Raw genomic sequence first — 230,686 nt, 5'->3', positions numbered from 1 at the left:
GGGCAGCCCAGGTATTGGTTGCCAGCACCGCCACCCCACCGAAGCGATGGGCGTTGCCCGCGAACCGCACGACCGCCTTTACGCCGGGCACGGCCTTGGCCTTGCTGTCGTCCACGCTGGCCACGGTCGCGCCGAAGTACGGTGGATGCGCGGGGACGGCGACGAGCATACCGGGCAGCTTGATGTCCTGCGTAAATATCGCCGTCCCGTTGGTCTTCGCGTCGTTGTCGACCCGGTGCACCCCGGTCTTGCCAATCAGGGTGAAGGCTTCCGGATTTTTCAACGCGACCTGCGTGGGCACCGCCTGCCGCGCGGCGGCCGCGGCCAGCTCGCCGAAACCCGCCTTGCGTCCGGAAGCGGCATGGGCCACGACGCCCTGGCTTACCGTGATGGCGTCCGCAGGTACCTTCCATTGCTCGGCCGCCGCGGCCACCAGCATGGCCCGCGCCGCTGCGCCTGCCTTGCGCATCTGCTCATAAGAGTTCGCGATGGCGGTACTGCCGCCGGTGCCCTGCATGCCAAAGGCAAGGTTCTTGTACAGGGCGGCGTCCGCCGGGGCGCCTACCACCCTCACCTGCTTCCAATCCGCGTCCATTTCGTCCGCGACCAGGGTGGCCAGACCGGTGTAGGTACCCTGGCCCATTTCCAGATGCTTGGACAGCACCGTGACGGTACCATCGGCATCGACGCGCACGAAGGCGTTGGGGACGAAGGTCTTGCCTTTCGCCGCCTTGCCGCCCTGTGCCGCATCGGCAGCCGCCAGCGCCGGACCCAACTGGACGCTCAGCAGCAGGCTTCCAGCGCCTTGCAGGAAGCGGCGACGGCTCACGTTGCGGACCGCCACGGCGGCCCCCGAATTGGCCGTGAAAGCGGGCATCATGGTGTTGATCAGTGATTTCATCGACGATCTCCTCAGGCCAGCGCCTGGGCGGCGTGGTGAATGGCAGCGCGGATGCGCACATACGTGGCGCAGCGGCAGATATTGCCGCCCATGGCCGCGTCGATGTCGTCATCGGTGGGCTTTTTGTTCTGCTTCAGTAGCGCGACCGCCGACATGATCTGCCCCGACTGGCAATAGCCGCATTGCACGACATCGAGTTCGCGCCATGCGGACTGGACGGCATGTCCCACCGGGTCCGTCCCGACGCCTTCGATGGTGGTGATCTTCTGGCTGGCCACGGCGGAAATGGGCGTCACACAGGAGCGGATAGGATTGCCGTCCGCATGTACGGTACAGGCGCCGCACAGCGCCATGCCGCAGCCGTACTTGGTCCCCGTCATGTTCGCCACATCGCGCAAGGCCCACAAGAGCGGCATCTCGTCCGGCGCATCGACCGTGACATCCTTGCCGTTGATGTTCAGTTTTGCCATGGTGGCTCCTCATTGAAGACGTGCGGGCGACGGCGCGCCGCCCGGCTAGTTCGCGAGGATAAAGGGACAGGCTGTGCGCAACAATGCCAATTCCTGCGCGATTCTTGCCCGATCCTCTCGCACCGCAATGAGGTTTATGATGAATCGCGGCCCGAGCCCGCATAACGGCCTGTAGGCCGCACGACCGTTTCCGCACGCACAACCTTCAAGGAGTACGAGCATGAAGAGAAAAGCATCCGCGGTATGGAAGGGTGACCTCAAGTCCGGTACCGGGACGATCTCGACGCAGAGCGGCGCGCTCTCCAGCGCGCCGTACGGCTTCAAGACCCGGTTCGAGGACGCGAACGGCACCAACCCGGAAGAATTGCTGGGTGCCGCGCACGCCGGCTGTTTTTCCATGGCGCTTTCCAACATCCTCGGCGAATCGGGGCTGACCGCCGACAGCATCGAGACCGAAGCCATCGTTACCTTGGACAAGGCGGACGGCGGATTCGCCATCACGGCCGTCCATCTGACCGTCAGGGCGAAGATACCGGGCGCCGACGCCCAGGCCTTCGAAGATGCCGCCAACAAGGCCAAGGCGGGTTGCCCCGTATCCAAGGTATTGAATGCGACCATCACCATGGACGCGCGGCTGGCCTGAAGCCGTCCGTCACCCCGGCAGGGCGATCCGCCTGAACACGGCCGCCAGATCTTCCGATGTATAGGGCTTCAGCACGTAGGTGGCTCCGGCCAAAGCCTCGTGCGCCGGGGTGCTGCCGGGGTCATGGCCGGACGCGAAAAGTATGCGCAGCCCCGGATGGCGTTCACGCGCCGCCGCGGCCAGCGCCACACCCGAGATCTGCGGCAGCCCGATATCGGTCATGAGTACGTCGGCATGGTCGGAAGCCAGCGCTGCCAGGGCTTGCGCGGCATCTTCGGCCTGCACTACATGGTGGCCAAGCGCCTCCAGCATATCGGCAGTGGCCGAGCGTATAAGGTCATCGTCTTCCACCAGCACCACATGCAGGGGCTTCCCGCCTGGCCCGACGTGCGGCTCCCGTGTCAGCGGCAAACGCCCTTGCCGGACATCCTGCGCGGCGTTGCGCTGCTGCTGGTTGCGCAATACATGCCGGATCTTGCGTGCCAGTGCCTCCCGCGTGTATGGCTTGCTCAGGAGCTCGATGCCTTCGTCGAGGCGTCCACCATGGACGATGGCATTCTCGGTATAGCCGGATGTGAACAATACCGCCACGCCGGGCAGGCGCTCGCGGGTCTTGCGGGCCAGCTCGGGGCTGCGCAAGGGGCCGGGCATGACGACATCCGTAAAAAGCAGATCGATCGGCACTCCGCTTTCCACAATCGCCAGGGCACTCTGTGCGTCGCGGGCCTTGAGCACGCGATAGCCAAGTTCGGCCAGCATTTCCACCACCGTGGTCCGGACCTCCTCGTCATCCTCGACGGCGAGTATGGTTTCGCTACCTCCGGCAATGGGGCCGGTGTCGAGTTCGGTCTCCAGGTCTTCCTCCTGCCGCTCGCGCGGCAGGTACAGGCGCACCGTCGTACCCTGCCCTGGTTCGCTGTAGATCTTGACGTGCCCCTTGGACTGCTTGATGAAGCCATACACCATGCTCAGTCCCAGACCGGTGCCGCGCCCCTCCGGCTTGGTGGTGAAGAACGGCTCGAACACGTGTTCAAGCACCTCCGGCGTCATGCCGCTGCCGGTGTCCGTGACGGCGACCATCACATATTGCCCGGGAAGCACGTCTGCATGACGAGCTGCATAATCGTCGTCCAGCAGGGCATTGCCCGCCTCGATGGTCAGGCGGCCATGTCCTTGCATGGCGTCGCGTGCGTTGATCGCCAGATTCAGCAGCGCGTTCTCCACCTGGAAAGGGTCGACCAGCGTATTCCACAGCCCCCCCGACACCACGGTCTCGATCTCGATACTGTCGCCCAGTGCGCGGCGCAGCATATCGTCCAGGCCACGGATGAACCGGCCCAGGTTGACGACCTTGGGCGCCAGGGGCTGCCTGCGGCCGAAGGCCAGCAACTGCGAAGCCAGCTTCGAGCCGCGCGCGACCCCCGCCAGCGCATTGTTGACACGCTTCTCGGCCCTTTCACTCCCCACGACATCGCGCGCCAGCAGTTGCAGGTTGCCACCGATCACCTGCAGCAGATTGTTGAAGTCATGGGCGACGCCGCCGGTCAGTTTGCCCACGGCTTCCATCTTGTGAGCCAGGCGCAGCGCTTCTTCAGCCTGGCGCAGCGCCTCGGCCGCTTCCTTGGCGGCGGTCACGTCGCGACCGACCCCATGCACTTCGTTGTGGTGCGGGTCGGCGGTCAAGGTCCACGCGACCCAGCACCAGCTTCCGTCCGCCTTGCGCATGCGGCCTTCGTATGAGACCGACCCGCCCCGCGCCCGCAAGGCCCCCATCGCCCGGGCGGCCTCGGCCCGATCGTCCGGATGGATCAGGTCGGCATAGTTCTGCAACATCAATGCTTCGACGCCATGGCCGAGCACACGGGTCCACGATGGACTGACACGGCGCAGGTGGCCCACGTCGTCGCCTATGGCAAGCAGGTCGGCGCTCAGTTCCCAGAGGCGATCGCGCTCCGCCAGCGCCTGCGCCACGCGCAGCTCCAGCGTTTCGTTCAACTGGCGCAAGGCGTCCTGTGCCTCGGTACGCCGGGCGATCTCCGATTGCGCCGCCTGGTACAAGCGCGCGTTGTCGATGGCAATGGCGGCCTGGGCCGCAATGCCGACCACGAGGCGCTCCGCCTTCTCGGAAAAAACGCCAGGTTCGGGATGGCCGAAGAACAGCCCGCCCAGCACTTCGCCGCTACGCGACATGACCGGGGTGGCGAGATAGCTGCGTACCGGCAGGTGCCCCTCCGGCATGCCACGGTACGGCGCATTGTGGCCGTAGCGCGCGTCCTGCGTGATATCGCTGGAACGCACCACGCCCTCGCCACGAAACGTGGGACCGAAAACCTTGGTGTTACGCGGCATCGGGAAGCGCGAAAACGCTTCCCGGGAGGCGCCGGACAGCGTGTAGAGCGTATAGCTTTCCCCGCGGTCGTTGAGCACGTTGTAGAAGAACGCACCGAAGGAAGCCCCCGTCAATTCCGTGGCGGCATCGGTGACGGCTTGCACGGCGCGCCCCAGGTCCAGTTCTGCCGCAATGGTGGTACCCACCTCGTTCAGGACTTCGAGTATCCGCGCGTCCTCCATCAGTTTGCGCGCGGTTTCCTGCTGCAAGCGATACATGCGCACGTTGCTGCCCACGCGCGCCAGCAGTTCCCTTGCCGAAAACGGCTTGGTTATATAGTCGTCGGCCCCTGCTCCCAAGCCTTCGACGCGTGACTCCTCGCCGGCGCGCGCGGACATCAGCAGGACCGGTATCTCGCGTAGCCGGGCGTCCTGGCGCAATGCCGCCAATAGGCCGAAGCCGTCCATCCGGGGCATCATCACGTCGGAAAGGATAAGGCTGGGCGGGTCCTGCGATGCGGCGGCCAGACCGGCATCGCCGTCCACCGCCGTGGAAACGCGGTATCCCGCCGCTTGCAGGATGCGGCTGACGTAGTCGCGCAAATCCGCATTGTCGTCGACGACCAGGATGCGCTCGGCGTGCTCGGCGTTGTCGCCGGAGCTCGTTTCCAATAACGACGACAGGACGGGCGCCTCGGCCCGGCCGCCATCGGCGCTGGGCAACCAGCGCAATGCATCCGCGACATAGGCCTGCGCGGCGACACTGGTGGTCGCGCCCGGATCCTCCTGGCTGGCCCCAGGCGCCGGCAGATGGGCGGTTCCCAACGGCACCTTCACGGTGAACGTCGATCCCACACCGGGCTCGCTCTCCACATCGATCGAGCCGCCCTGCAGCTTCACCAGCTCCTGCACGAGCGCCAGGCCGATGCCGGTTCCCTCCATGCTGCGGCCCACGGCGCCCGCGACCCGCTGGAAGCGGTCGAACACATGTGGCAACTCGTGCGCCGGGATACCGATGCCCGTGTCGCGCACGCGCAGCTCCACGCATGCGCCGTCCGGAGAAACACCCATGTGCACCGCGATCTGGCCTTCTATGGTGAACTTGAATGCATTGGAAAGCAGGTTCAGGACAATCTTTTCCCACATGTCGCGGTCCACGTGGACCGCTTGCGGCAAAGTCGGACAGTCGACGATCAGGCGCAGCCCGGCCTTCTCCGTCGCAGATCGGAACAGCGAAGCAAGTTCCGCGGTCAATGCTGCCAGGTCGGTCGGCACATATCTGGCCTGCATGCGTCCGGCTTCGATCCGCGAGAAGTCCAGCAGGCTGTTGACCAGCTTGAGCAGACGCAGCCCGTTGCGGTAGGTGAGATCCACCAGGGGACGCTGGTCATCGTCGGCAGGCATGCCCCGCAGCAGTTCCTCCAGCGGGCCGAGCATCAGCGTCAAAGGCGTACGGAACTCGTGGCTGATGTTGGAAAAGAAGGTGGTTTTCGCATGATCGATTTCGGCCAGGGCGCGTGCGCGGCGCCGCTCTTCTTCATAGGCATGCGCATAGCCGACGGCCGCGCCGATCTGCCCGGCGGCCAGGTTCAGGAAACCGCTATAGCGTTCGTCGAAGAGTCGATAGGGGTTCAGGCCGACGATCAGCACGGCCGCGCGGCCGGAGTCACCCGAAGGCGATATCGGCAGCATGGCGGCTCGTGTCGGCGCGTGGCGCCAAGGCCCACGTGGCAGGCTCGCGCCGAAGCGCTGCGGCAAATCATCGACCAGCAGCAATTCCTGCTTGCGCAGCACCTCGGCAATCGGCCACAACGACGAAGCGGCATCGCCCATGGCCGCGGGCGCGGCGACATGGCCGGCTTCGATACCGCTGCTGCCGACCAGCGTAACGCGGGTACTGCCCGGCTCCGCTGCATAGAGCATGGCAAAAGGCAGGTCGGAGGGATTCAGGCCGAGCGCCTCGGCACTGAGCGTACCTGCTTCTTCCCACGTCCGCGCATGCGCCGTCATCGTTGCAAGCTCCCGCAAGAGCCGCAGTTGGCGTTCGCTGATGACCCGCGCCGTATCGTCGCTATTGGCGCAGATAATGCCGCCGGCATCGCCGTCATCCGTCGGAATGGGGCTATACGAGAACGTGTAGTAGGTTTCCTCCGGATAGCCGTTGCGCTCCATGAGCAGGAACTTCTCTTCGACGTAGGTGCCTTCGGTGCCGCTCATTGAGGTCCGCAGCAGGGGACCGATGTCGTCCCAGATCTCTTGCCACACGGCCACGGTGGGACGGCCCAGTGCGGTGGGATGCTTCCCTCCGATGATGGCCTTGTATGGATCGTTGTAGAAGAAGAGCAGATCCTCGCCCCAGCCGATCCAGATGGGTTGGCGGGAAGTCAGCATGATCCGTACAGCGGTTTTCAGGCTTTGCGGCCAATCGACGGGCCGCCCCAAGGGGGTGGCGGTCCAGTCATGCGCCCGGATCAGGGCGCCCATTTCGCCGCCGCCCGCCAGAAAAGAAGGCGACGGATCCTCCCGGCCGCCGGCGGCCTCCGGAAATCGCTGCATCTCGCTTCCGCTCCTTGCTCTGCATGTGGATTGATGCGGGCTTCTGACACGCCGGTGCGCGCATCACAGCGCAAGGAATATATCACCGGCTGAGGAGTACATTCGAAGGCCGCCATTCCGACCTCACGCCCTTCGGGCCGGCCCGGCCATCGTCCCGCCGGACGCCTGCGAGGCGGGCCGGCGCGGGCCCGCCGCTTGCCTTGGCCGCAGCCTGGCTGACAAAGACTGACCACTGCCAATAACTTTCGATAGAAAAAATCTACCAACCACCAAGTAGCAATTCAATTGACCAACCTACGCACGCCGCAGACAATAAGAACCATTCTCAAGAAGGATAACGTTGTGACGAACCTCATCTTCGCGATCTCAGGCGGCAAGGCGATACTGCCGGGCGACGGAAAACTTCGCGCCGGCCTGCGCCGCCTGGTTGGTTCGGGCCTGCTGGTCGCTGTCGGCTACATCGACCCCGGCAACTGGGCCACCGATATCGCGGGAGGCAGCCGCTTCGGTTATCACCTGCTGATGGTGGTTTTCGCCGCAGCGTTCCTGGCGTTGGGTTTCCAGATACTGGTGTCTCGCCTTGCCCTGGCGACAGGAGAGGATTTGGCCGCGCTGACGGTACGCCACCTTCCCCGGCCGCTGGCACGGGCGGCGTGGCTGGCAGGCGAAGCGGCCATTCTTGCCACGGCCTTGGCCGAATTGATCGGTGGCGCCATCGCGCTGCGCCTGCTGTTCGGCATTCCGCTGACGGCGGGTGTGGCGATGACCGGGGCCGGCACCTATGCCGTTCTGCTTTTCGCGCGCAACAATGCGGACCGCCACGAGCAGGTCATCGGGCTCTTGCTGGCGATCGTGTCGGTGTCCTTTGTCTTTTTACTCTTCAAGGCCAATCCTGACTGGACGGCGGTAGCGCAGGGTACGGTGAGACCGATCTCGGCGCTGCGCGACCCCGCCGGGTTCATGATTGCGCTGGGCATCATCGGCGCGACGCTGATGCCGCACAATCTTTACCTGCACTCTGGATCGCTGGCGCAACGCGCCAAGGACCTGCCCCCGTCGACCCGGCGAATCGCCATGCGCGTCGCGCGCAACGACACGCTGTTCTCGCTGGGCATTGCCACCCTGATCAATGCCGCGATCATGATTGTCGCAGCCGCATCCTTGTCCGGCACCGGCCTGGAAATAGCCAGCCTGGATCAGGCGCATGCAGTCATCGGCAAGACCCTCGGAGTGGCAGCTGCAGTCGTCTTTGCCGTTGCGTTGTATGCGGCGGGCCAGAGTTCGACCATCACGGGCGTGCTGGCGGGCAAGGTACTGTCGAACGGCTTCAGCACCGGTGGCTGGTCGGATCGAAAGCGTGCGCTGATTACCCGAGCGGTCGCGGGTGTGGCGGCCATGGCCATGCTGGGATACAGCGGCGGCCAGGATCCCGATCAGTTGCTGGTGCTCAGCCAGGTCATCCTGAGCCTGGCCTTGCCCTTCGCACTGGTACCGCTTGTCATGCTGGCGGTGAGGCGCGACGTCATGAAGGCCTATGCATTGACCGGAATATGGCGCGCCTTGGCGGTCGGGGCGACAGCAACCATCATCCTGCTCGACGCCTATCTGTTGATCGCACAGGCAATGTAGGGATAAAAGACGGGCCCGCACAGCGCGAGCCCGCCTTTTGGCGCTGAGTTCAGGCCGTTTCCAACTCGCCCAGATAGGCCGCACGGACCTTCCGATCGTTCAGCAAGGCCCTGCCCTCGCCGGCCAGAATCAGTTCACCTGATTCCATGACATAGCCGCGCTTGCTGTGCTCCAAAGCCAGACGAGCGTTCTGCTCGATCAGCAGGATGGTGACCCCATCGGCCGCAATGTCGCGTATGACTTCGAAGACCTTCTCCACCATCAGCGGAGCCAGTCCCATGGAAGGCTCGTCCAGCAACAGCAGCGTGGGCCGCGCGATCATGGCCCGGCCCAAGGCGACCATTTGCTGCTCGCCACCGGACAACGTGCCAGCCGCTTGCTTGCGGCGTTCCGCCAGGCGCGGGAACTGTTCGAACACCCGCTCGGTGTCGGCTCGAATCGCCGCCGCATCCCGCCGCACATAGGCGCCCATCGCCAGGTTTTCCTCGATGGTGAGCTGGCCGAATATGCCGCGGCCCTCCGGCACCATGATGAGCCCCTCGCGCACCAGCTCGTGCGGCCGACGGCCCCGGATGGGGGTGCCGCGATAACGGACTTCCCCACCTGCAGCCGGAACGAGTCCGCACACCGCCCGCAAGGTAGAGCTCTTGCCGGCGCCGTTGGCACCAATGAGGCAAACCAGTTCCCCAGGATGGACGACCAGGCTTACGCCGCGCACCGCGCGGATGCCGCCGTAGGCCACTTCCAGATCCCGGAGTTCCAGCAAAGGGGGGGTGTCTTTCACATCGGCGGTTGCTGTCATGCTGCCGCCTCCTGCGCCGCGCCGACGCCGAGATAGGCCTCGATTACCTTCGGATCGCGCTGTACATCTGCCGGTTGGCCCATGGCCAGCACCTTGCCATATTCAAGTACGAGCACCCGGTCGCACAGGCCCATTACCAATTTCATATCGTGTTCGATCAGCAGCACGGTAATGCCATCATCGCGGATTTTCTCGATGAGCTGGCGCAACACCACGGTTTCGGAAGCATTCATGCCGGCGGCCGGCTCGTCCAACGCCAAAAGCCTTGGTTCCGTGGCGAGCGCGCGGGCAATTTCCAGGCGGCGCTGGTCCCCATAGGACAGGGATTTGGCGATGTCATTGGCACGGGCCGCAATCCCGGTATATTCCAGCAGTGCATGGGCGCGCGCCTCGATGTCGGCTTCTTCCGCACGCGTACGCCGGTTGCGCAGCACGGCCCCGATGACGCCGGCGCGCGTCCGGACATGCCGGCCGATCATGACGTTTTCCAGCGCCGTGAGGTTGGCGAACAGGCGGATATTCTGGAACGTGCGGGCCATGCCCAACGCCGCGATTTCATGCGGCTTGGCGCCGATCAGGCTTTCGCCGGCGAACGTGCATTGTCCCGTTTCAGGCACATACAGACCGGTCAGCACATTGAACAGAGTGGTCTTGCCGGCACCGTTCGGTCCGATGAGCCCGTAGATCTCACCAGCGCGGATATCGAAGCTGACGTCCGACAAGGCGTGCAGTCCGCCAAAGCGCTTGCCCAGTCCGCGGGCTTCGAGCAGCGGTGTATTCATGCCGCACCTCCTTGCGTCGGCCGGGCCAGTTCGCGTTTGCGAACCGACGATGGCCACAACCCGGCCGGCCGGAACAGCATCACGCACACCATCGCCAAACCGAACAAAAGCATCCGTATCGCTTCCGGGTCGACCACCACGTCCCCGAAGATGGCTTGCTGGACGGGAACGATCACGGCGCGCAGGAACTCCGGGAATACCGCGAGGATAATGGCACCGAGAATGACGCCCGGGATATTGCCCATGCCGCCGAGGACCACCATGCACAATACGGATATGGATTCCGTCAGGCTGAAGCTTTCGGGGCTGACAAAGCCCTGCATGGATGCGAACAACGCGCCGGCCACGCCGCCGAACGAAGCACCCATGGCGAAGGCCAGCAGCTTGATGTTGCGGGTGTTGATGCCCATGGCCTTCGCCGCCACTTCATCCTCGCGGATGGCTTCCCAGGCTCGGCCGATGCGCGAGTTCTGCAGGCGCACGCAGACAAAGATGATTAGCAAGGTGAGGAGGAGCAGCAGGTAATAGTACTTCTCGGGCCCGGTCACCCGGATTCCAAAGAGCGTCTCCGTACGGTTGAAGGCAAAGCCGGTCACACGGAAGGGATCGATGCGGTTGATGCCCTGGGGACCGTTCGTGATATTGACGGGTGCGTTGAGATTATTCAGGAAGACCCGGATGATCTCGCCGAAGCCCAGTGTCACGATGGCCAGATAATCGCCACGCAGTCTCAGCGTCGGCGCGCCCAGCAGCACGCCGAACAGGCACGCCAGCCCGATGCCCAGCGGCAGGATCGCCCAGAACGGCAGGTGCAGGTTGAAATGCGGCGAAGCCAGCAAGGCCCAGGTGTAGGCGCCCACGGCATAGAAGGCGATATAGCCCAGGTCCAGCAAACCGGCAAAGCCCACCACGATATTCAGGCCCAGCGACAACATCACGTACAGCAGCGCGAAGTTCAGGATCCGGACCCAGCCCTGCCCGGCCAGCCCAAGCACGAAGGGCAGGACCGCCAGGACGACGGCCAACAAGGCCATGCCCAGCAATGCCGACACGGGCGTGCGCGCGCGTAGAGCGGAAGTGGTATTCATGCGCGATCCCCTACGCGTTCGCCGAGCAAGCCGGAGGGACGGAAGATCAGGACCAGCACCAGCACCAGGAAGGCGAACACGTCCTGGTAGTTGCTGCCCATGAAGCCGCCCGTCAGGTCACCGATATATCCCGAACCCAGCGCCTCGATGACGCCCAGCAGCACACCGCCGAACATGGCGCCGGCGAGGTTGCCGATACCGCCCAGCACCGCCGCGGTGAAGGCCTTCAGTCCCAGCATGAAACCCATGGTGTAGTGCGACACGCCGTAGTAGGTCGATACCATCATGCCCGCCACTGCTGCCAAGGCAGACCCGATCAGGAAGGCCGCCGAGATAACCGTGTTGATATTCACGCCCATGAGCCCGGCGACCTCCCGGTTTTGAGCCGTGGCCCGCATGGCGGTACCGAGCCGCGTCTTGTGCACGATGAGCAGCAGGCCGGCCATCATCAGCGCAGCAATGGCGATGATGGCGATCTGCAGCGTGCTGATGCGGGCGCCCCCGAGATCGATGACCCGGGGATCGAGGATTTGCGGGAAGTGAGCGTAGTCGCGGCCCCAGATCATCATGGCGACGTTCTGGATGATGATCGATACGCCGATCGCCGTGATAAGCGCGGCGAGGCGCGGCGCACGCCGCAAGGGGCGATAGGCCACGCGCTCGGCCAGCCAGCCCAGCGCCATGCAAACGGGAACGGCGCACAGCAGGCCTGCTCCCATGACCAGCCAGGGGGATGCCGCGGCGTTGCCACCTACGAGCGCCAGCGCCACGGAGGTCGCGACCATCGCGCCGATCATGACCACGTCGCCGTGTGCGAAGTTGATCAAACCCACGATGCCGTACACCATGGTGTAGCCGAGCGCGACCAGGGCGTACATGCTGCCCTGCGTAAGCCCGTTGATGAGTTGCTGCAGAAAGATTTCCATGAAATGCCAGCTGAAACGGAACCCGCGCAGGCTGCGCGCAGCAGTCGGCGCGGGTCCGTGCGTCTAGTCGGAGGGACGCGATACGCGTTCCGGAGGGAGCAGGGTTGCAGCCACGATCCTGCGGAGCGTGGCTGGAGTCGCTTACTTCGACTCACCCACCATGGTCTTGACCATCTCCCACTTGCCACCCTTGACTTGGTACATGGTGACAGACACTTCCTTTAGATTGCCCTTGTCGTCATAGGCGATATGGTCGCTCGTCGCGCCTTTGCGGTTCAGCTTCTTCAGCATGGGCAGATATTTTTCGGGATCGGAGGAGCCCGCCTGCTCCATGGCGGTGATCATGTTCCACGCGCCGTCATAGGCATAGGGCGCGTAGACGCCGGGGTCCTTCTTGAAGCGGGCCTTGTACGCCTGCAGGAAGGCCTTGCCCGCCGGCATCTGGTCGAGCGGCACACCCGCCAGCGAAGCGTAAGTCCCTTCTGCCGCGTCCCCGGCCAGCTTGAGGAAAGTGTCGCTGCGCGTCATCTCCCCGGAGAGAAATGGTACGTTCAGGCCCAGCGTGACCCATTGTTTCTTCATGGGGCCCGACTGCGCATCCAGCCCGCCGAAGAACACGGCGTCCGGCGCGCTTCCCTTGATGTTGGTAAGAATGGCGGTGAAGTCGTTGGCCTTGTCGTTCGTATATTCGCGCCGCACGATTTGCCCACCGGCCGCCTTGACCGCCTTTTCCACCTCATCGGCAAGGCCCTGCCCATACGCGGTACGGTCATCGATGATCGCAACCTTTTTGGCCTTCAGGTCCTCCACGATGAACTTGCCGACCGCGGCGCCTTGCTGGGTGTCGCTGGTCATCATGCGGAACGCCGATTCGTAGCCCTGCGTGGTGTATTGTGGCGCGGTCGCCATGGCGATCTGCGGCAGGCCCGCATCGTGATAGACCTGCGAGGCCGGGATGGTGGTGCCGGAGTTGAAATGGCCGAGGATGCCGTGCACGTCCGCATCGACGAGCTGTTGCGCAACCGTGACGCCCGTCTTCGGATCGGCTTGATCGTCCTTGCTGTTCAATTCGAACTTGGCGACCTTGCCGTCCAGCTTGATGCCTTTCTTGTTCGCTTCCTCGATGGCGAGGAGCAGCCCATTCTGCATATCCTCGCCGTAGTGGGCCTGCGGACCGGTCAGCGGCCCTGCGTAGCCCAGTTTGACATCGGTCGTATCCGCGGCCTGCGCGACGCCGGCCAGACATACCCCGGCCGCGATCGCGGTGACGAGCGATTTGATTGTTGTGGTGATACGCATCTATTCCTCCTTGTAGGATAGGGCTGTGTGATGGGCGGGATTGTTCCCCGCTATCCTTACCCGGCCCGCGGATGACAGGCCGTGTATTCCTGATAATGTTTCCACGCGGGACAGGCGCAGGCCTGGCGCGGCCTGCGCCATGGAAAGCGCATTTTGATAGTGGCACACGGCGCCAGGTATTGGCGATTACCCTTCCCGCCGCGATACCCCGCGTCCTGGACAACGGGATGGTAAGTCATGACGCGCGGCGATGCGTTCCCCACTCACTGCCGTGAAATACATGCCGTTTCCACGTCTTGTATGCGGTATGGCGGCGCCGGCGCATCGTATACCAACTAGCCGATCGTCATGAGGCTGGCATTGCCGCCCGCCGCCGCCGTGTTGACGCTGATCGAACGTTCTGCCACGAGACGGTCCAGCACATAGCCCTGGCCCTGGACGGCCGCATCGGTGGACAGACCCTGGACCGAGACGATCGGGCCCGGACGCGCCGCGACGCGACGGCCGAGTACGCGCAAGGCATCGCTATCCCCCTCGAAGAGCACCGCTTGGTAATCCGCGGTGTCAATCTCGTCATCGGTAATCAGGGCGACGCTGTCGCGCTGCGTTGCCTGCACGCTTTGCGCCAGTGCCCGGCCGGCATCGTTGTCCACGAACAAGGCGCGGTTCCCCGTCGCCTGCACCGCCGCCCATTGCGCGCGCGCACCGTCCTGCGTCGCCGCCACGCACAGCACCGCGCCGCGTGGCTCCAGGCGGTATGTATTGGCTTCACCCGTCGGTCCCGGCAATGTCAGCACGACCGGCATGGCCGGCGACGTGCCGCCCATCGGCAAGCCGGCGGGACGTACCGACAGCAGACGGTACAGGTACAGGGGGCCGCCAGCCTTGGGGCCGGTCCCTGACAACCCTTCCCCCCCGAAGGGCTGCACGCCCACGACCGCACCGACGATGTTGCGGTTCACGTACATATTGCCCGCATGCACGCGCGTCGTCACATGCGCGATGGTCTCGTCGATCCGGGTATGCACGCCGAACGTCAAGCCATACCCGGTCGCGTTGATATCGTCGAGCAAGGCATCGAGCTGGTCGCGCTTGTAGCGCACCACATGCAGCACGGGTCCGAACACTTCACGCTTGAGCTCTCGCACACCGCCGATCTCAATAAGGGTGGGCGCCACGAAGGTCCCGTGGCGGCACGCCGGCGGCAGCTCCAGCTGCGTCACGGTTTTGCCCGCCGAGCGCATGCCGTCGATATGGCGTTGAATGCCCTCGCGCGCTTCTTCGTCGATGACCGGACCTACGTCGGTGGACAAATGATCCGGATTACCGATGCGCAGTTCGGCCATGGCCCCGCGCAGCATTTCCAACACGCGGTCGGCATTGTCCTCCTGCACGCACAGCACCCGCAGCGCGGAACAACGCTGGCCGGCGGAATCGTAGGCGGAACTCAGGACGTCGTAGACGACTTGTTCGGTAAGCGCCGAAGAATCGACCACCATGGCATTCTGCCCGCCCGTTTCAGCGATCAGCGGAATGGTGTGCCCCGCGTCATCCAACCGGTCGGCGAGACTGCGTGCGATCAACCTTGCCACATCCGTCGAACCGGTGAACAACACGCCGCGAACCTCGGCGCTGCCGACCAGCGCCGCGCCCACGGTTTCTCCGCGGCCCGGAAGAAGCTGAACCGCGTCATCCGGCACGCCGGCGGCGCGCAGGATGGTCACCGCTTGCGCCGCGATGAGCGGGGTCTGCTCCGCGGGCTTGGCCAGTACCGCATTGCCGGCCGCCAGTGCAGCCGCCACCTGCCCCGTGAAGATCGCCAGTGGGAAATTCCACGGGCTGATGCATAGGACGGGGCCCAGGGGACGATGCGTGGCGTTGTCGAACTCGCGCTCGGCCTGATCGGCGTAGTAGCGCAGGAAATCCACGGCTTCGCGTACCTCGGCAATCGCGTTGGGCAAGGATTTGCCCGCCTCGCGCACGATCAGGCCCAGGAGGGTCTGCATCTGCTCTTCGAGCATCTGCGCGGCGCGCCGCAGACAGCGCGCGCGATCGGCCACCGGCGTGGATTGCCAGATGGAGGCGCCCTGAGTGGCACGCCGCAGCGCAAGCGCGGTATCGGCTTCATTCGCCTCGATGACGTGCCCGACCACATCGCGATGGTCGGCGGGATTGCGCACGGGCACCGCACGGCTCTCGTCCGAGGCCGCGGCCGCGCCGCCGATCATGGGATAGGCCTGCCACGCCGTACCGGTGCTGGACAGCAGCGCCGCCGACAGCGACGCGAGGCGATGTTCGTTGCTGAGGTCCAGCCCCTGCGAGTTGGGCCGCGCGCCGTTGCGCACGCTCCCATAGAGTTCGCGCGGCAGCGGGATCTTGTCATGCGGCGCACCGAGCGGAGTGATGGCGGACGCGACTTCGACCGGATCCTGGACAAGTTCCTCTATGGAGATGCTGTCGTCGCCGATGCGATTGACGAAGGATGTATTGGCACCATTCTCCAGCAGACGGCGAACCAGATATGCCAGCAAGGTTTCATGCGTTCCCACCGGCGCATAAATGCGGCACGGCCGGTTCAGCTTGCCTTGCGTGACCGGCCCCACCACCTCTTCGTAGAGCGACTCGCCCATCCCGTGCAGGCACTGGAATTCGTACTGCCCGGGATAATAGTTCTGCCCAGCCAGGTGATAGATGGCCGACAGCGTATAGGCGTTGTGCGTGGCGAACTGTGGGAACACCGCCTCGGGCGCAGCCAGCAGCTTGCGCGCGCAGGCCAGGTACGCGACGTCGGTATATACCTTGCGGGTATAGACGGGGTAGCCTTCCAGCCCGTCGACCTGGGCACGCTTGATCTCGCTGTCCCAATACGCACCCTTTACCAGGCGGATCATCAAGCGGTGGCGGCTGCGGCGCGCGAGGTCGATGACGTAGTCGATCACGAAGGGCGCACGCTTCTGGTAAGCCTGGATCACGAAACCTATTCCGTTCCAGCCTTCGAGCTCTGGATCGAAGCACAACGCCTCAAGCAGGTCCAGCGAGATCTCCAGGCGATCTGCTTCCTCAGCGTCGATGTTCAGGCCGATGTCGTAGCTGCGGGCCAGACGTGTCAGGGCGCGGACGCGCGGCAGCAGCTCGCCCATGACGCGCTCGCGCTGGGCGCGCGAATAGCGCGGGTGCAGCGCGGACAGCTTGATGGAGATGCCAGGACCCTGGTAGATGCCGCGCCCGGCGGCCGCCTTGCCGATCGCCTGTATGGCCTGTTCATAGGAGGCATAGTAGCGGTCGGCGTCCGCCGAGGTGGTGGCCGCCTCGCCCAGCATGTCGTAGGAATAGCTGAAGCCCTTTGCTTCCATCTTGCGGTTGTTCGCCAGCGCTTCCGAAATTGTCTGGCCGGAGACGAACTGTTCACCCATCATGCGCATGGCGATGTTGACGCCCTTGCGGATCAACGGCTCCCCGCCCTTGCCGATCAGGCGCGTCAGCGCACGCGACAGCGACTGCTCGCTGTTGACCGCCACCAGCTTGCCGGTAAGCATCAGCCCCCAGGTCGCCGCGTTGACGAACACCGACGGCGATCCGCCCATATGGGAACGCCAGTCGCCCCGGGCGATCTTGTCGCGTATCAGGGCATCGCGAGTCGCGCGATCCGGGATGCGCAACAGCGCCTCGGCCAGGCACATCAGTGCTACGCCTTCCTGGCTGGACAGCGAGAACTCCTGGATCAGTCCTTCCACCCCGCCGCCGCCGCGCTTCTCTCGCAGGGACTTGACCAGCCCGGCGGCCGTGGCGTGGATTTTTTCCGGGTTGGGCATCCGTGCCTGGCCTACCAGCAGGGGCACGCATTCCGGCTCCGGACGACGATATGCCGCCGTGATGGCGGCACGCAGCACGGACTGCGATTGCACGTCCTGTCCGAATTCGAAGAACGGGGGCACATGAGCAGGGGCCTGCAATTCGCTGTCGTCGGGCAGCGCATCGGCCCCGGCGAAGTGCGCGATTTCGGCCGGCAGTTGGCCGCGTTCGATCCGTTCCAGGTAAGCCGCGATGGCCTGCTTATGCAGCCAATGAGGGGTGCATTTCAATTTGGCGGCGGCATCCCTGAGACGGTCGCGCAACGCTTCATCGACCTTGACGCCAAGAGTTGTGGTGCCCATTTGCGTGATACTCGCTCTAGAACAAGAGGCGCGCCCTTGGGCGGCGCGGGTTGGAGCGGGATGTTAGGCGGGTTGCACCTCAACGAATACTAGGGTTAACCCTAATTAATACGCCGTACACGCGCGGTCGGCTGAACGGTTCACGAAGGTACGCAGCCTGACAGCCGAACATGGTCTCCACTGGCTTGCGCGCGGTGGCCCCCGGCGCGTATGCCCGTCGCGATGGTGGATGCCAGTTGCGCCGTGGCCTGCCGCAGCGCAGTGACCGCCTGAGCCGGTGCGGAACCGCCAATGGGCACCTGCACGACGCTGCGGCAAAGCAGGGCCCCGCCTTGAATATTGCTAGGCCGGATACGCCATGTCGCGTCCACCACGGCCGCACCGCCCGCCACGGCTTCGAAGCGCTGGACATCTACCTGTACGCGCCACACGGGCGCGGAAGCCGGTGCGGTAATGGACTGGACATCCAGCACGCCGAGGTCGTGCACCAGCGCGGCGGAAAGCGCCCCGCGGATTTCGTCAGGCAGGGGCGCTGTCCAACGGTCGGAATAATAGGCCGCGACCGTGCCATCCGGCTGGCGCATCATGATTTGCGGTTGATCAGCCTGAGGCGGCACATTCACCGGCGTCACAACCAGCAGGTATGGCGAGGCCCCGCCCCCCTGGTCCCGCGTCGGTGCAGCTTGCGCGGTCTCCGGACCGACCAGGGTGTAATACTGCACCGGGGGCGACGCGGCGCAGCCGATGAGGGCCGCACCCAGCACAAGGCCGGCGGCGGTCAGCTTCAGGGCGGAGTGGGCTTTCATCGTGATTTTCCAATGGTGCCTGCGCCTGGCAAGGGATCAGGACCGCGACCGCGCAGCAGGGCTTCGGGGTTTGCTTGGAGATAGTCGGCCAGCGCGCGCAGGGATCTCGCCGCACGCCCCAGTTCGTCCATGGCGCGCTGCGCATTCACTGGCAGGTCGGCATCCGGAGCCAGCAACCTGCCCAGGTCTATCAGTGATTTGTTAGCCTGTTTGAGCACGGCCTGGGCTTGCGGCGCGAGCTGCGTGTCCAGGCGGCCCATGAGCCGCGACGTGCTGGCCAGCGTGCGTTGCAGGTCCTCGCCGATTTTGTCGAACGGAATCTTATCGAGCTTGGCCGCAATGCTGCTGATCTGCTGCTGCAACTGATCCAGATTGCCCGGCATCGTCGGAATGGGAGCCGGATTCGCCATCTTGAACTCCACCGGCTGCGCCCGCGGGAACACGTCCAGCGCGACGTATAGCTGGCCCGTCAGCAGATTGGAGCTGCGCAACTGCGCTCGCAATCCATGCTCGATCATCGATGCAAGCAACCGTTCGCCCGGGTGCGCCGGATCCTTGCCATCCTCGCGCTCGGCGAACGCGCGCACGCGCTCATAGACCGGTCCCAGGCGCTGCGGATACAGGTTTGCATACACTACCGCGAAGAACTGCTTGGTGCGTGTGTCGAAGTCCATGGTGATGGAATCGACCTGGCCCAGCACGACGCCATTGAAATCGATCGGCGCCCCGACCCCCAGGCCACGAATGGACTGGTCAAAACGCATCACGACCGGGAACGGCTCACCGTCGGGCGTGGCTTCGGCGACGCTCTGATTATTGAAGAGCGCGAAGGTCGTATCGGCTTTGGCGGGCGGTGACGGCGCATCGCCACTCTTCTGCCCGAACGCAATTCCGCCCACCGCGACAGAAAGAAGCGATTGCGTGCGGACTTTCAATCCATCCGCATTCAGCGTGAAGTCGACACCGCTGGCGTTCCAGAAATGCGTATCGGCCGTGACGAAACGGTCATTCGGCGCATCGACGAAGATCTGGATATTCACGTAATGGCCGGTGCTGTCCAACTGATAACCGATCACCTGGCCAACACTGATACGGCGGTAATACACAGGGGAACCAACGTCCAGCGAACCCAGGTCAGAGGCACGCAGGGTGAACCTTTTGCCCGGCCGATCGTGGGTGACCTCCGGAGGCGACTCCAGGCCGACGAAGTCGGTCTTTTCTTCATCGGACACCGGTTTGCCATCCAGCGTCTTGCCGTTGGGCGCGTCCACCCCGATATACGCGCCCGACAGCAGCGTGCCCAGGCCCGATACGCCGCTCAAGCCCAGTCGCGGACGCACCACCCAGAACCGGGTGTCCTGGCGCGCAATACTGGCGGCCTCTTTGGCGAGTTCCGCCCTGACGATCACCTTGGACCGGTCTTCGCTGAGCCGTATGCTTTTCACCGTGCCAATATCCACGTCCTTGTACCGCACCCGCGTCTTGCCCACTTCCAGGCCTTCGGCGGTATTGAACGTGATGGTGACGGTCGGCCCGGATTCAAACCAGGTACGTGCCAGCAGGGAGAGCCCTGCCAGGGCGGCCACAATGGGGATCAGCCAGATCCAGGATATACCTCGTTTCCGGCGCGTGACTTCCGGCGCCCGGACTTCATTATTTTTTCCGGGCGGTACTGGGTCGGACATGCTGCTGCTTCCTTTTCCTTATGCTTATGCGTTCCCACTGTCCGCCGGTACCCCCGGCCGGTCATGGACACCAGGCTTGATGCCCACATCGGCCCGCTCCCGTGCGGCCACCGCGTCATCTTCCAAGCCTTGATCCACCGCGTGGTCCCATCCGCGGCGCGGGTCGAAACTCATGGCCGCCAGCATGGTGAAAATAACCACCATGCCAAACGCGCCGGCCCCGGGCCCGGCGCTGATCGCCATCAAACCCTGGAACTGCGCCAGCGCGGCCAGCAGTATTACCACGAACACATCCAGCATGGACCACTGCCCAATGAACTCGACGATTCCGTAAAGCCGCGTGCGCTGGCGCAGGTTATTCACATTGCCCCGTTGCACCTGCCATGCCAATATCGCCAGCGACAGCAGCTTGGTGATCGGGACCATCACGCTGGCGACAAACACGATCACGGCAATGTCCCAGGAACCGGTCTGCCAGAGTTCGATCACGCCGCCCAGAATGGTATGCGCACTATTGCCAAGTAGCGAGTCGATATTCATGACAGGCAGGATGTTGGCCGGAATATAAAGGATGGCGGCCGCTATCAACAAAGCCCACGTACGGTTCAAATGATCCGGTTTGCGCAAATGCACGATAGCATTGCAACGCAGGCAATGGTGCCTGCCCTCTGGCGCACCGCGCTGCACCGCCTGCACCTGTCCACATACATGGCATCCAGTCAGGACTTCCCCTTCCCCCGCCTGCGGCACGTGCACGGGCACGATCCCGCGGTCTTCGGCGAACCGCCACACCACATGCGGCGTCAGGCGACCCAGCATGGTAAGCAGAATCGTCAACAACGCGAAGCCGCCCAGACCTATCCCGGGCGATACGGCGGCCATGCCTGCCAGCTTGACCACCGCCACCAGGACACCCAGCAGGAACACCGGCACCATGCTCCAGGGCTCCAGCATGCCCAGCCAACGCGTCGCCATCGCAAAGCCGCGGGGCAGAGTACCAACCGCAAGCGGATACAGGACCCAAAGGAGCAACAACAGCTGCAGGAGGGGCAGAACGAAACCCGCCAAGCCCGTCATCACGGCGACGAGCTCGTGGTTCTGGTCCCAGGTAACCGTGATGGCATTCAGCAAGGACGCCTGCTGCACCATGGCCTGCACCCGCATAATGGCCACGGGATAGGCGTTGGCGATCACAAAAACGATCAGGGCGGTCAGCGCAACCGCCAACCACCCTGATATCGCCAGACCGCTATACCGCCACAGCACGGTGCCGCATCGGCTGCATGAAGCCTGTTCACCTGGCCCCAACTCCTGGCGGCGATACACGCTGCCGCAATGCCCGCAGGAGGTAAGAGGCGCTTCGACTGCCATTAATCCGCCAGGGCGACTTCCTGCGCGTCAGGCGCGTCCGAGGCCGGCTTGTCACCGAAAGTAAGCCGAACCTTGCCTTCGTCATCCAGGTCCACGGTAACCGACCCGCCATCGACCAGTTTGCCGAACAGCAATTCGTCGGCCAATGCACGTCGGATGGTGTCCTGGATCAGGCGCTGCATCGGTCGCGCTCCCATGAGCGGATCGAAACCTTCCTTGGCCAGGTGGGCTCGCAGGGACTCCGTGAACACCGCATCGACGCGACGCTCATGCAACTGGTCTTCCAGCTGCATCAGGAACTTGTCGACGACGCGCAGGATGATTTCGCGCGACAGCGGCGAGAACGGAATGATGGCGTCCAGGCGATTGCGGAACTCCGGCGTGAACATCCGGCGGATCTCGGCCATTTCATCACCGACCACGCGGGAGTTGGCGAACCCGATGGACGGCCGATTCAATGTTTCAGCGCCCGCGTTGGTCGTCATGATCAGGATCACATTACGGAAGTCCGCCTTGCGGCCGTTATTGTCCGTCAACGTGCCATGATCCATCACCTGCAGCAGGATGTTGAACACATCCGGATGCGCCTTTTCGATTTCGTCGAGCAGCAGGACGCAATGCGGTTGCTTGGTAATCGCCTCCGTCAGCAGTCCGCCCTGATCGAAGCCGACGTACCCCGGGGGCGCGCCGATCAGGCGCGATACCGCGTGGCGTTCCATGTATTCCGACATGTCGAAGCGCAGCAGCTCGACACCCATGGTGAATGCCAACTGACGGGCGACCTCGGTCTTGCCCACGCCAGTGGGGCCCGAGAAAAGGAATGCGCCAATCGGCTTCTCCGGTTTGCCCAAGCCCGAGCGCGCCATCTTGATGGAAGCGGCCAATGCCTCGATCGCTCCATCCTGCCCGAACACAACGGTCTTCAAATCCCGGTCCAGCGTTGCCAGCTTGCTGCGGTCGTCATTGGAGACCGACTGCGGCGGAATGCGGGCGATCTTCGACACGATGTTCTCGATGTCGACCTTCCCGATGACTTTTTTCTGCCGTGAACGCGGCAACAGGCGTTGAGCCGCCCCGGCTTCGTCGATCACATCGATCGCCTTGTCCGGAAGATGCCGATCGTTGATATGGCGCGCCGACAACTCGGCAGCCGCAAGCAACGCAGCAGCCGAATAACGGACATTGTGGTGCTCTTCGAAACGTGTCTTCAGGCCACGCAGGATCTGCACGGTCTGCTCCACACTGGGCTCGCTGACGTCGATTTTCTGGAACCGGCGCGACAGCGCGTGGTCCTTTTCAAACACGCCGCGATACTCCGTATAGGTGGTCGCACCGATGCACTTCAGTTGCCCTGACGACAAGGCCGGCTTGAGCAGGTTGGAGGCGTCCAGCGTACCGCCCGACGCCGAACCGGCGCCGATCAAGGTGTGGATCTCGTCGATGAACAGGATGGCGTCGGGATTGCCGCGCAATTGCTTGAGGACGCCCTTGAGCCGCTGTTCGAAATCGCCACGGTATTTGGTTCCCGCCAGCAAGGCACCCATATCCAGCGCGTAAACCTGCGCCGCCTGGAGGATTTCCGGCACTTCACCGCGCGTGATCCGCCATGCCAACCCCTCGGCAATTGCAGTCTTGCCTACTCCGGCTTCGCCAACCAGCAATGGGTTGTTCTTCCGGCGCCGGCACAGGACCTGAATGACGCGCTCCACCTCGGATTCGCGGCCAATCAGTGGATCGATGCGTCCGGCCAACGCGGCGGCATTCAGGTCGGTCGCATACTGGTCCAGGGGGGACTGGCGCGATTCGCCCTGTTCCTCCGGATTCGGCTGCTGCTCCTTCTGCGACGCGGCGGATTCGACCTGCGGCTGCTTGGTGATGCCATGCGACAGGAAATTGACGACGTCCAGCCGTGTGACGCCCTGCTGCTGCAGGTAATACACGGCGTGCGAATCCTTTTCGCCGAAAATGGCCACCAGCACATTGGCTCCGGTCACCGGCTTCTTGCCGCTGCCGCCCGCCGATACGTGCATGATCGCGCGCTGGATCACCCGCTGGAACCCGAGGGTGGGCTGGGTATCCACCTCGGCACCGCTGGGAATGACGGGCGTGTTCTCGTTGACGAACTGGCGCAGGTTACGCCGAAGATCATCAAGATTCGCCGCGCAGGCGCGCAACACTTCGACCGCCGACGCGTTGTCGAGCAGCGATAACAGCAGATGCTCTACTGTAATAAATTCGTGTCGGGCCGATCGGGCCTCGACGAAAGCCATATGCAGGCTGACTTCAAGCTCTTGGGAAATCACGCTTCCTCCATGACGCATCGAAGCGGACATAAACACAAGACATATTCTATGCCTATCGGAGCGTAACGCCAGCGATTTCAAATTCGATCCGGTCGTAACGCCCGCGGCTGTCCATGACCGTGAGCGTATACCGACCGTCGCGCGCCAGCGACACTGTAAAAGGATGACCGGCCTGACCTTGTGCGAGCACGCGGCCGTCCAGCATCCACCATAACTCACCTTGCGCCCCGCTCGCGTCGACGTCCATAGCGACGCGACGCTGTCCCGGGACGGGACGCAATACCGAACCGTCAGCAACGCCGACCAGGCGTATCGGAGCCTGCCCGGTATCCGCATAGCCCGCAAACGAGGGCGGAACGGTGTTGTTCAAAGTCCACGCCAGCCGCTGCTGCGGGCATGAGCCGGCGGGCACCTCGTCCGTGCTCACGCCCAACGGCCAGCAGGTCACGACCGGCAGAACGCTTGCGGGGCGGACGCGCGGCAGCGCAGCCGCGTCCGGCATCGCCGCCACGATGTCTCGCAGCAGCGGCGCCGCCACATTGGCGCCGAAAAACCCGGGATTGGGCGTTCCATCCGGCCGTCCCACCCACACACCGATGGTCCAATGGTCCGTTACGCCGACCGCCCAGGCATCACGAAAGCCGAAGCTGGTTCCGGTTTTCCAGGCGAGCGCCTTGCCAGCCGCGGCAGTCTGGTACAACGGCCGGTCCGGATGCCCGCCACCTTCGAGGATGTCACGCACGATCCAGGCTGCCCCGGGACTTATCATACGGGACTCCTGCAAGGGCTGCCGGGGATCCAGCCGGGGGCGACCGGCAACGCCACCGCGCGCCAAAGCGCGATAGGCGCCGACCAGTTCTTCCAAGGTGGTGCCGCCCCCGCCCAAAATCAAGCTCAGATTGGGCGTGGCACCGGCCGGCATGCGAAGACGGACGCCTGCGCCTAGCATAACCGATGCAAAATGCGCGGGCCCGATACGATCCAGCAGGTCGACCGCAGGCACGTTAAGCGAACGCTGTAAAGCTTGCGCGACGCTGACGGGACCGGAGAAATCGGCTTGGAAATTTCCCGGCGCATAGCCGCCGAAAGACAACGGCAGGTCCAGCAGCAGGCTTTCGGAATGGATCAGGCCTTCGTCCAACGCCATGCCGTACAGGAAGGGCTTGAGCGTGGACCCCGGGGAACGCACCGCCGACACCATATCCACGTGCGCGTAACGGGTATTGTCGGAGTAATCCGCGGAACCGGCGTACGCGCGCACGGCCAGACTATCGTTGTCCATCACCAGCGCAGCCATCGACACCTTGGACGGCAGCGCATCGACGCGGTCGATCAGCAGTTGCTCGACCCTGGCCTGGATTTCCGCGTCGATAGTCGACGCAATAACGGCGCCCGATAAGGCGCCCCGGGCGGCGCCCGCACCGCGCACCAGGCGCTGTGCCGCCAACGGCGCAAGCCAGTGGGCGCGTAGCGGCGGCGCCATCACCGGCTCCATCTTCGCATCGGCCACCTGCGCTGGCGTCCATCGGCGCAGTCGCGCCATACGGTCCAAAACCTTGTCGCGAGCCGCCCGCGCTTGCTCCGGATGACGATCGGGCCGCAGCAACGAGGGGGATTGAGGCAGCGCGGTGAGCAACGCCGCTTCACCCGCACTCAGGTCACGCGCGGACTTCCCCAGCCACAGGCGCGCCGCCATCTCAGCTCCTTCGACGATACCGCCCATCGGAGCGCGGCCGAGATAGATCGCCAGGATATCGTCCTTGCTGTAGTGCATTTCAAGCTGGACTGCGCGCAGGACCTGGCGCATCTTTGTGGCCAGCGTGCGGGACGACCGGCCGGCCAGGGCCGGGTCGATAAGGCGCGCCACCTGCATGGTCAAAGTAGAACCGCCAGAGACGATGCGCCCGGTGACCAGCCATTGCCACGCAGCGCGTGCCATGGCAACGGGATTGACGCCCGGATGCCAGCGAAACCAACGATCTTCGTAGGTCAGTAGCGTTTCCAGGTAGAGCGGCGACACGCGGTGCGGCGCGACGGGATAGCGCCAGATTCCGTCCCGGCTGGGATAGTTGCGCAACGGCGTGCCGTCGGCCGCGGCGACCACCAGTGCACCGTCCGCATAAGCGGCGGGCAAAGGCCAAACACGATCGGCTATGGCGGCCAGCGCCCCACAAACGGCGAGCACCAGCAAAAGCGCGCGAACACGGCGCCACCCCCGTTTACGGGGCGCCCCGCCGCGCGGGCCGTCCGACCTTGAATGGGCGCCGGAGAGGCTCATCTCACCGGCGCGCTGCGATCGCGGATTTCGATATCGCTCCAAGAGTCGCCCACGCCGCGGACCTCGGGGCGATACATATCCTCCGCCACGACCGACGGCACGGTATATCGACCCGGCGTGACCACGCGCAGCATATAGAAGATGTCGACAGGCCCCTGGCCCAGGGTCACGGCGGCGACGAAGCGGTCGTCGCGGAACTCGGTATGCTTGACCCGGGAATCCGACAAGGCGTCCGCCACGCGCCGATTGGCGATGGTCCATTCGTTCATGTCAGGGTTCTGCGACAGATTCAGGTTTTCTATCTCGAAGCCCGCCGGTATCCGATCCACCACGAGGCCGTCGGGAATGGACCAGTTCGAGTCGGCACGTATCGCGCTCACAAGGATGTCGCCCGTTTGCAGGACGCCACCATCCCAGGCGCTGCCGTCCGGACGATACCAGCGCCGCTGCAGCTGGATCATATCGGTGCGCGGTGCGGGCGGCGTCTTGACGCTGCCCTGCACGTCGAATTCCGCGAACACCGGTTGCGTCCCGCTGTTGGCCAACTGGAGCCCCGCGACTGCCGCAGGCGATATGGTCAGCGTGCGGTCGTCGCCTCCCTGCACGACCTGCCTGTCGGCGCCGTTGGCTACGGTCACTTCCCAGCCCTGGCCGCCACCACCACCGGCGGCACGCGCCGCCCGCAGCATGGCCATCTGCTCCTGCGTAGAGAAGTAGGCACGATTGCCGAGCCGCGCCGCCAGGTCGACCAACAGCAGTTCGCGGCGCGGATGTTGCAGGTCATGTTCCCGCATCAAGGCATAAGAAAGGGCCAGGTCCCGCACCGCGGTCCCATAATCCCCCAGCCAGTCGTCCACGCGTCCCATGGTGCCCGGCAAGCCATAGGGCCGGCTCATGGCGGCGTCCAGGGCGCGCTGCATGCGTCCCTGGTCTCCCATCAGCTTGAACGCCGCGGCAAGCTGCACCAGCGGCAGCGGTGAAAAGGCTCGTTCCTGGTAATTGTCGAACAACTGCCGCACCGTCGACAACGGCGCCTTGCCATCGCGTGCCAGGGTCAGTGCCGCTGCCGCCAGTCCAGCGAAGCGCCGATGGTCCTCGCGCAGCACATCCCGACCATCCTGCACGCCCAGTCTGCGCTCCACGGCCGCCCGCAGCGCCGGGGACCACATACCAAAGCCGGCCGCGGTCTGCTGCAATTGCTGCAGCAGCCATACGCGTGAACGTTCGAGTGCTGTATCTGGCACTGCATAGCCGCGGTCGCGGGCTTCCTGCAGGAAGCTGACCGCATAGGCCGTAAGCCACACGTCGCGGTTGGATGCCGGCCCTCCCCATAGGGAATAGGCCCCACTGGCCCCGCGCATGCCCGACAAGCGTTGCAGGGCCTTGTCTACCCGTTGCTGTTGCGTCATGGTCGAGAAATCTTTCACGCCATAACGTTGCGCCGTGGCCGTGTTCATCCACAGCCACGGCCATGCCGCGCTGATGGTTTGCTCAGTGCAACCGTAGGGGTAAGTCAGCAGATCGCGCACAAGCCGCTCGACATTGAACGGCGGGCGTCCGGACACGGCCAGACTCACCGTCGCGGAATCGGGGTAATACGCCGACATCCAGGCTGCGTCCGGGGCGAAGCGCTCGCCCGGCATCAAACGGATGCGGTGAACCTGGCGTTCCGGCGCCTGCGCTGGCTCGACCTGCAAGACCGACTCACGCACGATTTGCAAGGGCGTGGGTCCACCCTGCCCGGAGACGGTCAGCCGCATCAGGCCCGGGCCATACGAGCCGGTGGTGGTCGCGGTATATCGAAGCGTGGTGCGTTGTTTGTCCTTGAGCGTCACGGTTCGCGTGTTATCCGCGATGGAGAGCGGGTCGCGAGCGTCCAGCACGATGTTCAAGGTTTGCGTCGCCCCGCTGAGGTTCGTCACATCGAGCGCGATGGCGGCCTGGTCGCCCGGGGTGATGAAGCGCGGCGTGCTCAGTTCAGCGACGACCGGCGCGGCAACGAGCATTTCGGCTTCGGCGCTGCCGTAGCGCTCACCCGTGAACGCCACGGCCATGAGCCGTAGCGTCCCATTGAAGTCTGGCACATCCAAGGGAATTTCCGCCTCCCCGTTCCTGTCCAGGGTGACGGGCCCGGAGAAAAGATCGACCAGCTTCACTTTCTTGGGCAAAGTGCGCGTATCCCCGCGCATCGCGGCATCGCCGCCCCACTTCAGCCGTCCCAGCGTGCCGTCCATTTTTTCGATCAGCTTGCCGTACATGTCCAGCATGTCGGGAGCGTAACGGTGTTTGCCGAAGAAATAGCCGAAGGGATCCGGTGTGGCGTAGCGATCGACGTTGAGTATGCCGACGTCCACCGCGGATAGCGTGACTGTCGCCGGTGTATCCGCCGCGCCGTCGACCTTCACCCGCACCTTGACCCGGGTTTCGGGCAACACCTTGCCCTGCGGCTGGAAGTTCAAATGAACCGCAAGCTTCCGGCTCGTCGTGTCCAGGGGCAAAGGCGCCAGGCCTACCGCCCGCGCCGGTGTAACGCGATCGCCTTGGCTTCCCGGCCGGAACACGACTGCTCCTATATAGAGGTCGTGCCGTTTCCAAGCGGCGTCCACCGGCACCTCGACCTCCGTGCCGGTGGCCTTGGCGTCCACCCAGGTCGACCAGAGCATGCGGTCGCCTTCCACGGTAACCAAGGCACGTCCGTCGTGAGGCGGGGTCAATGTCAGTTTCAAGCTGCCGCCGGGCTTGGCCGGCAAGCCCTCCACCTTCATCCGTACCCGGTCGGGCCGGTTCCCCGTGGATTCTTCGCTTTGCGCTCCCCAGCCCGCATAAAAGCGATAGCGCAAGGTCTGCCCGGTTTCCGGATCGGTGATCTCCAGGCGATAGCGACCGTAGGTTACCGGCACGTTGAAGGTTTCGCGACCCGACAGCGACAGGAGACCCGTGTCGGTCAGTTCATCCGTCTCGGTATATCCACTATTCCATCCACGCTGTTCGTCGTAGCGCCAGTAATATTGGCGGTCCTCCCGAAACAGGCGCATTTGCGCTTGCGCCAATGGCACGATGTTGCCCTGCGCGTCGAGACGCACCGCCTCAAAGCCTGCAGGCGTGTTCTCCTGCGCGACATCGCCATCGAATAATGGGCGTACGGCGACCAGCGAGGCCGCCGGCCATACCGACCGCGAAAGCGAGCGCACCACAGGCCGGCCTCCAGATTCGAGCAAGCTGGCAGACACACGGACTTGCAATGGCGATGCCGCTTTCTGGCCAGACAGATCGACGTCGATTTCACCCTTGCCGTGGTCGTCAAGCTGCGACTCCGGCAGTTCCTCGTAGTGGCGGATCCGGTCGTCGGCGACATCCCCGAAGATGAAGCCGGGCCACTGTACGGGTAGTGCCTGGCGCTCCCGCTTGACAGTGAAGCTCGCCAGCATGCGGTTGCCGGCCGCCGGGGCGCCGTAGAGATAATCGCCCTGCACAGCGATCTTCAAGGCCTGCCCCGGCTCCAGGACCCCGTCGGCTGCCGTCAAGGCAAGCTTCATCCGCTCCGGAAGAAACTCCTCCACGTGAAACGGCCACACGGTGTCGGCCTTGCGCGCCGCGGGGTCCACCCGTAACTCCAAGGACCACGTCCCGGTCTGCGCATCGGCGGGCAGATCGATGGCGTGCTGAACATACCCCTGCACTGTTGCATCAGGCCGCCATAGTCCCGTCTGCACGACGCGGCCGTCCGGGCGCTTCAAGGTGGCGGTCAAAGGGACCGGGGCCGGCAGGCGGCCGTCGGCATCGCGCGCCAGCACCGAGACCTGGAACGTCTCGCCGGGTCGGTATAAATCCCGGCCCGCATAGACGAAAAGGTTGTTATTTACCGAAGGCAGGCCACCGACATCGAATTCCGACAAATCCAATGCCGGCTCGCCGAGGGCCAGCACAGTCATTTCCTTGCCGCGGCTGGCCCGGATGACACGGGCGCGTTCATATGCCCCGTCGAAGCCCACATGGCCTTGTGCGTCGGCCGTCGCCTTGGCGAGCGGTTTACCGGCGTCGTCCAGGAGCTCGACAACGTCGGCGACGATAGGCTGGCCAGAGTTCAGGGATACCGTGAAGGCCTCGATGCGATCTGCATAACGGCGCGCGTGCAAGCCGATGTCGCTGACGTAGAAATAGGTGGTCTGGTATTCCGTGCGAAACCGCCCGGGTTCGCTCATGACCGCCACGTAGATACCCGCTTCCTGCAAAGGCTTTATCTGCTCGATCGGCAGGAATGTGACATGCCGGCGGTTCGGCCTGTTGTCCGTGAGGAAGCGGCCCTGATAGACACTGCTGGCGATGCTGTTCAGACGGTCGAGTTCCCAGGCACCCACCGCGCCCTTCAAGGACGTGGCGCCATAGCCGCCATCTCCTTCGTCGTCCGCTTCGCCTGCATCGGCGCGCTGGCTGCGATGGTTGCCCAGCAAAATATCGAAGAACGCGGGTACATGTTCGGGCGCCACGCGCAGAAACTGGACATCGACTTCAGGCATATTGACCGTGGCGACCGGCAACCCCCCATTCTGGCCCGCCGGAAGCACCACGCCACGGCTGGCGAAATAGAAAGTCGGAGGCATGGCGTCGGTATCGATCTGGCAGTGCCCGGATTGCCCCAGGCCGGTGCCGCTGGCGGCCGGCAAGCCGGCACCTACCCTGACTGCGTAGCGTCGTTGCGGCAGCACGTAAGGGAAATAGATGGTACGTGGATTCTCCCCGACCACCCAATTGCCCTGGACCTGCTTGCCCGGGGTGGCCGGATCACCCCTCTGGACCGGTGCGGGACGTGATGGCGCGGATGGCGCCTCGCCGCCCTCGTTTTCTGCGGGCGCCGGGGCGGCGCCGCTGTCAACGACCTGCAGATAGCGGCCGAGGTCTGCCTTGCGGTCTACCGGCTGCGTCAACATGATGGAGAGGGCCAGGCTGCCCTGGTACTGCCGCGCCGTGCAGTTCAATGCGGCAAAGGGCTCTGCGGTGCCTACCGTCCCGGTCGACGGCGGTAATGTGCCGGCCCCTGCGACCGGAGCCCGGCCGGCTGGCGTCGAGGCGATGACCGGTGCGTCGCCGGGAAAAAAAGCACGATAGCCAAACCAAAGCCCTGCCAAAAGCACTACTGCAGCCACGATGGCCGCGCCGGCCATACGGCCGGTCCGCTTCTCCTGCGCCACGACGCCCTCTCCCATGCTTTGGACCGCAAAAGCCTCCGGCGCGGTTTTATCTGAACCGGCTGCCTGCAGGCCACATATTGTTTATTGCTTTTTGCGGGCGGCCTGCGCAGCGCGCGCCCAAAAATTCAAATAGGCTCCGCGACGCATTGCAGCGGATGCTGTTTGGCTTTCGCGTATTGCTGCACCTGGCTGACCCGGGTGTGCGCAACGTCGCGTGAGTAAACCCCGCAGACGCCGCGCCCTTCATGGTGCACCTGCAGCATGATGCGGGTGGCCTCGTCCTCGTTCTTGTTGAAAAACTTCTGCAGCACCTTGACGACGAATTCCATCGGCGTGTAGTCATCATTGAGCAGGATGACCTGGTACATCGGCGGCGGTTTGGTGCGAGCGCTCTCCTTTTCTACAACGAGGTCGTGATGGGTATCCGTACTTGTGCTCATGGCGGTGACTATTTTATTTAACGCTTGAAAAACCGAGTATCGAACGGGCGTAGTTTTACATGTCGAAATGCGTAGTTTCCATACTTGACGTCCCAAAGAAAAGCGGCGCATTATCGGAGAATTCTAAGCGCTTTCAACTGTTTGTTAGGCACTTGGAAGAGGGGGGGAGACGGCCAGGCCGGGGAGCCCTTCTGTCAACATACGATTCATGAGGCAGTCCGCATGTCCGATACGACCGCAAACCGTGAGCAAGGGGACACCCCACAGGCCTCCACCGCCGATGCGCCCAAAGGCACAACCGGCACCGTGAAATGGTTCAACGACGCGAAAGGATTCGGTTTCATCACGCCAGACGACGGCACTGAAGACGTGTTCGCGCATTTCTCCTCGATCCAGATGAACGGTTTCAAGACCCTCAAAGAGGGCCAAAAGGTGAAGTACGAAGTCATCCAGGGCCCCAAGGGCAAGCAGGCTTTGAACATCACCTCCGCCTGAGCGGTCAGGCGAGTTCATCAGCGTCTTCGAGTACCATACGAAGGCGGGGCGGCTGACGCCCCGCCTTTTTTTCGTCCTCCTTTCGTAGCCATCATGCACACCGATGCTGTCTTGCCGCAAGCCCTACCGTTGCCCCGCCGCGGCCATAACGCCTTGTGCGGCTTCCTTGCCGCTGCTGCGCTCACCCTCGGCATGCTCCCAGCCCTGGCCGCGGCGCAGAAACCGACTGGACCCCAGCCAGTATTGCCCAAAATGCAACTGTCCGCCGGCATCCATGTGATCCAGGCCGAGGTCGCGCGTACCGACGAGGCCCGGGAGCGAGGCCTGATGTTCCGGCAGACCCTGGACGGCAACGAGGGAATGCTGTTCGTCTTCGACCAGCCGGACCAGCAGTGCTTCTGGATGCGCAACACCCCCCTGCCCCTGTCGATCGCCTTCATGGCGGACGACGGTACCGTGGTCAATATCGCCGACATGGCGCCGCAAACCGACGACACCCATTGCTCGCGCAAGGCGGTCCGCTACGCGCTTGAAATGAAGCAAGGCTGGTTTGCGGACCATGGCATCACCGCGGGCAAGAAAATCGAAGGTTTGCCTTAATGTACGGATAAGAATACATAATGGAAAAAGCGAGCCGGGCGCTCGCTTTTTTGCGTCCTAAATAAATGGGATTAATCGACGGCGATAAATGCGGGATAAAGAACAGGTGGGGAAATGCAAGGGGCCCGTCCTTTAACGCCGGTGCGTCCTACACCCGTTCCAGGATCACGGCGATACCCTGCCCCACGCCAATGCACATCGTGCACAGGGCATAGCGGCCGCCGGTGCGCTCCAATTGGTTGATCGCCGTGGTGGCGAGCCGCGCACCGCTGGCGCCGAGGGGATGCCCGAGCGCGATGGCGCCCCCGTTGGGGTTCACCCGCGGGTCGCTATCAGCCAGGCCCAGTTCGCGCAGCACGGCCAGCCCTTGCGCTGCGAAAGCTTCGTTCAGTTCGATCACGTCGATCTGGTCCAGCTTCAGCCCGGTCAAGGCCAGCACCTTGCGCGTGGCCGGCACGGGACCGATGCCCATGATGCGGGGCTGCACACCGGCGGTCGCCATGCCCACGACGCGGGCGCGCGGCTTCAGGCCGTGCTTGCTCAGCGCCGCTTCGCCGGCAAGGAGCAACGCGGCAGCGCCATCGTTGACGCCGGACGCGTTGCCCGCCGTGACGGTGCCGCCATCGCGGACAACGCCCTTGAGACGGGACAGGGCTTCGATGTTGGTATCGCGGGGATGTTCGTCCTTCGCCACGAGGACGGCATCGCCTTTCTTCTGGGGCACCGACACCGGCGTAATCTCGGCGTCGAACAAGCCGCTTGCCTGCGCCTTTACCGCCTTCTGCTGGCTGGCCAGGGCGAAGCGATCCTGGTCCTCACGGCTGATCTTGAACTCCACGGCGACGTTTTCGGCTGTCTCCGGCATGGAGTCGACGCCGTATTGCGCTTTCATCAGCTTGTTGACGAAGCGCCAGCCGATGGTGGTGTCGTAAATCGCCGCGTTACGCGAAAACGCCGTATCGGCTTTACCCATGACGAAAGGTGCGCGGCTCATGCTCTCGACCCCGCCGGCGATCATCAGGCCGGCCTCGCCTGCCCGGATGGCCCGCGCCGCGGTGCCCAGGGCATCGAGCCCCGAGCCGCAGAGGCGGTTCACCGTGGCGCCCGGAACAGCAGATGGAAGCCCGGCCAGCAGCGCCGCCATGCGGGCGACATTTCGATTGTCCTCGCCGGCCTGGTTGGCGCAACCGAAGATGACGTCGTCGATTTCTTCCCAGGCCACGCCGGCGTGGCGCGCCATCAAAGCCTTGATCGGAACGGCCGCCAGGTCATCTGCGCGCACGGACGACAATGCGCCGCCATAACGGCCGAAAGGAGTACGAATCGCGTCACAGATATAGGCTTGATCGGTCATGTCTCGCTCGTAAGAAGTCTGAAGCGAAATGGTAGCTCAGGGCAGTTTCGCCCTAGTCAAGCCCGGCCCCAGGCGTCCACGGCATGGACAGCGTCTACGGTATGGACGGAACGCAAACGGCTAGCTCATGTGGCGGGCCGAGCCGTCCGGCCCGCCTCAACGATGGCCTGGCGCCGGAACCGGCCGGCGGCCTGATGGTAGAAAGGCTGCGGGCAGAACTGCCGCGATACCAGGGAAGCCGACAGCGCAGCCAACAACAGCCAGAAGAGCATGGGTTGACTGCCGGTCATTTCCATCACCACTACGCTGGCAGTGAGCGGCGCCTGCGTCGCGGCCGCCAGGAAAGCCGCCATGGAAATCAATACCAACACCCTTTGGTCGACAGCGCCACCCGTAATTTGCCAGATTTGCTGGCCGATGCCTGCGCCCGTGGTAAGCGCCGGAGTGAAAATCCCGCCCGGTATGCCGGCCCAATACGAGGCCACCGTGGCCGCCAGCTTGGCAAGGCCGAAACCATCGTGCCCCAGGCTGCCGCCGGCGAGCAATTGCGCCGCCGCGCCGTAACCCGTGCCGTAGACGGAGCCGCCCATCGCGAAACCGAGCGCGGCCAACGCCACGCCAAGAATGAATGCGGTCCAAATCGGATGCGCGCGCACCGCTGCACGCCAACTCGCCGGCACCAGCACAGTAGGCCCCTTGCCCAGCAGCCGGCCGAATACGCCACCCAGGATGCCATTGACCAGGCCGCACAGCAGGACCCAGCCGACCATGTCGGCCACCGGCGCACCGCTGAACACGCCGAAATATGGGTTGTTGCCGGCCACGGCGACCACCATGAAGCCGGACGCCAGCACGCCGATCAACACCAGCCGCTCCCAGCGCAGGAGGGTTCCGCGTCCGAGTTCCTCGATGGCGAAGATCACGCCAGCCAAAGGCGCGTTGAAGGCGGCTGCCAAGCCACCCGCAGCCCCGGCCGCGATCAACTCATTGTTATGGAAGCCTTGCAACGGCAGGCGCCGCTTCTTCCAGAACTGGCCCCAGGCCAGCATGACGGCGGCGCCCACTTGCACAGAGGGCCCTTCCCGTCCGATCGAGGCGCCGGCCAGCATGCCCAGGAAGGTCAGGGGAATTTTCCATACCGTCTGGCGTAGCGACACCAGGCTGGACTGTCCTGCCCCCGGCGGCAGCGACAAGGCCCCGATGACCTGCGGAATGCCGCTACCGCTGGCATTGGGTGCAAGGCGCAGCGTCAGCCAGCGGATCAGCGCCAGCCCGAACGGCAAAAGAACGAAGGCGATCCATCCCGTGCGCGCGACCCAGTTCGCATTCAATTCAAGGGCGTAGTCGGCGAGCCGGGTAAAACCCAACGAAACCAGAGACACCAGTGCGGCCCCACCCAGAAGCAGCGCCATCTGCACCGACTTGCGGGACAGCCGCCGCGCCTGGCGCGATTTGCGGCGCAGCGCTCGGCGCAGTTGCGCACGGACGCTGCGTAGGGTGTGGGCTTGGGACATACGAAAGGAGACCCCGGGGGAACAAGGCCGTAACCATACCACCCCATGCCAGCCGGATGGCGTTCAATGCCCATTAAACGCGGTGCTGGACGCGCGACAAAACAAAGGGCCGCGACCCGGAGGTCGCGGCCCCTGCACAGCCGAAAGTCAAATCAGCCGAAATTCTTCGCGGCGAAGTCCCAGTTCACCAGGTTCCAGAAATTCTCCAGGTACTTGGGACGGGCATTCCGATAATCGATGTAGTACGCGTGCTCCCACACATCACAGGTAAGCAAGGGCTTGTCAGCGGTGGTCAGCGGCGTGGCAGCGTTGCTCGTATTGACGATGTCGACCGAACCATCCGCCTTTTTCACCAGCCAGGTCCAGCCCGACCCGAAGTTGCCGGCGGCCGATTTGTTGAAAGCTTCCTTGAACCCGTCGAAGCTACCCCATTTGGCGTTGATTGCGTCGGCCAGTTTGCCGGTGGGCGCGCCGCCGCCTTGTGGCTTGAGCGAATTCCAATAGAACGTGTGGTTCCACACCTGGGCCGCGTTATTGAACACACCACCCGAGGACTTCTTGATGATGTCCTCGAGGGAGGCGTTTTCGAACTCGGTCCCGGGAATGAGATTGTTCAGGTTGGTGACGTAGGTCTGATGGTGCTTGCCATAGTGGAACTCCAGCGTTTCCTTGGAGATGTGCGGAGCCAGAGCGTCCATGGGATAAGGCAATGGGGGAAGCGTGTGCGGCATGTCGAGTTCCTTCTTGGTTGAGAGCACGATCAAGCCGAACATTGTATCGGCACTTTTTGCAGCGGCGCACTTACCCCTGTTGCAACCCGGGATAAGTACGGTGGCGTTCAATCGCTACCCGCACGCGATGTGACGACGGTCACATCGGCATCGCCGCGGCTGAACAGGACCGCCAGGTTCTGGCCTGCCATCAGGCTGCCCGCATCGCGAATAACGCGACCCTGTTCGTCCCGCACCACTGCATAGCCGCGCGCCAACACATGCTGCGGGTCGAAAGCCCGCAAATGGGCGGTCAATGCTTCGAGCCGCGCACGGCGGCTCGCGAGGAGATGGCCGTGGGCCTGTTGCATGCGCCTGACCCGTTCATGCAAGCGATCCGCGGCGCGCGCCACGTCGGGTCCCCGATGCAGCACCTTGGCCAGGAGCAGTTCGATACGTGCGCGCCGCCGCGCCTGTGGTGCGCTCCAGGCATTGAGCAAGCGGTGGCGCAGCGTGGCCAGACGTTCGCGCTGATGGGCCAGACGCTGGCCTGGCGAGGCCAGTTGCCCGGCGGCGCGGTCCAGGCGCTGCGTCAACCGCTCCAGGCGCCGCTCCTGTGCGCGCACCATTGCGCCCGCGAGGCGCATTACCCGGTTGTACAGATCGAGGCGCGGCAGGCAGGCCAGTTCCGCGGCGGCGGTCGGTGTTGGTGCGCGCAGGTCGGCGACGAAATCGACGATGGTGAAGTCGGTTTCATGGCCCACACCGCTGATAATCGGAATCGAGCTGCCGGCGACCGCACGGGCGAGCGCCTCGTCGTTGAAGCTCCACAGGTCTTCGATACTGCCCCCGCCCCGCACCAGCAAGAGGGTATCCACCTCCGCGCGGCGGTTGGCTGCCGCGATGGCGGCGACCAACCGGGTCGCGGCGTCGGCGCCCTGCACCGGCGCGGGATACAGGACGACCGGTACCTGGGGGGCGCGACGCGCCAGAGCCGAAAGAACGTCGCGTAGCGCTGCAGCATGGGGTGAGGTCACCACCCCGATGGCCCGTGGCAGGGGCAAGATGGCCCGCTTGCGCTCAGGCAGGAACAAACCCTCTGCCTCCAGCTTCTGCTTCAGCCGCAAGAAGGCTTCGAACAGGTCGCCCAGACCGGCACGCCGCATGGCCTCCGCCTGGAGTTGGTAGTCCCCCCGCGGCTCATACAGTGAAACACGCGCGCGCACCTCGACCTTGTCGCCGGCACGCGGAACAAATCCGACCGCCGTCGCACGGCTTCGGAACATTACCGTGCGTACCGCGGCCCGGCTGTCCTTCAGTGTGAAATACCAGTGCCCCGAGGCTGCCTGCGTAAAGTTCGACACTTCGCCCCGCACCCAGACCAGGGGAATGCTGTGTTCCAGCACCCGTCCGACCGCCTGATTGAGTTGCCCGACTGTCAGGATTTCGCCCGCCAGCGCGTCGTTTTTGATCTGAAATTCAAGTGTCATAAGGGTTTCCGGGCTAAACCTGTCCACAGGGCGCGAAAATACAGGGCCGGCGGTACTGAAGGAGCGCTTTTTTACACTGCATGCCTTTTCGCTTTAAAACGTCTTCATAAGTACTTGTTTTTAATCGGAAACCCGCTTCCGAGGCCATTTGCACCGATTACCGATGTCCGAGGAAGAGCCCGCGGAAATGCGGGATCGGCACAGGTTCTGCACAGAATTATCCACAAAAATTGTGGATAGCTCAGCGCGCGCCGGGGGCTATTGCCAGGGCTGCCCCGCCGCCGTTACAGTGCGCTGATCCCGCGCCGTCGGCAACCCGCCGGCGGCGCTCCCTCTGGAGTTCCTTCTTGCTGTCCGTCCTCCGTGATGCGGGCTGGCCCATCTGGCCCCTGCTTGCCACCTCCGTGCTGTGCCTGGCCCTGATCCTCGAACGGCTGTTCACCCTGCGCCGTCGCCAGGTCGCGCCGGCCGGCTTGGTGAACCAGGTGCTCGACATGGTGCGCAACCGCCAGGACACTCCTGATGCGATCGCCCGCCTCGAACGCAATTCCCCTTTGGGGCGGGTACTGGCAGAAGTGCTCCGCCAGCGCCAACTGCCGCGCGAAGAACTCCGCAGCGCGGTCGAGGACGTGGGCCGCGCCGTCGCCCATGACCTGAATCGCTACATAGGCGGCATCGGCACCATCGCCGTCGTCGCCCCGTTGCTGGGGCTCTTCGGTACCGTGGTGGGCATGATCGACATCTTCGGCTCGTACTCCCCGGTGGGCGGGGACCCGGCGCAATTGGCGCACGGTATCTCCGTCGCTTTGTACAACACAGGCTTCGGCATACTGATCGCCATTCCCGCGATGATCTTTCATCGCTATCTGCGCGCACGCGTGGACGGATACATGTATCTGATGGAGAACGCGGCGGGTCGGACGGCGCGCATCCTTGCGACGCCGGGACGGCGCAGAGCCGACGAAGACGAGGCGCTCTTCACGCCACGCGCCGCTGCGCTTCAGGATCCGCTGGCATGAATTTCGGCAACCATCGCCGGCACGACGAACTGGAGATCAACCTGATCCCGCTGATCGACGTGCTTCTTGTCATCCTGATCTTCCTGGCCGCGACCACATCCTTCGCTCGTTTCAGCCAGCTCAAGGTCACGCTGCCGCAAGCGGCGGCCGAGCAGCGTGCTGCTGCGCCGATCGAAGTCGCCATCAGCCAGGATGGCCACTACGCCTTGGACGGAAGGCTGCTGGAAGTGTCCGCCACCTCCGATATCGCCGACGCACTGCGACGCGCGGTGGCCGGCAAAGCCGACCCGGTACTGGTCATCAACGCCGACGCCCAGGCCACGCACCAGACGGTGGTCAATGTCATGGAGGCCGCCCGCCTCGCCGGCATCGCGCGGGTGAATTTCGCAACCCAGATCGCGCGGTGAGCCAGACACTACGGTCCCTGCTCCAGACACAATGGCAGCGCGGAGGATGGCTGTCCGACCTGCTAATGCCGCTGTCCGGGCTGGCCGGATGGGTGGTCAAGGCCAAGGAAGCGGCTTATCGCAAGGGCTGGCGGCCGGCCTACCGGGCGCCCGTCCCGGTCATCGTAGTCGGCAACGTCTATGTGGGTGGGACCGGCAAGACGCCCGTCGTCACCGCGATCGTGCAGGCATTGAGCGAGCGAGGCTGGACCCCCGGTGTGGTCAGCCGCGGCTATGGCGTCAAGATCGGTCCCCGCCCACGCGTCGGCCACGGCGACCTGCCGCCCGAGCGGTTTGGCGATGAGCCCGCGCTCATCGGACGCTCGACGGGGGTCCCGATCAGCGTGCACCCAGATCGGCCGAGGGCGGCGCGTTCCCTGCTCGGTGCCTTCCCGCAGATCGATGTCATCGTGTCGGATGATGGGCTACAGCATCTCGCGCTCGCGCGCGACATCGAGATCCTCGTCCAGGACGACCGTGGAATCGGCAATGGCCGCCTGCTGCCCGCCGGCCCGCTGCGCGAACCCGCCACGCGGCTGGCCACGGTGGATGCCATCGTAACCAACGTATCGGGCCCTGTACCGATCGCTGTGCCCGAACCCGGAGCGCCCCGGCGCCTGAACATGTGGATGGAGCCCGGCGCCGCATGGAATCTGCGCGATGGCACTTTGCGAACGCTATGGGAATTGCAGGCAGACTACGCAACGCGGGGGATCGCCGCGGCGGCCGGAATCGGGAATCCCGGCCGCTTTTTCTCGACCTTGCGTGGCGCCGGGGTATCGCCCGACACCACCATGGCCCTGCCCGATCACTACAGCTACGCGCATTCGCCGTTCGCCGAATTGAAAGCGGCGCTCATCCTGGTGACGGCCAAGGACGCGGTCAAATGCAGCGGACTGGGCGATAACCGCTTGTGGGCCGTACCGGTGACGCCGCGCTTCTCGGATCCGGGCTTCTTCGATTGGCTTACCGGGTGCCTGCCGGCACGCGACAAACTCCACTAAAATCCGCGCATGGAATCCCGACTGCTCGACATCCTCGTCTGCCCCATCTGCAAGGGCCCACTGCGATTCGATCGCCAGAACGCTGAACTGGTGTGCAACGCCGATCGGCTCGCCTACCCGGTTCGCGACGGGATCCCCGTCATGCTGGAAAGCGAAGCGCGCCCGCTCGATGGCGAGCGCGGCGCCGACGCCTCGTAGCGCATCGTGGCTTTCGTCGCCATCATCCCCGCGCGTGCCGCTTCCACGCGGCTGCCCGACAAGCCGCTTGCCGACATAGCAGGCAAGCCCATGGTCGTGCGTACCGCTGAACGCGCGGCGCTGTCCGCAGCGACGCGCGTACTGGTCGCGACGGATGACACGCGGGTCGCGCAGGCCGCGCGCAGCCACGGCGTCGAAACGCTGATGACCCGCGCCGACCATGCGACCGGCACGGACCGGCTTGCGGAGGCCGTCGACCTGCTGGACTTGCCGGACGACACCATCGTGGTCAACGTCCAGGGCGACGAGCCGCTGATCGAGCCCGGTCTGGTCGACGCCGTCGCTCACCTCTTGCACACCCGTCCGGACGCCGCCATCGCAACGTGCGCCTCGCCTATTGCCGACGTGCAGTCGCTGTTCAATCCCAACGTCGTCAAGGCGGTGTGCGCAGCGGATGGCCGCGCGCTGTACTTCTCCCGCGCGCCGATTCCGTGGGCCCGCGATGCCTTGGCCGACGGCCAACGGCGGATGGCGCCGGGACTGCCCGCGTGGCACCATGTGGGACTGTACGCATATCGCGCGGGATTTCTGCGTCGCTTTCCGCGATTGCCGCAAGGGATGCTGGAGCGCTATGAGTCGCTCGAGCAGCTGCGTGCACTGGAGCACGGCTACGTCATCCTCGTCCATCAGGTGCAGCACGCCCCCGCGGCGGGCGTCGACACACAGGCGGACCTGGAGCGCGTGCGTGAGGTGTACGCAAATCGGTTATAAGGATCGGTCTGACCCTTCGCCGGGGCGGGGGCTCCGGTCGATGCGGCATAATCGGGCCCATCACAAAAATACATTCAATCAGGAGCTCTTATGCGTCTCATCCTGCTCGGCCCTCCCGGAGCCGGTAAAGGAACCCAGGCCGGTTTCATCACCGAGCATTTCGGCATCCCGCAGATTTCGACCGGCGATATGCTGAGAGCCGCCGTCAAGGCGGGCACTCCGCTGGGGATAGAGGCCAAGAAGGTCATGGACGCGGGCGGCCTGGTTTCCGACCAAATCATCATCGGTCTCGTGCAAGACCGCCTGCGGCAGGCCGATTGCGCGAACGGCTATCTCTTCGACGGGTTTCCGCGCACCATCCCACAGGCTGACGCGCTCAAGGATGCCAGTGTGGAGCTGGACTACGTAGTGGAAATCGAAGTGCCCGAAGAGGACATTATCGAACGCATGAGCGGCCGCCGGGTGCACCCGGCCAGTGGGCGGAGCTACCATGTGCGCTTCAATCCGCCAAAGACGGCCGACAAGGACGACATCACGGGCGAACCCCTGGTACAGCGCGACGACGACCGCGAGGAAACGGTGCGTAACCGCCTGTCTGTGTACCGTCAGCAGACCCGGCCACTGGTCGACTATTACGCGAACTGGGCTCAATCGGACCCGGCCGCGCCGCGCTACCGGAAGATCTCCGGGGTGGGCGCAGTGGACGAAATCCGCCAGCGGCTGTTTGCCGCGCTTCAAAGCTAAGCCGGTCCCAAGCAGGTAGAGCCAGTCATGGAAATCGCAAACAAAGTGTTCATCGTCACCGGCGGTGCGTCGGGACTCGGCGCCGGCACCGCACGCATGCTTGTCGCTCATGGCGGCCGCGTGGTCATCGCGGATGTGCAGGACGAGGCCGGTGGCCGCTTGGCCGCCGAGCTGGGACAACGCTATGTGCACTGTGATGTGACGCAGGAGGCCGATGCAAAAGCCGCCGTGGCCGCGGCCACGGCGAACGGCGCCTTGTTCGGACTGGTGAACTGCGCCGGCGTGGCGCCAGCCGCCCGCATCGTCGGCAAGAATGGCGCGCATCCACTGGATCTTTTCCACAAGGTGGTGTCGATCAACCTGGTCGGCAGCTTCAACATGATGCGGCTTGCGGCCGAAGCCATGAGCGGCAATACGCCCGAACCGACCGGCGAGCGCGGCGTCCTGATCAACACGGCCTCGGTAGCCGCCTTTGACGGGCAAATCGGGCAAGCCGCCTACGCAGCTTCGAAGGCAGGCGTCGCAGGCATGACGCTGCCGATTGCCCGTGACCTCGCGAAGGTCGGTATCCGCTGCATGACCATCGCGCCGGGCATCTTCGGCACGCCCATGATCTTCGGCATGCCCCAGGAAGTGCAGGACTCGCTGGCTGCCAGCATTCCCTTCCCCGCCCGCCTGGGACGCCCGGAAGACTACGCCAAGCTGGTGCACAGCATCATCACCAACGACATGCTCAACGGCGAAACCATCCGGCTGGATGGGGCCATCCGCATGCCGCCCAAATAAGTCCCGGCTCGTCGACGTACCACCATGAGCTTGCTGCGATCGGCCGCTACGGTCAGCAGTTTTACATTGCTGTCCCGCATTGCCGGCCTGATCCGCGACGTGCTGGTGGCGCGCGCCTTCGGCGCCGGGCCCCTTACGGACGCCTTCTGGGTTGCGTTCCGCATCCCCAATCTGTTGCGCAGGCTCTTTGCGGAGGGCGCGTTCGCGCAGGCTTTCGTTCCCATACTGGGCGCCGCGCGCAGCAAGAACGGCGACGCCGAAGTGCGCGTGCTGCTGGACCGGGTCGCACTATTGCTGACGTGCGCCCTCATGCTGGTTACCGCGCTGGGCATCCTGCTGGCCCCTTGGGTAGTGACGGCCATGGCCAGCGGTTTGCGGCGCGAAGCGGGTGAGCAAGCCTTTGATGCAGCGGTATGGATGACGCGGTTGATGTTCCCGTACATCCTTTGCATGTCGCTGGTGGCGTTCGCTTCCGGTGTCCTGAATACATGGCGGCGGTTTGCCGTGCCCGCCTTTACGCCTGTGCTGCTGAATGTGGCGATGATCGCGGCTTGCGTGTGGCTGGCTCCCCGCTACCACCCTCCCATCTACGCCCTGGCAATCGGCGTCGTAGTCGGTGGTGTTCTGCAGTTGGCGATCCAATGGGTCGCACTGGCGCGGCTGGGATTGGTGCCGCGCTACAGCCCGCGCATTCGAGAGGCATGGGCGGATGCGACGGTGCGACGCATCCTCAGGCAGATGCTTCCCGCCATTGTCGGCGTATCGGTCGGGCAGATCTCCCTGCTCATCAACACGAATATCGCCACCTGGCTGCCGCCCGGCAGCGTGACCTGGCTGTCTTATGCGGATCGGCTGATGGAGTTTCCGACGGCCCTGCTGGGCGTCGCGCTGGGTACGGTGCTGCTGCCCGCCCTGTCCGCGGCAAACGCGCGCTCGGACACGGACGGCTACAGCGCCCTGCTCGACTGGGGGCTGCGGCTGACGCTTCTGCTGGGCCTGCCCAGCGCACTGGGCCTGGCACTACTGGCCGACGGGCTGGTTGCCACGCTCTTCCACTATGGCGCCTTCGTCGCCCGCGACGTGATGCAGACCCGGCTGGCCGTCATGGCGTATTCGGCGGGGCTGATCGGATTGCTGTCCGTGAAGATCCTCGCCCCCGGTTTCTATGCGCGGCAGGATATCCGCACGCCCGTCAAAATCGCCATCGTCGCCCTGGTAGTCACGCAATGCCTGAACCTGGTCCTGGTGCCCAAACTGGCCCACGCCGGCCTGGCCTTGGCCATCGCGCTCGGCGCTTGCCTGAACGCGTTGCTGCTGCTGGGCGCGCTGTACAAGCGAGGGGTCTACCGCCCCAGCCCTGGGTGGATACTCTTCGTTTTGAGATTGCTGCCCGCAATGGCGGCCCTGACCGGCGTGCTGCTCTACGCCGACGGGCGGCTGGACTGGATCGCGCTGCAAAAGCACAGCTGGGAGCGGGTCGGGCTACTGGCCGCCGTGCTTGCCGCCAGCGTGGTTGCCTATTTCGGGACCCTGCTGCTCTGCGGCTTCCGCCCGCGCGACTTCACGCGACGCGCCGCACCCGGCGCCGCATAGACTGGCGGTATCGCGGTAGTTCCGGCATGTTGGGGCGGAATGGGGGTGGTGCAACGATCCCGTATGGGTCCCAACCCCCGGCGCCACACGAAGGTATTAGGCTTCCCATCCGGACATATGGTCCGTTGAATCATTTTTTGCTTACCCCACTGGCAAATTGCCCCGATTCTTGATAAAACGCTTTAATATTTACATTTCGACACCCTCACGGCCACGCTGGAACGCCTTTTGGAACAGGACGCCCCCTCGGACAAGTCAACGCCCGTCGCAGACCAGGTCGTCAACTGGCTGCTGCTGCTGCGTTCTGGTCGCGCGTCCCAATCGGACTACGCGGACTTTCTGGCGTGGCGAGCCCAGGATCCCATGCACGAAAGCGCATGGCAGCAACTTACGTCGGCGCTGGGCTCTTCGTTCGGGCGCCTCAGCGACTTCTACCCTATCGGTTTTTCCACCTCCGGGCAGCGTGGCACGGTGGCTGCCACCGCGGCGCCCGCTCCTCCGGTACTCGTACCCAGGCATTTGCGCGTGAACCATGCCCGGCGGCGCGTTGTTATGGCCGCGGGCGGCGTGCTGGCCACCCTGGTGACCGGGGCTGCCGTCAACGAGGTCTACCCCCTGCATAATTTGTTGGCCGACGCAGCGACGGCAACAGGGGAACGACGCCTGTATCAATTGTCCGATGGCAGCCAGATACTGCTGGACGCGCGTTCCCGCGTACGCCTCGACTTCGCCGGCAGCGCCCGTAATGTCCGCCTGATGGAGGGCGCCATCACGGTATCCGTTGCGCGCGACCCGAACCGGCCCTTCATCGTCACCACCGAACAGGGCAGCGTGCGGGCGCTGGGCACGCGATTCATGGTGCGTCAGCAGGCACGCCGCTCCCTCGTGGTCGTGCATGAGCATGAAGTGGAAATCGAAACCCTCGCCAAGGCCCGCGCTGTCGTGGGCGCCGGCATGGGGGCGCGCTTCGACGGCGCGCGCATCGACTCTCCCCGGGCAGAGCTCGTCGCCGATGCGGCCTGGGAAACCGGCTGGATCGCGGTCCGCAATCGTCCCTTGGCTGAAGTCATTGCCGCGCTACGCCCCTATCGCAGCGGGATGCTGCGTCTTTCCATGGCGGCGGGCGGCCTGCTGGTAACCGGCCAATTCCCGCTGGATGACACCGACGCGACGCTCAAGGCCCTGGAGCAATCGGTGCCCGTCGTAATACGCCGCATAACGCCCTGGCTGGTGACGATAGACGTGGTGTCGGCCTGATCCGCCTGATGCTTTCCGCCCGCAATATGCTCGACACAGTCCGGTAAAGCTTGCAATTGGGCTCGGACTTGCTAAAATGTTGAGCTTTGCCGAATTTCTAACTTACTCGCACATGGCCAATACTGCCCAAGCCCGCAAGCGTGCCCGCCAATCGGTGGAACGCAACAAGCACAACTCCAGCCTGCGCTCCATGCTGCGTACCGCTATCAAGCGCGTACGCCAGGCCGTGGAAGCCGGTGACAAGGCGGCCGCTACCGCTGTGCTGCAAAAGACGACCAGCGTGATCGATCGCGTCGCCGACAAGAACATCATCCACAAGAACAAGGCCGCTCGCCACAAGAGCCGCCTGTCGGCCGCGGTCAAGTCGCTGGCCTGAGCTGCCGCATCTGTGCATACGGGGGACGGCTACCTGAGTCCCGCGTGAGTATCCAGCATGCTGCGGGCATGTGCGTTGCCCCGTCGTGCCAGTGGGTGCCGAGGCGGTCCTGCGTCCTCTACTGGGCGGGGATATAAGGAAGCTTCGCCGCCCACGTTCACCCGGCAATGGAAAGGACGCCCTGAGCGTCCTTTTTTCATGCGGTGGCATACGTCGCGACAGGCAGCGTGTCGTGGCGAAATCGCATATCGCCATCCTGTCGCATGGCCCGCCCTGCACGGCAGGCCTGCATGGCAACCCGCATGGCGGACCAACACACCAGGCAGTCCTGCACGACGCAACACGCCCTAGCGAAAGGCGTCGCGCAGGGCGAAGGTCGCCTGCTTGAAGACGCCCAGGTCGGTTCCGACCGCGACGAAGTGCATGCCCATGGCCAGGTAACGCCGCGCGTCATCGGGAACCGGCGCGAGGATGCCCACGGCCTTGCCGTGCGCGGTGGCGCGATCGTATAGATGGCGAATCGCGGCCTGTACATCCGGATGCGCGGGATTGCCGATATGGCCCAAAGCCGCCGCCAGGTCCGAGGGCCCGATGAATATCCCATCGACACCGTCCACTGCGGCGATGTCGTCCACCGCATCGATGCCCCGCGCGCTTTCGATCTGCAGCAGTACGCAGATATTGTCGTTTATGGTCGCCAAATAATCGGGCACCGTCCCGTAGCGGTTGCTTCGCTGCAGCCCGGCCACGCCGCGCATGCCGGCGGGCGGGTAGCGGGTGGCCGCGACAGCTCGCCGGGCCTCTTCGCCGGATTCGATGAACGGGACCAGCAGATTGTAGAAGCCGATATCCAGCAGACGCTTGATCTCCACCGGATCGTTGATGCTGGGCCGGCCCACCGGCGCGGATTCGCTGCCTTGCAGAGCCTGCAGCTGCTGCAGGAACATCGGGACATCATTGGGCGAATGCTCGCCGTCCAGCAGCAGCCAGTCATAACCCGCCAGCCCGGCCAATTCTGCAGTGATATGGCTGGCCATGCTCATCCAGAATCCGATCACCTGCTCGCGCGCGAGAATGCGTTGGCGAAAGCGGTTGGGTAGCGACGAAGTCATCGTATGCAATCCTATGGAGGAAAAGACCCGGACCAGGAAGGTCCGCGTCGGCGGGGTTTATCGAGCAGCACCTTGGACTGGCGCCAGTACGTAGGGCGCCTTGCAGCGCGTGCAAATGTCCCGCAGGCGGGCATCCAGCGCGGCCGGGATTGGAATGCCCTCCCGCTCGCGCCGGGCGCGTTGGGCCGCCTCCGGTTCTCCCGCCACCAGGACCGGGACATCGGGATGGGCGCGCGGCGTTTCGTGCATCGCATCGATCATCTCGTCCAGGTCGGCCTCGAAGGAGCCCGCGTCACGGAAAGCATCCGGGTTCAAGGCCAGGAAGAAATGGCCGATGTTGTCGGGTTCCCCTGGCCGCCGGCGTTTGGCGTGCAGGGCCGCGAATCCGCTCCCGGTGAGCGTGGAGCCGAGGATCTGGGCCATCATGGCCAGCCCGTAGCCCTTGTGGCTGCTCATTGCGGCGGTACCCCCCAGGGGGGTCAGCCCGCCTTCCGGATGCTGGAAGATGTATGCCATGGCCTGCGCCGCATCGGTGACCGGTTTACCGCGTCCGTCCACGGCCCAGCCCGGCGGCAAGGGCTTGCCATGGAAGTCGTACACCTTCACCTTGTTGGCGGCCACGGTCGTCGTGGCCATGTCGAGCACGAACGGCTCGTTGCGGGCGGCAGGGGCGGCAAAGGCGATGGGATTGGTGCCGAGCATGGGCATGGCAGCGCCGGTCGGCACCATGATGATTCCGTTGGCGCTGCTGGTGACCAGTCCGACCACGCCGCGGCGCACGGCGATGCGCGCATACACGCCTGCCGCTCCGAAGTGATGCGAATTGCGCACGGCTACGGCGCCGACGCCGCTCGCCAATGCCTTGTCCACCGCCAGTTGCATCGCTTGCGCCGCAACGGGATAACCCAGCCCGCCCATGCCATCCAGCAAGGCCGACGCCTGCCCATCGCGCACCAGCCGCGGGCGGGCGTCGATCGCCAGGGTGCCCGCGAGGAGTTTTTCCTCGTAGCTGGGCAGCATCGAAATGCCGTGCGAATCGATGCCGAGCAGATCCGTTTCACTCATGAGGCTGGCCGTCACCTCGGCGAGGTCCGGCTGCATGCCCCAGGCCAGCAGAACCCGCGATATCTGTTCCCGCACGCTCTGCGGCGACGCGTTCCAGCTTATTGCCCCTGTGCCTGCCACTGCTGTCTCCTTATCGTTGCTACCGCGACCGGATCCCTGCATTTCTCCTCGTGGCGAGGGATCGGTCCGCCCTCCCCTTCGCGAGCAGGGCGCCGCCGCGCGTCAATCGCGTTCGCGGTCCACCAGCCGATACCGGGCCTGGCCCAGGTGGAACTGCATGGCGGTGCGCGCGCGCTCACCGTCCTGTTCGCGGATCGCCGCCAGTATGCTGGCGTGCTCGTCCATGACGCGTTCCGCGCGCTGCCGCGACCCCGTGCGCGTCAGGTTGAGCGACAGACGCATGAAGCCATGGATGGATTCGTGGATCGTCTCCAGCACACCGGGGAAAAAGTCGTTGCCGCTGGCCTCGGCAATGCTGGCATGGAAGGCCAGGTCGACCTCGGCCGATACCCTGCCGAGCGCCAGTCCTTCCGCGAAGGCCTGGTGTGCATCGACGATTTTCTTGAGCTGTTCGTCGGTGCGCCGCATCGCCGCCAGGCGGGCGGCATCGCCCTCCAGTGCCACGCGCACCTCTTGCGCGCGAAGATAGGCGCCGACGTTCTGCACGTCGCCAAAAGTCTTCAGGCGGGGAGCAGGTTGATGGATGACGAAAGTGCCCAAGCCCTGGTATGCGCTGACCAGGCCATCGGCGCGCAGGCGCAGCAGCGCTTCGCGGACAACGGGGCGCGACACCCCGAACTGCTCGCAGATTTCGTGTTCCGACGGCAGTTTGTCGCCGACATTCAATTGGCCTGACGCGATGCGATCGAAAATCTGGCCGTAGAGCTGGTCGCCAAGCCGCACCCGCTGGCCGCGATCGAGCATGCGAAGGCCTTCGCCGGCAGTGCCTGCGTCGAGCTGCCGCGACGTATCGGCAACCCGCCCGGGGTCGGCGGCTCGCGACAGTGATGGCAGGGATGGCGCCGGGCGGTCGCCAACGCCGGCACTTTCGGGTCCGGCGTCGGGCGCGCGTTGCTTTGAAGACAAATGGCTCTCCTTTCGGTCGAGCGGCAATCGTACGCCATCGACCGCCATGCGGCGGGGCGCGCTGTCAGGCGACCAGCATGTCGCGGTCGCGTTCGAGCAAGGCGCGGGCGACCGGCGCGACCCGTTCACGCTCGGCGGCCGTGAGCCCCGTCATCAGGGGCAGCATGGGCCCCATGTCGGCAATACCGGCCAGGGTCACCGCATCATGCAAGACCCGGATCGGGCTGATCGCGTCCCGGCAGTCTTCCAGCGGGATATAGGCCGCCCGTACCCGCTCGGCCTCCTTGTGCCTGCCCTCCTGCAAGTGCCGCAGCAACTCCATGGAACCCCGCGGTGCCACGCACACCGAGCCCGAGGTGAAACTTTGCAGCCCGAAATCGCGCACATGCACGATGGCGGGCCGCTCCCCGATCCCGCTGACCACCAGCCGCGAGTCGACTTCCTTGAGCAGCGCGGAGAGATAGGGATCTTGCGCTGGCTCCTCGCGCACGACCGCGTACTTGACCGCCACGATGCGGCCCTCCTGGACGAGGCGGGCCAGGGTGTTCGGGGCAATGTAGTCGGACGCCTTGATATACACGACCACCGGACGCGATATGGCGTCGCTGAAGCGCCGGATCCCGTCCGCCAGGCCGGCGTCGGTGAAGGGAAAAGACATCGGCAGCAGCATGGCGGTGGGGAAGGCGCGCGATTTCAATATCATCGCCTGATCCATCAGCTTGCCGTAGTCCGGGCCGGCCGAAGGCAGAACCCAGGTATCCGGGCCCGCGGTTTCGGCGAGGAAATCCACCAGACGCGCGTATTCGCCGACGCCGACGTTATAGAAATTGGCGTTGCCGCCGTACATCACGCTGCGCACGCCGCCCTGCTCCAGGTGGCGCAACAGCGCCCCGTTGGCCTGCGGGTTGAGCGTCAGATCGGCATTGCGGGCCAGCGGCGGTACGGCGATCACGGACCGGCGCAGGTCCTCCACCGTGACGGGCGTGGTTTTCATCGGAGAACTCCTGGTTGGAAGGTGCGCCGCACACCGGTCACAGCGCTGGCTGACCGTGTGCGACGTTGTCGGACAAGGCAGCCCGCGTCTACTGGGAAGTATACTTGGTTGACATATCATGGCTCAATACATATAGTTGTTTTACAAGCACGGCGCCCGATGGCGGGCGGCGACCAAGGCGTGCACGCCGTCCTGCGAGGCGCGCCGTCGATAAAAGCCAGGAGACACCATGACCACATCCATCCGAGCGCTCGCGCTGGCCGCCGGCCTCTTCGCCGGCGGCATCCTCCCTGCTCAGGCGGCCTACCCCGACAAGCCCGTCACGGTCATCGTGCCCTTCGTGCCCGGCGGATCTTCCGACATCACCGCACGCTCGGTCCTGCCCGGCCTGAACAAGATCCTCGGCCAGACCTTCGTGGTCGAAAACAAGCCGGGAGCGAACGGCGCGATCGGCGCCCAGGCGCTGGCCCGCGCGCCGGCGGATGGCTACACCATGATGGTCGGCTCCATCGGCACCTTCTCGATCAACCAGGCGCTGTACAAGGACCTCTCCTACAACCCGAGCAAAGACTTCCGCTACCTGACCATGGCGGTGCGCAACCCGAACGTACTGGTGGCCTCGCCCAACTTCCCCGCCAATTCGGTCGAGGAACTGGTGGCCTATGCCAAGAAGAACCCGGGTGCAGTCTCCTATGCATCCTCGGGCACGGGATCGTCGGATCACCTCTCCGCGGTGCTGTTCCGCCAGAAGACCGATACCACTGGTGTCGATGTGCCTTACCGCGGCGGCGCGGCTGCCATCAGCGACCTGTTGGGCAACCAGGTCAACGTCTCGTTCCAGAACCTGGGCGCCGTGCTGACCCATATCAAGGCCGGCAAGCTGAAAGCCCTGGCCACCACAGGCGATGCGCGCATCCCGGACCTGCCGAATGTCCCGACCATCGGTGAAACGGGCATCAAGGACATGGTGGTCTACTCCTGGCAAGGCTTTGCCGTGCCGGCGGCCACGCCGGCCGACATCGTGGGCAAGCTCTCCGATGCCTTGCGCAAGACGCTGCGCGACCCTGCCGTGGAAAAGACCCTGCAAGGGCTCGGCTTCGAGGTCGTCGCAAGCAGTCCCGACGAATTCACCAAGTTCCAGCAGGGCGAAGTCAAGCGCTGGCAAGACGTCATCAGCAAGGCCAACATCAAGTTGGAGTAGCATTGCGCTGCTGATTTTCCCTGCGAGCGAACCACGACATGACCGCCAAGCAACGCATCATCCAGGTCGGCTCCTATGCCGGCTCTCCCACCGCCAACGACCGCCTGGCGCGGGACTACGACGTCGTCGAGCTATGGAAGTACCCGGATCGCAAAGCGGCGCTGGCCGAGCATGGCACGGGCATCACGGCGCTGGTGACCTCCGCCAGCTTCGGCTGCACCGCGGAAATGATCGAAGCGCTGCCCGACCTCAAGGCCATCTGCAGCTGGGGCGTGGGCTACGAGACCCTGGATATCGCGGCCGCCCAGCGACGCGGCATCCAGGTCAGCAACACGCCGGACGTCCTGACCGACTGCGTGGCCGATCTGGCATGGGGGCTGATGATCGCGGCCGCGCGCCGGATCGCCTATGGCGATCGCTTCGTGCGCAGCGGCGCCTGGGGCCAGGTGCACGGCAGTATCCCGCTGGGCTCCCGGGTCAGCGGGAAGAAGCTCGGGATCGTCGGGCTGGGCCGCATCGGACAGGCCATCGCCAAGCGGGGTACCGGCTTTGACATGGACGTGCGTTACCATAGCCGGCGCCCCCGCGATGATGCGCCCTACCGGTACGAGGCGTCGCTCGTGGACCTGGCGGCATGGGCGGACTTCCTGGTGGTGGCCACCGTGGGCGGTCCCGCGACCTACCATCTGATTTCCCGTGAAGTCCTGGAAGCCCTGGGCCCGAAGGGCACCATTATCAACATCGCGCGCGGGCCGGTCATCGACGAGGCCGCGCTGATCCAGGCACTGCAGGCCGGCAAGGTAGGCAGCGCGGCGCTGGACGTGTTCGAGCACGAACCCAAGGTTCCCGACGAACTGAAGGCCAACGACAACCTCGTACTGCTTCCGCACATCGGCAGTGCCACCTACGAGACGCGCAGCGAAATGGAAAACCTGATGATCGCCAACCTGGAATCTTTCCTGGCAACCGGCAAGGTCATCACGCCGGTCACGGAGTAGCCGATCGGGTCCAATCGATGCCGGGCGTCTTCCCGGCATCGCCTTTTGATGGCTGGCCTGGTGTCCGGCGTATCCCGGCCCCTATCGGCCGCCTCGCATGTCCGCCCCTACAGCGGATGCGCGATTTCGCGCTCCTGGGTCTTCAGGCGATTATCCCGGGCGAAGTCCACCACGAATTTCCACGCCAATGGCTCGAGCTCGCGCAGGCGTTCATCGACCACCACACTGCGTTCGCCGTCGATGATGACAGGCGAACAGTAAGGCGAATAACCCAGATGGCTCGGTGCGCTACCGGGCGGCCGGAATTGCGCCATGACGCCCGCCAGCCGCTCCGCCCAATCGCTGGGGCGAAAGCGTTGACCTTCTTCCGTAACACCGAGAATAACGAGTTGTCGCACGCGGAATACCGTTGGTTTTGCACCCGGGGACGAGCGCGCGGCGCGCCGTCAAAGACGTGGCCCGAGGCTTCGAGGGCCGCGGCGCCGATTGTATATGATTGGTGCTTTTCGATTGTATCGAGGGACCACCGCGCGGTCGAATTGCATGCTTTACGCCGGCTTTTCCTCGCAACGCCGCTGCAACGGACTTGTTTTCAAAAGAACAGGCATAATGATGCGCCCGGCCGCCGCAGCGTGCCGGACCAACGATGTGCAGACCCACCATGACCATAGCAAGCACCCAGAACGGCCCCTTGCGCCACTTCCTGCAATTCCGTGATTTCTCCGCCGCCGAAATGCACTACGTGCTGGAGCGCGCCCGCCTGATCAAGGACAAGTTCAAGCGCTACGAGCCGCACATGACCTTGCACGATCGGACGTTGGCAATGGTATTCGAGAAGGCCAGCACGCGGACGCGCGTGTCTTTCGAAGCGGGCATGTATCAAATGGGTGGCTCGGTCATCAACCTGACATCCAACGACTCGCAGCTGGGACGATCCGAACCCATCGAGGACACCGCACGGGTGATCTCGCGCATGGTGGATATCGTCATGATCCGGACCTTCGAGCAGACCCGCATCGAACGCTTTGCCGCGCATTCGCGCGTGCCGGTGATCAACGGCCTCACCAACGAATTCCATCCCTGCCAGATACTCGCCGATATCTTCACCTATGTCGAGCATCGCGGGCCCATTGCGGGCAAGACGGTCGCCTGGGTCGGCGACGCCAACAACATGTCATACACCTGGCTGCAGGCGGCGGAGATGCTTGGATTCACGCTGCATGTATCGACGCCGTCCGGCTATGAGCTGGACCCGCTCCGCACGGGCACGCCGCCGGCCTCCGTGCTGCGGCAGTTCAAGGACCCCATGGACGCCTGCCGCGGCGCGCATCTGGTCACCACCGACGTGTGGACCAGCATGGGCTACGAAGCCGAAAACGAACAGCGGCGCGCGGCGTTCGCTGACTGGTGCGTGGACGCCGACATGATGGCCGTTGCGGCGGCGGATGCCGTCTTCATGCACTGCTTGCCTGCCCACCGTGGCGAAGAAGTCACCGGGGAAGTCATCGACGGACCGCAGAGCGTGGTCTGGGACGAGGCTGAAAACCGCCTGCACGTGCAGAAGGCACTGATGGAGTTTCTCCTCCTGGGCAAGCAGTAGCAGGCCGTCTTAGCCGATCGCCTTGAACATGGTGCGCTTGGTATTGCGGAAAGACGGCCGCACCCGGTCGCTCCAGGCCGTGGCGCGCACCGCCAGCCAGGGCGGGCTGCCAAAGGTCTCGAGGGACTCCAGATCGTAGCAGGCATGGTAGCGCGGCCCGCCTTCGGTGCAGATGAAGCGTTCCGCCCGCACGGTGCCCGGCACCCCAGCCAAGCCGGGCAGATGCTCCTGGTCGTACCAGTCGTTCAAATCCTGTTCCGCCGTCCCGACCACATCGGTTTCCACGATGTAGTGCCAAGGAGCGGCGCGTCCGGACGAAGCACCCGGCAGATCTGCAAGCCGACGCAGACGCTGCACGCCCGCAGTCGGATAGGCTGCCAATGCGCTGGCCCGGATGGTGGCCGCCACGCTGTTGGCGCCGACCGACGGCAACCGGCAATAGACATAGGTTTCCTGTGCATCCATGGCGGCATAAGCCTGCACCGTGCACCCGTCCGTTGTCCCGCTCACGGCGTCCTGTAGTGCCGCCAGGCCGGCACCGTCCAACCGGCGGTCGGGCAACTTCAGCAACAGGATGTCCGCTTCCTGGCCAAAGGTGGGGGGTGGGGTATGGTCCATGTGTCCCTCGCACAAAAACCGTCATGGTCCCGCAACGCCCGGCAGCCCGCAACACCTCGCGGCCGATCGCGGCGGCGGCGTTCGACATTGCAGGGCCGCAAAAGCGGTAAAATCGCGGGTTTTCTACCCGGGCGACACGCAATGGCAACCATCCTTCAGCACATCCCCGTCGGCCAGAAGGTCGGCATCGCGTTCTCAGGCGGCCTGGACACCAGCGCTGCCCTGCACTGGATGCGCGAGAAAGGCGCCGTGCCCTACGCCTACACGGCCAACCTGGGCCAGCCGGACGAGCCTGACTACGACGAGATCCCGCGTCGGGCGATGCAATACGGCGCCGAGAAAGCGCGCCTGATCGATTGCCGCGCCCAACTTGTATCGGAAGGCATTGCCGCGCTGCAAAGCGGAGCCTTCCACATTTCGACCGCCGGCATCACGTACTTCAACACCACCCCCATCGGCCGTGCCGTTACCGGCACCATGCTGGTGGCCGCAATGAAGGAGGACGACGTCAACATCTGGGGCGACGGCAGCACCTTCAAGGGCAATGATATCGAGCGTTTCTACCGTTACGGCCTGCTGACGAATCCCGACCTCAAGATATACAAGCCGTGGCTGGACCAGGCCTTCATCGACGAGCTTGGTGGCCGTGCGGAGATGTCCGAATACATGCGGCAATCCGGCTTCGAATACCGCATGTCGGCCGAGAAAGCCTACTCCACCGACTCCAACATGCTGGGGGCCACTCACGAGGCCAAGGACCTGGAGCATCTGAATTCCGGCATCCGGATCGTCCAGCCCATCATGGGTGTCGCATTCTGGCGCGACGACGTCGACGTCAAGCGGGAAGAGGTCACGGTGCGCTTTGTGGAAGGCCGGCCTGTTGCCCTCAACAACGTGGAGTATGCCGACCCCGTCGAACTCATGATGGAAGCCAACCGCATCGGCGGCCGCCACGGCCTCGGCATGAGCGACCAGATCGAAAACCGCATCATCGAAGCCAAGAGCCGCGGCATCTACGAAGCCCCCGGGATGGCTCTGCTGTTCATCGCGTACGAGCGGCTGGTCACCGGCATCCACAACGAAGACACCATCGAACAATACCGCGACAACGGCCGCAAGCTGGGCCGCCTGCTGTACCAAGGGCGCTGGTTCGATCCCCAGGCCATCATGCTGCGCGAAACCGCACAACGCTGGGTGGCTCGCGCCATCACCGGCGAGGTGACCGTGGAACTGCGCCGCGGCAACGACTACTCCATCGTCAATACCGATTCGCCCAACCTGACGTACAAGCCGGAACGCCTGACCATGGAGAAAGGCGAATCCGTGTTCTCGCCCCAGGACCGCATCGGCCAGCTCACCATGCGCAACCTCGACATCGTCGATACGCGCGATAAGCTTTTCACCTACGTGAAGGCCGGGCTGCTCTCCCCTACCGCGGGTGCGGCGCTGCCCCAATTGAAGGAAGACAAGAAGTAAGCCGCTTCCGCCAATAAAAAACCGCGCGTCCGCGCGGTTTTTTATTGGCGTTCGGTGAGGGGCGCACGCTCCTCGGGGATCCCTCTGCACCGGCCCTGACGGGAGAGCGAGCTCAGAGTTCTACCTGCATTCCCATCTCGACAACCCGGTTGGGCGGAATCTTGAAGAACTTCGTGCTGCGGGTCGAATTACGCGACATGAATGCAAACAACGCTCGCCGCCAGCGGCGCATCGCCGGACGCTTGGCCGCGACGACGGTCTGGCGCGACAGGTAGTACGAGGTCCGCATCGGCTCCAGGTCCAGTTCCGGATATGCCTCCGCCACCTCCCGGAGGGCGTCCGGCACGTTGGGCTCTTCCTTGAACCCGTACGTCACCACGGCCTGCCAGCTCGACGCACTGAGTTTCGTCACGGAGAAGCGCTCTTCGGCCGACACATACGGCACATCCGCGCTGTGTATGGTCAGGAACACCACATGGTCGTGCAGGACCTTGTTGTGCTTCAGGTTGTGCAGCAAGGCCGGCGGAACATTCCCGGGACTCATCGTCATGAAGATGGCGGTCCCTTGTACGCGTGCCGGCGGATATTGCTCCAGTTGCTCCATGAACTCGGCCAAGGGCTGGCGGTCGCGCTGCTGCAACGCGTTCAGGAGATAGCGGCCGCGTCGCCAGGTGCCCATCAGCGTGAAGACGATGATCCCCACCATCAAGGGCAGCCACCCGCCCTCTTCCACCTTCAGCGCGTTCGCCGAGAACAGCAGCATATCGAACACCAGGAGAAAGCCCAATATGCCCCACCACATCGCCCGCCGCGGCCCATTGACCGCGGCGCGCGGCATCAGGGACAACAGCAGCACGGACGTGGTGAGCATCGTGCCGGTGACCGCGAAGCCGTAGGCTGCCGCCAGATTGTCCGAACTGCGAAACACCAGGACCAGCAGCAGTACGGCCCCCAGCAACAAGGCATTCACCTGTGGCAGGTAGATCTGCCCCTTCTCCACGGCGGAAGTGTGCAGGATCTCCATGCGGGGCCAATAACCCAGCTGAACCGCCTGGCGGGTCATCGAATAGGCCCCGGATATCACGGCCTGCGAGGCAATGATGGTCGCCAACGTGGCCAATCCCACCAGCGGTGCAATGCCCCAATCCGGCGCCATCAGGAAGAAGGGATTCGCGATCGCTTCCGGGTCGCGCAGCAACAATGCACCCTGGCCGAAGTAGCACAGCGTAAGCGCCGGCATGACCATCCAGAACCACGCCCGCTGTATCGCGCCGCGACCGAAATGCCCCATGTCGGCGTACAGCGCCTCGGCCCCCGTCAGGGCCAGCACCACGGAGCCCAGCAACACGAAACTCGCGCGCGGCGATTCCACCACGAAATGCAGGCCCCACATGGGATTGAGCGCGGCCAGTACGCCCGGCGCCTGGGCGATCTGCCAGATTCCCAGCACGGCCAGGGTGCCGAACCACACCGTCATGATGGGCCCGAATAGCTTGCCCATGGTCCCTGTGCCGCGGGACTGGATCATGAACAGGCCAATCAGGATCAGCAGGGATAGCGGGACCACCCAATGTTCGAAGCGGTTCGACACCACGCTGATACCCTCCAGCGCAGAGAGCACGGATATCGCAGGCGTAATCATGCTATCGCCGTAGAACAGCGCCGCGCCGAAAATCGCAAGCCCGATCAGGAAGGTGCGCATACGGCCGGAGCGCCCGCGTATCGCCAGCTCCAGCAACGCCAGCGTGCCCCCTTCCCCGCGGTTATCCGCGCGCAGCACCAGCATGATGTACTTGAAGGAAACGACCAGCATGAGCATCCAGAACAGGATGGACAATACGCCCAGGACATGCTCGGGCCGCAGGTCGCCATAGCCTACCAGGCATGCGCGCAGGGTGTAGAGGGGGCTCGTCCCGATATCGCCATAGACGACGCCGAGGGCACCGATGACCATGGCCGCCCGAGAAGAAGACGCGGAGACCGCCGCGGGAGCGGAAGAGGCACTGGCGCTTGCGGTTCCTGTCGTCATACCTGAATGTCGTGTCGGGTCAATTGGGTGCCTTTGCGGGGCCCGGGAAACACCACCGTCAACCGTGTGCCGGGGAAATCCGGGCGGCTGGTGAGCTTCCACCATGCGCCATGCGCGTGCGCAATCTCGCGCACGATGGCCAGTCCCAGGCCCGAACCGCCCACCGTTGCGGTGGGGGACCGATAGAAGGCCTCGAATACGCGGTCCTGGTCTTCCGGGGGGACGCCAGGACCATCATCCATGACGGTCAGGCTGGGGGGCGTGCCGCCCACGTTCAGCGTGATGCGCCCCGCCGGATTGCCATAACGCAATGCGTTGTCGATGAGGTTGCCCAGCAGCTCATCCAGCAGCAGCGGATCGGCGTCGATCCATACCGGCGTGTCGGGCGCGACCAGGTCAAGTTCGAATTGCGCCGCGCGCACACGCGGTATCCACTCGGCGCCACTGGCGCGCACCCATTCGCACAGGTCGACGCGCACGAAACTATCCTGCGGCCGGGCATTCGGATCGGCGCGGGCGAGCACCAGCAACTGCTGGCCCAGGCGTATCATGCGGTCGCTTACCGCCTTGATGCGCTCGGCGCGGGCCCGGACATCGTCGGGCAGAGGCCGCGCGAGCATCAGTTCCGATTCCAGCCGCAGGCCGCTCAGTGGGGTGCGCAATTGATGCGCGGCATGGCCGATGAAGCGGCGCTGCGCCGCCAGGGACGCATCGAGCCGGGCCAGCAGGTCGTTGGTATGCAACACCAGCGGCTCCATTTCCGCGGGCACGCCAGCGACTTCGAGGGGTTGCATATCGTCGATGGAACGCTGCCGGATTTCCTCGGACAGCAGGTTCACCGAACGCAGTCCGGAGCGGACGCCATGCACGACGACCCAGGCGAACAATCCCATCAAGGCGACCTGGCCCAGCACCATGAGCAGGAAGAAGTCCTCCAGCATCCAGATCGCCATGTCGATCTTGTGCGTCATGACCCAGGTCGCGGCCAGGTCCAACAGCACAAGCAACAGGATCGCGGGCAACAGCCGAACGACGAGGTAGCGCGCCAAAGACCCTTTGGGCAGCAGACCAGGGCGATAGGTACTCTGGCTTTGCAGGCTACGGATACGTTCGGACTGGATATCCACGCTCATGATCGTTGGCCAAGCCGGCCGGACGATACAGCCCGGTTATCCGGTAACGAAGGCCGTGCGCTCTCAGGCTGCTTCCACGTCCAGCAGGTATCCGAAGCCACGCACCGTCTGGATGCTGGCACCGGTGCCTTCCAGGCGCTTGCGCAATCGGTAGACATAGACTTCCACGGCGTTTTCGCTGAAGTCGGCGTCCCAGGCTGACAAGGAGTTGACGATCTGGCGCTTGGTCACCACGCGCCCAACACGCGCCATCAGCATCTCGAGGACGGAGAGTTCGCGCACGGACAGGGACAGCCGTTCGCCGTGCACGCGGACCTCGCGGCCCACTGTATCAAAGACCAGCGGTCCGACCTCGATCAAGGGTTGAGCCTGCCCGGCGCGCCGCCGGCCAAAGGCGCGCACGCGCGCCGCCAGCTCGGGCAATTCGAACGGCTTGGTCACATAATCGTCCGCGCCTGCGTCCAGACCGGCCACGCGGTCTTCGATGCCGTCGCGCGCCGTCAATATAAGCACGGGCACCTGGTTGCCGTCCGTGCGCAGTTGGCGCAGGACATCCAGGCCGCTGGTGCCGGGCAGGTTGAGATCGAGCAGAAGCAGATCGTAAGGTTGGCCCGCCAGGGCGCCCAGAACCTTGTCGCCGTCAGTGAGCCAATCGACCGCATACCCCTGGTCGGCCAGAAACTCCTGCAGCGCGTGGCCCAGGGTTGTGTCGTCTTCGATTACGAGTACTCGCATGGCGCGATTCTAGCGCGATCCGGAGCGCAACGCGCTAGCGTGTTGCGCTCCCCAGGCGAAATTTCTTCAGGCTAGCGCACGGGGGCGGCCGAAGGCGTGGAAGCCGGCTCCGCCGTGCCCTGCCCGCCGGGCGCCGGATTGGTGACGAAACCGATGCGGCCCAGTCCCGACCGGCGTGCCGCGCCCATTACTTTCGCCAAGGTCTCGTAACGAGTGTTCAAGTCCGCACGGATACGGAGTTCAGGCTGCGGCTGGCTCGCCGCGGCCGCCGCAAACCGTGCCGCCAGATCGGGCTCCGCCACGGGCGTTTCGTCCCAGAACAACTGCCCTGCCGCATCGATGGCCAGGTCGATCGTCTTCGGTTCCTCTTTGACCGGCTCGGCGCTGACCTGCGGCATATTGATACGGATGGAATGCGCCAGCAGAGGCGCAGTGATGATGAAAATCACCAGCAGCACCAGCATCACGTCGATGAGCGGCACCATGTTGATTTCCGACATCGCCTGCCCGCCGGAGCCTTTGTTGTCGAATCCGCCGAACGCCATTTATTCGCTCCCGCGCACGGCCGGCGCGCCGGAACGCCGCATGGCGCGCACCTTGCCGTCCGATACTGCGACCTGCTGCCCGGTCGTCAGGAAGGCGAACAGATCATGCGCGAACGCGTCCAGCCGGGACAGCAGCACCCGGTTCTTGCGCACGAAGGTGTTGTAGGCCAGTACGGCGGGAATGGCCACGGCCAGGCCCAGGCCTGTCATGATCAATGCTTCGCCCACGGGCCCGGCGATGCGGTTGATGGTGACGCCGTCGGCCATCCCGATACCGACCAAGGCGTGGTAGACGCCCCACACCGTGCCGAACAGCCCGACGAACGGTGCCGTGGACCCGACTGACGCCAACACGGTCAAGCCGTTCTCGAGCTTGGCGGTCTCCTCGTCGATGACCTTGCGCATGGTTCGCGTGACGAATTCGCTGTTCGAACCGGTCTCGGCCAGCTTGGTGGCGCCGTACCGCGCATGATGGGCCTGTGCGTGCATGGCATGGGCGGCCAGATGGGAGAACGGGTCGCGCGCGCCATGAGTGCTTATCTCGTGCTCCACCTGCTCCAGGGAGCCGGCGTTCCAGAACTTGTTCAGGAAGTCCTGCGCCCGCTTGCGCACCACCATGCCGTTGGCCGCCTTGACCAGTATCAGGTACCACGTCACCAGAGACATCAACAGCAGGATGACGAACAAAGTCTTGCCGACGATGTCGCTCTGCCCGATGAAATGCATCATCCCCATATCGGGCGTTGCAAGCGGGGGCGTGCCGGCCTGGAGAACGCTACTGGCCAGGGGCGCGGCGTTCGGCGCCTGCGCCGCGGCGGCCGCGGCAGCCTGTCCGGCGCCAGGATCGGCAGGCGCGGCGGGCGTGGCCTGCGCCAGCACCATGGCGATGTGGTGTGCGATGGACATGTCAGTTCCTTATATTGAAATCGAATGGAATTCGAGCCTGCACGGTGTAGGCGACACCGTTGCGGGTGTAGGGCTTGAAGCGCACGCGGCGCAACGCATCCAGCGCCGCCTCGTCCAGGCGCGGATAGCCAGAGGAAGACACCACCGTGGCTTTTTCCACCAGGCCCTGCGGATTGACGACGACCAGCACCATCACCCTGCCTTCCTCACGGCGCCGCTTCGACGCCGCCGGATAGACCGGGGCCGGACCTGCGCCCAGGTACTCGATATTGGAGACCGTTTCGGGCTGGTCGCGAGGCGGACCCTGGCGCGGCGCCTGCGTCATCGTCGCGCCATCCGGCGCACCCGCGGGCGGTGCCGGGGTCGGCGGCTGCTCCACAGGCTTGGGCGCAGGGGCCTGCTGCACCGGTGGACGCGGCTTGGGCTTGGGCTTGGGTTTCGGCTGGGGGGCGGGCACGGGTGGCTTCTCGACAACCGGCTCCGGTTCGGGCGTGGGCTCGATCTTTTCAGGCGGTGCCGGATCCGGTTCAGGCTCCGGCTTGACCTCCGGCTCCGGCTCCGGTTGCGGCGGCGGAGGCTGGACCGCGGGCTGCGGCGGCTGTTCCGTTTCCGGCGCTTTTGCCACTTGCGGTACGGGAGCTTCCACCACGCTCACCATAATGGGCTGGCTCTCCGGCAATACCGGCTTTACCTCTTCCGTGGACAACATGCCGGCCGCCACGATCGCATGCAAGGCGACGACCGTAACGGCGGCGGTTAACCGGATGCCCAGGGAAGATTTCGACGAAGTGGACCAACCGCTCTTGTTGCGAGGCATGAACCAGCCCGATGCCATGACGTATATGTGCCGTGCGACTACCCGGAAACCGGGAAGCCCTACGCGGAGTGAGTCCGATATGCTATCCCAAATGCGAATTATTCGCAAAACCATTGCCGGGACGGCGCCCCGTACTGTATGGACTCAGCGCTCCGCACCGAGGGCGGAATGCGGCGCGCCCAGCTCGCGGTATTCCGCCACCGCGATCGCCAGGAACGCCTGGATAACGCTGATCCGCGAAGATCCGCGCGACCAGATCAGGCCGAACCGCCGTGGTTCACAAGGCGCGGGCAGCGGCAGCGCCACAATATTCAACCGCGAGATCACCCCACTGGTCGACATGGGCAGGATGGCGACGCCCAGATCACGGCTGACCATCACCGCGATGGACTCGATGGCATTGAGCTCGAACCGTTCGCGGGGCCGAATGCCGACTCGCCGCAGGTAATCATCCGCATGGCGCCCGCCCCAATCACTGCGGGTATACCGGATGAATGGTTGCGTCGCGAGCAGCGTGTGAGGATCCCGCCCGGCGTGGTGCGGCGCCACCGCCAGGACGTGCGGTTCTTCGCGCAGCAGATGCCAGGCCAGACTCTTGGGCAGCGGATACGGCGCCTCCAGGGCGATGGCGGCGTCCAGATCGCCGTTCTCGATGCTGGGATAGAACTGGGCGGAATGACCCGGATGGATATCGACGCTGATTCCGGGGTGCCGCCTTACCAGTTGCTCCAGGATGCTCGGGACCGTGGTGTTCAGCGCCGTGTGGCCGGCGCCCAGCCGCAGTTGCCCCACGGTCTGGCTGGACCGCGCCAGGTAATGCAGGCGTTCGACCTGTTCCAACACCTGCTCCACCGACTCCAACAGCCGTGCGGCGTTTTCGGTCATGTGCACCGTACGGCCCGCGCGGGCCACCAGTACCGTGCCCAATTCCTTCTCCAGGACGCGGATTTGCTGCGCGACCGCCCCATGAGTCAGGCCGAGCCGGCGTGCAGCCGCCGCCATGGACCCATGGCGCGACACAGCCAGCAGCGTCTTGAGATAATCGGTATTCATAACGATAGAGATTCTATCGTTATATCGCAGCCAGCCCGATGCAATGGGGGCCGCTTGTTTGTCACAATGCCCGGAAAAGGAGACAACGGTGAAAAGCAAGCTCTTCGTTCCCGCATCGCGCCCGGAACTGTTCGCCAAGGCCATGGCCAGCCAGGCCGACGCCATATCCTTCGACCTCGAAGACGCCGTGGCGCCCGAGCGCAAGGACGAGGCGCGTCGCGTCCTTGCCGACTGGCTGACGGCAGACATGCCGCGGCTCTATCCTGCACACGGCAAAAAAATTATCGTTCGCGTCAATGGCGTGGACAGTGTGCATTTCGCGGCCGATCTGGCCGCGCTCGGCCTGGCACCCGTCGACATCCTCAATGTTCCGAAAATCGAAAACGCCGCCGATGTGAGAGCCGCGGTGGCGGCGCTCGCGGCGGCAGGCTTTCAAGGTGGATTGCTGGTGAATATCGAAACGCCGCGCGGCCTCGCCATGGCGGCAGAAATCGCCAGCGCCCATGAAACCGTGTGCGGCCTGCAGCTTGGCCTGGCGGACCTCTTCGAGCCGCTGGGCATTGCGCGCTACGAGCCGGAGACGCTCAGGCATGTAATGCTTGCGTTGCGCCTGGCGGCCGGCGCCAGCGGCAAATACGTGCTGGACGGCGCCTACCCGAATGTGGCGGACCGCGACGGCTTTCGCACCGAAGCGCGGCTATCCCGCTCGTTGGGCTTCCTGGGCAAATCCTGCATCCACCCCAGCCAGATCGCTATTGCGAACGAGGTATTCGGGTACAGCCCCGAGGAAATCGCGCAGGCACAGCACATCGTCGACGCCGCCCGCGCACACCCGGGCACGGGCGCGTTCCTGCTCGACGGCAAGATGATCGACGCCCCCTTCGTGCGCCGCGCCGAGGACATCCTGCTGGCCTGCGGCCGCCAATGAGCTTTCGGTTCCGAGACACCCCATGACGCAACAAGCTTATTCCGAACGCCCCTTGTCGGGCATACAGGTACTCGATCTCAGTGCCTACATCGCGGGTCCCTACGGTTGTGCCCTGCTGGGCGATCTGGGTGCCGACGTCATCAAGGTGGAACCGCCCGAAGGCGACAACCTGCGCAAGTACCCGTCGACGCTCGCGGCGGAGAGCCGCGCCTTCCTGGGCATCAACCGCCACAAACGCGGCATCTGCCTGGATCTGAAGACGCAGGCAGGGTATGACGTGCTGTGCGCGCTGGTGGCCAGGGCCGATGTCCTGGTGCACAACTTCCGCCCCGGCGTACCGGAGCGGCTGCGCATCGATTTCCCGACTTTGCAGGCCTTGAATCCCCGGCTCATCTATTGCGCCATGACGGGATACGGCAGTACTGGTCCCCTTGCCAAGCATGCCGGCTACGATCAGGTGCTGCAGTCCATGACTGGCATGTGCTCGGCCCAGGGCAAGGCCGATGGCCCGCCCGAAATCCTGTATGGATCCGTGGTCGACTATTACGGCGCCGCCCTGCTGTCCAACAGCGTGGCCGCTGCCCTCTACCGCCGCGAGAAAACAGGCATGGGCCAGGCGATCGACGTATCGCTGCTGGGTAGCGCACTGGCCATGCAATCGGCTCGCCTGGTCTGGGCCGAGGGTGAGCCGCGGCATATCGAACGCGACATGCGGTCGGGCGGCATCACGGGGATCCATCCGACGCGCGATGGCTATCTTTATATCTCCGCGAACACGCCGCATTTCTGGCGAGCCCTGTGCGAACACCTGGGATTGGCGGAACTGGCGGACGACCCGGAATACGACAGCGTCAAAAAGCGCGCCGCGCGGGCGGCCGACCTCATTCCGCGCGTACGCGCCGCCCTGGCGCGCGAAACCGCACCGACATGGGCGGAACGCTTCGGCCAGAGCGTACCCTGCGCGGTGGTCAATCGCGTGGAAGACATGTTCGACCATCCGCAAGTCCAGTCCATGGGATTCATGCGGCAATACACGAACCCGCAGGCAGGCGCCTATCTGGGCCTGGCTCGCTGGGCGCACTTCGGCAACGAGGCGGCCGCAAGCAAGCCTGCCGACCTCGCGGACGGTGCGCCGGCGCTGGGCCAGCATACGCGGCAGATTCTGCTGGACCTGGGCTATCCGCAGCAGGCCGTCGAGGACTTGATTGCCTCGGCCGCGGTGCGTTGATACGCGCGACACTGGAATCACCACATGACAAACACCCGACGCTGGCGCGTACGGCCGGAAGGTTCGAACTGGGGCGACTTCGGCCCCGATGACCGCCTCGGCACGCTGAACTACATCCAACACGCGCAACGCCTGGCCGCGGTCGCCGAAATCCGCGCCGGCCTGTCGTTTTCGCTGAGCCTGCCGCTGGACGTGCCGCGCGCGCCCGTGCTCAATCCCCGCCGCAAGGGCCCCGTGATCCGGCCGTCTGAAAAGAACGGCGTACCGGTCTACCGCTATCCGCTGGCGTCGGACGTCCCGGGCGCAACCGACGTCGTCAGCGACGACAGCGTAACGCTGTCGCCGCAGTACTCGACACAATGGGACGCCCTGGGCCACATCGGCGCGATGTTCGACCCCCACGGTGACGGCCATCCCGTGCCGACGGGCTACAACGGTTTCCAGGTAAGCGAACCGCACGGCCCCGACTTCAACGGCACGCAGGAGTTGTCCATTGCGCCAATGGCGCGGCATGGCATCCAAGGACGCGGCGTGCTGGTCGACCTACGCGCACACTTCGGCGACGATTTCCGCCTGGTGTCATACCGCGATCTGATGCAGGTCATGGATACGGATGGCGTCGAAGTGCGCCAGGGCGATGTGCTGTGCCTGCACACCGGACTGGCCGACCTGGCCTTGCGCCTGCCGGACGCCAAACTGGATCGCCTGAAACACAGTTGCTGCATGCTGGACGGCCGCGACGCCGATCTGCTGAACTGGATCGCCAATAGCAAGATTGCGGCCATCGCGGCGGACAACCATGCCGTTGAACGGCGCAACCACACCCTGGATGCCGACAGCGGGCCGCTGCTGCCCTTGCACGAACTCTGCCTTTTCAAACTGGGCCTTCCGCTGGGCGAACTGTGGCACCTGACGGCGCTTGCCGCCTGGCTGCGCCAGAACGACCGCCACGCCTTTTTCCTCACTGCTGCCCCGATGTACCTGCCAGGCCTCGTAGGGGCGCCCGTGAACCCCATCGCCACGGTATAGCACCGCGGGCGTTATCTATCCCTTTATAAATTCCACTGGAGAAGACCTTGAATCTACAACGACGCAAACCTGCCGCCGGATTCGCCGTCGCGCTGGCGATGCTGGGCAGTGTCGCCACCGCCGCAGCGGCCGACTATCCGGCCCAGCCGATCACGCTCGTCGTGCCCTACTCGGCCGGCGGCGGCGCCGACAACGCGGCACGTATCATCGCGCAGGGACTCGGCGAAGTCTCGGGCCAAAGCATTGTCATCGAAAACAAGGGCGGCGCCAGCGGCTCCATCGGTGCGGCCTTCGTCGCGCGCGCGGCACCGGACGGCTATACGGTGCTGTACGACGCATCGGCGTTTTCCATCAATGCCGCGACCCGCAAGCTCCCGTACGACTTCAAGAAGGATTTCATCCCGGTGTCGCAGGCCGTGAGCGTGCCCAACATCATGGTGGTGGCCGCCAACTCCCCGTTCCAAACCGTGCAGGACTTCATCAACGCCGCCAAACAGCATCCCGGCAAGCACACCTTTGCTTCGTACGGGCCGGGCAGCCTGGCGCAGATGGCAGGCGAATTGTTGAAGAAGGACGCATCGCTGGACCTGGTTCACATCCCATATAAGGGCGGTGCACCGGCCTTGGTCGACGTCATGAGCGGCCAGGTCGATGTCTATTTCGCCAACGCCGCTTCCAGCCTGAATTACATCGCCGGCAAGAAGCTGCGCGCACTGGCCGTCACGTCGGACAAGCGGATGGCGGAATTGCCCGATGTGCCGACCATGGCCGAAAGCGGCATCAAGGGCTTCAATGTCGTCGAATGGAACGGATTTTTCCTGCCCGCCGGCACACCGGAGGCCGTCGTGAATCGCCTGCAAACCCTCGTGCAGACGACGCTGGCGCGCCCTGACGTGAAGGAGAAGCTTGCCAAGCTCGGCCTGACGCCGGTCGGCAGCACATCGGCCGAATTCGCCAGCTTCGTCGATTCCGAAGAAAAGCGATGGGCCGAGGTGGCAAAAGCCAACAACATCACGGTGAACTGAATCCCCGTCCAGTCACGCAACCGGGCCGCAATGCGGCCCGCGCCAATTGCCGGGGAACTATCTGGGAATATTGCGGGGAACCGCAAAAGACTTGGTTCCGAATTCCGGGGAATGGTGGGTGCTGAGGGGTTCGAACCCCCGACCTACGCCTTGTAAGGGCGCCGCTCTACCAGCTGAGCTAAGCACCCCCGGAACGAGTGGGACCACTCTGGATGCAAGCCGCGTAACGCCAACGAGTTGGCCGCTGCAAGCCGAGCATTATAGCGATTGCGCAGGCGGTCAGCAAACCAGACGCTGCGAACATTGCCGGGCCGGGCGACGCCATACCGCACCATCCGTTTCGCCGCCGGCCACGTCGCGGCCCGCCTCACGCCTTTGAGGAAAGACAACATGAGCACAGATGACAGTTTCGAAAAAGGAATGCGCAACCGCCGCGAAGTGCTGGGCGACGCCTGGGTCGACCGTTCGCTGGCGCGTGCAACCACCTTCACCGCCGAGTTCCAGAACCTGATCACCCGCTACGCCTGGGACGAGATCTGGAGTCGTCCGGGCCTGCCGCGCAAGATGCGCCGGGTCATGGTGCTGACGACGACCATGGCTTTGGGCCGCTGGGAGGAATTCGAACTGCACGTGCGTGCCGCCCTGGGCGCTCGCGACGAAACCCGACTGGCGCCTGACGAGCTGAAGGAAGTGCTTTTGCAGAATGCCATCTATGCCGGCGTGCCCGCCGCCAACACGGCCTTCAATCTGGCGCAGAACATTCTGCGCGAAATGGCCGCGGACATCGGATATACGGTTGCGCCCGCATCTCCATCCGACGCTGCGTAGGCGTTTCCCATTTCGCTGAGCGCCGCCTCCGGCCCAGCCGATAGTCCGGACCGGGGCGGCGGAACACCCTTGCACCGCCTGCCAAGGCAATCCGCGCAAGGGCCGGGGCGGTACGAGCACGACGCTGCGCTCGCGATACCGCGGCGCTTCATGTGCCCCGGCGATACCGGGGCAGCCAGGGCCACAGGACAATCAGTTGACCGCGTCCTTCAGTGCCTTGCCGGCGCGAAACTTCGGTACCTTGGCCTTTTTGATTTTGATGCTCTCACCCGTACGCGGATTGCGCCCCGTACGTGCAGCACGGGCCGAAACGGCGAACGTGCCGAAGCCGACCAGCGTTACCGTACCACCCTTCTTCAGCGTCGACTTCACAGCGCCGATCAGCGCATCGAGGGAGCGGCCGGCGGCGGCTTTCGAGATATCGGCCTTGCTGGCGATGTGGTCGATCAGTTCAGTTTTGTTCATGTAGGATTACCCCTCACAGGTATGGCGTCGTAGCGGCCCGACCGGCCGGAAAGACTTCGAATGGCTTCTTCTTCAGCGCGTTTGCGTCGCAAACCGCGGCGTTTAAATTGCTACGCCGCCCATGATCTTGCCGGCATGAAAACGGGCAAACCAGGAGCGACGCAGAGGCGTATTAGGCATCGCCGGCAACATGCTGTCAAGAAAAAAGCGGGCTGAAACCCGCGCCATTGCTGGCGTTGCGGCACGGAAGCCACTTGCCGCGCCACCCATGCCCCCGTCACGATGCCGGGACGCCAGCACGATGCCGTCGAGGCATCACGCCGTACATGACTACACGTCGACCCAGCGGCGCAGCAGGTTGTGATAGACGCCGGTAAGCTGTACCAGAGCCGGATGGTCACGGACGTCCTGGTTCAGGCGTTGTATGGCGACATCCAGCTCCAGCAATAAAGTACGTTGGCTATCCTCGCGCACGAGGCTTTGGATCCAGAAGAATGAGCTGATACGTGCGCCACGCGTGACCGGATTTACACGGTGCAGGCTGGTGCCGGGATACAGCACCATATGTCCCGCGGGCAGCTTGACATGACGCGCCCCGTACACGTCATCGATAATCAGCTCGCCGCCATCGTAGCTATTGGGCTCGGATAAAAATAGCGTGGCCGACAAGTCGGTACGCACCCGTTCCGCCGTACCGGCGACCGGACGAACCGCGTTATCCACGTGATAGCCGAAGGCTTCCCCGCCCTCGTAACGATTGAACAGCGGCGGGAAGATCTTGCGCGGGAGGGCGGCCGCCATGAAGAGATTATTGCGACCCAGCCGCTGCAGGATCAGGTTGCCCAGCTCCTGTGACAGGGGATGGCCTTCAGGCAGCTGCCGATTCTGCTTGACCTGAGAGGACTGGTAGCCCGCAGTCACCTTGCCGTCGACCCATTCGGCGGCATCCAGCCGGCGCCTGATATCAGCAGCTTCCGCAGGGGTAAACAAATCGGCAATCTGGATCAACATCGTGCGCCTCCACGCTATGCATGCATACAGCCGCGCAGCGCCTGATCGAAATCGCCCAGCAGGTCTTCCTCATCCTCGATGCCGACCGAGACCCGGATGAAACTGTCGGCGATGCCCATCTGCGCACGCCGGGCCGCGCCCATTTCGTAGTAGATGGTGTGCGCGGCCGGCAGGGCCAGGGTGCGGGTATCCCCCAGATGCGTCGCCAGGATGACGACGCGCAGGCGATTCAGGAAATCGAAGCAGTCGATACCGTCGATCAGTTCCACGCCCAGCAAGGCGCCGAAGCGGCCCTTGAACAAGCTATTGGCCCGCTCGTGCTGCGGATGGGAGACCAGCCCAGGGTAATAGACCTTGGACACGCCGGCATGGCCGGCAAGGAAATGCGCCAATGCCGACGCATTGTCGCAGTGCTTGCGCATGCGCAAGGCCAAAGTTTCTGCACCTGCCGCGATACGATGCGCAGGTTCGGCGGCGAGCGTACCGCCCATATCGCGCAAACCTTTCTTCTTGATCTGCAACAGTCCCCAACTGGTCGATGGGCCCTTGCGATACGAGTCATAGATGTTGTCGTATCCGGCCCAGTCGTACAGTCCGGTGTCGGTGATCGAGCCGCCCAGCGCATTGCCATGGCCTCCGATGTACTTGGACAGCGAATTCATGACCAGGGACGCCCGGACATCGATGCCACGCAATAGCCACGGCGATGTCAGCGTGTTGTCGACTACATAGACCAGCCCCCGGTCGCTGCACAGTTTCCCGATCGCGGCAAGGTCGGCGACCTGAGTGCCAGGATTGGCAATGGTCTCGACGAATACCATGCGCGTGTTGGGCCGTACCGCCTCTCGCACCTGGGCAGCGTCGGTGGCATCGACGAAACTGACTTCGACGCCGAGGGACGCCAGCGTACTGAACAGACTGGTGGTATTGCCGAAGACGAACTGGCTTGACACCAGGTGGTCTCCCGCCCGCAGCAAGGTGGTGAACACCGCTGCAAGGGCCGCCATACCGGTCGCGAAGCTTACTGTCGAGACCCCGCCCTCCATCTTCGTGATCTTGGCTTCCAGAGCAGTTGTGGTCGGCGTACCCTGGCGCGCATACGAGTAGCCAGCCTTGCCCTGAAAAACCGCCGCCAGTTCCCTTGCGTCTCCATATCCATATTCCGAGGACACATGCATGGGCTTGTGCACGGCGCCGTGCTCGACGGCATCGCGCCGGTCGGAATGAAGGATGGTCGTGGTAAAGCCGGTCTTTTCCATGGTGTCTGGGCGCTGAATAAGCCAATGCGGGAGGGGCGTTGAATTTTACCCCTGGCGCTGGCGAACAGTCTCGTATAAACAAATGGCGCTGGCGACGCTGACGTTCAGGCTTTCCACCGAGCCCAGCATGGGAATATTCACGAGCTCATCGCAGGTCTCGCGCGTCAGGCGCCGCATGCCCTCGCCTTCCGCGCCCATGACCCACGCCATGGGGCGTCGGGCATCGATGCCGTGTAGCGATGTGGTGGCCTTGTCGTCGGTACCGACCAGCCACACGTCACGTTCCTTCAATTCGCGCATGGTGCGCGCGAGATTCGTGACCATGACATAAGGCACCGTATCGGCCGCGCCGCAAGCAACGCGCTGGACCGTGGCATTGAGCCCGACCGCACGGTCCCGCGGTGCGATGACGGCGTGCACGCCCGCGGCATCGGCAGTGCGCAGGCAGGCGCCCAGGTTGTGCGGGTCGGTCACACCATCCAGCACCAGCAAGAAAGCTGGGCCTTCTATGGCATCGAGCACATCGTCGACATCCACCGCCAATTGCGCCGGCTCCGCGAGTGCGATCACGCCCTGATGGCGCGTGCCCCGCGCCATTCCGTCGAGCCTTTCGCTGGAGACCGGATGCACCTTGCAGCCGGCGTGGCCCGCCTGCTCGATCAGCGCAACCATGCGCTTGTCGCGCCTGGATGCCTCCACATAAATTTCCTTGATGGACGACGGCGCATGGCGCAGGCGCGCCACGACCGCGTGAAACCCTGCAAGAACCTGGGTTGACGCCATAAAACCGATACCTCGTATGGTGTGCCCCGCCCGGGCGGGGCAGCAATCAATGCCGCTTGCGCGCGGCGGACTTGCTGGCGCCCTGCGCCTGCCGTGCAGCGACGCGATCGGCCTTCTTGGCCTGCGCGCGCCGCACTTTGGCCGTCTGGCCTTTCAGGGCCTGCGGCTTGGTGCTGGCCGCCTTCTTCACGCGCCGCGGCGGCTCTTCCGGCCCACGCAACGCGGCCTTGCGCAGCGACTCGAAACTGGTGCCCTTGACCAGGCGGAACTCGATGCGCCGCGCTTCCAGGTCGACCCGCGCGACCTGCACCTGAACCTTGTCGGTCAGGCGGTACCGCATGCCCGTGCGTTCGCCGCGCAACTCGTGCAAGGCATCGTTGAACTGGAAGTATTCGCCCCCGAGTTCGGAAACGTGGACCAATCCTTCGACATGCAGCATGTCGAGGGTGACGAAAATGCCGAAACTGGCCACGCCGGTGACCGTTCCGCTGAAATCCTCACCGACGCGCTCCTTGACGAACCAGCACTTCAGCCACGCCTCGACATCGCGCGACGCGTCGTCGGCGCGGCGCTCGCTGGCCGACAGGATCAGGCCGAGCTTCTCCCAGATAGCGTGCTCGTGCTCTTTGTGCGACCGCCCGATCACGACGGGCTCGTCCTCCAGGCGGGGCACATAGCGCTGCCCCACCAAGAGCGCCTTGATTACGCGGTGGGTAAGCAGATCCGGATAGCGTCGGATCGGCGACGTGAAATGGGTATAGGCGGGATAAGCCAGGCCGAAGTGACCCACGTTCTCCGGGCTGTACATGGCCTGCTGCATGGAACGCAGGCACATGGTCTGGAGCAGGGGGTAGTCGGGCCTTCCGCGGACGCTGTCGAGGAACTCGCCGTAATCCTTTGCCGTCGGCGTATCGCCACCGCCCAGCGTCAACCCCAGCGTGCGCAGGAACTCGCGCAACGATTGCAGGCGGTCGGGCGTCGGACCTTCGTGAATGCGGTACAGCCCAGGGTGCTTGCTGCGCGCCATGAATTCGGCAGCGCAAGTGTTGGCCGCCAGCATGCATTCCTCGATCAGCTTGTGCGCGTCATTGCGCACCACGCCAACGATCTGCTCGATGCGGCCGAGTTCGTTGCACACGATTTTGGTTTCGACCGTATCGAAGTCGATGGCGCCGCGCTTGCGACGGGCCTGCGCCAGCAGCTGGTAGAGCTCGTACAAGTGCTGGACCTGTGGCAGCACGTCCGCCATCGCCTGCGCCGCCGGCCCGCCGGGCTGCTGCAGCGCCGCCCACACATTGGTGTAGGTGGTACGGGCGTGCGAATGCATCACTGCGTTGTAGAACTGGTAGGCCGTCACCGTACCGGCCTTGGTTCCCGTGGCCGGAATCACCATGTCGCAAACCAGTACCAGCCGGTCCACCTGCGGATTCAGCGAGCACAATCCGTTCGATAGCGTTTCCGGAAGCATGGGAATGACGCGGCGCGGGAAATACACGCTGGTCCCGCGTTCGACGGCGTCCTCGTCCAATGCATCGTTGGGCTGAACATAGTGGCTCACATCGGCGATCGCGACCAGCAGCCGCCAGGCGGGCCGCTTGCGTTGTCCCGAGCCCAGCTCTACCGGCTCGCAATAGACGGCGTCGTCGAAATCGCGGGCGTCTTCCCCGTCGATCGTGATAAGCGGAACGTCGCGCAGGTCGATCCGGTCCTTCAGATCGGACTTGCGGACGGCATCCGGCAGCCGCGCCGCCTGCTTGCGCGCAGGTTCAGTGAACTCGACGGGCACGTCGAACTTCCGGACCGCGATCTCGATTTCCATGCCGGGATCATCGATCTCGCCGAGGACCTCGGCCACGCGTCCGAGCGGCTGGGTATGCCGCGTGGGCTGCTCCATGATTTCGACGGCGACCACCTGGCCGTGCTGGGCGCCGTTGGTATCGCTGGGCGGGACCAGGATATCGTGCTTGATGCGCTGGTCTTCGGGCACCACGATGGACAAGCCATGCTCGTGCAGGAACCTCCCCACCAGCTTGTTGGTGCGGCGCTCGATGACTTCGACGATGTTGCCTTCCGGCTTGCCGCGATATTCACCATTGGGCTTGACCAGCACGCGATCCCCATGCAGGACCTTGAGCATCTCGCGCGGCGACAGAAAGATATCCGGACCGCCGTCGTCGCGCACCAGGAAACCGAAGCCGTCGCGATGGCCCTGTACGCGGCCCGCGACGAAGTCGAGCTTGGTGGACAACAGCAGTACACCCTTGCGATTCGGCATCAACTGGCCGTCCCGCTCCATGGCCCCCAGCCGCCGCTCGAAACCGACCAGGGTGGCGGGCCGGTGGACACCCATGCGTTCGGCCAGCTCAGCCGGCGACAGCGGCGCGCCGGCGGAGCGTAACGCACGCAGGATGTCTTCGCGGCTCGGAACGTCGGGATCGAAGTCCGGCGGCGCCTCGGGCACGACCGTGGGTCTGTTTTTGTTATTGGAGTCGCTGCTCGATCGTTTTGCCAAAGTCGAAAATCCTGTTTATAATGCGCAGCTTCTGTCTTTCGCAGAAAACCGCCAAAACGCCGACCCAAAAAGTCGACCGCATGGTTGGTTCGAAGCCTGCTTCGAACTCAAGTGCAAAGGCGGTATTCTAACGAAATACACAGTGCCCAGGTGGCGGAATTGGTAGACGCGCATGGTTCAGGTCCATGTGCCGCAAGGTGTGGAGGTTCGAGTCCTCTCCTGGGCACCACGAATTGCAAACCCCCGGTGTGGAAACGCAGCGGGGGTTTTTGCTTTGCACTGCGGATTCGCAAATGGGTTCCGCACGGGCCGCTGGAGGACAATCGCCATGTTGAGTAACCAGCTTGCGGCATCCGGAAAAAATGTGCATAATCGCGCCTCTCTTCGCTGCGGCAGTTTCACGAGCACGGCGAACGGGCCCAGGTGGCGGAATTGGTAGACGCGCATGGTTCAGGTCCATGTGCCGCAAGGTGTGGAGGTTCGAGTCCTCTCCTGGGCACCAGCAGATCAAGGCAAGGCTTCGCGGCCTGAGCCTCTTCAGTCAAGTCCTTGTAGTCGAGCCCCGCCAAGCATACGCTTGCGGGGTTTTTGTTTTGCGGGACAGCCTCAAACGCCTCGGCCGACCTGCGACGCGCGGCTCATCGTGACGTGCGGAATCCCGGCCTCCATGAAGGGCTCTCCCTCCACCACGAATCCGTGGGCCTCATAGAAGCCGCGGGCATGTACCTGCGCGTTCAATACCAGCCTGGCGTGTCCGGCGGCATGTCCCGCGTCGACAAGCGCTTGCAGCAGACGCGCGCCTACTCCCATCCCCCGCGAATGGCGATGCACCGCCATGCGGCCTATGTGTCCATCCGGCAGCAACCGGCCCGTACCCAGCACCCTGCCGTCCGCGTCGTATGCGACGGCATGGACGGACACCGGATCGAATTCGTCCAGCTCGATCTCGGGCGGCACATTTTGCTCCACGACGAAAACGGCATGCCGGACGGCGCATGCATCCTCGCGCAGACGACGCCAGTCGCCCACGGTGACAGCTATGGATTGCTGGGTCATGCCCGGCTCCTTATCCCTTACGCAAACCGCGATTTTGCTCACCTCGACCAATGTACGCAAATCGCTGTTCACGATTTTCGCCTGCCCCGTTCGCCGGCACCCGTACCCCCCGATCGCCCGCGACTGCGACCAAAGTGAGGGGCCCCCGGAGCCAAGGTCAAGGATTGCGCGGGGGGCGGCGGCGTGCCGTTAGAATGAGCTCCTTTTTTCGTCCCGCGTCCCCATGCACGCTGTCGTCACCGCCGCATTGCCGGTATTTGCCTTGATTCTGGTCGGCTGGCTGGCGGCGCGCAGGCGCCTGCTCGGCATCGCGGCCAGCGACGTCCTTAATCGCTTCGTCATTTACCTGTCGCTGCCTGCCCTGCTATTCCATGCGATGTCACAGGTAAGCTGGTCGGAACTGGGACATGGCGGCTACGTGGCCTCTTTCGCAGGCGGCATCGCCGCCGCCTTTGCCGTTGCCCTTGCCGCGCATCGGGGAAAGCGCACGCCGCTCACCGACATCAGTATCGAGGCCCTGAGCAATTCCTATGCGAACGCCGGCTTCATGGGTATTCCGCTTTGCCTTGTCGTCTTCGGCCCGCAAAGCCTTGCGCCGGCGGTGGTCGCCACGCTGATGACGGCATGCGTGCTATTTGGGGTGTCTATCGCCCTGATCGAATTCGACCAGCAACAAGGCCAGAATCTGGGCAAGACCGCCGCCAAGGTCGGCCGTGCCCTGATCCGCAACCCGCTGCTGATCGCCCCTGTCCTGGGTCTCGCCTGGTCGGCCACCGGCGTGGCGCTACCTGAACCCATCGACCGCTTCATGGTGCTGCTCGGCAATGCCGCCAGCCCCTGCGCGCTTATCGCCATCGGCCTTTTCCTGGCACAGACGGAAGCCGCCAGCGACGGCACCGCGGTGACGCGGGTCGTGGTCGCGAAGCTGCTGGTGCAACCTGGCGTGACGGCCCTCCTGGCCTTTGGCGTCTTCTCCATGCCACCCGTCTGGGCATGGACGGCCGTGCTGCTCAGCGCGCTTCCCATCGGCACGGGCCCCTTCATGCTGGCGCAGCTGTACGGCCGCGACGCACGCGTGGCGTCGCGCGCGATCCTGCTGTCCACGCTGGCATCCGTGCTCACCATATCCGCGCTGATCGCATGGATAGAAGGGCATGGCCTGCGTTGATGTATTGATGTCCTGATGTCCCGCCGAAAGGCGCGACCGAGGCCCCACCCTTTCCCCCATGATTCCCTTCCTACCCAAGACATGCTGGCCGCCTTCATCTTCGTCCTGACTCTGGCCCTGGTCATCATCCAACCGCGTGGGCTGGGTGTCGGCTGGAGCGCCGCGGGCGGCGCGCTACTTGCGCTGGCCACCGGGGTGGTGCACCTTGGAGACGTCGCGGTGGTGTGGCACATCGTCTGGAACGCCACCGCCACGTTCATTGCCATCATCATCACCAGCCTGATCCTGGACGAAGCTGGCTTCTTCAAGTGGTGTGCCCTGCATGTGGCACGCTGGGGACGCGGGCACGGGCCGCGCCTCTTTGCCCTGATCGTGCTGCTGGGCGCCGCGGTGTCGGCGCTGTTCGCGAACGACGGCGCGGCACTTATCCTCACGCCCATCGTCATGGAAATGCTGCTGGCATTGGGATTCGGAGCCGGCGCCTCGCTGGCTTTCGTCATGGCGGCCGGCTTCATCGCCGACACAGGCAGCCTGCCGCTGATCGTCTCCAATCTGGTCAATATCGTCTCGGCGGACTTCTTCGATATCGGCTTCGTGCGGTACGCAGCCGTGATGGTGCCGGTGAACCTGGTCTCGGTTGCGGCCTCGCTCGGCATGCTGTGGCTGGTATTCAGGCGCACGATTCCGCAGCGCTATGAAGATGGTGAACTGCCCGAACCTCGCACCGCCATACGCGATCAGGCCACTTTTCGGGCAGGCTGGGTGGTCCTGGTCCTTCTGTTGGCGGGGTTCTTCGTCCTGGAGCCGGCCGGCATTCCGGTGAGCGCGATCGCCGCGGCTGGCGCATTGGGCCTTCTGGCGGTCGCAGGGCGCACCCATGTGGTCGGCACCCGCCGCATCATGCGCCAGGCGCCCTGGCATATCGTCGTTTTTTCCCTAGGCATGTACCTGGTCGTCTACGGGCTGCGCAATGCCGGCCTCACCAACCACCTGACGGCGTTCCTGTCCTGGTGCGCACTCGGCGGCACCTGGGGCGCGGCGCTGGGTACGGGGATCGCAGCGGCCGTGCTGTCGTCAGTGATGAACAATCTGCCTGCCGTCCTGGTGGGTGCGCTGTCCATTGCCGACACGGCGACGACAGGCGTAGTGCGCGAGGCCATGATCTACGCAAACGTGATCGGCAGCGACCTGGGTCCGAAAATAACGCCGATCGGAAGTCTGGCAACGCTGCTCTGGCTGCACGTCCTTGCCCGCAAGGGCCTGAACATCGGATGGGGGTATTACTTTCGCGTCGGTGTGCTGCTGACCCTCCCCGTGCTGCTTATTACGCTGGCGGCGCTGGCTGTGCGGCTGGGGTGATCGACCGGCTACACCACTTTATTCCAGCCAATAATAAACACATCAAAATTCATTATTTATGGAAATAACACGCTGCGGCTTACAGTGTGCCTTTCGGCCGCGCCGGTGAGCGCGGCCGCTGCAATTTCGGGCTTCAGACCATGTCTTCCAACGCAACGACTCTCGACTTCAGCGGTACCCGCGCACCTTCGCGCGTAAACAGCCTGCCCTTATGCCTCGCACTCCTCCTGCTGGTACTGGGAACGTGGTACCTCGACAGTACGGTCGGCTGGCGGCAGGCAGGCCTATGGATCACCGGTGGCTTGCTCGGCGTAACGCTATACCACGCGTCCTTCGGCTTCACCCAGGCTTGGCGGGTGTTCGTTTCGGACCGGCGTGCGGCGGGCCTCCGAGCCCAGATGGCCATGCTCGCCGTCGGCGTACTGCTCTTCTTTCCCATCCTGGCGCAGGGCTCGCTGTTTGGCCAGACCGTAGCCGGGCTGGTGTCTCCGGCCGGCACCTCGGTGCTGCTGGGCGCTTTCCTGTTCGGCATAGGCATGCAGCTCGGCGGTGGCTGCGCGTCAGGCACCCTGTTCGCAGTGGGCGGCGGCAATACCCGCATGATCGTCACCCTGCTTTTCTTCGTGGCCGGCTCCGTCGTCGGCACGTATACATTTCCCTGGTGGTCCGCGCTACCGGCCATCAAGCCGACGTCCTTTGTGCTGTCCTGGGGACCGCTGCCAGCCATCGTCGCCAATCTCGCGGTGTTCGGATTGATCGCATGGGCCGCGACGCGGCTGGAACGCCGGCGTCACGGCCGCCTGATTTCGTCCGCCTCGCGCACCGATCGACCTGCCGGCCTTCTGCGCGGTCCCTGGCCCATGGTCTGGGGTGGGGTCGCCCTGGTGGCGTTGAACCTGGTAACCCTGGCCCTCGCCGGCCGCCCCTGGGGCATCACGTCGGCCTTCGCGCTATGGGGCGCCAAGGCGTACGACGCCATGGGCGGCGACGTCGCCGGTTGGGCGTATTGGGTCAAGCAATCCAAGGCCTTGGCCGCGCCGCTGCGCGAGGACATCACGACGGTCATGGACATCGGCCTGATGCTGGGCGCACTGGCTGCAGCGGCGGCAGCGGGCAAGTTCGCGCCGGTGTGGAAGCTGCCCGCCCGCTCCCTGGCGGGGGCCGTCGTGGGCGGCCTGCTGCTCGGCTTCGGCGCACGCATGGCGTACGGATGCAATATCGGTGCATATTTCAGCGGCATCCTCTCCGGCAGCCTGCACGCCTGGCTGTGGCTGCCTGCCGCCTTCGCCGGCAGCGCGCTGGGCGTCCGCCTGCGCCCTCTTTTTGGCCTGGCCGTGGAAAAGTCGCCACCGCCCAGCAGTTGCTGAATCGGCCCGCCCACGCCCCGGCGTAGCGCGTCGGAAGGCGCGCAACTGGATGCCTCACCCCAAGAACCGGCATTGCGCCAGCCTTCGGGAGGCTTTCTTCATGCTACCCCGGCCCTTCGTGCGCCGGGCATTTCGCAAACCGCCAGGCTGTTTTTGAACGAGCGGACAGCCCGCTTTCTGTTATGGTTTGCCGCGTTCCGTTCTAAAGACAGCGGAAGACCGTCGGAAAGGGAAGAAAATGTCCTGGTTTGCCATAAGATTTTCAACGTTCGCCCTGGTCACTGCAGGTGCGATCATCGCCCTGGCATTGAGCCTGCACAATACGCTCATGTGGCTGTGGGCCGCCGTGCCGCTGCTTGGCTTGATGCTGCTGGGAATTTATGACCTGAGCCAGACCCGGCACGCGATCCGGCGCAACTATCCGATCCTGGGCAATCTGCGCTTCCTGTTCGAAGCCATACGCCCCGAGATCCGGCAGTACTTCCTGGAAGACGACACGCAGGCCACGCCGTTCTCCAGGGCACAACGGTCCATCGTCTACCAGCGCGCAAAAAAACAGGTGGACAAGCGACCTTTCGGCACGCAGGAAGAGGTCTACAACGACCGCTACGAATGGATGAACCATTCGCTGGTACCGGCGCACGTGGCCGACAGCGATTTCCGGGTCACCGTAGGCGGGCCCGACTGCAAACAGCCATATTCCATCTCGGCGCTGAATATCTCGGCAATGAGTTTCGGCGCCCTGTCCGGCAACGCCATCACCGCGCTGAACGAGGGTGCCCGCATCGGCAACTTCGCGCACGATACCGGTGAAGGCGGCATCAGTCCCTATCACCGCAAACCGGGAGGATCGCTGATCTGGAACATCGGTTCCGGCTATTTCGGCTGCCGCGATGAACAGGGCAACTTCTCGGACGAGGCGTTTGTGCGCAACGCCCGCCTGCCGCAGGTCAAGATGATAGAAATCAAGCTGTCGCAAGGCGCCAAGCCCGGCCACGGCGGTATCCTGCCGGGCGCCAAGGTTACGCTGGAAATCGCCGACACGCGCGGCGTGGCCCCCTGGAAGGACTGCAACTCGCCGGCCGGACACAGCGCCTTCGACTCACCCGTCGGCCTCATGCATTTCATTGCGCGCCTGCGCGCACTGTCGGAAGGAAAACCCGTCGGCTTCAAGCTTTGCGTCGGACACCCATGGGAATGGTTCGCGATCGTCAAGGCAATGCTGGAAACGGGCATTACGCCCGACTTCATCGTGGTGGACGGGGCGGAGGGTGGCACCGGCGCCGCTCCTGTGGAGTTCGTGGACCATGTCGGCACGCCGCTGCGGGAAGGCCTGCGACTCGTGCACAACACCTTGGTCGGCGTGAACCTGCGGGAACGCATACGCATCGGCGCATCTGGCAAGATCATCACGGCGTTCGACATGGCACGCGCCATGGCCCTGGGTGCTGACTGGTGCAACGCCGCCCGTGGCTTCATGTTCGCCATCGGCTGTATCCAGGCGCAATCCTGCCATACCGACAAATGTCCCACCGGGGTGGCGACGCAGGATCCGATACGACAACGTGCCCTGGTGGTGCCGGATAAGGCCCAGCGCGTGGCGAACTTTCATGGCAACACCTTGCATGCGCTGGCCGAGCTGCTCGGGGCCGCCGGACTGACGCACCCCAGCGTCCTGCGTCCGCATCACATCGCACGCCGCATCTCGTCGTCCGAAGTACGCCTGCTATCGGCGATCTTCCCCGAGCTCGCGCCCGGCGAACTGCTCGAGGGCAAATTCCGGCACCGGGTATTCGAGGTTGGCTGGTCCATGGCCCGTGCCGACTCATTCCAGCCGGCCCGCGACATCACGGCGGCGCTGGCCGTGGCGGACAGGCCAGCCGCCGACGTAGCGGCCTGAGCGCCCCCAGACAGCGCCCACTACGGCGCCGTCAGGTCCGTACCGTTCCGGACGGCACAACGCTTGCGGGGTGTGGGCAAGGCTGGGACGGCACTGCGCCGGCATCCCGGCACATTGACCAAGGAGGCTCACATGGCAACACGATATGACCCCGACGCGGACTTGGCGGACGTGTCTCCGCCGGGGCACGGCAACCGCGCATTGGGACCAAGCGACTCATCCGACTCGGCCAGCGATGTAGGTCCGGGGGCGCCCGACACAGACACCGACGCGGCCGGGACGGGTGAGAGGGCGGACGTGGAAGGCGAGCCGGACGGCCCGATGGCCGACGATATTGCCCCCGACAACATCGTGGATGAAGGAAGCGCCGGCCTGGCGCACACCCCGCCGGATCCTACCCGCAACGGCGGCTGAGCAGACAGGTCAGCCAATCGCGATGAGAAGGAACGGACGGGCCTGGCGGCCCGTCCTCGTTCATGCCGCCTGGCGGTGGGCGGCCTTCGAAAGCAAGGCCAGGAATTCCCGATTGAAAGCCGGAATGTCATCCGGTTTGCGGCTGCTTACCCAGTTCTGGTCGACTACCACTTCCCGGTCCACCCACTGAGCGCCGGCGTTGCGCAGGTCGTCCTGCAACGACGGCCAGCTCGTCATCGTCCGGCCGCGCACCAGCCCGGCCGACACGAGCAGCCAGGCACCATGGCAAATGACCGCCAACGGTTTGCGTGCTTCCGTCATGCGGCGGACGAAATCCTGAGCCTTGGGATGCTGCCGGATCTCATCGGCATTGACCACGCCGCCAGGCAGCAGGACGGCGGCAAAATGCTGAGGGTCCGCCTCCGCGAACGTCAGGTCCACGTCCACCTTGTCGCCCTTGTCCGTATGCTTGAAGCCTTGGATCGGCTCCTGCTTGGCGGAAATGACGACTACTCTCGCCCCCGCCTGCTGCAGCGCCCTGCGGGGCTCCAGCAACTCGGCTTGTTCAAAACCATCGACGGCGAGAATCGCCACGGTAACGTCTTTCAAGGCATCAGCCATATTTGCACCTCGTGAATTGCGCGTTGGTCCAGTCGCCGGGGAACCGGCAATCGCTCTCGGAAAAGAGCAAGCGCAATGCCACTTGGCCGTCCCGCCCCTGAAGGGCGGCTGCCGCCGGGCGACGGCGGCGCAGCTTACTTGGCCCGGCCGGAGGCTTCTGCCTTGGCGGCAGCCTCGCCGTTCACCTTGGGATAATGGCCGGCGGCCGCATACTCTTCCAGCCGGTTGTACAGCGTCTTGAGGCTGATTCCCAGGATCTCGGCTGCGTGCTTCTTGACGCCGCCGCACTGCTCCAGCGTCGCGAAGATCAAACGGCGATCGGCATCGGCCAGCGGAACACCAACCGGAACCGTAATCTGCGTCCCGGTGGCAGCTTTTTCGGGCGACATCTGCAAAGGCACAATACCCGCGCGGATCTCGTTGTCGTCGGCGAGGATGAAGGCCCGGTGCACATAGTTCTTGAGTTCGCGCACATTGCCGGGCCAAGTGTGGGCGCGCAGGCTTTCAAGGGTATCCGCGGCAAATTTTTTCTGGGCGCCACGTTCCTGGTTCAGCATATCCAGGTAACGCTGGGCGATCAGAATCACGTCGTCGCCGCGTTCGCGAAGGGGCGGCAGCTCCAGAGGGAACACATTCAAACGGTGGTACAGATCCTCTCGAAGCTTGCCCTCGGCCACCGCTTCTTCGGGGCTGCGGTTGGTCGCCGCCACGACGCGGACATCGCTGGCAATCTCCCGGTTGGTGCCCACCCGCATGAACAGGCCGGTCTCGAGCACGCGCAGGAGCTTGACCTGCAGATCGATCGGCATTTCCGTGATCTCGTCCAGGAAAAGGGTACCGCCGGCCGCGCGCTCGAAATAGCCCTTATGCTGGCGGTCGGCACCCGTGAAACTGCCACGCTCGTGCCCGAACATTTCGCTTTCGATGAGGTTGGGCGAAATCGCTCCGCAGTTCACCGGCAGGAAAGGCCCCTTGCGCCGCGCGCTGAGCTCATGGATGGCTTGTGCGGCGAGTTCCTTCCCTGTCCCGCTGTCGCCCATCAGGAAGACAGTCGCTTCGGTGGGCGCCACCTTGGCGATCTGCCGATACAGCTGCTTCATCGGCGCCGATCGTCCCAGCATCTTGCCGAAACGGTCCTCGTCCTCGAACGGCCCGCCCCAGGGCGAAAGATCGGCGTTGCGCGGCATGCGGCCCAACACCATTTTCAGCCGTTGGATATTAACGGGTTTGAGCAGATAATCGATGGCGCCCAACCGCAGAGCATCCACGGCGCTTTCCACGCTGGCGTGGCCGGTAATGAAAACGACGTCCACATTGGGCGAGCTGAGCGCCTGGAAAATATCGAGGCCGTTGCCGTCGGGCAATTGCAGGTCGGACAAGACCAGGTCGGGCGACTGGCGCAGGATCTGTATTTTTGCTTCGCGCAGGTCGCTCGCTTGAGCAACAGTGAATCCTTCGTCCTTGACGATCTCGGCCAGCGCCGTTCGCACGGGAGATTCGTCATCGACGATCAAAACATGTGGCATGCGCAGTTTCCGTAGAATTCGAGTTTCGGGCTTTCGAAGACGCGGCGCCCCGGCCGGCGTCCCCGCCGCCTCCATTCTATCCGCTGCTGACCAGACGACGCATCGCAATAAAGACGGATGCGTATGCATAAGGCAGGCGATTTGTGGGAGCGAAGCTTATCCCGGCGTACCGCCTATAAACGTAATCAATTCGTACAGTTGGCTAACGATTTCATCCACTTTCAAGTGCTTGCAATGGCGGGTATGCTCGCTGAGTACGATCAACAAACATAGCGCCAAATCATGACCATGCCGCGTCCCGGCAGTTTGGCATCATCAAGAGGAACCCGAATGCCCAACGCTTCCGCGTCCGTGCGCGCGCCTGGAGCGCGCGCCGACTACAACAACCTGCCCGACCCGTCCGCGATGGGAAAGTGCGAAGCCATGCAGAAGCTGGCCGAGCAGATCGACAAAGTGGCGGGAACGGAAGCCAGTGTGCTGATCGTAGGCGAGAGCGGCACAGGCAAGGAACTGGTCGCACGTTCCGTCCACGCCCGTAGTGCGCGCGCCGACCAGCCCTTCGTCCCGGTGAATTGCGGCGCCATTCCCGCCAGCTTGATCGAAGCGGAATTGTTCGGGCACGAAAAAGGCAGTTTCACGGGCGCGATCGCCCAGAATATCGGCTATTTCGAACACGCCAGCGGCGGCACGCTGTTCCTTGATGAAGTCACGGAAATGCCGCTGGACATGCAGGTACAGCTGCTGCGGGTGCTGGAAACCGGGACATTCCACCGCGTGGGCGGCCTGCAGCCGGTGCGGGTCAACGTCCGTATCGTGGCCGCCACCAATCGCGACCCCTACACCGCCGTCACCGAAGGCCGGTTCCGCGAAGACTTGCTGTACAGATTGGCCGTCGTGCCCCTGCGTGTGCCGCCATTGCGGGAGCGGTTGGAAGACGTACCGTATCTGGCCCAGCGTTTCCTGGACAGCTTCAATGCGGCGGAATCGACCAAAAAGGTCTTCTCGAAGCGAGCCATGGAGACTCTGACGGCTTACGACTGGCCCGGCAACGTCCGTGAGCTCAAGAACACCATACATCGCGCTTTTATCCTGGCCGACAATGTCGTGGAGATTGCCGGCCCGGCGCTATCGCGGCGGACGCCGAAAACACAGGTTGCTCAAGGCACCTTGAAGATGTGCGTGGGAACTTCTTTGCTGCAGGCGCAGCGCGAACTGATCCTCGCGACGCTGGCCCATCACCAGGGCGACAAACGGCGCACTGCGCGCACCTTGGGCATCAGCCTGAAGACCCTCTACAACCGTCTGGGCACTTACGACGCCTCGACGGCCTCGCATTCGGGATAAGGCGACCGCGCAGGGCGCGGCACGCCCTACCCCGCCCTCATGACCAGTACGGCGGCTGTCCGTAATACTCGTGGATGTCCGCCGCCCACGCGGGATCGGCCATGCGGGGCCAGTTTTCCTTGTCGAAACCGGCGGCATTCCGCAACCGCTCCAAATCGATATCCAGCAGGAAGCACTTGCGGTCCGTATCCAGCGTCAAGGCGCTCCAGGGGATGGCGAACAGCTTGTCGCCTATACCCATGACGCCTCCCCGTGCCAGGACTGCGTAGGCCACACGCCCGCTGGGCACGTCCACCATGATGTCTTGCAGCGTACCCAGCTTCTCGCCCGCGAGGTTCAACACGTCGTTGCCCTCCAGGGTGGCGGCGGCCATGATTTCCGGCCCCGGGCCCGAGCCGGTTTTTTTTGCCGATCCAACGATGCGGGTTTCGGCGGGCGAGCCCGCCGCGGCGACGCCCGTCGGCGGCGCGGTATCGCGGCCATGATCCATGACAATGTCTCCTGCGGTAGCCGGACAAAAACGGATCGGCCGGCTGCGGGAAGTAATTACATGAATGCGTAATTCCGCCAGACCGACAGGGTCATGCGGCCGACGGCGCACAACCCCAGCGGCAAGGGACAGCATGAGGCGTGCCCCGGAAAACCAATGAATACGCGGGTTTGGAGCTTGCGTTGCAATCAAGCGCGCCGCACAAAAAAACTGGCACACCCTTTGCTTACGTCTTCATTGGATGGGATGGGAGTTTCCGTTCCGGCTTTTTACGGAGACAGCAATTGACACATCAAGCCACGTACGAACTCAGGGCGCGCCAGCAAACCAGCCTGACGCCGCGGCTCCAACAGTCGGTAAAACTGCTCCAGATGTCCGCGCTGGAATTCACCCGCGAGATCGAGCAGGCACTGGCAACGAATCCATTTCTGGAGGAAGGGGATGAAGAAGGCGTCGCCACGGCGGCCGACGACGCGGCCATGGCGGCGGGTCCCGCGACAACGGTGCTGAACGACACCATATCGGCGGCTGGCGATATGCAAGCACCAGCCCTTACCGAGGCACCTGCGGAGGTAATTACCGAACTGCCCGAGTTGCCCGACATGCAGTCGGAATACTCCGGCGATTACCCCGCCGCGCGGGCGACCGGCGATGGGGACAGTGACGTCGGGCAATGGGCACGCAGCATGGAGGACTTGCGCGACCGCTTGCGCACCGAACTATGCAGTTATCGGCTGGCGCCCAGGGATCGCCTGATGGCCGAATACATCATCGAAGGCCTGGACGAGGAAGGCTACCTGCGCACCGATTTGACCGATCTCGCCGGTGAGGGCGTATTCGACCCCGCACCGGAACCGGGAGAATGGGAGGTCGCGCTCAAGCTGGTGCAGCAGCTGGATGTGCCGGGACTGGGCGCCCGCAACCTGGCGGAGTGCCTGCGCCTGCAGTTGACCGCAATGGAGGAAGACACGCCGGGACGCACGCTGGCGATGCACATCGTCGAGCAGCAACTGGAACGACTGGGCAAGCACGATTTCTCCGGACTCACGCGCGTATGCCAGTGTAGCGACGACGAGTTGCGCCAGGCTTGCGCACTGATTCGGCGGCTCGATCCCCGGCCCGGCCTGCGCTATGCAAAACCGGACTCCAGCTATGTCGTGCCGGACGTCGTCGTACAGAAGTTCAATGGCCAATGGATCGTCACACCGAACCGGGCAGCCATGCCGCGCGCAAGGTTGCATCGCGCGTATGCCGACCTGTTCCGCAATGCGCGCTACAGCGATCGGTCTCCGATGGCTCAGGAGCTGCAGGAGGCGCGTTGGCTGATCCGTAACGTGGAGCAGCGCTACAGCACCATACAGCGCGTCGCGGAGGCGATCGTACTACGGCAGCAGACCTTCTTCGAATACGGCGAAATCGCCCTGCGCCCCTTGATGCTCCGCGAGATCGCCGACGAGCTGGAGATCCATGAATCCACCGTGTCGCGCGCGACCAGCAACAAATACATGGCCACGCCACGCGGCATTTTCGAATTCAAGCATTTCTTCTCGCGCGAGCTCTACACGGATACAGGCGGAAGCTGCTCGGCCGCCGCGGTGCGTGCGCTGATCAAGGAAATGATCGACGGTGAAGACGCGTCCACACCTTTGTCGGACGTCGACCTTGCGCATCTGCTGGGCCAGCAAGGGGTCATGGTGGCACGTAGAACGGTCTCCAAATACCGCGGCCAACTGAAGTACCCGCCTGCGGAAATGCGTCGCCAGTACTGACGGTCACTCGTAGCGGAAACGACAAGGGGGCGCTCGATGCGCCCCCTTGTCGTTCACATCACATCGCCTGGGTACAGGCGTGGCGAGGCCCTACTTCTTGTCAGGAGCCGTATACGGCGCACCGCCACCCTGGGTAGGAGACACGTTCGTGTTCTTCATGTCGGAGGGCAAACGAGGCTCGCCGTCCTTTCTGAGATCACTGCCGGAGGCATCGCGGTTGACCGGCGCAGTCGTGGTCGGCTGTGACGAGTAGGGTGCGGGCGCGGGAGTACCGGGAGGCACCTTGCTGTTATTCGGCGGCGTGGCCGTCGAATCGTTCGGCGTGGTGGTCGGCGTCGTGGGCGCGCTCTGCTGCGCCAGCGCGGCGCTGGAGCCAATGGCCGTGGCAAGAATCAACATGGATGTCAGGCGACTCAGCTTCATAGTGTTCTCCCTTGGGTGACAAGTATGGACACCGTGTACAGCAAACTGCATGCCCATCCTATTGCTCCGATCCAATCCGCGGTTTATGGGTACGCCCGCATCGCGTGGCCTGGCCCCTGGATTGCGCTCTACGCATGGGCACAACGCTTGCGAGCTCCACAGTACCCAACAAGGGTAAGGCCAACCGGTCAATCTAACGTAGAAGGAGTACCGCCCATGAGCCCCATCAAACTCGCCCTCAGCGCCGTGTTCGTCAGCATCCCGGCACTGGCTTTCACAGCACATGCCCAGACGCAAGCGCCCATGACCAACAAGGAAATCGATGCGCAGTATCGGGCCGACCAGAAGAAGTGCGACGCATTGAAGGGCAACGATAAGGACGTCTGCGAAAAGCAGGCGAAGGCAACGCGAGACAGCGCCAAGGCCGACACCAAGCAGGCGAAGGAAAAGGCGGAAGCCCGGCATGAAGCCACCAAGGAGAAACGCAAATCCGAGTACGACGTCGCCAAGGAAAAGTGCGACGCGATGTCGGGCAATGCGAAGGACGCCTGCATGGCGGACGCCAAGACGCGCTTCGGCAAGTAGCCATTCCTGAGACTTGCAGGCGTGCAAAACCGGGCTGCTTCGCGCAGCCCGGTTTTTTCGTCTGAGCCCTATCCCATGCCTGCCGAGGCGGCGGTCCGGTGCCAAGCACCGCGTCAACGCCACCGTAGCGCGTGCGGCCTCACAGCCATCGCTCGAACAAACGCGATATGGTCTCCATGAAACGGGCCTTGATGCCGCGATCGGACCAGGCTTGCTCGTCGATGCGCGTGGAGCGCGCGACATCGTCCGCGAATAACGCCTCCATTTGATCGCCGAACTCGCGTCCGAGGATGACGGCGTTCAGCTCATAGTTCAGCGCGAAACTGCGCCAATCAAGGTTGCTGGAACCCACCGTTGACCAGACGCCGTCTATGACGGCTGTCTTCGCGTGCAGCAACGCGTCGCGACGCTCATAGATCTTCACGCCAGCCTCCAGCAGCGCGGTGTAGTGAGATCGGCCGGCATGAAACACCAGTGACGAATCCGTGAAGCCCGGCAGGACGATGACCACATCGACCTTGCGGCGCGCGGCATCCATCAAGGCCTGGACGAAAGCGGGGTCCGGCACGAAGTAGGCCATCGTGATGTGGATGGACTGCTGTGCGGACTGGATGGCCGACATGAGAGTCAAATACAGGTTATAGCCATCGCGGTCTCCGGGCCGGTTCGCGATGATGCGCATGATCGTGTCGCCCTGCGGCCTGGCCGCGGGAAAGAATTCGCGAGCGTCCAGCGGTGGCCCATGCTGCTCCTGCCATCCCGCTTGCATCACCCGCTCGATGTCCGCGACGGCCGGCCCGTCGACCCGTATCTGCGTGTCGCGCCAGGGTACCTCTTTGGGATTCGGCCGCTGGCCTTCTGCTTTGCCGCTTCTTATGAGCGCAGCCGATGAACCGCCGGATGAAGAGGACTCATACACGTCGCTGATATTGATGCCGCCGAGAAATCCGACCTTGCCGTCCACCACCAATAGCTTGCGGTGGTCGCGGTTGTTGGGAGCCCAGCCGGCGCGGGCCTTGGCAGGATTGACGGGATTGAAGATAACGACCTGAACGCCCGCGTCCCGCATGCGGTCGAATAGCGTTGCCGGCGTGCCGAGCGTCCCGACGCCGTCCACCATGAGCGCAACGGCAACACCCTGCCGCCGCTTGGCAATGAGAGCATCCGCGAAGGTTCTGCCAGCCTCGTCGTCATCGAAGATGTAGCTTTCCATGTGGACGTACTGGCGCGCGCCCCGTATCGCCTCGAGCATGGCGCGATACGTGTTTGGACCGTCGGCAAGCAGCGCAACGCGGTTGCCCGCAACCAGCGGCGATCCGTTGATTGCCTCTTCGACCTGCAGATGGCGTTGCAGGAAACCGGATTCGGGATCGCCGGATACGGCTGGCGCCGCCTGCCCCGGGGTACCTTGGCCTTCGTCGAGTTTCTTGACGAGTTCCTGGCTGCGCTGATAGCTGAGCCAACCCGCCTGCGTGGCGATACGAATCTGGCTTTGAGAGGCGCTGACCTCGCTGGCGTCCGGCACCGTCGCGCACGCGGCAATGAGGCAGCCAAGCCCCGCGAGCACGAGGGCCCGCAAAGACCGTTTCATGATGACTCCCTGGACGAACCGACACGGCCGAAGCGCCGCTCGTGGCGCTCGGCAAGTGCCGCATACTGGACGCGATGACGAAAGCCGCGGCCCTTACACGAAGCGAACCGCTCGGGACATCGTGCGCGCCTTATCCGTTCTTGTTCTTGCGCTCGCCCTCGGCCAGCGACGGGGTTGCCTGGCGCGACCCTTGATTACGCTCGGCATCCTCCTTCTTGGGAAAGCCGAAGTCGCGATCCTCATACTTGCCGTGGTCGTAGTCGCCCTTGTAGCCGCCTTGGTCTCCCTTCTGGAAGCCACGGTCCTTCGCGGCGGTGTCCCATTCCTCCTGTTTGTCCAGTTCGTGGGATACGCGCGGCGGCCCTTCCCTGTGCGTTTCCGCCTGTTCGCCGGCGGGGTGCGTGTCGCTGCCAGCGGTCTTGTCACGTTCATCGGTACGTGCGGCTTTCATGGTCATCTCCTTACATCATGGAATCGGACAGCCCGGTCCGCAGGCCGCCCCTGTCGGTACGCGTTTCGTCTTGCGCAGGCACTCGCGACAGATGACGACCGCGCACTCGTTCAATGCCTTGCCCGCCCGCGTCGCGCAGCAACTGCGCGCCTTGCACTTCCTCGCCCGGTTCTGCAATGACTGCCACGAACGCGGCCTGAGGCGGCACGCTGCCGTCACCTCGCGCCGCATGGCGCTCGAACAGCACAAGCAACGTGCTGGCGAGAGAACCCACCAGCGCACCAACCGCAGTGATCCCGACGCCGTAGGCGTCGGGAATCCCCATCAACGCCGATACCGTGGCGCCAACCGCCGCCCCTGCCGCGGCCAGGGCCGCGGTCCTGGCCATCGCCGCGTACACCAGACGCCCCGGCCAGCGCTCCCCACGCCGCCCCGACATGCGGTTGTCCCCCGCACGGAAGACGCTGACAGCGTCCTCGTGGAAACCGTCCGTCACGAGCGCATGCGCAGCGCTTGCCGCGGCCGGCAAGCTATCAAAACGCGCGATGATAATCAACGACATGGCGACATACCGCTCGCAGATGCGCGTCCAGGATCCTGGAGACCGCTAGCGGCGATCGCTGCCGGAGGCCAGGCAGGCCCCCAGCAATAGCCCCACCAGAGCCGCCAAGCCGATGGACTTCCAGGCATTCTCATGGACATATTCGTCCGTGACGGCGGACACGCGCCGATAGCGTTCGGCAGCGGTGCCTTCCCATTCGCCTGCCATATTGCGTGCGGACTCCAGTTGGCTCTTCAGCCGCTTGCGTGCGATGTCGATTTCTTCACCCGTGTACGAGGCCGTGGAACGCAGGAGTTCCTCGGTACCTGCCATCAGTTCACGTAAGCTGCTTGCTACCCGGTCCTTGCTGGCCAGAAGCTCGGCGCTATGCGAATTGCTATTCATGGTCTCTCCTCGAAAAAGCCCTTGCGGGTGACAAAGGGGACGGCGTACCGTATGACCCATTGTCGAGCTTGACTGTGGCCAAGGCCCTATTCTTTCGAAACGATGGGTAAAGCCCTATTTCAGGCGAGACGAACTGCTTACTCCGTCCCATCATGCACCGGGAACGGGGTTTGCTTCCACCCCTGCTCGGCCGCGTTCCCGGCCTACAAGGACCAACTCTGCATGCGATCTCCCTCCTACTCGCCCTCGCTCGCCGATAACGTTTCGCCGTCGTCGGCGTGCCCCGCGCCATCGCGCGAGCCACGCTTCCATCAGCTGCACACGGAAGCGGGCGATACGGTCACGAATGAACTGCTTCAAGGTCTGGCCCTGCCCCAGGCCCACATCAGCCCCAAGTTCCTTTACGACGAACTCGGCTCGAGCCTGTTCACAGCCATCACCTTGCTCGACGAGTATTACCCCACCCGTTGCGAAAACGAGATCTTTAGCCGCCATGCCGCGGAAATCGCGGCTCACGCCGGTGTTGCGCAGGTGCTGGTCGATCTGGGCGCGGGGGACTGTGCCAAGGCGGAACGCCTGCTGCCTTATTTGAATCCCCCGCAGTACGCACCCGTAGACATCTCCATCGAGTACCTGCGCAGCGCCGTCAAACGTATCGCGGGACGTTATCCGGAACTCGACATCGTCGGCGTCGGCATGGATTTCTTCCATGATCTCGCCTTGCCCGCCGACATACACACGGACCAGCGTGTTTTCTTTTATCCCGGTTCCAGCATTGGCAACCTGGCGCCGGATGATGCGGCGGCGCTGCTCCATCGCATTCGCAGGCAGTCCGAGGGTGGTGCCATCATCATAGGGGTGGATCTGGTAAAGCCACGCGATATCCTTGAGCCGGCGTATGACGACGCCGTGGGAGTAACGGCGGCTTTCAATCTGAACCTGCTGCGGCATGTGAACCGCATCGTTCGTACCGATTTCGATCTGTCCCAATGGCAGCATGTCGCCTACTTCAATGAGGCGCGGTCCCGCATCGAAATGCACCTGCGCGCGCGCACCGATGTGACGCTTACCTGGCCGGGCGGTCAGCGAAGATTTGCCGCAGGCGAGCGCATCCACACCGAGGACTCCTACAAGTACCGGCCGCAGGCGTTCAAGGCCATGCTGGCACGTGCAGGCTTCGGTCAGGTTCGATATTGGACCGATGCGCGTGAATGGTTTGCCGTCTTTTGTGCCAGGGCTTAGGCACCACAGCCCGCCCCTGCCCCAGGAGAAGCTTCTTCATGGATACGATTCATCCCGCTACATCGCGTGCGAGCGCCCTCGACACTTCCGCTTGCCCCGGCGCGACCGACTATACCGCCGTGCGCCACGCCAGTCTGGCCCTTGCAGAGCCCCTGTCGCCGGAAGACTGCCAGGCCCAGTCCATGCCCGATGCCAGCCCGGTCAAATGGCACTTGGCTCATACCACCTGGTTCTTCGAAACCTTTCTGCTGCAACGTTACGCGGCCGACTATGTGCCCTTTCATCCACAGTACGGCTATCTCTTCAATTCGTACTACAACGCCATCGGCCAACGGCATCCCCGCCCGCAGCGCGGCTTGCTGACGCGCCCGCCGTATCGCGACATCGTCGCGTACCGGGATCATGTAGACACCGCCATGGTTGAGCTGACGGCGCGCATGCGCGGGAATACCGAGTTCGAGGCCCTGGTGGTACTGGGACTGCATCATGAGCAGCAGCATCAGGAACTGATCCTGACCGACGTGAAGCATCTGCTGGCGTGCAATCCGCTGCGCCCCGCCTATGCGCAGGGCGCGCGTCCGCGCGCGATCAGGCCGGCGACCACCAATGGCTGGCTGCACCATCCGGGCGGCATCGTACGAACGGGCCATGCCGAGGCCAGTTTCTGCTTCGATAACGAAATGCCGGCCCACGAGGTCTTGCTGCGGCCGTATGAGCTTGCACGCAGACCAGTCACGCAGCGCGAGTATCTCGCCTTTATCGAGGACGACGGCTACCGTCGACCTGAGTTCTGGCTATCCCTGGGCTGGGATGCGATCAACACGCACGGTTGGCATGCGCCGCTCTACTGGGAGCAACAGGACGATACCTGGCATGCCTTTACTTTGCACGGCATGGAGCCGCTGGACCTCGAGGCGCCTGTGGTGCACATCAGCTATTTCGAGGCGGACGCCTACGCGCGCTGGGCTGGCGCCCGGTTGCCCAGGGAAGCGGAATGGGAGCAAGTGGCGCGGCGCTACGCGGGCCCGGACACGCACGCCAACATGGTCGAGTCCGGATTGCTGCATCCGCGGGCAGCGACACATGACGACGGTGTATCGGCGCTGCAACTGTATGGCGACGTCTGGGAATGGACGTGCAGTCCATATGAACCGTACCCCGGATTCGCCGCCGCCCCCGGCGCAGTGGGCGAGTACAACGGCAAGTTCATGTGCAACCAGTACGTGCTGAGGGGTGGCTCCTGCGCGACGCCTCGCACCCACATCAGGCCGACCTATCGCAATTTCTTTCCACCCGACGCGCGGTGGCAATTCTCGGGTTTCAGGCTGGCGCGCGATGCCTGAACACGCGTTTCGGCCACGTGGCGCGATAGCAGTGCCGCCTCCACAGTGAGGATGCGACCCTGCCGGGCACATTTGGCAAGCGGCAAAATCGCGTGCTAGAATCTCGCTCTTTCCAGGGGCCGCGTGGCGGTAGACGCTTGCAAAGCTCTGCCAACGCACCGACGTCGGCTCATGGGATTTGGCGCATTAGCTCAGCCGGTTAGAGCGACGGAATCATAATCCGCAGGTCCCCTGTTCGAATCAGGGATGCGCCACCAGGATGTTTCAGCGGCCCGCGGCAACGCGGGCCGCTTTATTTTTGCAGCCACGCCGGTTTACGTGAAAGCGTGTCGACGTGCCGCAGCCGCGGTGCGTATGGACGCACAGGTCACCGGCTGTCCTGCGACAGGTTGCCGGGCGGGCGCCACTGGGTGGTCCACATTTGCCGAACCGGGGAATCCCGGCGAAGTACTATGGCTGGTATGGGCGGCAGACAACAAAAAGCCCCGCCGAAGCGGGGCTCTTTGCTCAAGTATTCAACTTAGAGCACTTGGATCTTCGTGGCCTGCGGGCCCTTGGGGCCATTCGCGGTCGTGAAGCTCACGCGCTGGTTTTCTTCGAGCGACTTGAAGCCGCTACCTTGAATCTCGGAGAAGTGCGCGAACAGATCTTTGCCACCCGCTTCCGGGGTGATAAAGCCATAGCCTTTTTCAGAGTTGAACCACTTAACGACGCCGGTTTCCTGAGCCATACTGATATTCCTTGCAATTAAACTGGGCAAAAAGCCCGGGACACGAGACGTTCAAGCATGGGGCCAAGAACAATAGCGGAGACCGGGAAGAACTCTGAACTGTACAAAGATCGCGCCGCTTGAAAATCTCACAGATACTATGAACGGGACCTGCCCTTAAGTCAAAAACAATTTATTCTCCAGCCCCCCGCAGTTGAAACTAATTGCTACATTGCAGCGCAAAAACTGCGCGCCGTCTTACCTGACGTTGCACATGACGATTGTGAATGCCGGGCGCCGAGCCGGCGCGACGGGAATTCATGCACCATACGAACCGTATATTTTCCGACAATGCACGAGGCGCTTTTACAACAGCCCGGCAACTGAAAGGCCCATCAATGACCATTATCAGCGCTCGTTTTGCCGACCTGAAGGCCGGCATGGCCCTGCGGACGACCTTGGACGGCGAGTTCATACGCAGCTACGTGGTAGTTAGCCCGCCTGACCTGGACGCCATCGCGGATATCGTGCCGCGCAGCGAGGTCGAGGCTGGCGGTCAAATCCATGCCACCGCGGTGAATGACCCGACTTCCGCTCCCGAACAGGTGGGCGACGTGCTGGACAACGTGAATCCGGGCGACATCGCCGTGTTCCTGTGCGCGTCCACCGCAGCATATGAAGCTGCGCTGCAAGTGCTGGGCTACGACCCGGCACGGCCAGACACTGAACTGCATTAGCATGTGCCTCGCGATGGACTTTTAAAAAAACGGACCAGCCGCAACCATAAGAGATTGCGGCTGGTCCGCTTTCCGATATCTCCGGACCGTGCGCTCAGCCCGCGGACACCTGGTATACGCGAACGCCGGCACGGGGGGTATTTTCGGAATAGGCGAAGCGTGGACGTGCGCCGGACTGCACCGGCGCAAGCCGGAACCCCAAGTCCATGCCCCAACGGTCGGTTTCGCGGATCCACTGGGTATGGCAGCACGAGCAGCGGAAACGGTCCTCGCGGTGGTTTTCCCGGTGCTTTTCGGTGGGTCGCACGAAACCTTCATGCACCAGGCTCTGGTGGGCCTGCAACCCGGCGGTTGCAAGGGTGATGCTCTGGCAGGGAAGGCACATCATGGCGCTCATTGTTGTTCTCCAGGATAGGTTTGAAATAGCAATACTTGTTGAAGACGATGGAACCGTTGCCGGGGGCCGTGCTGCGCCCGTCACCGGGAATAGAATTAATCGGGGTCCTGCTCTGGAGTAAGCACCTCCAAGGCCGCGCGCCCATCCGTGATGGTTTCTCCAACCGATGGAAACCCGACGGGCGACGAGATACAACGGGAGCGCTGACGTCCCGGGCGCCGATCCTCGACGAGGATCTTCCAACTGAACTTGCCCTTGCCGTCCGGGTCGACGGTCAGCGTCGCGCCCCACGCGTTGAAGACTTTTGCGAAAACTTCCATTGCGTATCGCCGGTCAGATGGATGTTCTACTCACAGCAAGTGTCGTGCCCGCGTCCGATGAAGCGGCGTTGCCCGGGGAAAGAACAGCGCGAGACCTCTGCCGTGCCGGCGAAAAAACGGGGCCGTCTTGCCGTACCGGCGAAAAAGGGGCATGAAATAGATACAAAGGCGTGTACGATCGTAACGCCGACGACTCGCATCCGGCAGATGACGACTCCAGGCAAAAGCGCCCGCCAGCCGCCATGCACGGGCGTCCGCAAGGCGAAAAAAAGCCGGCAGGAACACCTGCCGGCTTGTGGCGGGGCTTCTGCCGCTAGAGAGAACGGGCCAGTTGGTCGGCCAGGCCGATATAGTTGCGCGGGGTCATCGCCAGCAAGCGGGCCTTGGCGTCGGCCGGCAACTCCAGTCCCTGAATGAACTCGCGCAGGGCCAGCTGTGTAATACCTTTGCCGCGGGTGAGCGCCTTGAGCTGTTCGTAGGGCTGCGGCAGACCATAGCGGCGCATGACCGTCTGCACCGGCTCGGCAAGGACTTCCCAGCATCCGTCGATGTCGGCATCGATGGCCGCCGTGTTGACTTCCAGCTTGCCCAGACCGCGCAGGCAGGCGTCCCAGGCGACCACGCAATAGCCCAGGGCAACGCCAAGATTCCGAAGCACGGTGGAATCGGTCAGGTCGCGCTGCCAGCGCGACACCGGCAGCTTGTCCGAAAGATGGCGCAGCATCGCGTTCGCGAGGCCGATATTCCCCTCCGAATTCTCGAAATCGATGGGGTTTACCTTATGCGGCATGGTGGAGGAGCCGACCTCCCCTTCCTTCAAGCGCTGCTTGAAGTAGCCGAGCGACACGTAACCCCAGACGTCCCGGTCCAGGTCGAGAATAATGACGTTCGCGCGCGCCAGCGCGTCGAAGAGCGAGGCCATCCAGTCATGCGGCTCTATCTGGATAGTGTGACGGTTCTGCGTCAGCCCCAGCGCCTCCAGCACTTGCCGGCTGAACGCCGGCCAGTCGATTTCGGGGTAGGCGGCCAGATGGGCGTTGTAATTGCCCGTGGCGCCGTTCAGCTTTGCCAACGGTTCGACCGCTCGAATGCCATCGATGGCACGGGAGAGGCGCGCCGCGACGTTGGCGAACTCCTTGCCGAGCGTGGTAGGGCTGGCCGGCTGCCCATGCGTGCGGGACAGCATGGGCTGCGCCGCGTGCTCCGTTGCCAGCGAGGCGAGCTTGCCGTGAAGTTTCTCGAGCGCCGGGAGCAACACATCGTTGCACGCACGCGACAACATAAGCGCATGCGAGGTGTTGTTGATATCTTCTGAAGTGCAGGCGAAATGTATGAATTCGGCAGCTCTGGAGAGCTCTTCGTGATCGGCCACTTTTTCTTTCAGCCAGTATTCCACGGCCTTGACGTCGTGGTTGGTAACGCGCTCGATTTCCTTGATTCGCGCCGCATCGGCCTCGGTGAAGCCGTCGACGATGGCGGTCAGGCGGGCTCGGGCGTCGGCGGAAAAGCGCGGCAGTTCCGGCAGCCCGGCCTCGGCCAACGCACTCAGCCATGCAACCTCGACTTCCACCCGGTGGGCCATGAAACCCGCCTCCGAAAGCAGCCCGCGCAAGCCGTCGCCGCGTGCGGCATACCTTCCGTCAAGAGGAGAAAGCGCGTTGAGGGGACTGAGGGCGGGAGCAATATGCATGAGAAATCGATGAAGGCTGAAGCGGACGTTGGAAAGCACCGAAAAACGCCGCGATTTTATCACCCGACGCCCGTCGACCCCGTCCGGCCGGCGGCCCTTGCGCCCAGCCGCCCGCACCGCAGTCCGGCATGGCATCATGCCTGCTATACTGCCGCCCGCTTTCCGACTATGACAGTGAATCCATGAAACTAATAGGCTCCCTTACTAGCCCGTACGTACGTAAGGTACGGATCGTCATGGCGGAGAAGAAGCTGGATTACCGCTTCGAGCTGGAGAACGTCTGGTCCCCCGAGACCCGGATCCAGCAGTTCAATCCCCTCGGCAAGGTTCCTTGCCTGGTCATGGAAGACGGGGGCGCGCTGTTCGATTCGCGCGTCATCGTCGAATACCTGGATACCCTTTCCCCGGTGGCACGGCTGATTCCTCAGTCCGGGCGGGACCGCGCCGCGGTCAAATGCTGGGAAGCCATTGCGGACGGCGTGCTCGACGCCTGCGTCGCCATCGTCAAGGAAAGGCAACGGCCCGAGGGCGAACGCAGCAAGGACTGGATCTCGCGCCAATATGGCAAGATCCACGCCAGCATGGACGCGATGGACAAGAGCCTGGGCGAGCATACCTACTGCATGGGCATCAACTACAGCCTCGCCGATGTGGCGGTCGGCTGCGCCCTGGGCTACATGAATTTCCGTTTCGCGGACCTGGACTGGCGTACGGGGCACCTGAATCTGGCGCGCCTGTTCGACAAATTATCCACGCGCCAGTCGTTCATCGACACCGTGCCGCCCGCCGCCTGAGCGGCGAGGCGGAATGGACGTTCAGGCAAAGGCACGCCACGCCTTGTAGGCCATAAATATTGCCAGCGCGAAAAGCAGAATCGCGAAAATGCGCTTGACGGTGCCCACCGGCAGACGATGGGCCAGCCGTGCGCCCATCGGTGCGGTCAGCACGCTCGTACACACCAGGGCCAACAAGGCCGGCCAATAGATATAGCCGATCATCCCGGGCGTGGTATTGGCTTCCCGCAGCCCGGAAATGACATACCCGGCGCTATTCGCCAGCGCGATCGGGAACCCGAGCGCCGCGGACGTGGCCACGGCGTTACGCAGTGGGACATTGCACCACACCATAAACGGAACGGACAGGAAGCCGCCGCCCGCGCCGACCAGCCCGGAGATAAAACCGATGCCTGCTCCGGCTGCCGACGTGCCGACCATGCCGGGCAACTGCCGCGTCGGCTTGGGCTTGGTATTGCGCAGCATCGAATAACCGGAATACGCCACGAACACGGCGAAGAAGGCGGATAGCCAGCCTGTGTGCAAGGCCGCGAAGACGGCGCCGCCCGCCAGCAGGCCGCCAATGATGAGGCCAGGGGCCATGACGGCCACCACATGCCACACCACGGCGCGGGCGGCGTGATGCGCCCGCACGCTGGAGATGGAGGTGAAGAGGATCGATGTCATCGAGGTGGCGATGGCGGCATGCACGATCAGGTCATCGGCCATGCCATGCCAGCCGAACAGCATGGTGAGGAAAGGCACCAGCACCATACCGCCACCTATACCCAGCAAACCCGCCGCGAATCCTGCGCCCGCGCCCAGCAGCAACAGGAAAACCAACATAGCTATGTCCACATCCGCTCCGTCATTATGGTTGTTCAAGTAACGGTCACACGAAAACGGACAGGCCGCGGCGTCCGGCCCGCGGCCATGCGGTCGGCGACGCAGCGACGCCCTCCCCGACGCGCAACTACGAGATGATACCGCCCCCCAGGCAGATCTCGCCGTCGTAGAGCACCGCGGACTGGCCCGGCGTCACCGCCCATTGGGGCTGTTCGAACCGCAGCGTGAACCCGCTGGAGGTCCCGCCCCGCAGCGTGCAGGGCGCATCGCCCTGGCGATAGCGGGTTTTGGCGCCGTACCCGCCGGGCGCGGGCGGAGTCCCCGCGATCCAGCTGGCGTCCTGAGCGTCCAATGATCCCGCCAAGAGCCAGGGATGGTCGTGCCCCTGCACCACATACAGGGTATTGGCGGCGATGTCCTTGCGTGCCACGTACCAGGCTTCGGCCGTGCCGTCATCGCGCTGCCGCCCCTTGACGCCCCCGATTCCTATGCCCTTGCGCTGTCCCAGCGTGTAGAAGGACAGGCCGGAATGCGTGCCGACGTGCTGTCCTTCGGGCGTCAGGATCGGACCGGGAGCAGTGGGCAGATAACGGTTCAGGAATGCGCGGAAGGGCCGTTCGCCGATGAAACAGATACCCGTCGAGTCTTTCTTGGCCGCGTTGTGCAGGCCGATCTCATGAGCGATGCGCCGCACCTGGACCTTGGGTATTTCGCCGAGCGGGAAGAGCGTGCGCGACAGCTGCGCCTGGTTCAGCCGATGCAGGAAGTAGCTCTGGTCCTTGGTGGCGTCCAGGGCCTTGAGCAATTCGTAACGCAGCCCCGCCCTCCCCTCGACCGCCCGTACCCGCGCATAGTGTCCTGTGGCGATACGTTCAGCGCCCAGGCTCATCGCGTGATCCAGGAACGCCTTGAATTTGATTTCGGCGTTGCACAGCACGTCGGGGTTGGGCGTGCGGCCGGCCGAATACTCGCGCAGGAACTCGGCAAACACGCGGTCCTTGTATTCCGACGCAAAGTTCACCGCCTCGATATCGACGCCGATGGAATCCGCGACGCTGGCCGCGTCGAGCCAATCCTGCCGACTGGAGCAGTATTCGGAATCGTCATCGTCCTCCCAGTTCTTCATGAAGAGCCCGATCACTTCGTAGCCCTGCTGCTTGAGCAGCCACGCGGTCACGGACGAATCGACACCACCGGACATGCCGACGACGACACGGCCCTTGGTTGGAGTAATGGAGGACATGGGGAAACAAGCAGTGCGGGTTAGGGGTTCGAACCGCCGGCCCCGGGGGCGAGCGGCGAGCGGATGGGCCATTTTACCCGGCGGTTTTCCTAACGCGACGGGCGGCAAGTCGTGTATAAGTGTCAGCGGTCCGATATACGACGAGGAGAACGCATGCGTATCGGCATTCCGCGGGAGACCCTGGAGGGGGAAACGCGCGTTGCGGCAACACCCGAAACCGTCAAGAAGTACGTGGGGGGCAAGCATACCGTCGTTGTGGAACGCGGCGCCGGCGCCGCGGCCCGCTATCCGGATAGTGCCTACGAGGCGGCCGGCGCCACGCTGGGATCGGCGACCGATGCCCTCGGCACGGAACTGGTGCTGAAGGTGCGGGCGCCTTCCGTTCAGGAGTTGACCGCCATGACGCCCCAGGCGGTTCTGGTCGGCATGCTCGATCCGTTCGACACGGAGGGCATCGACCGAATGGCCGCGGCGGGCATAACCGCCTTCGCCCTGGAAGCCGCACCACGGATTACGCGGGCACAGAGCCTGGACGTCCTGTCGTCCCAGGCCAATCTTGCCGGCTACAAGGCCGTGCTGCTGGCGGCCCACTACTACGGTCGCCTCTTCCCCATGATGATGACCGCGGCCGGCACCCTGAAGGCTGCGCGGGCCGTCGTGCTGGGAGCCGGGGTGGCCGGCCTGCAGGCGATCGCGACGGCGCGACGCCTTGGCGCCGTGGTGGAAGCCTCCGACGTACGCCCCGCGGCCAAGGAACAAGTCGAATCGCTGGGTGCGAAATTCATCGACGTGCCCTTCGAGACCGATGAGGAACGTGAAATCGCGCAGGGCATCGGGGGCTATGCGCGGCCCATGCCCGCCGCGTGGATGGCACGCCAGGCGGTCCTGGTCGCCGAACGCTGCAAGCAGGCGGATATTGTCATCACCACCGCCCTAATTCCTGGCCGGCCAGCGCCCACGCTGGTATCCCAGGAAACCGTCGAAGCCATGCGGCCAGGCTCGGTACTGGTAGACCTTGCCGTGGAACGCGGCGGCAATTGCCCGCTGTCGGAAAAAGGCAAGGTCGTGGAAAAGCATGGCGTGACGCTGGTCGGGCTTACCAACCTCCCTGCCCTGGTTCCTACGGACGCGTCGGCGCTTTACGCCCGCAACGTACTCGATTTCCTGAAGCTCATCATCGACAAGGAAGGCGCCCTCGCCATCCAGCGCGAGGATGAAATCGTCGCCGCCTGCCTGATCTGCGAGGCCGGCAATGCAGTTCGGAGGTCTTGAATGGACGCGCTCAGCCCGACACTCATCAACCTGATCATCTTCGTCCTCGCCGTGTATGTCGGCTACCACGTCGTCTGGAACGTCACCCCGGCATTGCACACCCCGCTGATGGCGGTCACCAACGCGATCTCCGCCATCATCATCGTCGGTGCGATGCTAGCGGCGGCCCTCACGGAAGGCAATCTCGCGCGCGGCATGGGCGTGCTGGCGGTGGCGCTGGCGGCGGTCAATGTCTTCGGCGGCTTCCTCGTGACGCGCCGCATGCTGGAGATGTTCAAGAAGAAGGAAAAGAAATCCCGGGAGGCTGCGTGATGATTTCACTGAACGTCGTCACGCTGCTCTACCTGGTCGCGTCGGTATGTTTTATCCAGGCGTTGAAGGGACTGTCCCATCCGGCCACGTCGCGCATCGGCAACGCCTTCGGCATGGCCGGCATGGCAATCGCCGTCATCACCACCGGGGCTTTGATCGTCGCCCTGGCCGGACCGGGCATTGCCGGCCTGGGTCTGGGTTGGGTGCTGCTGGGCCTGCTGATCGGCGGGACGGCGGGCACCATCATGGCGCGCCGCGTCGAGATGACCAAGATGCCCGAACTGGTGGCCTTCATGCACAGCATGATAGGTCTGGCGGCCGTGGCCATCGCGGTCGCGGTCGTGGCCGAGCCGCACGCGTTCGGCATCGCGCCCATGGGGACCGCCTTGCCGACCGGCAACCGCGTGGAGATCTTTATCGGGACCTTCGTGGGCGCCATTACGTTCTCGGGATCCGTCATCGCCTTTGGCAAGCTGTCGGGCAAGTATCGCTTCCGGCTTTTCCAGGGCGCGCCTGTGGTGTTTCGCGGCCAGCACATCGTCAACCTGGTGCTCGCCCTCGTCATGCTCGGCTGCGGCATCGCGTTTGTCATGACGCAACAATGGACGCCGTTCATCGCGATGACGCTCATCGCGTTCGTGCTGGGCGTGTTGATCATCATCCCCATCGGCGGCGCCGACATGCCGGTCGTGGTATCCATGCTGAACAGCTATTCCGGCTGGGCGGCGGCGGGCATTGGTTTTTCGCTGAACAACCCGATGCTGATCATCGCCGGTTCGCTGGTGGGATCGTCCGGCGCCATCCTCTCGTACATCATGTGCAAGGCGATGAACCGCTCGTTCTTCAATGTCCTGCTGGGCGGCTTCGGCAACGGTGGGGGCAGCGCAGCGGCTGAAGCCGGTGGTCCGCAGCGCAGCGTGAAATCCGGCAGTGCCGAGGACGCGGCCTTTGTCATGATGAACGCCGAAACGGTGGTCATCGTGCCCGGCTACGGACTGGCGGTGGCGCGCGCGCAGCACGCACTGAAGGAACTGGCCGCGAAGCTGACCGCGAAAGGCGTGACGGTGAAGTACGCCATCCATCCGGTGGCGGGCCGCATGCCGGGCCATATGAACGTCCTGCTGGCCGAGGCGGAAGTGCCCTATGACCAGGTGTTCGAGATGGATGACATCAACGGGGAATTCGGCCAGACCGACGTGGCTCTGGTCCTGGGCGCCAACGATGTCGTCAACCCGGCCGCCAAAAACGACCCGGGCTCCGCCATCGCCGGCATGCCTATCCTGGAGGCATACAAGGCCCGCACCATCATCGTGAACAAGCGTTCGATGGCGGCCGGCTATGCCGGCCTGGACAATGAATTGTTCTATATGGACCGCACCATGATGGTCTTTGGCGATGCCAAAAAGGCCATCGAGGACATGGTCAAGGCTGTGGAATAGCCGCGGGGGCGGGAGTACCGGCCTCCCGCAGCCGCTCGTCCAGCACTTCGATCCAATGACGCACCGGTGTGGACGTCCCGCTCTGCAGGTGCGTGATACATCCTATGTTGGCGGACAGGATCACATCCGGGGCCGTGGGTCCAATGGCAGCGAGCTTGCGGTCGCGCAAGGTTGTCGCCATCTCGGGCTGCATGACGGAGTACGCGCCCGCCGACCCGCAGCATAAATGGCGGTCGGCGAATGGCTGTAATTCAAAGCCCAGGTCTGTCAGCAAAGTGTCCGCGAGAGGACGCAGGCCTTGCCAATGCTGCAGCGTGCAAGGCGGATGGAATGCCGCCTTGACGGGCTGTCCCAGGCGCTCGCGCAAGACGCCCGCATGCGGCGCGAGCACTTCGGAGATATCGCGCACCAGGGCCACAATGCGTGCGGCGCGCTCGGCATACGCGGGATCGTTGCGCAGGTGATATGCATACTCTTTCACCATGGCGCCGCAGCCGGTGGCGTTCATGACGATGGCTTCGACCTTGCCGCTTTCGACGAAGGGCCACCAACTGTCCACGTTGGCGCGCATCTGCGCCAGGGCCGTCGAGGGGTCGTCCAGGTGCAGATTGATCGCACCGCAACAACCGCCGCCCCGTGCGACGGTGGCGCCGATACCCAGCGCGTGCAGCACCCTTACGGTCGCCGCATCGATGGTCGGCATCATGGCAGGCTGTACGCACCCGGCCAGCATGAGGACCTGTCGACCATGAAGGCGCGGATCCGGCAGCGTCCCGACGGCCCTGCGCTCCGGCACCTTGGCGCGCAGCGCCGCCGGCAGCATGGGCCTGAGGACCTGTCCCAGCCGCATGGCCGGCGCGAACCAGCGCGATGTCAGCCCGCGGCGCAGCAGTGCACGCTTCAAGCGCTGCGGCAAAGGCCGACGCACACGCTGTTCGACCAGACTGCGCCCGATATCGATCAGATGGCCGTACTCGACACCGGACGGGCACGTCGTTTCACAGTTGCGGCAGGTCAGGCAGCGGTCCAGGTGCGTCTGCGTGGACTGCGTCGGCTCCGCGCCTTCCAGCATCTGCTTGATCAAGTAGATACGGCCGCGCGGGCCGTCGAGCTCGTCCCCCAGGACCTGGTAGGTGGGGCACGTCGCGGTACAGAAGCCGCAATGCACGCAGCGGCGCAGGATGGCATCGGCTTCGCGGCCGTAATCCGTATCCCGCGCCCAGGAAGCGATTTGGGTTTGCATAGCTATAGCTCCAGCGCCAGCCGCCCTGGATTGAACAGGCCGGACGGATCCAGCTCCTGCTTCAGGCGGCGGGTAAGCGTCGCGATACCGGGCGCGAGCGGATGAAAGACACCATCGTGCGGCATGTCTTCGTGGCGTACGGCGCGAAACAGGGTGGCATGACCACCCCGGGTCTGCGCCGCCTGCCGTACAGAGTCGGGCTCCAGGGGGCCTCGCAACCAGCGCTGCCCGCCCGCCCATTCGATGAGCGTCGTTCCCAGGCCCAGTGACGGCGCAGCCGGCGGTACCGCGACGCGCCACAAGGCGCGTGTCCGGTCGAAGTACGCATGCGTCTGTTCGCGCAGCGAGAGCCAGAAGGCCTGCGCCTGCGGGGCATCGATAGCGTCCCCCCGGATGCGCGCGCGGGCCGCATCGATGGCCGGCGGCGCGCCCGACAGGCGCACCCAAAGCTCGCCCTTGCCCTCTTCCCCGGCGGGGATCCAGGATGCCGCGGAGATCGGCATGGGCAGCCGCCGCCATTGCGCGAAGGCCGCCAAGGCTTCCGGCTCCGTTGCATCCAGCCGCAGGGTCCGTTCGTCGGCAGGCCGCGGCAGCACCTTCAGCGAAACCTCCAGCAGCGCACCGAAAATCCCTTGGGATCCCGCCAGCAACCGCGATACGTCATAGCCAGCGACGTTCTTCATGACCTCGCCACCGAAATTCAGGACACGCCCGTGGGCATCCAGCAGGCGGGCCCCCAGAACGAAGTCCCGCACACTGCCCGCGGCCATGCGGCGCGGTCCGGCCAGGCCGGCCGCCACGCACCCGCCGACGGTGGCGCTCTCTTCATAGTGCGGCGGCTCGAAGCCCAGCATCTGGTTGTGCTCGGCGAGCGCGGCTTCGAGCTCGCGCAGCGGCGTCCCGGCACGCGCCGTGACCACCAGCTCGGACGGCTGATAATTCACGATGCCGCGATAGGCGGTGATATCCAGCAGGCAATGGCCGTCTTCCGGCCGCAAGGGCCGGTGGTTGCCATAGAAGGCTTTGCTGCCGCCACCGCAGATGAACAGCGGCTTGTGCCCGGCGCGCGCGGTCATGACCTGATCGCACAACTCCGACAGGACGAAATCCATGATGCCCCGTTCAGAACCGAGATAAATCGGGAAATTGAAGTTCGCCGCCGTGCACGTGCATCTTGCCGTACTCCGCGCAACGTGCCAGCGTCGGAATTACCTTCTGCGGGTTGAGCAGGCAGGTCGGGTCGAAAGCCCGCTTTACGGCCAGAAAGGCATCCAGTTCCTCTCGCGAGAATTGCACGCACATCTGATTGATTTTCTCCATACCCACACCATGCTCTCCCGTCACGGTGCCTCCCACCTGTACACACAGTTCGAGAATGGCGACGCCGAACTTGTCGGCGCGCTCGGTCTCGTCCGGCTTGTTGGAATCGAAAAGGATCAGCGGATGAAGATTGCCGTCGCCCGCATGGAATACGTTGGCGCAGCGCAGGCCGTACTCGTCCTCCATCTGCTCGATGGCGCTCAGCACGCGGGCCAGATGGCGCCGCGGAATTGTGCCGTCCATGCAGTAGTAGTCCGGCGATACGCGACCAGCGGCCGGAAAGGCATTCTTGCGGCCTGCCCAGAATCTCAGCCGTTCCGGCTCCGAGGTGGACACTTGCAACCGCGTCGCGCCAGCCTCCCCAAGCACCGCCTCCAGGCGCGCGATCTCATGCGCGACCTCTTCCTTCGTGCCGTCGGATTCACACAGGAGGATGGCCTGCGCAGCCATGTCGTAGCCGGCCTGCACAAATGGCTCCACCATGTGGATCGCCTGTTTGTCCATCATCTCCAGGCCGGCGGGAATAATGCCGGCGGCAATCACCCGCGTGACGGCGTTGCCGGCTGCCTCCACGCTGGGGAAACTGGCCAGTACCACCTGGGCGCACGCTGGCTTGGGCAACAGCTTGACGGTCACCTCGGTCACGATGCCGAGCATGCCTTCGGACCCGATGAAGACTGCAAGCAGATCCAGCCCGGGCGCATCGGGCGCCTCGCTGCCAAGCTCGACGATATCGCCGTCTATGGTGACGATACGCACGCGCAGAATATTGTGTACGGTCAAGCCGTACTTCATGCAGCGCACGCCGCCGGAGTTCTCCGCCACGTTACCGCCGATGGAACATGCGATCTGGCTGGACGGGTCCGGTGCGTAGTAGAACCCATACGACGCCGCCGCTTCCGAGATCGCCAGGTTGCGCACGCCGGGCTCGACGACCGCCAGGGCATTGTCCGGGTCGATGCGTTTGATACGGTTCAGCTTGGAGAGCCCCAGCAGAACGCCCTGGGTATGCGGCATGGCACCGCCGGAAAGCCCCGTACCGGCGCCCCGCGGCACGACGGGGGCGTTCAACCGCCGGCACACACGCATTACCTGCTGCACCTGGACTTCGGTTTCGGGCAGGCAGACGACAGCGGGCAAGGCGCGATACAACGACAGGCCATCGCATTCGTAGGGCCGCGTGTCTTCCTCGCGATATAGGATGCAGTGCGCCGGCAATACGGCCTGCAGTGCCGCGACGAGATCCTGCACGGCCGGCGGCGCCGCCTGCGCATCCGTGAGGTCGGTCTCTACGAGAGTGTCCATTCTTTCAACAATAGCGCGGGGCGCTCAAACGCACAGTCAGGGATTTACCCCAAGGGGAAACATCGCTCAGGCCGAGCTACCAGCTTATGATTTTCCCGGGGTTGAGTATGTTGTTCGGATCGAACGCATGCTTGAGCCCGCGCATCAGTTCCAGGGCGTCCTCGCCATGCTCCTCGGCGAGAAAACCCATCTTGTGCAACCCTACCCCGTGTTCACCCGTGCAGGTGCCATCGGCCGCGATGGCGCGCCGGACCAGCGCATGGTTGATCCGCTCCGACGCCTGCCATTCGTCCTCGCTGTCGGGATCGAGCAGCATCAACACGTGGAAATTACCGTCGCCAACGTGGCCGACAATGGTGGTCGGAAACGGCGCCGCGGCGAGGTCGCGCGCCGTTTCCCGGACGCATTCGGCGAGTGCGGAGATCGGCACGCATACGTCCGTGGTGCTGGAACGGCAGCCGGGGCGCAATTGCAGGCCGGCAAAATACGCGTTGTGCCGCGCCGCCCACAGGCGATTGCGCTCTTCAGGCCGATGCGCCCACTCGAAGTCCATGCCACCGTGCTCATGCACGATCGCCTGTACCGCCGCCGCCTGTTCCTGCACGCCCGCGGTGCTGCCGTGAAATTCAAAAAGGAGCAGCGGCGTTTCGCGCAGATCGAGCTTGCTGTACCGGTTCACCGAGCGTACGGCGTGTTCATCCATGAACTCGACCCGTGCAACCGGCACCCCCGCCTGCATGATTTCGATAACGCTATCCACCGCCTCGCCGAGCGAAGGGAAGTTGCACACGGCGGCGGAAACGGCCTCCGGCTGGGGATACAGCTTGACGGTAACTTCGGTGATGAGGCCCAGGGTTCCTTCGCTGCCGACGAAAATCCGCGTGAGGTCATAGCCCGCGGACGATTTCGGAGCCCGCCGTGCCGTGCGGACCACCCGGCCATCGGCCGTGACAACCGTCAAAGAAACCACGTTCTCGCGCATGGTCCCGTAGCGCACCGCGTTGGTTCCGGACGCCCGCGTGGCGGCCATGCCGCCCAGGCTGGCGTCAGCGCCAGGATCGACCGGAAAGAACAAACCGGTATCGCGCAGGTATTCATTGAGCTGCTTGCGCGTCACGCCGGCCTGCACGGTCGCCGTGAAGTCGCCCGCATTCACTGCAACGACCGCATTCATGCCCGACATATCGAGCGTAACGCCCCCCTGCACGGGCAGTAGATGTCCTTCCAGCGAAGAGCCGGCTCCGTACGCGACAATGGGAACGTGATAGGTGTTGCAGATGCGCGCCACGGCGGCCACCTCTTCCGTGGACTGCGCAAAAATGACGGCGTCCGGCAACACATCGGGATAGGGAGATTCATCGTGGCCGTGGTGTTCGCGCACTGCCTGAGCCACGGACAGGCGATCCCCCACGATTGCGCGCAACGCCGCCAGGCATGCATCGGGGAACGGTCGGCGCAAGGCCGTGGGAGAGGTCATGTCGTTCATCTGGTCGTCCGGGCCGGAGTCAGTCTGTCATTCTACGCCGCGCCTTGTCCCGCATCGGCCACAGCGCATGCGGCGCCGCACCAGTGTCCGTACGCCGCAACGCCAGCCCCTGGCGACGGAGAGGCCGCCAGGCCGAGGACCGGCAACGTGCTGGCGGCGGCGGGCCCGCCGATCATTTCCCGCTGCTGGCCCCCCGGCGGCGCTCCTGTACAGCCGCAGCCAGCCCTTCCAGCAGCGAAATGGACGCGTCCCAATCTATACAGCCGTCCGTGATGCTCTGGCCATATGTCAGCGGCTTGCCGGGCACCAGGTCCTGCCGTCCTGCCAGCAGATGGCTTTCCACCATCAAGCCCACGATGCGCGCGTCCCCGCCGGCGATCTGCGCTCCAATGTCCTGTGCCACCAACGGCTGGTTCTGGAAATTCTTGTTGCTGTTGGCATGGCTGGTGTCGATCATCAGGCGCTGCGCCAGGCCGGCTTTTGCCAACTCCTGGCTCGCCGCGCCGATACTGGCGGCGTCATAATTGGGCGTTTTACCCCCCCGGAGAATGACATGGCAGTCCTCGTTGCCGGCGGTAGAAACGATGGCGGAATGACCGCCCTTTGTAACTGACAGGAAATGGTGCGGCTGCGAAGCCGCCTTGATCGCGTCGACGGCGATCTTCACATTACCGTCGGTACCATTCTTGAATCCGACCGGACACGAAAGGCCGGAGGCCAATTCCCGATGCACCTGGCTCTCGGTAGTGCGCGCCCCGATGGCGCCCCAGGACACCAGGTCGGCGATATATTGCGGCGTGATCATGTCAAGGAACTCGCAACCCGCGGGAAGACCCAAGGTATTGATTTCCAACAACAGTTCGCGCGCAATACGCACCCCCTTGTTGATATTGAAACTGCCGTCCAGGTCTGGATCGTTGATCAATCCTTTCCAGCCCACCGTGGTGCGTGGCTTTTCGAAATAAACGCGCATCACGATTTCGAGATCTGCCTTCAGGCGCTCGCGCACCGGCTTCAGTCGGGACGCGTACTCCAATGCCGCCTTCGTGTCGTGTATGGAGCAGGGACCGATCACCACCGCGAGTCGGTCGTCCATGCCGTGCAGGATCCGGTGCAGCGCCTGGCGTGCGGAATAGACCGTGTCCGACACCGCCTGGCCACATGGAAATTCACGCATCACATGCGCGGGCGGCGTCAATTCCTTTATTTCTCGGATACGCAGGTCATCGGTATTGTGGGACACGAAAGCTCCTTCCTGGATTGAAGGCCAGGCTGGCGGGCATGAAAAAAGCCGCCAGATCGCTGGCGGCTTTTGGGGTGTTTTGGCAAACCTTAGTATGCGCGCAACCCTTCCTCCGCCAGCGGCATCGGAAAGCCATAAAAATAAAATCGGGCGGCTAGCCCGCGGGTAGTGGCGTAGGTCATGGCAGGTTGCAATTCACGGCGCGACAAATCCTAGCACAAAAAGCGCAGGGGCGTTGACGGGAATGCGGCATGCGCGCGACAGTTCGTTTCTAGGCCGTGCCGCCGACCGTCAACCCTTCCATGCGGATGGTCGGCATGCCGACGCCCACCGGCACGCTCTGCCCTTCCTTCCCGCAGGTCCCGACACCCGAGTCCAGGCGCATGTCGTTGCCGATCAGGCTTACTCGCGTCATGGCGTCCGGACCATTGCCGATGAGCGTGGCGCCCTTGACCGGATACGTGACCTTGCCGTTTTCGATCATATAGGCCTCGGATGCTGAAAACACGAACTTGCCGCTGGTGATGTCGACCTGGCCGCCGCCGAAGTTCACGGCATACAAACCACGCTTGACCGAGGCGATGATTTCCTCTGGCGGCGTGTCGCCGCCCAGCATATAGGTATTGGTCATACGCGGCATCGGCAGATGGGCAAAGGATTCGCGCCGCCCATTGCCCGTGGCGGCAGTTTTCATCAGCCGCGCGTTCATGGTGTCCTGCATATACCCGCGCAGGATGCCGTCCTCGATAAGGACATTGCGCTGCGTGGCGTTGCCTTCGTCATCCACGTTTAGGGACCCGCGCCGATCCGGCAACGTACCGTCGTCGATGACCGTGACGCCCTTGGCGGCGACCCGTTCGCCGATGCGTCCGGAAAACACGCTGGAGCCCTTGCGATTGAAATCCCCTTCCAGGCCATGGCCGACCGCTTCGTGCAGCAATATGCCCGGCCATCCGGAACCCAGCACCACCGTCATCTCGCCGGCCGGCGCCGGCCGGGCATCGAGGTTTACCAATGCCTCGTGCACCGCATGGTCGACATATCCCCGCAGGATTTCGTCCGTGAAATACGCCAGCCCCGACCGGCCACCGCCGCCGGCGTGTCCCATCTCGCGCCGTCCATCGCGTTCCGCGATGACGGTGAGCGACAGCCGTACCAGGGGCCTCACGTCAGCGGCCAGCCGGCCATCGCTGCCCGCAACGAGAATGACGTCATATTCCGCGCCCAAGCCCGCCATGACCTGGATGATGTGCGGATCCCGCGCGCGCGCCATGCGTTCCACGCGTTCGAGCAAAGCGACTTTGTCGGCAGCAGTCAACGTCAACAAGGGGTCGACAGCCGGGTAAAGGGCGTGTGCCGGCAACGGCTCGGCGCGGGAACGCACCTTGACCTTGCCCGCGCCCTGGCGCGCGATACCGCGGACCGCGCGCGCCGACGACAGCAAGGCGTCCACGGAAAGCGAATCAGAGTAAGCGAATGCGGTTTTCTCGCCACTGATGGCCCGCACGCCTACACCCTGGCCGATGGAGAAGCTGCCGGTCTTGACGATGCCCTCTTCGAGGCTCCAGCCCTCGCTGCGCGTGTACTGGAAATAAAGGTCAGCGTAATCGACCTTGTGGGTGAAGATTTCACCGAGGGCGCGGGCCATATCGGCCTCGCTCAGTCCCCAAGGGTCCAGCAGCAGCGATTTGGCGGTGGCCAGGGATTGGATATCGGGGTCGGTGATTTTCATGTCGACAACTCGGTAAGCGGATTCACATGACGCGGTGGCGCAAGGCAGGCAAGGCGGCCCGCACTTCGTTCAGGCGTGAGCCGTCTATGTTACCCCCTACCACCCCTGGCCCCTCCGGCAACACTTCCACAACATCGCCCCAGGGGTCGATGAGCATGGAGTGTCCCCAGGTACGGCGGCCGTTGGGATGAACGCCACCTTGGGCAGGCGCCAGCACATAGCATTGGTTTTCGATGGCGCGCGTGCGGAGCAGCAGTTCCCAATGCGCCCGGCCCGTGGTGTACGTGAACGCCGCAGGGACTAGGATCAGATCGACCTGGCCCAAGGCCCGATAAAGCTCCGGAAATCGCACGTCATAACAGACCGATAAACCGATCCGACCGAATGGAGCGTCGAATACGCGCACTTCGGTGCCCGGCCGGATGGCGATGGATTCGTCATAGGCTTCCGCGCCGCGCTTGAAATTGAATAGGTGAATTTTGTCATAGCGCGCGACCAGCTTGCCGTCCGGCCCGTATACCATCGAGGTGTTGTACACGCGCATGGCGTCAGGGCTGGCCAGCGGCAAGGTTCCGCCCACCAGATATATTCCGTATTGCCTGGCCTGAGCAGAAAGAAATTCCTGGATCGGACCGGCGCCAGCGGTTTCCCTGACGGCCAGCTTATCGTGATCTTTTTGCCCCATGAAACAGAAATACTCGGGCAAGGCTATCAGACCGGCCCCAGATTCGGCCGCTTTTGAGATTAACTGGGACGCAGCATCGAGATTCTCCCGGACAATCGGCGTGCTAACCATCTGGACGGCAGCGACTCGGGCAGCGGCGTGGGTGTCAGTAGAAGGAGCAGTCATCGGAAACAACTAGATTCAAGAATTCCAAGGTTAATTCCCAGCTCGTTTCGTGCTATTGTCGACAAAATAACTATAATCTCCTCGGAAAATCAATTTCATAATAAGGATCGATATACCATGCCCAGAGAGACCTACTCAGCGCAGCAAGCCAGAATCGAAAAAGAGATCGACAAGCTACGCAAAAAGGCGGAAGCCCTGCAGTTGAAGCGCCGCAAGCCCGTAGTTGCCTCGATCATCCGGTCCATGCGCGAATACCAGATAACTCCCGAAGAGATCGTCGCGGCTTACGGCAAGCCGGCCACCCGGCGCGGCCCTGGACGCAAGGCTACCGTAGCTGCTGCACCCAGCAAGCGCCCGGTGGCGCCGAAATACCGGCACCCGGAAACCGGCGAAACCTGGAGCGGCCGCGGCAAGCGCCCCCGCTGGTTGACCGCTGCGGAAGCCGCCGGTGCCACCTTGGACAGTTTCCTTATTCAGTAGCTGCCTGCCCGGGCGTTGCACTATCGCTTGATCGTTTTCCCGCCCCCCCGCGGCACGGATGTGCCGCGGGGTTTTTCCATTCCGCCAAGGCCGGCATGCCAGGGCACGCTGGCTCGCAACCGGCGCTCGCCGGAGCGGCCCCTGCTGCTGTTCATCGGCCCACCGTATAGCTGACCCGCCGTTCCGAACCATTGTTGCCAGGGAAATTGTCGAAGATCGCCCGCACCAGGTATGGCATGACTTTCAGGAGCTGGTCTCCCTCCGACACACTATACGCGGTGGCCCGGTAGACTTCCTTGCCGCCCTGGCTGGCATCACGGATTTCCACGGTCAAGGCATTGCGGTACGCGACCGTCGGCACGTCGACCCAGTCCGGGCCCCAGTAACCGCCCCAAGGGCCCCAATAACGGCCGCCATAGAAACCGGGCCCGTAACCACCATAGAAATACGGATCATAGGGGCGTCGCACCATGGTTTGTGTCTGCGTTACGCCGTATTTGAACGAGACGTCGAAACGGGCCGGCTGGCCGGCCTGCGCTTCCACCAGCCCCGTCGGACTGATACCGCTACGTACCATGTCCTCGAAACTCTGGTATTCCAGGTTGTTCTGCTGGCTTGGATCCGCATACGTGAAGCGATAGCGCTGACCGGTGCTGTCCGGCGGCCACTGCTGGAATGACGTGACGCGGGCCGATACCGATTGGGTCGTGGCGCATCCGGCGAGCACGCCGACGATCAGCAAGGCCAGCAATGCCTGCGCAAGGCGTGCGGGGAACAACGTGGCGCGATACATAGCAACTCCTGCAAAACGACGAGGCGTCACCGCCCATGAAAGCATCATAATGGGTGCCTTCCGGATTGGACAGGCAACCGAACGCAAAGTTTTGCGGAGGGCCTCGAGGGCCCCCATACAATAAGAGCTATCTATCCTTGGACAGCAACGCCATGCGCACAGAAACCTCCGTCACCGTCTACCGCAAGGACTATCTACCCTATCCCTTCGACATCCCGGAAGTCTCCCTGGTATTCGACCTGGACCCGGAAGCAACGACGGTGCGGTCGCGCCTGGCGGTACGGCGCCGGACGCCCGGCGACGGCGCGCCGCTGGAGCTCGACGGCAGCGATCTCGAACTGATCTCCGTCTCCGTGGACGGACGCGAGCTGGACAAAGAGGCCTATCGGCTGAATGAATCGACGCTCGCACTGTCGACGCTGGGCGACGCCGCTACGGTGGAAATCGTGAGCCGGTGCCGGCCCGCCGCGAATTCGACCCTGATGGGGCTCTACGTATCAGGCGGCAATTTCTTTACGCAGTGCGAAGCCGAGGGTTTCCGGCGCATTACGTGGTTCGCGGATCGGCCGGACGTCATGTCGCGCTATCGCGTCACGCTGCGAGCGACCTCCGAGTATCCGGTATTGCTCAGCAACGGCAACCTTATCGAGAGCCGGACACTGCCCGACGGACGTGCAGAGGTTGTATGGGAAGACCCTTTTCCCAAGCCATGCTATCTGTTCGCCCTTGTCGCCGGCCGCCTGACGCATCGCGAAACCCGCGTGACGACCGCATCGGGGCGCGAGGTGCTGCTGCAGGTATATAGCGATCCGGGCTCGGAATCCAAGACCGGATGGGCGCTGGAATCCCTGGTTCGCGCTTTGCGCTGGGATGAAAGCCGATTCGGGCTGGAACTGGATCTGGACCGCTTCATGGTCGTGGCGGTGCGCGACTTCAACATGGGGGCCATGGAAAACAAGGGCTTGAATATATTCAATGCCGCCTATGTGCTGGCCAATGCGGACACCGCCACGGACGCCAACTACGAGGCCATCGAATCGGTAATCGGCCACGAATACTTCCATAACTGGACCGGCAATCGCGTGACGTGCCGCGATTGGTTCCAACTGAGCCTCAAGGAAGGCCTGACGGTATTCCGCGACCAGGAATTCAGCGCGGATATGATGGCCAGCGGATTGGACACGGCCGCGGCCGCCAGCGCGCGTGCCGTCAAGCGCATCGACGATGTGGTGACGCTGCGCGCGGCCCAATTTCCCGAAGATGGCGGCCCCATGGCGCACCCCATCCGGCCGGAAAGCTATCAGGAAATCGGCAACTTCTATACAGCGACGGTGTACGAGAAAGGCGCCGAGGTCATTCGCATGCAGCATACGCTGCTGGGCGACGCAGGATTCCGGGCCGGTATGGACGAGTATTTCCGTCGCCATGACGGGCAAGCCGTCACCTGCGACGATTTCGTCGCCGCCATGGAATCGGTATATACCCGGCAACATCCCGGCCGCGACCTCGGTATTTTCCGCCGCTGGTATAGCCAGGCCGGAACGCCGCGCGTCGCCGTGGAATTGCATTACGACGCCCCGGCACGACGCTGCACCATCAGGCTGGCGCAACGCTGTGCCCCGGTCGGCGTGGAGAAAAATTCCCCCAACGCCGCCGCCAAAAAACCCTTCCACATCCCCTTCGCGGTCGGACTGATGGACCGCGATGGGCGTGCGCTCATGCTGAACCAGGATGGCCGCCAGACGGAAACCGCGGTGCTCGAATTGACGACGGAACAGCAGGAGTGGGTATTCGAGGATATACCGAGCGCTCCGGTTCCTTCCCTGCTACGCGGCTTCTCCGCTCCCGTAATCGTGGAATATCCGTGGAGCGACGAAGAACTGGCCTTGCTCTCGGCGCATGACACCGATCCCTTCGCACGCTGGGAGGCGGGCCAGGAGCTGGCGACCCGCGAGATACTGGCGCTGGTATCCCTGCACCAGACTGGCGCCGCGCTGCGCGTCCGGCCGGGCTTCATCGCAGCCTGGCGGGCGCTGCTTGAAGACGCAGCGCTCGACGAGGCATATCGTGCCCGGGCGCTGGCACTACCTTCGGAGAAAACGCTGGCGGAGCGCATGTCCGCCATCGACCCACCCGCGCTGGCCGTCGCCCGGGATTTTCTGCGCGCCGAACTGGGCCGCGATCTGGCGCCGGCATGGCGCCAGGTGTTCGAAGAATGCCAGACCCCTGGACCCTATCGCCCAGCGCCCGAACCGGCAGGCAAACGGGCATTGAAGAACATGGCGCTTACCCACTTGCTGGCCGGCGGGGACGCGCAAGCCTCGGAATGGGCGCTGGCGCAATATAAACAGGCGACCAATATGACCGACCGCCTTGGCGCGATGGCCGCCTTGGTGAATCATGGCGATCCCGATATTGCGACCGGCGTCCTGGGTGAATTCTACGAACAATGGCAGCAAGATCCCCTGGTCATCGACAAGTGGTTCTCGCTCCAGGCGACAGCGCGTTCGACCACGGTTCAGACCGTCCGCGGACTGATGGCACATCCGGCCTTCACCCTGCGCAATCCCAACCGTGCCCGCGCTCTCGTGTTCCAGTTCTGCCTGAATAACGCGCGCGGCCTGCACGTTCCGGATGGTTCCGGTTACGACTACTGGGTCGAACAGGTGCTGGCACTGGATGCACTGAATCCGGAAGTCGCCGCGCGCCTCGCACGCGCCATGGACAATTGGTCGCGCTTCGTGCCGGTGCTTCGTGCCCCCATGCGCGCCGCCCTGGAGCGGGTGCGCAACCATCCAGGCTTGTCGCGCAACGTAAGCGAGATCGTATCCAAGGCGCTGGAACTGGCGGCCTGAGAATTATCTGTTCGAGGAGAACCCTTTGAAACGCAAGACCCTTACCCAATATCTGGTCGAACAACAACGCCAGGCCCAGGCTGTCGGCCCCGAGGTACGGCTTCTGATCGAAGTCGTGGCCCGTGCCTGCAAGGCCATCAGCCACGCGGTCAGCAAGGGCGCGCTGGGCGGCGTGCTGGGGAGCCTGGATACCGAGAACGTTCAAGGCGAAGTCCAGAAAAAGCTCGACGTCATGTCCAATGAAGTCCTGCTGGAAGCGAACGAATGGGGCGGGCATCTGGCCGCCATGGCATCAGAGGAAATGGAAACCATCCACCTGATTCCGAACCGCTATCCCAAAGGCGAATATCTGCTGCTGTTCGATCCCCTGGACGGCTCCTCCAATATCGATGTGAACGTCTCCATCGGTACGATCTTTTCGGTGCTGCATGCACCCCACGAAGTCCACGGCCAACCGGTCACCGAGAAGGACTTCCTGCAAGAAGGGAAACGGCAAGTGGCCGCCGGCTACGCGGTCTACGGCCCGCAAAGCATGCTGGTGCTGACGGTCGGTAATGGCGTGGTGGGTTTCACGCTGGACCGCGAGATGGGCTCCTGGGTGCTGACGCACGAGAACATGCAGATTCCCGCGGACACCAAGGAGTTCGCCATCAATATGTCGAACATGCGTCATTGGGCCCCTCCCGTGAAGCGCTATATCGACGACTGCCTGGCCGGCAAAACGGGGCCGCGCGGCAAGGACTTCAATATGCGCTGGGTGGCGTCCATGGTGGCCGATGTCCATCGCATCCTGACACGCGGCGGCATTTTCATGTATCCCTGGGACGCGCGCGAGCCGGGCAAGCCCGGCAAGCTGCGGTTGATGTACGAAGCCAATCCGATGAGCTTCATCGTCGAACAGGCCGGAGGCGCGGCCATCGATGGCAAACGGCGCATCCTGGATATCCAGCCGCAACAATTGCACGAGCGGGTCAGCGTGATTCTGGGATCCCGCAACGAAGTCGACACCGTGGCTCGCTACCACCGCGAAGACGACGCCGCCCAGTGACATCCGAGGAACGAAAAAACCGGCGCCGTGCGCCGGTTTTTTCCTGTTTGGACCCATGCGGCTGCGTGGATCCGAGCTCCCTTTATTTGACTTCCTGGATGGAATGCACGTCGTCCTTGTTGATCTGGACCTGCTTGCCGTTGTCGTCGTACTGGTACATGCCCGACTTCTTGTCGTAGTCGGGCTTGTCCGGCGTCACGATTTGCGAGCCGTCCTTGGTCTGGACGACGGAGGGCGAGGAGCACCCGGCCAGCACCGCGAAGACCGCCACGGACACAGTCATCAGCTTCAAGGTCATGTCGTATCTCCTTTCGTGAGTGACACGACCAATGTATCCAAGCGTCCACGTCTCAGTGGTGACCGGATGTGCGGAAAATGCGAGCGTCTGTTAATCCCGCAACGAACAAAGGACCGGGAATCTCCCGGCCCTCCCTGCTTCATTCCATGGTCAGTATGGTCGCGCCTGTGGTCTTGCGCGAGGCCAACGCCGCCTGCGCATCGCCAGCCTGCGCAAGCGGATAGCGCTGGTCGATGCGGATCTTGATCTTCTTCTTCGAGACCAGGTCGAACAGTTCATCGGATGCGGCCTTGAGCTTGGCCGGGGTGTTCACGTGTACTGCCAGCGACGGCCGCGTCAGATACAGGCAGCCCTTCTGGTTCAGGATTCCAACATTGACGCCGGTCACGGGTCCGGAAGCATTGCCGAAGCTGACCATGAGGCCGCGCGGCTCGATGCAATCGAGCGAGATTTCCCAGGTGTCCTTGCCGACGCCGTCATACACGACGGGTACCTTCTTGCCACCGGTGAGTTCGAGCACGCGCTCCACGACGTTCTCGCGTGAGTAATCGATGGTCTCCCATGCGCCATGGGCGCGTGCCAGTTCGGCCTTTTCCGGGCTGGATACCGTGCCGATCAGTTTCACACCAAGGGCCTTGGCCCACTGGCATGCGATCAGCCCCACGCCGCCCGCGGCGGCATGGAACAGGATGGTTTCATGGCCTTGCAGCCGATACGTCTGCCGGAACAAGTACTGGACAGTCAGGCCCTTGAGCATCATTGCCGCGGCTTCGTCGAAGCCTATGCCCTTGGGTAACTGCACCACGTTGGCGGCGGGCACATTGCGCATTTCGGCGTAGGCGCCGAGGGGACTCTGCCCGTAGGCCACGCGGTCACCCTTCTTGATGTGGGCAACTTCGCTGCCCACTGCCTCGACGATGCCTGCCCCTTCGAAACCCAGGCCGTGGGGCAGTGGATGCGGATAGAGGCCGGTCCGGTAATAGATGTCGATGAAGTTCAGCCCCGCGGCGTGCTGGCGCACCGTCACTTCATTGGGGCCCGGCGCGGGCACCTCGACATCGATCAACTTCAGGACTTCGGGGCCGCCATGGGCTTCGAGTTGAATTGCCTTGACAGTATTGCTGGCCATGCAACGCTCCTTTCTTCTCGTGTGTCGGAACAAAACGGGGGTAATGGTTTTCCGGGGCCCGGGATATCAGTGGCCTCACGACCGCCTAGGGGTGGACACCCTGCGCCCTGTCAGGACGAAAACACCGGCCAGAACCAGGCCGGTGCCAGCCAGTTGCCATGATGTGATGGGTTCACCCAGAAACCAGAAAGCAAGAAACAGGACGGACACGGGCCCAAGCATGCCCAGCTGCGATGCCAACGGCGGACCGATGCGAGAGACGGCCCCCATGATCATGAAAACCGGCAGGACGGTGTTGACGGTGGCATGTATGAGCGACAAGCCGTAGAACCCCATGGGCTGAATCAAGGTGGATGCCGGATGGACCACAAAGAACTGGATCAGGGATGCGACGCTGGACACCGACATCGCGTAGGCCGTCAACCTGATGGATCCCACGCGCTTGACAAGTTCACCGGACCCGATGAGGTACAACGCGTAGGTGAATGCCGAGGCAAACACGAACGCCGAGCCCAGCAGCACGGCATCCCGGCCAGTCTGCGCCACATCATGGGCGAATACCAGCACAACGCCGGCATAGGACAGGAACAGGGCCACCCATTGGCGCATGGCAATGACCCGCTTCAGCCAGAACGCGGTAATCAGCAGTACCAGCGTAGGCGCCAGGAAGAGGATCAGCCGCTCCAGGCCTACGCTGATATAGCGCAATCCCAGGAAATCGAGAAAGCTTGAGAGGTAATAGCCGATCAGGCCGAGGATCACCACCCTGATATGTTCGGCGCGGGTCAGGACGGGTATTTCACCCCGCCCGGCCCGACGCGCCTGCTGCCAGCCGATGACGGCAAAAAAAGGCAGTGAGAACAGCATCCGGAATGCAATCAAGGTGACTGCGTCCACGCCATATTCGTAGGTGAACTTCACCACGATGGCCTTGCCGGAGAACAGGATGGCACCCAGCGCCGCCAGGAAGAAACCGATGGCGCGGCTCGATACGCGCGCGGCGGCGGGAGTTGCAACGGTGGAATTCATGGCAGCGATTTTATGTGGCGGCCTGCCGGATTTGCACTCTTTCTTTGCCTCGCTGTGCCGACGATGTCACGCCCCGTCCCGCGCCCCCGTGCGGCGGTCGGCTGCCGTAGCCGCGCCGCCGGAACAGTGGCGGGTGCCTGCGCGCAGCGGCCAAGAAGCTGTCGGAAAGCTGAATATCGTTGTTATTGACAATAACTGTCTAGGCAATGATAATCTTCGCCATGAGCACTGAACCTATTGCCTCCTCAGAGGCCTCCGCGCAGTACCGCTGCGACCGCAACCGCATGTACGAGGAGAACCCCGGGTACGTCATCAAGCTGGTCTACAACTCGCTGAACCGCGCGTTGGACCAGGAGATGGCGCCCTTGGGCCTCACCGCCACGCAATGGCGTCCAGTGGCCATGGTCGCCCTTGGACGGGCAGACACGGCGGTCGAGCTGGCGCGGCTGAACGGCGTCGATACCGGCGCCATGACCCGCACGCTGGATCGCCTGGAGGCGAAGAAATTGCTCCGCCGACAGCGAAGCGACCAGGACCGCCGCGTGGTGAAGATCGAGATCACGGAGGAAGGCCAGGCCATCGCGCGGGCGATTCCGGCCAATATCGCCCGCACGCTCAACCATTACCTGCGTGGCTTCTCCGAGGCGGAAGTCGAGCTGCTTATGCATTTCCTGCGGCGCATGCTGGCCAATGGCTCTGCCCCCGTACCGCCGCCCAAGGCCTAGCGGCCGCAGGCCGTTTTATTGGCCCCATTAATTGCCTAGTCAAATAAAGCCATGTCAACTAGTCTACTTCGTTCACCCCCGACCGACCGACCCGACGACACGGCGCTCCTCTAACAAAACATACCGTATATGAAACGCCTAATGAGTTTGCTGATGGCGATCGCGCTGAGCGGATGCGCCTTCATGGAAAAGGGGTCGACGCCGGTCGGCGAAATTTCGGCGCAGCAGCTGGGACTCGCCGACCAGGCCCCCTCCTGGCCGACCACCCAATGGTGGGAGCGTTATGGCGATCCGCAACTCGATGCCCTGGTACAGGAAGCATTGGCGAACAGCCCGACCATGACCTCCGCGCAGGCGCGCCTGGCACAGGCGAATGCCGCGGTGCGCGGTGCGCGCGCGCCCCTGCTGCCCAGCGTCGACGGGGACTATTCCCTGACACGCGAACGCATGTCGGAGAACTATATCTATCCCCCTCCCCTCGGCGGTTCCACGCAAAGCGACACACGGCTGGGACTGGACTTCAGCTATGAGCTGGATTTCTGGGGGAAAAACCGGGCCGCCCTGCAATCGGCCCTGTCGCGCCAGCAGGCGGCGGAGGCCGACAAGCAGGCAGCCCGCACGGTGCTGACCAGCGCGATCGTGCAAAGCTATCTGAGCCTGCAGAACGCCTTCGCACAGCGCGAGGTCCTCAAGCGCATTATTGCGCAGCGCGACGAAACACTGGCGATCACGCGGCAGCGCTTTACCGCTGGATTGGATACGCAAGTGGAGGTCAAACAGGCGGAGTCGCAACTGTCCTCCACCAAAGTGGACCTGACACAGATCGAGACCACCCTGGCGCAGTTGCGCAACCAGGTCGCCGCCCTCGCCGGCGCGGGTCCGCAGCGCGGGCAGAGCCTGCAGCCCGCGACACTGGTCGCGCCAACCGGCGGCGTACCCGCGACCGTGCCGCTGGATCTCCTGGGCCACCGGGCCGACGTCACCGCCGCACGCTGGCGCGCCGAGGCCGCACGCCGGACCATAGACGTGGCCAAGGCCCAGTTCTACCCCAATGTGAATCTCACGGCCTTTATCGGCTTCCAGGCCCTGGGCACCGGCAACCTGCTTGAAGCCGCCAGCCGTACCGCCTCTATTGGCCCGGCGGTGTCGCTGCCCATTTTCCATGGCGGCGAACTCAACGCGAACCTGGCGGGCCGCCGCGCGGATACCGACCTGGCTGTCTCGGATTACAACCAGACGGTCCTGGATGCGGTCAGGCAGGTCGCCGATGCGCTCGACGCCATCCGGCTGATCGACCGGGAAACCGCGGAACAGCGGCAGGCGCGCGAATCCATCGATGCGGCATACGAGCTTGCCGTCAACCGGTATCGGGCCGGCCTGGGCAATTACCTGACCGTACTCATCGCGCAGAACAGCGTGCTGACGCAAGCGCGCCTGGAGACGGATCTGCGGTTCCGTGCCTACAAGCTCGATGCCGACCTGGCCAATGCGCTGGGCGGCGGGTATGCGCCCCAGCCCGGCGACGCGGTGGCCGCTGGGACCACCCGCGACTCGAACACCTCCAATTGAAGAATCGGACTCACGTCATGAACGCCCCTCAAACCTCCAATCCGAAACGCAAGCGCCTGATGTTGATCGCAACCGGCGTATTCGTGCTCATCGCCATCGCCTACGGCCTTTGGTGGTGGCTGGTCGGTTCGCATTACGAAAGTACCGACGATGCCTATGTGCACGGCAACCTCGTGCAAATCACGCCACAGGTTCCCGGTACCGTCGTCGCCATCGAAGCCGACGACACCGAAACCATCACAGCTGGCGCACCGCTCGTGCGGCTGGATCCGGCCGACGCCGACATCGCCTTGAACCAGGCCGAGGCCAAGCTTGCGCAAACCGTACGCCAGGTGCGGACGCTATTCGTCCAGAACGATGCCCTGGCCGCCGACATCGCCGTACGCCAGGCCGATGTGGAGCGGGCCCAGGCGGATCTGGCGCGCGCGCGCAGCGACCTTTCCCGGCGACAGACACTGGCCAAGTCCGGGGGCGTCAGCGGCGAAGAAATCCTGCATGCGCAGACCACTCTCAAGACCGCGGAATCGGGTCTGGCACAGGCCCGCGCCGCGCTGGAAGCCTCCAAGGCGAAGCTGGAAACGAACCAGGCACTGACCCATGGCACCTCGGTGGAGAACCATCCCGACGTACGCGAGGCCGAGGCGGAGTTGCGCAATGCGTGGCTGGCGCGTTGGCGCACCGTGCTCCCGGCGCCGGTAACCGGCATGGTGGCGCGCCGCAGCGTGCAGGTCGGCCAACGCGTCGCGCCGGGCAACACCCTGATGAACGTCGTGCCGCTGGACCAGGTGTGGGTGGAAGCGAACTTCAAGGAAGGGCAACTGCGTGACATGCGCGTGGGCCAATCGGCCACCCTGACGGCCGACCTGTACGGCAGCGCGGTGACCTACCACGGCAAGGTGGTGGGCCTGGATGCAGGCACGGGCAGCGCCTTCGCCCTGCTTCCGGCGCAGAACGCGACCGGCAACTGGATCAAGGTGGTCCAGCGTGTTCCCGTACGCATCGCCCTGGATCCGGAGCAACTGAAGGCGCATCCCCTGCGCATCGGCTTGTCCATGGACGTCGAGGTCGACGTCGCCAGGCAGGACGGCCCCACGCTGGCACAGGCCCCACGCAAGGAACCGGCATTGGCCACGCTTGCGTTCGAACCCGCCCACCACGAAGCCGATGCCATCATCCAGAAAATCATCCAAGCCAACCTCGTGCAATGAGCGCCATGGAGAACACCACACCGGCGCCCAAGCCGGGCCGGGCCCAGCCGGCGGCCAGCTACCCGCCGCTTGAAGGCGGTCTGCGCGTCGTCGGCTCGATCGCCCTGTCGACGGCGGTATTCATGAACGTGCTCGACACGTCCATCGCCAACGTCTCCATACCGACCATCTCGGGAGATCTGGGCGTAAGCACCAGCCAGGGGACCTGGGTCATCACATCCTTCGCCGTGGCCAACGCCATCACCGTGCCGCTGACAGGCTGGTTGACGCAGCGCTTCGGGCAGGTACGGCTGTTCGTGACGTCGACTCTGCTATTCGTGCTGGCTTCCTGGCTATGCGGATTCGCCCCCACGCTGGAAGCCTTGATCGCGTTCCGCGTGCTTCAAGGCGCGGTCGCCGGCCCGATGATTCCCCTGTCGCAGACGCTGATGCTGTCCAGCTTCCCCAAGAGCAAGGCAGGCATGGCCCTGGCCTTCTGGTCCATGACCACGCTGGTGGCGCCCGTGGCGGGTCCATTATTGGGTGGCTGGATCTCCGACAACTACAGCTGGCCCTGGATTTTCTATATCAACGTGCCGGTCGGCCTGCTCGCAGCCTGGTTCACCTGGCGCATCTACCGGGACCGGGAATCCATTACGCACACCCTGCCGATCGACAAGACCGGCCTGGTCCTGCTGGTGGTCTGGGTAGGCGCATTGCAGATCATGCTGGACAAGGGCAAGGAGCTGGATTGGTTCGAGAGCGGCACCATCATCGCGCTCGCGACGGTCACCGTGGTGGCGTTCGTTTTCTTCATCATATGGGAACTGACGGCGGCCCATCCGGTGGTGGACCTTCGGCTGTTCAAGCTGCGCAACTTCACCATCGGCGCGGCCACGCTGGCGGTCGCATACGGCGTCTTCTTCGGCAATGTGGTGCTGCTGCCCCTATGGCTGCAGAGCAATATGAACTACACCGCTACCGCCGCCGGCATCGTTACTGCACCGGTCGGGATCCTGGCCATCGTGCTTACCCCTCTGGTGGGCCGCATGTTGGCCACGCGCGATCCCCGGCAACTGGTGACGTTCGCATTCTGCGTGTTCGCGCTCGTGTGCTACATGCGATCGGGCTTTACGCCGCAGACCGACATGGGCGCGCTGCTCGTGCCGACGGTGATCCAGGGCGCCGCCATGGCCGCCTTCTTCGTGCCGCTGACCTCCATCACCCTGTCGGGCCTGGAGCCGGGCCGCATCCCCGCGGCCGCGGGATTGTCCAACTTCTGCCGGCTCACCGCCGGGGCCTTTGGCACGTCGATCGCGACCACGCTGTGGGACAACCGGGCGACGCTGCATCATGCGCATTTGACTGAAGCCGCCACGCCTGGCTCGCAGGCCTACGACCAGGTCATGCGCGCGCTGGACAACGCGGGCATGTCGCATCAGCAGGCGCTCAATGCCTTGAACGGCATGCTGGATACCCAGGCCTTCACCATGTCGGCCCTGGACGTGTTCTACGGGTCGGCGATCGTGTTCCTGCTGCTTACTGGCCTGGTGTGGTTCGCCAAACCCATCCGCGCGAAGGATGGCGGTGCGGCGGAAGCGGCGGCGGGTGCGCACTGAAGCGGTACGTCGCGGCGCATGATGGGCGGCGCAGGCCGCGTGACGCTGCCGCGAGGCGGCGCACGGTTGCACCATGCCGTACGGAGATCTCAGGAGACGAGGGTGCGCCAGTCGATCTTCGGAATGACGCGGTCCGACAGGGCGCTGTTCATGGAAAGGTTGAACAGGCGTACGCCGCGCGCCTTCAGCAAGGCTGCGGCTTGCGAAAAGGAGGGCTCGATGAGCCGGTCGAAGTTGCGGACCAGCCGGCTGTTTTCGGGCTGGGCTTCGTTATAGAAGCGGCGCGCCCCCGAAAAGCCGAGATCCAGGCCGTGCATGTAAATATGGTCCACGCCGCCGGCAACCAGGATCTGCAGGGCGGCATAGGCGACCGTGTCGGCATCAAAGACACCATGCGCCAGATCGAAGCTATAGCCGAGCGAACGCTGCGCGTCGAACACCGACATCGCCGGATTGCTCTGGGCCAGCGCGGTGAGTTCCTCCGGCCGTGAGTGTGGCAGGAAGGCGCGCTCGGAAACCAGTTCGACGACGCATACCCGGCACCTGTAGTGTTCCGGGGGCAGGCCCTGCACCATATACCGCAGCACGTCCGGCGTGACAAACAACGTCAAGTCGCGCGCGACGACATCGCGCATGAGGTCGATACGTCCACGGACGAAATTCTGGTCGATAACGCAGTAATACTTGAACGGGATGTCGAATTGGCGCGCCAGCGAAATGGAGCCGTTCACACCCATCGCGGCCTGTATGGGCAACCGGTCGTACTGGATCTCCCCCACGGACGGGCCGCTGAGGATCATGTGCACGGTGTCGTGCCGCTCGCGGAATGCCTGGTGCAGCGGGGTCAACGCGACCTGCCGTCCAAACGCCGAGAACGTGTTGATGGCGCCCTGATCATCGCGCCCGATGGAGACATAGGGCCACAAATGACGGTTGTGCTGCATGCGCCGACTGCGGAACATTGCATAGCACTTGCGCCAGAAGCGGTCCAATGGCTGGTCGCCTATCTTGCGATCGTCGGACGCGAGAGCCTTATTGGTCTCTGGCGGCTCCGGCGCCTTCCCGGGAACCAGGGAATCCGCGTTGTCGACAGCCAAACTTGTGGAAGATAACAATGCCAAAACTCGATCGTGAGAACGCAAACGTACGGAAATGTACATGCGATGACCGGCCAAACCGGGGACGCAGTCCTGTGCGCGCGATCGGCCCCTTGCGCAACTATACTGCCGGATCGTCGCCAATAGTTTGAATTTCCGGTGGATTTTACAAACTCGCGGGGGTATTTCGCGCCCCGGCATGGCCCGCTGGCCGGTAGCTTAACGGGGACACGGAACAGTGCGTATCGGGTGGGCGCGGTGGTCGCCGCGTACGCTCGCCCACCGATTTTACGTCTCGTTGCGGGGGCAGGCGGGCCCGTCAGGCGGCTGTCGACCACCGGCCCTGCCTGCGCTCCGGCCACCGCTCGCTTGCGACCCGCCCCGCCACTGAAGCAAACCGGGGCGGAGGCGGCGCGACGGCGCGCCGGCCTCCGCCACACCGCCGCCGGCGATGCGGCGTCACGCCCTGTCACTGTGCGGATAGGCGTTCCGCCACGGCGCGCCCGACATCCTCGGTCCGCGCCTGGCCCTTCATATCAGGCGTGCGTGGCCCATTCGCCAGGACATGCTCGATGGCCGCCACGACCGCGGCGGAGGCCTCCGGATATCCCAGGAAGTCCAACATCAGCGCCCCGCTCCATATCTGTCCGATCGGGTTGGCGATGCCTTTGCCATAAATGTCGGGCGCCGACCCGTGCACCGGCTCGAACAGCGAAGGGAATTTGCGCTCCGGATTCAGGTTCGCCGACGGCGCGATGCCGATGGTGCCGGTGCAGGCCGGGCCCAGGTCCGACAGAATGTCCCCGAACAGGTTGGAGGCCACGACGACGTCGAACCTGTCCGGGTGCTGGACGAAGTGGGCGCAAAGGATATCGATATGGTATTTGTCCCAGCGGACATCGGGATATTGCTGCGCCATTTCCGCCACGCGCTCATCCCACCACGGCATGGAGATCGAAATCCCGTTCGACTTGGTGGCTGCCGTCAGATGCTTGCCCCGCTTGCGGGCAAGCTCGAACGCGAACTTCAGTACACGCTCTGCACCGATCCTCGTGAACACGCTTTCCTGGATAACGACTTCGCGCTGCGTACCCGCGAACAGCTTGCCGCCGCTGTTCGAATACTCGCCTTCCGTGTTTTCGCGCACGATGAAGAAATCGATGTCGCCGGGCTGGCGATTGGCCAGGGGCGACACTACGCCGGGCATCAAGCGCACGGGACGCAGGTTGATGTACTGGTCGAAGTCGCGGCGGAAGCGGAACAACGAACCCCACAGGGCCTCGTGGTCGGGCACGGCGTCGGGCCAGCCGATGGCACCGAAGAAAATGGCTTCGTGGCTGCCGATCTGCGTGGCCCAGTCGTCCGGCATCATCTTGCCGTGCTTTGCGTAGTAATCGCAGCTCCAGTCGAAATGGTCCCACTGGAAATCGATGCCGAACTTCGCCGCCGCCGCGTCCAGGACGCGCAAGCCCTCCGGTACGACTTCCTTGCCGATGCCGTCACCGGGAATTACCGCAATCTTGTGTTTTTTAGCCACCACCAAGTCTCCATTGTCGAGTCGTCGTCGTCCGTGCGGCGAGCGCCATCATCGCGCAGCATGACGGGGCAAGCGGAACGAACTGCAGCGGACGCGCAAGCCGCGCCGGAGGCCATTATCGTGCACGCGCGCATGGGCCGGCAACAAGCCCTACCGTTGCGCCATGGCGCGGAGGTACTATGAATCCCGCACTGTCCCTCCTCTCTGGAATTCCCATGGCCTCTTCACACGATACGCACAGCCACGATATCCGCCATCAGCTCCATCCCTATACCAATGCGATCAAGCACCGCAGCGTCGGACCTCGCGTGATCGAGCGGGGGGAAGGGATCTATGTCTATGACGACCAGGGAAACAAATACCTGGAAGGAATGGCAGGACTGTGGAGCGTGGCCGTCGGATTCGGTGAACCGCGGCTGGTGCAGGCCGCCACGCGGCAGATGAGCAAGCTGCCCTACTACCACACGTTCACGCACAAATCGAACACGCCGTCGATCGAATTGGCGGAACGGCTGGTCAGCCACACGAACGGCCGCATGGCCAGCGCCTTCTTCACCAACTCGGGATCCGAGGCCAACGACACCGTCGTTAAATTCGTCTGGTACTACAACAATGCCCTGGGGCGCCCGCTGAAGAAGAAATTCATCGCGCGCCAGCGCGGCTATCACGGCGTCACCGTGGCTTCGGCGAGCCTGACGGGGCTGGCCGGAAATCACCGCGATTTCGACCTGCCACTGCCGCAGATGAAACACACGGGCTGCCCGCACTATTACCGCAACGCCAATCCGGGCGAAACCGAAGAGGAATTCTCCAGCCGGATGGCGGCCGAACTCGAAGCCCTGATCCAGCAGGAAGGGCCGGAGACGGTCGCCGCCTTTATTGGCGAGCCCGTGATGGGAGCGGGCGGCGTCATCGTGCCGCCGCGGACCTATTGGGAAAAGATCCAGGCGGTATGCCGCAAGTACGACATCCTGCTGATCGCCGACGAGGTCATCACCGGATTCGGCAGGTTGGGCACCTACTTCGGTTGCGACAAATACGCGATCGAGCCAGACATCATGGTCCTTTCCAAGCAGATCACGTCCTCGTACGTGCCGCTGGCGGCGATACTGCTGGCGCCCAAGGTGCATGAGGTCATCGCGGAAAACAGCGGCCGTGTGGGAACGCTGGGCCACGGCTATACCGCGAGCGGGCATCCCGTCGCCACCGCAGTGGCGCTGGAGAACCTGAACCTGATCGAGGAGCGCCATCTGGTCGAAAACGCGGCCCGCTCGGGCGAGGTGCTGCAGAGCGAACTGCGCGCGCTGGCCGATCATCCGCTGGTGGGAGAAGTACGCGGCGTGGGCCTGATTGCCGGGGTGGAACTTGTGGCCGACAAGGCCAGCAAGCGCCCCTTCGATCCGCTGGGCAAAGCCGGCGCGTACGCCTACGAACAGGCGCACTCGCATGGCCTGATTATTCGCGGGATCCAGGATACGGTGGCATTCTGCCCACCGCTGATCATTACCCCGGACGAAGTGCGCGACATGGTGGCGCGCTTCGTCCGGACGCTGGAGGACGTGACGCGTTTCGTGGCCGGACAACCGTAAAGCGTAGCGCGTTTGCTTTGGCGGACCGGCAGACCGGGCGGCTCCCCTGGCGCTCCGAAGAGGGGCCTAGCGGCGGCGGGATCCCAGCAAGGAGCCGAGCACTCCCCGCACCAGTTCGCGCGCCAGGGATCGGACGGCCGTCTTGGCCATGGTCTGCACCACGCCATCGCGGCGGCCGCCGCGGGGGCCGGTGGAGCCGAAGAGCACATCGTTCACCCCGTCCATCAGGCCGCCTTCCTGCGGCGGGGGGGCCGTGCCGGCATCCGGGGGAAGGCCGCGGCCATGGCTCCCGGCACCTGGCGCACCCGTACCACTGCCGGCATTGCCGGCTGGGCTGAGCGCGCGCCCAGCCAGGATCTCATAGGCCGACTCCCGATCGATGCGTTGTTCGTACTTGCCCTGCACGGGAGACGCGGCGCGCACCGCCTGGCGCTCGGCCGCCGTGGCGGGCCCGATGCGGCTGGCCGGCGGCGCGATCCAGGCCCGCTGCGTCACGCCGGGGCGCCCCTTGGCATCGAGCAGGGAGACCAGGGCCTCGCCCACGCCCAATTCGGTGATCGCCTGTTCCAGATCCAATTGCGGATTGGGCCGCATGGTCTGCGCAGCCGTCCGCACGGCTTTCTGGTCGCGCGGCGTAAAGGCCCGCAGCGCATGCTGGACCCGGTTGCCCAGCTGGCCCAGCACCGTTTCGGGAATATCGAGCGGATTCTGCGTCACGAAGTAGACACCAACGCCTTTGGATCGCACCAGGCGGACGACTTGTTCGATTTTGTCGAGCAAGGCGCGTGGGGCGTCCTCGAACAGCAGGTGCGCTTCGTCGAAAAAGAACACCAGCCTGGGTTTGTCCGGGTCGCCTACCTCGGGCAGCTTTTCGTAAAGGTCGGCGAGCAGCCAGAGCAGGAAGACCGCATACAGGCGCGGCGCCTGCATTAACTTGTCCGCAGCCAGGATATTGACCATACCGCGCCCCTGGCCGTCGACGCCCATGAGGTCCATCACGTCCAGCATGGGCTCGCCGAAAAATGCGTCGGCCCCCTGCGACTCCAGGGCCAGGAGGCCGCGCTGGATCGCCCCCACGGTGGCGGCCGACACATTGCCGTAGCGCGTCTTCAGCGTCGCGGCCCGGCTCGCGACGTCCTGCAGCATGGCGCGCAGGTCCTTCAGGTCCAGCAACAACTGCCCTTCGTCGTCGGCCACCTTGAAGACCATGGCCAGCACGCCCTCCTGCGTGTCGTTCAGCTCCAGCATGCGCGACAACAGCAAAGGTCCCATGTCCGATACTGTCGCGCGTACCGGATGGCCCTGCGCGCCGAATACGTCCCACAGCACGACAGGCGCGGCCGCCCATGCCGGTTCGGCCAGCCCCAGCGCCTTCAGGCGCTCCTGCATTTTGGGCGTGGCGGCGCCGGGCTGGCAGAGCCCGGTCAGATCGCCTTTGACGTCGGCGAGGAACACCGGCGTGCCGACGCGGGAAAACTGTTCGGCCAGGACCTGCAAGGTGACGGTCTTGCCGGTCCCTGTGGCGCCTGTGATGCATCCGTGCCGATTCGCCATTCCGGCCAACAGGCCGAGGTCCTGGCCCTCGTGCCGGGCGATGACCAGGGGTGGAACGGGTAAGGGTTGATCGGACATGACGGGCTCCTGGGGATAGGCGGCGGTGCCTGGGCAACCGCTGCCCGGGCGCGACCGGCGCGGCCATTCTCCGTCGCCACGGGCGTGCGCGCAACAGCGCACTCCGGCGGGAAAGGGTATGGCACGGTAAAATACCGCCCTTTGCCTCACTCATATTCGGAAAGCCATGGCCGGACACAGTAAATGGGCCAATATCCAGCACCGCAAAGGCCGTCAAGACGCCAAGCGCGGCAAGCTATGGACCAAGATCATCCGCGAAATCACCGTCGCCGCGCGTGCGGGCGGTGCCGATCCGGAAAGCAATCCGCGCCTGCGCCTGGCCTGGGACAAGGCAACCGACGCCAACATGCCCAAGGACAACATCCAGCGCGCCATCCAACGCGGCGCGGGCGGCGCGGATGGGGACAATTACGAAGAAGTGCGCTATGAGGGCTACGGTGTCGGCGGCGCCGCCGTCATCGTCGACTGCATGACGGACAACCGCACCCGCACCGTGGCCGAGGTGCGCCATGCCTTCGCCAAGAACGGCGGCAATCTGGGGCAGGAAGGCTCGGTCGCCTTTATGTTCAAGCATTGCGGCCAGTTTGTCTTCGCGCCTGGCACGCCGGAAGACAAGGTTATGGAAGCCGCGCTGGAAGCGGGGGCCGAGGACGTTGTCACGGATTCCGAAGGGGTCATCGAGGTGATATCCGCCCCGGCGGACTACGCCGCCGTGCGCAAGGCTTTCGAAGCAGCGGGCCTGAAGGCGGAGATGGACGCCATCGTCATGAAACCGTTGAATGAAACCGAGCTGGCCGGCGAAGACGCCGTCAAGATGCAGAAGCTGCTCGATGCCCTCGACGGGCTGGACGACGTGCAGGAGGTCTACACCACGGCCGTCCTCGATGAAGCGAACGCCTGATTCTCGCCGGCCCGTCCCGCACGGGCCGGAAATATCGGGGTGTCGCCCCGGCGGTACGCGCTTGTGTGCGCGTGCCCTTCCCACCACGCAGATGCATCCACTATGAAACTCCTGGTAATCGGCTCGGGCGGCCGCGAACATGCCCTCGCCTGGCGCCTGGCGCAGTCGCCGCGCGTCCACAAGGTCTTCGTGGCACCGGGTAACGGCGGCACGCAGCGTGGCAGCTTGCAGAACGTGGCGCTGACCCAGGCCGAGGAACTGGCCGACTTCGTCCAGCGCGAAGGCGTGACGCTGACCGTGGTCGGCCCCGAAGCGCCCCTGGCCGCCGGAGTCGTGGACGTCTTCCGCGCGCGGGGCCTGAAGATTTTCGGACCCACCAAGGCGGCGGCCCAGCTGGAAAGCTCGAAGGACTATGCCAAGGCCTTCATGGTGCGGCACAACATACCCACCGCCCGCTACCAGACCTTCACCGATCCGGCGGCGGCGCATGCCTACATCGACGAGCAGGGCGCGCCCATCGTCGTCAAGGCCGACGGCCTGGCCGCGGGCAAGGGAGTCGTGGTCGCCATGACGCTGGACGAAGCCCATGCCGCCGTGGATGCCATGCTGGGAGATGGCTCGCTGGGCAGTGCCGGCGCGCGGGTAGTCATCGAAGAATGCCTGGAAGGCGAGGAAGCCAGCTTCATCGTCATGGTCGACGGCCGCAACGTCCTGGCGCTGGCCACAAGCCAGGATCACAAGCGGCTGCAGGACGGCGACCAGGGCCCGAATACCGGGGGCATGGGGGCCTACTCGCCCGCGCCCGTCGTCACGCCGGAACTGCATCACCGCATCATGCGCGAAGTCATCCTGCCGACCGTGCAAGGCATGGCGCGCGACGGCCTGCCCTATACAGGGTTCCTGTACGCGGGCCTGATGATCGCGCCAGGCGACGATCCGGACCGGCCCATCAAGGTGCTGGAATTCAATTGCCGCATGGGCGATCCGGAAACGCAGCCAATCATGATGCGGATCAAAAGCGATCTCGTCGATGTGGTGGAACATGCGATTGCGGGCACACTCGATCGTGCGGAAATCGTGTGGGACCGCCGCACGGCGTTGGGCGTGGTACTTGCCGCGCACAACTATCCCGGTACCCCACGCACCGGCGACGTGATCGCGGGCTTGCCCGACGACGCCGCCGATTGCATGGTGTTCCATGCCGCGACCCGTTCGGAGGATGGCCACATCAAGACCTCCGGGGGACGCGTGCTGTGCGTAACGGCGCTGGGGGACTCGGTACGTATGGCGCGAGAGCGCGTGTACGAAACCGTGGACCGCATCGTATTCGACGGACGCCAGTACCGGACGGACATCGGCTGGCGTGCGCTAAAACGAAGTCCCGCCAAACCCAAACCTGCCGCATGATGCAATGAACGCGAACCCTGCCACCCTGCTGCCCACCGAACCCGACATCGAGGCGGCGCATGAGTACTTCGTCGGCCTGCAAGCGCGCATCGTCGCCGCACTGGAGCAGGCTGATGGCTCAGCCTTCCGCAGCGACCCCTGGCAACGCGCTGAGGGCGGTGGCGGTCTCTCGCGCGTCCTGGAGGGCGGGCCGGTATTCGAACGTGCCGCGGTGCTCTTCAGCCACGTGACCGGCCAGCAACTGCCCCCCTCGGCCAGCGCGCGGCGCCCGGAACTGGCCGGGCGGCCGTGGCAGGCCATGGGCGTGTCGCTGGTGCTGCACCCGCGCAATCCCTACGTACCCACGGTGCACATGAACGTGCGCCTCTTCGTGGCGCCGGCGCGCCATAGCGCGGAAACGACGGCGTTCTGGTTCGGCGGCGGCATGGACCTTACTCCCTATTATCCGTTCGAGGAAGACGCACGCCATTTTCATCGCGTATGCCGGGACGCCCTGGCACCGCATGGCCAGGATTACTACCCGCGCTTCAAGAAGCTCTGCGATGAGTATTTCTATCTGAAGCACCGGAACGAAACCCGCGGCATCGGCGGTATTTTCTACGACGACCTGGACGAGCTGGGCTTCGAAGGATGCTTCGCCCTGGCCCGCGATGTGGGAGATGCCTTCCTCCGAGCCTACGTGCCCATCCTGGACCTGCGCAAGAACGAGCCCTACGGCGAACGGGAGCGCGACTTCCAGGCGTACCGGCGTGGGCGCTACGTCGAATTCAATCTGGTGTTCGACCGAGGCACCTTGTTCGGCCTGCAGTCTGGCGGACGCACGGAGTCCATACTTCTGTCCATGCCGCCCATGGCGCAATGGCGCTACGACTGGAAACCGGAACCGGGCTCGCCGGAGTCGGCCCTGGCGAGCTTTCTCGTCCCGCGCGAATGGCTCTGAAGCGTATCGGCCTGCTGGGAGGCAGCTTCGATCCCATACATGTGGCCCACGTCGCGCTGGCCCGGACGGCCCTGCATGCCCTGGGGTTGGACGAAGTCCAGCTGATCCCCGCCGCCAGCCCCTGGCAGCGCGGGCCGCTGCGCGCGACACCCGCACAGCGTTGCGAGATGATCCGCCTGGCCATCGCGCAGGTACCCGGCCTGGCGCTGAACACCATCGAGATCGACCGTGGCGGGCCCACCTACACGGTCGACACGATACGCAGCCTGCCAGCGGACCGGCGCTATGTCTGGCTGCTGGGGACGGACCAGTTGGCGAACTTCTGCACCTGGCGCGAGTGGCAGGCGATCGCCGACGCGGTGGACCTGGCCGTCGCCACGCGGCCTGGCACGCCACTGGTCCCGCCGGCGGAACTGGCGGCGCACCTCGCGGCCGGGCAACGGCGTATCGAGACGCTGCCTTTTGCCGAAATGGCGGTGTCCGCTTCCGACATCCGCGAGCGCGTGGCACACGATTTGCCCGTGGACGGCCTGGTGGCGGAGCCGGTGCGGCTATACATCGGTGCACACCACCTCTACCATGACTAGGCCGGCTGCCGGCGTGGCCGGCCGGTCATCCTCCTGATGGCCGAGGATGATCGCGGACCGTGAAACCGGCCAGTGGGAGGTTATAGTTGCAAAATGGATATACAGAAATTACAGCGCGCCGTCATCGACGCCCTTGAGGACGTCAAGGCGCAAGACATCAAAGTCTTCAATACCACGCACCTGACCAGCCTATTCGACCGCGTCATCATCGCCAGCGCCACATCCAACCGGCAGACGCGTGCATTGGCTTCCAGCGTGTCCGATCGCGGCCGTGCCATGCAGATCCAGGTGGCGATCGAAGGCGAGGACACCGGCGAATGGGTGGTGGTGGACCTCGGGGATATCGTCGTCCACATCATGCAGCCGGCGATCCGCGAATACTACAACCTGGAAGAAATCTGGGGCGGCAAACCCGTCCGGGTGAAACTGCTGCCGCAGTCGACGCGCCCCGCGCTGTCCGGCGCGACTTATGACCTTGACGACGTTTGAACGTGGGCCGCGGGCATCCGTGATGTGGATGCGGCGCGGCGCTACGCCATAGCCGTGAAGCTGATCGTCATCGCAGTGGGCAACCGCATGCCCGATTGGGTCCAGACAGCCTGGGACGATTACGCGCGGCGGCTTCCACCCGACTGTGCGCTCGAATTGCGGGAAATCAAGCCCGAGCCGCGTACAAGCGGCAAGACCCCCGCGCAAATGATGGCAGCGGAAGGAAGGCGGATAGAAGCTGCCCTGCCCGGGGGCGCACTGCGCGTGGCGCTGGATGAGCGCGGCCGCGACCTCACCACCGCCGCACTCGCCCAGTCTCTGGAGCAATGGCGCGGCGAGGGACGTGACGTCGCTTTTCTCGTAGGCGGCCCCGATGGCCTGGACGCCTCGCTCAAGGCGTCCAGCGGCCTGCAGCTACGACTCTCCTCGCTGACCCTGCCGCATCCCATGGTTCGCGTACTGCTTGCCGAACAGCTGTATCGGGCCTGGGCCATTCTGGCCAACCATCCCTACCATCGGGCGTAGTCACGCCCGCATTGCCGATCCATCCGCGAATGCCCAGCCTTCATGACGCCATGCCGCCGCGCCTGTACCTGGCTTCGGCCAGCCCACGCCGGCGCGAATTGCTTAACCAGATCGGCCTGCCCCACCAGGTGCTGGAAGTTCCCGCGCCGCCGGGTGAGGACGAACCGCAACACCCGGGCGAAGCGGCCGCCGATTATGTGCGCCGCACGGCGAGGGAAAAAGCCCTGCGTGGTGAGCGGTATATGCGGGAACGACGTTTGGCGGCGCTGCCCTTGCTGGCCGCCGACACTACCGTCATCCTGGAAGGAGACGTGCTGGGAAAGCCGGTAGACCGCCCGGACGCCATCCGCCTGCTCGGCCGCTTGTCCGGCTCGTGTCACGAAGTCCACACTGCCGTGGCCGTGATCGCCGAGGGACAACTTTATGAAGACGTCTCGGTGACCCAGGTCCGCATGCGCGGCATACGCGCCGAAGAGATCGAACGTTATTGCGACAGCGGCGAACCTTATGGCAAGGCCGGCGCGTATGGAATCCAGGGATTGGCCGCGGCGTTCGTCGCGCACATCTCCGGAAGCTATACGGGCGTCATGGGACTGCCGTTGTATGAGACGGCCATTCTGCTGCGCCGGGTCGCCATCGACGTCCCCTGATGTGGCGTACGGAAGCCTGCCCCGGCTGAGCTCGAGGGCCGCGGCGGATCAGCAGGCCGGTCGTTCCGGATCCGCCACGCCTGCAAAAAAACAGGCCGCGGATAGCCGCCGTCCGGCGGCTCCGCGGCCTGTGTCGGTCCAGGGAGTCAGCGGGGTCAGGGCGTACCAGCCAACTGTGTCGTCGGCGGGGACACCGGCGTTTCCGGATGCCCGTTCAATGCAGCGTCCAGCGCAGCCTTGTCCAACTGACCTTCCCAGCGCGCGACCACGACCGATGCGGTGGCATTGCCCACGAGGTTGGTCAAAGCGCGGCACTCCGACATGAAGCGATCCACGCCGAGGATCAGCGCCATACCGGCGACCGGCAGGCTGGGCACCACCGACAACGTCGCGGCCAGCGTGATGAAACCGGAGCCGGTGACGCCCGCGGCGCCCTTGGAGCTGAGCATGGCCACCAGCAACAGCAGGATCTGGTCGCCCAACGATAGATTGATGTCGCACGCCTGGGCAATGAACAAGGCGGCCATCGTCATGTAGATGTTGGTGCCGTCCAGGTTGAACGAATAACCGGTTGGCACCACCAGGCCCACGACAGGCTTGGAGCAGCCCGCACGCTCCATTTTCTGCATCAGGCTGGGCAGCGCGGCTTCAGAGGAACTGGTGCCGAGCACCAGCAGCAGCTCCTCCCTGATGTAGCGCACCAGCTTCAGGATCGAAAAGCCGTTGTAGCGGGCGACCGCGCCGAGCACGACGACGACGAAAAGTATGGAGGTGGCGTAGAACGTCCCGACCAGCGCGGCGAGGTTCAAGACCGAATGGATGCCGTACTTGCCAATGGTAAAGGCCATCGCGCCGAACGCGCCGACCGGCGCGGCGCGCATCAGGATCGCCACCATCTTGAACACGGGCTGGCCGAGCGCGTTGAGCAGCGTCAGTATGGGCTTGCCCTTCTCGCCGACCAGGGCGAGTGCCACGCCGAAAAGCACGGAGACGAACAGGACCTGCAGGATGTCGCCCGTGACGAAGGGCCCTACCAGCGATGCCGGTATGACGTTCATCAGGAAGCCGGTAATCGTCGAGTCGTGCGCCTTGGTGACATAGTCCGCGACCGCCTTGTTGTCGAGCGACAGCGGGTTGATATGCATGCCGGCCCCGGGTTGTACCAGGTGGCTGACTAGCATGCCGACGATCAACGCGATGGTCGAAAAACAAAGGAAATAGACGAACGCCTTGCCGGCCACACGGCCCACGCGCTTGAGGTCGTTCATACCGGCGATCCCGGTGGTCACCGTAAGAAAAATCACCGGGGCGATGATCAGCTTGACCAGCTTGATGAAACCATCGCCGAGCGGCCGCATGGCTTCCGCCGTGTCGGGCTTGTAATAGCCCAGCAGGATGCCGATGACAATGGCTACGACGACCTGGACATAAAGAATCTGATAGAACTTCTGTTTCCGCGGAACCGCGGTCTGATCTATTTCGATCATGGATTCATCCACTTATTTCTACTGGCACTACGGCGCGACAGTCTAGATTGCACGCTATCTCGCTTGACTATCCGCTTGGCCCAACATGCCATTGTATGGCGCCAGGGATTTGATAGCCTGACGGAAGTCTGAATCGACAGAAGTTCAACGCAAAAGAATTACAGCCCTCATGGGCTGTAAACCAGCATTCGGACAAGGGTTATACCGGTGCGGCGCGAGCGTGTCGCCCTGCGAAACCGCCCGTATACGGCGCGCGCATTATGCCGCCGTTTGTGTCGCCGCAAAAGCAAAACCCCGCCGTTTAGCACGGCGGGGTTTTGGGGATAAGAGCCTGACGATGACCTACTTTCACAGACGTCCGTCCACTATCATCGGCGCGAAGGCGTTTCACTGTCCTGTTCGGGATGGGAAGGAGTGGTACCACCTTGCTATGGTCGTCAGGCGTAAAGGGTTGCGCGGCCGCGCCAGGCGCTAGGCCTGGCGCGATGCGCCAATCTGGTCAAAGCACGTCCGAGGCGGCGGGCCGGCAGCGCCTGCCCGTAAGGGGCGGCGGTGCGCGGCACGCGCGTATCGAAGCGAGGAGTATGGGCGGTGTTGCAAGGCAGGCTCCCCTTCGGGGGCGGGCCGGTGCAACACGAGGGATTCGGGGTTGGGACTGCGCGTTATGTGGCACAGTTGGCAAGCATCAGAGGCTGTCAGGACAAGCCGCTTTGCTTTGGATGGGTTGCAACCATCAGGGTTATAGGATCAAGCCGCACGGGCAATTAGTATCGGTTAGCTTAACGCATTACTGCGCTTCCACACCCGACCTATCAACGTCCTGGTCTTGAACGACCCTTCAGGGGGCTCGAGGCCCCGGGATACCTTATCTTCAGACGAGTTTCCCGCTTAGATGCCTTCAGCGGTTATCTCTTCCGTACATAGCTACCCGGCAATGCCATTGGCATGACAACCGGTACACCAGAGGTACGTCCACTCCGGTCCTCTCGTACTAGGAGCAGGCTCCGTCAAGTATCCAACGCCCACGGCAGATAGGGACCAAACTGTCTCACGACGTTTTAAACCCAGCTCACGTACCTCTTTAAATGGCGAACAGCCATACCCTTGGGACCGGCTACAGCCCCAGGATGAGATGAGCCGACATCGAGGTGCCAAACACCGCCGTCGATATGAACTCTTGGGCGGTATCAGCCTGTTATCCCCAGAGTACCTTTTATCCGTTGAGCGATGGCCCTTCCATTCAGAACCACCGGATCACTATGTCCTGCTTTCGCACCTGTTCGACTTGTCAGTCTCACAGTCAAGCACGCTTATGCCATTGCACTATCAGCACGATTTCCGACCGTACCTAGCGTACCTTCGAACTCCTCCGTTACGCTTTGGGAGGAGACCGCCCCAGTCAAACTGCCCACCATGCACTGTCCCCAACCCGGATAACGGGCCAAGGTTAGAACCGCAAACAGACCAGGGTGGTATTTCAAGGTTGGCTCCACCGAATCTGGCGACTCGGTTTCCGCGCCTCCCACCTATCCTACACAGGCCGGTTCACAGTCCAATGCAAAGCTACAGTAAAGGTTCATGGGGTCTTTCCGTCTAGCCGCGGGTAGATTGCATCATCACAAACACTTCAACTTCGCTGAGTCTCGGGAGGAGACAGTGTGGCCATCGTTACGCCATTCGTGCAGGTCGGAACTTACCCGACAAGGAATTTCGCTACCTTAGGACCGTTATAGTTACGGCCGCCGTTTACCGGGGCTTCGATCAAGAGCTTGCACCCCATCACTTAACCTTCCGGCACCGGGCAGGCGTCACACCCTATACGTCGACTTTCGTCTTTGCAGAGTGCTGTGTTTTTAATAAACAGTCGCAGCCACCGATTATCTGCGACCCCATCATGCTCAGCGCGCAGGCGCCTCACACTACCGGGGCATACCTTCTCCCGAAGTTACGGTATCAATTTGCCGAGTTCCTTCTCCCGAGTTCTCTCAAGCGCCTTGGAATATTCATCCCGTCCACCTGTGTCGGTTTGCGGTACGGTCTCGTACAGCTGAAGCTTAGAGGCTTTTCTTGGAACCACTTCCAATCACTTCGCAAGCCATGCTCGCTCGTGCCACACCCTTGAGTCACGCGCCCGGATTTGCCTAAGCGCCCTCTTCAATGCAGCAACAGGGACTTCCAACACCCTGATGATCTTCCGCGATCCGTCCCCCCATCGCACTGTACGACGGTGCTGGAATATTAACCAGCTTCCCATCAGCTACGCATCTCTGCCTCGCCTTAGGGGCCGACTCACCCTGCGCCGATGAACGTTGCGCAGGAAACCTTGGACTTACGGCGAGGGGGCTTTTCACCCCCTTTATCGCTACTCATGTCAGCATTCGCACTTCTGATACCTCCAGCAACCCTTACGAGTCACCTTCACAGGCTTACAGAACGCTCTCCTACCGCGTGTAGTTGCCTACACACCCGCAGCTTCGGTTTACCGCTTAGCCCCGTTACATCTTCCGCGCAGGACGACTCGATCAGTGAGCTATTACGCTTTCTTTAAAGGATGGCTGCTTCTAAGCCAACCTCCTGACTGTCTAAGCCTTCCCACTTCGTTTCCCACTTAGCGGTAATTTGGGACCTTAGCTGGCGGTCTGGGTTGTTTCCCTCTTGAGTCCGGACGTTAGCACCCGGTGCTCTGTCTCCCAAGCTGGACTTGCGGGTATTCGGAGTTTGCCATGGTTTGGTAAGTCGCCATGACCCCCTAGCCATAACAGTGCTCTACCCCCCGCAGTCATACTTGAGGCACTACCTAAATAGTTTTCGGAGAGAACCAGCTATTTCCAGATTTGTTTAGCCTTTCACCCCTATCCACAGCTCATCCCCTAGTTTTTCAACACTAGTGGGTTCGGTCCTCCAGCACGTGTTACCGTGCCTTCAACCTGGCCATGGATAGATCATCTGGTTTCGGGTCTACACCCAGCGACTGAATCGCCCTATTCGGACTCGCTTTCGCTACGCCTTCCCTATCCGGTTAAGCTTGCCACTGAATGTAAGTCGCTGACCCATTATACAAAAGGTACGCCGTCACCCCACAAGGAGGCTCCGACTGTTTGTATGCATACGGTTTCAGGATCTATTTCACTCCCCTTCCGGGGTTCTTTTCGCCTTTCCCTCACGGTACTGGTTCACTATCGGTCGATCACGAGTATTTAGCCTTGGAGGATGGTCCCCCCATCTTCAGACAGGATTTCACGTGTCCCGCCCTACTTCTCTTACGCCTAGTTCCACGCAATGCATTTCGTCTACAGGGCTATCACCTGCTACGGCCGGACTTTCCATTCCGTTCGACTATGCAATGCGCTAAATCGTAAAGGCTGTTCCGATTTCGCTCGCCACTACTTTCGGAATCTCGGTTGATTTCTGTTCCTCGAGTTACTGAGATGTTTCAGTTCACCCGGTTCGCCTCCTGGACCTATGTATTCAGACCAGGATACCGCCTTGCGGCGGTGGGTTTCCCCATTCGGATATCTGCGGATCAATGCTTGTTTGCCAGCTCCCCGCAGCTTTTCGCAGGCTACAACGTCCTTCATCGCCTGTGATCGCCAAGGCATCCACCATATGCACTTAGTCGCTTGATCCTATAACGCTAATGGCTATAAAACCTTCCAAGCAACCGTCTTGCTCTGACATGATACTTGCGTGTTTGTGCCGTCCAATCCTCAATCACTTGAGTTTGAACTAATCATGCAATCACAACCCGTATCCACAACATACCCATATCGTCGCCGATATCAGCATGCTGCCAATACTTCTCGTTGTGCTTCTTCCAGATTGTTAAAGAACGAATACTGCTGTCGAGTCAAAAACCCAACGCTCAATCCACGCCAGGACGCTACCGCCCCTGCATGACACTGACCGTTGAACTCTCAAACGCGGATCCCTCTGTGCGCGCCCCCATCCCCGCTTGCCCGCCCCCGCAGTACCTGCCTGCAGACGCCTAAAGGAAATGGTGGAGGTGAACGGGATCGAACCGATGACATCCTGCTTGCAAAGCAGGCGCTCTCCCAGCTGAGCTACACCCCCGGCAAACCAAGACACCCGCCCCTAAGCGCGCGCGCCTCAATCTCGTGGTGGGTCTGGTTGGATTCGAACCAACGACCCCCGCCTTATCAAGACGGTGCTCTAACCGACTGAGCTACAGACCCAATTCGCATCGGATCCGCGCGTGAACAGTGGCCTCGCGTCCCACAGGCTTGCCGCCCCCAGGACCCTCGCACCAGCGTCACCGATCCAGCCTGACAACAACCGATAAGTGTGGCCGCTTGACGCCCGCGGGCGCTCGCTCTGAAAGGAGGTGATCCAGCCGCACCTTCCGATACGGCTACCTTGTTACGACTTCACCCCAGTCATGAATCCTACCGTGGTAATCGCCCTCCTTGCGGTTAGGCTAACTACTTCTGGTAAAACCCACTCCCATGGTGTGACGGGCGGTGTGTACAAGACCCGGGAACGTATTCACCGCGACATGCTGATCCGCGATTACTAGCGATTCCGACTTCACGCAGTCGAGTTGCAGACTGCGATCCGGACTACGATCGGGTTTCTGGGATTGGCTCCCCCTCGCGGGTTGGCGACCCTCTGTCCCGACCATTGTATGACGTGTGAAGCCCTACCCATAAGGGCCATGAGGACTTGACGTCATCCCCACCTTCCTCCGGTTTGTCACCGGCAGTCTCATTAGAGTGCCCTTTCGTAGCAACTAATGACAAGGGTTGCGCTCGTTGCGGGACTTAACCCAACATCTCACGACACGAGCTGACGACAGCCATGCAGCACCTGTGTTCCGGTTCTCTTGCGAGCACTCCCAAATCTCTTCGGGATTCCAGACATGTCAAGGGTAGGTAAGGTTTTTCGCGTTGCATCGAATTAATCCACATCATCCACCGCTTGTGCGGGTCCCCGTCAATTCCTTTGAGTTTTAATCTTGCGACCGTACTCCCCAGGCGGTCAACTTCACGCGTTAGCTGCGCTACCAAGGCCCGAAGGCCCCAACAGCTAGTTGACATCGTTTAGGGCGTGGACTACCAGGGTATCTAATCCTGTTTGCTCCCCACGCTTTCGTGCATGAGCGTCAGTGTTATCCCAGGGGGCTGCCTTCGCCATCGGTGTTCCTCCACATATCTACGCATTTCACTGCTACACGTGGAATTCCACCCCCCTCTGACACACTCTAGCCCGGTAGTTAAAAATGCAGTTCCAAGGTTAAGCCCTGGGATTTCACATCTTTCTTTCCGAACCGCCTGCGCACGCTTTACGCCCAGTAATTCCGATTAACGCTTGCACCCTACGTATTACCGCGGCTGCTGGCACGTAGTTAGCCGGTGCTTATTCTGCAGGTACCGTCAGTTGCGCCAGGTATTAACCAGCGCCGTTTCTTTCCTGCCAAAAGTGCTTTACAACCCGAAGGCCTTCATCGCACACGCGGGATGGCTGGATCAGGGTTGCCCCCATTGTCCAAAATTCCCCACTGCTGCCTCCCGTAGGAGTCTGGGCCGTGTCTCAGTCCCAGTGTGGCTGGTCGTCCTCTCAAACCAGCTACGGATCGTCGCCTTGGTGAGCCGTTACCCCACCAACTAGCTAATCCGATATCGGCCGCTCCAATAGTGCGAGGTCCGAAGATCCCCCGCTTTCCCCCGTAGGGCGTATGCGGTATTAGCTACGCTTTCGCGTAGTTATCCCCCGCTACTGGGCACGTTCCGATACATTACTCACCCGTTCGCCACTCGCCGCCAGACCGAAGTCCGCGCTGCCGTTCGACTTGCATGTGTAAGGCATCCCGCCAGCGTTCAATCTGAGCCAGGATCAAACTCTTCAGTTCAATCTCTGTTCGTACGAAACTCCAGACCCATCGCTGGACCTGAAAGCTTCGTCTTTCGCTTTGCGCTTTCTCAAAGGAAGTGAGAACCCAGGCAGATCGCTCCGCCTGATTTCCTACTTACTTCAATGAGCACTTGATTTCGTAAGCCCCACCATCCCGCACGGACGTTTGCACATCCACGCAGAACCGGCAGGTACGCCTTCGAACATCAAGCGCCCACACTTATCGGTTGTTTCGTTTTTAAAGAGCAATTCCGCCGTTATCCCGACACCGCCGCAGCGCCTTAGGGAGTTAACCCCTGGGGTTTCACCCCCGGCTCACCTTTCGGTTTGCGTTTTTGCTGTGTCAGCAGCAGAGAAACGAGATTATGAAGGCTTTTTTTGGGGCTGTCAAACCGGTCGAAGTTCGCTGCTCGAGTCCCGATCTGCTGATCCGTAGCGCCGCCGCCTTTCGGCCTGCCGCACCACGAATCGCCCGGCTCCGCCGCACGATTTCGCTGAACTGCCAGCAACCCCGTTCGACCCGAACCCTCGACTCCAAACAGGCTTCGATCCGCCAGTCCCGCGCTTCCCGATCCCGCCCTCGCCATCCTCGACAATGCGCTTGCCGCCCCGCCCGCCCTGACTGCCGGCGTCCCTTCTTTGAAGAGACTTCGGAAGAACCCAATCGGCCTGCGGTCACGGCATCCGCTTTATGCCGCGAACGTCGAAGGGGCGAGACTATAGCACATACCCTGATCAGCACCAAAGCGCCGGCCGACGCCTCCCCGAGCCCTGCACTTTATCGATAGACTTCGGCTGATGTGCAGGGCGGCCGCAGCCGCCGCGCGCGCCATATCACCACCCCTGCGGTTCGCATTTCCACAGCTTCGACCGACCATGCCCACCTCCTCCTCTGCCGACGTCTACGAAGACATACTCATCAACGTTACGCCGTTCGAGACCCGCGTCGCCGTCATCGAGCAAGGGGCGGTGCAGGAACTGCACGTCGAACGCAGTATCCAGCGCGGACAAGTGGGCAACATCTACCTGGGACGGGTGGTCCGCGTGTTGCCCGGCATGCAAAGCGCCTTCGTCGACGTCGGGTTGGAACGCGCCGCCTTCATCCATATCGCCGACCTGCGCGAGAACCGCAGCGAGCGCAGCCAGGGCGTAACGCCGACACCCATCGAAAAGCTGCTGTTCGAAGGGCAGACCCTGATGGTGCAGGTGATCAAGGACCCGCTGGGCACGAAGGGAGCCCGGTTGTCCACGCAGATCAGCATGGCGGGCCGCATGCTGGTTTACCTGCCGCATGACCCCCACATCGGTATTTCCCAGAAGATCGATTCCGAAAGCGAACGCGCGCAACTGCGCGAGCGGCTGCAGGCCTTGATGCCCGCGGAAGAAAAAGGCGGGTTCATCGTACGCACGCAGGCCGAAGGCTCCACCGACGACGAGTTGCACGCCGACGTCGAGTATCTGCGCAAGCTCTGGAGCAGCGTGCAGGCGGCAGCGCGCAGCCAGCCTGCCCCGGCCCTGCTGCACCAGGACCTGACCCTGGCGCAGCGGGTGTTGCGCGACATGGTGGGACCGCACACCGGCACCATCCGCGTGGACTCCCGCACCACGACGGCGAGCCTGATCGAATGGGCGCGCCTGTACACGCCATCGGTCGTCGAGCGCATATCGCATTACAGCGGCGAGCGGCCCTTGTTCGACACCGCAAATGTCGACGAAGAGATCCAGCGCGCTCTTTCACGGCGCGTCGACCTGAAATCCGGCGGTTATCTGATCATCGACCAGACTGAAGCGCTGACCACCGTGGACGTCAACACCGGCGGCTTCGTCGGTGGCCGCAATTTCGACGACACGATCTTCAAGACCAATCTGGAAGCCGCGCAGGCCATCGCGCGGCAATTGCGCCTGCGCAATCTGGGCGGGATCGTGATCCTGGATTTCATCGATATGGAAGATGCCGGGCATCGCGACACAGTGTTGGCCGAATTGCGCAAGGCCTTGTCGCGCGACCGTACGCGCATGACCGTGAATGGTTTTACGCAACTGGGCCTGGTGGAGATGACCCGCAAGCGCACGCGGGATTCGCTGGCCCACCAGTTGTGCGAGTCCTGCCCGACCTGCCAATCGCGCGGCCACGTCCGAACCGCTCGCACGATCTGCTACGAGATTCTGCGCGAAATCCTGCGTGAGGCACGGCAGTTCAACCCCAAGGAGTTCCGCATTCTGGCCTCGCAGGACGTGGTGGATCTATTCCTCGAAGAGGAGAGCCAGCACCTGGCCATGCTCGGCGATTTCGTCGGCAAAAAGGTGTCCCTGGAAGTCGAGGCCAGCTATACCCAGGAGCAGTACGACCTGATCCTGGTCTGAGGGCCGGGCCGGATCGGGCTCGAGCCTGCCCGTCCGGGCGGCTGTATGGCGCCAACGGCCACCGCCGGCTTCGCGCCGCGCCAGGGCCTGTTCCGCCCGCTATGCGGCGCCGCGACCCACACCGTCCCCGCGGACGCGGCGCACGCTAAGAACCCTGCCGGCCCGCGTGCTTCACCATCCCGCGGCGCGCCTATCCGGCGAAGCCGCCCTGGTCCAGGAAGGCCTGTTCTTCCGCCGTGGTCTCGCGGCCCAGGTGCGAATTGCGATGCGGGAAGCGCCCGAAACGGACGATGATGTCCCGATGCAGCACCGCGAAATCGCGGGTGCGGGGATCGAGGCGCTGCGCGAGCAAAACCGATTGCTCCTGGTCCTGCGGATCCTCCGAATGCTCCAGCGGCAGGTAGAAGAACGGCAGCAACGCCGGCTCGACCTGGGCGTCCATGCCCTGTGCGATCGCGCGCCTGGCGAACATGCGGGCCAGGGGATCGGTGGCATACATGTGTGCCGTCCCCCGGAAGGTATTGCGTGGGAATTGATCCAGAAGAATGAGCAGGGCCAGCGCGCCATAGGGCGTGTCGGCCCAGGCGTCGAGCTCGCGGCGCGCGGCCGCCAGATGCAGCGCCATGAAGCGCGCCGAAAACTCGGCGTCGAATGCGGCGTCCTTGGCAAACCATTTGCGCGGACCCGCGTCGCGCCAGAACTGGATCAAGGCCGCGGCCTGGTCCGCCAGCGCCTGTTCGGGAACCTGCATGTAAGCCTCCTTATGGGACGGGTGCATACGATGTGCCGCGGCAATGTCATCGACGCGCGGCACGCCGCCTTGGCCGCCCTTCCCCCTTATTCCGCGTCGCGGAATTGCATGCGGTACAGCGTCGCGTACAGCCCGTTGGCCGCGAGCAGTTCTTCGTGGCGGCCTTGCTCCGCCACCCTGCCCGCGTCCAGGACAATGATGCGATCGGCGTTCTGCACGGTGGAAAGGCGATGGGCGATGACCAGCGTCGTGCGGCCTTTCATCAACCGCTCCAGCGAAGCCTGCACCTGTCGCTCGGATTCGTTGTCCAGCGCCGAGGTCGCCTCGTCCAGGATCAGGATGGGGGCGTTCTTGATGAGGGCCCGCGCGATCGCCAGGCGTTGACGCTGGCCACCGGACAGGCGGGCGGCATTTTCGCCGACCGGCGTGTGGATGCCCTTGGGCAGGTTGTTGACGAAATCGCCCAGGTTCGCGGCCTCCAGGGCTTCCATGACCCGCGTTTCGCTGGCCTGGCCCAGTGCGCCGTAGCCGACGTTCACCGCGATGCTGTCGTCGAACAGCACCACGTCCTGGCTGACCAGCGACAGATGCGACCGCAGGCTGCCCAGCGTCAATTCCCGGATGTCGACGCCGTCGATGCTGATCTGGCCTGCCGTCGGATGCACGAAGCGCGGCAGCATATTCACCAGCGTGGTCTTGCCGCTTCCGGAGCGGCCGACCAGGGCGACGGTTTCGCCCGGCTGCACCGAGAAAGAGACTTCGCTGAGCGTATCGCGGTCCGCATCGGGGAAACGGTGCGAAACCGAAACGAAGTCGATCTTGCCGCGCACCGGCTCCGGCAGCGTCCGCTGACCGGTCTCGTGTTCCGGCGGCTGGTCGATAAGCGTGAATACGCTTTCGGCCGACACCAGCATGCGCTGCATCCGCCCTGCCAGGTTGGTCAACCGCTTGATCGGATCGAACAATTGCGCCAGCGACGCCATGAAGGCCGCGAAACTTCCGGCCGTCAGCGTACCGGCGTTGGCCTGTCCGAGGGCGACCGCGATGATGGCCCCCACGGACAGCGCGATGCAGACCTGGGTCAGGGGCGTCATCGCCGCATCCGCCACGGCGCTGCGCATGGCGAAGCGACGCAGACGCGAGTTGACGTAGCCGAAACGGCCGCGTTCATATTCGTAGCCATCGAAGAGCTTGATGACGCGCTGGCCGTCGATGCCTTCGCCCACGACGCGGGTCAGTTCGGCGTTCATGTTGACCGTCTCGCGATTGATCTTGCGCAGGCGGCGGATAAAGACGCGAGCCACCAGCACCGAGACCGGCAGCATGACCAGGATGATGAGCGTGAGCAGCCAGGACATGTACAGCAGCACGCAGATCAGCGCCACGACGACCAGGGTTTCGCGCACCAGCACCGTGATGACGTCCGTCGCATAGCCCGTGACGTTACCGGCGTCGATGGTGAAGCGGTTCAGCAGCCGGCCGGTATCGCCGCGCTTGAATTCCTCGTCGGGCAGGCCCAGCAGGCGCTCGAACATTTCCTGGCGGATCCCGCGGAGTACGTTGTTGGCCACCCATGCCAGCAGATAGTCGCTGAAGAAGTTGCACACGCCGCGCAGGAGGATGAGCCCGACCACGGCGAGCGGAATCGCCCAGACGTAGTAGGGTTTCGCGCCGCTGAAGCCATCGTCGAGCAGGGGCTTCATGATGACGGCCAGCGTCGGCTGGGTGCCGGCCGCGCCGGCCATCAGCAGCACGGCAAGGACGAGCGCCTTCCAATGCGAGCCCACGCGGGAATAAATGCGTTTCCAGAGCACAGCCTTGACGGGATGCGACCCGCTCGGCTTGGTGCGTGCGGCAGAATCCAAGAAATCTCTCGCTTTAATACAATCGTGCGGGGCATTGTACCGTCGGCGACGTGCCGGATATCGCCGGCCGCGACGCCCGTTCCCTTCCATTCCGAGACCAACCCCGCACCCTGCCCCCTCTATGCCATCGATGCCCCCCCTGTACGTGCGCCTGCCCAATTGGGTCGGCGATGTCTGCATGAGCCTGCCCTCGCTGCGGCTGCTGCAGGCCACCGGAGCGCCCGTGGTGGTATGCGCGCGGCCATGGGCCGCCGACCTGTTGTCCGGCGTGGCCGGCGGCGATGGCTTCATTGCGATACGCGGCAGGTTCATGCCGGATCGCGCGGCGGTGCGTGCGCATGTCCGCGCCCACGGCGCAGCCGGCCGCGCCCTTTCCCTGCCGGATTCCCTCTCCAGCGCGGCGGTCTTCCGGCTCGCGGGCCTGCCCGTGGCCGGTTACCGGGACGACGGCCGCAGCCTGCTGCTGCGCTGGCCCGTCGACAAGCCGGCCACACCGCTGCATGCCGTGGAATCCTGGTATCAGCTGACGCGAGAGGCGCTGGCACAGTGGGGATTGCCCACGGGCGACCCGGTTCCGCCCCCGGCGCTGGGCTTGACGCTGACCGACGCGCATCGCGAACAGGCCCGGCTATGCCTGGAGCAGGCCGGACTGGCGCAAACGCCCTTTGTATTGATCGCTCCCACCGCCACGGGGCTGCATCGTGGACGCAACAAGGTCTGGCCGGGATTCGCCGCCCTGACGCAAGCCCTGCGGGCGCAAGGCGTGGCGGTGGCCATGTGCCCGCCGCCGGCGGAGGTCGAGGCCGCGCGCGCCAACGCCCCGGACGCCCTGCTGCTGCCGTCTTTGGGCCTGGGCGCCTTCGCGGCGTTGACCACCCGGGCCGCACTGGTGATCTGCAACGATTCGGGGGTCTCCCATGTGGCGGCGGCCGCGGGCGCGCGGCAGGTCACCTTGTTTGGCGTCACCCAGCGCGAGCGTACCGGTCCGTGGTCCGCCCAGGCGCATTGCCTGGGATCCGAGCAGGGCTGGCCCGCCGTGCAGGAAGTGCAGCGGGCCGTCCAGGACCTGTTGAACCAGCCCATTCCCGCATCGGCACCCATGGATTGACACGGACCGCATCGGCCGGAACAATCGGGGCAGTATGTCTATCGTCAGTCTGCTCGCTTATCTCATCGTCCCCCTGTATTTGTGCCTGGCCCTGGTGACGCTCGGGCTGGTCCTGGCCTTGTGCCGATGGCGCAGGACCGGCATGGCGCTGGCCGCTGCCGGCGTCGCATGGGCGCTGGCCTGGTCGCTGCCCGCGACATCGCTGTGGCTGGGCGGAATACTGGAGCGGACCTATCCCTATCGCCCGCCCGCCGAGCTGCCGACCGCCGATGCCATCGTCGTCCTGGGCGGGAATATCGCCAATGACCGGCCGAACTGGTTCCTGCCCTACGACCGCGAGACGGCCGTGCGCCGTTTCCAGACGGCCGAGCAGCTGTACGAAGCCGGGCGGGCGCCGAAGATCGTGCTGTCCGGCGGGGCGCTCAGCGGCGACGTCAGCGAAGCCGAGGGCATGGCGCATGCCTTGCGCCTGTCCGGCGTGCCACGCAGCGCCATGATCCTGGAAAACGACAGCCGCACGACTTACGAGAACGCCATCCTGACGGAAAGCCAGCTCAAGGAACACCATATCCAGACGGTGCTGCTGGTGACATCCGCGCTGCATATGCCCCGGGCCATGGCGGCCTTTCGCAAGCAGGGCGTGACCGCCATCCCGGCCCCGTCGCAGCCGCAGATCGTGCTGCCCACGGAACGCGAGATCTCGCCCTGGCTGCCGGACGAACGGGCCTTCGACGGCAGCCGTTCCATCATCAAGGAGTACACGGGCTTGTTCCTGTATTGGGTGCGAGGGTGGATCTGATGGCGGCCGGCGCCACCACGACCCCGGACGCCACGATCGCCTGCCGTCCTGGATGTGGCGCCTGTTGCATCGCGCCGTCCATTACCCGGCCCCTGCCGGGCATGCCGAACGGCAAGCCGGCCGGCGTGCCCTGCGTGCAACTGACCGAAGATAGGCGCTGCGCCGTGTTCGGCCGGCCGGAACGGCCCGATTTCTGTGGCGGACTGCGTCCGTCGGCCGACATGTGCGGGCCGGACCGCGACCATGCATTGGTCTGGCTCGCCGCGCTGGAACGGGCCACCGCCCCGGCCCGATGACCCGCATGCGCACGCGGCGCCGCCCGGAACATCAGGCGCGGCGTCGACGCGCTTCGTAGGTGGTCAGGGTCTTGCGCAGGAAATTCAGCAGGTGCGTCGAACGTGCGACCAGCACGCGCGGCAGGCCATACGGATCGTCGTTCGCGCTGGCCAGTCCGCGTTGCGTCAGCGTGGCGTTGTCGTAGCCGGCCTCGCGCGCCATGTCGATATGCGCCTGCGTGTATTCGCCGTAGGGATAGCAGAAAGCCGTTACCGGACCGCCGAGCGCGTCTTCCAGTTCCTGGCGCGATGCCGTGATCTGGCGACGGGCTTCTTCCGGCGCCAGGCGCGGCAGATGGACGTGGTCCAGCGTATGCGAGCCGACCTCGTTGCCCGCGGCCGCCCATTCGCGCATTTCACCCACCGTCATCAGCGGCGAGGGCGGTACGCCTTCCGCGTGGTCCCAGACATTGCTGCCGCCGAACTGGCGCGCGACGAAATAGTTGGTGGCGGTAAAACCGAATTCGGAAAGGATGGGCGCCGCATTGTGGTGCACATTGCGGAACCCGTCGTCGAAGGTGATACCGAAGACCTTGCCGCTGCGCTCGCCGCGCAGATAGGGCATCAGGTCGCGCATGGACAGGCCCCGGTACCCGAAGCGGCGCAGCCAGGCCATCTGCCGGCGGAAACTGGCGGGGTGCACCGTCAAGCCGCGATAAGGTGTACCGCGCGGCGGCGGCTCGCCGATCTGGTGGTACATGAGTATCGGTATGAACATGCCGGCGATTATAAGTAGGAATGGCCCAGCGCAGCCCGGTACACGGCCTCCGTATCGGCGACGAATCGGTCCAGGTTGAACTCGCAGCGGCTTTTCTCGCGTGCGGCGGCGCCCATGGATGCGATGCGCGCCGGATCGGCCACCATCCCGCGCAGCACGGCCGCAATGGCCTGGGCGTCGCGCACGGGCACGATCCAGCCGTCCCGGCCATCGGCCACATTTTCCGGCAGCCCCCCGGCATTGCTCACCAGCGCCGGCAATCCCAGGGACATCACCTCGCGGCAGGCGAAGGAAAGGGCCTCGCGATACGACAGGACGAATCCCACGTCGCAAGCGGCCAGGGCCGGACGGACATCGTCCATCAAACCCGGAAAGACCACCTGGTCCTGCAAGCCGAGTTCGCGCACGCGCGCCATCCTGGCTTCTTTCGGCGGATCGCCGGCCACCAGCACGCGAAACCGCTGGCGTTGCTCGGGCGGCAACAGCGCCAGGCCTGCCAGCAGGTCCAGCCATCCCTTTTCGAGATCGGTGCCCGCGGCGCTGCCGAGCAGGATCTTGCCCGGGGCGGTAGGACCGAAAAAGCGTTCGCGCAGCGCGGGCCGCAAGGCCTCGGATGGCGGCGCGAAGTGATCGGTGTCGACGCCGTGGCGCACGGTCGTGATGGGCAAATGGCGATAGGGCGATTGGCGCAACAGGCCGGCCACGAACTCGCTGACGGCGATAACGTGATCGGTGGCTAGGCGGGCGCGCATGCGATGGCCCAGCGTGCTCAGCCCGAGGTCGTTGTGCTTGGTGAAGACGATGGGGGGACGCCGCATCCCGAGCGTGGCCAGCATGACCAGGCGGTGGTCGGACGAACCGTTGACGTGGATCAGGTCGAAGCGCTCGCGCCGGATCAGCCGGCGCAGCACCGCGGGTTCCGACAACAAGGCCGACGCGCGCGAGCGGAACGGGATGTCCGCCACCTTCACACCTGGTAGTTCACCGGCATAGCGGTATAGCCGGCTGGTCCCGGGCGTCGCGATGGTGACCCCATGATTGCGACGCAGGCCCTGCGCCAGGTTCATGATGTAGGTGACATGCCCGCCGCCATTGCGCGGATGGAAATTGGTGTACAGGATCTTCAAGGGCGGCGCGCGCCATCGCCGGGCGCGTTCTCGGACAGGAACATCAGCTTTGCATAGCGAAAAAAGCTGCCGGCGGCGGCCGTGACGGCCAGCACCAGCCCGTGGCGGCCGTCGAGGAAGCCCCGGCGGATCAGGTAGATCCTGATGAACGTCCAGGCGCCGTGGCCCAGCGCTCCCCAGATACCGCTGCGCTTGCCGCGCGCGTACATCATCGCCGCGGCGTCGGAGGAATAGCGATTCACCTTGCTGACCAGGGCATCCAGGTTGGGATAGGGATAGTGCAGGAAGTGCCCCTGCAAGGGCTCGACACGTTGCGCTTCGCCGGGGATGACCTTCTCGTGGACCGCCGCATCGCTGAAGCGCGCGGTGCCGCGGCGAAACAACCTGAGCACCCGGTCGGGCCACCAGCCGCTATGGCGGATGAAGCGGCCGCAGAAATTCGACAGGCGCGCGATTTCGTAGGCATCGCAGGAGGGCGCGGCAATGACCCGTTGGATTTCCTGCGCGAGTTCCGGCGTGACCCGTTCGTCGGCATCGATGGACAGCACCCACTCTCCCTGCGCGAGGTTCAGGGCCCGGTTTTTCTGCGGACCGAAACCCGGCCAATCGTGGGTCTGCTGGACGGTCGCCCCCATGGCCCGCGCCAATTCAATCGTATTGTCGGTGCTGCCGGAATCGACCACGATGAATTCATCCGCGAATGCCACCGAGTCCAGGCAGGCGACGATGTTGGCCGCTTCGTTCTTGGTAATGACTATCACGGACAGTTTCATGCGCGCCCCTTCATGCGTCGCTTCCAGCCTTTCCAGGCGTGATAGCGTGGCCCCCAGAACGGGTGGCCGGTCCACCACAACCGGCGCGCCAGCCAGTTGCCCGGCTGGTTGCGGACGGCGAAACGGTAGATGTGTTCAGGATCCGCGCCCGCCGTGTTCTGGCCCAGCGCGTCCGTGGTGTAGAAGTAGCGGAACCCCGCCTGCCGGCCCGCATCCAGGTAATCGGCATCGAAGTAGCCCTGCGGCCAGCACAGGTGCGGGCTGTCCTGCCCCAGCCGCGCGGCCAGCGCCGCGCGCGAGTTCGCCAATTCGTCGGCAATGTGCCCGCGCTTGGCGGCGGTATCGGCGCCGCACACCTGGTCCCACCGGGTATGCGTGTGCGTATGGCTATGGAACTCGAAGGTGCCGGCGGCGCGCATGGTCTCGATTTCGCTCCAGCGCACCATCACCTCGTCGGCGCGCCCGGCCGCGATGGCCGCCTTGCATGCCGCGTGGTCGGGTACCGCCGGTGCGCCGCCCTGCCCGGCATGCGGGCGCGCCGGCCCCTCGCCGACCCAGCCAGTCACCACGAACAATACCGCGCGCATGCCATAGCGCTGCAGGATGGGATGCGCGTGCACCCAGTTGTCCAGATAGCCATCGTCGAAGGTGATCAGCACGGACTTCTCCGGCGCCGCCTCGCCGGCCAGATGGGCCGCGAAACGGTCCGCCGACAAAGCCGTGTAACCGGCGCGGGCCAGCCACGCGACCTGGCTTTCGAAGTGTGCCGGCGTGGCCGCGATCATGCCCCCCGCGGGCGTCACGTGGTGGTACATGAGGACCGGCACATTGTGCGCGGGCTTCATCGGCGCCGCTCCGCCAGCCATTTGCGATAGATGAGCTCCGTGCGTTCGGCCAGGCGCTGCGGCGAGAACACGCCCTCTTCCCGTATCATGCGCCGCCCCGCCTCGCCCATCTGCCTGCGCAGCGCCGGATCGTCGATCAACCGCTGCAGGGCGGCGGTAAGCGCGGCCTGGTCCTTGGGCGGGACCAGGATGCCGCTGACGCCATCACGGAACATTTCCGCGACGCCGCCCACATTGGTGCCGACCACCGGCAGGCCGCTGGCCTGGGCCTCGACATAGACGGTGCCCGAGGCCTCCTGCTGGGTCGCCAGGGCGAACAGGTCGAAGCCGGCCAGCAGATTGGGCACGTCGCGCCGCGTACCCATCAGGTGAATATGCGATTGCAGGCCCAGCTCGCCGATGTAGGCCTGGACGCGCTCGAATGTGGGCGAGCCGCTGCCGACAAAGACCAGGTGCAGGTTCGGCCGCGTGCGCATCAGGGGCAGCATGGCATCGATCAGGTCGATGTGGCCCTTGGCCGGGCGCATGACCGCGACACAGCCGACCACGATGTCGGTCGCGGCCAACCCGAGTTCGTCGCGCAGCGTCGATTTCTCGATGGGCGGCGGCGGCACGATGGGGGAATACAGCGTGGCCGCGTACTCGCGCGGCACGCCGCGCGTGATGAGGTACTCCCTCACATGGTCGCTTACCGCGGTGACGCGGTGCGGCAGCACCGTATAGGACCACATCGAGCCGACCTTGCTGGCCAGATGGCGGGTACGGACGATCAGCGGCGTACCGGCCATGCGGGCGGCGGGCGCCGCGATGACGGTGTCGCGCCGGCTATGGGTGTTCAGCACATCGTAGCGACCTTCGCGCAGGATGCGGCGGATCGCGGCGATGCCCTTAAAGTAGTTGGCCACGCCGTCCATGTCGACCTTGTGGACGGTAAACCCTTCATCGCTCAGGCGCTTGACGAGCTGGGCGCGCGACTGGCAGATGGCTTCCATATGATGGCCACGCTCGCGCATGGCGATCATCTCCTTGAAGATACGGTGCTCCTGTCCGCCGAAGGCCACCGCGGCTTCGGAGTGCACAATGCGCAAGGGTGTCATGAGTAGGCGATCTCCACGCCGTCCGGACGTGTCCATTCATTCAGCCGATCGAGCAGCGCGTCCGCCATGCGGACCCGCCAGTCTTCGCCCAGGCGAACCGTGCAAAGGAAGTTATCGCGCGTGTAGGTGATCTCCACAGGCGTACCCGGCACGCCGTTCTCGGGCTCCGCGCGATAGGGATTGAGCAGTTTGCGCAGGTGTTCGGCGTCGGCATTGCCATTGAGCCGGATGCGCAGGGCGCGCGCGCGCGCTTCGCGCGCCAGCTGCAGGTCGAACAGCGATTCGGCGACGATGCGCATGCCGCCGGAATACTCGTCGTTGCTGACCTTGCCCTGCACGATCAGCAACTGGTCCTCGCGCAGGCGGTTGCGATGCTTCTCGTAGAGTTCGTTGAAGATGGAGATCTCGACCTGCGCCGTCCCGTCGTCCAGCACGGCGAAGACCATCTTGCCGCGCCGGGTCATCATGACCCGCACGCCGGCCAGCACACCGCACATCCATTGCAGCTCGCGCTGCGGCTCGACGCGGGCCAGCGTGGTCGGCACGATGCGCCGCACTTCGTCGCGCCAGGCATCGAACAAGTGGCCGCTGAAGTAGTAGCCGAGGGCGGATTTTTCCTCGGTGAGCCGGGTATGCAGGTTCCAGGGCGGCACCTTGGCCAGCTCGCTGGCCACCACATCGCCGGCATCGTCGCCGAACAGGGACACCTGGTTGGCGCTGCGCGCGGCCTGTTCCGCGCCTTCCATGGCCATCGGCACCGACGCCAGCAATGCCGCCCGATTGGGCGTAATGCTGTCGAAGGCGCCGGCCTTGATGAGGGCTTCGATGGTACGGCGGTTCACCGTATGCTTGTCCACGCGCCGGCAGAAGTCGAACAGGTCCTTGAACGGACCGCCCTGCTCGCGTGCGCGAACGATGTCCTCGACGGCGCCCTGCCCGGTTCCTTTGACCGCGCCCAGGCCGTAGCGCATGGTGCGCGGCGGCAAGCCCTTGGCGGTACGGTCATCGGCCACGGGCTCGAAACGGTAGCCCGACGCATTGACGTCCGGCGGCAGGACTTCGACGCCGTTGTCCAGCGCGTCGCGCCAGAAGGTCTGCACCTTGTCGGTGTCGTCCATATCGGACGACAGGGTGGCGGCCAGGAACTCCGTGGGATGGTAGGCCTTCAACCAGGCGGTCTGGTAGGCGATCAGCGCATAGGCCGCCGAGTGCGACTTGTTGAAGCCGTAGCCGGCGAACTTCTCCATCAGGTCGAAGAGCTTCACGGCCAGGTTGGGATCGTGGCCTTTCTCCTGCGCACCCTTCTGGAACAGTTCGCGGTGCTTGGCCATTTCCTCCGGCTTCTTCTTGCCCATGGCGCGGCGCAGGAGGTCGGCGCCGCCCAGGGAATAGCCGCCGATGATCTGCGAGATCAACATCACCTGTTCCTGGTAGACGATGACCCCATAGGTGCTCTTGAGCGTGGCCTCCAGATCGGGGTGGAAATAGTCCACCGGCGCGCGACCGTGCTTGCGGTTGACGAAGTCGTCGACCATGCCGGATTCCAGCGGGCCCGGACGGTACAGCGCCAGCATGGCGATGATGTCTTCGAAGGTGCTGGGCTTGAGCTTCTTCAGCAGCTCCTTCATGCCGCGCGATTCCAGCTGGAACACCGCGGTGGTATTGCCCTCCGTCAGGATCTTGTACGCCGCCGGATCGTCCAGCGGCAGCGCCATGATGTCGAAGTCGCGCTTCGTCTCGTTGAACTGGCGCACGTAGCGCACGGCCCAGTCCAGGATGGTCAGGTTGCGCAGCCCCAGGAAGTCGAACTTGACCAGGCCGGCCGCCTCGACATCGTCCTTGTCGAACTGCGACACCGCGCTGTTTTCCTGGCCCGGCTGGCAGTACAGCGGGCAGAAGTCCGTCAGCTTGCCCGGAGCGATCAGCACGCCGCCCGCGTGCATGCCGATGTTGCGCGTCAGGCCTTCGAGCGGCTGGGCGAGGTCGACCAGGCCGCGTACTTCTTCTTCCTGCTCGTAGCGCTCCTTGAACGCGGGTTCGTCCTTGAGCGTGCGTTCCAGCGTCCACGGGTCCGCCGGGTTGAACGGAATCAGCTTGGACAGGCCATCGCAAAACATGTAAGGCATGTCCAGCACGCGCCCGGCATCGCGCACCACCGCCTTGGCGCCCAGCGTACCGAAGGTAGCGATCTGGCTGACAGCCTCGCGGCCGTACTTCGACTTGACGTAGTCGATGACCCGTTCGCGGTTGTCCTGGCAGAAGTCGATGTCGAAGTCGGGCATCGACACGCGCTCGGGATTCAGGAACCGTTCGAACAGGAGGTCATAGCGTATCGGGTCGAGGTCGGTGATGCCCAGCGCGTAGGCCACCAGCGAGCCCGCGCCGGAACCGCGCCCCGGCCCTACCGGCACGCCGTTGTTCTTGCCCCAGTTGATGAAGTCCTGCACGATCAGGAAGTAGCCGGGAAAGCCCATCTGGATGATGGTCTTGCATTCCCAGCGCAGGCGCTCGTAGTACATATCGCGCTTGGCCTGGCGCTCCGCTTCATCGGGAAACAGGAACTGCAGGCGCTTCTCCAGGCCTTCCTCGGACAACTGGACCAGATAGTCGTCCAGCGTCACGCCTTCCGGCGTGGGGAAATCCGGCAGGCGCGGCTTGCCCAGGACCAGCGTCAGGTTGCAGCGCTTGGCGATCTCGACGGTATTGGCCAGCGCCGAGGGCACGTCGGCGAAGCGCCGCGCCATTTCGTCGCCGTCCAGCAGGTACTGATCTTCGGTGAAGCGGCGTACACGGCGCGGGTTGGCCAGTATCTCGCCCTCCGCGATGCAGACGCGCGCCTCGTGCGCCTGGAACTCATGCTTGTCCAGGAACTGGACGGGGTGGGTCGCCACCACGGGCAGCCCGCATTCACCAGCCAGGCGCATGGCCGCCTGCACATAGGCTTCGTCGCCGTCGAAGCCGGCGCGCTGCAGCTCGATGTAATAGGCATTCGGAAACGCGGCGGCCCACTGGCGCGCCAGTGCGGCGGCCTGCGCCATACTGCCCGCTTCCAGGGCCTGCCCCACGTCGCCGGCGCGCCCGCCGGACAACACGATGAGACCTTCGGCCGCCTGTAGCCATTCGCGGCGGATTTCGGCGCGGCCCTTGTGCTGGTTGCCCAACCAGGCCTTGGTCAGCAGTTCGCACAGGTTCAGGTAGCCTTGCCGATCGCGCACCAGCACCAGCAGGCGATGCGGCTTGTCCCGGTCATCGTCGTTGGTCAGCCAGACATCGCAGCCGGCAATGGGCTTGATGCCCGCGCCGCGCGCGGCCTTGTAGAACTTGATCAAGCCGAAAAGGTTGGACAGGTCGGTAAGGGCGACAGCCGGCTGCGACAGCTTGGCGGCGCGCTTGATCAGGTCGGGAATACGGACAATGCCGTCCACCACCGAGAATTCGGAGTGGACGCGCAGGTGAACAAAGGGGGACGGGGCTACGGCGGCTTCTTCGGACATGAGCGCGATTGTACTCAGCCCACCGCCCTGCGCCCCCGCCCCTGCCGGCTTTTTGCCTGCGCCGGGCCGGCCGGATAAGTCGCCGCGGCGGCCTGCGACCAGGTTGCTGTGGCGGCGCCGGCGAGACAGGGCCGCGCCGGGACGGATGCCACGGGCCCACCCCACGCCGGCCGTGGCTGTGCAAGAATACACGGTTGATTCTGTCTTATCGGTTTTCCGCTATGAAATGGCTGATCCCTGGCTTGTGGCTGGCCGCCATCCTGTACGGACACTACCGTGGAAGGGTGCGCCTGGCCTGGTCACGCGTGTTCCTGGACCATTCGGTGCTGCTCGCGCCCGTGAATGCCTTCATGGTGCTGGCGTCCCGCGTGCCGACCACGCCCTACGTCTCGACGCGCGAGATCCCGGAACTGCAGGTGCTGCAGGACAACTGGGAAGTCATCCGCGACGAAGCGCTGCAGATGGCCGAGTTGCGCCGCATCAAGGCGGCCGAGCGCCACGACGACATCGGCTTCAATTCCTTCTTCAAATACGGCTGGAAGCGCTTCTACCTGAAGTGGTACGACGCGCGCCATCCTTCAGCGGAAGCCTTGTGCCCGCGCACCGTGGCCTTGCTGAAAACCTTGCCCAAGGTCAAGGCGGCGATGTTCGCCGAGCTGCCCGACGGCGGCAAGCTGAACCCGCACCGCGATCCGTTTTCCGGCTCGCTGCGCTACCACCTTGGCCTGGCCACGCCCAATGACGACCGCTGCTATATCGACGTGGACGGCGAGCGCTACAGCTGGCGCGACGGCGAAGGCGTGGTGTTCGACGAAACGTATATCCACGAAGCGCACAACCAGTCCGGCCGCAACCGCATCATCCTGTTCTGCGATGTGGAGCGGCCGCTGCGGTGGCGCTGGGCCGAAGCCTTCAACGGCTGGTTCGGCCGGGTGGTGATGTCCGCGGCCAGTTCTCCCAATGACGAGAATGACAAGACCGGCGCGATCAACCGCCTGACCCATGCACACTGGCGCCTGGACCAGGCGCGCAAGCGCTTCAAGTCCTGGAACAAGCCGCTCTACAAGGCCGTGAAATGGAGCCTGGTCGTGCTGGTTGTAGGCGCCTTCGTCTTGATCTGACGACCGCTGCACCGCCGCGCAGGCGGCCGGCGCCCGCGTATGCTCGCGGTGTCGAGAGATCCGCGCCTAGGGCCGGTAGGCCGATATCACCGGGTGTTGTTGCCGGCCGCGCTCCATCTCGGCCATCACTTCGGTGACATAGTCCACCACGTCTCCCAGCACTTTGAAGCGTCGCCGGCGCGGTTCGCCGGGGGCGCCGGCCTGGGAACGTGGCGCGGAGGCCCTGGAACGGTAGGCCCGCGCGGACAGGATGAGGTCGCTCATGGTCTTCTCCTCGAGATATGACCGGTAGGACTTCCTGTGGGGATGATAGGCCGCGCGCCATCCATATGGCAACGGCTGCGTCCCTGGCGCGGCGCGGTGTTGCCTTAGCGCTGCATCGCCTCCCAGGCCTTCTGCAGCCGCTTGACGGACACCGGCATCGGCGTACGCAGCTCTTGCGCGAACAGCGCCACGCGCAGCTCTTCCAACAGCCAGCGGAACTCGTCCAGGCGCGCATCGGGCGCACCCTTGAGCGCCGCCCGCGCGCGCTGGTAGTGCGTCAGCAGGGGCGCCATGTCCGCCATGAGCCGTTGGTCGCGCGCCGGGTCGGCACGGAGTTTGTCGATGCGCGCCACGGCGGCCTTGAGGTAACGCGGGAAATGCACCAGCTGGCCATGCGGCGTATCGCGCAGGAAGGTACGCGGGACCAGCGCCCCGATCTGCTGCTGCAGGTCCGCATACGCGGCGGCGTGGCTGCGCGCCTGCGGCAGCTTGCGCTGCACGGCAGCCCATTCCGTGAGCACCGCAGCGGCGTGACGCGCGACCTCCTGGGCCAGCAGCCCCAGGCGGCCCTTGCCCTCGGCCCGCCGCGCTTCGAAGGCGCGCTCGTCGGCAGGCCACGGGTCGGCCAGGCAGGCTTGGGCCAGGGCGCAGTCGATGATCTGGTCGCGAAGTTCCTCCTGCGTACCCAGCGGCATGAACAACATGCCGATGCGGGTCAGCTCTGGGAGGTTCTTTTCGAGGAACTTGACCTGCTCGCGCAGGGCAATGCGAAATAGCCGCAGCAAGCCCGCGCGATGATGCTTGCGGGCCTCTTCCGGGTCGTCGAAGACGTCAAGGTCACAGTGGGCGCCGCGATCGACCAGGGCCGGGTAGCCGATGACGGACTGCCCCTTGCGCCGGATCTCCATGATCTCCGGCAACGGGCCGAAGGACCATGAGGTCAGCCCGTCCTGCGCCAACGCCTGCGCCACCTGCGTGTCCTGGGCGGCGAGCTGCTGGAAATCGGCCTGCGCCTGGCGGCCATGCTCGGCCTTGAGCTGCGCCAGGTTGCGGCCGGCGGCCAGCATGCGGCCGTGCTCGTCGACCACCCGGAAATTCATGAACAGGTGGGCCGGCAAGGTTTCCAGCTTGAAATCGGCCGCCAGGGGCCGCACCTTGACCTGCTCCCACATGTCCGCGGCCAGGGCATCCAGCAGCCCCTGGCCCGGGTCATCCAGGCGGTCGAACCAGCGTTCGTAAAATCCCGCCGCGTAGTCGGGCAAGGGTACGCAGTGGCGGCGGATCTTCTGCGGCAGGGACTTCAGCAGCAGGTGGACTTTTTCCTTGAGCATGCCCGGCACCAGCCATTCGCAACGCTGCGCGTCTATCTTGTTCAAGGCGAACAGCGGTACGGACAGGGTCACGCCGTCGCGCGGCGACCCGGGCTCGAAATGGTAGTCCAGGGCCATCTGCACGCCCTGCCATTCGACTTTCTTGGGAAAGACCTCCGTGGTGATGCCGGCCGCTTCATGCCGCATCAGCGCATCGCGGGTCAGCAGCAGCGCCTCGGCGGCCGCCTTGTCCAGGCCGGCATACCACTTTTCCAGCGTGGCCGCCTGGCTCATCCCGGCCGGGATGAGCCTGTCATAGAAGGCATGGATCAGCGTATCGTCGACCAGGATGTCCGGCCGCCGGGCGCGGTGCTCCAGCTTTTCGATTTCCCCGATCAGGCGCCGGTTGTGGGCGACGAAAGGCAGGCGCGTGTCGATTTCCCCGGGCACCAGGGCCTCGCGGATAAAGATCTCGCGCGCATGGTCCGGATTGATACGACCGTAGTGCACCCGGCGCCCGGCGTAGATCACCAGGCCGTATAGCGTGGCGCGTTCGTTGGCCACCACTTGCCCGGCCTTCTTCTCCCAGCGCGGATCGGACCAGTTGCGGCGCAACAGGTGGGCCGCGGCTCTTTCGATCCAGGCGGGTTCGATGCGGGCCACGCAGCGGGCATACAGCCGCGTGGTTTCCATCAGTTCGCCGGCGACGATCCAGCGCCCCGCCTTCCTGGCCATGCGCGAACCCGGATGGATGTGGAAGCGGATGTCGCGCGCGCCCTGGTAATGGCCGCCTTCGTCGCTCTTGTAGCCGATATTGCCGAGCAGGCCGCTGAGCAGCGCCATGTGCAGTTGCTCGAACGTCGCTTCCGTCGTATTCAGCCGCCAGCCCTGCTCGCCGATGACGGCCGCCAACTGGCTATGGACGTCATGCCATTCGCGCAGGCGCAGCGGCGACAGGAAATTCTGGCGCAGCAAGGCCACCAACTTGCGTTGCGAAGCCTTGTGCTGCACCTGTTCGCCATACCATCGCCACAGCTTCAGGAAGGACAGGAATTCCGACTTGTCGTCGGCGAACTTGGCGTGCGCGTTCTCCGCGGCCTCTTTGTCGTGCATGGGCCGGTCGCGCGGATCCTGGATGGACAGGGCCGAGGCGATGATGAGCATTTCAGCCAGGCATTGCTGTTCGCGAGCGGCCAGGATCATGCGGCCAATGCGCGGATCCAGCGGCAGGCGCGCCAGGTCCTGCCCGATACGCGTCAGGACAAACGCGGGGCCGGCCTGGTCGCCCGGCTCGGCGCTGCCGTCACCGCCCTCCCGTCCGGCCCGCGCCGGTTCGATGGCGCCCAGTTCCTGCAGCAGATGGTAGCCGTCGGCGATGGCCCGTCCCGGCGGCGCCTCGACGAAGGGGAAATCCTCGATGTCGTCGAGCTTGAGCGACTTCATGCGCAGGATCACGGCGGCCAGCGAGGAACGCAGCACTTCCGGATCCGTGAACGGCGCGCGGGCATTGAAATCGGCCTCGTCATAGAGCCGGATGCAGACGCCGGGCCCCACGCGGCCGCAACGGCCGGCGCGCTGGTTCGCCGAAGCGCGGCTGATCGGCTCGATGCGCAGTTGCTCGACCTTGTTGCGCCAGGAATAGCGCTTGACGCGCGCCAGGCCGCTATCGACCACGAAGCGGATACCCGGCACCGTGAGCGATGTTTCGGCGACGTTGGTGGCCAGCACGACACGGCGGCCACTGCCGCGCGGGCGGAAGATCTGCTCCTGCTCCGCCTGGGACAGGCGCGCGTAGAGCGCCAGCACTTCGGTGCCCACAGGATGGTGCTTGCGCAAGGCCTCGGCCGACTCGCGGATCTCCCGTTCGCCGGGCAGGAAGACCAGGATGTCGCCGGGGCCATGGCGGGCGCACTCGTCCACCGCGTCGACGATGGCGTCGACCAGGTCCCGTTCTTCGTCGGAAGCGCGTTCGCGACCGGCGCGGGCGGTCGCCGGCGCATCCGCCTCGTCATCTTCCTGCCGCACCGGCCGATAGCGGATATCGACCGGATACAGCCGGCCGGACACCTCGATGACGGGCGCGGGGCGGTCGGGGGCCGAAGCGAAATGGCGTGCGAAGCGCTCGGCGTCGATGGTCGCCGAGGTGATGATGACCTTCAGGTCGGGCCGCCGCGGCAGCACCCGCTTGAGGTAGCCCAGCAGGAAATCGATGTTCAGGCTGCGCTCGTGCGCCTCGTCGATGATGATGGTGTCGTAGCGCTTGAGCAGCGGATCGCGCTGGGTCTCGGCCAGCAGAATGCCGTCGGTCATCAGCTTGATGGCGGCATTGGGACCGGTGCGGTCGTTGAACCGCACCTGGTAACCCACGACTTCGCCGAGCGGCGTCTGCAGTTCATCGGCAATGCGGCGCGCGACCGAGGTCGCTGCCAGGCGGCGCGGCTGCGTATGGCCGATCATGCGATCGCGCCCCCGGCCCATGTCCAGGCACAGCTTGGGCAACTGCGTGGTCTTGCCGGAGCCGGTCTCGCCACTGACGATCACGACCTGATGATCCCGGATGGCGCGCGCGATCTCGTCGCGGCGGCCGCTGACGGGAAGGTCCTCGGGATAGCGGATGGGCGGAATGGCACGCGGCGCGGCGGCGGGCCTGCGCGGCGTTTCCGAAGGATTGGGGACGACCGGCGCGGGCGCGGCCCGGCCGCGCCGAGGGGAAGTCTGGGGCTTGACGGTCATTGCCGCCATTATAGTTTTTCGCCGCGCCGCGGGTCGCGCAACGGAATGCGCGCCCCCGCCGCCATCGCTAGCGGATGATCAGCTTGCCATCCGACAGTTTGGCCGTGCCGCCGGGCAGGTCCTCGCTGACTTCCTCGCGGCGGTTGACGATCACCAGTTCCACCCCGCCATGGATTTTGCGCGCCGCATGAATGGTGGCCTCTTCGCTGACCGCGGTTTCCGCCGCGAGGCGCCGCTCGCGCGCGTCCACCCCCGCCAGGTCCTTCAACAGCTTGGCATGGGTCTGCACCGCCCGCTCGCCGATGCCATTGGCGGCCTTCTCCGGATGTTGGCGCAGGAAGATCAGCAGTTGCTCCAGCTTGGCCTTCTCTTCGGTCAAGCGCTTACGGGTGCGTTGCAGGGCCTCGCGCTGGGCCTGCGCGTGCGGATTCACGCCGACCTGGATGACGGTCCGCACCCCGGCCATGGTGCCCAGCGTGACGGCCTTCACCGAACGCAGCGCGCGCACCTGCCCGCCGTTGATGTTGCCCTGGGTAGATCCCTTCAAGCCCACGGTGACGCTGTCGCCGGCCGCCACGTCGCTCTGCCGAATCTCGCGCTCGACCACCACATCCTTGCCGGCGCTGATGCTGGCGTTGCCGATGAACATGGCCTGGACCGACCCGCGCGCCGTGACTTGCGCGAGCCGCGCAGCGGCATCGGTGGTGGACGAACCCTCGGCCGCCCCCATGATGCCGCCCTTGACCACGATATTGCCGCCCGCGTCGATCTGCGCGGCCTCCACCGTGCCGCTGACCAGCACATCGCCGCTGACCTTGACCGACATGCCGGTGGTGATGTCCCCGCGAACCTGCAGCGTGCCTTCGAAGTTGATGTTTCCCGAGGACAGGTTGACCGCGTCCACCTCCACCACCGGATTGACGGAAACGCCGGCCGGCATGACGGAAGGCGCGCCGTCGATGGCGGCGACCAGTACCTCGGGGTCGTTCGGGTCGCGCACGACGCCGGAAAGATTGTCGTCGTAGGGAATGTCGTCGGGTTCGGGCGGCGGCGCGGGGTTGCCGAACACGTCGATGCCGTCGATGCCCTCCGTGGCGGCAATGCGCCGCATCAAGGGCATGCCGGTCCTGACCAGGACCAGGTTGCCAAGCGTGCGGTAGTCGACCAGGGCGTTGTCGTCGGCTGCGGATGCGGCGGCGCGCTCGCGCTGCAGCAGGCTTTCGAAGCGCGTGGGAGAGCCCGGCTTGGGGGGTATGCCCGACGCGATCGGCACCGCGTCGGCCACGCCGCGCTCCACCGCCTGCAACAGCGCGTCCTCGTCCAGCCCGTAGACCACTTTGTGCTCGGCCAGCACGGCCCGCACGTCGGCCAGTTGCACGGCGCTGCCACCGCGCCGGGCGTGCAGTGTCAGCAGGACCTGCAGCCGGTCCTCGGTGATCTCCAGCTCGAAGCTGCCATCGACGACCTGGCCGATCACCGCCTCTACCACCTCGCTCCCGTCCATGGCGGCCGGATCGGCCGCCGGTTCGGAAGGGTCCATCAACTCCAGCGTGGCGCCCAGGCGCGCCGCATTGCTTTCGATAGCCGCCAGTTCCTGCATTACGCCGACGGCGCCAGCCGTGGCCAGCTCGGCACTGGCGTGGTGCTGCCTGAGCACCTCGCCGCTGACCTGGGCGGCCGCTTCCCGGCAGCGGGTCAGGAAAGCCGCCAGCGCGGCGCGGTCGAGGGCCTCGGCGGTCCAGCCACGGGCCGCCAGGGCCGCATGCATCATGTCGGCATCCGGCGGCGCGGCGGCGGCAGCGGGACGGAACCCGGCGCGCAGCTCACGCGTCGACGGGTCCAGAGTCAACCAATAACTTTGCGTCACTGCCGTGTTTCCTCGAAGAAATCACCGAAACGGGCACGACGGTGAGGCCCGTCCCCAACGGGGGCACCTCGCACTCGCCCGCGTCCCCATGTCAGCTTGGAATCGTTGTTAATCAAGGGCAACCGGCGGCTGTATCGCCCGGCGCAGGCCGTATTTCAAATTATTAATTTCGAAACTGCAAGTTGCGACCCTTTTTTTCTCAAAATTCCTTTTTTTGTCCCGGGGCCAGCCGCCCCGACGGCCGGCTCCCGCGACGGGTGGGGGCTTTCGCGGACGGCGGCGCCGCAGAACCTGGCCGCGCGCCTTTCGGCCGGCGCCGGCGCGGCGTAGACTGCGGCGCTGGTTCCATGACCCGAAAAGGAGATTGTAGAGATGGATTTGGGCATCGAAGGGCGGACGGCGCTGGTGTGCGCGTCCAGCAAGGGACTAGGCCGTGCCTGCGCACTGTCGCTGGCACGCGAGGGCGTGCGGGTCACCATGTCGGCGCGCGGCGCCGAGGCGCTGGAAGAGGCGGCCGACGCCATCCGGCGCGAAACCGGCGCGACGATCACCACGGTAATTGCCGATGTGACGACCGCCGACGGCCGCGACCGCCTGCTGGCCGCATGTCCGACGCCCGACATCCTGGTCAACAATGCCGGCGGCCCGAAGCCGGGGGATTTCCGCGAATGGTCGCGCGAGGACTGGATGAACGCGCTGGACGCGAACATGATCACCCCCATCGAGCTCATCAAGGCCACCATCGACTCGATGATCGCGCGCCGCTTCGGCCGCATCGTGAATATCACTTCGGCGGCGGTGAAAATGCCCATCGACACGCTGGGATTGTCGAACGGGGCGCGTGCCGGCCTGACCGGTTTCGTCGCCGGCCTGGCGCGGCAGGTGGTGGCCCACAACGTCACGATCAACAATCTGCTGCCGGGGCCGTTCGATACGGATCGCCTGCGCAGCACGGCGGCGATGGCGGCCCAGGCGTCCGGACAGACGCCGGAGGCGATCCTGGCGGCGCGGCGTGAACGCGTGCCGGCCAGGCGCTATGGCGATCCGGCGGAATTCGGCGACGCCTGCGCGTTCCTGTGCGGCGCCCGCGCGGGCTTCATGACGGGGCAGAACCTGGTGCTGGACGGCGGCGTCTATCCCGGCACGCTGTAAGGCGCAATGCCCGGCGCCACCGGCGCCGGGTCAATAGGCCACGGTGAAACGCGCCTGGTGGTGCCGGGGCCGCTGCGCCTCGTCCAGCATCGCCACGGCGTAATCCTCCAGCGATATACGGCTTTCGCCGTTGGAGTCGGTCAGCAGTTCGTCCTTGCCGACCCGGTATCGGCCGGTGCGTTCTCCCGGCGCCAGCATCGCGGCGGGGCTCAGGAAGACCCAATCGAGCGCTTGCTCGCCGCGCAGCCAGTCCAGGAAAGCCGCCGTGCGCAGCGCACCCTCCTTCCACTCGGCAGGAAAGTCGGGCTGGTCCACGACCCGCTCGCCCGAAGGCAGATGAAGCGAACCGGCGCCACCCACCACCAGCAGGCGGCCGACGCCGCCCCGCTTGACGCCCTCGACGATGGCCCGGGCGCCAATCCCATCGGCATCGAGGCCGGGATTGAAGGCGCTGATCACGAGCTCATGGCCGTGGACGACCCTGGCCAGCGCCGCGGCGTCCGTCGCGTCGCCTTCGACAACGGTCAAGTTGGCGTGCGGCCGGAGCCGGTCGCCGGCGTGCCGGACGACCGCAGTCACCCGGTGGCCGCGCGCGAGCGCCTCCGAAAGAAGGCTGGCGCCGACGTAGCCCGTGGCGCCGATCAATGCGATTTTCATGGGAAAGCCCGTTTCGAGAGGTTGAACAGTGGCCACCTGTGCGGCCTCGGCTATTATTTGCCATTAAAGATTCGGCTATAAGTCGGCCTTTTCTTAAACACTTATTAAGCCTGGCTAATAAATGACCGACCTGAAACCCTATGCCGTGTTCGCCGAGGTCGTGGCTGCCGGTTCCATGAGCGGGGCAGCCCGGCGGCTCGGGCTGACGCCCTCCGCGGTCAGCCAGATCATCAGTGGGCTGGAACGCCAGTTCGGCGTAAGTCTCCTGCGTCGTTCGACCCGCAGGATCGCGTTGACCGAGGCCGGTGAGCGCTGCCACCCCCATTGCCTCCGTCTGCTGGAAGCCGCGAACGCTGCCGCCGCGTCGCTGGATCAGGCGCGCGAGGCGCCGGCGGGCGAACTCCGTATCGCAGCGCCGCTCGGCTTCGGCGCCCATGTCGCGCCGGCGCTGTCGCCGGTATTTGCGCAATGGCCGCAACTTCGGCTGGGCCTGATCGTCGATGATGCGCTGATCGACCTCGTCGAGTCGCGCATCGACATCGCGCTGCGGGTGGGCGGACTGCCCGACTCCAGCTGGGTGGGGCGCAAGCTGTGCGATATGGAGACGGTGCTCTGCGCGTCACCGGCATACCTGGAGCGGCACGGGGTCCCGAACTCGGTCGTCGACCTGGAGCGCCATCAATGGCTCGCCGTGGTGCGGGATGTTCGCGAGACCGTGGTCGCGAACGGATTCCAGTACGCCTCTTCCGCTCCCTTCGCGCTTGAGCTGATGAACGAGGACGGCACGCGCGAGCAGGTCGCCCTGCAGGCGCGGGCGACGACGACCCACCAGATCGCGCTGCGGCAGATGTGCGAGCAAGGCATGGGGATCGCCCGCCTGTTCTATGCCGATGTACGCCCGGCCCTGGAACAGGGCCTATTGATGCGGGTGCTGCCGCAGCGGCGCCTGCCCTGCTACCCGCTGACGATGCTTACTGCGGGGCGCGAGGGTGAACCCGCCAAGGTCCGCGTTGCGATGGGGGCTCTGAAGGCGTACTTCGCAGCGCTGCCGCAACCGTCCCGCGTCGCCACGCAAGCGACGTAACCGCTTCCTGGCGCGGGCAAGGCGCGACCGAGCCGCAGCCTGCATCACGGCAGCAGGCCGGGATCATGCCAAGCTGTGGGACGACTGCACATGCCTGGACATTCACGACGCGGCATGGGCCAACAGGTGTTGCCTATCTCTGCCTTGGCGCGGCCCCTGGATAAAAAAAGGCGCGCAACGCACGCCGGGGCCGGCCCCCGTCACTATAATTTCGCGATTCCGCGTGGGGGCTTGCTTACGCCGCCTTCGCTTTCCGCTCCTTTCCGGCCCTTTGCGCATCATGCCCGACCTGGATCAAGACACCGTCTCCGCCCTCGAAGCTCCCGGGTTCGCCCCCGCGCAGTTCGTACGTTGGTTCCGCGAAGTCGCGCCCTACGTGCATGCATTCCGCGGCAAGACCTTCGTGGTGGCCTTCGGCGGCGAGCTGGTGCAGGCCGGCGCGCTCAATGCGCTGGTGCAGGACCTGTCGCTGCTGTCCGCGCTGGGCATACGGCTGGTGCTGGTGCACGGGTCGCGCCCGCAAGTCAACGAACAACTGCGCCTGAAGGGCTTTACGCATCAGTTCGACCGCGGCCTTTCGCCCACGGATGCGGCGTCGCTGGAATGCGCCAAGGAAGCAGCTGGCGAAATTCGCCTGGACATCGAGGCGGCGTTCAGCCAGGGCCTGCCCAACACCCCCATGTCGCATTCGCAGATCCGCGTCATTTCGGGCAATTTCGTCACGGCGCGGCCGACCGGCGTCATCGACGGGGTCGACTACAAGCATACGGGCCACGTGCGCAAGATCGACGTGGACGCCATGCGCTTCGCCATGGAGAAAGGTTCCGTGGTGCTGCTTTCGCCGCTGGGGTTTTCGCCGACCGGCGATGCGTTCAACCTGGCCATGGAAGACCTGGCGACCGCCGTGGCCGTGGCGCTGCGCGCGGAAAAGCTGATTTTTCTTTCGGCCACCGAGGGCGTGCGCAACGAAGACGGCAGCATCGATACGGAACTGGCGCGGGTCGATGCCGACGCGCTGCTGGCCCGGGGCGTGCTGGACGAGGACACCGCGCTATTCGTGCAATACGCGTCGCTGGCCGTCAAGCGCGGCGTGGCCCGCGCGCACGTGGTGCCCTTCAACCTGGACGGCAGCGTCCTGCTGGAGATATTCACCCACGACGGCGTGGGCACCATGGTGGTCGAGGACACGCTGGACGACCTGCGCCCGGCATCCGTGGACGATGTGGGCGCCATCCTGAGCCTGATCGAGCCGCTGGAAGCCGACGGCACGCTGGTACCGCGCGGACGCAGCGTGATCGAACGCGATGTGGAGAACTTCACCGTCCTGGAACACGACGGCGTGATCTACGGTTGCGCGGCCCTGCATCCCTACCTGCACGAGCAGATGGCGGAGATGGCCTGCCTGATCGTGCACCCGGAATGGCAGGGCTCGGGCGAAGGCGAACTGCTGCTGCGCCACATGGAGTCGCGGGCGCGCGCCCTGGGCGCCAAGCGCCTGTTCGTGCTGACCACGCGCACTTCGCACTGGTTCATGAAACGCGGCTTCACGCAGGGCGGCGTCACCGACCTGCCGCGCGAAAAGCAGCAGCACTACAACCGCTCGCGCAACAGCCTGGTGTTCATCAAGCGGCTGTAGAGCACGCCGCGCCGGCCGGCGGGTCTTTCGGAAGGGTTGGCGGGTCTTTCGGTAAAATCGACGATCCCATCCTAATCCGGCAGTGCCACCATGACTCGTACCGTTCATTGCGTAAAACTCAAGCGCGAAGCCGAAGGGCTCGATTTCCCGCCCTACCCCGGCGAACTGGGCCAGCGCATCTGGCAACAGGTTTCCAAGGAGGCCTGGGAAGAATGGAAAGGCGTGCAGACCCGGTTGGTCAACGAGAACCGGCTGAACCTGGCGGACTCGCGCGCCCGCAAGTACCTGCAGCAGCAGATGGAACGCTTCCTATTCGAAGACGGCAGCGTGGAGGCCCAGGGCTTCGTCCCGCCGTCGGCCTGACAAGCCAAGGTGGCGCCGGACGTATCGGCGTCACCGGCGTCCTTGCCGTCCGTGGTGCCTGCCAGGTGCCTCGCGCCTGATGCAAAGCGGCCCGGTAGCCCCGCCCGACCCGTCGGGAAGGGTGGGCTGCCGGGCCTTTACCATGACGAGGGTCCCCGCCATGCGGACCTTCGCGATTCAGCGCATTGCCGGCGACGCTGCACTGCCGCGATTCGGCCATGGTACCGCCGCCACCGTCATCGGGACGCGACCGCCCGAAACAGCGGGGCTAGGTCGTTTCGGTATTTTCTTCTTCGCCCCGGGCCTGCCGTTCGGCATTCTTGGCGCCCGTATGCCGCACATCCGCCCCGCGCACCATGTAGATGACGCGCTCGGACATATTCTTGGCGTGGTCGCCGATACGTTCCAGGGCCCGCGCGATGAAGATCAGGTCGATGGAGGGCGAAATCGTGCGCGGATCCTCGATCATGAAAGAGATGAACTGGCGCAACGCCGCCTTCCACTCTTTATCGACTTCCTTGTCGCTGCGCACGACCTGAGCGGCCTGCACAGGATCCAGCCGGGCGAAGGCGTCGAGCGACTGGCGCAGCATGGCCAGCACGCGATTTGCCATGTGACGCAGGTCGACCGTCGGCGTGGCGCGGATTTCGGCTTCATGGATGCGGCGCGCGACCGTCGCCACCTTTTCCGCCTCGTCGCCGGAGCGCTCCATGTCGGTCAACATCTTGGAGACCGCCAGCAGCATGCGCAGGTCGATCGCGGTGGGCTGGTGGCGCGCCAGGATGTAGCTGATACGCTGGTCGATATCGACCTCGTAGCGGTTCACGTCCTTTTCGCGCTCGCGTACCTTGTCGACGAGGTTTAGGTCGCCGTTGGTCAAGGCGTCTATGGAATCCTGGATCATGGCTTCCACCACGCCGCCCATGGCCAGGAATTGCGAACGGACGCCTTCCAGGTCGGCATCGAACTGCTTGTTTGTGTGCTCGGTCATCCGGGCTCCCTGCGGGGTTGTCGATGTTCCCATTGCCGTGCGCCTCCAAGAAATGCCATCGTGGAAATCCCGAGGCCGCATCGACCCGCAAGGTTATGACTTCCACATGACAGGATTATGAACTGCGTCAGCCCGCGCGTTCCAGCCGTCGTATGCCCTGAGCCGTTGCCAACAGCGCGACATCCGCGCCGGGTTGGGTGAACAGCCCGCAGGTGACGACGCCGGCCAGGTTGTTGATGCGCAATTCAAGCGCCGGCGCGTCGGTAATGCTGAGTCCCGCAACGTCGAGGATGACATTGCCGTTGTCGGTGATGAAGCCGTCGCGCAATACCGGGCGTCCCCCAAGGGCGACGAGCTGGCGTGCGATGGCCGCGCGTGCCATGGGAATCACTTCCACCGGCAGCGGGAAGGTGCCCAGGCGCTCGACCAGCTTGGATCCGTCGGCAATGCAGATGAAGCGGTCGGCGACGGAAGCGACGATCTTTTCGCGCGTGTGCGCGCCGCCGCCGCCTTTGATCATGTGCAGGCGGGCGTCGATTTCGTCGGCGCCGTCGACGTAGATCGGCATACGCTCGACGTCGTTCAGGTCCAGGACCGGGATGCCATGCGCGGCCAGGCGCGCCGCGCTGCGCTCCGAACTGGCCACGGTCCCGCGCAGGCGCCCGCGGAAGCGCGCCAGTCCGTCGATGAACAGGTCCGCGGTCGAGCCGGTGCCGACTCCGATGATGACGTCCGGACCGGCGACTTCCTCGACGATTTCCAGGGCCGCCGACGCGGCCTGCTGCTTGAGTTCTTGCTGAGTGGGCATGGCGGGACTCGACAGGTACGTAAAGCGCAGCAATTTAGCAGATCGCGGGCCAGGCACGCGGCAGCAGCGCATCCGCGTCGGCCAGGCCCAGGTTCTCTCCGCACACGCCCGCGCGCTCGGTCAGGCGTGTCCGCACGTAGGCGTCGCCCACGGCATGCGGCGCATGTTGCAGCAACAGCGCGGCCTGCCAGAGCCGCGCCAGGCCCGCGGTCAGGGCGCGCGCCTGCTCGGGCTGTTCCACCGCCCGATCGATGGCGCGCCACCAGGCCTGCAGGGCCGCCGCATACGCCGCGTTGCCGCTGGCCGCCGGGCGCAACTCCGCCATCAGGGCCTCGCGCGCACCCGGTTCGCGCTGCAAGGCGCGCGGCACATCGAGCGCCATGATGTTGCCCGACCCTTCCCATATGGAATTGACGGGCGCCTCGCGGTACAGCCGCGGCATCGGGCCATCTTCCACATAGCCATTGCCGCCGCAGACTTCCATTGCCTCGGCCAGCATCGGGATGGCGCGTTTGCACACCCAGAGCTTGGCGGCGGGCGTTCCCAGGCGCGCCAGGATCCGGGCCGCCGTGCCCTGGCGCTCGTCCATCGCCCGCGCCAGACGCAGGCACAGCGCCAGCGCGGCCTCGCTCTCCAGGGCCAGGTCGGCCAGCACGACGCGCATCAGGGGCTGCGCGAGCAGGGGCTTGCCGAAGGCGTGGCGGTGGGATGCGTGGTGCATGGCCTGCACCAGGCCCTGCCGCAGCAGGGCCGCGCTGGCCGTCGCGCAGTCCAGCCGCGTGATGGCGGCCATTTCGAGGAGGCATGCCAGCCCGCGGCCCGGTTCCTGCACCATGACGCCCCAGGCTTCCTCGAACTCCACTTCCGCGCTGGCGTTGCTGCGATTGCCCAGCTTGTCCTTGAGGCGCCGCAGGCGGATCGCGTTGCGTCCGTGTTCGGGTATCCATCGGGGCACGAAAAAACAGCCGGGCCCCTCGTCGGTGCGGGCCAGCACCAGATGCGCGTCGGCGTGCGGAACGGAATAGAACCATTTGTGGCCGGTCAGCAGATAGGGCTGGCCGCGGCCGGGCGTGCCCACGGGACGCGCCTCGGTGGCGACGGCGCGCAAGTCGGAGCCGCCCTGCTTTTCCGTCAGGCCCATGCCCAGCAGAACCCCCTGCTTGCGCTCGACAGGCGCATCCGCGGGGTCGTAGCGTCGCGCGTGCAGCCGCGGCAGCCAGTCCCGGGCGAAATCCAGCGCGCCGGCCGGTTCGCCGTGCAATAACGGCACGGCCGCGAACGTCATGGTGGCGGGACACAAGGTACCGGCTTCCACCTGGCCCTGCATCAGATAGGCCGCGGCCCGTGCCACGTGCGCGCCTGGGCGGGTGTCCTCCCACGCCGCGCTGTGCAGGCCGCGTTCGACGATGCCGCCCAGCAGCAGGTGCCAGGCGGGATGGAAGTCCACCCGGTCGATGCGATGGCCGGTGGCATCGTAGGCAGCCAGCGCCGGCGGATGGCGGTTCGCCTGGGCCGCGGCATGCTGCACGGCCTCCCTGCCCAGCCACGTGCCGTGCTCGTGCAAGGACTCCTGGTGCACGGCCGCGCCCTCGCGCACGACCCCTTCGCGCAGCACCGCATCGGTGTCATACAGGCAGTAGTCCCAAAGCGGCGGGACCTGGTTCACGACCTGGTGCGTCACGAACGTAGGCATGGCGTCTCCCGGCAAGCGCTCGCCTCATGCTACGCCGATTGCGCATCCTCGTCGTCATCCGCGGGCGGCAGCGGCGCCGGGACGCCGGTGTCCTCGGGCAGCGCTTCCACGGCTTTCAGGCTGCGCAACATGGCGCGCGTGCGGACCTCCGTCTGGCCGATCTTCGAGCTGGCCGTGTCCAGGGTCCGCTTGACGCCGGCCAGCGCCTCGCCGAAGCGGCCGAACTCCGTCTTGACGGCGCGCAACACCTGCCAGACCTCGGATGAGCGCCGCTCGATGGCCAGGGTGCGGAAGCCCATCTGCAGGCTGTTCAACAAGGCCGCCAGGTTGGCCGGACCGCTCACGTTCACGCGCAGCTGATGCAGCTTGTCGAGCAAGCCCGGGCGGCGCAGCACTTCCGCGTACAGCCCTTCCGTCGGCAGGAACATGATGGCGAAGTCGGTGGTGTGCGGCGGTGCGATGTACTTGGCGGCGATGCTGCGCGCCTGCAGCTCGACCGCGCGCGCCAGCGCCGCGCCGGCCGCCCTGGCCCCTTCGGCGTCCGCGGCCTGTTCCGCATCCACCAGGCGTTCGTACTCTTCCTTGGGGAACTTGGCGTCCAGCGGCAGCCAGACCGGAGCGCCGCCGTCCTCGCGTCCGGGCAGCCGGATGGCGAATTCGACGACGGCGTCGCTGCCTGGCACCGGCTTGATGTTGCGGCCGTACTGCTCCGGCGTCATGGTGTCTTCGAGCAGCCGCGCCAGTTGCACCTCGCCCCAGGTGCCACGTGACTTGACGTTGGTCAACACCCGTTTCAGGTCGCCCACGCCGGAAGCCAGTGTCTGCATTTCGCCCAGGCCCTTGTGCACTGCTTCCAGCCGCTCCGACACCAGCTTGAACGATTCCCCCAGGCGCTGCTCCAGGGTCGCGTGCAACTTTTCGTCCACGGTGCGCCGCATCTCGTCCAGCTTGCCGGCGTTGTCGGCTTGCAGCGCCTGCAGGCGCTGGTCGACGGTGTGCCGCACTTCCTGCATGCGGCGGTCGTTCATCTCGACCAGCCGCTGGACCTGCTCGCCGAAGGTGGTGCTGAATCGACCCAGCGACTCCGCCGACTCGGTCCGGGCCGCCGCCGCATCCCGCGCCAGCGCGCCGCGCAGGTCCTCCAGATGGCTGGCCAGTTCGCCGCGCAGGCCGCGCATCGAGTCGGCGAACTCCGTGCGCAAGCCGCGCTGGCTTTCCGCCAGCTCGGCGCGTAATTCGCGCGCGACGCGGTCCTGATCGGCCAGCACCGCCTGCATGCGGACCTCCTGGACGGCGGACCGCCGAGCGCCCCGCAGCAAACCCAGCAAGGCGGCAACGGCCGCCACCAAGGCGGCCAGTGCCGCCACCCACAGGAGCGGAACCGCTCCGTCGCTTCCTAGCAACACATCTTCTCCCAGCCATGTGGCGGCATTGTAGGGTGTACGCCACAGTACCGTAGCGTTTTGCTTCTCTGCCCTCGCTTTACCGGTCACACTTACGAAAACATCGAATTTTCGTCATATCACTGTGGCAGTTACAAAAAAAACCAGAAACGCCACAATAAACATCGGCGTTCCCATGAGCATTGTTCCCCAGGCGGTCCGGCGCGAAGCGGCGTCCATATCGCTCTTCGCCACCCCCGAGGCGCTGGAGCCGTCGCCGGCGCATGCCCCGTTGGCCGCCCTGGATCTGAGCAATCTGCGCCCCATCGCCGCCGGCAACGACCGCGTGGTCTACCAGCATCCGCATGAAGCAAGCTTGCTCGTCAAAGTGGTCGATGAGGACGAATGGGACGCCTACATGCGCAGCAAACCGCTGCGCCGCTGGCGCAAGCGTTTCCAGCGCGAAGGCGCTTACCGCAACCATATCGCCGAACTGGCGGAATACGCCGCGGCCCAGAACGCTGCAGCCGGCCGCTGGAAGGTGCCCATGGCCCGCGTGCTCGGCATGGTGCAGACCTCGCACGGGCTGGGATTGCTGGTGGAGAAGATCACCGACGGCGAGGACGGCCTGGCGCCCACGGTCGAACAGATCGTGCGGGACAAAGGCCTGGATGAGGCGCTGGCGCGTGAACTGGACTACTTCTTCGACGCCCTGGCGGACCACCATATCATCCTGAACGACGTCTCGGCGCGCAATGTCGTGGTGGGCGCCAACGCCGACGGTGAAATGGGCTTGTACCTGATCGACGGCTTCGGCTCGAAACAGGCCATCCCGGTATTTGCCTGGAGCAAGGCCTTGAACCGTCGCCGTATCCAGCGCAAGTACCAGGCGATGCTGACCAAACTGCGCGCCCGCAGCCGGGCCGCCAGCGCAAGCAACGAAATGGAGCAAGGGAAAGAGCGCGAAGCGCCGAGCTACGCCGGAAAGGGTCAGGCCCCGGGGGCCTGACCCTTGCAAGGCCGGCCCTGCCGCGTGATCCAGTCGTAGTCCCGCCCCGCCACCTGCCCCCGGCGCAGGGGATTGCGGGTGCAGAACGGCGCATAAGCGGGATCCACGAAGCGGTACGGCAGATGTGCGTCGCGGCCCTCCGGTATACCCAGCCGGACAGTGCGGATCAGCGGGGACGGCCGTGCGCCGATATCCTCGACAAAAAAGGTGGCCGCGTCGAAACGCCGCCCATCCCACTCCGGCACTTTCAATCCCAATGAACGGCACACCAGTGTCTGGCCGGCGCACAGCCGCTGCGGCGGCCGGCTGCGGCCCTGCGCGTCCGGGTTCAGGGCCTGCATGCGCGCCAGGGCGTCTTCGCCCGAAACGGCATCCACCCAGGGATGGGCGGACTTGACCAGCACCGCGTTGCCGGGCCCGCCCGCGCTGATATTGAGCGAATCGCCGCCGCGCGCGTAATACATATAGATCGCGCCACCGTCCATGAACAGGGCGCGCCGCTTGTGGGTGTAGCCCAGCGACGCGTGGCTGCCCTTGTCATGAAGGTAATAGGCCTCGGTCTCGATGATGCGCGCCGACAGCCACATCCCATCGAGGCGCCGGCGCAGCACCATGCCGATAAGCTCGCGCGCCACCTGTTGAGCGTCGCGGTCGAAAAACGTATCGGGCAGCATCCGGGACGCGGCCTCAGGCAAAGCGTTCGGCGTAGCGCTTTTCCGAGAATCCGACGGCCACGGCGCCATCGGGCGTCACCGTGACGGGACGCCGCACCAGGGCGGGGTATTCGGCGATGAGCGCCTGCCATTGGGCGTCGGACGCCGCGGCCTTGCGGACCTCAGGCAAGGCGCGCCATGTCATCGATGTGCGGTTGACCAGTTTCTCCCAGCCGCCCAACTGATCCGCCCATGACTTGAGCGTTGCCGCCGGTACGGGCTCGTCCCGGTAATCGACGAAGGCGTGCTTCACGCCATGCTCGTCCAGCCATGCGCGCGCCTTGGCGCACGTGCTGCATTGCTTCAAGCCATACAGTACGGTCCCCGTCATGCCGTCTCCTTGCGACGCTGCAGATGATTGGCCACGACCACGCACACGCCCACCGTGACGATGAACAGGGCGGCCAGCGCATTGACCTCGGGCTTGAGGCCCAGCCGCACGCGCGAAAAAACCTCCAGCGGCAAGGTCGTATACCCCGGTCCCGACAGGAAGGACGACAGGATCACGTCGTCCAGCGACAGCGTGAACGACAGCAGCCAGGCCGAGGCGAGCGCCGGGGCGATGAGCGGCAGCGTCACGGCGAAGAACACCTTCAGCGGCGTGGCGCCCAGGTCCAGGGCCGCCTCTTCCAGGGAGCGGTCCAGGTCGCGCACGCGCGACTGGATGATGACCGCGACGAAGGCCATGCAGAAGGTGGTGTGCCCCACCCAGATGGTGAAGATGCCGTTCTCGGGCCAACCCAGCGTCGTGCGGACCTCGACGAACATGAGCAGCAGCGAGATACCGATCACGACTTCCGGAATGACGAGCGGCGCGCTCAGCATGCCGATATAGAGCGAGAAGCCGCGGAAACGCCCCATGCGCGCCAGCACGTAGCCGGCCCAGGTGCCCATGATGGTGGCCGCCGTCGCGGCCAGCGCGGCCACGCGGAAGGACAGCCAGGCGGCGCTGAGCAGCGCGTCGTCCTGCAACAGCGCGCCATACCACTTGAACGAGAAGCCGGACCACGACGTGACCAGCGGCGAATCGTTGAAGGAAAAGACGACCAGGCTGAGGATGGGTATGTACAGGAAGGCGAAGCCCACGCCCAGTGCCAGCGCGCGCATGCCGCGATGCGGTCCTTTCATAGCTTGCCCTCGCGCATCAGCCGCACCTGCTTGACCTGGTTGTACTGGAACAGGGCCAGGGGCACGAGCAGCAGCAGCACCATGACGCAGGTCACGGCCGAGGCCATGGGCCAGTCGGCATTGTTGAAGAACTCGCTCCACATGACGCGACCCATCATCAGCGTATCGGCGCCGCCCAGCATTTCGGGAATCACGTATTCCCCCACCGCCGGGATGAACACCAGCATGGCGCCCGCGATGACGCCGGGGCGCGACAAGGGGACCGTAATCTGCCAGAACGCCTGCCACGGCCGGGCGCCCAGGTCGTAGGCGGCCTCCAGCAGCCGCAAGTCCAGCTTCACCAGGTTGGCGTACAGCGGCAAAATGAAAAACGGCAGATAGGAATAGACCATGCCGATGTAGACGGCCAGGTCGGTCCGGTAGATTTCCAGCGGTTGCGAGATGATGCCCAGCGAGATCAGGAACTTATTGAGCAGGCCATCGTTGCGCAGGATGCCGACCCAGGCGTAGACGCGCAGCAGCAGCGAGGTCCAGAACGGCAGGATGACGCCCAGCAGCAGGATGTTGCGCGTCGCCGGGGCGGACCGCGCGATGTAGTACGCCATGGGATAGCCGATCAGGATGCAGCACAGCGTACTGATGGCGGCGATCTTGACCGAACTCAGGTAGGTCGCCAGGTACAGGCTGTCCGTGAACAGCAGCGCATAGCCGCGCAGGTGCAGGCTGAAGCTGAGCGCCTCATCCTTGAAGGCGAGCAGCGGCGTGTACGGCGGAATGCCGAATTGCAGGTCGGCGAAGCTGATCTTCAGGACCAGCAGGAAAGGCAGCAGCAGGAATAGCGCCAGCCACGCGAAGGGCGGCACGATGGCCAGCGTGCGCGCGGCCGGCAACAGGCGACGCAGCAGCGAGATGTTCATGAAGGCAGCACCGTCGCGCTGTCGGCGTCCCAGCTTACGTAGACTTCCTCCTGCACGCCCGCCGCGTCGTTCTGCGCCAGCACGCGGCGCGGCACGCTGGCCTGCACCGTCATCCCCGAATCGAGGCGGATATGGTAGAGCGCGTAGCTGCCCATCCAGGCCATGTGCATCACCGCGCCATGGGCCCAGTTATGCGGCACATCCGGCTGCTCGCGGCTTACCACGATGCGCTCCGGACGGATGGACACATGCACCTGCATGCCGAGCGGCTCGCTCACCCCATGGCTGACATACAGGGGCCGCGACATCTGCTCGCTTTCGATGGCGACGTGGTCCGGCTCGTCCACCACGATGGTGCCGGTGAACAGGTTGGTGCTGCCGATGAACCCCGCCACGAAGCGGGAGCTGGGAAACTCATAGACGTCCTGCGGCGTCCCGCACTGCACGATCTGCCCTTCCGTCATCACGGCCAGGCGGTGCGCCATGGTCATGGCTTCTTCCTGGTCATGGGTCACCATGATGCAGGTGACGCCTACCTGCTCCAGGATGCGCACCAGCTCGATCTGGGTATTCTGGCGGATCTGCTTGTCCAGGGCCGACATGGGTTCGTCCAGCAGAAGCAGCTTGGGGCGCTTGACCAGGCTGCGCGCCAGGGCCACCCGTTGCTGCTGGCCGCCGGAAAGCTGGTGCGGCTTGCGGCGCGAATAGCCGGCCATCTGGACCAGGTTCAGCGCCTCGAAAACCCTGTCGTGGATTTCGGCGCGGTCCACGCCTTCCTGCTTCAGGCCGAAGGCGACATTGGCCTCCACCGACATATGCGGGAACAGCGCATACGACTGGAACATCATATTGACGGGCCGCCGGTACGGCGGCATATCGGTGATGTCTTCGCCATCCAGCAGGATCTGCCCGGAGGTGACTTCCTCGAACCCGGCCAGCATGCGCAGCAGGGTCGACTTGCCGCAGCCGGAGCTGCCCAGCAGGGCGAAGATCTCGTTGCGGCGCACCGACAGGTTCACCGAGCGCACCGCGACCGTGTCGCCGAAGATCTTCACCAGTTCAGAGACGCGAACGAACTCGTCGGCGTCCGTCGCGTGCGGGGCCGCGTAGCGCGTGTCATTCATGATGTTTACCGCCCGGACTTCAGTTCAGCCCACATGCGCGTCTGCAATCGCAGGATGTTCACCGGTTGCGGCTTGATCACATAAAGCGTCTTCGCGACGTCGGCCGGGGGGTAGATCATCGGATTCTCCGCCACCGCCTTGACCACGTACTTGCGCGCCTCTTTATTGGCATTGGGATAGAACATCTTGTTCGTGATCGCGGCGTGCACCTGCGGCGTCTCGATGTAATTGATGAACGCCATGGCGTTATCGGGATGCGGCGCGTCCTTGGGCACGGCCATGACGTCGAACCACGCCGGCGCGCCACCCTGCGGAATGAAATAGTTGATCTCGAAGGGCTGCTTGGCCTGCTGCGCACGATCGCGGGCGATCATGACGTCGCCCGAAAAGCCATACACCATGCACAGGTCGCCCACCGCCAGTTCGTCGATATAGCCGGACGAGCTGAATTGCCGGATATAGGGCCGGATTTTCTTCAGGACCTCCAGGGCGGCCTTGTAGTCGTCCGGATTGGAGCTGTTGGGATCCTTGCCCAGGTAGTGCAGCACCGCGGGAAACACCTGCGCGGCCTCGTCCAGCATCGAGATGCCGCAGTCCTTGAGCTTGGCGGCGTTTTCCGGCTTGAACAGCATGTCCCAGCTATCCAGCGGCGCGTCCTTGCCCATGACGGCCTGGACCCTGGTGACGTTGTAGCCCAGCCCGTTGGTGCCGTAGCCCCAGGGGATGAAGTATTCATTGCCGGGGTCCACCTGGGCGACGAGTTTCATCACATCGGGATCCAGGTAGCGGACGTTGGGTATCTTCGACTTGTCCAGCTTCTGGAACAAGCCGCCCTGCAATTGGCGCGCGGCATAGTGCGTGGAGGGCACCACCACGTCGTAACCCGACTTGCCGGTCAAAAGCTTGGCCTGCAAGGTATCGTTGTTGTCGTAGGTGTCGTAGCGCACCTTGATGCCGGTTTCCCGCTCGAAACCGGGAATGGTGTCCGGCGCCGTGTATTCGGCCCAGTTGTAGACGTTGACGACCTTTTCCTGCGCCGTGGCCGCGGACACCGCCACCAGCGACAGCAGGGCGCCTGCCGCCAGACGCACACCCGCGTTGATACCCATATCCCAGAGCCCCTTGCCGAGAAAGTTTACGTTGATGGATTCTTCGCCGGGCGCTGGCCAGGCCGTCGACACACGCGTGGCGGACCGCCCTGCCCGGCCCCGCGGCCGCGGCGAGCGGGGCCCGCCGCGCGCAAAGGCAAAATGATAATGCGTTTTGCGGGCAGCGTCAGGCAGGCGCGCGGGCCATGCTTTGCCGATACGCCTGGTCCAGCTTTTCGAAAAAGCCCAGGCCGGCCGGCCCGGCCACCTTTTCCAGCGAACGGCGCAGGCGCTCCAGGTTGCGACGCTGGCCCCGTACCGATACCCCGCCCTGGCGCCCGCGGTCGAAGTCGATGATCCAGGCCTTGCCGCGCGCGTCCACCAGGATGTTGTACGCGTTCAGGTCGGCATGCCAGACACCGGCCTGGTGCATGCGGGCGATCGCCTGGGCCGCCTCGCCCCAGACCGGCTCGTCCAGCAGGCGCGCCAGCGGCTGCACGTCCGGCAGGCGCTGCACCAGGATGGCCGCCTCGTAGCCCAGGCCGACGCGCCAGTACGCCGCGGCCAGCGGCGCCGGCACCGGCAGCCCTTGCGCATACAGGGATTCCAACAGCTGGAATTCCATGAAGGACCGGGTGCGGGCCTCGCCCAGCCAGACGTAGCGGCGCTGGCTCAGGCGGGCCACCATGCCGCCGCGCCGGTAGTGGCGCAGCACCCCGTGGCCGTAATCGCCTTCGACAAACCAGGCCGCCTGCCGGCCGCCGGCCTGCACCGGCGCGGCGCGCTCACCGTAATGCCGTGGGTCGAACAGCGCCGGATCGGCATGCGGAACCCGCAGGAAGTCGTAGCACATCGCGCCGCGCCGGGCGCCGCTCAACGCCAGGCGGCGGACCTCAGCCTGCACGATTGCGCATCCAGTCCGCCGTGCCGTAGAAGGCGTGCAGCAGGCGGTCGGCCAGCGGAGCGGGGACATTCAGGTCCTGCATCGCCCGGCCCATGCAGGCGACCCACTGGTCCCGTTCGGCCTCGCCGATCGAAAATGGCAGATGGCGAGCCCGCAGGCGCGGATGGCCATAGCGTTGCACGTAATGGTCGGGTCCGCCGAAATAGCCGCACAGGAACAGGAACAGTTTCTCGCGCGCCGAGTCCAGGCTAGGGCCGTGCGCGGCGCGCAGGGCCGACAGATCGACCTCCATATCCATCAGGTCGTAGAACCGCTCCACCAGCGCGCGGACGCCGGGTTCGCCGCCGAGTTGCTCGAACACGGTGCGGGTGTGGTCCAGGGGTTCGAAAACGGGTTCGACCCGCGTGGTGGTTGTCATATTGCTTCTCTCAGGGTGACCAGCGGCGGCGTGCGCAGTACGCCGCGCAATGCCAGCGCGCCGCCGGCCCACGCGCCGAGCATGCCGGCCAGAGTGCCGGCCAGCCAGGGCCACAAGCTGAATGTGATGTCGAAATCGAAGACCTGGCGCGACAGCGCCCAGGCCACCGCGCTGGCGCCCGCCGCGCCGAGCAGGCCGGCCAGGCCGCCGACCGCCAGCAGTTCGACGCGCTGGGCACGCGCGAGTTGCGCCCGGGTGGCGCCTAGCGCGCGCAGCACGGCGGCTTCCCGCACGCGTTCGTCGCGCGTCGCGGCCAGCGCGGCGGTCAACACCAGCACGCCCGCGGCCAGGGTAAAGCCGAACAGCAGCTGCACCGCCTGGACCACCTGGTCCAGCACGCCCTGCAATTGCCTCAGGATGGCCTGGACATCGAATACGGTCAGGTTGGGGAAGCGCTGCACCAGGCGCGGCAGCAGCTCGGCCTGGCTGGCCGGCAGATGAAAAGAGGTGATCCAGCTTTGCGGGGCGCTGGCCAGCACGCCGGGCGACAGCATGGCGAAGAAGTTCGCCCGCATGGTGTCCCAGTCCACGCCGCGCAGGCTGGTGACCGTGACATCGACGGTCTGCCCGGCGATATCGAAGGTCAGCTTATCGCCCATGTTCAGGCCGAGCGTGCGGGATATCCCGGACTCCATCGACACCTCGCGTGAATCCGGAGCCATCCAGCGCCCGGCCTCCAGGGTGTTGTACGAAGGCATGCGGTCGCTGTACGACAGGTTGAACTCGCGGTCGACCAGGCGCCGGGCGCGGTCATCGGTATAGTCGGCCGCCGAGACGGCGCGGCCGTTCACGGCCACAAGGCGCCCGCGGATCATCGGGAACAAGGTCACGTCGCCGACGCCGGCGTCCCGCAGCGCGGCGGCCACCGCCTCGCGCTGGTCCGGCTGGATATTGATCAGGAAGCGATTCGGCGCATCGGGCGGCAGGGTACGCTGCCAGCCGGCGATGAGGTCGGTGCGGGTCATGGTGAGCAGCAGCAGCGCCATCAGGCCGATGGCCAGCGCGCAGACCTGGGTGATGGTGGCGGCACGGCGCCGCACCACCCCGGCCAGTGCGAAGCGCAGCGCCGGCATGCCGGACGCCGCGCGCCGCAGCCGCGCCAGCACCTGCACGCACAGCCAGGCCACCAGGGCGAAGGCCGCGAAGGCGCCCATGAAACCGCCCGCGATCACGGCGCCCAGGCGGATGTCGCCGGCAAACCACCATATCAGCAGGGCGAAACCGGCGGCGCCGACGGCATAGCCGAGCGCACTGCCCATGCGCGCGCCGGTCAGGTCACGGCGCAGGACGCGCGCGGGCGGCACGTGGCGCAATTGCGCCAGGGAAGGCAGGGCAAAGCCCAGCAACAGCCAGATCCCGGTGGCCAGTCCTTGAGCGGCCGGCACCACGGAGGGCTGCGGCAAGGCGGTATCCAGCATGGCGCCCAGCATGGTGACGAGCCCGAGGTGGACGACATACCCCACCAGCCCGCCGATGGCGGAGCCCGCCAGCCCGACCAGCGCAAACTCGACCGTCAGCAGCCTGGCGATCTGCCCTTGCGTGGCGCCCAGACAGCGCATGACCGCAATGCCGTCGCGGTGGCGCAGCATGAAGCGGCTGGCGGCCAGCGCCACGGCAACGGCAGAAATCAGCACGGCCAGTAGCGCCACCAGCGAAAGAAAGCGCTGCGCGCGGTCGAGAACCCGGCGAATCTCCGGACGCCCCGACTCCACCGTCGCGATCTTCTGTCCGCGTTGCAGATTGGCCTGCAGCCAGGCCGAATACCCCGCGACGGCACGGGCATCGCCGGCGGCCAGCAGTCCATAGTCGATGCGGCTGCCGGGCGCCAGCAAACCGGTGGACGGCAGATCGTCGGCCCGCATCAGCACGCGCGGGGCCAGGTTGACGAATTGCATGCCGCGGTCCGGCTCATACGTCACGACACGCGCGATACGGAAGCGGGCGTCGCCCAGCCCCACCATGTCGCCCACGCGCGCACCGAGGGCGGAGAGCAGTTGCGGATCCACCCAGACCGTGCCGGGCGCCGGGATGTCGCGTGTGGCGGCCTCCTGGCCGGCGGGCTGCATGGCCGTGCGCAGGCTGCCGCGCAGGGGATAGCCCGGCTCCACGGCCTTGAGCGACACCAGTTGCGAAGCCTGGCCGGCCGAAGCCATGGAGGGAAACTGGAAGGTATGGACGAGCGTGAGTCCGCCATCCAGCGCCTGGCGCTCGAAGGCCGGCGGGATCGGCTCGTCGGCATCCAGCACGACGTCGGCGCCCAGCATCTGGGCCGCGTTGCGCTCCAGCGCGCGCCCGACGCGATCGGCCAGAAAGCCGACGCTGGTCACGGCGGCGACCGCGACGACCAGCGCGATCAGCAGCAGGCGCAGCTCCCCTGCCCGCGCGTCGCGCAGCAGCGTGCGCAGGCCGAGCCGGAAACCGTGCATGAGCCCCGTCGAGGCGGGCGTGGAGGCGGGAGCGTTGAGCCGCGCGGCGGCGGAGGTATCGTGCATGGCCTTATCGTAACCTGACTGACGTCCGGCACCGCCCGCCGAAAGGGCCCTGGACGGCCTGGTACGCGTTATCGCGCGGCACGCCGGGCCATCCCGTCCACCGCGGTCAGCGCGGACTGCACGCTGCCCTCCATCCACCCCGGCAGGTGGCTGAGATGCTCCCCGGCGAAATAGCAAGGGCCTTGCGGCGCGATCAGTGTTTCATAGGCTGCTCCCATGGGTTCATGCCAGTCGGCCCACCCGCCCTGGCTGTAGGGCAGCTTGTGCCACGCCACCGAGACCGGGTGGGAGAGCTTGCCGGACTGCCCAGGATGCAGGCGGTCGACCGAACGGCGCGACGCCGCCTGCTGGGCCGGCAGGCTCAGGTCGGCGTAGCGGACGGCGGGCGGGCCATGGGTGTAGCCACCGACCAGCAGGCCGCGCGGCGCGAAAAAGCCGCTGCTGGGATACCAGACCAGGCTGGTGTCGTCGTCCAGGAAGGAAATTCCGCCGTAGATGTCGAAGTCTTCCTCCCAGAAGCGCGGCGACTGCCACCCGATCTTGAAGACGGGGCGATAGGACACGGAAGCAGCGGCATCCAGGAAGGCGCGCGGCAGGTTGTTGGCGATACGCAGCAGCGCCGGCAACTGGCAGGTCATGATCGCGTAGTCCGCGCTCAGGCGGGCCGGCGCGCGATCCGATCCCCGGCGGTAGGTCACCTGCACACCCCGGTCCGCGATGTGGATGTCGGTGACCGGCGCCTGGCGTATCACGCGATCACCCAGCACACGGGCGAAGGCCGTGGAGATCGCATCCATGCCGCCCACCGGCTGCATCATGGTGGGCTGGTACTCCAGATGCTCGTCGTACCACAGCGGATACCACAGGCGATGGTCCAGCAGCACACGGAAATCCAGCGTCTTGCGCAGCGTACCGCTGACATCTCCCGCCGCCGGGCTGACCGCATAGCCGGAGCGGCGCGACCCCGCATAGCGGTGGTCGCGCGTCAGGTCGCCGAAATCGCGCAGCAGCCCCAGCAGCTTTTCGCTGTCGCCGGCGTCCAGCCGGGCGTCCAGGGCGCCCTGCTGCGCGCACTTGGCGAGCATTTCGGACAGATAACCGCGCGCGTCGCCTTGCAACTGGCCCACGGTATAACGGCGGTCCTCCCCCTTGTCGTTGACGACGGCCAGGGCGCTGCGCGAGATCAGCGAGACGATTTCCATGGGCACGCCGAGCTCGCGGCAATAACCCAGCAGCGCGCGGTGCGTGCTCGGAATACGCGCCGCGCCGGCATTGAAGTAGAGGTCTGGCGCATAGTCGACGTGCTGCACGGTGCCGTCGGCGTAACGCACCGTATCGCCAGCCCGCAGCGTCAGGATGCGGCCGCCGACGCGGTCGCCGGCTTCGAGGACGGTGACCGCGAACCCCATGCGCGTCAATTCGTAGGCCGCCACCATGCCGGCGATACCGGCGCCCACAATGACCACCGAGCGGCCTTTGCCCAGATCGGCGGGCGCCTGCCGCAGCCTGCCGCGCAGCAAGGCCGGCTCGGCAGTCGTGGCCGGCGGCACCAGGGTGTGCGCGGCGGCCAGGGCCGCCGTCGGGCCCGCCACCGCGGCCAGTCCCAGAATAAACGCCCGTCTGCTCAGTTCCATTCCATCCTCTCGACGGTGGGAATCCAGGGGCGACCGTCCGGTCGGCGGTCGTCCGCAACTCGTCCGTACTTCGGCCCTGCCCCGGCCGTACGCCATGGATACGTAGGCCGGTATCGCGTTCGTGACGGTGGGCCGCGCCGCCGGCTAATGCCGCAGGCACACCACGCGGTCGCCCGAGGCCTGGTGCACCATGACGTCCATTTCGACGTCATAGATCGCCTGCAGCGTCGCGGGCGTCAGAATCTGCTCGCGGTTGCCCGCCGCGACGATGCTGCCCTGTCGCAGGGCGATGATGTCGTCGCAATAGCGTCCCGCCATGTAGATATCGTGCAGGATGATGACGACGCCGACCCCCTGCGTGCGCGTCAACTGGCGCAACAGTCCCAGCATGTCCACCTGATGGCGTATATCGAGCGCCGAGGTGGGCTCGTCCAGGACGAGGATATGCGCCTGCTGCGCCACCAGCATCGCCAGCCACACCCGCTGCCGTTCACCTCCGGATAGCGTGTCCACCAGTCGCGTGGCGAGTCCGGCCACGTCGGTAGTGGCCATGGCATGCCGGACCTGGTCGCGGTCCACTTCGGTGGGCGACCGGAAGGCGCCCAGCCACGGATACCGGCCCAGGCCGACCAGTTCTTCCACCGTCATGCCCGCCGCCGCGGGAATGTGCTGCGGCAGATAGGCGACTTCGCGCGCGAACTGCCGCGCGCCGATTCGCTCCGCCGGCGCGCCGCGCAGCAGCACCTGGCCCGTCGTAGGCGCGAGCTGCCGTGCCAGTATCCTGCCCAGCGTGGATTTTCCGGAGCCGTTATGGCCGATGACGCCCAGCATGCGGCCCGGCGGAATCGCCAGGTTCAGCGGTTGCAGGATCGCCCTGCCGTCCGCCTGGAAGCCGGTGTCGCGCAAGGCCAGCAGCGGCGCCGCGCCGGCGCTGAGCCCGGCCGCATCGTCCGGTTCAGCGGCCTGCGGCGGCAGGCCGGCGCGTGAGCGCATCGCCCCGCTCATGGCCGTCCCGCCGTGGCTTGGCGGGGCGCCTCGGCATGGGTCTCCACGCTGACGATGCGGCCGTTGGACATGTGCGCGACGCGGTCCGCGACATGGAAGTAGCGGTCGTCGTGCGAAATGACGATCAGCGTCCTGCCATCGCGCTTCAGATCGGGCAGGATCTCCGTATAGAACACGCGGCGGAAAGCCGGGTCCTGGTCGGCCGCCCATTCGTCGAAGACCAGCACCGGCCGCTTGTCCAGATAGGCATGGACCAGGGCCAAGCGCTTGCGCTGCCCGGTGGACAGGTCGGTGGTGGAGAATCTGCCGTCGGTGACGGATACCTTGTGGCCCAGTTCCAGCCTTTCCAGGTAGACCGCCGCCTCGGCCGCTTGCGTGGGGCCCACCAGCACGTCGTCGAACAGGTAGTAGTCGGCGAACACCGTGCTGAACAGCTGGCGATAGTCATCGCGGTTGTCGGCGACCACGGGCTGGCCATCGAGCAGGATGATGCCTTCCTGCGGTTCGTACAGGCCCAGCAGCAGCTTGATGAGCGTGGTCTTGCCGCTGCCGTTCTCGCCGACCAGGAAGAACATTTCCCCTTCCTCGATGCGCAGATCGATGGGGCCCAGGTTGAACATGCTGGCGCCCTGGTCCGTGGGATAGCCATAGCGCACGCCGCGCAGCTCGATGGAGCCGGGGCGCCGAGGCGCGGCCGGCGCCGGCACGGCGAACAGGCTGGATTCCGGATTGGAGAACCGCAGCGACAGTTCGGCGACGCGGCGGATGGCGACCTGGGTCTGCCCCAGCAGCGGCAAGGCGCTGATCAACTGCGTCAGCGGCCCCTTTACATACAGCAGCACGATCACGAAGCCGGACAGCACCGGCGCGGGCGTGGACAGGTTGTACTGCAGCGCCAGCACGACGCCGATGACGATGAAGAACAAGGCCGAGCCGAAGGCATTGGCCGACATGAAGACCCGCATGGCGCGCACGCGCAGGTCGCGGATGCGCTCGATGGTGCCGCGCAGGTGCGCGTCGCGCAGCGTGCGGCGGCGATCGCGGTTGATGCGCAGCTCCTTGGCGCCCTCCGTGATGGCACGGTAGTGGCGCTGCAGTTCGTCCTGCGCCTCGCGCGCCGCCTCGAAGCCCTTGCGGCCGCGCTGCCGGGCGACGGCATGGGCCCAGCTGCCCAGTGCGATGGCGGCCGCGGCCAGCAGGCTGAGTACCGGCGACAGCACCGCCAGATAGGCAAAGCAGCCGACCGTGATGGCGATGGCGATGGCCAGGCCGGAGAAGCCGAAGGTGAAGGTGCTGATCGTGTCGATATCCTGGTTCAGCGTCGTGGTGATGCGATGCACGCGGTAGCGTTCGATCTCGGCGATGGGCGCGGACAGGATTTTTTCGGAAAGGTCCTTGCGCAGCTTGGCCACCACGTTCTGGCCGACGAAGCTGTTGCCCAGGTCGGAGGCGATTTCGCCGGCGATGGTCACCACGCAAAGCCCGGCGAACAACCATAGCAGGCCCACCGTGGCGCCTTGCGGCGCATGCAGGGCGCGGTTCACCGTGGCCAGCAGCCAGGCGGTGGACAGGCCGCTGGCCGCGCCCATGGCGGTGGCCAGCAGGGCCACCTTCCAGAAGGGCCTGAGCAGGCGCATGGCTTCTCGCAGCAGCGAGGCCGGCCGCGGGGCGGAGGCCGCGGGCTTGAAGGCGTTCATTTGCTTCTCCACAAAAACCAAAGGAAGACGGGGCCGCCCGCCAGCATGGCGACGAGTCCGGCCGGGATCTGCCACGGAAAAACGGCGATGCGGCCAACCCAGTCGGCCAGCACCATGATGGCGGCCCCGACCAGCACCGAGCCGGCCAAGGCGGCGCCCGGCCGTTGCAATCCCAATCCCCGCACGATGTGCGGCGCCAGCAGCCCCACGAAGCTGAGCGGCCCCACCTGGATGGTGGCGCTTGCCGTCAGCACCGCGATGATGACCAGAAAGTAAAGGCGCGCGATGAGAACGTCGACGCCCAGCGCCCTCGCCCCTTCGGTGCCCAGCGGAAGTATCGCCAGCCAGCGTCGCCCGGCCAGCGCGCCGATGCAGGCGAGCGCCAGTATCGCCGAACCGGGCAGGATGCTGGCGCTGGTGGCACGGTAGGTCGAGCCGGACATCCATGTCAGCAGGGCCGCCGCGCGTGGATCGCCGCTGGTCAGCAGGAAGGCGGCGCAGGCGCTGAACAACGTGGACAAGGCGACGCCCGCCAGCAACAGCCGCTCGGGAGAAAACCCGGCACGCCAGTTCAGCGCCACGACCGCCGCCAGCGTCGCCAGCGCCCCCGCGCTGGCCGCAGCCAGCATGCCGGGCGCGCCCAGGTCCGCCGTCAGCAGCAAGGTCGCGATGACGCCGAGCGAGGCGCCCGAGGAAATGCCCAGCACCTCCGGACTGGCCAGCGGGTTGCCGGTGAGCCGCTGCAGCAGCATGCCGGCCGCGGCCAGCATGGCGCCGGCCAGCGCGGCGGCCGCGACGCGCGGCAGGCGCCAGTCGCGTATCGTGCTCCACCCGGTGTCCGCGAAGTCCGTCCAGCCATGCATGTCGCGCCCCAACCCCAGCGCGCCCAGCACGCTGGCCAGGCATACCAGGCCGCACAGCAGCAGTACGGTATGGTTGCGCAGGCCGCGTTGCAGCACCACGCCGTGCGCGCCATCGGCCACCGCGCCGGGCGCCGGTCGCGTTCCCAGGCCGCCGCGCTGGCGCATCAGCAGCCACAGCAGGATGGGCGCGCCGACCACGGCGCAGGCGCTGCCCGTCGGTATGGCGGCCCCCGCGCGGCCGAGGGTCTGGACCACCTGGTCCGTGGTCCACAGCAGCAGCGCGCCCAGCAGTGGCGCGGCGATCATGCGCTGCGCCAGCGTGCGCGCGCCCAGCATGCGGGCCAGGTGCGGGGCCATCAAGCCGATGAAGCCGATGACGCCGACCCAGGCAACGGCCACCGCGCTGAAGGCGACGCCCAGGGCGATGGCGGCCATGCGCACCCGGGAGACATGCACGCCCAGCGATGCCGCGCGCGCGTCGTCCAGCGTGAGCATGTTCAGCGGCCGTGCCAGCCAGCCCGCCCCGATCGCCAGGATCGCGCACTGCGGCAGCATGCGCGCTGCTTTCTGCCATCCGTTCTGCACCAGCGAGCCCGTCTGCCAGACGAACAGCCCGCTCAGGTATTCGTGGTTCATCACCGTCAGCGCGGAGGCGGCGGCGCCGCAGAACAGCGAAACGATGAGCCCGGCCAGGATGATGTGGATGGTGGAGAACTGCGAGCGGCGCGCCACCGTCATCACGAGCGCGCAGGCCGCGATGCCGCCGGCCAGCGCCACCGCCTCGGCGCTCCATCCCAGCAGCGAGGGCGCGTACAGGGTCGCCGCCGCCAGGGCCAGGTAGGCGCCGGATGACACGCCGATGGTCGCGGGGTCGGCCAGGGGATTGCGCAGCCCCTGCTGAAACAGCAGGCCCGCCAGGCCGAGCGCGCTGCCCACCAGCCAGCTGATCGCGATGCGCGGCAAGGCCACCTGGGTGAAGACCAGCGCCTGCACCGTGTCCGGGGCGCGGCCATGCAGGATGGCTGCCCAGTGCGACAGCGGCGCGATCCCGGTCAGCGTATGCACGGTAAAGACGACGGCCATGGCCAGCAAGGCGGCCACGGCGGTCCAGCGGATGGGCCGCGACACGGCCGAGAACGGAAGCAGCGTGGCGTGTCCCATGCGCTTATCCGTCCACGCCGGTCCGGATGTCGGCGGCCGCGGTCCGGTCCAGGCGGGCGCCGCCAGAGGTGGCGCGCCGCACCTCGGCATCCGTCAACGTTTCGCCGCCCGCCATGTTGCCGTCCGTCATTGCGGCGGCCAGCAAGCGCGCGCAGCGCGCCGCGGACGGCAAGCCGCCCAGGGCATAGAACGAGGGAATCATGATGGCGCGTCCGGCGGCGACGGCAGGCAATCCGCGCCACAACGTACTGTCGCGCAGCGAGGCCAGCGCGCGTTGCGTGCGCGCGCCCTGGTCCAGGTACAGGATGGCGGCCTCGGCATCGGCGGCCAGCGCCGGTATGCCCACCAGGCTGTTTCCGTAGAACGTCGTGGCGGCCGTCCAGGCATTGCGCAGTCCCAGTTTGCCGATGACCGTGTCCACCCAGCTGCCGCGGCCATACACATAGGCCTGCGCGCCGTTCTCGTGGAGCACGGCAACGTACACCGGGCGATGCACCCCGGCTGCGGCCAGCAGGCCGCGCCGGGCATCCAGCTGCGCGTCGAAATCGGAAAGGCGGCTGCGCGCCAATGGCTCGCGGCCGCACGCGCGGCCCGCTTGCAGCAGCAATTCGCGCATGCCCGTGTAGGGATCGCCGCGCGCATCGAAGAGTTTGGCGATGTCGGTGTGCGCGATGCGGCGGAACAGCGGCAGCATGCCGGCCTGCCAACTGGAGATGAAGATGCGATCCGGCTTCAGGGTGGACAGCACTTCCAGGTTGGGCTCGGTGCGCGCGCCCAGGTCGGCGGTACCCGCCGGCAGCGCGGGGTCGGGCAGCCATAGGCGGTACACATCGAGTTCGGGCACGGCGATGGGCATGGTGTCCAGCAGCGCGAGGCTTTCGGCCGCCGCCCAGTCCGTGCAGGCGATGCGTGGCGCCGCCGCCCGCGCGCGGCCGGACAGGGCGAGCGCAAGTCCCGTCCCCAGTCCCAGGCAAAAGCCGCGGCGGTTGGTCATGCCTGTGCGTCGCCTAGAAATCCACCGTCGCGGACATCATGTAGGTCCGCGCGTTGCCGCGCGCCAGGCCGTAGTTGGTGGAGGCCCCGGCCCAATAGTCCTTGTTGAAGAGGTTCTCCACGCCGGCGCGCAGCGTGACCTCCTTGTCGAGCACGCGCGTGCGGTAGCGTACGCCCAGGTCGACCCGGTCCCAGCTGGGAATTTTCTGTGTGTTGGTGGGGTTGTAGTACTGCGACGAGGTGTAGATGTAGCGCGCCGACACCGTCAGTCCCTGCACATACGGGAGGTCCCATTCGGCGCCCAGGTTCAGCAGCGTGTCGGGCACGCCCACGGCCTTGTTGCCGTCGTTCACTCCGCCGGCGGTCTTGGTCAGTTCGCCGTCGATGAAGGACACGCCGCCCAGCAGGCGCACGCCGCGCATGACTTCGCCGTAGGTGTTGATTTCCACGCCCCGGTTGCGCTGTTCGCCATCCATGGCGAAGGTATTGTTGGCCGGATTGACGAAGCCGGTGGGCTGCTTGATCTCGAAGTACGCGATCGATGCGCCGAAGCCATCGAACTCCGTCTTGGCGCCCACCTCGTACTGCTTGGACTTGATCGGCGCGAAGACCGTGCCCGCATTCGCGGCGGAGGCCGGCGCGCTGGGGCCCTGGCTCAGGCCCTGGATGTAATTGGCGTACAGCGACACATGCTGCCAGGGCTTGACCAGGATGGCGAAGGCCGGCGTGTACGCGTCTTCGTCATAGGAAGTCGTCTTGTTGCCGGTCACGGCGCTGTAGTTGTCGACCTTCACTTCCTGGTGCCGCACGCCGGCCGTGAACTGCACGCGGTCGTCCAGCGCCGATATGGTGTCGGCGATGGCGACACTGTTCAGGCGGCTGACCGAGGTTTTGGGCGCCGAGCTGGAGAAACCCGACAGGTTGGGCTTGGCGACGGAGGCCGGATCGTAAAGATTGGACCGGTACGTGGATATCACGGGGGCGAGCACGCCGGATTCGGTTTCGAGCGTGGACGCCGAAAGGTCGATGGTATGGCGTAGCGGGCCAGTGTTCAGCCGGCCGGTCAGGCCGCCCAGGAAGGTCGTGGTGTCCGCATAGGTGGGCTGGTAGTACTGGTTGGCGCGGAAATCGCCCGCGTTGTTCTGCAGGTAGATGAAGTTGTACAGGCCCAGGAAGTCGTTGTGCCGGCCGCCCGCCACCGCGTAGGCGGTCAGGTTGTCGGTCAGGTCGACTTCACCGCGCACCATGCCGAAGGTGTCTTCGGACTTGGCGTAATACCAGGATTGGCCCAGGTTCAGGTCCCCGGCCGGCGCATGCGGAATCTTGAAATTGGGATTATCGGTGTAGATGGGGCGCGTGGGATTGTCCGAGCGCATGTTCTGGTAACCCACGTCGGTGGAGATGCGCACGCGGTCGCTGCGGTAGTCCAGGCCCAACGAGGCGAAGCCCACGCGCTGCTGCTGGCTGTCCACCGCCGTGTCGCCGTCGCGATACGCGGCGTTGAAGCGGATGCCGAACTGGTTGTTGTCGCCCAGGCGCCGGCCGACGTCGATGGCGGTGCCGAATTGCCCGTCCGACCAGTAGCTGGTGGTCAACCGCGTGATGGGCGTGTCGGTGGCCCGCTTGGTGACCAGGTTGACGGTGCCGCCCACCGCGCCCGAAGGGGCCATTCCGTAGAGCAGCGCGCTCGGGCCGCGCAGTATCTCCACGCGCTCGACCATTTCCAGTCCGCCGGTCAATTGCGGCGGGACGATGCCGTAGACGCCATTGATGGCGATATCCTGCGCCTGCACGGGAAAGCCGCGGATAGTCATCTGCGTGCTGTAGCTGCCGTCCGCCCAGATCGTCCGCACCGACGCGTCGTTCTTGACCACATCGCTGACGCTGCGCGCCTGCTGGTCCTGGATGGTCTGCGACGTGTAGCTGGTCAGGCTGAAGGGCGTGTCCATGATGTCGCGGTTGCCCAGCAGGCCCAGGCCGCCGCCGCGCGCCACCTGCCCTCCCGCGAACGGGGCGGGCAAGTCGCCGCGCAGCGTTTCGGCGGCGCCGGTGACCCTCACGGTGGGCAGGGTCGTGATGCCGTTTTGCTGCGCGGGGGGCGAGCCCGCATTGACGGCGCCGGGTTGCGGTGCGATGGTGGTGCCGGATTGCGCTGAAGTCTGCGCATGGATCTCGGGACTCCAGCAGGCGGACAAGGCCAGGGCGAGTCCGGTGCGGGTCAACATGCGGCGTGCTTGCGGGGCGGACATGGCCTTTCAGGCTCCTTGTGTGGCGCGCGGATCGAAACCACGACGCCGTTGGTAGTGAAAATGCGAATTGTTATTATTTGAGCGTACAAGTCGTAACCAAGGCCGCCAGATAGTGGTTGGCACCCGCCAAGATTTGGCGCTTTCGAACCAAACCTCGATTAAGCGACGAGAAATGGACAGCATTTGGCGAGAACGTTTCGCGAAGGGATACCGTCGCCTCGAACGGCCCGTCATGGCGGCGCGGCATGACTACGAGCCCGGCCACCGCGAGATTTGGCATAGCCACGAACAGGGCCAGCTTGTGCATGCCATACAGGGCGTGGTGCGTGTGCTGACGCCGCAGGGGGCGTGGGCCATCGCGCCGCGCCAGGCGCTCTGGATCGCGCCGGGCGTGGACCACGAGCTGCACATGGTCGGGCACGTGGCGATGCGCTGGCTGCGCATCGAGCCCGATGCCGCGCCGTGGCTGTGGCCGGAATGCCGCCACATACGCGTGAATCCCCTGCTGCGCGAATTGATCCTCGCCATGCTGGACGACCCGCCGGTGTACGACGCCGACAGCAAGGCGGCGATGATCGTGCCGCTGCTGTTGCGCCACTTGTGCGAGGCCGAGGAAATCGTCCATGGCAAGCTGCCGCTGCCCCAGGATAAGCGGCTGCGCAAAGTGTGCGAAACCCTGATGCGCGCGCCCGCGACGCACGACTCCATGACGCTGCTCAGCGAACGCGCCGGGACCAGCGTGCGCACCCTGGGCCGGCTGTTCAAGCAGGAAACCGGACTGACCTTCGGGCAGTGGCGGCAGCAATTGCGGCTGTCCGAAGCCGTGTGCCAGCTCTCGCTGGGCCAGTCGGTGAGCAGCGTCGCGCAGGACATGGGCTACGGCACGGTCAACGCCTTCAGCGCGATGTTCCGGCGCGCCCTGGGCGAAGCGCCGCAGCGCTACCTGCGCGAGACGCGCGGCTAAGACCGCGCGCGCCCTCGCCGCACGGCCCGCCGCCGTCCTCACTCCGGCCCCTTCATATCCGCCAGCAGGGCCAGCATCTGGTCGACGTCGGCATTCGCTTCCGCGCCCGCGCCGGCACGCCGCGCCTGGCGAACCCACTCCGCCTGTTGGCGGACGGTGGGCAGATCGAACACCAGCGTCATGGGCACATCCACGCCGAGGCGTTCGCGGATGTACGCCGCTACGCGCACGGCCGCCAGCGAATGGCCGCCCGCGTCCAGGAAATGGCGCGTCACGCCGACCTGGCCGCGCTCCAGCACCTGGCACCAGATGCCGGCCAGCATTTCCTCGATCTCGTCGGCGGCCTGGACGTCCTGGCTGTCCTCGATCGCGGCCGCGGCGACCGCCGGCAAGGCGCGGCGGTCGATCTTGCCGTTCTGGGTCAAGGGCAGGCGGTCCAGCTCGATGAAGACCGCGGGGATCATGTACGCGGGCAGGCCTTGCCGCAGAGCGGTTCGCAGCGTGTCGGCAAGGCCGGCCGCCGGTGAACCGGCCGGATCCGCTGCCCTCCCCGGCCGGCCGGCGGTTGTCGCGGTCCGCCGCACGACATAGGCAACGAGTCGTTGCGCCGCGCCCTCCCCCTGCACGACGACCGCGGCCTCGCGAATATCGGCCACGCCCTGCAGGGCGGCCTCCACTTCGCCGAGTTCGATCCGGAAGCCGCGCAGCTTGACCTGGGCATCGATACGCCCGAGGTACTCCAAGCCGCCATCGGCGGTCTGCCGCACCAGATCGCCGGTGCGATACAGGCGCGCGCCATCCCTGCCCTCCGGATCCGGGACGAAGCGTTCCGCGGTCAATCCGGGACGGCCGAGATAACCGCGGGCCAGGCCGGGACCGGTCACATAGAGTTCACCTTCGAAGCCCGGCGGGACGGGATTCATGCGGGCGTCGAGAACGCGTGCGCCGAGGTCGGGCAGCGCCGTGCCGATGGGGCTGCGGGTCCCGGCCGCGTCGGCGGCATGCAGGACGTGATGTGTCACATGCACGGTGGTTTCCGTGATGCCGTACATATTGACCATGCGCGGACCACGCCGGGCCTGGCCGGCGCCGCCGGCAAGCGGGTCGTTTGCGTCGCGTGTCGCCTGGGCCGCGCGCGGAGCATCCGCGACCGGGTCGGCAAGCCAGGGCGCCAGCATGCGGGGGTCCAGCGCTTCGCCGCCGAAGATGACGTAGCGCAAGGGCACCTCGCGCAAAGCCGGGCCAGCGCCCGGAGCATCCAGCAACTGCCGGAACGCGGATGGCGTCTGGTTCAGTACGGTCACGCGCTCGCGCTGCAGCAGGCGCAGGAAAGCCTGCGGCGAACGGCTGTCCGGATTCGGGACAATCGCCAGCCGGCCGCCATGGCGCAAGGCGCCAAAGATCTCCCACACGGAGAAGTCGAACGCGTAGCTGTGGAACAGGGTCCAGACATCGCCCGCCCCGAAGTCGAAATGCTCGCGGACGGTGTCGAACAGACGTACCGCGTTGCGATGCGTCAGCAGGGCACCCTTCGGCCGCCCGGTCGAGCCCGAGGTGTAGATGCAATAGGCCAGCTGGTCGGCATGTACCGCGCGCTCCGGGTTGCGCGCTTCGATGGCGCCGGCGTCAGCGCCATCGATGTGAAGGACCGGGATGGACGGCGCCATATCGGCCAGGCCGGCGGCATGGCGGGTGTGGGCGATGACGGCGGCAGGCGCGGCGTCGTCCAGCAGGTAGGCCAGCCGCTGGGCGGGATAGTCCGGGTCCAGGGGCAGATAGGCGCCACCGGCCTTCAGCGTGGCCAGCATGGCCACGATCAGTTCCGTCGAACGCGCCAGCGCAAGGCCGACCAGGCGGTCCGGGCCCACGCCCATGTCCATCAGCCGATAAGCCAGATGATTGGCGCGCGCATTGAGCTCGGCATACGTCAGCCGCTGGTCCTCGTGCACGACCGCGATGGCATCCGGTGTACGGGCGGCCCAATGCTCGATGGCGCGATGCAGTCCGGTCTCTGCGTGCGCCGGCAGGGCCGGCGGGGTCGCGAGCGCCCGCCCGCCCGCGAAATCAGCCGCTCCCAAGGTCGCGCCGGGGTCGGCGACCCACTGCTCCAGGACCGCCACGATGCGCTCGAAGAACGCCGCGGCCTGCGCCGGGTCGATGATCCGGTTCTCGTGCAGGATCAGGAAGCGCAGTTCGTCCTCCGGCCAGACGATGACGGTGCAGGGATAGCCGTTGCGGTGCCGGGAATCGACCCCTTGCACGCCCAGGCGCGCCATGTCCCGGCGCAGCGCGTCGCCCACCGGATGGTTCTCGAATACGAAGATCACATCGAATAGCGGCATTTCGCGCGGCACATCGCAGCAGCCATGGATGTCCACGAGCGACAGGAAGGCGTGCTCGCGCAGGCCCAGGTTGCGCTGCTGCACATCGCGCAGCCACGCGTCCGCCGGCTGGTGCGGATCGATGGGCATGGACAACGGCACCGTGTTGATGAACAGGCCCTTCATATCGAGGATGCCGGGCACGGGCGCATGCCGTCCGGCCACCGTGACGCCCAGGACGGGTTGCCCATGCCGGGCGAGGCTGGCCAGCGCGAGCAGTGCCGCGCCCTGCACCACCGTATTCAACGTTACATGCCTTGCCTGGGCGTAGGCCGCCAGGCGCTTCGTGGCTTCGGTGGAGAGACGACGGTCGAGGCGGCCCAGCGAAGATGCGTCGTCCGCGCCCAATGGACGCGCCACGCGGCTCAGCAACATGGGCTCGCGCAAGCCCCGCAGCGCGTCGCGCCAGTAAGCGGCTGCCGCGCCCCGGTCCTGGCCCAGCACCCATTCCACATAGGCCCGGAAAGGGGTCGCGGGGCGCGCTTCCGGCGCATCGCCCGACACGATGCGATGGTAGGAGGACAACACTTCGGCCAGCAAGGCGTCGACGCTCCACGCATCCATCAACAGGTGATGATGCGTCCAGACCAGGTGGTACTTGTCAGCGGCCAGCCGCACCAGGACGATGCGCATCAGCGGCGGCGTCCGCAGATCGAAGTCCTGCGTGAAATCCTCGCGCAGCAGCTCGCGCAGGCGGGCATCGCGTTCGGCCGGATCCAGATGGTCCCAACACAGCTCGGTGAACGGCAGCGCGACCTCGTCCAGCGGCTGCTGCAAGGGCCGGCCGCCGCCTTCGTCCAGAAACGCGGTGCGCAGGATGTCGTGCGTGCGCAGCGCATGCGTCCACGCCGCGCGAAACGCCTCCACGTCCAGCTCCGCAGCGATGTCGCAATCGCACTGCACGATATAAGTGCCCCGGGACTGCTGCAAACGGCTGTGATACAGGATGCCCTCCTGCATCGGCGTCAGGGGATACGCCGACGCGCGGCCGCCGCCATGGGAGGTCGCGGGCGGCAACCCGGCGGCACGGCCCGTATCGGCACGGCCGCCGCCCTCGGCCGCCGGCGCGCCCTGCCCCCCCACATGCCGGGCCAGGGATGCGATGGTCTGATACTGGAAGACGTCCTGCGGCGTCATCCGAAGGCCATGTTCGCGCGCCAGCGATACCATGCGCACGGCCGAGATCGAATCGCCGCCCAACTCGAAGAAATTGTCCTCGACGCCGACATCGACGCGCTCGAGGACCTTGGCCCAGAGCCCTGCGAGCAGGCCCTCCGCCGCATTGCGTGGCCCATGGCCGCTGCGCGCGCCGTGGCGCGCCGGCGCCGGCAACGCCTGGCGATCGAGCTTGCCGTTCTGCGTCAGCGGCAGCGCGGGCAGCACCACGCAAGCGTGCGGCAGCATGTGGTCGGGCAGGCATTGCGCGAGGTCGCGCCGGATGTCCGTCGCCAGCGCCTCGGCGTGGGCAGGGTCGTCGGCGCTGTGCGCCGCGGCGACCAGGTAGGCGACCAGCCGGGATACGCCATCGTCCTCGCGCACGATGACGGCGGCGTCGCGTACGCCTGGAAGCTCGCGCAGCCTGGCCTCGATCTCTCCGGGCTCGATGCGGAAGCCCCGCACCTTGACCTGGGCATCAGCGCGGCCCAGGTATTCGACGCGGCCATCGGGCCGCGCGCGGGCCAGGTCACCGGTGCGGTACAGGCGCGCGCCCGGTTCGCTCGCATAGGGGTCGGGCACGAAGCGCTGGGCGGTCAGGCCGGGGCGCCCCAGATAACCGCGCGCCAGTCCGGGCCCGCCGACGTAGAGCTGGCCGATCACCCCAGGCGGCACGGGCGACATCGCATCGTCCAGCACATACCAGCGCAGGTCGGCGATGGCCGCGCCGATGGGCGCGCGCGCATGCGCTGTATCGTCCGGCCCCAGCCTGTGATGCGTCACGTGCACCGTGGTTTCCGTGATGCCGTACATATTCGTCAGGCGCGGGGCGTCCGCATCGAAGCGATCGAACCAGCTGCGCAGTACCGTCGCGTCCAGCGCCTCTCCGCCGAAGATGACGTGGCGCAGGCGCAATTCCGCGCGGCGTGCCCACAGGCCCGGTTCGGCCAGCAGTTGCCGGAAAGCCGACGGGGTCTGGTTGAGCACCGTGACGCCCTGCTCCACAAGCTGCCGTACGAGATCCGACGGCGCGCGGCTGACGGCGCGCGGCAGGACGACCAGCCGCCCGCCATGCAGCAAGGCCCCGAAGATCTCCCACACGGAGAAATCGAAGGCATAGCTGTGGAACAGCGTCCACGTATCGCTTTCGTCGAAGCGGAACACCGGCCCCGTGGCATCGAAGAGGCGCGTCACGTTCGCGTGCGTGACCAGTGTCCCCTTGGGGGCGCCGGTGGACCCGGACGTGTAGATGCAATAGGCCAGCGCCTGCGCCGGCACGGCGATATCCAGGTCGTCTTCCGAGCGGCCGTGCAAGGCGGCTACATCGCGGTCGAAGCACCAGACCGGTATATTTCCCAGGGGCAGCGCGGACAACAGGCCGGAGTGCGTCAGCACCAGCACCGGCCGGGCGTCGTCCATCAGGCGGGCCAGATGCGCGGCCGGATAGCCCGGGTCCAGCGGCAGGTACGCGGCCCCCGCCTTCAGGATGGCGAGCATGCCGACCACCACGTCCAGCGACCGTTCCAGGGCCAGGCCCACCAGTGCCTCGGGCGCCACGCCCGCATCCCGCAGGTGGTGCGCGAGCTGGTTGGCCAGCGCATTGAGCTGCGCGTAGGTCAGGACCCGGTCGCCATCCACCACCGCCACGGCGTCCGGGGCGCGCCGGGCCTGTGCCTGGATGCGTTCATGCAGCGTCGCGGCCGCGCCGCACGGAGGTCGGGCTTCATGCGGCGGATTCCAGCGCAGGATCGCGGCGTGCCGTTCGGCCGCGGCCAGCAGCGGCAATTCGCCGATCCGGGCATCGGGCTCGTCGACCATGCCTTCGAGGATGGCCCGCCAGTGCCGCGCCATGCGCGCGATGGTGTCGCGTTCGAAGAGGTCGGTGCTATAGGTCAGGACGCAACTCAAGCGGTCGTCGATGTCCGTGACATCCAACAGCAGGTCGAACTTGGCGGTTTTGGAATCGTTGGGCAGGAACGCGGCCGTCAGGCCAGGCGCCACTTCGCGCGTCTGCTGGAATTTCCACCGCTGCACGTTGCACATCACCTGGAACAAGGGCGACCAGGCCGCGCTGCGCCGCGGTTGTACTGCATCGACGATGCGATGGTAGGGAACGTCCTGATGCGATTGCGCGCCGAGGGACGCCGCGCGCACCGCGTGCAGCAGTCCGCGCGCCGTCATGGCGCCCTCGACGCGGCAGCGCAGTACCTGCGTGTTCAGGAAGCCGCCGACCATGCCTTCGAAGGCCAGGTGCGTACGGTTCGCGATGGGATAGCCCACACGCAGGTCGCTCTGGCCGCTGTAGCGGTGCAGCCAGGCCAGGGTGGCGGCAACGACCGTCATGAACAGCGTGCTGCCGTGGCGCGCGTTGAAGCGCCGCACCCGGGCCAGCAGCGCGTCGTCCATGTCGAAGGTCAGCGCATCGCCGGCAAAGGACCGCACGGGCGGCCGTGGGCGATCGGTCGGCAAGTCCAGCACGGGATGGTCGGTACCCAGGGTCTCGGTCCAGTAAGCCAACTGGCGGTCGGCCTCCCCGCCGTCCAGCCATGCCCGTTGCCACACCGCGAAGTCGGCGTACTGCAGGTCCGGCGGCGGCAACGACGGCGTACGCCCGCCCACCACGTCCCGGTAAAGATGCGCATACTCGTCGGCGAAAACCTCCATCGCCCAGCCTTCCGCGATGATGTGGTGCAGCGTAATGACCAGCATGTGACGGTCGGGCGCCAGCCGCAACAAGGTCGCCCGCAGCAGCGGACCGTCCGCGAGGTCGAACGGACGGTGCGCCTCGTCGTGCGCGAACGCGGCGACATGGCGCGCCTGCTCGGCTGGCGCCATGTCGCCCAGGTCCACGACGGCCAGCGCGGCGTCGGGGCGGGGGTGTATGCGTTGCGTCGGCGCGCCATCCACCGCGGGAAAGGTCGTGCGCAGGGCTTCATGCCGCATCAGCAAGGCATGGAAGGCGGTGCGCATGGCATGCACATCGAGCGGGCCGCTCAAACGCACCGCGCCGCCGACGTTGTATGCCGCCCCGTCCGGTTCCATGTTCCACAGGAACCACATCCGTTCCTGGGAATAGGACAGCGGCAGGCGATCGCCGCGCGGCGATCGCACCGGTTCCGGACGAGTGGGAACGGCACCCGCGTCGATTTCCTTTTGCACCGCCGTAGCAAAGGTGGCCAGGACAGGGCCTTCGAAGAGCGTGCGCAGCGGCAGGTCGATGCCGAACCGGCGCCGCAGGCGCGCCACGACCTGCGTCGCCAGCAGCGAATGCCCGCCCAGCGCGAAGAAGTCGTCGGCCAGCCCGATGCGCGTCACGCCCAGGACCTCGCGCCAGATGTCCGCGACCGCCCGCTCGATCCCGGTGCCGGGCGCGACGTAGTCCAGGGATTCCCACACGGGGGCCGGCAACGCGGCGCGATCCAGCTTGCCCGTCGGTGTGAGGGGCAACGCCTCCAGGACCATGACCAGCGCCGGCACCATGTGGCTCGGCACGCGCCGCGCCATTGCTTCGCGGATGGCCGTGACGGCAGGGACGGCGGCGCACGCTGAAGCAGCGGTGCCGGTCGCCGCGCGATCATGGGCAGCGGTCTCGGCCGGCACCACGTAGGCCACCAGGCGCAGGAGTCCGTCCGGGCCGGCATGCGCGATGACGGCCGCGTCGCGGACGAGGTCCAGTTCGCGCAACTGCGCCTGCACCTCGCCCACTTCGATGCGGTGGCCGCGTATTTTGACCTGGTCGTCGGCGCGGCCGAGGTATTCCAGGGCGCCATCGGCGCGCCAGCGCGCCAGGTCGCCCGAGCGGTACAGGCGCCGTCCCTTGCCGTGGGGGTCGGGAATGAAGCGATCGGCGGTAAGGCCGGGATCGTCCAGGTAGCCGCGCGCCAACGTCGCGCCCCCGATGTGCAGGTGTCCCGCCACGCCCACCGGTACGGCGTTCAGCGCATCGTCCAGGATATGGATCGCCGTGTCGGGCAGGGGGCGACCGATGGGTACGGTATGGCCCGCATCCGATACGCATCGCCAGGCGGTGGCATTGATCAGCGCTTCCGTCGGGCCATACCGGTTGTCGAAGCGGATGTTCGGCCATCGCGCCAGGACGCGGTCGCACAAGGGCCGGGCCAGCGCTTCGCCGCCGCTGAACAAGCGCGTCAGGCTGGCGCATTGCGCATCGTCGGCCTGCTCCAGGAAACGCTCGAGCATCGAGGGCACGAAGTGCAAGGTGCTGACGCCGTGGCGGTGCACCAGCGCAGCCAGGCGTGCCGGGTCACGATGGTCCTCCGGATCCGCGATCGCCAGCCGCGCGCCCTGCGTCAAGGGCCAGAAGATTTCCCATACCGACACATCGAAGCCCATGGGCGTCTTCTGCAGCAGGGTTTCGTCGGCGGACAGGCTGTACTCGCGCTGCATCCATGCCAGCCGCCGCGCCAGCGCCCCGTGCGTAATGCCAACGCCCTTGGGCCGTCCGGTCGTGCCGGAGGTGAACAGGATGTAGGCCAGCGCGTCCGGCGCCGTCGTGGCAACCGTGGCGTCGGGCGCGGCAGGTGCCGCCCGCATGGAAGCGGCGTCCTCTGTCAGCAGCGCGTCGAGGTCCAGTACGGACGTCTCCGACACCAGCGTGACATCGGCCGCGCACGAACGCACGACGAACTGCAGGTCCGCGCGCCGCGCGACATCGGCGAGGCGTGCTGCCGGATGATCCGGATCGAGGGGCACGTAGGCGGCGCCGGACTGCAGGATAGCCAGCAGCAGCACCGGCAAGTCCAGCGAGCGCCGCGCCAGCACGCCGATGCGCGTCTCGGGCCCGGCGCCGTGCCGCGCCAGCTGTGCCGACAGCGCGCGGGCGCGCGCCATCATGGCCGAGTACGTCAGCATGGCATCGCCCTGCACCAGCGCGACGGCGTCGGGCGTACGGCTGGCCTGTCGCGCGATCTGCGCGTGCACTGGCGGTATCGATTCCTCCTGCGCCGGGCCGTGGCTCCACGCCAGCAACTGCCGGCGTTCGTCATCGCCAAGGAACTCCACCTGGCCCAGCGGTATATGCGGACGGCCGGTCAGCGCATCGAGCAAGGCCAGGTAGTGCGCGGCCATGCGCGCGATGGTGGCCGGCTCGAACAGGTCGGCGGCGTACACCCAGCTGCCGCTCAGGCCGCCATCCGCGTGCGCTTCGGTATTCAGGCCCAGGTCGAACTTCGTAATCCCGGCGTCCTCGCTGCGCGCGGCCACGCGCAGGCCGGGCAGCGCGTTTTCATCGGCGGGGTGCTCCAGGTGGTTGTACATGGCCTGGAACAGCGGGTGATGCGCCAGGCTGCGGTCGGGATTGAGCGCTTCGACCAGGCGTTCGAAGGGCAGGTCGGCATGTGCTTGGCCTTGCACCACGGCGTGCCGCACCTCCTGCAGGAAAGCTGCGTAGTCGCGCGACGCGTCCCATCGCGAGGGGATGACGACCGTGTTGACGAACAGGCCGACGACGTCGCGCCACGCCGACGCCGTGCGATTCGCAAACGGCACGCCCACGCGCACCTCGCGCTGGCCGGTGTAGCGATGCAGCAGCACATCGAAACCCGACAGCAGCACCATGAATACGGAGACATCGTGCGCGGCCGCGAACTGGCGTATGCGCCGCGCCAGCGCCGCATCGATCGTGAACCGATGCAGCGCGCCCGTGTAGGTCTGCACGGCGGGACGCGGGCGATCCAGCGGCAGGGCCAGTACGGGGACGTCCGGTCCCAGATGCCCGGTCCACCAGGCCAGTTGCGCGGCCATCGTGCCATCCGCCAGGCGCGCGCGTGTGGCCTCGGCGTAATCCGCGTAACGCGCGGGTGGCCGGGGCAGCAGCGGCGTCGTATCCCGCGCGGCCCGCGCGTAGAGCGCGCCGAAGTCGCGGATCAGGATATTCATCGACTGGCCGTCGGCCACGATGTGATGCACGGCCACCGCCAGGAGGTGTTCTTCCTCGCCCAGTCGCAGCAGGCGCGCGCGCCATAGCGGTCCGCGTATCAGGTCGAACGGGCGCCGCGCCACTATGCGCAGAATGTCTTCCACGATCGCCTGGCGCTGCGCGGCCGGGTGGGCGCGCAGATCGTCGCATTCCAGTACGGTCGCGGCCGGGGCGTCGACATGGCAGGCCAGCGTGTCGCCCGCTTCCGCGAAACGGCTGCGCAGGCTCTCGTGCCGCCGCGCCAGCGCGGCCAGCACGCGCTCGACACGCGCGGCGTCCAGCGGACCATGCAGTCGCAGCGAGCCGGCGATGTGATAGGCCCCGCTATCCGGCTCCATGCGCCAGAAGAAGAACATCCGTTGCTGCGCGGGCGAGGCGGGATAGGACCACGCCAGCGGCAGTGCGGCGGCGGGGTCGGGGCATGCGCGAGGCAGCGCGCCTGCATCCTGCGCCCTGGGCCGTTCCGCCCGGGCGTCCCGGTCCGCCGGCAGGCTGGCAGCCATCGCCTCTTCCATCCGAACGGCGAATTCGCGTGGCGTCGGGGCTTCGAAAAACCAGTGCAGCGGCACCTCGATGCCGAAGCGGTCCTGCAGCATGGCGGCGGCCTGGGCAGCGGCCAGGGAACTGCCGCCCAGGGCGGTGAAGCGGTCGGTCGGCCGCAGGGACTTCCGACGCAGCACGGCTGCCCACACGTGGGCGATATCGCGCGCCAGCGCCTCCCGGTCCTCGGTTCCGGCAGCGTCGCCCAAGTCGCTGCCGGCACGCGCCGCGGGGGACAGCGCCTCCGTGGCGCCATCCCGGTAGACGGCATAGCTGTCCAGTGTTCCGTCCATCCATTGCGCCCGGCAAGCCAGGCGCTGCAGCTTGCCGCTCGTCGTGCGCGGCAAGGCGCCGGGATTGAGCAAGGCCACCACGGCAGGCGATTCGCGATGGGTCAGCACCACCGCTTCGGCGATCGCGTCCCGCAGTTGCTCCGGAGCGACGAGTTTGCGCACGCCGGGGCTGATTTCGGCGGCAATGCCGATGCCTTCGCCTGCCTCTGTCTCGACCCCGAAGGCAACCACCCTGCCCTTGCGGACCACATCCACCTGCATCTCGACAATGGCCTCGATATCCGGCGGGTAGAGGTTCTGGCCACGGACGATGATCATGTCCTTCAGGCGTCCCGTGACGAATAGCGCGCCCTGATGCATGGCGCCCAGGTCGCCGGTGCGCAGCCAGGCGCGTCCGTCCACGGCCACGAAGGTGTCGGCGCTCGCGCGATCGTCCCCCCAGTAGCCGGCCGCGACGCTGGGGCCGGCCAGCCAGATTTCCCCGACGCGGCCATCGGTGAGCCCAGCCCCGGTGGCGGGGTCGACGATGCGCGTCGCGTGGCCGTCCTGGGCGGTGCCGACCCCGACCAGGGCCAGGCCCTCGGCGGTCCCGACCAGTTCCCCACCGGCCAGGCGCTCGCGGTCGACCGTCACGGCATGAAAGCCGCCGCCAGGCCGGCCGCCGGTGGCGAACAGTGTGGCTTCGGCGAGTCCATAGCACGGATAGAAGGCGCGGCGCTGGAAGCCCGCCGGGGCGAAGGCCTTTTCGAACGCCTCCAGGGTATGCGCCCGTATCGGTTCCGAGCCCAGGAAGGCCAGGCGCCAGCGCGACAGGTCCAGGGACGCCGCCTGTTCCGCGCCGATGCGCGCCGCGCACAGGCGGAATGCGAAATCGGGACCGCCGCTGACCGTGCCGCCATACCGGGCCATGGCCTGGAGCCAGCGCACGGGCCGCTCCAGGAAATGTGCGGGTGACATCAGCACCACCGTCACGCCGCTGAACAAGGGCTGCAGCAGCCCGCCGATCAGTCCCATGTCGTGGTACAGCGGCAGCCAACTGACGATGGTGTCGTCCTGGCCGATGCCGAAGGCGCGCTGGATGGCGGCTTCGTTGGCGACAAGATTCCGATGCGTGACGCGCACCCCCTTGGGCCGGGACGTGGACCCCGAGGTGTATTGCAGGAAGGCGACGGCATCGCCGCCCGGCGACCGCGCGCTGTCGCGGACATCCGCTTCGGCCGGAAACGTATCGGTGGCCATCAGGCTGGGGCCTGGTTGCCCTGCCGCCGCGGCCAGGGGCGCGAGCAGCGGCAGCAGCCGTGCTTCGGTCAGCACCAGCGTGGGCTGCGCATCCCGCAGGATGGCGGCCAGCCGCCCGGCATGCTGCGGCGAGGCCGATTCCGGCGGATAGGCCGGGACCGCGATCACGCCGGCGCGCAGGCAGGCGATAAAGGCCACCGCGTATGCCGGCCCACTGGGATACAGCAGCAGCGCGCGGTCGCCCGGCGCGGCCGCATCGGCCAGACGCAGGGCCAGGCTGCGCACCTGCTCGTCCAGTTCGGCGTAGCTCAATTGCGCGGTGACGGATTCGCCGTCGCCGAGGAACTTCAGCGCCGGCTTGTCGGGGTGCCGCAGGGCCCGCTCCGCCAGGATGGTCGCCACGTTATCGGACGACAGTGCGATATCAGCCATGGTGCTACCTCGTTGCAAGATCGAAGGGGGCGCTACTCGCCCCGTTGGCGCCATCAGCGCTCCGGGCAGGCGCAAGGGCCTGTGCGAGCGCTGCGGCCGCCGATTCCAGGAAGGCCGCAGCCGTGACGATGTCTTCATGATGGGCGGCGACCCGGCCGGCCATGCGCACCTCCGTGGCCGTCAGCGCCTGCCAGGCCCGGACGGCGTCCTCGGCCGAGCCGGCCAACGACTGCCCGGCCAGCCATAGATGCGCGCGGGCGCGCAGCGGGTACGGCGTGTGCCAGCCGCGCAGGGCTTCATAGCTGGTCCGCGCGAGCAGCGCGTGGACCGCCTGGACATGCACGCGCGGTCCCGCCGCCGCGAGGGCGTCGCGCATCGCCGGCTGGGCGCGCCACTGCGCCAGCAAGGCCTCGGCTTCGGCAGGGTCGATGCGAGGACGCCGTGCGCCGCCGGTGCCCGGACCCGGGATCGCGTCGGCCTGGGAAGACTGGACGCGGTCTTCGAAGCCCGGTCTGGCGTGGCTGTCCACCAACCCCAGGAAATCCACCGCGTGGCCGCGCGCCTCCAGCGCCTGCGCCACGCGCGCGGCGATCGCGCCGCCTATGGACCAACCCAGCAGCAGGTAAGGACCGCGTGGCTGCACCGCCTGGATGCGGTCGGCGTAGTCGCGCACCAGGTCCTGCAAGGATGCCGGCCACCAATCGTCTTCGGTATAGACGGGCGACTGGACGCCATACACGGCGATGTCCGGTTCGAGGCGGCGCGCCAGGGCCCGATACGACTCCACGCGCCCATAGCCAGGATGAATGGCGAACAGCCGCGGCGCGGCGCGCGTGCCACCCAAAGGCACGATATTTCCGGGAAAGGCGTCCTCGTCCGTGCGGTCGGAGAGCGCGCGGATGGTCGGATGGCGGAAGAGCCTGTCCAGGCTCTGGCCCTCCATACCGGCCACGCGCGCGCTTTCGATGACGCGCAGCGCGGCGATGGAGTCGCCGCCGACCTCGAAGAAGTTATCGGTGACGCCGATGTCCTGCCGGGCGAGCACCTCCTGCCAGATGGCCAGCAGCCGAGCTTCGGTCTCGCTGCGCGGGGCGACCGCCTGCCGCTCGGCGACCACGCCCTCCGGCTCGGGCAGCGCCGCGCGGTCCAGCTTGCCGTTGGCCATCAGCGGCAAGGCATCGAGCCGCACATAGGCCGACGGCGCCATGTGCGCCGGCAGCTTGCGCGCCACCTGCGCGCGCAACGCCGGCTCATCGGCCTGCCCCACGATATACGCCACCAGCCGGCTGCCCTCGCCCTGCCCGCGCAGCGCCACCAGCGCCTCCTCGACCTGCGGCACCTGGCGCAGCACCGCCTCGATCTCGCCCGGCTCGATACGGAAGCCGCGCAGCTTGACCTGCTGGTCGATGCGGCCCAGGAAGTCGATCGCCCCGTCCTCGCGCCGCCGGCACAGGTCCCCGCTGCGGTACAGGCGCGCGCCGTCCGCGCGGTACGGATCCGGGATGAACTTCTCGGCCGTCAGCCCAGGCCGGTTCAGGTAGCCGCGCGCCAGGGTATCGCCGCCGATGCACAGCTCGCCCAGCGCGCCCACCGGCACCTCGTTGCCCTCGCCGTCCATCACGTACACGCTGCGCGAGGGATAGGGCTGGCCGATGCAGACGATGGCCTGCGCGGTATCGGCCTGCCCGGTGCGCCGCGCCATGCACGCCACCGTGGTCTCGGTCGGTCCGTACAGGTTGTCCAGGTCGATGTGGCCCAGCGGGCCGCTGCGCCACTGGCGCAAGGCATCGCCGGGCAGCGCCTCGCCGCCCACCGTGATCTGCCGCAACGCCCGCAGCGCCTGCGCCGGCGGCGGCTCGCGCAGCCACTGCTGCCAGTAGGCCGTCGGTATGCGCGAGAAGGTGACGTGCCCCTCGGCCAGTTCGCGGCTGGTGGTTCGAAGATCCCAGGCCTGCGGGCCGCGCATGCGCACCTGGCCGCCCTGGATCAGCGCCGGCAGCAGTTCGTGCAGGAAGACGTCGAAGTTGATGGTCGACAACTGCAGCTGGATATCGCCGGCGCCAATGCGGTAGGTCTGGATGAAGTCGTCCAGGTGCAGGCTCAGCGCACGCTGCGAGACCGCCACGCCCTTGGGCGTACCGGTGGACCCGGAGGTGTAGATGACGTAGGCCAGCTGGTCCGGGTGCACCGCAGGATCCCTCTGGACCGGCTGCTCGTTCTGGTCGCTCTGCTGGCTCTGGTGATTCTGTCCCTTCCGGTCCGCGTTCACGTCCTCGACGGCCGCGCCCGCTTCTGCCGAGCCGCCCGGCGGCGCGCACGACGCCACGTCGACCACCTGCCTGTCACCCAGCAGCGAACCCAGCCTGGCGGCCGTGTGCGCATCGGCCAGGACGACCCCTACCCGGGCATCGTCCATCATCTGCGCCAGCCGTTCGGCCGGATAGTCCGGGTCCAGCGGCACGAACGCCGCCCCTGCGTTCCAGACGCCCAGCAGCGCCGCGGGCAAGGCCACCGAACGGCGCACGCACAGGCCCACCCGATGCTCGGCCCCGACCCCCGCGCCGCGCAACTGCGCCGCGATCGCATCGGCCCACTGCTGCAGCTCGCCATAGCGCAAAGCCTGCCCTTCGCAATGCAGCGCCGGCGCGCCGGGTTGCGATGCCGCGCGCGCGCGGATCCGTCGCGCCGCCGGAACGAAGGGATGGTCCGCGCGCGGCCGCCCAGGGGCCGCATGGCGATCCATGGCGATGACGCCCAGCACGGAATCGGCATCAGCGCCCGCCAGGCCGTCCAGGATGTGCAGGAAACCGGCCGTCAGGCGCCGCGCCACCGCATCGCGCAGCCGCGTGCTGTCGAACTTGAAGCGGAAGCGCATTCGCGCCACGGGCACCACCACCATCACCATGGGATAGTGCGTGCGCTCCGTGACGCGCAGGCGTTCCAGCGTCAAGCCATGATCGCCCTCGCGCAGGCTGCGGTCGACCGGGTAGTTCTCGAACACGATCAGGCTGTCGAACAGCGCCTCCCCCGACAGCCCCGTCCACTGCTGCAATTGGCTGACCGACGCATGGCCATGCGCGCGCGCGTCGCTGTTGCGCTGTTGCAGGGCCGCCAGCCATGGGCCGACGCGTTGACCCGCGCGCACATCCACCCACAGCGGCAGGCTGTTGATGAACAGCCCCAGTACATTCTCGATTTCGGGAAGCTCCGTCGGCCTGCCCGATACCGTGATGCCGAACGCCGCGTGGTCGCGGCTGGCATAGCGGCCCAGCAGCATCGCCCACGCGCCCTGCACCAGCGTGTTGACAGTCACGCGGTAGCGGCGCGCCGCCTGCTCCAGGCGTATCGTCGCCGCTTCGTCCAGTTCGTGCACCAGGTGATGCAGGTGTTCGCTGTCGTACAGTCCTTCGGCCGCCGGCGGCAGCACGCTGCTGCCCAGGGTGGCGGGCTCGCCGGCCTCGGCATGGCGGGCCTGCCACCACGCGCGCGGCGGCGCCTGTCGCCCCAGCCAATCGACATAGGCGCGGAACCGGCCCGGCGGAGGCAGGCTCGGCGCTTCATTGCGCCGCCCCGCACGGTACGCGGCCATGACTTCGCCGACCAGTTGCGCATAGCTCCATCCGTCCAGGAGGACGTGATGATTGGTGCTGATCACATCGTGCCGTCCGTCCGGCCCCGAGAATACGGCGACGCGCAGCAGCGGCGGCCGGCTCAACGCGAAAGCGGTGGCCAGATCCTTCCGGCGCCAGGTTTCGAGATCGACTTCGTAATCGTCCGCCGACTTGTGCCGCCAGTCGTGTTCCTGGAAAGGCAGGACGGCCTCGCGCATGACCACCTGCATCGCGTGGGCGCCGGGCGGCCAGACAAAGGCCGTGCGCAGGATATCGTGACGCGCAACGGCCAGCGACCATGCGGCCTGCAGCGCGCCGGCATCCAGCGCGCCGCTCAGGCGGAATCCGTTCTGGTCGATATAGACACCCTGCCCGTCCTGGAGCAGGTTGTGGAACAGCATGCCGTGCTGCAACGGCGTGGCGGGATACAGGTCCTGGATGGCGTTCCGGTCCACGCCCAACTGCGCCCATTGGCGTGGCGTCAGCGACGCCGCATCGAAGCCGGGCGCGGCCATTGCCGCCTCGCCCGCCGCCCCGGTCCGCGTCGGTGTTGAAACTTCGGCGCCGTCGGCGGGCGGGCCCTCGTCGTCCGCGATGCGCTGGGTGAGCCCCGCGATGGTCGGCGCCTCGAACAACTGCCGTGGCGTCGCCCGCAGGCCGCGCTTGCTTGCGCGCGCCAGGACTTGCAGGCTAAGGATGGAGTCACCGCCCAGGGCGAAGAAGTTGTCGTGCCGGCCGACGCGCGGCAGGCCCAGGACTTCCTGCCATACCTCCGCCAGCGTGTGTTCAACGGGCCCCATCGGCGGCGCGTCGTCGGCCGCGCGGAACTCCGGCTCTGGCAAAGCGCGCCGGTCGACCTTGCCGTTGGGGGTCAGCGGCAGCGCCGGCAGCACCACGATGGCCGCGGGCACCATATGCGCCGGACACTGGCGCGCCATCGCATCCCGCAAGGATCCGGCGTCCAGCGTGTGCCCCGTGGGCGGGCAGGCATAGGCAACCACGCGCATGGCGCCGTGTTGCGCCCGGGCCACCGCCACCGCGTCGGCCACCCCGTCGCAAGCGCGCAGGCGCGCCTCGACCTCGCCGAGTTCGATGCGGAAGCCGCGTATCTTCACCTGCCCGTCGATACGGCCGACGTAGTGGACATCGCACGGGACATCACCCCGGACATCACCCTGGACATCATATTGAAGATCATCCGCGACATCGTCCGCCCGCGGTGCGCCGGCAACCGGGTCCTCCGCATCGTCCATCCGCGGGCGCGTCGCGCCCCCACCCTCTTGCAGCCTCGCCAGGTCCCCGGTTCGATAAAGACGGCTTCCCGCGGGGCCATGCGGATTCGGAACGAAGCGCTCGGCCGTCAGGCCCGGGCGGTTCAAGTAGCCCCGCGCCAGTCCCGCGCCGCCGATATAGAGTTCACCGGCGATGCCGGGCGCGGCCGCGTTGCCATCGCGGTCCAGCACGTACATGCCCAGGTCAGGAATCGGCTGGCCCAGCGGACTGCCATGACGCGCCGCATCGGCGGCAACGATCGGCCGGTACGTGACGTGCACCGTCGTTTCGGTAATGCCGTACATGTTGACCAGTTGCGGACGGGCGTCCCCATAGCGGTCGAACCACGGGCGCAGTATCTGTGGGTCCAGCGCCTCGCCGCCGAAGACCACGGCGCGCAAGTCCAGGGCCGGCGCCGATGCGGCCATGGCCGCATCAATCAACGGCCGGAAGGCCGAAGGCGTCTGATTCAGGATCGTGACGCGCTCCCCTTGCAACAGCGCCAGGAAGGCGGCCGGATCGCGGCTGACCGGCTGCGGCACGATGACCAGCCGCCCGCCGTGGCACAGCGCGCCGAAGATTTCCCACACCGAGAAGTCGAAGGCATAGGAATGGAACAGGGTCCAGACATCGTCACTGCGGAAATCGAACCATGCCTGCGTGCGTGACAGCAGCCGCGACACATTGCGGTGCGATAGCTGCGCGCCCTTGGGCTGGCCGGTGGAACCCGAGGTGTAGATGACGTAGGCCAGGTTGTCGGGATGGACCGGTACCGCGGGATCGCGGTCCAGCCGTGCGTCGTCGTCCGGGTCCTCGTTCTCCGCGTCCTCGATCTCCGCGTCCTCGATCTTCGCGTCCTTGTTCCCCGCGCCCGTCTTCGCGTCCGCGCTCATCGCGTCCCTGTTCTTCGCCCCCTCGTTCTTCGGCTCCGCATTCCCCGGTGCCAGGGATGCAGGATCCGGCGCGAGCGTCACCAGCGGCACAGAGAGCGCCGGCAGCGACCCGCGTGCCGCCGGGTGCGCCACCAGCACGTCGATGCCGCTGTCCTCGATCAGGTAGGCCAGCCGTTCGTGGGGATAGTCGGGATCCAGCGGAACGTAGGCCGCGCCGGCCTTCAGAATGCCCAGCATGCCGACGACCAGCGCCATGGAGCGCGGTGCAGCGAGCCCGATGCGGCACTCGGGGCCTGCCCCTTGCGCGATAAGCCGATGGGCCAGCCGGTTCGCACGCCGGTCCAGCTCGCCATAGGTCATGGCCAGGCCGTCCAGCGTCAGCGCGACGGCCTGCGGCCGCAGGCGCGCCTGCCGGGCGATCTGCCGGTGCAGCGGCTCGGTATCCGGCGCACCGGACAGCGTGGCGGGTTCCTGCGCCGGCTGGCGCGCGGCCCGCGCCATGGCCTCGGTCTCCGGCACCAGCCCCAGCGCTCCCAGGCACGGGTCGCCATCGGCGGCGAGCCTCTGCAGCAGATCGAGGTAGCGCCGTGCCAAGCCCTGCGCGGTACCGTCGGCGATGCGGCGCCGGTCCCATTTCCAGTGCAGGCGCAACTGGCCGTCATGCGACGCGGTGAGCACCAAAGGATAGTGCGTGCGCTCTTCCACGCCATAGTCGCGCAGCGCCAGGGGGCCCGTCCGCGCGCGCAGCGCCGGGTCCACGGGATAATTCTCGAAGACGACCAGGCTGTCGAACAAGGCGTCCGCATCGCCGTGCACGCCTGCCCATTTCTGCAGCCGCGCCAGGTCCGTGTATTCGTATTGCCGCAGCGCCGCGTTGGCGTCCTGCAGGGAGGACAGCCAGCGCGACAGCGGCATGTCGGGCGGCAGGTCCACCCATAACGGCAGGGTGTTGATGAACAGTCCGAGCATCTCCTCCATGCCGGGCAGTTCCGGCGGCCGCCCGGATACGGTGATACCGAAGGCGGCCTGGCGGCGGTGCCCGCAGCGGCCCAGCAGCAAGGCCCACGCGCCCTGCACCAGCGTATTCAAGGTGACGCGATGGCGGCGCGCGGCATGCGCCAGTGCTTCGCCACGCACCCCATCCAGGCACTGCACCCATTCACCCATGCCATTCACAGCGCCGCTCTGCGCATCGCAGAGTCCGGCCTGCCGCAGGGTCGCGGGGTCGTCGACCTTGGCAAGGCGATCGCGCCACCAGCCCTCGGCATCGGGTTGCCCGGCGAGCCAGCTCACATAGTCGCGGTAGGGCCGCGTGGGCGGCAACACGTGCACGCGGCCGACGGCCGCCTCGCGGTAGCACGCGACGACCTGGCCGAGCAGGCGCGCGCTGCTCCAGCCGTCGGTCAGCAGGTGGTGTCCGGTCCAGACCAGGTCGCAGGCGCCATCGTGCCGGCGAAAGACCGCGATGCGCAACAGCGGCGCGACCGCGGCATCGAAGCCGCGCGCCATGTCGTCGCACAGCCATGCGCGCAGCGCCTGGTCGTAGTCCGCGGCGTCGCGCGCCGACCAGTCGTGTTCCGCATACGGCAGCGCCGCCTCCTTTTGCACGATCTGCAGCACGCCCCCGCCGTGCCGCCATTCGAAGCGCGTGCGCAGCACATCGTGGTGGGCGAGCACGCGCTCCCATGCCGCGCGCATGGCGTCCCCGTCATAAGCGCCGGCCAGGGTCAGCCGCTTCTGGATGACGTAGTGCCCTTCGCCCGGCCGCGCCAGGCTCTGGTACAGCAGCCCGGCCTGCAACGGCGTCGCGGGGTAGACGTCCTGCACGCCATCGGTCGGCAGACCCAGCGCTTCGAAGCCGCGCTGGTCCAGCCGGGCCAGCGGGAAATCGGCCGCCGTCGGGGTGGGCTCGACCGTCGCGCAGTGATCGGCGATCTCGCGCAAGGCATGATCGACCGCGGCGACCAACCGCTCGGGCAGGCCGGGGGCATACTGGCTGGGGTCGAAACGCCAGTCCATGGACAGTTCACCGTCCAGCACCATCGCGTTCAAGTCCACCGCGTAGGGGCTGTGCCCGTCGTCCGCCATGGACCGGCCGCCGGACTCGCCCTCCGCCGAGCCGACCAGCGCGAACCGACCCTGTGCGTCGATGTTGCGCTCGAATCTGCCGAGATAGTTGAAACCGATCGGGGGCACGGGCAACGCGGCCATTTCCGCCCTCGTGGCGGCATCGCCCCATGCGCGCAACAGCCCCCAGTGCAGGCCCTTGCGCGGGACGCCGCGCAGGGTTTCCTTGCACGCGATGAGGGTGTGGCCCAACGCATCCACGGGACGCAGGCGCACGGGATAGCGCGTGGTGAACCAGCCGACCGTGCGGCTCAGGTCCAGGCCGGGCAGGATGGCCTCCCGTCCGTGCCCTTCCACCGCCACCAGGATGTCGTCGTCGCGCGTCGCGGCATGGACCGCGCGGGCAAGCACGGCCAGCAGGATCTCGTCGGGTCCCATGCGATAGGCCCGTGCCGCGCCGTCCAGCAAGGTGCGCGTCAAGCCGGCATCGACGTGCTGCGAGCGGCGTTCGCGCGCCGGCGGCGACATCGTCGGCGTTTCGCGGGTCTGAGGTCCTTCTGTATACGGCGCCGTCGGGCGAGCCTGCATCGCCGCCGGGTCACCCTGCGTCCCCGTCTGGCCACGCTGCATCGCCGTCTGTCGACCCTGCGTCTCCTTCTGGCCATCCTGCGCGCCCGCCGGGACAGCCAGCAGCGCGGGACGGGCGTCCGCCAGCGTCTCCCGCCACCATGGCCATTCCGCGGTGACCTCGACGCCGCTCGCGTATTCGCGCAGCGCCGTCACCCAAGCCGTCCAGGGCAAGGCCGGCGGCAGCGGCGTGTCGCGCCCGGCGCGCGCGTCGTCGTAGGCAATACGCAGTTCATCGAGCAGGATGCGCCACGATACGCCATCCACCGCCAGGTGGTGCGCGATCAGCAGCAGCCTGCCCTCGCGATCGCCCACATGGAAATAGGCGGCGCGTACGACAGGACCGCAACGGATGTCCAGGCCGCGCTGCAGGACGTCCGCGTGCTGACGCAAGGTTTCGCGCCAGGCCGGGTCACCCGCCAGGTCGATCTCGTCGAGCATGATGGCGGTGCCCGGCGCTTCGGCACGTTGCCGCCAGGGCATCGCGCCGGGGTCGCCAAGCGTTCCGAAAGTCGTTTCGGACATGCCCCCGCCATCCGGGGCGGAGATGCTGGCCCCGACGCCGGCATCGCCGTCCCGATCCGGGCCGCCCGCCGTCGTCCCACCGGCGGCTGTTCCGTCCTGGTCCCACTCGCTTCCGAAACGCAGCCGGAGCGCATCATGCCTGTCCAGCAGGAGCTGCAGGGCCCGGCGCAGCGCGCGCATATCGACGCCTTTGGTTCGCGAGCCTCGTTCCTCGTCCCCGGCGGCGCGAACCTTGAGTAGCACGGACTGGTTCCAGTGCGATTCGCCGTGCGGATGGCGTTCGAAGAAGACTCGCTGGATCGGTGTCAAGGGCAGCGGCGTGCGGACTTCGCCAGGGGTGTCCGCCGACCCCGTCGTGCCGTGCTGGTCGGCAGCGTGCGCCAGGCGTTCGATGTCGGGCGTATCGAACAGTTGGCGGTGTGTCAGGCCCAGGCCGGCTTGCGCGGCGCGGGCAATGATGCGCAGGCTGAGGATGGAATCGCCGCCGACCTCGAAGAAGTTGTCGGTGACGCCGATGTCCTGCCGGCCCAGCACCTCCTGCCAGATGACCAGCAGGCGTGCTTCCGTTTCGCTGCGCGGCGCGACGATGCGCCTTTCCACCGCCGTGTCGGTCGGCTCGGGCAGCGCCGCGCGGTCCAGCTTGCCATTGGCCATCAGCGGCAGGGCATCCAGCCGCACATAGGCCGACGGCGCCATGTACGCCGGCAGCTTGCGCGACACCTGCGCGCGCAACGCCGGCTCATCGGCCTGCCCCACGATATACGCCACCAGCCGGCTGCCCTCGCCCTGCCCGCGCAGCGCCACCAGCGCCTCCTCGACCTGCGGCACCTGGCGCAGCACCGCCTCGATCTCGCCCAACTCGATGCGGAAACCGCGCAGCTTGACCTGCTGGTCGATGCGGCCCAGGAAATCGATCGCGCCGTCCTCGCGACGCCGGCACAGGTCGCCGCTGCGGTACAGGCGCGCACCGTCCGCGCGGTACGGGTCCGGGATGAACTTCTCGGCTGTCAGCCCGGGCCGGTTCAGGTAGCCGCGCGCCAGCGTATCGCCGCCGATGCACAGCTCGCCCAGGGCGCCGACCGGCACCTCGTTGCCCTGGCCGTCCATCACGTACACGCTGCGCGACGGATAGGGCCGGCCGATGCAGACGATGGCCTGCCCGGTATCGGCTTCTTCGGTGCGCCGCGCCATGCAGGCCACCGTCGTCTCGGTCGGCCCGTACAGGTTGTCCAGGTCGATGTGGCCCAGCGGCCCGCTGCGCCACTGGCGCAAGGCGTCGCCGGGCAGCGCCTCGCCGCCCACCGTGATCTGCCGCAGGGCGCGCAGCGCCTGCGCCGGCGGCGGCTCGCGCAGCCATTGCTGCCAGTAGGCCGTGGGGATGCGCGAGAAGGTGACGCGCCCGTCCGCCAGTTCGCGGCTGGTGGTCCGCAGGTCCCAGGCCTGCGGGCCGCGCATGCGCACCTGGCCGCCCTGGATCAGCGCCGGCAGCAGCTCGTGCAGGAAGACGTCGAAGTTGATGGTCGACAACTGCAGCTGGATATCGCTCGCGCCGATGCCGTAGGCCTGGATGAAGTCGTCCAGGTGCAGGCTCAGCGACCGCTGCGATACCGCCACGCCCTTGGGCGTGCCGGTGGAGCCGGAGGTGTAGATGACGTAGGCCAGTTGGTCCGGATGGACCGGGGGGTCCGCCTCGGGCACCGCGTCTTCCTGCCCATTCGGGTCGTTCCGGTCGTTCGAGTTCGAGTTCGGGACGCGCAGGTTGTTCCGGTCGCTCCGACCCTTCCCGTCCGCAACCTCGTGATCGGTCGCCACTGCCGCGCCGGCCTCCCCGGAATCCACAGCCCGCGCGCATGCCGCCACGTCGATCACATGCCGGTCAGCCAGCAATGAACCCAGCTGCGTCACCGTGTGCGCATCGGCCAGCACCACGCGCACGCCGGCATCGCACATCATCTGCGCCAGCCGTTCGGCCGGATAGTCCGGATCCAGCGGCACGAAGGCCGCGCCGGCGTTCCACACGCCCAGCAACGCCGCCGGCAAGGCCACCGAACGGCGCACGCACAGCCCCACCCGGTGCTCCGTCCCCACCCCGGCGCCGCGCAAGCGGGCCGCGATGGCATCGGCCCACTGCTGCAGCTCGCCATAGCGCAAGCCCTGCCCCTCGCAATGCAGCGCCGGCGCAGCCGGCTGCGATGCCGCCCGCGCGCGGACGCGCCGCGCCACCGGAACGAAGGGATGGTCCGCGCGCGGCGCGTGGCCCTTGCCGTCACGCTCCAACGCGATGTCGGCCAGGGCAAGCGCCGCGCCGCCTTCCGCCATCCGCGCCAGGATGGCTTCGAACTGCCCCAGCATCCGTTCCACCACCCGCCCGTCGAACACATCCTTCGAATAATTGAAGCCGACGCGAATCTCTTCGCCGTCCGTCACGACCAGCGTCAGATCGAAGCGCGAGGTCTCCGTCAGCATGGGCAGGCTCTCGAGGTCCAGGTCGGCAGCCCGGAAGTGCGATGGCCTGGCGGCCGTGTAGTTCATCGCGGCCTGGAACAGCGGCGTATGCGACAGGCTGCGCGGCGGCTGCAGCGCGTCTACCACGGCGGCGAACGGCACGTCCCCATGCGCGTGGGCCTCGCGCACGCGCTCACGCACATGCGCCAACAGATCGGCGACACGTTCCAGTCCATGCAACTCGCTGCGTATCACCAGCGTGTTGACGAAGAAGCCGACCAGGTCTTGTGTTTCGCGGCGCTGCCGGCCGGACTCCGGCACGCCGATGCGTATGTCCTGCTGGTTGCCGTAGCGCGACAGCAGGACGGCATAGGCCGCCAGAAACACCATGAAGGGCGTGGCGTCCGCCTCCCGCGCCAGGCCGCGCAGCGCCTGCGACAGTGCGCCGCCGAGGGGTCGCACCACGCCGGCGCCCTCCGCGGTGCGCGGCCCGATACGCCGGAACGACATCGGCAGCTCCAGCACCGGATGCGCGGTCCCGAGCCGTTCGCGCCAGAAGGCCAGCTGGCGCGCCAGTGCGGCCGGTTCCAGCCATTCGCGCTGCCAGCGGGCGAAATCGGCGAACTGGAGCTCGTGCGGCCGCGTCGTGTCCGCGACACCGCGCAGCGCCGCTTCGTACGCGCGTGCGAACTCCTGCTGCAGCAAGCCCAGGGACCAGCCATCGGCCGCAATGTGGTGCATCGTGAAGTGCAGCACCTGCTCCGCCGGACCGGCATCGATCAGCGTCACCCGCAGCACCGGCCCGCGCTGCAGGTCGAAGGGCGCCACAGAAAGCTCGCGAAGCAGGCGCGCCAGTGTCGCTTCCCGCTCCGGCGAGGGTGTGGGCGATATGTCATCGTGCCGCCATGCGGGCTCGATATCGGCGAACTCCTGCATGCCCACGCCGTCCACCTCGACAAAGCGGCACCGCAGGATGTCATGGCGCGCGCCCAGCATGGCCAGCGCCCGGCGCGCCGCGGCCACATCCAGTCCGCCGCGTACACGTATCGCCGCGGCGATGTTGTACGCCGCGCTGTCCGGATCCAGCCGCCACAGGAACCACAGCCTCTCCTGCGCGTACGACAGCGCAGACCGTCCCTGCCGCGGCGGCAACGCCACGATGGGCAGCCTGGCGCCGTCGATGCCGCGGCTGGCCAGGGCCGTCCGGAACGCCTCTCGCTTGTCCGCCGGCAGCGCCGCGTAGGCGCGCGACACGTCCAGCATGCCGCGGTGCAGCCCGGCCGCCGCGTCGCCGTGCATGCCGGCCGTGCCCGCCTCGCAGCCGCCATTACGCGGCATATCTGCCGGCGCATCGCCGGGATGCTGCTTGTCCACGATGGAATCCATGTCTAGAGGCCCTTGCCCTTGAGTCGTACCGGCGTCTGCATCGATGCCGCCTCGTCAGCTGCGGCGCTTCCGCTTGCCGCATGGCGGCGGTTCAGGAAGGGGCAGCGCGACGCCGCGCTGTTGTCGTCCGGCAGGAAGTACTGCTTCCATTCGCGATTGGCGGGGTCGCCGTAGAAACCCAGGTCGGGATGCGCGCCGATGTCGTCCCAGCGCTCCAGGCGTCGGCGCACCTCCGTGCGGGCCTGCACCCCGATCACGCGATTGGTGACCTTGTCGATGAATACGCTGCGCGGCTGGAACAGCAGCACCATGCCGGGGCCGAGGTTGCGGCTGCGGCGTACCCGGAAGGACGGGCAGGCGCACACCACGAACATCTGCACGCCGGCGAAGGAGAACTCCCAGTCCGCGTGATCGGGGTCGGGCTGGCCGTCCGCGGCCGGATCCGGATCGACATCATGCAGGCCCTGCAGGATGCGCCAGAAGTCCTCGCGATACGCGTCATGCCCGCGCGGCTCGCGGTCCGGCTCGAAGAAGATGGCAATGTTGTTCTTCTGGTACTGCGGCAGCGCGGACAGGCTGGCGAAGGTCCGCATGGTCGCGGGCAGCATCGACCAATCGCGGCCCGTCACATAGGAATAGAACATCTCGCCTCGCTTCTCCGCCTGCGTTCCGAAGAAGCAGGGATACGCGGGATCCATCACCTTGCCGCGCAAGGTTTCATACGACGCGGCAAGCCATTCGGGCACGGCGCGCGGCGGGCATTCGTCGCCCAGGATGATGCGTTCGCGCCAGGATCCATTGCGCGGCGCGTCCTCGCGCGCCGCTGCGTCGAGCGACTCGGGGTGCATACCGTTCTCCATTTCTCTAGGTCGCCAGGGAGGCGGTCGCACCGTTCCGCGCGCGGGCGCGCAATTCGGCGATCCAGGCTTCCGGGATGATGGGCTGGTGATAGGTGCACTCCGCGGACACCACGGTCGACCCGTGCAGGCGACCATCCGGTATCAGCACCTTATCGCCCACGGTCATCTCCAGCTGCATGCCCAGATTGCCCCAGAACACCATGTCGCCCTCCTCGATCACGACCAGGCGATGGTCGTTGTGCACATGCGTGGTCGAACACATCTCGCGCGGCTCGACGAAGGTTTCCCGGTCGATATTCGGGCACTCGACGTGGATGCGTTTTTCGATATCGCCGGCCCAGGCGCAATACTGTCGGATCGACGACAGCCAACCCAGTTGCTCCCCGCGGTCCCAGCGCGCTCGGTCGGCCAGCAACGCATAGCCGGCCAAGCCCTGCGCGACGCAGCCCAGGCCGATGCGTCCATGCGCCCGGCCGATCGCGTCCAGCGCGCGTGTGAAGCGCCCGTCGAGCGCATCGATACCGTCCGCAGCGATCGGCTGGCCGTCCACATCCATCGCAAGGTGCGGGCACGCCGTGCGCAGGGCCGCGATGAAGGCCAGCCACTCCGCCTCGGCGGCATAGGCCGTCCCCAGCAATGCGAAGGCACGATGCGGACGCCGGGCCAGTGCGTGCAGCAGGTTGGTCTTCGCCAGACTCGTCGGCAGGTAGAACTGCCAGTAGGAATGGGCACGCCTGGCCACGCCCAGCATCGCGGCGGCCTGCGTCATCATGCGCTCGACGCCGGCCGAAGGCGCCAGGCCGGGCCTGTCCGCCGGCTCGACCGCATCGAAGTACCCGGATACCGCCGCGCGCGCCACGGCCACCTGGCGCGACGGCAGGAGACTCCAGTTCTGGATGAAGATAAAGCGCAAGCCTTCCTGCAGGTAGTCGTTCGCTTCGAGCATGGCCAGCATGTCGCTCCACTGCGCCGACTCGGCCTCGTACACCGCGCGCAGCCATTCACGCTGGCGCGCGGCAGGCACCGCATCGCGCACCTGGTCGCCGAGATAACTGAAGGCATAGCTTTCAAGGAAGGGTTGGATGCGGCGGCCCGTAACCTGGCTATCGTCGCCGTAGAAGGCCTCGCAGCGCTCGATATCCTGCGCATCGGGGCGTGGCAGGCGCGCGATATCCAGCTCGTTGATGCATAGCAGGAGCCGGTTCGAGGTAAGCGACGGCAGCCGGCTGACGGTGGCCGCGGTGATGGGCTTCTGGAATTTCAGGAACTCCAGGTCCTCCGGACGCAGGGGGCGGCGGTAGAAATCCTCGTCCAGTTCCAGTTCCTCGACCACCGCGCTGCGAAAGGCGGGGTGTGCGGCGAACTGCCTGATCAGGGCGAGCGCTTCCTCCCGGCGCGCCTTGTGCGGTTCGAAGTCGAAAAGCGGCGACAGCATTGACGAAGTCACGGTCGGTCTCCAGGCGAAGTCGGTCCGGGCCGCGGCAAATGCCGTGGCCATGCGCCGGGCCGCGCGTGCGCGGGGCGGCTAACAGGAGGTCGAGTTGCCGGAGCGAGCGTGCATGTCGTTGCCAGAAGAACGTGTGCTGTCCGTTTGTCTGTCGGGTGCCAACGGCGCGGTACCGCCGTACCCATGCATCGCCCTCGATACGAGGGGGGTCGAGGTGATTGATTCCGCGACGGCGGCCAGCTCGCGCACGACTTCCGCGAGCACCGCCTCGCGCTGGACCTGAATGAAAAAATGCCCGCCGTCCAGCAGTTGCGTCCGCAACCGCCCATCCGACTCGCGCTGCCAGCCGCGCAGGTTGTCGGGGTCGCCGGCGATATCCGTGTCGTCCTGGCCGCACAGCGCAAGCACCGGGCAGTGCAAGGGCTCCCGTGGCGGTGATACGTGCGTCCCGCACAGATGGAAATCCGCACGCAAGGTCGGCTCGATCATGGCCATGAATTCCGCGTTATCGAGCAGTTCCGCAGGCGTACCCTTCAGCGCGCGGAGTTCGCCCAGCAACTCGCTTCGCGAGCACGAGAGCCACTGGTGTTCCGGCTTGCGGCGGGACGGCGCGGTGCAGGCGGAAACGCCCAGCCATGCCGGCGCCGCGCCATGGCGGTCGCGCAAGAGATGGCCGAGCTCCAGGGCGATCAAGGCCCCCATGCTGTGGCCGAAAAGCGCGTACGGCCGGTCCAGCCATGGCCGCGCATCCTTGGCAAGAACATCGAGCAGCGCCGGCCAATCCGCCAGGGCATCTTCCTGCTGACGCGCGCCGCGTCCGGGCAGCTCCAGCGCCACCACGCGCAACCATGGCGGCACATGGGTGGGCCAAAAGCGGTACATGGACGCGCTGCCGCCCGCGTAGGGCAGGCACAGCAGGTTCAGGACGGGTCGTGTCACGGCAGACGGCCGGCTGGGCGCGGGCGGCTACGAAGACGCAGTCGCCGCTTCGCCGTCCATCGCCTTGCGCAGGCTCAAGGGCCGCATGTCGGTCCAATGCTGCTCGATATAGGCCAGGCACTCCGCCTTGTTCCCTTCCATGCCGGCCTCACGCCAGCCGTCCGGAACGCGGGTCTTGTACGCCGGCCAAATGGAATATTGCTCTTCGTGATTGATCACGACCTTGAATCGAACCTGCTCATCATCCCAGCTCATGCAGTCCCTCCGCTGTAGATCAGGACTCGCGCGGCTTGTATGTCACGCGAGTTTGTATTCGATTGAGTGCATATTAGAATCGTTATCATTTGCACTGTCATTGCGAAATCTACGGGTAGCGACTCGTGATGTCAAGGCGCATCGACAAGCATCTTCGCAATGGAAGAAAATCGATGCGACTCGTTATATGGGCTTATGTGGGGACACCGTAGTCCCCATCCCGGCATTGTCTGCAGCCAGCGTGACGCAAGCGCGACATGTCACCCGGACCGCGCGCCAGACCCTGCATGGGGTGGCGCCCATGCGACCGCGCCGGCATAGCCGGCGGGCAAGGCCAGCATGCGCAGGGACAATTGCTGCAGCGACGCGCCCTCGCGCGTAGGCAGGTCGCATTCGACACGCAGCCCGGCAGGGTCCTGGGCGGGTCGCACGGCGATATGCCGCAGCAACTCCGCGATGCCATGGCCGGTGGCCTTCAGCGCCGCTTCCTTGCACACCCAGTGGCGGTAGAAGGCATCGGCGCGTTGCGAAGCCGGCAGGCGCGTCCATGCATCGCACTCGGCATCGGTAAGGACGATGCGTGCCAGCGCTTCGATATCGGTATGGATGCCGGACATGGACTCGACGTCGATGCCGACTTCGCGCATCGGCGATAAGGCAAGGCATGCGAGCGCGCCGGAATGAGAGACATTGAAGCGCAGCTCCGACGCGGCCCATTGGGGACGCCCGCGGTTCGTGTAGGTCAACGACACGCGAGCCGGATCCGCGCAAGAGACCGCCTGTGCCAGCAGGTGCTTGAGGGTTGCGCGCGTGATGGCGAAGCGCAGCTTGTCCTCATGGCGCACATAGCGACCCAGGCGGGCGCGCTCCGCTTCGTCCAGCCATCGCATCACGCCTTCCGGCAAGTCCGCACGCAGATCGAGGTCGAGCCGCCACATCGCGACATCGTCGGGCACGCCTACGGTCTTCAACGGCGTGATGGCCACGCAAGGGAGCATGAGGACGCTTTGCACTTCAGTTGATTGGGCTTCAGTGGTTTGCGCTTCGGTGGTTTGCGCTCCGCATGCCGGCCGGCGATGCGCGCACGGCGAGCTTACACCCGACGGAGCTGGACCCATACCGCACCCCAGCCGGCCGCGCAGCAAAAAGGCGAAGCTCCCTCCCGGAAGCTTCGCCTCGACCGGCACGACCGCGCGCTTTACTTCGCGGGCGTGGACGGCGTAGCGGCGTGAGTCGCCGACTTCTTGGCCATCGAGCCTTTGGCCTTCTTGTGCGTGTGCGCCTTCGTCGTCTTGGTGGCGGTGCTGCCCTCTGCCGCGAAAACAGCCGGCGCCGCGGTCAGGCCCAGGCAAAGCGCCGACACGGAAAGAAAAGCAGCAATACGGGAACGGTTGGTCATTTAGGACTCCATATCAAGTAAGGCCACCGGGCCTTATTCCACGGGCACGGCACCCCGCCGTGTTTCCCGTACTGCCTTGGAGCAGGCACCGTCGCGAAGGTTTCATCCGCGACGAAAAAAGATTCGCCGTTCGCGCAGGGCCGCTGACACCTTGCTGTACGCGGGCGCTACGCCGCGCTTCTGCATGCATCCAACGACATATCATCGGACGCATCGGCGCGCGCCTGCACACGCGCATCGCCGCAGCCGTCATTCATCTTTCAATGCTCATTCAAACAGCATTCATCGACATGCCGCGACGCGCGGTCATTCCTGCTTCAGGCGGTCGAGCGCTTCGTCCAGGCGGTCCACCGCCCACACGTCCAGGCCTTCCACGGGCTGCCGCGGCGCGTTCGCCTTGGGAATCAGCGCCACGCTGAAGCCGAGCTTGGCCGCTTCGCGCAAGCGTTCCTGGCCCCGCGGCGCCGGACGTATTTCGCCGGCCAGCCCGACTTCGCCAAAGGCCACCAGGCCGCGCGGCAAAGGCCGGTCACGCAGCGAAGACATGATGGAAAGCAGCACCGGCAGATCGGCAGCGGGTTCGGTAATGCGCACGCCGCCGACCGCATTGACGAATACATCCTGGTCCGAAGTCACCACGCCGGCGTGCCGGTGCAGCACGGCCAGCAGCATGGCCAGGCGATTGCTTTCCAGGCCGACAGTCAGCCGCCGCGGATTGCCGCCCTGGGCGCCGTCGACCAATGCCTGGATCTCCACCAAGAGCGGCCGCGTCCCTTCCTGCGTGGCCATCACGCAGGAGCCGGCGACCTGCCGGTCATGCTGCGACAGGAACAAGGCCGATGGATTCGGTACGCCGCGCAGACCGCGATCGGTCATGGCGAAAACGCCCAGCTCATTGACCGCGCCGAAGCGGTTCTTGAAGGCGCGCACCAGGCGGAAAGAGGAATGGGTATCCCCTTCGAAATACAGCACCGTGTCCACGATGTGTTCGAGCACGCGCGGCCCCGCCAACGCCCCATCCTTCGTGACGTGGCCGATCATGACGATGGCGATGCCGGTCTGCTTGGCCAGGCGGGTCAATTGCGCGGCGCATTCACGCACCTGCGACACCGAGCCCGGCGCGGCCGTCAATTCCCCGCTGTAGAGGGTCTGGATCGAATCGATCACCGCGACCGCCGGCTTCTGCTCCGACACCGCGGCCTGGATGGCTTCCAGGCGGATCTCGGCCAGCAGATTGACATTGCCGGTGGACAACCCCAGGCGCCGCGCCCGCAGGGCCACCTGCTCGGCGGATTCTTCGCCGGTCACATACAGCACGTTGGACGCCGCCGACATCGAGGCCAATGCCTGCAGCAGCAGCGTCGATTTGCCGATGCCGGGGTCGCCGCCGATCAGCACCACCGCGCCGGCCACCAGGCCGCCGCCCAGCACGCGGTCGAACTCGTCGAACCCGGTCGGCTGGCGCGGCACTTCGCGCGCTTCGATGTCGGCCAGGCTGCGCACCGGACTGGACGCGACCAGGGGCGCGTAACGATGCGCGGCCGCCGCCGCAGGGGCGGCGGTTTCCACGGTTTCCTCAAGGGTGTTCCAGGCCGAGCAGTGCGGGCATTTGCCCTGCCATTTCAGGCTGGTGCCGCCACATTCGGCGCAGACATAGACGGTTCGTGATTTGGCCATGCCGGCAGTGTACCGGCAAGGCGGCCATGGATGCGGCAGGCCGTGTCAGCGGCCGGCGACGCTGCCCCCGCCATCGACCGCCAGCACCTGGCCCGTGATATAGCCGGCATCGTCGGACAGCAGGAAGGTGATCGCCGCGGCCACATCGTCGGGACTGCCGATACGCCTCATGGGAATGGACGCGAGCATGCGTTTCTCCGCATCGCTGCCCACCGGACGGCTGGCACGGAACAGTTCCGTCTCGATGGGGCCAGGCGAGACCGCATTGACTGTGATGCCGAACTCCGCCAGCTCCAGCGCCCAGGTATGCGTACAGCCCACCAGGGCACTCTTCGCCGCGGAATAGCTGGTGCGGTCGTAGCCGCCATGGATGGCGCGGCTGACCACATTGACGATGCGCCCGGAACGGCGGGCCTTCATCGATTCGACAAAGGCCTGCGCAACCTGCACGGCCACGCGGACGTTCAGATCGAGCACATTGAAGAGCGAGGCCAGTTCGATGGCGCCCAGCGGCTGCGGCTGGACCAGGCCGACGTTGTTGACCACGGCGTCGACCGGAAATTTCTCGCGGATCTCGCGCAGCACTTCTTCCGTCGTGCCGGCATCCGAGAGGTCACAGGCGTAGAGATAGCCGGGAAAATCGACGTCGCTGGTGTTGCGGGCAATGCCCACCACATGACAACCCATGTCAGCCAGACGTCGTGTCAGCGCCCAACCAATCCCCTTGGTCGCGCCCGTCACAAGGACGCATTTATCTTTCATGGATCTACCCTGCCTTCGTACCTACGTACCGGTTACCGCAAAGCACCAAGTAGACCACCATCCGGAGCGGATGTCTCGTCTTTCGTAAGCGCGGTCAGGCGGTGGTCAGGCAGGGGTCAGGCGGCCGTCAGGCTCGCTCGGGACGGGTCGGCAACGGCGGCAAGCGGGCTTCAGGGCGTCGTGCGCACCGGCACGCGCGGCGCCAGCGCGCAGAGCAGTTCGTAGCCGATGGTGCCGGCCGCCTGGGCGACTTCGTCGACGGACGGACCGTCCGCGCCCCACAGCGAAACCGGCGCGCCGATGCTGGCGTCCGGCACGGGCGTCAGGTCCACGGCCAGCATGTCCATCGACACCCTGCCCAGCACGCGCGTGCGCACGCCCTCCACGACAATCGGCGTGCCCGTGCCGGCATGGCGCGGATAGCCATCGGCATAGCCGCACGCCACGACGCCGACGCGGGTCGGCGCCTGCGCGGTGAAGAGACTGCCGTAGCCCACGGTATCGCCGGGCTGCAAGGCCTGGATCGCGATAATGCGCGAGCGCAGCGACATGGCCGGACGCAGGCCGAAGGAGGCCGCGTCGGTGTCGAAGAAAGGCGAAGCGCCGTACAGGCAGATGCCCGGCCGCACCCAGCTTGCCGCCGGGCTGTCCGCCACGGCGATTTCCGGATAGCGGAGGGTCGCGGCGGAGTTGCACACGCTGGCCGGGCCGGGCAGGTCCCCGGCGACACGTCGAAACACATCGTGCTGCGCGGCGATGCCCTGCGGACCGTCCGCATTGGCGAAGTGCGTCATGCGGCCCAGCGTGCCCACCACGCCGCGCGCCTGGAGTTCCTGCGCGTGGCGATACGCCTGGCGATAGGCGCCCGGCTCGAATCCCAGGCGGTTCATGCCCGTGTTGAGCTTGAGGAAGATATTCAGCGGATGTTGCGGCCTGAAGCGGGCGAGCATGTCGAGCTGGGGCTGGCAATGCACGACGGTGGTCAGGCGATGGCGATCGACGACATGCAGGTCGTCCGGTTCGAAATAGCCTTCCAGCAGCAGGAGCGGCTTGCCCCAGCCCGATTCACGGCAATGCGCGGCTTCGGCCAGATCGAGCATGGCAAGGCCATCCGCCTGGGCGAAGCCCTGCATGGCCTGCTCGATGCCGTGCCCGTAGCCATGCGCCTTGATGACGGCCCAGATCGACGGCGGCACCCGGGGCGTGCCTGCCGATCGCGCGGCGCCGGCGGCGGTGGCCTGATCCAGATGTTGGCGCACCACGCCAAGATTGTGCGCCAGTGCGGAGACGGAAATAGTGACGGAAATCGGTCGTGGCATCGCGGCTATCCTGAGGCGCTAAGTCTACCCGATCGTGCGCGCGGGCCGGCCGGCGTCTCACCTCTAAAATAG

At 65.4% G+C, this 230,686-nt stretch carries 174 protein-coding genes, 6 tRNA genes and 3 rRNA genes (1 of these 183 only partly in view); 67 read left to right on the top strand and 116 right to left on the bottom strand.

What is annotated here, in order from left to right:
* Together BAU07_RS09960 and BAU07_RS09955 are read right to left on the bottom strand one after the other, a co-directional pair.
* Nucleotides 1-880, bottom strand: partial view of a xanthine dehydrogenase family protein molybdopterin-binding subunit gene (locus BAU07_RS09960; protein ID WP_084026039.1) — the 5' portion only. The gene continues 1,382 nt to the left of window position 1, outside the view; only the first 880 of its 2,262 coding nucleotides appear in the window; it begins with the start codon at nt 878-880; its stop codon lies beyond the left edge, outside the window.
* Nucleotides 881-912: 32 nt separating this feature from the next.
* Nucleotides 913-1,371, bottom strand: coding sequence for a (2Fe-2S)-binding protein (locus BAU07_RS09955; protein WP_066656803.1), 459 nt, complete (start codon nt 1,369-1,371; stop codon nt 913-915).
* 220 nt (nt 1,372-1,591) lie between these two features.
* Here BAU07_RS09955 and BAU07_RS09950 point away from each other — a divergent pair, with 220 nt between their 5' ends.
* The gene (locus BAU07_RS09950) at nt 1,592-2,014 is read left to right on the top strand and encodes an OsmC family protein (protein WP_066656802.1); all 423 of its coding nucleotides are present in this window, start codon (nt 1,592-1,594) and stop codon (nt 2,012-2,014) included.
* Nucleotides 2,015-2,023: 9 nt separating this feature from the next.
* Here BAU07_RS09950 and BAU07_RS09945 read toward each other — a convergent pair whose 3' ends face one another.
* Nucleotides 2,024-6,898: a response regulator gene (locus BAU07_RS09945; protein WP_066656801.1), complete on the bottom strand. Its 4,875-nt coding sequence runs from the start codon at nt 6,896-6,898 to the stop codon at nt 2,024-2,026.
* Between the two features lie 342 nt (nt 6,899-7,240).
* Between BAU07_RS09945 and BAU07_RS09940 the strand changes: the two genes are divergently transcribed.
* Entirely contained in the window at nt 7,241-8,527 is a 1,287-nt protein-coding gene (locus tag BAU07_RS09940; protein WP_066656800.1) for an Nramp family divalent metal transporter, read from the top strand.
* A gap of 49 nt (nt 8,528-8,576) precedes the next feature.
* On the opposite strand, the gene BAU07_RS09935 is transcribed toward BAU07_RS09940, so the two are convergent.
* The 13 genes from BAU07_RS09935 to clpS form a co-directional block, all read right to left on the bottom strand.
* A complete protein-coding gene (locus tag BAU07_RS09935) occupies nt 8,577-9,329 on the bottom strand; it encodes an ABC transporter ATP-binding protein (RefSeq protein WP_066656797.1) in 753 nt (250 codons plus the stop codon).
* Nucleotides 9,326-10,111: an ABC transporter ATP-binding protein gene (locus tag BAU07_RS09930; protein WP_066656796.1), complete on the bottom strand. Its 786-nt coding sequence runs from the start codon at nt 10,109-10,111 to the stop codon at nt 9,326-9,328. The genes BAU07_RS09935 and BAU07_RS09930 overlap by 4 nt, the downstream gene beginning before the upstream one ends.
* A complete protein-coding gene (locus tag BAU07_RS09925) occupies nt 10,108-11,199 on the bottom strand; it encodes an ABC transporter permease subunit (protein WP_066656794.1) in 1,092 nt (363 codons plus the stop codon). The genes BAU07_RS09930 and BAU07_RS09925 overlap by 4 nt, the downstream gene beginning before the upstream one ends.
* Nucleotides 11,196-12,125: a branched-chain amino acid ABC transporter permease gene (locus tag BAU07_RS09920; protein WP_066656793.1), complete on the bottom strand. Its 930-nt coding sequence runs from the start codon at nt 12,123-12,125 to the stop codon at nt 11,196-11,198. The genes BAU07_RS09925 and BAU07_RS09920 overlap by 4 nt, the downstream gene beginning before the upstream one ends.
* A gap of 141 nt (nt 12,126-12,266) precedes the next feature.
* Entirely contained in the window at nt 12,267-13,424 is a 1,158-nt protein-coding gene (locus tag BAU07_RS09915) for a branched-chain amino acid ABC transporter substrate-binding protein (protein WP_066656792.1), read from the bottom strand.
* A 335-nt stretch (nt 13,425-13,759) separates the two neighbouring features.
* The gene (gene putA, locus BAU07_RS09910; RefSeq protein ID WP_066656791.1) at nt 13,760-17,578 is read right to left on the bottom strand and encodes a trifunctional transcriptional regulator/proline dehydrogenase/L-glutamate gamma-semialdehyde dehydrogenase; all 3,819 of its coding nucleotides are present in this window, start codon (nt 17,576-17,578) and stop codon (nt 13,760-13,762) included.
* Between the two features lie 140 nt (nt 17,579-17,718).
* Nucleotides 17,719-18,384 carry a PqiC family protein gene (locus BAU07_RS09905; protein WP_066656788.1) on the bottom strand — a complete coding sequence of 222 codons (666 nt, stop codon included), beginning with the start codon at nt 18,382-18,384 and terminating at the stop codon, nt 17,719-17,721.
* Nucleotides 18,381-20,069: a PqiB family protein gene (locus tag BAU07_RS09900; RefSeq protein WP_066656785.1), complete on the bottom strand. Its 1,689-nt coding sequence runs from the start codon at nt 20,067-20,069 to the stop codon at nt 18,381-18,383. Before BAU07_RS09900 ends, BAU07_RS09905 begins: the two co-directional genes overlap by 4 nt.
* A gap of 24 nt (nt 20,070-20,093) precedes the next feature.
* Nucleotides 20,094-21,440: a paraquat-inducible protein A gene (locus tag BAU07_RS09895; protein ID WP_066656781.1), complete on the bottom strand. Its 1,347-nt coding sequence runs from the start codon at nt 21,438-21,440 to the stop codon at nt 20,094-20,096.
* Nucleotides 21,440-23,743: an ATP-dependent Clp protease ATP-binding subunit ClpA gene (clpA, locus tag BAU07_RS09890; protein ID WP_066656778.1), complete on the bottom strand. Its 2,304-nt coding sequence runs from the start codon at nt 23,741-23,743 to the stop codon at nt 21,440-21,442. The genes BAU07_RS09895 and clpA overlap by 1 nt, the downstream gene beginning before the upstream one ends.
* A 52-nt stretch (nt 23,744-23,795) precedes the next feature.
* Nucleotides 23,796-26,021: a penicillin-binding protein 1C gene (gene pbpC, locus BAU07_RS09885; protein WP_084025552.1), complete on the bottom strand. Its 2,226-nt coding sequence runs from the start codon at nt 26,019-26,021 to the stop codon at nt 23,796-23,798.
* Entirely contained in the window at nt 26,018-31,225 is a 5,208-nt protein-coding gene (locus BAU07_RS09880; protein ID WP_415830269.1) for an alpha-2-macroglobulin family protein, read from the bottom strand. Before BAU07_RS09880 ends, pbpC begins: the two co-directional genes overlap by 4 nt.
* Nucleotides 31,226-31,335: 110 nt before the next feature.
* Complete coding sequence (gene clpS, locus BAU07_RS09875) at nt 31,336-31,650, bottom strand: ATP-dependent Clp protease adapter ClpS (RefSeq protein ID WP_066656776.1); 315 nt, start codon at nt 31,648-31,650, stop codon at nt 31,336-31,338.
* 222 nt (nt 31,651-31,872) lie between these two features.
* On the opposite strand from clpS, the gene BAU07_RS09870 reads away from it, so the two are divergent.
* Nucleotides 31,873-32,145: a cold-shock protein gene (locus tag BAU07_RS09870; protein ID WP_066656774.1), complete on the top strand. Its 273-nt coding sequence runs from the start codon at nt 31,873-31,875 to the stop codon at nt 32,143-32,145.
* A gap of 93 nt (nt 32,146-32,238) precedes the next feature.
* Nucleotides 32,239-32,745: a DUF192 domain-containing protein gene (locus tag BAU07_RS09865; RefSeq protein ID WP_084025548.1), complete on the top strand. Its 507-nt coding sequence runs from the start codon at nt 32,239-32,241 to the stop codon at nt 32,743-32,745.
* Nucleotides 32,746-32,893: 148 nt separating this feature from the next.
* Here the strand turns inward: BAU07_RS09865 and pcaF are convergent, their stop codons facing one another.
* The 4 genes from pcaF to xseA all read right to left on the bottom strand — a co-directional run bounded on the left by pcaF (nt 32,894) and on the right by xseA (nt 37,813).
* Nucleotides 32,894-34,099: a 3-oxoadipyl-CoA thiolase gene (pcaF, locus tag BAU07_RS09860; protein ID WP_066656744.1), complete on the bottom strand. Its 1,206-nt coding sequence runs from the start codon at nt 34,097-34,099 to the stop codon at nt 32,894-32,896.
* 125 nt (nt 34,100-34,224) lie between these two features.
* Nucleotides 34,225-35,613 (bottom strand): chloride channel protein, encoded by a 1,389-nt coding sequence (locus BAU07_RS09855; protein WP_066656726.1) that lies wholly within the window; start codon nt 35,611-35,613, stop codon nt 34,225-34,227.
* Between the two features lie 152 nt (nt 35,614-35,765).
* Nucleotides 35,766-36,344 (bottom strand): superoxide dismutase [Fe], encoded by a 579-nt coding sequence (sodB, locus tag BAU07_RS09850; protein ID WP_066665225.1) that lies wholly within the window; start codon nt 36,342-36,344, stop codon nt 35,766-35,768.
* A 107-nt stretch (nt 36,345-36,451) separates the two neighbouring features.
* Nucleotides 36,452-37,813: an exodeoxyribonuclease VII large subunit gene (gene xseA / locus BAU07_RS09845; RefSeq protein ID WP_066656725.1), complete on the bottom strand. Its 1,362-nt coding sequence runs from the start codon at nt 37,811-37,813 to the stop codon at nt 36,452-36,454.
* Between the two features lie 347 nt (nt 37,814-38,160).
* On the opposite strand from xseA, the gene BAU07_RS09840 reads away from it, so the two are divergent.
* From BAU07_RS09840 to rpsT, 10 genes are all read left to right on the top strand, one after another.
* Nucleotides 38,161-38,832, top strand: a complete 672-nt coding sequence (locus tag BAU07_RS09840) for a MotA/TolQ/ExbB proton channel family protein (RefSeq protein WP_084025546.1) — start codon at nt 38,161-38,163, stop codon at nt 38,830-38,832.
* A complete protein-coding gene (locus BAU07_RS09835) occupies nt 38,829-39,239 on the top strand; it encodes an ExbD/TolR family protein (RefSeq protein WP_066656724.1) in 411 nt (136 codons plus the stop codon). Before BAU07_RS09840 ends, BAU07_RS09835 begins: the two co-directional genes overlap by 4 nt.
* Nucleotides 39,240-39,304: 65 nt before the next feature.
* Nucleotides 39,305-40,282 (top strand): tetraacyldisaccharide 4'-kinase, encoded by a 978-nt coding sequence (gene lpxK / locus BAU07_RS09830; RefSeq protein ID WP_232338332.1) that lies wholly within the window; start codon nt 39,305-39,307, stop codon nt 40,280-40,282.
* A 9-nt stretch (nt 40,283-40,291) separates the two neighbouring features.
* On the top strand, nt 40,292-40,480 hold the full coding sequence (locus BAU07_RS09825) for a Trm112 family protein (RefSeq protein WP_066656721.1): 189 nt from the start codon (nt 40,292-40,294) through the stop codon (nt 40,478-40,480).
* A gap of 6 nt (nt 40,481-40,486) precedes the next feature.
* Complete coding sequence (gene kdsB, locus BAU07_RS09820) at nt 40,487-41,251, top strand: 3-deoxy-manno-octulosonate cytidylyltransferase (RefSeq protein ID WP_066656719.1); 765 nt, start codon at nt 40,487-40,489, stop codon at nt 41,249-41,251.
* A 90-nt stretch (nt 41,252-41,341) separates the two neighbouring features.
* Complete coding sequence (gene adk / locus BAU07_RS09815; protein ID WP_066656715.1) at nt 41,342-41,995, top strand: adenylate kinase; 654 nt, start codon at nt 41,342-41,344, stop codon at nt 41,993-41,995.
* 27 nt (nt 41,996-42,022) lie between these two features.
* A complete protein-coding gene (locus BAU07_RS09810; protein ID WP_066656712.1) occupies nt 42,023-42,781 on the top strand; it encodes a 3-hydroxyacyl-CoA dehydrogenase in 759 nt (252 codons plus the stop codon).
* A gap of 24 nt (nt 42,782-42,805) precedes the next feature.
* Nucleotides 42,806-44,374, top strand: coding sequence for a murein biosynthesis integral membrane protein MurJ (gene murJ, locus BAU07_RS09805; RefSeq protein WP_066656703.1), 1,569 nt, complete (start codon nt 42,806-42,808; stop codon nt 44,372-44,374).
* A 228-nt stretch (nt 44,375-44,602) separates the two neighbouring features.
* Nucleotides 44,603-45,631, top strand: a complete 1,029-nt coding sequence (locus BAU07_RS09800; protein ID WP_066656696.1) for a FecR family protein — start codon at nt 44,603-44,605, stop codon at nt 45,629-45,631.
* Nucleotides 45,632-45,743: 112 nt separating this feature from the next.
* Nucleotides 45,744-46,007 carry a 30S ribosomal protein S20 gene (gene rpsT / locus BAU07_RS09795; RefSeq protein ID WP_066656693.1) on the top strand — a complete coding sequence of 88 codons (264 nt, stop codon included), beginning with the start codon at nt 45,744-45,746 and terminating at the stop codon, nt 46,005-46,007.
* A 347-nt stretch (nt 46,008-46,354) separates the two neighbouring features.
* On the opposite strand, the gene garL is transcribed toward rpsT, so the two are convergent.
* The 4 genes from garL to BAU07_RS09775 all read right to left on the bottom strand — a co-directional run bounded on the left by garL (nt 46,355) and on the right by BAU07_RS09775 (nt 50,264).
* Nucleotides 46,355-47,128 carry a 2-dehydro-3-deoxyglucarate aldolase gene (gene garL / locus BAU07_RS09790; protein ID WP_157122159.1) on the bottom strand — a complete coding sequence of 258 codons (774 nt, stop codon included), beginning with the start codon at nt 47,126-47,128 and terminating at the stop codon, nt 46,355-46,357.
* 48 nt (nt 47,129-47,176) lie between these two features.
* A complete protein-coding gene (locus BAU07_RS09785) occupies nt 47,177-48,220 on the bottom strand; it encodes an Ldh family oxidoreductase (protein WP_232338331.1) in 1,044 nt (347 codons plus the stop codon).
* Nucleotides 48,221-48,406: 186 nt separating this feature from the next.
* Nucleotides 48,407-49,108, bottom strand: a complete 702-nt coding sequence (locus tag BAU07_RS09780) for a FadR/GntR family transcriptional regulator (RefSeq protein ID WP_066665216.1) — start codon at nt 49,106-49,108, stop codon at nt 48,407-48,409.
* Between the two features lie 226 nt (nt 49,109-49,334).
* A complete protein-coding gene (locus BAU07_RS09775) occupies nt 49,335-50,264 on the bottom strand; it encodes a dihydrodipicolinate synthase family protein (RefSeq protein WP_066656684.1) in 930 nt (309 codons plus the stop codon).
* A gap of 229 nt (nt 50,265-50,493) precedes the next feature.
* Here BAU07_RS09775 and BAU07_RS09770 point away from each other — a divergent pair, with 229 nt between their 5' ends.
* Both BAU07_RS09770 and BAU07_RS09765 read left to right on the top strand, forming a co-directional pair.
* A complete protein-coding gene (locus BAU07_RS09770; RefSeq protein ID WP_066656681.1) occupies nt 50,494-51,465 on the top strand; it encodes a Bug family tripartite tricarboxylate transporter substrate binding protein in 972 nt (323 codons plus the stop codon).
* Between the two features lie 38 nt (nt 51,466-51,503).
* A complete protein-coding gene (locus tag BAU07_RS09765) occupies nt 51,504-52,463 on the top strand; it encodes a 2-hydroxyacid dehydrogenase (RefSeq protein WP_066656679.1) in 960 nt (319 codons plus the stop codon).
* 107 nt (nt 52,464-52,570) lie between these two features.
* On the opposite strand, the gene BAU07_RS09760 is transcribed toward BAU07_RS09765, so the two are convergent.
* The gene (locus BAU07_RS09760; protein ID WP_066656677.1) at nt 52,571-52,861 is read right to left on the bottom strand and encodes a DUF3579 domain-containing protein; all 291 of its coding nucleotides are present in this window, start codon (nt 52,859-52,861) and stop codon (nt 52,571-52,573) included.
* Between the two features lie 263 nt (nt 52,862-53,124).
* On the opposite strand from BAU07_RS09760, the gene argF reads away from it, so the two are divergent.
* Nucleotides 53,125-54,063 carry an ornithine carbamoyltransferase gene (argF, locus tag BAU07_RS09755; protein ID WP_066656675.1) on the top strand — a complete coding sequence of 313 codons (939 nt, stop codon included), beginning with the start codon at nt 53,125-53,127 and terminating at the stop codon, nt 54,061-54,063.
* A gap of 9 nt (nt 54,064-54,072) precedes the next feature.
* Here argF and BAU07_RS09750 read toward each other — a convergent pair whose 3' ends face one another.
* Nucleotides 54,073-54,681 (bottom strand): DUF4286 family protein, encoded by a 609-nt coding sequence (locus BAU07_RS09750; RefSeq protein ID WP_066656673.1) that lies wholly within the window; start codon nt 54,679-54,681, stop codon nt 54,073-54,075.
* Between the two features lie 141 nt (nt 54,682-54,822).
* Between BAU07_RS09750 and argG the strand changes: the two genes are divergently transcribed.
* The gene (argG, locus tag BAU07_RS09745) at nt 54,823-56,157 is read left to right on the top strand and encodes an argininosuccinate synthase (protein WP_066656671.1); all 1,335 of its coding nucleotides are present in this window, start codon (nt 54,823-54,825) and stop codon (nt 56,155-56,157) included.
* A 112-nt stretch (nt 56,158-56,269) separates the two neighbouring features.
* Here argG and BAU07_RS09740 read toward each other — a convergent pair whose 3' ends face one another.
* From BAU07_RS09740 to BAU07_RS09710, 7 genes are all read right to left on the bottom strand, one after another.
* Nucleotides 56,270-58,186, bottom strand: a complete 1,917-nt coding sequence (locus BAU07_RS09740) for a potassium transporter Kup (RefSeq protein ID WP_066656669.1) — start codon at nt 58,184-58,186, stop codon at nt 56,270-56,272.
* Nucleotides 58,183-59,208 carry a sensor histidine kinase gene (locus BAU07_RS09735; RefSeq protein ID WP_066665214.1) on the bottom strand — a complete coding sequence of 342 codons (1,026 nt, stop codon included), beginning with the start codon at nt 59,206-59,208 and terminating at the stop codon, nt 58,183-58,185. Before BAU07_RS09735 ends, BAU07_RS09740 begins: the two co-directional genes overlap by 4 nt.
* Nucleotides 59,209-59,382: 174 nt before the next feature.
* Entirely contained in the window at nt 59,383-60,054 is a 672-nt protein-coding gene (locus BAU07_RS09730; protein ID WP_066656664.1) for a response regulator transcription factor, read from the bottom strand.
* A 71-nt stretch (nt 60,055-60,125) separates the two neighbouring features.
* A complete protein-coding gene (locus tag BAU07_RS09725; protein WP_066656661.1) occupies nt 60,126-60,599 on the bottom strand; it encodes an ExbD/TolR family protein in 474 nt (157 codons plus the stop codon).
* Nucleotides 60,600-61,505, bottom strand: a complete 906-nt coding sequence (locus BAU07_RS09720; protein WP_066656654.1) for a MotA/TolQ/ExbB proton channel family protein — start codon at nt 61,503-61,505, stop codon at nt 60,600-60,602.
* A gap of 1 nt (nt 61,506) precedes the next feature.
* Nucleotides 61,507-62,322: an energy transducer TonB gene (locus tag BAU07_RS09715; RefSeq protein ID WP_066665211.1), complete on the bottom strand. Its 816-nt coding sequence runs from the start codon at nt 62,320-62,322 to the stop codon at nt 61,507-61,509.
* Between the two features lie 144 nt (nt 62,323-62,466).
* Complete coding sequence (locus BAU07_RS09710) at nt 62,467-63,375, bottom strand: LysR family transcriptional regulator (RefSeq protein ID WP_066656651.1); 909 nt, start codon at nt 63,373-63,375, stop codon at nt 62,467-62,469.
* 88 nt (nt 63,376-63,463) lie between these two features.
* Between BAU07_RS09710 and BAU07_RS09705 the strand changes: the two genes are divergently transcribed.
* The 4 genes from BAU07_RS09705 (at nt 63,464) to BAU07_RS09690 (ending at nt 67,585) form a co-directional block, all read left to right on the top strand.
* Nucleotides 63,464-64,303 carry an HpcH/HpaI aldolase/citrate lyase family protein gene (locus BAU07_RS09705; RefSeq protein ID WP_066656648.1) on the top strand — a complete coding sequence of 280 codons (840 nt, stop codon included), beginning with the start codon at nt 63,464-63,466 and terminating at the stop codon, nt 64,301-64,303.
* 22 nt (nt 64,304-64,325) lie between these two features.
* A complete protein-coding gene (locus BAU07_RS09700) occupies nt 64,326-65,531 on the top strand; it encodes a CaiB/BaiF CoA transferase family protein (RefSeq protein WP_066656646.1) in 1,206 nt (401 codons plus the stop codon).
* A 24-nt stretch (nt 65,532-65,555) separates the two neighbouring features.
* Entirely contained in the window at nt 65,556-66,560 is a 1,005-nt protein-coding gene (locus BAU07_RS09695; protein WP_066656644.1) for a cyclase family protein, read from the top strand.
* A 98-nt stretch (nt 66,561-66,658) separates the two neighbouring features.
* Nucleotides 66,659-67,585, top strand: a complete 927-nt coding sequence (locus BAU07_RS09690; protein WP_084026038.1) for a tripartite tricarboxylate transporter substrate binding protein — start codon at nt 66,659-66,661, stop codon at nt 67,583-67,585.
* A 112-nt stretch (nt 67,586-67,697) separates the two neighbouring features.
* Here BAU07_RS09690 and BAU07_RS09685 read toward each other — a convergent pair.
* Nucleotides 67,698-67,773: transfer RNA gene (locus BAU07_RS09685), tRNA-Val, on the bottom strand.
* Between the two features lie 202 nt (nt 67,774-67,975).
* Between BAU07_RS09685 and BAU07_RS09680 the strand changes: the two genes are divergently transcribed.
* Nucleotides 67,976-68,413, top strand: coding sequence for a carboxymuconolactone decarboxylase family protein (locus BAU07_RS09680; protein WP_066656642.1), 438 nt, complete (start codon nt 67,976-67,978; stop codon nt 68,411-68,413).
* A gap of 192 nt (nt 68,414-68,605) precedes the next feature.
* Here the strand turns inward: BAU07_RS09680 and BAU07_RS09675 are convergent, their stop codons facing one another.
* From BAU07_RS09675 to rnr, 5 genes are all read right to left on the bottom strand, one after another.
* Nucleotides 68,606-68,878: an HU family DNA-binding protein gene (locus BAU07_RS09675; RefSeq protein WP_066656641.1), complete on the bottom strand. Its 273-nt coding sequence runs from the start codon at nt 68,876-68,878 to the stop codon at nt 68,606-68,608.
* Nucleotides 68,879-69,208: 330 nt separating this feature from the next.
* Nucleotides 69,209-69,889, bottom strand: coding sequence for a Fe2+-dependent dioxygenase (locus tag BAU07_RS09670; RefSeq protein WP_066656640.1), 681 nt, complete (start codon nt 69,887-69,889; stop codon nt 69,209-69,211).
* A gap of 14 nt (nt 69,890-69,903) precedes the next feature.
* A complete protein-coding gene (locus BAU07_RS09665; RefSeq protein WP_066656639.1) occupies nt 69,904-71,148 on the bottom strand; it encodes a cystathionine gamma-synthase family protein in 1,245 nt (414 codons plus the stop codon).
* 45 nt (nt 71,149-71,193) lie between these two features.
* Nucleotides 71,194-71,931, bottom strand: coding sequence for a 23S rRNA (guanosine(2251)-2'-O)-methyltransferase RlmB (gene rlmB, locus BAU07_RS09660; RefSeq protein ID WP_066656638.1), 738 nt, complete (start codon nt 71,929-71,931; stop codon nt 71,194-71,196).
* A gap of 46 nt (nt 71,932-71,977) precedes the next feature.
* On the bottom strand, nt 71,978-74,443 hold the full coding sequence (rnr, locus tag BAU07_RS09655; RefSeq protein ID WP_157122157.1) for a ribonuclease R: 2,466 nt from the start codon (nt 74,441-74,443) through the stop codon (nt 71,978-71,980).
* Nucleotides 74,444-74,587: 144 nt separating this feature from the next.
* On the opposite strand from rnr, the gene BAU07_RS09650 reads away from it, so the two are divergent.
* Both BAU07_RS09650 and BAU07_RS09645 read left to right on the top strand, forming a co-directional pair.
* Nucleotides 74,588-74,672, top strand: a tRNA-Leu gene (locus BAU07_RS09650).
* A 188-nt stretch (nt 74,673-74,860) separates the two neighbouring features.
* Nucleotides 74,861-74,945, top strand: a tRNA-Leu gene (locus BAU07_RS09645).
* Nucleotides 74,946-75,049: 104 nt separating this feature from the next.
* Here the strand turns inward: BAU07_RS09645 and BAU07_RS09640 are convergent.
* Complete coding sequence (locus tag BAU07_RS09640) at nt 75,050-75,499, bottom strand: GNAT family N-acetyltransferase (protein WP_066656633.1); 450 nt, start codon at nt 75,497-75,499, stop codon at nt 75,050-75,052.
* A 223-nt stretch (nt 75,500-75,722) separates the two neighbouring features.
* On the opposite strand from BAU07_RS09640, the gene BAU07_RS09635 reads away from it, so the two are divergent.
* From BAU07_RS09635 to BAU07_RS09615, 5 genes are all read left to right on the top strand, one after another.
* Nucleotides 75,723-76,667, top strand: coding sequence for an AEC family transporter (locus tag BAU07_RS09635; protein ID WP_066656630.1), 945 nt, complete (start codon nt 75,723-75,725; stop codon nt 76,665-76,667).
* Between the two features lie 81 nt (nt 76,668-76,748).
* Nucleotides 76,749-78,026, top strand: a complete 1,278-nt coding sequence (locus BAU07_RS09630; RefSeq protein ID WP_066656627.1) for an arsenic transporter — start codon at nt 76,749-76,751, stop codon at nt 78,024-78,026.
* 140 nt (nt 78,027-78,166) lie between these two features.
* Nucleotides 78,167-79,393, top strand: coding sequence for a YeeE/YedE family protein (locus BAU07_RS09625; RefSeq protein WP_066665207.1), 1,227 nt, complete (start codon nt 78,167-78,169; stop codon nt 79,391-79,393).
* Between the two features lie 238 nt (nt 79,394-79,631).
* A complete protein-coding gene (locus tag BAU07_RS09620; RefSeq protein ID WP_066656619.1) occupies nt 79,632-81,293 on the top strand; it encodes an FMN-binding glutamate synthase family protein in 1,662 nt (553 codons plus the stop codon).
* Nucleotides 81,294-81,425: 132 nt separating this feature from the next.
* Nucleotides 81,426-81,707, top strand: coding sequence for a hypothetical protein (locus BAU07_RS09615; protein WP_066656611.1), 282 nt, complete (start codon nt 81,426-81,428; stop codon nt 81,705-81,707).
* 60 nt (nt 81,708-81,767) lie between these two features.
* Here the strand turns inward: BAU07_RS09615 and BAU07_RS09610 are convergent, their stop codons facing one another.
* Both BAU07_RS09610 and BAU07_RS09605 read right to left on the bottom strand, forming a co-directional pair.
* A complete protein-coding gene (locus BAU07_RS09610) occupies nt 81,768-82,328 on the bottom strand; it encodes a type 1 glutamine amidotransferase domain-containing protein (RefSeq protein ID WP_066656608.1) in 561 nt (186 codons plus the stop codon).
* 134 nt (nt 82,329-82,462) lie between these two features.
* Complete coding sequence (locus BAU07_RS09605; RefSeq protein WP_066656605.1) at nt 82,463-83,854, bottom strand: sigma-54-dependent transcriptional regulator; 1,392 nt, start codon at nt 83,852-83,854, stop codon at nt 82,463-82,465.
* A 330-nt stretch (nt 83,855-84,184) separates the two neighbouring features.
* Here BAU07_RS09605 and BAU07_RS09600 point away from each other — a divergent pair, with 330 nt between their 5' ends.
* Nucleotides 84,185-85,198 (top strand): sigma-54 interaction domain-containing protein, encoded by a 1,014-nt coding sequence (locus BAU07_RS09600; protein ID WP_157122155.1) that lies wholly within the window; start codon nt 84,185-84,187, stop codon nt 85,196-85,198.
* A gap of 37 nt (nt 85,199-85,235) precedes the next feature.
* Here BAU07_RS09600 and BAU07_RS09595 read toward each other — a convergent pair whose 3' ends face one another.
* Nucleotides 85,236-85,688, bottom strand: coding sequence for a PRC-barrel domain-containing protein (locus tag BAU07_RS09595; protein ID WP_066656603.1), 453 nt, complete (start codon nt 85,686-85,688; stop codon nt 85,236-85,238).
* A gap of 284 nt (nt 85,689-85,972) precedes the next feature.
* Here BAU07_RS09595 and BAU07_RS09590 point away from each other — a divergent pair, with 284 nt between their 5' ends.
* Entirely contained in the window at nt 85,973-87,457 is a 1,485-nt protein-coding gene (locus BAU07_RS09590; RefSeq protein ID WP_066656601.1) for an RNA polymerase factor sigma-54, read from the top strand.
* 90 nt (nt 87,458-87,547) lie between these two features.
* Here the strand turns inward: BAU07_RS09590 and BAU07_RS26750 are convergent, their stop codons facing one another.
* Nucleotides 87,548-87,880 (bottom strand): hypothetical protein, encoded by a 333-nt coding sequence (locus tag BAU07_RS26750; RefSeq protein ID WP_084025540.1) that lies wholly within the window; start codon nt 87,878-87,880, stop codon nt 87,548-87,550.
* A gap of 216 nt (nt 87,881-88,096) precedes the next feature.
* Between BAU07_RS26750 and BAU07_RS09585 the strand changes: the two genes are divergently transcribed.
* Complete coding sequence (locus BAU07_RS09585; RefSeq protein ID WP_066656599.1) at nt 88,097-88,465, top strand: hypothetical protein; 369 nt, start codon at nt 88,097-88,099, stop codon at nt 88,463-88,465.
* Nucleotides 88,466-88,604: 139 nt separating this feature from the next.
* On the opposite strand, the gene BAU07_RS09580 is transcribed toward BAU07_RS09585, so the two are convergent.
* The 4 genes from BAU07_RS09580 to BAU07_RS09565 all read right to left on the bottom strand — a co-directional run bounded on the left by BAU07_RS09580 (nt 88,605) and on the right by BAU07_RS09565 (nt 91,453).
* Nucleotides 88,605-90,056, bottom strand: a complete 1,452-nt coding sequence (locus BAU07_RS09580; RefSeq protein WP_066656596.1) for a phospholipase D-like domain-containing protein — start codon at nt 90,054-90,056, stop codon at nt 88,605-88,607.
* Nucleotides 90,057-90,186: 130 nt separating this feature from the next.
* Nucleotides 90,187-90,507, bottom strand: coding sequence for a hypothetical protein (locus tag BAU07_RS09575; RefSeq protein WP_066656594.1), 321 nt, complete (start codon nt 90,505-90,507; stop codon nt 90,187-90,189).
* A 10-nt stretch (nt 90,508-90,517) separates the two neighbouring features.
* Entirely contained in the window at nt 90,518-91,063 is a 546-nt protein-coding gene (locus tag BAU07_RS09570) for a hypothetical protein (protein WP_157122154.1), read from the bottom strand.
* 51 nt (nt 91,064-91,114) lie between these two features.
* Nucleotides 91,115-91,453, bottom strand: a complete 339-nt coding sequence (locus tag BAU07_RS09565; RefSeq protein ID WP_066656590.1) for an ElaB/YgaM/YqjD family protein — start codon at nt 91,451-91,453, stop codon at nt 91,115-91,117.
* Between the two features lie 222 nt (nt 91,454-91,675).
* Between BAU07_RS09565 and egtD the strand changes: the two genes are divergently transcribed.
* The 3 genes from egtD (at nt 91,676) to BAU07_RS09550 (ending at nt 94,295) form a co-directional block, all read left to right on the top strand.
* On the top strand, nt 91,676-92,695 hold the full coding sequence (gene egtD / locus BAU07_RS09560) for an L-histidine N(alpha)-methyltransferase (protein WP_084025538.1): 1,020 nt from the start codon (nt 91,676-91,678) through the stop codon (nt 92,693-92,695).
* 38 nt (nt 92,696-92,733) lie between these two features.
* Nucleotides 92,734-94,038, top strand: coding sequence for an ergothioneine biosynthesis protein EgtB (egtB, locus tag BAU07_RS09555; RefSeq protein ID WP_066656587.1), 1,305 nt, complete (start codon nt 92,734-92,736; stop codon nt 94,036-94,038).
* 180 nt (nt 94,039-94,218) lie between these two features.
* A tRNA-Met gene (locus tag BAU07_RS09550) sits at nt 94,219-94,295 on the top strand.
* A 263-nt stretch (nt 94,296-94,558) separates the two neighbouring features.
* Here BAU07_RS09550 and BAU07_RS09545 read toward each other — a convergent pair.
* Nucleotides 94,559-94,768 (bottom strand): cold-shock protein, encoded by a 210-nt coding sequence (locus BAU07_RS09545; protein WP_066656585.1) that lies wholly within the window; start codon nt 94,766-94,768, stop codon nt 94,559-94,561.
* Nucleotides 94,769-95,145: 377 nt separating this feature from the next.
* On the opposite strand from BAU07_RS09545, the gene BAU07_RS09540 reads away from it, so the two are divergent.
* Nucleotides 95,146-95,484, top strand: a complete 339-nt coding sequence (locus BAU07_RS09540) for a hypothetical protein (RefSeq protein WP_066656583.1) — start codon at nt 95,146-95,148, stop codon at nt 95,482-95,484.
* Nucleotides 95,485-95,578: 94 nt separating this feature from the next.
* Here the strand turns inward: BAU07_RS09540 and BAU07_RS09535 are convergent, their stop codons facing one another.
* The 3 genes from BAU07_RS09535 to purB all read right to left on the bottom strand — a co-directional run bounded on the left by BAU07_RS09535 (nt 95,579) and on the right by purB (nt 97,891).
* Nucleotides 95,579-95,881, bottom strand: a complete 303-nt coding sequence (locus BAU07_RS09535) for a hypothetical protein (protein WP_066656581.1) — start codon at nt 95,879-95,881, stop codon at nt 95,579-95,581.
* A gap of 95 nt (nt 95,882-95,976) precedes the next feature.
* Entirely contained in the window at nt 95,977-96,201 is a 225-nt protein-coding gene (locus BAU07_RS09530) for a hypothetical protein (RefSeq protein ID WP_066656579.1), read from the bottom strand.
* A 313-nt stretch (nt 96,202-96,514) separates the two neighbouring features.
* Entirely contained in the window at nt 96,515-97,891 is a 1,377-nt protein-coding gene (gene purB / locus BAU07_RS09525; protein ID WP_066656577.1) for an adenylosuccinate lyase, read from the bottom strand.
* A gap of 182 nt (nt 97,892-98,073) precedes the next feature.
* Here purB and BAU07_RS09520 point away from each other — a divergent pair, with 182 nt between their 5' ends.
* A complete protein-coding gene (locus tag BAU07_RS09520; RefSeq protein ID WP_066665197.1) occupies nt 98,074-98,685 on the top strand; it encodes a glutathione S-transferase in 612 nt (203 codons plus the stop codon).
* 21 nt (nt 98,686-98,706) lie between these two features.
* Here BAU07_RS09520 and BAU07_RS09515 read toward each other — a convergent pair whose 3' ends face one another.
* Entirely contained in the window at nt 98,707-99,522 is an 816-nt protein-coding gene (locus tag BAU07_RS09515; protein WP_066656574.1) for a sulfite exporter TauE/SafE family protein, read from the bottom strand.
* A 115-nt stretch (nt 99,523-99,637) separates the two neighbouring features.
* Nucleotides 99,638-100,753, bottom strand: a complete 1,116-nt coding sequence (mnmA, locus tag BAU07_RS09510) for a tRNA 2-thiouridine(34) synthase MnmA (protein WP_066656572.1) — start codon at nt 100,751-100,753, stop codon at nt 99,638-99,640.
* A 153-nt stretch (nt 100,754-100,906) separates the two neighbouring features.
* Here mnmA and BAU07_RS09505 point away from each other — a divergent pair, with 153 nt between their 5' ends.
* Genes BAU07_RS09505 through BAU07_RS09495 form a run of 3 tightly spaced genes read left to right on the top strand, consistent with a single transcriptional unit; the run spans nt 100,907 to nt 103,776 of the window.
* Nucleotides 100,907-102,025: a Re/Si-specific NAD(P)(+) transhydrogenase subunit alpha gene (locus BAU07_RS09505; RefSeq protein ID WP_066656569.1), complete on the top strand. Its 1,119-nt coding sequence runs from the start codon at nt 100,907-100,909 to the stop codon at nt 102,023-102,025.
* Complete coding sequence (locus tag BAU07_RS09500) at nt 102,026-102,337, top strand: NAD(P) transhydrogenase subunit alpha part 2 (RefSeq protein WP_066656566.1); 312 nt, start codon at nt 102,026-102,028, stop codon at nt 102,335-102,337.
* On the top strand, nt 102,337-103,776 hold the full coding sequence (locus BAU07_RS09495; protein ID WP_066656564.1) for an NAD(P)(+) transhydrogenase (Re/Si-specific) subunit beta: 1,440 nt from the start codon (nt 102,337-102,339) through the stop codon (nt 103,774-103,776). The genes BAU07_RS09500 and BAU07_RS09495 overlap by 1 nt, the downstream gene beginning before the upstream one ends.
* Here BAU07_RS09495 and glcF read toward each other — a convergent pair.
* The 7 genes from glcF to BAU07_RS09460 all read right to left on the bottom strand — a co-directional run bounded on the left by glcF (nt 103,760) and on the right by BAU07_RS09460 (nt 112,955).
* Nucleotides 103,760-105,019 (bottom strand): glycolate oxidase subunit GlcF, encoded by a 1,260-nt coding sequence (gene glcF / locus BAU07_RS09490; RefSeq protein WP_066656562.1) that lies wholly within the window; start codon nt 105,017-105,019, stop codon nt 103,760-103,762. The two genes, BAU07_RS09495 and glcF, sit on opposite strands and share 17 nt — an antisense overlap.
* Before the next feature lie 2 nt (nt 105,020-105,021).
* Nucleotides 105,022-106,131, bottom strand: a complete 1,110-nt coding sequence (glcE, locus tag BAU07_RS09485; protein WP_066656560.1) for a glycolate oxidase subunit GlcE — start codon at nt 106,129-106,131, stop codon at nt 105,022-105,024.
* 10 nt (nt 106,132-106,141) lie between these two features.
* A complete protein-coding gene (locus BAU07_RS09480) occupies nt 106,142-107,644 on the bottom strand; it encodes an FAD-linked oxidase C-terminal domain-containing protein (protein ID WP_066656558.1) in 1,503 nt (500 codons plus the stop codon).
* 76 nt (nt 107,645-107,720) lie between these two features.
* On the bottom strand, nt 107,721-109,130 hold the full coding sequence (locus BAU07_RS09475) for an FAD-binding oxidoreductase (RefSeq protein ID WP_066656552.1): 1,410 nt from the start codon (nt 109,128-109,130) through the stop codon (nt 107,721-107,723).
* Between the two features lie 172 nt (nt 109,131-109,302).
* Nucleotides 109,303-110,373 (bottom strand): 3-deoxy-7-phosphoheptulonate synthase AroG, encoded by a 1,071-nt coding sequence (aroG, locus tag BAU07_RS09470; protein WP_066656549.1) that lies wholly within the window; start codon nt 110,371-110,373, stop codon nt 109,303-109,305.
* Between the two features lie 271 nt (nt 110,374-110,644).
* Entirely contained in the window at nt 110,645-112,105 is a 1,461-nt protein-coding gene (gene tldD / locus BAU07_RS09465; RefSeq protein WP_066656546.1) for a metalloprotease TldD, read from the bottom strand.
* A 22-nt stretch (nt 112,106-112,127) separates the two neighbouring features.
* Nucleotides 112,128-112,955: a carbon-nitrogen hydrolase family protein gene (locus tag BAU07_RS09460; protein WP_066656543.1), complete on the bottom strand. Its 828-nt coding sequence runs from the start codon at nt 112,953-112,955 to the stop codon at nt 112,128-112,130.
* A 117-nt stretch (nt 112,956-113,072) separates the two neighbouring features.
* Between BAU07_RS09460 and BAU07_RS09455 the strand changes: the two genes are divergently transcribed.
* Nucleotides 113,073-113,435: an H-NS histone family protein gene (locus tag BAU07_RS09455; RefSeq protein ID WP_066656540.1), complete on the top strand. Its 363-nt coding sequence runs from the start codon at nt 113,073-113,075 to the stop codon at nt 113,433-113,435.
* Between the two features lie 151 nt (nt 113,436-113,586).
* Here the strand turns inward: BAU07_RS09455 and BAU07_RS09450 are convergent, their stop codons facing one another.
* Nucleotides 113,587-114,228 carry a DUF4136 domain-containing protein gene (locus BAU07_RS09450; protein ID WP_066656537.1) on the bottom strand — a complete coding sequence of 214 codons (642 nt, stop codon included), beginning with the start codon at nt 114,226-114,228 and terminating at the stop codon, nt 113,587-113,589.
* Nucleotides 114,229-114,380: 152 nt separating this feature from the next.
* Between BAU07_RS09450 and pepN the strand changes: the two genes are divergently transcribed.
* Nucleotides 114,381-117,083 carry an aminopeptidase N gene (gene pepN, locus BAU07_RS09445; protein ID WP_066656536.1) on the top strand — a complete coding sequence of 901 codons (2,703 nt, stop codon included), beginning with the start codon at nt 114,381-114,383 and terminating at the stop codon, nt 117,081-117,083.
* Nucleotides 117,084-117,108: 25 nt separating this feature from the next.
* Complete coding sequence (locus BAU07_RS09440) at nt 117,109-118,131, top strand: class 1 fructose-bisphosphatase (RefSeq protein WP_066656534.1); 1,023 nt, start codon at nt 117,109-117,111, stop codon at nt 118,129-118,131.
* 82 nt (nt 118,132-118,213) lie between these two features.
* Here BAU07_RS09440 and BAU07_RS09435 read toward each other — a convergent pair whose 3' ends face one another.
* The 3 genes from BAU07_RS09435 to BAU07_RS09425 all read right to left on the bottom strand — a co-directional run bounded on the left by BAU07_RS09435 (nt 118,214) and on the right by BAU07_RS09425 (nt 120,587).
* On the bottom strand, nt 118,214-118,429 hold the full coding sequence (locus tag BAU07_RS09435) for a YgdI/YgdR family lipoprotein (protein ID WP_066656532.1): 216 nt from the start codon (nt 118,427-118,429) through the stop codon (nt 118,214-118,216).
* Between the two features lie 139 nt (nt 118,430-118,568).
* Entirely contained in the window at nt 118,569-119,558 is a 990-nt protein-coding gene (locus tag BAU07_RS09430; RefSeq protein ID WP_066656530.1) for a quinone oxidoreductase family protein, read from the bottom strand.
* Between the two features lie 75 nt (nt 119,559-119,633).
* The gene (locus BAU07_RS09425) at nt 119,634-120,587 is read right to left on the bottom strand and encodes a DMT family transporter (RefSeq protein ID WP_066656528.1); all 954 of its coding nucleotides are present in this window, start codon (nt 120,585-120,587) and stop codon (nt 119,634-119,636) included.
* Between the two features lie 221 nt (nt 120,588-120,808).
* Between BAU07_RS09425 and BAU07_RS09420 the strand changes: the two genes are divergently transcribed.
* The 4 genes from BAU07_RS09420 (at nt 120,809) to BAU07_RS09405 (ending at nt 125,687) form a co-directional block, all read left to right on the top strand.
* The gene (locus BAU07_RS09420; protein WP_066665195.1) at nt 120,809-121,312 is read left to right on the top strand and encodes a MarR family winged helix-turn-helix transcriptional regulator; all 504 of its coding nucleotides are present in this window, start codon (nt 120,809-120,811) and stop codon (nt 121,310-121,312) included.
* A gap of 129 nt (nt 121,313-121,441) precedes the next feature.
* Nucleotides 121,442-122,881, top strand: a complete 1,440-nt coding sequence (locus BAU07_RS09415; protein WP_066656525.1) for an efflux transporter outer membrane subunit — start codon at nt 121,442-121,444, stop codon at nt 122,879-122,881.
* A 17-nt stretch (nt 122,882-122,898) separates the two neighbouring features.
* Entirely contained in the window at nt 122,899-124,089 is a 1,191-nt protein-coding gene (locus BAU07_RS09410) for an HlyD/EmrA/EmrK family protein (RefSeq protein WP_066656522.1), read from the top strand.
* Between the two features lie 5 nt (nt 124,090-124,094).
* Nucleotides 124,095-125,687, top strand: a complete 1,593-nt coding sequence (locus BAU07_RS09405) for a DHA2 family efflux MFS transporter permease subunit (RefSeq protein ID WP_066665193.1) — start codon at nt 124,095-124,097, stop codon at nt 125,685-125,687.
* A gap of 89 nt (nt 125,688-125,776) precedes the next feature.
* On the opposite strand, the gene BAU07_RS09400 is transcribed toward BAU07_RS09405, so the two are convergent.
* Both BAU07_RS09400 and BAU07_RS09395 read right to left on the bottom strand, forming a co-directional pair.
* Nucleotides 125,777-126,862 carry a hypothetical protein gene (locus BAU07_RS09400; RefSeq protein ID WP_232338273.1) on the bottom strand — a complete coding sequence of 362 codons (1,086 nt, stop codon included), beginning with the start codon at nt 126,860-126,862 and terminating at the stop codon, nt 125,777-125,779.
* Nucleotides 126,863-127,253: 391 nt separating this feature from the next.
* Entirely contained in the window at nt 127,254-128,321 is a 1,068-nt protein-coding gene (locus BAU07_RS09395) for a tartrate dehydrogenase (RefSeq protein ID WP_066665180.1), read from the bottom strand.
* A 215-nt stretch (nt 128,322-128,536) separates the two neighbouring features.
* Between BAU07_RS09395 and BAU07_RS09390 the strand changes: the two genes are divergently transcribed.
* Nucleotides 128,537-129,910 carry an aspartate aminotransferase family protein gene (locus BAU07_RS09390; protein ID WP_066656520.1) on the top strand — a complete coding sequence of 458 codons (1,374 nt, stop codon included), beginning with the start codon at nt 128,537-128,539 and terminating at the stop codon, nt 129,908-129,910.
* 66 nt (nt 129,911-129,976) lie between these two features.
* Here the strand turns inward: BAU07_RS09390 and BAU07_RS09385 are convergent, their stop codons facing one another.
* Nucleotides 129,977-131,542 (bottom strand): helicase HerA-like domain-containing protein, encoded by a 1,566-nt coding sequence (locus tag BAU07_RS09385; protein ID WP_066656517.1) that lies wholly within the window; start codon nt 131,540-131,542, stop codon nt 129,977-129,979.
* A gap of 166 nt (nt 131,543-131,708) precedes the next feature.
* Here BAU07_RS09385 and BAU07_RS09380 point away from each other — a divergent pair, with 166 nt between their 5' ends.
* From BAU07_RS09380 to BAU07_RS09350, 7 genes are all read left to right on the top strand, one after another.
* The gene (locus BAU07_RS09380; RefSeq protein ID WP_066656514.1) at nt 131,709-132,443 is read left to right on the top strand and encodes a YebC/PmpR family DNA-binding transcriptional regulator; all 735 of its coding nucleotides are present in this window, start codon (nt 131,709-131,711) and stop codon (nt 132,441-132,443) included.
* 102 nt (nt 132,444-132,545) lie between these two features.
* The gene (gene purD, locus BAU07_RS09375; RefSeq protein ID WP_066656512.1) at nt 132,546-133,850 is read left to right on the top strand and encodes a phosphoribosylamine--glycine ligase; all 1,305 of its coding nucleotides are present in this window, start codon (nt 132,546-132,548) and stop codon (nt 133,848-133,850) included.
* Between the two features lie 4 nt (nt 133,851-133,854).
* The gene (hemF, locus tag BAU07_RS09370) at nt 133,855-134,790 is read left to right on the top strand and encodes an oxygen-dependent coproporphyrinogen oxidase (protein WP_066656509.1); all 936 of its coding nucleotides are present in this window, start codon (nt 133,855-133,857) and stop codon (nt 134,788-134,790) included.
* Nucleotides 134,781-135,377, top strand: a complete 597-nt coding sequence (gene nadD / locus BAU07_RS09365) for a nicotinate-nucleotide adenylyltransferase (protein ID WP_198168887.1) — start codon at nt 134,781-134,783, stop codon at nt 135,375-135,377. Before hemF ends, nadD begins: the two co-directional genes overlap by 10 nt.
* Nucleotides 135,378-135,470: 93 nt before the next feature.
* Nucleotides 135,471-135,866 (top strand): ribosome silencing factor, encoded by a 396-nt coding sequence (gene rsfS / locus BAU07_RS09360; RefSeq protein WP_066656506.1) that lies wholly within the window; start codon nt 135,471-135,473, stop codon nt 135,864-135,866.
* A gap of 54 nt (nt 135,867-135,920) precedes the next feature.
* Nucleotides 135,921-136,391, top strand: coding sequence for a 23S rRNA (pseudouridine(1915)-N(3))-methyltransferase RlmH (gene rlmH / locus BAU07_RS09355; RefSeq protein ID WP_066665169.1), 471 nt, complete (start codon nt 135,921-135,923; stop codon nt 136,389-136,391).
* A gap of 29 nt (nt 136,392-136,420) precedes the next feature.
* Nucleotides 136,421-137,041 (top strand): Maf family protein, encoded by a 621-nt coding sequence (locus tag BAU07_RS09350; RefSeq protein WP_157122152.1) that lies wholly within the window; start codon nt 136,421-136,423, stop codon nt 137,039-137,041.
* A gap of 155 nt (nt 137,042-137,196) precedes the next feature.
* Here the strand turns inward: BAU07_RS09350 and BAU07_RS09345 are convergent, their stop codons facing one another.
* The 6 genes from BAU07_RS09345 to BAU07_RS09320 all read right to left on the bottom strand — a co-directional run bounded on the left by BAU07_RS09345 (nt 137,197) and on the right by BAU07_RS09320 (nt 144,394).
* On the bottom strand, nt 137,197-138,528 hold the full coding sequence (locus tag BAU07_RS09345) for a dicarboxylate/amino acid:cation symporter (RefSeq protein ID WP_066656503.1): 1,332 nt from the start codon (nt 138,526-138,528) through the stop codon (nt 137,197-137,199).
* A 329-nt stretch (nt 138,529-138,857) separates the two neighbouring features.
* Nucleotides 138,858-138,970 (bottom strand): 5S ribosomal RNA (rrf, locus tag BAU07_RS09340).
* Nucleotides 138,971-139,271: 301 nt separating this feature from the next.
* A 23S ribosomal RNA gene (locus tag BAU07_RS09335) occupies nt 139,272-142,154 on the bottom strand.
* Nucleotides 142,155-142,523: 369 nt separating this feature from the next.
* A tRNA-Ala gene (locus BAU07_RS09330) sits at nt 142,524-142,599 on the bottom strand.
* A 45-nt stretch (nt 142,600-142,644) separates the two neighbouring features.
* A tRNA-Ile gene (locus tag BAU07_RS09325) sits at nt 142,645-142,721 on the bottom strand.
* Between the two features lie 142 nt (nt 142,722-142,863).
* Nucleotides 142,864-144,394, bottom strand: a 16S ribosomal RNA gene (locus BAU07_RS09320).
* Together the 16S, 23S and 5S rRNA genes with 2 tRNA genes alongside form the textbook arrangement of a ribosomal RNA operon.
* Nucleotides 144,395-145,272: 878 nt before the next feature.
* Here BAU07_RS09320 and rng point away from each other — a divergent pair.
* Nucleotides 145,273-146,760, top strand: a complete 1,488-nt coding sequence (gene rng, locus BAU07_RS09315) for a ribonuclease G (RefSeq protein ID WP_066656501.1) — start codon at nt 145,273-145,275, stop codon at nt 146,758-146,760.
* Between the two features lie 190 nt (nt 146,761-146,950).
* On the opposite strand, the gene BAU07_RS09310 is transcribed toward rng, so the two are convergent.
* A complete protein-coding gene (locus tag BAU07_RS09310) occupies nt 146,951-147,511 on the bottom strand; it encodes a DUF924 family protein (protein WP_066656500.1) in 561 nt (186 codons plus the stop codon).
* An 86-nt stretch (nt 147,512-147,597) separates the two neighbouring features.
* Nucleotides 147,598-149,376 (bottom strand): lipid A export permease/ATP-binding protein MsbA, encoded by a 1,779-nt coding sequence (msbA, locus tag BAU07_RS09305; RefSeq protein ID WP_066656499.1) that lies wholly within the window; start codon nt 149,374-149,376, stop codon nt 147,598-147,600.
* A gap of 121 nt (nt 149,377-149,497) precedes the next feature.
* Between msbA and BAU07_RS09300 the strand changes: the two genes are divergently transcribed.
* From BAU07_RS09300 to BAU07_RS09290, 3 genes are read left to right on the top strand one after another with little or no spacing between them, the layout of a single operon-like run.
* Complete coding sequence (locus BAU07_RS09300) at nt 149,498-150,484, top strand: glycosyltransferase family 9 protein (RefSeq protein ID WP_066656498.1); 987 nt, start codon at nt 149,498-149,500, stop codon at nt 150,482-150,484.
* 34 nt (nt 150,485-150,518) lie between these two features.
* Nucleotides 150,519-151,283: a YdcF family protein gene (locus tag BAU07_RS09295; protein WP_066656497.1), complete on the top strand. Its 765-nt coding sequence runs from the start codon at nt 150,519-150,521 to the stop codon at nt 151,281-151,283.
* Nucleotides 151,283-151,579 carry a YkgJ family cysteine cluster protein gene (locus tag BAU07_RS09290; RefSeq protein ID WP_066665145.1) on the top strand — a complete coding sequence of 99 codons (297 nt, stop codon included), beginning with the start codon at nt 151,283-151,285 and terminating at the stop codon, nt 151,577-151,579. Before BAU07_RS09295 ends, BAU07_RS09290 begins: the two co-directional genes overlap by 1 nt.
* 31 nt (nt 151,580-151,610) lie before the next feature.
* Here the strand turns inward: BAU07_RS09290 and BAU07_RS09285 are convergent, their stop codons facing one another.
* The 6 genes from BAU07_RS09285 to dnaE are packed head-to-tail and all read right to left on the bottom strand — an operon-like array spanning nt 151,611 to nt 159,672.
* Nucleotides 151,611-152,336: a polysaccharide deacetylase family protein gene (locus tag BAU07_RS09285; protein ID WP_157122149.1), complete on the bottom strand. Its 726-nt coding sequence runs from the start codon at nt 152,334-152,336 to the stop codon at nt 151,611-151,613.
* 8 nt (nt 152,337-152,344) lie between these two features.
* Nucleotides 152,345-153,463: a glycosyltransferase gene (locus BAU07_RS09280; RefSeq protein WP_066656491.1), complete on the bottom strand. Its 1,119-nt coding sequence runs from the start codon at nt 153,461-153,463 to the stop codon at nt 152,345-152,347.
* The gene (locus BAU07_RS09275; protein WP_066656490.1) at nt 153,460-154,236 is read right to left on the bottom strand and encodes a glycosyltransferase family 2 protein; all 777 of its coding nucleotides are present in this window, start codon (nt 154,234-154,236) and stop codon (nt 153,460-153,462) included. Before BAU07_RS09275 ends, BAU07_RS09280 begins: the two co-directional genes overlap by 4 nt.
* Nucleotides 154,233-155,081 carry a polysaccharide deacetylase family protein gene (locus BAU07_RS09270; protein ID WP_066656487.1) on the bottom strand — a complete coding sequence of 283 codons (849 nt, stop codon included), beginning with the start codon at nt 155,079-155,081 and terminating at the stop codon, nt 154,233-154,235. Before BAU07_RS09270 ends, BAU07_RS09275 begins: the two co-directional genes overlap by 4 nt.
* On the bottom strand, nt 155,078-156,178 hold the full coding sequence (locus tag BAU07_RS09265; protein ID WP_066656484.1) for a glycosyltransferase family 4 protein: 1,101 nt from the start codon (nt 156,176-156,178) through the stop codon (nt 155,078-155,080). Before BAU07_RS09265 ends, BAU07_RS09270 begins: the two co-directional genes overlap by 4 nt.
* Nucleotides 156,175-159,672 (bottom strand): DNA polymerase III subunit alpha, encoded by a 3,498-nt coding sequence (gene dnaE / locus BAU07_RS09260; RefSeq protein WP_066656481.1) that lies wholly within the window; start codon nt 159,670-159,672, stop codon nt 156,175-156,177. Before dnaE ends, BAU07_RS09265 begins: the two co-directional genes overlap by 4 nt.
* A gap of 221 nt (nt 159,673-159,893) precedes the next feature.
* On the opposite strand from dnaE, the gene lpxO reads away from it, so the two are divergent.
* Nucleotides 159,894-160,793, top strand: coding sequence for a lipid A hydroxylase LpxO (gene lpxO, locus BAU07_RS09255; protein ID WP_066656478.1), 900 nt, complete (start codon nt 159,894-159,896; stop codon nt 160,791-160,793).
* A 66-nt stretch (nt 160,794-160,859) separates the two neighbouring features.
* On the opposite strand, the gene BAU07_RS09250 is transcribed toward lpxO, so the two are convergent.
* The 3 genes from BAU07_RS09250 to BAU07_RS09240 all read right to left on the bottom strand — a co-directional run bounded on the left by BAU07_RS09250 (nt 160,860) and on the right by BAU07_RS09240 (nt 166,967).
* Nucleotides 160,860-161,057 carry a hypothetical protein gene (locus tag BAU07_RS09250; protein ID WP_066656475.1) on the bottom strand — a complete coding sequence of 66 codons (198 nt, stop codon included), beginning with the start codon at nt 161,055-161,057 and terminating at the stop codon, nt 160,860-160,862.
* A gap of 104 nt (nt 161,058-161,161) precedes the next feature.
* Nucleotides 161,162-165,100: an ATP-dependent RNA helicase HrpA gene (gene hrpA / locus BAU07_RS09245; protein WP_066656472.1), complete on the bottom strand. Its 3,939-nt coding sequence runs from the start codon at nt 165,098-165,100 to the stop codon at nt 161,162-161,164.
* Between the two features lie 67 nt (nt 165,101-165,167).
* On the bottom strand, nt 165,168-166,967 hold the full coding sequence (locus BAU07_RS09240; protein ID WP_066656469.1) for a DUF342 domain-containing protein: 1,800 nt from the start codon (nt 166,965-166,967) through the stop codon (nt 165,168-165,170).
* A gap of 372 nt (nt 166,968-167,339) precedes the next feature.
* On the opposite strand from BAU07_RS09240, the gene BAU07_RS09235 reads away from it, so the two are divergent.
* On the top strand, nt 167,340-168,119 hold the full coding sequence (locus BAU07_RS09235) for an SDR family oxidoreductase (RefSeq protein WP_066656465.1): 780 nt from the start codon (nt 167,340-167,342) through the stop codon (nt 168,117-168,119).
* 30 nt (nt 168,120-168,149) lie between these two features.
* On the opposite strand, the gene BAU07_RS09230 is transcribed toward BAU07_RS09235, so the two are convergent.
* Nucleotides 168,150-168,776, bottom strand: coding sequence for an NAD(P)-dependent oxidoreductase (locus BAU07_RS09230; protein WP_066656462.1), 627 nt, complete (start codon nt 168,774-168,776; stop codon nt 168,150-168,152).
* A 121-nt stretch (nt 168,777-168,897) separates the two neighbouring features.
* Here BAU07_RS09230 and BAU07_RS09225 point away from each other — a divergent pair, with 121 nt between their 5' ends.
* The 3 genes from BAU07_RS09225 (at nt 168,898) to BAU07_RS09215 (ending at nt 171,859) form a co-directional block, all read left to right on the top strand.
* On the top strand, nt 168,898-169,860 hold the full coding sequence (locus BAU07_RS09225; protein ID WP_066656459.1) for a LysR family transcriptional regulator: 963 nt from the start codon (nt 168,898-168,900) through the stop codon (nt 169,858-169,860).
* 280 nt (nt 169,861-170,140) lie between these two features.
* Nucleotides 170,141-171,496, top strand: coding sequence for an amino-acid N-acetyltransferase (gene argA / locus BAU07_RS09220; RefSeq protein WP_066656457.1), 1,356 nt, complete (start codon nt 170,141-170,143; stop codon nt 171,494-171,496).
* Nucleotides 171,497-171,586: 90 nt separating this feature from the next.
* Nucleotides 171,587-171,859: an oxidative damage protection protein gene (locus BAU07_RS09215; RefSeq protein ID WP_066656455.1), complete on the top strand. Its 273-nt coding sequence runs from the start codon at nt 171,587-171,589 to the stop codon at nt 171,857-171,859.
* 268 nt (nt 171,860-172,127) lie between these two features.
* Here the strand turns inward: BAU07_RS09215 and phoU are convergent, their stop codons facing one another.
* The 4 genes from phoU to BAU07_RS09195 form a co-directional block, all read right to left on the bottom strand.
* The gene (gene phoU, locus BAU07_RS09210; RefSeq protein WP_066656445.1) at nt 172,128-172,850 is read right to left on the bottom strand and encodes a phosphate signaling complex protein PhoU; all 723 of its coding nucleotides are present in this window, start codon (nt 172,848-172,850) and stop codon (nt 172,128-172,130) included.
* A 127-nt stretch (nt 172,851-172,977) separates the two neighbouring features.
* Entirely contained in the window at nt 172,978-173,658 is a 681-nt protein-coding gene (gene rpiA, locus BAU07_RS09205) for a ribose-5-phosphate isomerase RpiA (RefSeq protein WP_066656442.1), read from the bottom strand.
* A gap of 34 nt (nt 173,659-173,692) precedes the next feature.
* A complete protein-coding gene (locus BAU07_RS09200; RefSeq protein ID WP_066656439.1) occupies nt 173,693-175,351 on the bottom strand; it encodes an isovaleryl-CoA dehydrogenase in 1,659 nt (552 codons plus the stop codon).
* A 29-nt stretch (nt 175,352-175,380) separates the two neighbouring features.
* Nucleotides 175,381-176,757, bottom strand: a complete 1,377-nt coding sequence (locus BAU07_RS09195; RefSeq protein ID WP_066656436.1) for a DNA recombination protein RmuC — start codon at nt 176,755-176,757, stop codon at nt 175,381-175,383.
* 172 nt (nt 176,758-176,929) lie between these two features.
* Between BAU07_RS09195 and BAU07_RS09190 the strand changes: the two genes are divergently transcribed.
* On the top strand, nt 176,930-177,742 hold the full coding sequence (locus tag BAU07_RS09190) for a YrbL family protein (RefSeq protein ID WP_066656434.1): 813 nt from the start codon (nt 176,930-176,932) through the stop codon (nt 177,740-177,742).
* Here the strand turns inward: BAU07_RS09190 and BAU07_RS09185 are convergent.
* The 15 genes from BAU07_RS09185 to BAU07_RS09115 form a co-directional block, all read right to left on the bottom strand.
* On the bottom strand, nt 177,724-178,416 hold the full coding sequence (locus tag BAU07_RS09185) for a DNA-3-methyladenine glycosylase (protein WP_066656432.1): 693 nt from the start codon (nt 178,414-178,416) through the stop codon (nt 177,724-177,726). The genes BAU07_RS09190 and BAU07_RS09185 overlap by 19 nt on opposite strands.
* A gap of 13 nt (nt 178,417-178,429) precedes the next feature.
* Nucleotides 178,430-178,786, bottom strand: coding sequence for a Spx/MgsR family RNA polymerase-binding regulatory protein (locus BAU07_RS09180; protein WP_066656426.1), 357 nt, complete (start codon nt 178,784-178,786; stop codon nt 178,430-178,432).
* Nucleotides 178,783-179,583 carry an ABC transporter permease subunit gene (locus BAU07_RS09175; protein WP_066656423.1) on the bottom strand — a complete coding sequence of 267 codons (801 nt, stop codon included), beginning with the start codon at nt 179,581-179,583 and terminating at the stop codon, nt 178,783-178,785. The genes BAU07_RS09180 and BAU07_RS09175 overlap by 4 nt, the downstream gene beginning before the upstream one ends.
* Nucleotides 179,580-180,500 (bottom strand): ABC transporter permease subunit, encoded by a 921-nt coding sequence (locus BAU07_RS09170; protein ID WP_066656420.1) that lies wholly within the window; start codon nt 180,498-180,500, stop codon nt 179,580-179,582. The genes BAU07_RS09175 and BAU07_RS09170 overlap by 4 nt, the downstream gene beginning before the upstream one ends.
* Complete coding sequence (locus BAU07_RS09165) at nt 180,497-181,624, bottom strand: ABC transporter ATP-binding protein (protein ID WP_066656417.1); 1,128 nt, start codon at nt 181,622-181,624, stop codon at nt 180,497-180,499. Before BAU07_RS09165 ends, BAU07_RS09170 begins: the two co-directional genes overlap by 4 nt.
* 5 nt (nt 181,625-181,629) lie before the next feature.
* On the bottom strand, nt 181,630-182,733 hold the full coding sequence (locus tag BAU07_RS09160) for a polyamine ABC transporter substrate-binding protein (RefSeq protein WP_066656415.1): 1,104 nt from the start codon (nt 182,731-182,733) through the stop codon (nt 181,630-181,632).
* A gap of 166 nt (nt 182,734-182,899) precedes the next feature.
* A complete protein-coding gene (locus BAU07_RS09155; RefSeq protein ID WP_232338330.1) occupies nt 182,900-183,565 on the bottom strand; it encodes a 3-deoxy-D-manno-octulosonic acid kinase in 666 nt (221 codons plus the stop codon).
* A gap of 40 nt (nt 183,566-183,605) precedes the next feature.
* The gene (locus BAU07_RS09150; protein WP_066656413.1) at nt 183,606-184,034 is read right to left on the bottom strand and encodes a group II truncated hemoglobin; all 429 of its coding nucleotides are present in this window, start codon (nt 184,032-184,034) and stop codon (nt 183,606-183,608) included.
* Complete coding sequence (locus BAU07_RS09145; protein ID WP_157122146.1) at nt 184,031-186,586, bottom strand: ABC transporter permease; 2,556 nt, start codon at nt 186,584-186,586, stop codon at nt 184,031-184,033. Before BAU07_RS09145 ends, BAU07_RS09150 begins: the two co-directional genes overlap by 4 nt.
* 68 nt (nt 186,587-186,654) lie before the next feature.
* A complete protein-coding gene (locus BAU07_RS09140) occupies nt 186,655-188,220 on the bottom strand; it encodes a flavin monoamine oxidase family protein (protein ID WP_066656410.1) in 1,566 nt (521 codons plus the stop codon).
* 144 nt (nt 188,221-188,364) lie between these two features.
* A complete protein-coding gene (locus BAU07_RS09135; protein ID WP_066656407.1) occupies nt 188,365-189,213 on the bottom strand; it encodes an ABC transporter ATP-binding protein in 849 nt (282 codons plus the stop codon).
* Between the two features lie 8 nt (nt 189,214-189,221).
* Nucleotides 189,222-190,922, bottom strand: coding sequence for a cyclic peptide export ABC transporter (locus tag BAU07_RS09130; protein ID WP_066656400.1), 1,701 nt, complete (start codon nt 190,920-190,922; stop codon nt 189,222-189,224).
* Nucleotides 190,919-192,946 carry a Fe(3+)-hydroxamate ABC transporter permease FhuB gene (gene fhuB / locus BAU07_RS09125; RefSeq protein WP_066656397.1) on the bottom strand — a complete coding sequence of 676 codons (2,028 nt, stop codon included), beginning with the start codon at nt 192,944-192,946 and terminating at the stop codon, nt 190,919-190,921. The genes BAU07_RS09130 and fhuB overlap by 4 nt, the downstream gene beginning before the upstream one ends.
* Before the next feature lie 4 nt (nt 192,947-192,950).
* Complete coding sequence (locus BAU07_RS09120; RefSeq protein WP_066656386.1) at nt 192,951-193,940, bottom strand: ABC transporter substrate-binding protein; 990 nt, start codon at nt 193,938-193,940, stop codon at nt 192,951-192,953.
* 13 nt (nt 193,941-193,953) lie between these two features.
* Nucleotides 193,954-196,188 carry a TonB-dependent receptor gene (locus tag BAU07_RS09115; RefSeq protein WP_066656383.1) on the bottom strand — a complete coding sequence of 745 codons (2,235 nt, stop codon included), beginning with the start codon at nt 196,186-196,188 and terminating at the stop codon, nt 193,954-193,956.
* A gap of 172 nt (nt 196,189-196,360) precedes the next feature.
* Between BAU07_RS09115 and BAU07_RS09110 the strand changes: the two genes are divergently transcribed.
* A complete protein-coding gene (locus tag BAU07_RS09110) occupies nt 196,361-197,152 on the top strand; it encodes an AraC family transcriptional regulator (protein WP_066656381.1) in 792 nt (263 codons plus the stop codon).
* 38 nt (nt 197,153-197,190) lie between these two features.
* Here the strand turns inward: BAU07_RS09110 and BAU07_RS09105 are convergent, their stop codons facing one another.
* From BAU07_RS09105 to alr, 11 genes are all read right to left on the bottom strand, one after another.
* Entirely contained in the window at nt 197,191-209,130 is an 11,940-nt protein-coding gene (locus tag BAU07_RS09105; RefSeq protein ID WP_066656379.1) for a non-ribosomal peptide synthetase, read from the bottom strand.
* Between the two features lie 4 nt (nt 209,131-209,134).
* Nucleotides 209,135-221,956 carry a non-ribosomal peptide synthetase gene (locus tag BAU07_RS27710; protein ID WP_066656375.1) on the bottom strand — a complete coding sequence of 4,274 codons (12,822 nt, stop codon included), beginning with the start codon at nt 221,954-221,956 and terminating at the stop codon, nt 209,135-209,137.
* A gap of 2 nt (nt 221,957-221,958) precedes the next feature.
* A complete protein-coding gene (locus BAU07_RS09095) occupies nt 221,959-222,804 on the bottom strand; it encodes a YqcI/YcgG family protein (RefSeq protein WP_084025528.1) in 846 nt (281 codons plus the stop codon).
* A 16-nt stretch (nt 222,805-222,820) separates the two neighbouring features.
* Nucleotides 222,821-224,263 (bottom strand): cupin domain-containing protein, encoded by a 1,443-nt coding sequence (locus BAU07_RS09090; protein WP_232338272.1) that lies wholly within the window; start codon nt 224,261-224,263, stop codon nt 222,821-222,823.
* Between the two features lie 78 nt (nt 224,264-224,341).
* The gene (locus BAU07_RS09085) at nt 224,342-225,202 is read right to left on the bottom strand and encodes a thioesterase II family protein (protein WP_066656370.1); all 861 of its coding nucleotides are present in this window, start codon (nt 225,200-225,202) and stop codon (nt 224,342-224,344) included.
* 27 nt (nt 225,203-225,229) lie between these two features.
* Nucleotides 225,230-225,457 carry an MbtH family protein gene (locus tag BAU07_RS09080; protein WP_066656363.1) on the bottom strand — a complete coding sequence of 76 codons (228 nt, stop codon included), beginning with the start codon at nt 225,455-225,457 and terminating at the stop codon, nt 225,230-225,232.
* Nucleotides 225,458-225,717: 260 nt separating this feature from the next.
* Nucleotides 225,718-226,455, bottom strand: a complete 738-nt coding sequence (locus tag BAU07_RS09075; RefSeq protein ID WP_066656360.1) for a 4'-phosphopantetheinyl transferase family protein — start codon at nt 226,453-226,455, stop codon at nt 225,718-225,720.
* 200 nt (nt 226,456-226,655) lie between these two features.
* Nucleotides 226,656-226,856 carry a hypothetical protein gene (locus BAU07_RS09070; RefSeq protein ID WP_066656357.1) on the bottom strand — a complete coding sequence of 67 codons (201 nt, stop codon included), beginning with the start codon at nt 226,854-226,856 and terminating at the stop codon, nt 226,656-226,658.
* Between the two features lie 306 nt (nt 226,857-227,162).
* Nucleotides 227,163-228,533 (bottom strand): DNA repair protein RadA, encoded by a 1,371-nt coding sequence (gene radA / locus BAU07_RS09065; RefSeq protein WP_066656347.1) that lies wholly within the window; start codon nt 228,531-228,533, stop codon nt 227,163-227,165.
* A gap of 45 nt (nt 228,534-228,578) precedes the next feature.
* Nucleotides 228,579-229,295 carry an SDR family oxidoreductase gene (locus tag BAU07_RS09060; RefSeq protein ID WP_066656345.1) on the bottom strand — a complete coding sequence of 239 codons (717 nt, stop codon included), beginning with the start codon at nt 229,293-229,295 and terminating at the stop codon, nt 228,579-228,581.
* A gap of 170 nt (nt 229,296-229,465) precedes the next feature.
* Nucleotides 229,466-230,614 (bottom strand): alanine racemase, encoded by a 1,149-nt coding sequence (gene alr, locus BAU07_RS09055; protein ID WP_066656343.1) that lies wholly within the window; start codon nt 230,612-230,614, stop codon nt 229,466-229,468.
* Nucleotides 230,615-230,686 lie beyond the last annotated feature (72 nt).

It is taken from the genome of Bordetella flabilis (assembly GCF_001676725.1).
In the GTDB taxonomy this organism is placed as follows: domain Bacteria; phylum Pseudomonadota; class Gammaproteobacteria; order Burkholderiales; family Burkholderiaceae_B; genus Bordetella_C; species Bordetella_C flabilis.
This window is presented reverse-complemented; position numbering and strand designations above follow the sequence as displayed.

Excerpts from the sequence above, each read along its gene's own strand:
- pepN (WP_066656536.1), top strand. The coding sequence starts at position 114,381 with ATGCGCACAGAAACCTCCGTCACCGTCTACCGCAAGGACTATCTACCC.
- BAU07_RS09950 (WP_066656802.1), top strand. The coding sequence starts at position 1,592 with ATGAAGAGAAAAGCATCCGCGGTATGGAAGGGTGACCTCAAGTCCGGT.
- BAU07_RS09740 (WP_066656669.1), bottom strand. The coding sequence starts at position 58,186 with ATGACGACAGGAACCGCAAGCGCCAGTGCCTCTTCCGCTCCCGCGGCG.
- hemF (WP_066656509.1), top strand. The coding sequence starts at position 133,855 with ATGAACGCGAACCCTGCCACCCTGCTGCCCACCGAACCCGACATCGAG.
- BAU07_RS09425 (WP_066656528.1), bottom strand. The coding sequence starts at position 120,587 with ATGAATTCCACCGTTGCAACTCCCGCCGCCGCGCGCGTATCGAGCCGC.
- BAU07_RS09725 (WP_066656661.1), bottom strand. The coding sequence starts at position 60,599 with ATGGCGTTCGGCGGATTCGACAACAAAGGCTCCGGCGGGCAGGCGATG.
- purB (WP_066656577.1), bottom strand. The coding sequence starts at position 97,891 with ATGCATATTGCTCCCGCCCTCAGTCCCCTCAACGCGCTTTCTCCTCTT.
- BAU07_RS09435 (WP_066656532.1), bottom strand. The coding sequence starts at position 118,429 with ATGACCTTGAAGCTGATGACTGTGTCCGTGGCGGTCTTCGCGGTGCTG.
- glcF (WP_066656562.1), bottom strand. The coding sequence starts at position 105,019 with ATGCAAACCCAAATCGCTTCCTGGGCGCGGGATACGGATTACGGCCGC.
- BAU07_RS09780 (WP_066665216.1), bottom strand. The coding sequence starts at position 49,108 with ATGCTCGATCGCGGCCAGCGGGTGCGGCTTGGCGACCAGCTCTACGGC.
- BAU07_RS09505 (WP_066656569.1), top strand. The coding sequence starts at position 100,907 with ATGCGTATCGGCATTCCGCGGGAGACCCTGGAGGGGGAAACGCGCGTT.
- BAU07_RS27710 (WP_066656375.1), bottom strand. The coding sequence starts at position 221,956 with ATGGATTCCATCGTGGACAAGCAGCATCCCGGCGATGCGCCGGCAGAT.
- BAU07_RS09095 (WP_084025528.1), bottom strand. The coding sequence starts at position 222,804 with ATGCACCCCGAGTCGCTCGACGCAGCGGCGCGCGAGGACGCGCCGCGC.
- tldD (WP_066656546.1), bottom strand. The coding sequence starts at position 112,105 with ATGAAAATCACCGACCCCGATATCCAATCCCTGGCCACCGCCAAATCG.
- BAU07_RS09300 (WP_066656498.1), top strand. The coding sequence starts at position 149,498 with ATGCCATCGATGCCCCCCCTGTACGTGCGCCTGCCCAATTGGGTCGGC.
- BAU07_RS09430 (WP_066656530.1), bottom strand. The coding sequence starts at position 119,558 with ATGGCCAGCAATACTGTCAAGGCAATTCAACTCGAAGCCCATGGCGGC.
- radA (WP_066656347.1), bottom strand. The coding sequence starts at position 228,533 with ATGGCCAAATCACGAACCGTCTATGTCTGCGCCGAATGTGGCGGCACC.
- glcE (WP_066656560.1), bottom strand. The coding sequence starts at position 106,131 with ATGGATTTCGTCCTGTCGGAGTTGTGCGATCAGGTCATGACCGCGCGC.
- BAU07_RS09855 (WP_066656726.1), bottom strand. The coding sequence starts at position 35,613 with ATGTCCCAAGCCCACACCCTACGCAGCGTCCGTGCGCAACTGCGCCGA.
- BAU07_RS09810 (WP_066656712.1), top strand. The coding sequence starts at position 42,023 with ATGGAAATCGCAAACAAAGTGTTCATCGTCACCGGCGGTGCGTCGGGA.
- rng (WP_066656501.1), top strand. The coding sequence starts at position 145,273 with ATGCCCACCTCCTCCTCTGCCGACGTCTACGAAGACATACTCATCAAC.
- BAU07_RS09750 (WP_066656673.1), bottom strand. The coding sequence starts at position 54,681 with ATGGACCATACCCCACCCCCCACCTTTGGCCAGGAAGCGGACATCCTG.
- putA (WP_066656791.1), bottom strand. The coding sequence starts at position 17,578 with ATGGGCACCACAACTCTTGGCGTCAAGGTCGATGAAGCGTTGCGCGAC.
- rsfS (WP_066656506.1), top strand. The coding sequence starts at position 135,471 with ATGGATATACAGAAATTACAGCGCGCCGTCATCGACGCCCTTGAGGAC.
- BAU07_RS09720 (WP_066656654.1), bottom strand. The coding sequence starts at position 61,505 with ATGTCCATCGCACACCACATCGCCATGGTGCTGGCGCAGGCCACGCCC.
- BAU07_RS09350 (WP_157122152.1), top strand. The coding sequence starts at position 136,421 with ATGCCCAGCCTTCATGACGCCATGCCGCCGCGCCTGTACCTGGCTTCG.
- adk (WP_066656715.1), top strand. The coding sequence starts at position 41,342 with ATGCGTCTCATCCTGCTCGGCCCTCCCGGAGCCGGTAAAGGAACCCAG.
- BAU07_RS09520 (WP_066665197.1), top strand. The coding sequence starts at position 98,074 with ATGAAACTAATAGGCTCCCTTACTAGCCCGTACGTACGTAAGGTACGG.
- BAU07_RS09535 (WP_066656581.1), bottom strand. The coding sequence starts at position 95,881 with ATGAGCGCCATGATGTGCCTTCCCTGCCAGAGCATCACCCTTGCAACC.
- BAU07_RS09670 (WP_066656640.1), bottom strand. The coding sequence starts at position 69,889 with ATGTTGATCCAGATTGCCGATTTGTTTACCCCTGCGGAAGCTGCTGAT.
- purD (WP_066656512.1), top strand. The coding sequence starts at position 132,546 with ATGAAACTCCTGGTAATCGGCTCGGGCGGCCGCGAACATGCCCTCGCC.
- BAU07_RS26750 (WP_084025540.1), bottom strand. The coding sequence starts at position 87,880 with ATGAAGCTGAGTCGCCTGACATCCATGTTGATTCTTGCCACGGCCATT.
- BAU07_RS09775 (WP_066656684.1), bottom strand. The coding sequence starts at position 50,264 with ATGAAAACCACGCCCGTCACGGTGGAGGACCTGCGCCGGTCCGTGATC.
- BAU07_RS09070 (WP_066656357.1), bottom strand. The coding sequence starts at position 226,856 with ATGACCAACCGTTCCCGTATTGCTGCTTTTCTTTCCGTGTCGGCGCTT.
- BAU07_RS09295 (WP_066656497.1), top strand. The coding sequence starts at position 150,519 with ATGTCTATCGTCAGTCTGCTCGCTTATCTCATCGTCCCCCTGTATTTG.
- murJ (WP_066656703.1), top strand. The coding sequence starts at position 42,806 with ATGAGCTTGCTGCGATCGGCCGCTACGGTCAGCAGTTTTACATTGCTG.
- BAU07_RS09615 (WP_066656611.1), top strand. The coding sequence starts at position 81,426 with ATGGCAACACGATATGACCCCGACGCGGACTTGGCGGACGTGTCTCCG.
- BAU07_RS09250 (WP_066656475.1), bottom strand. The coding sequence starts at position 161,057 with ATGAGCGACCTCATCCTGTCCGCGCGGGCCTACCGTTCCAGGGCCTCC.
- BAU07_RS09700 (WP_066656646.1), top strand. The coding sequence starts at position 64,326 with ATGACGCAACAAGCTTATTCCGAACGCCCCTTGTCGGGCATACAGGTA.
- BAU07_RS09420 (WP_066665195.1), top strand. The coding sequence starts at position 120,809 with ATGAGCACTGAACCTATTGCCTCCTCAGAGGCCTCCGCGCAGTACCGC.
- BAU07_RS09385 (WP_066656517.1), bottom strand. The coding sequence starts at position 131,542 with ATGTCCGATCAACCCTTACCCGTTCCACCCCTGGTCATCGCCCGGCAC.
- BAU07_RS09060 (WP_066656345.1), bottom strand. The coding sequence starts at position 229,295 with ATGAAAGATAAATGCGTCCTTGTGACGGGCGCGACCAAGGGGATTGGT.
- rpiA (WP_066656442.1), bottom strand. The coding sequence starts at position 173,658 with ATGCCCACTCAGCAAGAACTCAAGCAGCAGGCCGCGTCGGCGGCCCTG.
- lpxK (WP_232338332.1), top strand. The coding sequence starts at position 39,305 with ATGCCGCTGTCCGGGCTGGCCGGATGGGTGGTCAAGGCCAAGGAAGCG.
- BAU07_RS09265 (WP_066656484.1), bottom strand. The coding sequence starts at position 156,178 with ATGACACCCTTGCGCATTGTGCACTCCGAAGCCGCGGTGGCCTTCGGC.
- BAU07_RS09415 (WP_066656525.1), top strand. The coding sequence starts at position 121,442 with ATGAAACGCCTAATGAGTTTGCTGATGGCGATCGCGCTGAGCGGATGC.
- BAU07_RS09480 (WP_066656558.1), bottom strand. The coding sequence starts at position 107,644 with ATGGACACTCTCGTAGAGACCGACCTCACGGATGCGCAGGCGGCGCCG.
- BAU07_RS09405 (WP_066665193.1), top strand. The coding sequence starts at position 124,095 with ATGGAGAACACCACACCGGCGCCCAAGCCGGGCCGGGCCCAGCCGGCG.
- BAU07_RS09235 (WP_066656465.1), top strand. The coding sequence starts at position 167,340 with ATGGATTTGGGCATCGAAGGGCGGACGGCGCTGGTGTGCGCGTCCAGC.
- BAU07_RS09710 (WP_066656651.1), bottom strand. The coding sequence starts at position 63,375 with ATGAATACCGATTATCTCAAGACGCTGCTGGCTGTGTCGCGCCATGGG.
- BAU07_RS09630 (WP_066656627.1), top strand. The coding sequence starts at position 76,749 with ATGCTGGCCGCCTTCATCTTCGTCCTGACTCTGGCCCTGGTCATCATC.
- BAU07_RS09080 (WP_066656363.1), bottom strand. The coding sequence starts at position 225,457 with ATGAGCTGGGATGATGAGCAGGTTCGATTCAAGGTCGTGATCAATCAC.
- BAU07_RS09175 (WP_066656423.1), bottom strand. The coding sequence starts at position 179,583 with ATGAAAGGACCGCATCGCGGCATGCGCGCGCTGGCACTGGGCGTGGGC.
- argA (WP_066656457.1), top strand. The coding sequence starts at position 170,141 with ATGCCCGACCTGGATCAAGACACCGTCTCCGCCCTCGAAGCTCCCGGG.
- BAU07_RS09075 (WP_066656360.1), bottom strand. The coding sequence starts at position 226,455 with ATGCTCCCTTGCGTGGCCATCACGCCGTTGAAGACCGTAGGCGTGCCC.
- BAU07_RS09180 (WP_066656426.1), bottom strand. The coding sequence starts at position 178,786 with ATGACGGGGACCGTACTGTATGGCTTGAAGCAATGCAGCACGTGCGCC.
- BAU07_RS09135 (WP_066656407.1), bottom strand. The coding sequence starts at position 189,213 with ATGCGCTCACGCGCCGGCCTGCCGCCGCAGGCCGCTGAACCGGACGAT.
- nadD (WP_198168887.1), top strand. The coding sequence starts at position 134,781 with ATGGCTCTGAAGCGTATCGGCCTGCTGGGAGGCAGCTTCGATCCCATA.
- mnmA (WP_066656572.1), bottom strand. The coding sequence starts at position 100,753 with ATGTCCTCCATTACTCCAACCAAGGGCCGTGTCGTCGTCGGCATGTCC.
- BAU07_RS09770 (WP_066656681.1), top strand. The coding sequence starts at position 50,494 with ATGACCACATCCATCCGAGCGCTCGCGCTGGCCGCCGGCCTCTTCGCC.
- BAU07_RS09500 (WP_066656566.1), top strand. The coding sequence starts at position 102,026 with ATGGACGCGCTCAGCCCGACACTCATCAACCTGATCATCTTCGTCCTC.
- BAU07_RS09540 (WP_066656583.1), top strand. The coding sequence starts at position 95,146 with ATGACCATTATCAGCGCTCGTTTTGCCGACCTGAAGGCCGGCATGGCC.
- BAU07_RS09475 (WP_066656552.1), bottom strand. The coding sequence starts at position 109,130 with ATGAACGACATGACCTCTCCCACGGCCTTGCGCCGACCGTTCCCCGAT.
- BAU07_RS09200 (WP_066656439.1), bottom strand. The coding sequence starts at position 175,351 with ATGCCTACGTTCGTGACGCACCAGGTCGTGAACCAGGTCCCGCCGCTT.
- BAU07_RS09825 (WP_066656721.1), top strand. The coding sequence starts at position 40,292 with ATGGAATCCCGACTGCTCGACATCCTCGTCTGCCCCATCTGCAAGGGC.
- BAU07_RS09835 (WP_066656724.1), top strand. The coding sequence starts at position 38,829 with ATGAATTTCGGCAACCATCGCCGGCACGACGAACTGGAGATCAACCTG.
- BAU07_RS09290 (WP_066665145.1), top strand. The coding sequence starts at position 151,283 with ATGGCGGCCGGCGCCACCACGACCCCGGACGCCACGATCGCCTGCCGT.
- BAU07_RS09450 (WP_066656537.1), bottom strand. The coding sequence starts at position 114,228 with ATGTATCGCGCCACGTTGTTCCCCGCACGCCTTGCGCAGGCATTGCTG.
- BAU07_RS09945 (WP_066656801.1), bottom strand. The coding sequence starts at position 6,898 with ATGCAGCGATTTCCGGAGGCCGCCGGCGGCCGGGAGGATCCGTCGCCT.
- alr (WP_066656343.1), bottom strand. The coding sequence starts at position 230,614 with ATGCCACGACCGATTTCCGTCACTATTTCCGTCTCCGCACTGGCGCAC.
- BAU07_RS09605 (WP_066656605.1), bottom strand. The coding sequence starts at position 83,854 with ATGCCACATGTTTTGATCGTCGATGACGAATCTCCCGTGCGAACGGCG.
- BAU07_RS09580 (WP_066656596.1), bottom strand. The coding sequence starts at position 90,056 with ATGAAACGGTCTTTGCGGGCCCTCGTGCTCGCGGGGCTTGGCTGCCTC.
- egtD (WP_084025538.1), top strand. The coding sequence starts at position 91,676 with ATGCGATCTCCCTCCTACTCGCCCTCGCTCGCCGATAACGTTTCGCCG.
- BAU07_RS09925 (WP_066656794.1), bottom strand. The coding sequence starts at position 11,199 with ATGAATACCACTTCCGCTCTACGCGCGCGCACGCCCGTGTCGGCATTG.
- BAU07_RS09870 (WP_066656774.1), top strand. The coding sequence starts at position 31,873 with ATGTCCGATACGACCGCAAACCGTGAGCAAGGGGACACCCCACAGGCC.
- BAU07_RS09915 (WP_066656792.1), bottom strand. The coding sequence starts at position 13,424 with ATGCGTATCACCACAACAATCAAATCGCTCGTCACCGCGATCGCGGCC.
- BAU07_RS09900 (WP_066656785.1), bottom strand. The coding sequence starts at position 20,069 with ATGTCCGACCCAGTACCGCCCGGAAAAAATAATGAAGTCCGGGCGCCG.
- dnaE (WP_066656481.1), bottom strand. The coding sequence starts at position 159,672 with ATGTCCGAAGAAGCCGCCGTAGCCCCGTCCCCCTTTGTTCACCTGCGC.
- BAU07_RS09635 (WP_066656630.1), top strand. The coding sequence starts at position 75,723 with ATGCACGCTGTCGTCACCGCCGCATTGCCGGTATTTGCCTTGATTCTG.
- BAU07_RS09880 (WP_415830269.1), bottom strand. The coding sequence starts at position 31,225 with ATGGGAGAGGGCGTCGTGGCGCAGGAGAAGCGGACCGGCCGTATGGCC.
- BAU07_RS09155 (WP_232338330.1), bottom strand. The coding sequence starts at position 183,565 with ATGTGCTACGACTTCCTGCGGGTTCCGCATGCCGATCCGGCGCTGTTC.
- BAU07_RS09285 (WP_157122149.1), bottom strand. The coding sequence starts at position 152,336 with ATGTTCATACCGATACTCATGTACCACCAGATCGGCGAGCCGCCGCCG.
- BAU07_RS09575 (WP_066656594.1), bottom strand. The coding sequence starts at position 90,507 with ATGAAAGCCGCACGTACCGATGAACGTGACAAGACCGCTGGCAGCGAC.
- BAU07_RS09600 (WP_157122155.1), top strand. The coding sequence starts at position 84,185 with ATGCCCAACGCTTCCGCGTCCGTGCGCGCGCCTGGAGCGCGCGCCGAC.
- BAU07_RS09690 (WP_084026038.1), top strand. The coding sequence starts at position 66,659 with ATGCTGGGCAGTGTCGCCACCGCCGCAGCGGCCGACTATCCGGCCCAG.
- BAU07_RS09955 (WP_066656803.1), bottom strand. The coding sequence starts at position 1,371 with ATGGCAAAACTGAACATCAACGGCAAGGATGTCACGGTCGATGCGCCG.
- BAU07_RS09930 (WP_066656796.1), bottom strand. The coding sequence starts at position 10,111 with ATGAATACACCGCTGCTCGAAGCCCGCGGACTGGGCAAGCGCTTTGGC.
- BAU07_RS09715 (WP_066665211.1), bottom strand. The coding sequence starts at position 62,322 with ATGCCTCGCAACAAGAGCGGTTGGTCCACTTCGTCGAAATCTTCCCTG.
- fhuB (WP_066656397.1), bottom strand. The coding sequence starts at position 192,946 with ATGGGACACGCCACGCTGCTTCCGTTCTCGGCCGTGTCGCGGCCCATC.
- BAU07_RS09625 (WP_066665207.1), top strand. The coding sequence starts at position 78,167 with ATGTCTTCCAACGCAACGACTCTCGACTTCAGCGGTACCCGCGCACCT.
- BAU07_RS09225 (WP_066656459.1), top strand. The coding sequence starts at position 168,898 with ATGACCGACCTGAAACCCTATGCCGTGTTCGCCGAGGTCGTGGCTGCC.
- BAU07_RS09905 (WP_066656788.1), bottom strand. The coding sequence starts at position 18,384 with ATGAAAGCCCACTCCGCCCTGAAGCTGACCGCCGCCGGCCTTGTGCTG.
- pcaF (WP_066656744.1), bottom strand. The coding sequence starts at position 34,099 with ATGACCGATCAAGCCTATATCTGTGACGCGATTCGTACTCCTTTCGGC.
- rpsT (WP_066656693.1), top strand. The coding sequence starts at position 45,744 with ATGGCCAATACTGCCCAAGCCCGCAAGCGTGCCCGCCAATCGGTGGAA.
- BAU07_RS09230 (WP_066656462.1), bottom strand. The coding sequence starts at position 168,776 with ATGAAAATCGCATTGATCGGCGCCACGGGCTACGTCGGCGCCAGCCTT.
- xseA (WP_066656725.1), bottom strand. The coding sequence starts at position 37,813 with ATGACACTTGAATTTCAGATCAAAAACGACGCGCTGGCGGGCGAAATC.
- clpS (WP_066656776.1), bottom strand. The coding sequence starts at position 31,650 with ATGAGCACAAGTACGGATACCCATCACGACCTCGTTGTAGAAAAGGAG.
- BAU07_RS09105 (WP_066656379.1), bottom strand. The coding sequence starts at position 209,130 with ATGGCTGATATCGCACTGTCGTCCGATAACGTGGCGACCATCCTGGCG.
- BAU07_RS09455 (WP_066656540.1), top strand. The coding sequence starts at position 113,073 with ATGCCCAGAGAGACCTACTCAGCGCAGCAAGCCAGAATCGAAAAAGAG.
- BAU07_RS09935 (WP_066656797.1), bottom strand. The coding sequence starts at position 9,329 with ATGACAGCAACCGCCGATGTGAAAGACACCCCCCCTTTGCTGGAACTC.
- BAU07_RS09410 (WP_066656522.1), top strand. The coding sequence starts at position 122,899 with ATGAACGCCCCTCAAACCTCCAATCCGAAACGCAAGCGCCTGATGTTG.
- rlmB (WP_066656638.1), bottom strand. The coding sequence starts at position 71,931 with ATGGCGTCAACCCAGGTTCTTGCAGGGTTTCACGCGGTCGTGGCGCGC.
- pbpC (WP_084025552.1), bottom strand. The coding sequence starts at position 26,021 with ATGAGCCTCTCCGGCGCCCATTCAAGGTCGGACGGCCCGCGCGGCGGG.
- BAU07_RS09120 (WP_066656386.1), bottom strand. The coding sequence starts at position 193,940 with ATGACCAACCGCCGCGGCTTTTGCCTGGGACTGGGGACGGGACTTGCG.
- BAU07_RS09620 (WP_066656619.1), top strand. The coding sequence starts at position 79,632 with ATGTCCTGGTTTGCCATAAGATTTTCAACGTTCGCCCTGGTCACTGCA.
- sodB (WP_066665225.1), bottom strand. The coding sequence starts at position 36,344 with ATGCCGCACACGCTTCCCCCATTGCCTTATCCCATGGACGCTCTGGCT.
- BAU07_RS09275 (WP_066656490.1), bottom strand. The coding sequence starts at position 154,236 with ATGAAACTGTCCGTGATAGTCATTACCAAGAACGAAGCGGCCAACATC.
- BAU07_RS09665 (WP_066656639.1), bottom strand. The coding sequence starts at position 71,148 with ATGGAAAAGACCGGCTTTACCACGACCATCCTTCATTCCGACCGGCGC.
- BAU07_RS09680 (WP_066656642.1), top strand. The coding sequence starts at position 67,976 with ATGAGCACAGATGACAGTTTCGAAAAAGGAATGCGCAACCGCCGCGAA.
- BAU07_RS09140 (WP_066656410.1), bottom strand. The coding sequence starts at position 188,220 with ATGGAACTGAGCAGACGGGCGTTTATTCTGGGACTGGCCGCGGTGGCG.
- BAU07_RS09345 (WP_066656503.1), bottom strand. The coding sequence starts at position 138,528 with ATGATCGAAATAGATCAGACCGCGGTTCCGCGGAAACAGAAGTTCTAT.
- BAU07_RS09530 (WP_066656579.1), bottom strand. The coding sequence starts at position 96,201 with ATGGAAGTTTTCGCAAAAGTCTTCAACGCGTGGGGCGCGACGCTGACC.
- argG (WP_066656671.1), top strand. The coding sequence starts at position 54,823 with ATGGCAACCATCCTTCAGCACATCCCCGTCGGCCAGAAGGTCGGCATC.
- BAU07_RS09190 (WP_066656434.1), top strand. The coding sequence starts at position 176,930 with ATGAGCATTGTTCCCCAGGCGGTCCGGCGCGAAGCGGCGTCCATATCG.
- BAU07_RS09115 (WP_066656383.1), bottom strand. The coding sequence starts at position 196,188 with ATGTCCGCCCCGCAAGCACGCCGCATGTTGACCCGCACCGGACTCGCC.
- BAU07_RS09765 (WP_066656679.1), top strand. The coding sequence starts at position 51,504 with ATGACCGCCAAGCAACGCATCATCCAGGTCGGCTCCTATGCCGGCTCT.
- BAU07_RS09215 (WP_066656455.1), top strand. The coding sequence starts at position 171,587 with ATGACTCGTACCGTTCATTGCGTAAAACTCAAGCGCGAAGCCGAAGGG.
- BAU07_RS09390 (WP_066656520.1), top strand. The coding sequence starts at position 128,537 with ATGGCCTCTTCACACGATACGCACAGCCACGATATCCGCCATCAGCTC.
- phoU (WP_066656445.1), bottom strand. The coding sequence starts at position 172,850 with ATGACCGAGCACACAAACAAGCAGTTCGATGCCGACCTGGAAGGCGTC.
- hrpA (WP_066656472.1), bottom strand. The coding sequence starts at position 165,100 with ATGACCGTCAAGCCCCAGACTTCCCCTCGGCGCGGCCGGGCCGCGCCC.
- BAU07_RS09695 (WP_066656644.1), top strand. The coding sequence starts at position 65,556 with ATGACAAACACCCGACGCTGGCGCGTACGGCCGGAAGGTTCGAACTGG.
- BAU07_RS09270 (WP_066656487.1), bottom strand. The coding sequence starts at position 155,081 with ATGAAGCCCGCGCACAATGTGCCGGTCCTCATGTACCACCACGTGACG.
- BAU07_RS09145 (WP_157122146.1), bottom strand. The coding sequence starts at position 186,586 with ATGCACGATACCTCCGCCGCCGCGCGGCTCAACGCTCCCGCCTCCACG.
- BAU07_RS09640 (WP_066656633.1), bottom strand. The coding sequence starts at position 75,499 with ATGACCCAGCAATCCATAGCTGTCACCGTGGGCGACTGGCGTCGTCTG.
- BAU07_RS09865 (WP_084025548.1), top strand. The coding sequence starts at position 32,239 with ATGCACACCGATGCTGTCTTGCCGCAAGCCCTACCGTTGCCCCGCCGC.
- lpxO (WP_066656478.1), top strand. The coding sequence starts at position 159,894 with ATGAAATGGCTGATCCCTGGCTTGTGGCTGGCCGCCATCCTGTACGGA.
- BAU07_RS09495 (WP_066656564.1), top strand. The coding sequence starts at position 102,337 with ATGATTTCACTGAACGTCGTCACGCTGCTCTACCTGGTCGCGTCGGTA.
- BAU07_RS09310 (WP_066656500.1), bottom strand. The coding sequence starts at position 147,511 with ATGCAGGTTCCCGAACAGGCGCTGGCGGACCAGGCCGCGGCCTTGATC.
- BAU07_RS09185 (WP_066656432.1), bottom strand. The coding sequence starts at position 178,416 with ATGCTGCCCGATACGTTTTTCGACCGCGACGCTCAACAGGTGGCGCGC.
- BAU07_RS09160 (WP_066656415.1), bottom strand. The coding sequence starts at position 182,733 with ATGGGTATCAACGCGGGTGTGCGTCTGGCGGCAGGCGCCCTGCTGTCG.
- BAU07_RS09150 (WP_066656413.1), bottom strand. The coding sequence starts at position 184,034 with ATGACAACCACCACGCGGGTCGAACCCGTTTTCGAACCCCTGGACCAC.
- BAU07_RS09730 (WP_066656664.1), bottom strand. The coding sequence starts at position 60,054 with ATGCGAGTACTCGTAATCGAAGACGACACAACCCTGGGCCACGCGCTG.
- BAU07_RS09170 (WP_066656420.1), bottom strand. The coding sequence starts at position 180,500 with ATGAACATCTCGCTGCTGCGTCGCCTGTTGCCGGCCGCGCGCACGCTG.
- BAU07_RS09610 (WP_066656608.1), bottom strand. The coding sequence starts at position 82,328 with ATGGCTGATGCCTTGAAAGACGTTACCGTGGCGATTCTCGCCGTCGAT.
- BAU07_RS09460 (WP_066656543.1), bottom strand. The coding sequence starts at position 112,955 with ATGACTGCTCCTTCTACTGACACCCACGCCGCTGCCCGAGTCGCTGCC.
- argF (WP_066656675.1), top strand. The coding sequence starts at position 53,125 with ATGACCATAGCAAGCACCCAGAACGGCCCCTTGCGCCACTTCCTGCAA.
- BAU07_RS09920 (WP_066656793.1), bottom strand. The coding sequence starts at position 12,125 with ATGGAAATCTTTCTGCAGCAACTCATCAACGGGCTTACGCAGGGCAGC.
- BAU07_RS09585 (WP_066656599.1), top strand. The coding sequence starts at position 88,097 with ATGAGCCCCATCAAACTCGCCCTCAGCGCCGTGTTCGTCAGCATCCCG.
- BAU07_RS09565 (WP_066656590.1), bottom strand. The coding sequence starts at position 91,453 with ATGAATAGCAATTCGCATAGCGCCGAGCTTCTGGCCAGCAAGGACCGG.
- BAU07_RS09785 (WP_232338331.1), bottom strand. The coding sequence starts at position 48,220 with ATGCAGCCGGACCTCGCCGAGGTGACGGCCAGCCTCATGAGTGAAACG.
- BAU07_RS09380 (WP_066656514.1), top strand. The coding sequence starts at position 131,709 with ATGGCCGGACACAGTAAATGGGCCAATATCCAGCACCGCAAAGGCCGT.
- BAU07_RS09895 (WP_066656781.1), bottom strand. The coding sequence starts at position 21,440 with ATGGCAGTCGAAGCGCCTCTTACCTCCTGCGGGCATTGCGGCAGCGTG.
- BAU07_RS09675 (WP_066656641.1), bottom strand. The coding sequence starts at position 68,878 with ATGAACAAAACTGAACTGATCGACCACATCGCCAGCAAGGCCGATATC.
- BAU07_RS09165 (WP_066656417.1), bottom strand. The coding sequence starts at position 181,624 with ATGAATGACACGCGCTACGCGGCCCCGCACGCGACGGACGCCGACGAG.
- BAU07_RS09545 (WP_066656585.1), bottom strand. The coding sequence starts at position 94,768 with ATGGCTCAGGAAACCGGCGTCGTTAAGTGGTTCAACTCTGAAAAAGGC.
- BAU07_RS09130 (WP_066656400.1), bottom strand. The coding sequence starts at position 190,922 with ATGAACGCCTTCAAGCCCGCGGCCTCCGCCCCGCGGCCGGCCTCGCTG.
- BAU07_RS09595 (WP_066656603.1), bottom strand. The coding sequence starts at position 85,688 with ATGGATCATGGCCGCGATACCGCGCCGCCGACGGGCGTCGCCGCGGCG.
- egtB (WP_066656587.1), top strand. The coding sequence starts at position 92,734 with ATGGATACGATTCATCCCGCTACATCGCGTGCGAGCGCCCTCGACACT.
- BAU07_RS09110 (WP_066656381.1), top strand. The coding sequence starts at position 196,361 with ATGGACAGCATTTGGCGAGAACGTTTCGCGAAGGGATACCGTCGCCTC.